General features: G+C 72.1%; 206 protein-coding genes and 3 pseudogenes (2 of these 209 only partly in view). 94 read left to right on the top strand and 115 right to left on the bottom strand.

Annotation, left to right across the window (positions count from 1 at the left end; all coding sequences use genetic code 11):
- The 5 genes from ACQPZA_RS21725 to ACQPZA_RS21745 form a co-directional block, all read right to left on the bottom strand.
- Positions 1–519, bottom strand: the 5' portion of a protein-coding gene (locus ACQPZA_RS21725) for an ABC transporter permease (protein ID WP_169394134.1). The gene continues 345 nt to the left of window position 1, outside the view; 519 of the gene's 864 nt are visible here — the first part of the coding sequence; it begins with the start codon at positions 517–519; the stop codon falls past the left edge of the window.
- Positions 516–1,562, bottom strand: a complete 1,047-nt coding sequence (locus tag ACQPZA_RS21730; protein ID WP_433273207.1) for an ABC transporter substrate-binding protein — start codon at positions 1,560–1,562, stop codon at positions 516–518. Before ACQPZA_RS21730 ends, ACQPZA_RS21725 begins: the two co-directional genes overlap by 4 nt.
- Before the next feature lie 41 nt (positions 1,563–1,603).
- A complete protein-coding gene (locus ACQPZA_RS21735) occupies positions 1,604–2,113 on the bottom strand; it encodes a MarR family winged helix-turn-helix transcriptional regulator (protein ID WP_433273209.1) in 510 nt (169 codons plus the stop codon).
- Between the two features lie 211 nt (positions 2,114–2,324).
- Positions 2,325–3,197 carry a helix-turn-helix transcriptional regulator gene (locus ACQPZA_RS21740; RefSeq protein ID WP_433273211.1) on the bottom strand — a complete coding sequence of 291 codons (873 nt, stop codon included), beginning with the start codon at positions 3,195–3,197 and terminating at the stop codon, positions 2,325–2,327.
- 279 nt (positions 3,198–3,476) lie between these two features.
- A complete protein-coding gene (locus ACQPZA_RS21745) occupies positions 3,477–3,632 on the bottom strand; it encodes a hypothetical protein (RefSeq protein ID WP_433273213.1) in 156 nt (51 codons plus the stop codon).
- A 140-nt stretch (positions 3,633–3,772) separates the two neighbouring features.
- Between ACQPZA_RS21745 and ACQPZA_RS21750 the strand changes: the two genes are divergently transcribed.
- Positions 3,773–4,216: an STAS domain-containing protein gene (locus ACQPZA_RS21750; protein WP_169394129.1), complete on the top strand. Its 444-nt coding sequence runs from the start codon at positions 3,773–3,775 to the stop codon at positions 4,214–4,216.
- Between the two features lie 140 nt (positions 4,217–4,356).
- Here the strand turns inward: ACQPZA_RS21750 and ACQPZA_RS21755 are convergent, their stop codons facing one another.
- The 9 genes from ACQPZA_RS21755 to ACQPZA_RS21795 form a co-directional block, all read right to left on the bottom strand.
- Entirely contained in the window at positions 4,357–6,687 is a 2,331-nt protein-coding gene (locus tag ACQPZA_RS21755) for a molybdopterin-dependent oxidoreductase (protein WP_433273215.1), read from the bottom strand.
- 18 nt (positions 6,688–6,705) lie between these two features.
- Positions 6,706–7,758, bottom strand: coding sequence for an LLM class flavin-dependent oxidoreductase (locus ACQPZA_RS21760; RefSeq protein ID WP_433273217.1), 1,053 nt, complete (start codon positions 7,756–7,758; stop codon positions 6,706–6,708).
- A complete protein-coding gene (locus tag ACQPZA_RS21765) occupies positions 7,758–8,264 on the bottom strand; it encodes an SRPBCC family protein (RefSeq protein ID WP_433273219.1) in 507 nt (168 codons plus the stop codon). Before ACQPZA_RS21765 ends, ACQPZA_RS21760 begins: the two co-directional genes overlap by 1 nt.
- Before the next feature lie 79 nt (positions 8,265–8,343).
- On the bottom strand, positions 8,344–8,877 hold the full coding sequence (locus ACQPZA_RS21770) for a winged helix-turn-helix transcriptional regulator (protein WP_433273221.1): 534 nt from the start codon (positions 8,875–8,877) through the stop codon (positions 8,344–8,346).
- Between the two features lie 52 nt (positions 8,878–8,929).
- Positions 8,930–9,409: a hypothetical protein gene (locus tag ACQPZA_RS21775; protein ID WP_433273223.1), complete on the bottom strand. Its 480-nt coding sequence runs from the start codon at positions 9,407–9,409 to the stop codon at positions 8,930–8,932.
- Positions 9,410–9,493: 84 nt separating this feature from the next.
- The gene (locus ACQPZA_RS21780) at positions 9,494–12,274 is read right to left on the bottom strand and encodes an ATP-binding protein (protein ID WP_433273225.1); all 2,781 of its coding nucleotides are present in this window, start codon (positions 12,272–12,274) and stop codon (positions 9,494–9,496) included.
- Between the two features lie 481 nt (positions 12,275–12,755).
- Positions 12,756–14,198 carry an Nramp family divalent metal transporter gene (locus tag ACQPZA_RS21785; RefSeq protein ID WP_433273227.1) on the bottom strand — a complete coding sequence of 481 codons (1,443 nt, stop codon included), beginning with the start codon at positions 14,196–14,198 and terminating at the stop codon, positions 12,756–12,758.
- A 44-nt stretch (positions 14,199–14,242) separates the two neighbouring features.
- Positions 14,243–15,220: a sugar kinase gene (locus ACQPZA_RS21790; RefSeq protein ID WP_433273229.1), complete on the bottom strand. Its 978-nt coding sequence runs from the start codon at positions 15,218–15,220 to the stop codon at positions 14,243–14,245.
- Complete coding sequence (locus ACQPZA_RS21795; RefSeq protein WP_433273231.1) at positions 15,217–15,888, bottom strand: bifunctional 4-hydroxy-2-oxoglutarate aldolase/2-dehydro-3-deoxy-phosphogluconate aldolase; 672 nt, start codon at positions 15,886–15,888, stop codon at positions 15,217–15,219. The genes ACQPZA_RS21790 and ACQPZA_RS21795 overlap by 4 nt, the downstream gene beginning before the upstream one ends.
- A gap of 296 nt (positions 15,889–16,184) precedes the next feature.
- Between ACQPZA_RS21795 and ACQPZA_RS21800 the strand changes: the two genes are divergently transcribed.
- From ACQPZA_RS21800 to ACQPZA_RS21815, 4 genes are all read left to right on the top strand, one after another.
- Entirely contained in the window at positions 16,185–16,859 is a 675-nt protein-coding gene (locus ACQPZA_RS21800) for a hemerythrin domain-containing protein (protein ID WP_433273233.1), read from the top strand.
- A 183-nt stretch (positions 16,860–17,042) separates the two neighbouring features.
- A complete protein-coding gene (locus ACQPZA_RS21805; protein ID WP_433273235.1) occupies positions 17,043–17,804 on the top strand; it encodes a hypothetical protein in 762 nt (253 codons plus the stop codon).
- Between the two features lie 59 nt (positions 17,805–17,863).
- Positions 17,864–19,018: a hypothetical protein gene (locus ACQPZA_RS21810; RefSeq protein WP_433273237.1), complete on the top strand. Its 1,155-nt coding sequence runs from the start codon at positions 17,864–17,866 to the stop codon at positions 19,016–19,018.
- Complete coding sequence (locus ACQPZA_RS21815) at positions 19,015–19,758, top strand: SDR family oxidoreductase (protein WP_433273239.1); 744 nt, start codon at positions 19,015–19,017, stop codon at positions 19,756–19,758. Before ACQPZA_RS21810 ends, ACQPZA_RS21815 begins: the two co-directional genes overlap by 4 nt.
- A 47-nt stretch (positions 19,759–19,805) precedes the next feature.
- Here the strand turns inward: ACQPZA_RS21815 and ACQPZA_RS21820 are convergent, their stop codons facing one another.
- Positions 19,806–19,982 (bottom strand): hypothetical protein, encoded by a 177-nt coding sequence (locus tag ACQPZA_RS21820; RefSeq protein ID WP_433273241.1) that lies wholly within the window; start codon positions 19,980–19,982, stop codon positions 19,806–19,808.
- Positions 19,983–20,219: 237 nt separating this feature from the next.
- On the opposite strand from ACQPZA_RS21820, the gene ACQPZA_RS21825 reads away from it, so the two are divergent.
- Positions 20,220–21,014, top strand: a complete 795-nt coding sequence (locus ACQPZA_RS21825; protein ID WP_433273243.1) for an SDR family NAD(P)-dependent oxidoreductase — start codon at positions 20,220–20,222, stop codon at positions 21,012–21,014.
- A 33-nt stretch (positions 21,015–21,047) separates the two neighbouring features.
- On the opposite strand, the gene ACQPZA_RS21830 is transcribed toward ACQPZA_RS21825, so the two are convergent.
- Positions 21,048–21,632: a superoxide dismutase family protein gene (locus ACQPZA_RS21830; RefSeq protein ID WP_433273245.1), complete on the bottom strand. Its 585-nt coding sequence runs from the start codon at positions 21,630–21,632 to the stop codon at positions 21,048–21,050.
- 102 nt (positions 21,633–21,734) lie between these two features.
- On the opposite strand from ACQPZA_RS21830, the gene ACQPZA_RS21835 reads away from it, so the two are divergent.
- Positions 21,735–23,030 carry an FAD-dependent monooxygenase gene (locus tag ACQPZA_RS21835; protein WP_433273247.1) on the top strand — a complete coding sequence of 432 codons (1,296 nt, stop codon included), beginning with the start codon at positions 21,735–21,737 and terminating at the stop codon, positions 23,028–23,030.
- Here ACQPZA_RS21835 and ACQPZA_RS21840 read toward each other — a convergent pair.
- On the bottom strand, positions 22,945–24,615 hold the full coding sequence (locus tag ACQPZA_RS21840) for a choline dehydrogenase (protein WP_433282920.1): 1,671 nt from the start codon (positions 24,613–24,615) through the stop codon (positions 22,945–22,947). The genes ACQPZA_RS21835 and ACQPZA_RS21840 overlap by 86 nt on opposite strands.
- Positions 24,616–24,691: 76 nt before the next feature.
- A complete protein-coding gene (rfbC, locus tag ACQPZA_RS21845) occupies positions 24,692–25,249 on the bottom strand; it encodes a dTDP-4-dehydrorhamnose 3,5-epimerase (RefSeq protein WP_169394112.1) in 558 nt (185 codons plus the stop codon).
- 379 nt (positions 25,250–25,628) lie between these two features.
- Here rfbC and ACQPZA_RS21850 point away from each other — a divergent pair, with 379 nt between their 5' ends.
- The 4 genes from ACQPZA_RS21850 to ACQPZA_RS21865 all read left to right on the top strand — a co-directional run bounded on the left by ACQPZA_RS21850 (position 25,629) and on the right by ACQPZA_RS21865 (position 30,655).
- Positions 25,629–27,566, top strand: coding sequence for a 3-oxoacyl-[acyl-carrier-protein] synthase III C-terminal domain-containing protein (locus ACQPZA_RS21850; protein ID WP_433273249.1), 1,938 nt, complete (start codon positions 25,629–25,631; stop codon positions 27,564–27,566).
- A gap of 242 nt (positions 27,567–27,808) precedes the next feature.
- A complete protein-coding gene (locus ACQPZA_RS21855) occupies positions 27,809–28,549 on the top strand; it encodes a beta-ketoacyl-ACP reductase (RefSeq protein WP_169394110.1) in 741 nt (246 codons plus the stop codon).
- A 169-nt stretch (positions 28,550–28,718) separates the two neighbouring features.
- Positions 28,719–29,363, top strand: coding sequence for a hypothetical protein (locus ACQPZA_RS21860; protein ID WP_433273251.1), 645 nt, complete (start codon positions 28,719–28,721; stop codon positions 29,361–29,363).
- A gap of 29 nt (positions 29,364–29,392) precedes the next feature.
- The gene (locus ACQPZA_RS21865; protein WP_433273253.1) at positions 29,393–30,655 is read left to right on the top strand and encodes an alpha/beta hydrolase family protein; all 1,263 of its coding nucleotides are present in this window, start codon (positions 29,393–29,395) and stop codon (positions 30,653–30,655) included.
- A gap of 20 nt (positions 30,656–30,675) precedes the next feature.
- Here the strand turns inward: ACQPZA_RS21865 and ACQPZA_RS21870 are convergent, their stop codons facing one another.
- Complete coding sequence (locus tag ACQPZA_RS21870) at positions 30,676–31,500, bottom strand: alpha/beta hydrolase family protein (RefSeq protein WP_433273255.1); 825 nt, start codon at positions 31,498–31,500, stop codon at positions 30,676–30,678.
- A gap of 336 nt (positions 31,501–31,836) precedes the next feature.
- On the opposite strand from ACQPZA_RS21870, the gene ACQPZA_RS21875 reads away from it, so the two are divergent.
- Complete coding sequence (locus ACQPZA_RS21875; protein WP_433273257.1) at positions 31,837–32,343, top strand: cupin domain-containing protein; 507 nt, start codon at positions 31,837–31,839, stop codon at positions 32,341–32,343.
- Between the two features lie 24 nt (positions 32,344–32,367).
- Here the strand turns inward: ACQPZA_RS21875 and ACQPZA_RS21880 are convergent, their stop codons facing one another.
- On the bottom strand, positions 32,368–34,038 hold the full coding sequence (locus ACQPZA_RS21880) for a DUF222 domain-containing protein (RefSeq protein ID WP_433273259.1): 1,671 nt from the start codon (positions 34,036–34,038) through the stop codon (positions 32,368–32,370).
- A gap of 154 nt (positions 34,039–34,192) precedes the next feature.
- Here ACQPZA_RS21880 and ACQPZA_RS21885 point away from each other — a divergent pair, with 154 nt between their 5' ends.
- A complete protein-coding gene (locus tag ACQPZA_RS21885) occupies positions 34,193–34,459 on the top strand; it encodes a hypothetical protein (RefSeq protein WP_433282922.1) in 267 nt (88 codons plus the stop codon).
- Here the strand turns inward: ACQPZA_RS21885 and ACQPZA_RS21890 are convergent.
- Complete coding sequence (locus ACQPZA_RS21890; RefSeq protein ID WP_433273261.1) at positions 34,443–34,922, bottom strand: DUF1203 domain-containing protein; 480 nt, start codon at positions 34,920–34,922, stop codon at positions 34,443–34,445. The two genes, ACQPZA_RS21885 and ACQPZA_RS21890, sit on opposite strands and share 17 nt — an antisense overlap.
- Positions 34,923–34,982: 60 nt before the next feature.
- The gene (locus ACQPZA_RS21895) at positions 34,983–35,954 is read right to left on the bottom strand and encodes a GlxA family transcriptional regulator (protein WP_433273263.1); all 972 of its coding nucleotides are present in this window, start codon (positions 35,952–35,954) and stop codon (positions 34,983–34,985) included.
- 87 nt (positions 35,955–36,041) lie between these two features.
- Between ACQPZA_RS21895 and ACQPZA_RS21900 the strand changes: the two genes are divergently transcribed.
- Positions 36,042–36,680 (top strand): HD domain-containing protein, encoded by a 639-nt coding sequence (locus ACQPZA_RS21900; RefSeq protein WP_433273265.1) that lies wholly within the window; start codon positions 36,042–36,044, stop codon positions 36,678–36,680.
- Positions 36,681–36,690: 10 nt separating this feature from the next.
- On the opposite strand, the gene ACQPZA_RS21905 is transcribed toward ACQPZA_RS21900, so the two are convergent.
- The gene (locus ACQPZA_RS21905) at positions 36,691–37,455 is read right to left on the bottom strand and encodes a putative hydro-lyase (protein WP_433282924.1); all 765 of its coding nucleotides are present in this window, start codon (positions 37,453–37,455) and stop codon (positions 36,691–36,693) included.
- A 56-nt stretch (positions 37,456–37,511) separates the two neighbouring features.
- Entirely contained in the window at positions 37,512–38,753 is a 1,242-nt protein-coding gene (locus ACQPZA_RS21910; RefSeq protein ID WP_433273267.1) for an NRAMP family divalent metal transporter, read from the bottom strand.
- A gap of 63 nt (positions 38,754–38,816) precedes the next feature.
- Here ACQPZA_RS21910 and ACQPZA_RS21915 point away from each other — a divergent pair, with 63 nt between their 5' ends.
- Genes ACQPZA_RS21915 through ACQPZA_RS21935 form a run of 5 tightly spaced genes read left to right on the top strand, consistent with a single transcriptional unit; the run spans position 38,817 to position 43,742 of the window.
- The gene (locus ACQPZA_RS21915; protein WP_211173707.1) at positions 38,817–39,653 is read left to right on the top strand and encodes a creatininase family protein; all 837 of its coding nucleotides are present in this window, start codon (positions 38,817–38,819) and stop codon (positions 39,651–39,653) included.
- Positions 39,654–39,657: 4 nt separating this feature from the next.
- Entirely contained in the window at positions 39,658–40,440 is a 783-nt protein-coding gene (locus tag ACQPZA_RS21920) for a GntR family transcriptional regulator (protein WP_433273270.1), read from the top strand.
- An 8-nt stretch (positions 40,441–40,448) separates the two neighbouring features.
- Entirely contained in the window at positions 40,449–41,432 is a 984-nt protein-coding gene (locus ACQPZA_RS21925) for an ABC transporter substrate-binding protein (protein WP_169394097.1), read from the top strand.
- A 1-nt stretch (position 41,433) separates the two neighbouring features.
- Entirely contained in the window at positions 41,434–42,687 is a 1,254-nt protein-coding gene (locus ACQPZA_RS21930; protein ID WP_433273272.1) for an MFS transporter, read from the top strand.
- Positions 42,688–42,743: 56 nt separating this feature from the next.
- Positions 42,744–43,742 (top strand): LLM class flavin-dependent oxidoreductase, encoded by a 999-nt coding sequence (locus tag ACQPZA_RS21935; RefSeq protein WP_433273274.1) that lies wholly within the window; start codon positions 42,744–42,746, stop codon positions 43,740–43,742.
- A 5-nt stretch (positions 43,743–43,747) separates the two neighbouring features.
- On the opposite strand, the gene ACQPZA_RS21940 is transcribed toward ACQPZA_RS21935, so the two are convergent.
- Complete coding sequence (locus ACQPZA_RS21940) at positions 43,748–44,932, bottom strand: LLM class flavin-dependent oxidoreductase (protein ID WP_433273276.1); 1,185 nt, start codon at positions 44,930–44,932, stop codon at positions 43,748–43,750.
- 676 nt (positions 44,933–45,608) lie between these two features.
- Between ACQPZA_RS21940 and ACQPZA_RS21945 the strand changes: the two genes are divergently transcribed.
- The 8 genes from ACQPZA_RS21945 (at position 45,609) to katG (ending at position 53,444) form a co-directional block, all read left to right on the top strand.
- Positions 45,609–46,073 (top strand): MSMEG_3727 family PQQ-associated protein, encoded by a 465-nt coding sequence (locus ACQPZA_RS21945; RefSeq protein ID WP_433273278.1) that lies wholly within the window; start codon positions 45,609–45,611, stop codon positions 46,071–46,073.
- Positions 46,074–46,086: 13 nt separating this feature from the next.
- Positions 46,087–47,790, top strand: a complete 1,704-nt coding sequence (locus ACQPZA_RS21950) for a PQQ-dependent dehydrogenase, methanol/ethanol family (RefSeq protein WP_433273280.1) — start codon at positions 46,087–46,089, stop codon at positions 47,788–47,790.
- 46 nt (positions 47,791–47,836) lie between these two features.
- A complete protein-coding gene (gene pqqA, locus ACQPZA_RS21955) occupies positions 47,837–47,932 on the top strand; it encodes a pyrroloquinoline quinone precursor peptide PqqA (protein WP_312858909.1) in 96 nt (31 codons plus the stop codon).
- Between the two features lie 118 nt (positions 47,933–48,050).
- Positions 48,051–48,947, top strand: coding sequence for a pyrroloquinoline quinone biosynthesis protein PqqB (gene pqqB, locus ACQPZA_RS21960; RefSeq protein ID WP_433273282.1), 897 nt, complete (start codon positions 48,051–48,053; stop codon positions 48,945–48,947).
- A complete protein-coding gene (pqqC, locus tag ACQPZA_RS21965) occupies positions 48,944–49,648 on the top strand; it encodes a pyrroloquinoline-quinone synthase PqqC (RefSeq protein ID WP_169394089.1) in 705 nt (234 codons plus the stop codon). Before pqqB ends, pqqC begins: the two co-directional genes overlap by 4 nt.
- A gap of 5 nt (positions 49,649–49,653) precedes the next feature.
- A complete protein-coding gene (gene pqqD, locus ACQPZA_RS21970; protein WP_433273285.1) occupies positions 49,654–49,986 on the top strand; it encodes a pyrroloquinoline quinone biosynthesis peptide chaperone PqqD in 333 nt (110 codons plus the stop codon).
- Entirely contained in the window at positions 49,979–51,106 is a 1,128-nt protein-coding gene (gene pqqE / locus ACQPZA_RS21975) for a pyrroloquinoline quinone biosynthesis protein PqqE (protein ID WP_433273287.1), read from the top strand. The genes pqqD and pqqE overlap by 8 nt, the downstream gene beginning before the upstream one ends.
- Before the next feature lie 115 nt (positions 51,107–51,221).
- Positions 51,222–53,444: a catalase/peroxidase HPI gene (gene katG, locus ACQPZA_RS21980; RefSeq protein ID WP_433273289.1), complete on the top strand. Its 2,223-nt coding sequence runs from the start codon at positions 51,222–51,224 to the stop codon at positions 53,442–53,444.
- A 13-nt stretch (positions 53,445–53,457) separates the two neighbouring features.
- Here the strand turns inward: katG and ACQPZA_RS21985 are convergent, their stop codons facing one another.
- Positions 53,458–53,931 carry a GNAT family N-acetyltransferase gene (locus tag ACQPZA_RS21985; protein ID WP_433273291.1) on the bottom strand — a complete coding sequence of 158 codons (474 nt, stop codon included), beginning with the start codon at positions 53,929–53,931 and terminating at the stop codon, positions 53,458–53,460.
- 399 nt (positions 53,932–54,330) lie between these two features.
- On the opposite strand from ACQPZA_RS21985, the gene ACQPZA_RS21990 reads away from it, so the two are divergent.
- The 5 genes from ACQPZA_RS21990 (at position 54,331) to ACQPZA_RS22010 (ending at position 58,576) form a co-directional block, all read left to right on the top strand.
- The gene (locus ACQPZA_RS21990) at positions 54,331–55,734 is read left to right on the top strand and encodes a DHA2 family efflux MFS transporter permease subunit (protein WP_433282926.1); all 1,404 of its coding nucleotides are present in this window, start codon (positions 54,331–54,333) and stop codon (positions 55,732–55,734) included.
- Positions 55,735–55,982: 248 nt separating this feature from the next.
- Positions 55,983–56,864: a manganese catalase family protein gene (locus ACQPZA_RS21995; RefSeq protein WP_169394085.1), complete on the top strand. Its 882-nt coding sequence runs from the start codon at positions 55,983–55,985 to the stop codon at positions 56,862–56,864.
- A gap of 5 nt (positions 56,865–56,869) precedes the next feature.
- Positions 56,870–57,325: a DUF2243 domain-containing protein gene (locus ACQPZA_RS22000; protein WP_433273293.1), complete on the top strand. Its 456-nt coding sequence runs from the start codon at positions 56,870–56,872 to the stop codon at positions 57,323–57,325.
- Positions 57,322–58,155, top strand: a complete 834-nt coding sequence (locus ACQPZA_RS22005) for a cytochrome c oxidase assembly protein (RefSeq protein WP_433273295.1) — start codon at positions 57,322–57,324, stop codon at positions 58,153–58,155. Before ACQPZA_RS22000 ends, ACQPZA_RS22005 begins: the two co-directional genes overlap by 4 nt.
- Before the next feature lie 64 nt (positions 58,156–58,219).
- The gene (locus tag ACQPZA_RS22010) at positions 58,220–58,576 is read left to right on the top strand and encodes a hypothetical protein (RefSeq protein WP_433273297.1); all 357 of its coding nucleotides are present in this window, start codon (positions 58,220–58,222) and stop codon (positions 58,574–58,576) included.
- Between the two features lie 8 nt (positions 58,577–58,584).
- Here ACQPZA_RS22010 and ACQPZA_RS22015 read toward each other — a convergent pair whose 3' ends face one another.
- The 6 genes from ACQPZA_RS22015 to ACQPZA_RS22040 all read right to left on the bottom strand — a co-directional run bounded on the left by ACQPZA_RS22015 (position 58,585) and on the right by ACQPZA_RS22040 (position 64,765).
- The gene (locus ACQPZA_RS22015; protein ID WP_433273299.1) at positions 58,585–59,952 is read right to left on the bottom strand and encodes an MFS transporter; all 1,368 of its coding nucleotides are present in this window, start codon (positions 59,950–59,952) and stop codon (positions 58,585–58,587) included.
- Entirely contained in the window at positions 59,949–61,319 is a 1,371-nt protein-coding gene (locus tag ACQPZA_RS22020) for a serine hydrolase domain-containing protein (RefSeq protein ID WP_433273301.1), read from the bottom strand. Before ACQPZA_RS22020 ends, ACQPZA_RS22015 begins: the two co-directional genes overlap by 4 nt.
- Before the next feature lie 34 nt (positions 61,320–61,353).
- Positions 61,354–62,055 (bottom strand): MmgE/PrpD family protein, encoded by a 702-nt coding sequence (locus tag ACQPZA_RS22025; protein WP_433273303.1) that lies wholly within the window; start codon positions 62,053–62,055, stop codon positions 61,354–61,356.
- Positions 62,052–63,431 carry an MmgE/PrpD family protein gene (locus ACQPZA_RS22030; protein ID WP_433273305.1) on the bottom strand — a complete coding sequence of 460 codons (1,380 nt, stop codon included), beginning with the start codon at positions 63,429–63,431 and terminating at the stop codon, positions 62,052–62,054. Before ACQPZA_RS22030 ends, ACQPZA_RS22025 begins: the two co-directional genes overlap by 4 nt.
- Before the next feature lie 111 nt (positions 63,432–63,542).
- Positions 63,543–64,469, bottom strand: coding sequence for a LysR family transcriptional regulator (locus tag ACQPZA_RS22035; protein ID WP_433273307.1), 927 nt, complete (start codon positions 64,467–64,469; stop codon positions 63,543–63,545).
- Positions 64,470–64,594: 125 nt separating this feature from the next.
- Positions 64,595–64,765, bottom strand: coding sequence for a hypothetical protein (locus ACQPZA_RS22040; protein WP_433273309.1), 171 nt, complete (start codon positions 64,763–64,765; stop codon positions 64,595–64,597).
- A gap of 483 nt (positions 64,766–65,248) precedes the next feature.
- On the opposite strand from ACQPZA_RS22040, the gene ACQPZA_RS22045 reads away from it, so the two are divergent.
- The 5 genes from ACQPZA_RS22045 to ACQPZA_RS22065 all read left to right on the top strand — a co-directional run bounded on the left by ACQPZA_RS22045 (position 65,249) and on the right by ACQPZA_RS22065 (position 69,698).
- Positions 65,249–65,653 carry an AMP-binding protein gene (locus tag ACQPZA_RS22045; protein WP_433282928.1) on the top strand — a complete coding sequence of 135 codons (405 nt, stop codon included), beginning with the start codon at positions 65,249–65,251 and terminating at the stop codon, positions 65,651–65,653.
- Between the two features lie 248 nt (positions 65,654–65,901).
- Positions 65,902–66,741: an oxidoreductase gene (locus ACQPZA_RS22050; protein ID WP_169394076.1), complete on the top strand. Its 840-nt coding sequence runs from the start codon at positions 65,902–65,904 to the stop codon at positions 66,739–66,741.
- A gap of 111 nt (positions 66,742–66,852) precedes the next feature.
- The gene (gene trpC, locus ACQPZA_RS22055; RefSeq protein WP_169394161.1) at positions 66,853–67,635 is read left to right on the top strand and encodes an indole-3-glycerol phosphate synthase TrpC; all 783 of its coding nucleotides are present in this window, start codon (positions 66,853–66,855) and stop codon (positions 67,633–67,635) included.
- The gene (locus ACQPZA_RS22060) at positions 67,622–69,139 is read left to right on the top strand and encodes a xylulokinase (protein WP_433273312.1); all 1,518 of its coding nucleotides are present in this window, start codon (positions 67,622–67,624) and stop codon (positions 69,137–69,139) included. The genes trpC and ACQPZA_RS22060 overlap by 14 nt, the downstream gene beginning before the upstream one ends.
- Positions 69,140–69,185: 46 nt before the next feature.
- A complete protein-coding gene (locus tag ACQPZA_RS22065) occupies positions 69,186–69,698 on the top strand; it encodes a MarR family winged helix-turn-helix transcriptional regulator (RefSeq protein WP_169394075.1) in 513 nt (170 codons plus the stop codon).
- A 267-nt stretch (positions 69,699–69,965) separates the two neighbouring features.
- On the opposite strand, the gene ACQPZA_RS22070 is transcribed toward ACQPZA_RS22065, so the two are convergent.
- Positions 69,966–71,825 (bottom strand): chloride channel protein, encoded by a 1,860-nt coding sequence (locus ACQPZA_RS22070; protein WP_433273314.1) that lies wholly within the window; start codon positions 71,823–71,825, stop codon positions 69,966–69,968.
- Between the two features lie 114 nt (positions 71,826–71,939).
- Here ACQPZA_RS22070 and ACQPZA_RS22075 point away from each other — a divergent pair, with 114 nt between their 5' ends.
- Positions 71,940–72,146 (top strand): hypothetical protein, encoded by a 207-nt coding sequence (locus ACQPZA_RS22075; protein ID WP_433273316.1) that lies wholly within the window; start codon positions 71,940–71,942, stop codon positions 72,144–72,146.
- Positions 72,147–72,199: 53 nt separating this feature from the next.
- On the opposite strand, the gene ACQPZA_RS22080 is transcribed toward ACQPZA_RS22075, so the two are convergent.
- Positions 72,200–72,760 carry a hypothetical protein gene (locus ACQPZA_RS22080; protein WP_312858906.1) on the bottom strand — a complete coding sequence of 187 codons (561 nt, stop codon included), beginning with the start codon at positions 72,758–72,760 and terminating at the stop codon, positions 72,200–72,202.
- A 176-nt stretch (positions 72,761–72,936) separates the two neighbouring features.
- Between ACQPZA_RS22080 and ACQPZA_RS22085 the strand changes: the two genes are divergently transcribed.
- Positions 72,937–76,257 (top strand): SpoIIE family protein phosphatase, encoded by a 3,321-nt coding sequence (locus ACQPZA_RS22085; protein WP_433273318.1) that lies wholly within the window; start codon positions 72,937–72,939, stop codon positions 76,255–76,257.
- A gap of 7 nt (positions 76,258–76,264) precedes the next feature.
- Here the strand turns inward: ACQPZA_RS22085 and ACQPZA_RS22090 are convergent, their stop codons facing one another.
- The 10 genes from ACQPZA_RS22090 to ACQPZA_RS22135 form a co-directional block, all read right to left on the bottom strand.
- The gene (locus tag ACQPZA_RS22090) at positions 76,265–77,836 is read right to left on the bottom strand and encodes a GMC family oxidoreductase (protein ID WP_433273320.1); all 1,572 of its coding nucleotides are present in this window, start codon (positions 77,834–77,836) and stop codon (positions 76,265–76,267) included.
- Between the two features lie 241 nt (positions 77,837–78,077).
- Entirely contained in the window at positions 78,078–79,712 is a 1,635-nt protein-coding gene (locus ACQPZA_RS22095) for an ABC transporter substrate-binding protein (RefSeq protein WP_433273322.1), read from the bottom strand.
- Between the two features lie 80 nt (positions 79,713–79,792).
- A complete protein-coding gene (locus tag ACQPZA_RS22100) occupies positions 79,793–80,068 on the bottom strand; it encodes a muconolactone Delta-isomerase family protein (RefSeq protein WP_433273324.1) in 276 nt (91 codons plus the stop codon).
- Between the two features lie 298 nt (positions 80,069–80,366).
- Positions 80,367–80,756, bottom strand: a complete 390-nt coding sequence (locus ACQPZA_RS22105) for a hypothetical protein (protein ID WP_433273326.1) — start codon at positions 80,754–80,756, stop codon at positions 80,367–80,369.
- A complete protein-coding gene (locus ACQPZA_RS22110) occupies positions 80,753–81,613 on the bottom strand; it encodes an acyl-CoA dehydrogenase family protein (RefSeq protein ID WP_433273328.1) in 861 nt (286 codons plus the stop codon). Before ACQPZA_RS22110 ends, ACQPZA_RS22105 begins: the two co-directional genes overlap by 4 nt.
- A gap of 16 nt (positions 81,614–81,629) precedes the next feature.
- Positions 81,630–82,652: an ABC transporter ATP-binding protein gene (locus ACQPZA_RS22115; RefSeq protein ID WP_433273330.1), complete on the bottom strand. Its 1,023-nt coding sequence runs from the start codon at positions 82,650–82,652 to the stop codon at positions 81,630–81,632.
- A complete protein-coding gene (locus tag ACQPZA_RS22120; protein ID WP_433273332.1) occupies positions 82,649–83,632 on the bottom strand; it encodes an ABC transporter ATP-binding protein in 984 nt (327 codons plus the stop codon). Before ACQPZA_RS22120 ends, ACQPZA_RS22115 begins: the two co-directional genes overlap by 4 nt.
- A gap of 107 nt (positions 83,633–83,739) precedes the next feature.
- Positions 83,740–84,612, bottom strand: coding sequence for an ABC transporter permease (locus ACQPZA_RS22125; protein ID WP_433273334.1), 873 nt, complete (start codon positions 84,610–84,612; stop codon positions 83,740–83,742).
- Positions 84,599–85,612: an ABC transporter permease gene (locus ACQPZA_RS22130; protein ID WP_433273336.1), complete on the bottom strand. Its 1,014-nt coding sequence runs from the start codon at positions 85,610–85,612 to the stop codon at positions 84,599–84,601. The genes ACQPZA_RS22125 and ACQPZA_RS22130 overlap by 14 nt, the downstream gene beginning before the upstream one ends.
- Complete coding sequence (locus ACQPZA_RS22135) at positions 85,609–87,219, bottom strand: ABC transporter substrate-binding protein (protein WP_433273338.1); 1,611 nt, start codon at positions 87,217–87,219, stop codon at positions 85,609–85,611. The genes ACQPZA_RS22130 and ACQPZA_RS22135 overlap by 4 nt, the downstream gene beginning before the upstream one ends.
- A gap of 405 nt (positions 87,220–87,624) precedes the next feature.
- Between ACQPZA_RS22135 and ACQPZA_RS22140 the strand changes: the two genes are divergently transcribed.
- The 3 genes from ACQPZA_RS22140 (at position 87,625) to ACQPZA_RS22150 (ending at position 90,436) form a co-directional block, all read left to right on the top strand.
- On the top strand, positions 87,625–88,908 hold the full coding sequence (locus ACQPZA_RS22140) for a GAF domain-containing sensor histidine kinase (RefSeq protein WP_433282930.1): 1,284 nt from the start codon (positions 87,625–87,627) through the stop codon (positions 88,906–88,908).
- Complete coding sequence (locus ACQPZA_RS22145) at positions 88,908–89,579, top strand: response regulator (RefSeq protein WP_169394067.1); 672 nt, start codon at positions 88,908–88,910, stop codon at positions 89,577–89,579. Before ACQPZA_RS22140 ends, ACQPZA_RS22145 begins: the two co-directional genes overlap by 1 nt.
- Positions 89,580–89,644: 65 nt before the next feature.
- Positions 89,645–90,436: an IclR family transcriptional regulator gene (locus tag ACQPZA_RS22150; protein ID WP_433273340.1), complete on the top strand. Its 792-nt coding sequence runs from the start codon at positions 89,645–89,647 to the stop codon at positions 90,434–90,436.
- Between the two features lie 81 nt (positions 90,437–90,517).
- Here ACQPZA_RS22150 and ACQPZA_RS22155 read toward each other — a convergent pair whose 3' ends face one another.
- From ACQPZA_RS22155 to ACQPZA_RS22195, 9 genes are read right to left on the bottom strand one after another with little or no spacing between them, the layout of a single operon-like run.
- Complete coding sequence (locus tag ACQPZA_RS22155; protein ID WP_433273342.1) at positions 90,518–91,525, bottom strand: amidohydrolase family protein; 1,008 nt, start codon at positions 91,523–91,525, stop codon at positions 90,518–90,520.
- A gap of 8 nt (positions 91,526–91,533) precedes the next feature.
- Positions 91,534–92,640: a zinc-dependent alcohol dehydrogenase gene (locus tag ACQPZA_RS22160; protein WP_433273344.1), complete on the bottom strand. Its 1,107-nt coding sequence runs from the start codon at positions 92,638–92,640 to the stop codon at positions 91,534–91,536.
- Complete coding sequence (locus tag ACQPZA_RS22165) at positions 92,640–93,509, bottom strand: SDR family NAD(P)-dependent oxidoreductase (protein ID WP_433273346.1); 870 nt, start codon at positions 93,507–93,509, stop codon at positions 92,640–92,642. The genes ACQPZA_RS22160 and ACQPZA_RS22165 overlap by 1 nt, the downstream gene beginning before the upstream one ends.
- Positions 93,506–94,576, bottom strand: a complete 1,071-nt coding sequence (locus tag ACQPZA_RS22170; protein WP_433273348.1) for a hypothetical protein — start codon at positions 94,574–94,576, stop codon at positions 93,506–93,508. The genes ACQPZA_RS22165 and ACQPZA_RS22170 overlap by 4 nt, the downstream gene beginning before the upstream one ends.
- Complete coding sequence (locus ACQPZA_RS22175) at positions 94,573–95,124, bottom strand: UGSC family (seleno)protein (RefSeq protein WP_433273350.1); 552 nt, start codon at positions 95,122–95,124, stop codon at positions 94,573–94,575. The genes ACQPZA_RS22170 and ACQPZA_RS22175 overlap by 4 nt, the downstream gene beginning before the upstream one ends.
- Before the next feature lie 27 nt (positions 95,125–95,151).
- Positions 95,152–96,441, bottom strand: a complete 1,290-nt coding sequence (locus tag ACQPZA_RS22180; RefSeq protein WP_169394062.1) for a phenylacetate--CoA ligase family protein — start codon at positions 96,439–96,441, stop codon at positions 95,152–95,154.
- A 47-nt stretch (positions 96,442–96,488) separates the two neighbouring features.
- Complete coding sequence (locus ACQPZA_RS22185) at positions 96,489–97,625, bottom strand: NDMA-dependent alcohol dehydrogenase (protein WP_169394061.1); 1,137 nt, start codon at positions 97,623–97,625, stop codon at positions 96,489–96,491.
- On the bottom strand, positions 97,622–98,593 hold the full coding sequence (locus tag ACQPZA_RS22190; RefSeq protein ID WP_433282932.1) for an LLM class F420-dependent oxidoreductase: 972 nt from the start codon (positions 98,591–98,593) through the stop codon (positions 97,622–97,624). The genes ACQPZA_RS22185 and ACQPZA_RS22190 overlap by 4 nt, the downstream gene beginning before the upstream one ends.
- Before the next feature lie 23 nt (positions 98,594–98,616).
- Entirely contained in the window at positions 98,617–99,726 is a 1,110-nt protein-coding gene (locus tag ACQPZA_RS22195) for an NDMA-dependent alcohol dehydrogenase (RefSeq protein WP_433273352.1), read from the bottom strand.
- Positions 99,727–100,022: 296 nt separating this feature from the next.
- On the opposite strand from ACQPZA_RS22195, the gene ACQPZA_RS22200 reads away from it, so the two are divergent.
- The gene (locus ACQPZA_RS22200) at positions 100,023–101,300 is read left to right on the top strand and encodes an MFS transporter (RefSeq protein WP_433273354.1); all 1,278 of its coding nucleotides are present in this window, start codon (positions 100,023–100,025) and stop codon (positions 101,298–101,300) included.
- A 110-nt stretch (positions 101,301–101,410) separates the two neighbouring features.
- Here ACQPZA_RS22200 and ACQPZA_RS22205 read toward each other — a convergent pair whose 3' ends face one another.
- On the bottom strand, positions 101,411–102,040 hold the full coding sequence (locus tag ACQPZA_RS22205; protein WP_433273356.1) for a TetR/AcrR family transcriptional regulator: 630 nt from the start codon (positions 102,038–102,040) through the stop codon (positions 101,411–101,413).
- A 101-nt stretch (positions 102,041–102,141) separates the two neighbouring features.
- Between ACQPZA_RS22205 and ACQPZA_RS22210 the strand changes: the two genes are divergently transcribed.
- A complete protein-coding gene (locus ACQPZA_RS22210) occupies positions 102,142–102,702 on the top strand; it encodes a DUF308 domain-containing protein (RefSeq protein WP_433273358.1) in 561 nt (186 codons plus the stop codon).
- Positions 102,703–102,944: 242 nt separating this feature from the next.
- Here ACQPZA_RS22210 and ACQPZA_RS22215 read toward each other — a convergent pair whose 3' ends face one another.
- The 7 genes from ACQPZA_RS22215 to ACQPZA_RS22245 form a co-directional block, all read right to left on the bottom strand.
- The gene (locus tag ACQPZA_RS22215) at positions 102,945–104,411 is read right to left on the bottom strand and encodes an aldehyde dehydrogenase family protein (RefSeq protein ID WP_433273360.1); all 1,467 of its coding nucleotides are present in this window, start codon (positions 104,409–104,411) and stop codon (positions 102,945–102,947) included.
- Positions 104,408–105,433, bottom strand: a complete 1,026-nt coding sequence (locus ACQPZA_RS22220; RefSeq protein ID WP_433273361.1) for a LysR substrate-binding domain-containing protein — start codon at positions 105,431–105,433, stop codon at positions 104,408–104,410. The genes ACQPZA_RS22215 and ACQPZA_RS22220 overlap by 4 nt, the downstream gene beginning before the upstream one ends.
- 68 nt (positions 105,434–105,501) lie before the next feature.
- A complete protein-coding gene (locus ACQPZA_RS22225) occupies positions 105,502–106,392 on the bottom strand; it encodes an alpha/beta fold hydrolase (RefSeq protein ID WP_433282934.1) in 891 nt (296 codons plus the stop codon).
- Positions 106,392–107,465: an amidohydrolase family protein gene (locus tag ACQPZA_RS22230; RefSeq protein WP_433273363.1), complete on the bottom strand. Its 1,074-nt coding sequence runs from the start codon at positions 107,463–107,465 to the stop codon at positions 106,392–106,394. The genes ACQPZA_RS22225 and ACQPZA_RS22230 overlap by 1 nt, the downstream gene beginning before the upstream one ends.
- Complete coding sequence (locus ACQPZA_RS22235; RefSeq protein ID WP_433273365.1) at positions 107,462–108,577, bottom strand: amidohydrolase family protein; 1,116 nt, start codon at positions 108,575–108,577, stop codon at positions 107,462–107,464. Before ACQPZA_RS22235 ends, ACQPZA_RS22230 begins: the two co-directional genes overlap by 4 nt.
- Positions 108,574–109,047, bottom strand: a complete 474-nt coding sequence (locus ACQPZA_RS22240; RefSeq protein WP_433273367.1) for a Rieske (2Fe-2S) protein — start codon at positions 109,045–109,047, stop codon at positions 108,574–108,576. The genes ACQPZA_RS22235 and ACQPZA_RS22240 overlap by 4 nt, the downstream gene beginning before the upstream one ends.
- Before the next feature lie 61 nt (positions 109,048–109,108).
- Positions 109,109–110,110 (bottom strand): LysR family transcriptional regulator, encoded by a 1,002-nt coding sequence (locus ACQPZA_RS22245; RefSeq protein ID WP_433273369.1) that lies wholly within the window; start codon positions 110,108–110,110, stop codon positions 109,109–109,111.
- A 282-nt stretch (positions 110,111–110,392) separates the two neighbouring features.
- Between ACQPZA_RS22245 and ACQPZA_RS22250 the strand changes: the two genes are divergently transcribed.
- From ACQPZA_RS22250 to ACQPZA_RS22260, 3 genes are read left to right on the top strand one after another with little or no spacing between them, the layout of a single operon-like run.
- A complete protein-coding gene (locus ACQPZA_RS22250) occupies positions 110,393–111,760 on the top strand; it encodes a Rieske 2Fe-2S domain-containing protein (RefSeq protein WP_433273371.1) in 1,368 nt (455 codons plus the stop codon).
- A gap of 6 nt (positions 111,761–111,766) precedes the next feature.
- Positions 111,767–112,291 (top strand): VOC family protein, encoded by a 525-nt coding sequence (locus ACQPZA_RS22255; protein ID WP_433273373.1) that lies wholly within the window; start codon positions 111,767–111,769, stop codon positions 112,289–112,291.
- A 33-nt stretch (positions 112,292–112,324) separates the two neighbouring features.
- Positions 112,325–113,935 (top strand): ABC transporter substrate-binding protein, encoded by a 1,611-nt coding sequence (locus ACQPZA_RS22260; protein WP_433273375.1) that lies wholly within the window; start codon positions 112,325–112,327, stop codon positions 113,933–113,935.
- Positions 113,936–113,953: 18 nt separating this feature from the next.
- On the opposite strand, the gene ACQPZA_RS22265 is transcribed toward ACQPZA_RS22260, so the two are convergent.
- Positions 113,954–115,465 (bottom strand): MFS transporter, encoded by a 1,512-nt coding sequence (locus ACQPZA_RS22265; protein WP_433273377.1) that lies wholly within the window; start codon positions 115,463–115,465, stop codon positions 113,954–113,956.
- A 70-nt stretch (positions 115,466–115,535) separates the two neighbouring features.
- Here ACQPZA_RS22265 and ACQPZA_RS22270 point away from each other — a divergent pair, with 70 nt between their 5' ends.
- Positions 115,536–116,195, top strand: coding sequence for a TetR/AcrR family transcriptional regulator (locus ACQPZA_RS22270; RefSeq protein ID WP_433273379.1), 660 nt, complete (start codon positions 115,536–115,538; stop codon positions 116,193–116,195).
- Here the strand turns inward: ACQPZA_RS22270 and ACQPZA_RS22275 are convergent.
- Positions 116,124–117,047 (bottom strand): SMP-30/gluconolactonase/LRE family protein, encoded by a 924-nt coding sequence (locus tag ACQPZA_RS22275; RefSeq protein WP_433273381.1) that lies wholly within the window; start codon positions 117,045–117,047, stop codon positions 116,124–116,126. The two genes, ACQPZA_RS22270 and ACQPZA_RS22275, sit on opposite strands and share 72 nt — an antisense overlap.
- A gap of 17 nt (positions 117,048–117,064) precedes the next feature.
- On the bottom strand, positions 117,065–118,687 hold the full coding sequence (locus ACQPZA_RS22280) for an ABC transporter substrate-binding protein (protein ID WP_433273383.1): 1,623 nt from the start codon (positions 118,685–118,687) through the stop codon (positions 117,065–117,067).
- A 270-nt stretch (positions 118,688–118,957) separates the two neighbouring features.
- Here ACQPZA_RS22280 and ACQPZA_RS22285 point away from each other — a divergent pair, with 270 nt between their 5' ends.
- Positions 118,958–119,785, top strand: a complete 828-nt coding sequence (locus tag ACQPZA_RS22285) for an LLM class F420-dependent oxidoreductase (protein WP_433273385.1) — start codon at positions 118,958–118,960, stop codon at positions 119,783–119,785.
- Positions 119,786–119,809: 24 nt separating this feature from the next.
- Here ACQPZA_RS22285 and ACQPZA_RS22290 read toward each other — a convergent pair whose 3' ends face one another.
- From ACQPZA_RS22290 to ACQPZA_RS22330, 9 genes are all read right to left on the bottom strand, one after another.
- Positions 119,810–120,208, bottom strand: a complete 399-nt coding sequence (locus ACQPZA_RS22290; RefSeq protein ID WP_433273387.1) for a cupin domain-containing protein — start codon at positions 120,206–120,208, stop codon at positions 119,810–119,812.
- A 76-nt stretch (positions 120,209–120,284) separates the two neighbouring features.
- Positions 120,285–121,304, bottom strand: a complete 1,020-nt coding sequence (locus ACQPZA_RS22295) for a formamidase (RefSeq protein ID WP_433273389.1) — start codon at positions 121,302–121,304, stop codon at positions 120,285–120,287.
- Positions 121,301–122,794, bottom strand: coding sequence for an amidase (locus ACQPZA_RS22300; RefSeq protein WP_433273391.1), 1,494 nt, complete (start codon positions 122,792–122,794; stop codon positions 121,301–121,303). Before ACQPZA_RS22300 ends, ACQPZA_RS22295 begins: the two co-directional genes overlap by 4 nt.
- A 26-nt stretch (positions 122,795–122,820) precedes the next feature.
- Positions 122,821–124,158, bottom strand: a complete 1,338-nt coding sequence (locus ACQPZA_RS22305; RefSeq protein WP_433273393.1) for a cytosine permease — start codon at positions 124,156–124,158, stop codon at positions 122,821–122,823.
- Positions 124,155–124,961: a 5-oxoprolinase subunit PxpA gene (locus ACQPZA_RS22310; RefSeq protein ID WP_169398650.1), complete on the bottom strand. Its 807-nt coding sequence runs from the start codon at positions 124,959–124,961 to the stop codon at positions 124,155–124,157. The genes ACQPZA_RS22305 and ACQPZA_RS22310 overlap by 4 nt, the downstream gene beginning before the upstream one ends.
- Positions 124,958–126,475: an amidase gene (locus ACQPZA_RS22315; protein WP_433273395.1), complete on the bottom strand. Its 1,518-nt coding sequence runs from the start codon at positions 126,473–126,475 to the stop codon at positions 124,958–124,960. Before ACQPZA_RS22315 ends, ACQPZA_RS22310 begins: the two co-directional genes overlap by 4 nt.
- Before the next feature lie 127 nt (positions 126,476–126,602).
- Positions 126,603–127,313, bottom strand: a complete 711-nt coding sequence (locus tag ACQPZA_RS22320; protein WP_433273397.1) for a GntR family transcriptional regulator — start codon at positions 127,311–127,313, stop codon at positions 126,603–126,605.
- 180 nt (positions 127,314–127,493) lie between these two features.
- Complete coding sequence (locus ACQPZA_RS22325) at positions 127,494–128,315, bottom strand: NmrA family NAD(P)-binding protein (protein WP_433273399.1); 822 nt, start codon at positions 128,313–128,315, stop codon at positions 127,494–127,496.
- Positions 128,308–128,745 carry a nuclear transport factor 2 family protein gene (locus ACQPZA_RS22330; protein WP_433273401.1) on the bottom strand — a complete coding sequence of 146 codons (438 nt, stop codon included), beginning with the start codon at positions 128,743–128,745 and terminating at the stop codon, positions 128,308–128,310. Before ACQPZA_RS22330 ends, ACQPZA_RS22325 begins: the two co-directional genes overlap by 8 nt.
- An 88-nt stretch (positions 128,746–128,833) precedes the next feature.
- On the opposite strand from ACQPZA_RS22330, the gene ACQPZA_RS22335 reads away from it, so the two are divergent.
- On the top strand, positions 128,834–129,439 hold the full coding sequence (locus ACQPZA_RS22335) for a TetR/AcrR family transcriptional regulator (protein WP_433273403.1): 606 nt from the start codon (positions 128,834–128,836) through the stop codon (positions 129,437–129,439).
- Between the two features lie 22 nt (positions 129,440–129,461).
- Here ACQPZA_RS22335 and ACQPZA_RS22340 read toward each other — a convergent pair whose 3' ends face one another.
- Entirely contained in the window at positions 129,462–129,962 is a 501-nt protein-coding gene (locus ACQPZA_RS22340) for a sigma-70 family RNA polymerase sigma factor (protein WP_433273405.1), read from the bottom strand.
- Positions 129,963–130,265: 303 nt separating this feature from the next.
- On the opposite strand from ACQPZA_RS22340, the gene ACQPZA_RS22345 reads away from it, so the two are divergent.
- Positions 130,266–130,907, top strand: a complete 642-nt coding sequence (locus tag ACQPZA_RS22345; protein WP_433273407.1) for a TetR/AcrR family transcriptional regulator — start codon at positions 130,266–130,268, stop codon at positions 130,905–130,907.
- 12 nt (positions 130,908–130,919) lie between these two features.
- Here ACQPZA_RS22345 and ACQPZA_RS22350 read toward each other — a convergent pair whose 3' ends face one another.
- From ACQPZA_RS22350 to ACQPZA_RS22370, 5 genes are all read right to left on the bottom strand, one after another.
- Positions 130,920–131,978 carry a glycoside hydrolase family 172 protein gene (locus ACQPZA_RS22350; protein ID WP_433273409.1) on the bottom strand — a complete coding sequence of 353 codons (1,059 nt, stop codon included), beginning with the start codon at positions 131,976–131,978 and terminating at the stop codon, positions 130,920–130,922.
- Between the two features lie 7 nt (positions 131,979–131,985).
- Positions 131,986–132,642: a dihydrofolate reductase family protein gene (locus tag ACQPZA_RS22355; protein WP_169400672.1), complete on the bottom strand. Its 657-nt coding sequence runs from the start codon at positions 132,640–132,642 to the stop codon at positions 131,986–131,988.
- A 56-nt stretch (positions 132,643–132,698) separates the two neighbouring features.
- A complete protein-coding gene (locus ACQPZA_RS22360; RefSeq protein ID WP_433273412.1) occupies positions 132,699–137,123 on the bottom strand; it encodes an NAD-glutamate dehydrogenase in 4,425 nt (1,474 codons plus the stop codon).
- A 176-nt stretch (positions 137,124–137,299) separates the two neighbouring features.
- A complete protein-coding gene (gene trxA / locus ACQPZA_RS22365) occupies positions 137,300–137,764 on the bottom strand; it encodes a thioredoxin (protein WP_433273414.1) in 465 nt (154 codons plus the stop codon).
- A 365-nt stretch (positions 137,765–138,129) separates the two neighbouring features.
- Positions 138,130–138,918 carry a class I SAM-dependent methyltransferase gene (locus tag ACQPZA_RS22370; protein WP_433273416.1) on the bottom strand — a complete coding sequence of 263 codons (789 nt, stop codon included), beginning with the start codon at positions 138,916–138,918 and terminating at the stop codon, positions 138,130–138,132.
- Between the two features lie 517 nt (positions 138,919–139,435).
- On the opposite strand from ACQPZA_RS22370, the gene ACQPZA_RS22375 reads away from it, so the two are divergent.
- The 4 genes from ACQPZA_RS22375 to ACQPZA_RS22390 all read left to right on the top strand — a co-directional run bounded on the left by ACQPZA_RS22375 (position 139,436) and on the right by ACQPZA_RS22390 (position 144,279).
- Positions 139,436–140,452 carry a DUF1611 domain-containing protein gene (locus ACQPZA_RS22375; protein ID WP_433273418.1) on the top strand — a complete coding sequence of 339 codons (1,017 nt, stop codon included), beginning with the start codon at positions 139,436–139,438 and terminating at the stop codon, positions 140,450–140,452.
- Positions 140,449–141,543, top strand: a complete 1,095-nt coding sequence (locus tag ACQPZA_RS22380) for a hypothetical protein (protein WP_433273420.1) — start codon at positions 140,449–140,451, stop codon at positions 141,541–141,543. Before ACQPZA_RS22375 ends, ACQPZA_RS22380 begins: the two co-directional genes overlap by 4 nt.
- Positions 141,540–143,345 (top strand): ABC transporter ATP-binding protein, encoded by a 1,806-nt coding sequence (locus ACQPZA_RS22385; RefSeq protein WP_433273422.1) that lies wholly within the window; start codon positions 141,540–141,542, stop codon positions 143,343–143,345. Before ACQPZA_RS22380 ends, ACQPZA_RS22385 begins: the two co-directional genes overlap by 4 nt.
- Positions 143,346–143,409: 64 nt before the next feature.
- The gene (locus tag ACQPZA_RS22390; protein ID WP_433273424.1) at positions 143,410–144,279 is read left to right on the top strand and encodes a class I SAM-dependent methyltransferase; all 870 of its coding nucleotides are present in this window, start codon (positions 143,410–143,412) and stop codon (positions 144,277–144,279) included.
- A 39-nt stretch (positions 144,280–144,318) separates the two neighbouring features.
- Here ACQPZA_RS22390 and ACQPZA_RS22395 read toward each other — a convergent pair whose 3' ends face one another.
- Positions 144,319–145,119, bottom strand: coding sequence for an SDR family NAD(P)-dependent oxidoreductase (locus tag ACQPZA_RS22395; protein ID WP_433273426.1), 801 nt, complete (start codon positions 145,117–145,119; stop codon positions 144,319–144,321).
- Between the two features lie 197 nt (positions 145,120–145,316).
- On the opposite strand from ACQPZA_RS22395, the gene ACQPZA_RS22400 reads away from it, so the two are divergent.
- The 8 genes and pseudogenes from ACQPZA_RS22400 to ACQPZA_RS22435 all read left to right on the top strand — a co-directional run bounded on the left by ACQPZA_RS22400 (position 145,317) and on the right by ACQPZA_RS22435 (position 151,880).
- Positions 145,317–146,201, top strand: a complete 885-nt coding sequence (locus ACQPZA_RS22400) for a LysR family transcriptional regulator (RefSeq protein WP_433282936.1) — start codon at positions 145,317–145,319, stop codon at positions 146,199–146,201.
- A 261-nt stretch (positions 146,202–146,462) separates the two neighbouring features.
- Complete coding sequence (locus ACQPZA_RS22405) at positions 146,463–147,530, top strand: TerC family protein (RefSeq protein ID WP_169395635.1); 1,068 nt, start codon at positions 146,463–146,465, stop codon at positions 147,528–147,530.
- Positions 147,531–147,674: 144 nt separating this feature from the next.
- Entirely contained in the window at positions 147,675–148,082 is a 408-nt protein-coding gene (locus ACQPZA_RS22410; RefSeq protein ID WP_433273428.1) for a hypothetical protein, read from the top strand.
- A gap of 143 nt (positions 148,083–148,225) precedes the next feature.
- Positions 148,226–148,903 (top strand): DsbA family protein, encoded by a 678-nt coding sequence (locus ACQPZA_RS22415; RefSeq protein WP_433273430.1) that lies wholly within the window; start codon positions 148,226–148,228, stop codon positions 148,901–148,903.
- A gap of 2 nt (positions 148,904–148,905) precedes the next feature.
- Positions 148,906–149,580 carry a vitamin K epoxide reductase family protein gene (locus ACQPZA_RS22420; RefSeq protein WP_433273432.1) on the top strand — a complete coding sequence of 225 codons (675 nt, stop codon included), beginning with the start codon at positions 148,906–148,908 and terminating at the stop codon, positions 149,578–149,580.
- A gap of 58 nt (positions 149,581–149,638) precedes the next feature.
- Entirely contained in the window at positions 149,639–149,983 is a 345-nt protein-coding gene (locus ACQPZA_RS22425) for an ArsR/SmtB family transcription factor (RefSeq protein WP_433282938.1), read from the top strand.
- Positions 149,980–150,591 (top strand): annotated as a pseudogene (locus ACQPZA_RS22430) (cation transporter); the annotation flags it as partial. The gene ACQPZA_RS22425 and the pseudogene ACQPZA_RS22430, both read left to right, overlap by 4 nt.
- A 284-nt stretch (positions 150,592–150,875) precedes the next feature.
- Positions 150,876–151,880, top strand: a complete 1,005-nt coding sequence (locus ACQPZA_RS22435; RefSeq protein WP_433273434.1) for a DUF1996 domain-containing protein — start codon at positions 150,876–150,878, stop codon at positions 151,878–151,880.
- Between the two features lie 10 nt (positions 151,881–151,890).
- Here the strand turns inward: ACQPZA_RS22435 and ACQPZA_RS22440 are convergent, their stop codons facing one another.
- Positions 151,891–153,240: an MFS transporter gene (locus ACQPZA_RS22440; protein ID WP_433273436.1), complete on the bottom strand. Its 1,350-nt coding sequence runs from the start codon at positions 153,238–153,240 to the stop codon at positions 151,891–151,893.
- Positions 153,241–153,450: 210 nt separating this feature from the next.
- On the opposite strand from ACQPZA_RS22440, the gene ACQPZA_RS22445 reads away from it, so the two are divergent.
- Positions 153,451–153,738, top strand: coding sequence for a hypothetical protein (locus ACQPZA_RS22445; protein WP_169395642.1), 288 nt, complete (start codon positions 153,451–153,453; stop codon positions 153,736–153,738).
- A 34-nt stretch (positions 153,739–153,772) separates the two neighbouring features.
- On the opposite strand, the gene cydD is transcribed toward ACQPZA_RS22445, so the two are convergent.
- Genes cydD through ACQPZA_RS22465 form a run of 4 tightly spaced genes read right to left on the bottom strand, consistent with a single transcriptional unit; the run spans position 153,773 to position 161,609 of the window.
- Positions 153,773–157,210 carry a thiol reductant ABC exporter subunit CydD gene (cydD, locus tag ACQPZA_RS22450; RefSeq protein WP_433273438.1) on the bottom strand — a complete coding sequence of 1,146 codons (3,438 nt, stop codon included), beginning with the start codon at positions 157,208–157,210 and terminating at the stop codon, positions 153,773–153,775.
- A 22-nt stretch (positions 157,211–157,232) separates the two neighbouring features.
- Positions 157,233–158,591 (bottom strand): NAD(P)/FAD-dependent oxidoreductase, encoded by a 1,359-nt coding sequence (locus ACQPZA_RS22455; protein WP_433273440.1) that lies wholly within the window; start codon positions 158,589–158,591, stop codon positions 157,233–157,235.
- Between the two features lie 27 nt (positions 158,592–158,618).
- Entirely contained in the window at positions 158,619–159,995 is a 1,377-nt protein-coding gene (gene zwf, locus ACQPZA_RS22460; RefSeq protein WP_433273442.1) for a glucose-6-phosphate dehydrogenase, read from the bottom strand.
- Positions 159,996–160,028: 33 nt separating this feature from the next.
- Positions 160,029–161,609 carry a GMC oxidoreductase gene (locus ACQPZA_RS22465; RefSeq protein ID WP_433273444.1) on the bottom strand — a complete coding sequence of 527 codons (1,581 nt, stop codon included), beginning with the start codon at positions 161,607–161,609 and terminating at the stop codon, positions 160,029–160,031.
- Positions 161,610–161,856: 247 nt separating this feature from the next.
- Here ACQPZA_RS22465 and ACQPZA_RS22470 point away from each other — a divergent pair, with 247 nt between their 5' ends.
- From ACQPZA_RS22470 to cydB, 3 genes are read left to right on the top strand one after another with little or no spacing between them, the layout of a single operon-like run.
- Positions 161,857–163,698 (top strand): glycoside hydrolase family 15 protein, encoded by a 1,842-nt coding sequence (locus tag ACQPZA_RS22470; RefSeq protein ID WP_433273446.1) that lies wholly within the window; start codon positions 161,857–161,859, stop codon positions 163,696–163,698.
- 1 nt (position 163,699) lies between these two features.
- Complete coding sequence (locus ACQPZA_RS22475; protein WP_433273448.1) at positions 163,700–165,085, top strand: cytochrome ubiquinol oxidase subunit I; 1,386 nt, start codon at positions 163,700–163,702, stop codon at positions 165,083–165,085.
- 12 nt (positions 165,086–165,097) lie between these two features.
- Entirely contained in the window at positions 165,098–166,318 is a 1,221-nt protein-coding gene (cydB, locus tag ACQPZA_RS22480) for a cytochrome d ubiquinol oxidase subunit II (protein ID WP_433273450.1), read from the top strand.
- Positions 166,319–166,492: 174 nt separating this feature from the next.
- Here the strand turns inward: cydB and ACQPZA_RS22485 are convergent, their stop codons facing one another.
- Complete coding sequence (locus ACQPZA_RS22485) at positions 166,493–168,295, bottom strand: ABC transporter ATP-binding protein (protein WP_433273452.1); 1,803 nt, start codon at positions 168,293–168,295, stop codon at positions 166,493–166,495.
- A gap of 80 nt (positions 168,296–168,375) precedes the next feature.
- On the opposite strand from ACQPZA_RS22485, the gene ACQPZA_RS22490 reads away from it, so the two are divergent.
- Entirely contained in the window at positions 168,376–168,801 is a 426-nt protein-coding gene (locus ACQPZA_RS22490; RefSeq protein ID WP_433273454.1) for a MarR family winged helix-turn-helix transcriptional regulator, read from the top strand.
- A gap of 3 nt (positions 168,802–168,804) precedes the next feature.
- Here ACQPZA_RS22490 and ACQPZA_RS22495 read toward each other — a convergent pair whose 3' ends face one another.
- Positions 168,805–169,740: a LysR family transcriptional regulator gene (locus tag ACQPZA_RS22495; RefSeq protein WP_433273456.1), complete on the bottom strand. Its 936-nt coding sequence runs from the start codon at positions 169,738–169,740 to the stop codon at positions 168,805–168,807.
- 117 nt (positions 169,741–169,857) lie between these two features.
- On the opposite strand from ACQPZA_RS22495, the gene ACQPZA_RS22500 reads away from it, so the two are divergent.
- Entirely contained in the window at positions 169,858–171,093 is a 1,236-nt protein-coding gene (locus tag ACQPZA_RS22500; protein WP_433273458.1) for an MFS transporter, read from the top strand.
- Between the two features lie 7 nt (positions 171,094–171,100).
- Here the strand turns inward: ACQPZA_RS22500 and ACQPZA_RS22505 are convergent, their stop codons facing one another.
- The 3 genes from ACQPZA_RS22505 to ACQPZA_RS22515 form a co-directional block, all read right to left on the bottom strand.
- Positions 171,101–172,099: a zinc-dependent alcohol dehydrogenase family protein gene (locus ACQPZA_RS22505; protein WP_433273460.1), complete on the bottom strand. Its 999-nt coding sequence runs from the start codon at positions 172,097–172,099 to the stop codon at positions 171,101–171,103.
- A 290-nt stretch (positions 172,100–172,389) separates the two neighbouring features.
- Positions 172,390–173,817, bottom strand: a complete 1,428-nt coding sequence (locus ACQPZA_RS22510; RefSeq protein WP_433273462.1) for an MFS transporter — start codon at positions 173,815–173,817, stop codon at positions 172,390–172,392.
- Positions 173,814–174,734: an MBL fold metallo-hydrolase gene (locus ACQPZA_RS22515; RefSeq protein WP_169395654.1), complete on the bottom strand. Its 921-nt coding sequence runs from the start codon at positions 174,732–174,734 to the stop codon at positions 173,814–173,816. Before ACQPZA_RS22515 ends, ACQPZA_RS22510 begins: the two co-directional genes overlap by 4 nt.
- 101 nt (positions 174,735–174,835) lie before the next feature.
- On the opposite strand from ACQPZA_RS22515, the gene ACQPZA_RS22520 reads away from it, so the two are divergent.
- Entirely contained in the window at positions 174,836–175,753 is a 918-nt protein-coding gene (locus ACQPZA_RS22520) for an AraC family transcriptional regulator (RefSeq protein WP_169395655.1), read from the top strand.
- A 91-nt stretch (positions 175,754–175,844) separates the two neighbouring features.
- Here the strand turns inward: ACQPZA_RS22520 and ACQPZA_RS22525 are convergent, their stop codons facing one another.
- On the bottom strand, positions 175,845–176,744 hold the full coding sequence (locus tag ACQPZA_RS22525) for a universal stress protein (RefSeq protein WP_433273465.1): 900 nt from the start codon (positions 176,742–176,744) through the stop codon (positions 175,845–175,847).
- Positions 176,745–176,923: 179 nt separating this feature from the next.
- Here ACQPZA_RS22525 and ACQPZA_RS22530 point away from each other — a divergent pair, with 179 nt between their 5' ends.
- Complete coding sequence (locus ACQPZA_RS22530) at positions 176,924–178,702, top strand: GAF domain-containing protein (RefSeq protein ID WP_433273467.1); 1,779 nt, start codon at positions 176,924–176,926, stop codon at positions 178,700–178,702.
- A gap of 12 nt (positions 178,703–178,714) precedes the next feature.
- Here the strand turns inward: ACQPZA_RS22530 and ACQPZA_RS22535 are convergent, their stop codons facing one another.
- Positions 178,715–179,317, bottom strand: coding sequence for a cytochrome b (locus ACQPZA_RS22535; protein WP_433273469.1), 603 nt, complete (start codon positions 179,315–179,317; stop codon positions 178,715–178,717).
- Positions 179,307–180,401: a catalase family peroxidase gene (locus tag ACQPZA_RS22540; RefSeq protein WP_433273471.1), complete on the bottom strand. Its 1,095-nt coding sequence runs from the start codon at positions 180,399–180,401 to the stop codon at positions 179,307–179,309. Before ACQPZA_RS22540 ends, ACQPZA_RS22535 begins: the two co-directional genes overlap by 11 nt.
- 378 nt (positions 180,402–180,779) lie before the next feature.
- Here ACQPZA_RS22540 and ACQPZA_RS22545 point away from each other — a divergent pair.
- A pseudogene (locus ACQPZA_RS22545) lies at positions 180,780–181,391 on the top strand (alpha/beta fold hydrolase); the annotation flags it as partial.
- Here ACQPZA_RS22545 and ACQPZA_RS22550 read toward each other — a convergent pair.
- The 5 genes from ACQPZA_RS22550 to ACQPZA_RS22570 form a co-directional block, all read right to left on the bottom strand.
- Positions 181,302–182,378 carry a sigma-70 family RNA polymerase sigma factor gene (locus ACQPZA_RS22550; RefSeq protein WP_433273473.1) on the bottom strand — a complete coding sequence of 359 codons (1,077 nt, stop codon included), beginning with the start codon at positions 182,376–182,378 and terminating at the stop codon, positions 181,302–181,304. The pseudogene ACQPZA_RS22545 and the gene ACQPZA_RS22550 sit on opposite strands and share 90 nt — an antisense overlap.
- Before the next feature lie 66 nt (positions 182,379–182,444).
- Positions 182,445–183,389, bottom strand: a complete 945-nt coding sequence (locus ACQPZA_RS22555) for an alpha/beta hydrolase (protein WP_433273475.1) — start codon at positions 183,387–183,389, stop codon at positions 182,445–182,447.
- A gap of 226 nt (positions 183,390–183,615) precedes the next feature.
- Positions 183,616–184,350 carry a DUF6319 family protein gene (locus ACQPZA_RS22560; RefSeq protein ID WP_433273477.1) on the bottom strand — a complete coding sequence of 245 codons (735 nt, stop codon included), beginning with the start codon at positions 184,348–184,350 and terminating at the stop codon, positions 183,616–183,618.
- Between the two features lie 105 nt (positions 184,351–184,455).
- Positions 184,456–184,962 carry an ATP-binding protein gene (locus ACQPZA_RS22565; protein WP_433273479.1) on the bottom strand — a complete coding sequence of 169 codons (507 nt, stop codon included), beginning with the start codon at positions 184,960–184,962 and terminating at the stop codon, positions 184,456–184,458.
- A gap of 62 nt (positions 184,963–185,024) precedes the next feature.
- On the bottom strand, positions 185,025–185,471 hold the full coding sequence (locus ACQPZA_RS22570) for an STAS domain-containing protein (protein WP_169395664.1): 447 nt from the start codon (positions 185,469–185,471) through the stop codon (positions 185,025–185,027).
- An 80-nt stretch (positions 185,472–185,551) separates the two neighbouring features.
- On the opposite strand from ACQPZA_RS22570, the gene ACQPZA_RS22575 reads away from it, so the two are divergent.
- A complete protein-coding gene (locus ACQPZA_RS22575) occupies positions 185,552–186,265 on the top strand; it encodes a haloacid dehalogenase (protein ID WP_433273481.1) in 714 nt (237 codons plus the stop codon).
- Positions 186,266–186,280: 15 nt separating this feature from the next.
- Here ACQPZA_RS22575 and ACQPZA_RS22580 read toward each other — a convergent pair whose 3' ends face one another.
- The gene (locus tag ACQPZA_RS22580; RefSeq protein WP_433282940.1) at positions 186,281–187,174 is read right to left on the bottom strand and encodes a cupin domain-containing protein; all 894 of its coding nucleotides are present in this window, start codon (positions 187,172–187,174) and stop codon (positions 186,281–186,283) included.
- 72 nt (positions 187,175–187,246) lie between these two features.
- Between ACQPZA_RS22580 and ACQPZA_RS22585 the strand changes: the two are divergent.
- From ACQPZA_RS22585 to ACQPZA_RS22605, 5 genes and pseudogenes are all read left to right on the top strand, one after another.
- Positions 187,247–187,414 (top strand): annotated as a pseudogene (locus ACQPZA_RS22585) (hypothetical protein); the annotation flags it as partial.
- A 114-nt stretch (positions 187,415–187,528) separates the two neighbouring features.
- Positions 187,529–187,954 carry a hypothetical protein gene (locus ACQPZA_RS22590; RefSeq protein ID WP_433282941.1) on the top strand — a complete coding sequence of 142 codons (426 nt, stop codon included), beginning with the start codon at positions 187,529–187,531 and terminating at the stop codon, positions 187,952–187,954.
- A gap of 18 nt (positions 187,955–187,972) precedes the next feature.
- Positions 187,973–189,793 carry a flavin-containing monooxygenase gene (locus tag ACQPZA_RS22595; RefSeq protein ID WP_433273483.1) on the top strand — a complete coding sequence of 607 codons (1,821 nt, stop codon included), beginning with the start codon at positions 187,973–187,975 and terminating at the stop codon, positions 189,791–189,793.
- Between the two features lie 65 nt (positions 189,794–189,858).
- On the top strand, positions 189,859–190,347 hold the full coding sequence (locus ACQPZA_RS22600) for a universal stress protein (protein ID WP_433273485.1): 489 nt from the start codon (positions 189,859–189,861) through the stop codon (positions 190,345–190,347).
- A 101-nt stretch (positions 190,348–190,448) separates the two neighbouring features.
- Positions 190,449–191,354: a hypothetical protein gene (locus ACQPZA_RS22605; protein ID WP_433273487.1), complete on the top strand. Its 906-nt coding sequence runs from the start codon at positions 190,449–190,451 to the stop codon at positions 191,352–191,354.
- On the opposite strand, the gene ACQPZA_RS22610 is transcribed toward ACQPZA_RS22605, so the two are convergent.
- The gene (locus ACQPZA_RS22610) at positions 191,344–192,564 is read right to left on the bottom strand and encodes an SLC13 family permease (protein ID WP_433273489.1); all 1,221 of its coding nucleotides are present in this window, start codon (positions 192,562–192,564) and stop codon (positions 191,344–191,346) included. The genes ACQPZA_RS22605 and ACQPZA_RS22610 overlap by 11 nt on opposite strands.
- A 121-nt stretch (positions 192,565–192,685) precedes the next feature.
- Between ACQPZA_RS22610 and ACQPZA_RS22615 the strand changes: the two genes are divergently transcribed.
- Complete coding sequence (locus ACQPZA_RS22615) at positions 192,686–198,382, top strand: TIR domain-containing protein (RefSeq protein WP_433273491.1); 5,697 nt, start codon at positions 192,686–192,688, stop codon at positions 198,380–198,382.
- On the opposite strand, the gene ACQPZA_RS22620 is transcribed toward ACQPZA_RS22615, so the two are convergent.
- Positions 198,367–199,005 (bottom strand): response regulator transcription factor, encoded by a 639-nt coding sequence (locus ACQPZA_RS22620; protein ID WP_169398917.1) that lies wholly within the window; start codon positions 199,003–199,005, stop codon positions 198,367–198,369. The two genes, ACQPZA_RS22615 and ACQPZA_RS22620, sit on opposite strands and share 16 nt — an antisense overlap.
- Positions 198,993–200,255, bottom strand: a complete 1,263-nt coding sequence (locus ACQPZA_RS22625) for a sensor histidine kinase (RefSeq protein WP_433273494.1) — start codon at positions 200,253–200,255, stop codon at positions 198,993–198,995. Before ACQPZA_RS22625 ends, ACQPZA_RS22620 begins: the two co-directional genes overlap by 13 nt.
- Positions 200,256–200,388: 133 nt before the next feature.
- Between ACQPZA_RS22625 and ACQPZA_RS22630 the strand changes: the two genes are divergently transcribed.
- Together ACQPZA_RS22630 and ACQPZA_RS22635 are read left to right on the top strand one after the other, a co-directional pair.
- Positions 200,389–201,147: an ABC transporter ATP-binding protein gene (locus ACQPZA_RS22630; protein ID WP_433273496.1), complete on the top strand. Its 759-nt coding sequence runs from the start codon at positions 200,389–200,391 to the stop codon at positions 201,145–201,147.
- Positions 201,144–203,579: an FtsX-like permease family protein gene (locus ACQPZA_RS22635; protein WP_433273498.1), complete on the top strand. Its 2,436-nt coding sequence runs from the start codon at positions 201,144–201,146 to the stop codon at positions 203,577–203,579. Before ACQPZA_RS22630 ends, ACQPZA_RS22635 begins: the two co-directional genes overlap by 4 nt.
- A gap of 114 nt (positions 203,580–203,693) precedes the next feature.
- On the opposite strand, the gene ACQPZA_RS22640 is transcribed toward ACQPZA_RS22635, so the two are convergent.
- Together ACQPZA_RS22640 and ACQPZA_RS22645 are read right to left on the bottom strand one after the other, a co-directional pair.
- Complete coding sequence (locus ACQPZA_RS22640; RefSeq protein ID WP_433273500.1) at positions 203,694–204,821, bottom strand: mandelate racemase/muconate lactonizing enzyme family protein; 1,128 nt, start codon at positions 204,819–204,821, stop codon at positions 203,694–203,696.
- A complete protein-coding gene (locus ACQPZA_RS22645) occupies positions 204,818–205,600 on the bottom strand; it encodes a creatininase family protein (RefSeq protein ID WP_433273502.1) in 783 nt (260 codons plus the stop codon). The genes ACQPZA_RS22640 and ACQPZA_RS22645 overlap by 4 nt, the downstream gene beginning before the upstream one ends.
- A 44-nt stretch (positions 205,601–205,644) precedes the next feature.
- Here ACQPZA_RS22645 and ACQPZA_RS22650 point away from each other — a divergent pair, with 44 nt between their 5' ends.
- A complete protein-coding gene (locus ACQPZA_RS22650; protein ID WP_433273504.1) occupies positions 205,645–206,610 on the top strand; it encodes an ROK family protein in 966 nt (321 codons plus the stop codon).
- 34 nt (positions 206,611–206,644) lie between these two features.
- Here ACQPZA_RS22650 and ACQPZA_RS22655 read toward each other — a convergent pair whose 3' ends face one another.
- From ACQPZA_RS22655 to ACQPZA_RS22675, 5 genes are read right to left on the bottom strand one after another with little or no spacing between them, the layout of a single operon-like run.
- Complete coding sequence (locus ACQPZA_RS22655) at positions 206,645–207,478, bottom strand: ATP-binding cassette domain-containing protein (protein ID WP_433273506.1); 834 nt, start codon at positions 207,476–207,478, stop codon at positions 206,645–206,647.
- Positions 207,478–208,269, bottom strand: a complete 792-nt coding sequence (locus ACQPZA_RS22660; RefSeq protein ID WP_433273508.1) for an ATP-binding cassette domain-containing protein — start codon at positions 208,267–208,269, stop codon at positions 207,478–207,480. The genes ACQPZA_RS22655 and ACQPZA_RS22660 overlap by 1 nt, the downstream gene beginning before the upstream one ends.
- Entirely contained in the window at positions 208,266–209,156 is an 891-nt protein-coding gene (locus ACQPZA_RS22665) for an ABC transporter permease (RefSeq protein ID WP_433273510.1), read from the bottom strand. Before ACQPZA_RS22665 ends, ACQPZA_RS22660 begins: the two co-directional genes overlap by 4 nt.
- The gene (locus ACQPZA_RS22670) at positions 209,153–210,151 is read right to left on the bottom strand and encodes an ABC transporter permease (RefSeq protein WP_433273512.1); all 999 of its coding nucleotides are present in this window, start codon (positions 210,149–210,151) and stop codon (positions 209,153–209,155) included. The genes ACQPZA_RS22665 and ACQPZA_RS22670 overlap by 4 nt, the downstream gene beginning before the upstream one ends.
- Positions 210,148–211,701 carry an ABC transporter substrate-binding protein gene (locus tag ACQPZA_RS22675; RefSeq protein WP_433273514.1) on the bottom strand — a complete coding sequence of 518 codons (1,554 nt, stop codon included), beginning with the start codon at positions 211,699–211,701 and terminating at the stop codon, positions 210,148–210,150. Before ACQPZA_RS22675 ends, ACQPZA_RS22670 begins: the two co-directional genes overlap by 4 nt.
- A gap of 69 nt (positions 211,702–211,770) precedes the next feature.
- Between ACQPZA_RS22675 and ACQPZA_RS22680 the strand changes: the two genes are divergently transcribed.
- From ACQPZA_RS22680 to ACQPZA_RS22690, 3 genes are read left to right on the top strand one after another with little or no spacing between them, the layout of a single operon-like run.
- Positions 211,771–212,577: an IclR family transcriptional regulator gene (locus tag ACQPZA_RS22680; protein ID WP_433273516.1), complete on the top strand. Its 807-nt coding sequence runs from the start codon at positions 211,771–211,773 to the stop codon at positions 212,575–212,577.
- On the top strand, positions 212,567–213,610 hold the full coding sequence (locus tag ACQPZA_RS22685; RefSeq protein ID WP_433273518.1) for a serine hydrolase domain-containing protein: 1,044 nt from the start codon (positions 212,567–212,569) through the stop codon (positions 213,608–213,610). The genes ACQPZA_RS22680 and ACQPZA_RS22685 overlap by 11 nt, the downstream gene beginning before the upstream one ends.
- 22 nt (positions 213,611–213,632) lie before the next feature.
- The gene (locus tag ACQPZA_RS22690; protein ID WP_433273520.1) at positions 213,633–214,028 is read left to right on the top strand and encodes a RidA family protein; all 396 of its coding nucleotides are present in this window, start codon (positions 213,633–213,635) and stop codon (positions 214,026–214,028) included.
- Positions 214,029–214,047: 19 nt separating this feature from the next.
- Here ACQPZA_RS22690 and fmdA read toward each other — a convergent pair whose 3' ends face one another.
- The gene (gene fmdA / locus ACQPZA_RS22695) at positions 214,048–215,301 is read right to left on the bottom strand and encodes a formamidase (protein ID WP_169398913.1); all 1,254 of its coding nucleotides are present in this window, start codon (positions 215,299–215,301) and stop codon (positions 214,048–214,050) included.
- Positions 215,302–215,613: 312 nt separating this feature from the next.
- Between fmdA and ACQPZA_RS22700 the strand changes: the two genes are divergently transcribed.
- The 3 genes from ACQPZA_RS22700 (at position 215,614) to ACQPZA_RS22710 (ending at position 218,434) form a co-directional block, all read left to right on the top strand.
- The gene (locus ACQPZA_RS22700; RefSeq protein WP_433273523.1) at positions 215,614–217,344 is read left to right on the top strand and encodes a RecQ family ATP-dependent DNA helicase; all 1,731 of its coding nucleotides are present in this window, start codon (positions 215,614–215,616) and stop codon (positions 217,342–217,344) included.
- 105 nt (positions 217,345–217,449) lie between these two features.
- Entirely contained in the window at positions 217,450–217,656 is a 207-nt protein-coding gene (locus tag ACQPZA_RS22705; RefSeq protein WP_433273525.1) for a hypothetical protein, read from the top strand.
- A 133-nt stretch (positions 217,657–217,789) separates the two neighbouring features.
- Positions 217,790–218,434, top strand: a complete 645-nt coding sequence (locus ACQPZA_RS22710) for a response regulator transcription factor (protein ID WP_246267388.1) — start codon at positions 217,790–217,792, stop codon at positions 218,432–218,434.
- A 9-nt stretch (positions 218,435–218,443) separates the two neighbouring features.
- On the opposite strand, the gene ACQPZA_RS22715 is transcribed toward ACQPZA_RS22710, so the two are convergent.
- Together ACQPZA_RS22715 and ACQPZA_RS22720 are read right to left on the bottom strand one after the other, a co-directional pair.
- Positions 218,444–220,423: a sensor histidine kinase gene (locus ACQPZA_RS22715; protein WP_433273527.1), complete on the bottom strand. Its 1,980-nt coding sequence runs from the start codon at positions 220,421–220,423 to the stop codon at positions 218,444–218,446.
- Between the two features lie 146 nt (positions 220,424–220,569).
- Positions 220,570–220,938 carry a response regulator gene (locus ACQPZA_RS22720; RefSeq protein ID WP_433273529.1) on the bottom strand — a complete coding sequence of 123 codons (369 nt, stop codon included), beginning with the start codon at positions 220,936–220,938 and terminating at the stop codon, positions 220,570–220,572.
- A 198-nt stretch (positions 220,939–221,136) separates the two neighbouring features.
- Here ACQPZA_RS22720 and ACQPZA_RS22725 point away from each other — a divergent pair, with 198 nt between their 5' ends.
- From ACQPZA_RS22725 to ACQPZA_RS22745, 5 genes are all read left to right on the top strand, one after another.
- The gene (locus tag ACQPZA_RS22725; protein ID WP_433273531.1) at positions 221,137–221,874 is read left to right on the top strand and encodes a hypothetical protein; all 738 of its coding nucleotides are present in this window, start codon (positions 221,137–221,139) and stop codon (positions 221,872–221,874) included.
- A gap of 232 nt (positions 221,875–222,106) precedes the next feature.
- Positions 222,107–222,343, top strand: coding sequence for a hypothetical protein (locus tag ACQPZA_RS22730; RefSeq protein WP_433273533.1), 237 nt, complete (start codon positions 222,107–222,109; stop codon positions 222,341–222,343).
- A gap of 4 nt (positions 222,344–222,347) precedes the next feature.
- Positions 222,348–222,545, top strand: coding sequence for a DUF7455 domain-containing protein (locus ACQPZA_RS22735; protein WP_433273535.1), 198 nt, complete (start codon positions 222,348–222,350; stop codon positions 222,543–222,545).
- 522 nt (positions 222,546–223,067) lie between these two features.
- Positions 223,068–223,961 (top strand): IniB N-terminal domain-containing protein, encoded by an 894-nt coding sequence (locus ACQPZA_RS22740; protein ID WP_433273537.1) that lies wholly within the window; start codon positions 223,068–223,070, stop codon positions 223,959–223,961.
- Between the two features lie 142 nt (positions 223,962–224,103).
- Positions 224,104–224,970, top strand: a complete 867-nt coding sequence (locus tag ACQPZA_RS22745) for a hypothetical protein (protein ID WP_433273539.1) — start codon at positions 224,104–224,106, stop codon at positions 224,968–224,970.
- A 9-nt stretch (positions 224,971–224,979) separates the two neighbouring features.
- Here ACQPZA_RS22745 and ACQPZA_RS22750 read toward each other — a convergent pair whose 3' ends face one another.
- The 3 genes from ACQPZA_RS22750 to ACQPZA_RS22760 form a co-directional block, all read right to left on the bottom strand.
- The gene (locus tag ACQPZA_RS22750; RefSeq protein ID WP_433273541.1) at positions 224,980–225,381 is read right to left on the bottom strand and encodes a GlcG/HbpS family heme-binding protein; all 402 of its coding nucleotides are present in this window, start codon (positions 225,379–225,381) and stop codon (positions 224,980–224,982) included.
- Positions 225,382–225,587: 206 nt separating this feature from the next.
- Positions 225,588–227,474 carry a TIM barrel protein gene (locus ACQPZA_RS22755; protein WP_433273543.1) on the bottom strand — a complete coding sequence of 629 codons (1,887 nt, stop codon included), beginning with the start codon at positions 227,472–227,474 and terminating at the stop codon, positions 225,588–225,590.
- Positions 227,458–228,315 carry a shikimate dehydrogenase gene (locus ACQPZA_RS22760; protein ID WP_433273545.1) on the bottom strand — a complete coding sequence of 286 codons (858 nt, stop codon included), beginning with the start codon at positions 228,313–228,315 and terminating at the stop codon, positions 227,458–227,460. The genes ACQPZA_RS22755 and ACQPZA_RS22760 overlap by 17 nt, the downstream gene beginning before the upstream one ends.
- 120 nt (positions 228,316–228,435) lie before the next feature.
- On the opposite strand from ACQPZA_RS22760, the gene ACQPZA_RS22765 reads away from it, so the two are divergent.
- Positions 228,436–228,560, top strand: partial view of a TetR/AcrR family transcriptional regulator gene (locus ACQPZA_RS22765; protein ID WP_169393604.1) — the 5' end (the start) only. Its footprint extends 520 nt past the window's final position; 125 of the gene's 645 nt are visible here — the first part of the coding sequence; its start codon is at positions 228,436–228,438; the stop codon falls past the right edge of the window.

Genomic DNA, 228,560 nt, shown 5'->3' on the forward strand with positions numbered 1-228,560 from the left:
CTGCCACATGTTGATCGCCACCGCCGGGACCGCCGTGACCCCGATCGCGACGATCGCCGCGGCGTCGTTCAGCCCGAACCAGAGGATCGCGAGGATGCCGTACACGACCGACGGCACGGTGAACGCGACGAGCACCCAGGAGTCGAGGAACTCCTCGCCGAACTTCGACAGGCCCATCACCAGGCCGATGACCAGCCCGAGCACGACGGCGATGAGCATGCCGGCGACCACCCGGTAGACGGTGGTCCAGAGATGGAAGTAGGTCTCGGAGTCGCCCAGGTTCGACACCAGCGTGCCGAACACCCTGATCGGCCCGGGCAGCACGCTCTCGTCGAAGAACAGGGACGCGATGAACCAGACCGCCACGAGCGAGACCAGGGAGAGTGCCCGCAGCCAGACTCCGCGCCACGAGCGGCGTGGCGTCGGGACGAGGTCGGTCTCGCTCGCCACCGGCACGACCGGGACCGTGCCCGGCCCGCCCGCGAGCGGGACGTCACGGTTGCTCTCCACGGTGCTCATGAGGTCGCCGTCCGCAGGTCGGTCCGGAACAGCCCGGCGGGCACAGCCGGCACGAAGTCATCCGCACCGAGCACCGGGATGAGCTGCTCGATGAGCTTCGCCTCGGCGTCGGCCTGCTCCTGGTTCCAGTCGGCGATGTAGCGCGACGCCACGCGCTCGTGCAGCATCTCCGGGGCCCGCGGGTCGGTGAGCTCGATCTTCTTCGCGTAGTCGCTCCAGACGTCCGGATCGGTCTGGATGAACGCGACCGTGTCGTCGAGGGCCGCGCTGAACGCGTTCAGCACGCCGCAGTGCGACTCGGCGTAGTCGTCGGTGGTGGCCGCGAGGACGTGGCCGGGGAGCGCACCGAACGCGGCCTGGTAGTCCTGCGAGATGTCGCTCAGCGTGCGGTACTTGCCCGAGAGCAGTGCCTGCACCGTTGCGGTGGTGCCGATCAGGGCGGCGTCGATGTTGCCGGCGTCGAGCAGGCCGAGCATCGCGGCGTCGGGGGCCTCGATGATGTCGACGTCCTTGCCGAGGTCGTCGATCCCGTATTTCTCCTTCGCCACGATCGACGTGATCGCGAACGTGGCGCTGGACCGGCCTCCGAACGCCCCGAGCTTGCGTCCGCGCAGGTCGGAGAAGTTCTGCACGTCGGAGTCGTTGCGCGTGACCACGACGTTCGACGGGCTGGTCAGAACGTCGAAGATCATCGCGCCGCGCCCCTGCTGGCGGGCCACCGCCATCGCGGTGAGACCGCCGAACCCGACGTCGACCGTGTGCTGACCGATCGCGGCGTGCAGGGCGGACGGGTTCTGGAACGAGTTCACGGTCAGGTCGAGGTTGTGCTTCTCGGCGAAGCCCTGCTCCTGCATCACGAAGGTGACGAGGTCCTGCGCGCCCGGGTTGACCCCCAGCGTCAGCGGTTGCTTCGTGCCCAGCGGAGCGCAGCTCGCCGCCTCCGCCGACTCGGCGTCACCACCGCCGCCGCCACAGGCGGCCAGGGCGAGACTCGCGACACCGAGCAGTACCACCTGCCAGCGCCACCGCCACGAACACGTCATTGTGATCTCCTCTCGCGCCTGTCATTGCGGTGCCTGGTAGGTCAGAGCTCCGGCCCTCGGACGGCCGGGGCCGCCTGCGCACCGGTCCCGATCGGTTCCTGGAAGATGTCCGTGGCGGCGTCGAAGACCGCCGCCAGCGACTCGTGCAGGAGCTCGTGGCGGTCGTCGGGAACGGCATGGAGCAGCCGGTCCCCCACCGCGGCCAGCGCCGTGTCCGCCGCCTCCTTGGCGGCGAGCCCGTCCGGCGTGAGGCTCAGCAGCAGCGACCGCCTGTTCTGCGGGTTCTCCTGCCGCTTCATCAAGCCGCGCCGGACGAGCACCTCGACGCTCTCCGACACCGTCGGGACGGTGAGGTTCCCGAAGGCGGCCAGCGCCGCCATCGAGGTGTGCCCCTCCGAGACCCTCCGGAGCATGCGGTGCTGCCGGAAGGTCAGCGGCGTGTCGAGCTGGCCGAGCACCCGGCCGTAGAGCCGGGTGAGACGAGCCGACACCGAGACGAGAAGCACGCCGAGGTCCTCGTCGTTGCGTTCACCGTTCGGTCCTCGGCTCATCCGATCTCCTGTCTAAGGGTCCCTAACAGTTAGGTACCCATAGTGAGTTGGATCGTCCGCGTGGTCAAGAGCCGGCCTGCACCTCGGAGCGGTCCAACCGGTGCCGGGCGAGCGGGGCATGGCGAAACCGATGGACCCCACCCAGCGCCCTGCTGCCGGCAGTTCTCGAGAGCTCGCGTCCTGACGCGCGGTGGTCGTCGCTGCCGGGGCGCTACTCCTCGCGGTCCGGGCTTCCCGCGGCGGACTCGGAGACGATCTCCAGCAGCTTGCGCAGCCTGGCGGGAGCCTCCGTGGTCACCACCGGCGTGTAGACCACCAGGTTCAGATCGGGATGGTCGGACGGCGTCAGGCGGTGCTGTTCGAGATGCAGGTCGCCGACGAGGGGGTGGCGGAACAGCCGCTCCCGCGAGATGAACCCTTCGATGTCGTGGCTCTCCCAGCCCACCCGGAACGGTTCGCTCACCTCGCGCAGTCGCGTCACCAGCGCGGAGAAGGACGCCTCGCCCAGCCGCAGACCGGCCCCGGCCCGGAACTGCGCGAGCAGCCGCCTGCTGGAGAACTCCCAGTCCGGCATCAGCTCACGCAGGTACGGGTCGGTGAACACCAGCCACAACAGGTTCCGGTCGGCGGCCGGCAGGGCGCCCAGATCCCGGTAGAGCGCCGTGTAGGCCGGGGTCCAACCGGTGAGCGCCCAGTCCGGGGCGAGGACGTACGCCGGATAGTCCGCGAGCGCCTGGAGCAGCTGCTGCACGCCTGCGGGGGCCGTCCCGGGGCTCGCCCGGGCCGGGCGCGGGGCGGAGTACCCGGCCAGCGACAGGATGTAGCTGTGCTCGGTGGCAGACAGGCGCAGGGCCCGCGCCAGCGCGTCCAGCACCTGCCGGGACGGCCGGATCTCGCGGCCCTGTTCGAGCCACGTGTACCAGGTGGCGCTCACACCGGACAGGTAGGAGATCTCCTCGCGGCGCAGGCCATGCGCGATCCGCCCCTTCACCACGGGCAGGCCCACGTCGGCGCGCACGAGCTGCCGACGCCGGGCCCTCAGGAACTCACCCAGTTCCCGGCGCCGGTGGGTCTCACCGTCCACGCCGCTGCTCCGAGCCGCCGCTCTCCGGAGCACGCTGCCGGACGGCGTCGGCCGGCGTGGCCGGGCCGCTCCGCGTCACCACTCCCCACCGAGCCCGCCGGGCTGCAGCGGCGCGACGCCGCGATCACGAGGTGCGGATAGCCGCCGGATCTCCGACCGGGTCACCCCACCGGACCGGTCGGAGAGTCCGCGAGCGTTGCGGTCCCCTGACCACTCGACGTCCGACGGTCGGGGGACGAGGGGCGCGCCACACCGCTGTCGCTCGTTCACACTTTCAAGCTAACCGCCGTCGGCAGGATGATCAGTGAGAGTCGTGGCGGCGAGCTCGGCAGGCTCGCGGTCATCGGCGCTCGATGCGGCGGGCACCGCCACCGCCCCGACCAGCACACCGTGGTCCGCAGCACCGGAGTGGATCTTCTGGCGCACCGTCGCCACCGACACCCCGCCGCCCCGTCTCCGTGACGGCGCCTGCCCGCGCTGTGGCCACCGCCTCGTCCGGCTGTGCCACTGGTCGGCACGCGAGCCCCGGACCCTGCCGAACGCGCCGGGGTACGGCGAGCCGCTACGGTGCTTGCGTGACCGACAGTGACCACACTGCTTCCGAACCGTCGGCGCCCGGATCGCCGGCGCCGGGCGACCTGCTGACGCTGCACGCCTCCCGCAGGGGATCGGCGGCCGTGGTGACGGTGGTGGGCGAGCTGGACCTGCAGACCGCGCGCGAGCTGATGGCCGTGGTCGACGACACCCTGCAGTGGCCGGACCTGACCGCGCTGGTGATCGACCTGACCGGGGTGGGCTTCCTCGGCTCCTCCGGGCTCGGCACGCTCGCCGAGATCGCCAGCCGCACGACCACGACCCCCGGGCCCGGGTACTCCACGCAGGCCCCGACCCCCCGGCCGGCCCTGCGCCTCGTGGCACCTCCCGACAACCTCGCCGTGATCCGTCCGTGGGAGACGATGAACCTGCAGCAGATCCTGCCGCTGCTCCCGGACGTCGACACCGCACTCGCCGACCTCTGACCGGAAGGCCCAGCAGCAGCTCGCCCACGTGCCCCGCTGCACCTGCGTAGATCTTGCTCGGCTCCCCGGCGATGCGGCGCGCCGCGCTGGCCGGCCTACTGCTGTAGGCCGGCCGGCGGGCCGAGCCGGGGAACGGACGCTCAGGCCCGAGCCGCCGCGACGACCTCGCGGACCCGCTCGCTGTCACGCTCGGCCGCCTCGCTCTCGGCGGTGGTGGCCGGTTCCAGCCGCACCGGGACGTCCTTGTGGTGCGGGGTGCCGGCGATGGGGTCCCGGTCGGTGGCGTCGGTGATCAGGTTGATCCTCGGGCCGTTCACCACCCGGCCGCCGTGGATGTCGGGCACGGACATGCCGAACCCGTGCGGCAGCGCCACCTGCATCGGACGCATGCTCTCGTCCACCTCGGCACGCACCACGATCCGCCCGGTGCGGGTGACCACCGCCACCCAGTCGCCCGCGTCCGCGCCGATCGAGGCCAGATCGGCCGAGCGCACCCGCAGGGCGCCGTCCATGTCGGTCTTGCGCCACGCGGGCGGGCGCAGGATCTGGTTGGCGTTGTGCGACCGGCGCTGGCCACTGATCAGGGAGAACGGGTACTGCGGGTCCGGGCGTTCGGTGGCCGGGTCGAGGCGGTCGAGCCACTCCAGCATCTCCGGCACGGCCAGCTGCACCCGGTCGTTCCTCACCAGCTCCCAGACCTCGTCGTACTCGTGCGTGCTGAAGGGAGTGCCGCTGGGCGAGGAGAGGATGCGGTCGAACAGCTGCTCACCCAGTTCGGGCGCGGTCGAGTCCGAGCCGAGCGCCCGCTGCACCGCGGTGGTCAACAGCTTCGCCGTCCGGTGGCAGCCCGCCCAGAGCGGGGCCAGCGCCGCGGCACCGTCGGGCAGGGTCTCGCCGAGCGTGCGGTAGAGCAGCACCGGGGCGATCTCCGCCAGCCCCGGATGGGTCGCCATCACCTCACCGGCGCGCCGCAGCAGCTTCGCCCGGTCGCTGCGGGCGGTCTCGACGAGCTCGGCCAGCGTCGCGGCGTCCGGCAGCACCCCCAGCTCGTCGAACAGCCGCGCGTACATCTCGGCCTCGACCAGCGTGCCCGGCAGCGGCTCGAACAGCGGCCGGCGGATCTGGAAGTAGTTGGTGGGCCATTCGAAGTCGAAGAGGGTGAACTCCCACTTCTCGTGCTGCGCCGCCGCCGGCAGGACGTAGTCGGCCAGTGCGGCGGTCTCGGTGTAGGCCACGTCGACCACCACCGACAGCTCGCAGGCCTCGACAGCCTCCTCGACGAGCCGCGTGTCGGCGTAGGTGTTGGCCGGGTTCGACGACTCCACCCACAGCGCCCGCACCCGGTTCGGATGGTCGGTGAGCACCTCCTCCGCCATCGAGTTCGTCGGCAGCAGGCCGCCGATGTACTCGAAGCCGGTGATCTCCGAGTACTGCCCGGGCGAGTTGCCCCACAGCGGCAACAGCCACGTGTGCAGGTTGTTCGTGCCCTCCCGGCCGAAGTTCCCGGTGACGAGGTACAGCAGCTTCTCGAGATAGCTGTTGAGCGTGGAGTGGCGCCCCTGCTGGATGCCGAGCTCCACCCGGACGGTCATCGCCCGCGCAGCGAGGATCATGTCGACGGCTCGCTCGACGTCGGCCCGCTCCACCTCGGCGTGGGCGATCCACTCGTCCACCGGGACCCGGCCGAGCACGGCCGCCACGTCGGGGAAGCCCTCGGTGCGGGTGGCGAGGAACTCCGCGTCCTGGCCGCCCCGCTCGATGATCATCGCGAGGATCGCCGACAGCAGGTAGGCGTCGGTGCCCGGCCGCACCGCCAGGTGCAGCTCCGCCGCCTCCGCGGTCTCGGTGCGGCGCGGGTCGATCACGATCATCTTCCGGTCCGGGTCGTTCTTGATCGTGTTGATCGTGCTGCGGGCGTTGGTGAACCCGTGAGCGAGCCAGGGGTTGCAGCCGATCACGAGCAGCAGGTCGCACTCCTCGACGCCCTCGGCCGTGTGGCAGGTCTGGTCGCCGAACATCCGGCCGTTGACCCAGAAGTCCCCGGTCTTCTCCTGCGACAGCGCGTTGAAGTACCGGGTGCCGCCCATCCAGCTCAGCAGCGACTTGCCGTAGCCGCCGCCGGAGTGGTTGCCCTGGCCGCCCCCGCCGACGTACGCGAACGACCCGGGCCGGCCCGCCGCGCGGTCGGCGTCGCGCACCGCGGTGAGCCGCTCGGCGATCTCCCGCAGCGCGGTGTCCCAGTCGATCGGCTCGTGGGTGCCGTCGGGCCGGCGTCGCAGCGGCGTGGTCAACCGGTCGTTGTGGTTGCCGAGGAAGGTCAGTCGCTGCGCCTTCTGGCACAGGTACCCCTCCGACCGGGGGTTCGCCTTGTCGCCGCGCACGCGGGTGATCGACCTGCCCTCGATCTGCACCTCCAGCCCGCAGTTGACGTAGCAGAGGCTGCATGCGGTCTTGTGCCACTCGGCGGCCATGTCTTCTCCTGAGGTCGGTCAGGCCCGGTCGAGGGCCTGGACCAGGTCGAGGGCCCGGCCGAGCGTGGTGAGCCGGGCATCGAGGGTGTCGCCTGCGGGGTAGAGCCGGACGGTGTCGACGCCTGCGTCGCGCCAGACGCGCAGCCGGGTGGCGACCATGGGCCCGGTGCCGATCAACGTGGTGCCCAGCACCATCTCGTCGGTGACGAGCGCCGCGGCGCCGTCCCGGTCGCCTGCCTGCCAGCGCTCCCGCACCGCGGCGGCGACCTCGGCCCAGCCCTGCCGGCTGTAGGCGTTGTTGTAGAAGTTGGTGCTCGCCGAGCCCATGCCGCCGAGGCTGAACGCGAGCTTCTTCTTCCGCGGGACGACCATCCGCCGCAGCTCGTCCTCGTCCTCGGCGAAGGCGACCTCGGCACCCTGGCACACGTCGAGGTCCGCGCGGGACCGCCCGGACGCGGCCAGGCCGGCGTCGAGGTGGGTGAAGTAGGCGGCCGAGCCCTCGGGGACGAAGCTGGTGCCGAGCCAGCCGTCGGCGACCTCTCCGGTCAGCTGCAGCAGTTTCGGCGACATCGCTGCCACGTAGATCGGGATGTCGGGGTCGGGGCCGATCGAGAGCCGCATCGGCCGGCCCTCGCCACCGGGCAGCGGGATCTGGAACCGCGTGCCCGAGTAGGAGATCTTCTCGCCTGCGAACGCCAGCCGGATGATCTCGACGGTCTCACGCATCCGGGCGTGGGCAGCGGCGAAGGGCACTCCGTGCAGGCCCTCGATCACCTGGGGACCGGACGGACCGAGGCCGAGCAGGAACCGCCCCTCCGACATCTCGGCCAGCGTCAGCGCCGCCTGCGCGATCGCGACCGGCGTGCGGGTGCCGAGCTGGACGACGCCCGAGCCGAGCAGCATCCGGTCCGTCCGCGCGGCGAGGTAGCCCAGCGCGGACGGCGCGTCGGATCCCCACGCCTCGGCGACCCAACAGATGTCCAGACCGAGCGACTCGGCCTCGAGCGCGAAGTCGAGCGTCTGCCGCCAGCCGTGCTCCTGGCTTGCCTCGATGGTGGTGGCGGTACGCATCAGCCCTCGACCCGCTGCTTGATCGCGGCGAGCGTCCCGATGATCGAGTTCTCGAACTCGCGCATGCGGACGAAGACGATCTTCTGCTCCTTGTCGGGCATCTCGTCGATCGCGACGCTCAACCCGGAGCGGCCCGGTCCCATCTGCATCCACTGGCGCAGCCGGGTACCGCCGTCGGCGGGCTCGAGGGTGAACCGCCAGACCGCCGTCGGGAACTCCGGATCCTCCACCGCCCACGCGAAGACCCGCGGTTCCTCGCACTCGATGACGTGGGAGGTGGTGGCCCACTCCCCGAATGCGGGGTGCTTGCTGCGGCCGACGAACCGGTTGCCCACGGCCGGGGCGGTGGCGCCGTCACACCACTCGACCGAGCGGAGCTCGGTGCTCATCTCCGGCATCTGCCCGACGTCGGCGACCAGCGACCACACCCGTTCCGGTGGCGCGTCGATCCAGGTCTCGGCCTCAGCCGTCGGCTTGTCGGCGTACCGGGCCCCGGTCCACTCCATGACGCGCGCACTCCCTCATCCTGGCCCCCTGCTACCAGTAGAGTTGCGTAGATGGACTGACCTGTCAAACGTCGCGGGCTCAGCCCGTTCCGGTCGCGTCCGGCTCCTCGGTGGGGTGGACACCGAACCGGCGCTGCACCTCCGGATGTAGGGCGAGCCGGGGCGGGTAGCCGGGACCCATCCGCATGGACGTGTCCTCGGCCGTCAACGGCTCCCGGCAGTGGGCACAGACGACCTCACCGTGGGTGTCGGCGCCACAGCGCTCGTGGTGGAACGCGATCGGTGGCCCGTCGTCCCCGGCCAGCCAGCGGTCGCCCCAGCGGCTCATCGCCGCGAGCACCCCGAAGAAGTCACGTCCCTTCTCGGTGAGCACGTAGTCGTGACGGACGGGGTCGATCTGGTAGGGCCGCTTCTCCAGCAGCCCCTCGTCGACGAGCCTGCGCAGCCGGTCCGCCAGCGTGTTGCGGGCGATGCCCAGCCCCTTCTGGAACTCGTCGAACCGCTGGATGCCGTAGAAGGCCTCGCGCAGCACGAGAGGGGTCCACCAGTCGCCCAGCAGGTCCATGGTGCGCGCGACCGAGCACGGCCACTGCGCGAACGATGTGCGCCTCATAGGCGAATCCTACGGTCCTGGGGAGAAACCCAGCAGGTCAACCAGCGCCGGCTTACGGCCGCCACACCCAGTTGGCCCGCTCGTAACGCACGCTGAAACCTGCCCTGCGCATGTTGTGCAACGACTGGTTGTGCTCACCGGGGCCCTCGGCTCCCTCCCGAGGTCGCGCCCGAGCTTCACCCACGAGCTTCCCCGCACCAGGCCGTTGTCCCGGCCGATGTCGTCCCGGTCGGCGGGGCAGCACGGAGGACGCCGGCTGCAGGACGGCCACGGGCGCGTCGTGCTCCCGGAAGAACGCGCACACCTGCGCGACCAGATCCCCGGTGACCGGCTCGTCGAACCCGAACCCGAGCACTTTGTTCCAGTACCGGGTGACGTCCCGACGCATTGCCATCGCGCTCCCGCCACCGCATCGCGCCGTCGCGATTCCCATGTCGTCGAGAGTGCGCCGCGGGGCCCCGGACTCGAGGCGATACATGCATTCCGCTTCGATCTTCTCGAGCAGCGCGGAATCGGCTGTCTGCGAGGGCACCTGATCATCATAGGCAGGCCGCGCAGAGCAGCCCACATCCGATCCGGATATCGGACACCGGGAACAGAGTTCCGAATCCCGCTGTCATTCCGTTTCCGGCGACCCGGCGGGCAGGGCGGCGAGCGCGTCCCGGAGCGCGGCACGGGAGCTGATACCGAGCTTCGGGAAAGCGCGGTACAGGTGGGCTCCCACCGTGCGATGGGAGAGAAACAACTGCTGCCCGATCTCCTTGTTGGACAGACCGGCGGCCGCCAGCACGGCGATCTCCCGTTCCTGCGGCGTGAGGACGCCGGGACCGGCGGAGTGCGTGGTGCCCGAGCCGGTGGCCCGGAGCTCGTTGCTCGCCCGCTCCGCCCATGGCCTGGCACCCAGCCGCTCGAACGTCTCCATCGCCGCGGTGAGCTGCGCGCGGGCCCGGACCGGAGCCCGCGCCCGGCGCAGGTGCTCCCCGAACGCGAGGCGCACCCTGGCCACGTCGAACGGCCACCGCTCGACACCGGGCACGGCGAGGGCCTGCTCGAACAACGCGGCGGCACCGTCCTCGGCTGCGGCGAGTGCCTCCGACCCGGCGACCAGCAGCGCCAGCCGGGGCGACAGCTCCGCGATCCCCGCGTCCCGCATCGCCGCCACGTGCGCGGCCGCCTCGGCCCGCCGATCGGTGCGGACCGCCGCCTCGACCAGGTCCATCATCACCCGCAGAGCGACCGGCACGTGCGAGGCGAACTCGCCCGCCGGGCTGATCGCGACCGCGTGCCGGTAGGCCTCCTCGTAGTCACCGCGTGCGAGGGCCGCCAGGCCTTGGGCGTGGCGGGCGTAATGCTCCACGCCCTTCGCCCCCCGCGGGGTGGCCCACCGCAAGAGCTCGTCGACCCGCGCCCGGCAGGCCTCCTGGTCGCCGCGCGCCGCGGCCACGAGCGCCAGGTAGTAGTGGTACTGCCAGGCGTAGTGCCAGTACCCGTGCTGCTCGCCGGTCTCCAGTCCCTCGGCGGACAGCTGGCCGATCTCGTCCCACCGGCCCGTGAAGAAGTCGTCGAGGCACAGGTGCACCAGCGCAGCGACCGCCAGCGGGACCGACCCGCCCTCCGACGACCGGGACACCACCCGCCACAGCGCGTCCCGGCAGCCCCCCAGCCTGTCCAGGTAGACCGCGCCGTAGCTGATCCGCAGGATCCGGACCGGGTCGACCTCGTTGCGCAGGCCGCTGATCGCGGCGGTGAGCTTCGGGAGGACCGGAGCCGCCGTGCGCACCGGGTCGACGTATGCCGCGTTGGTCAGCGCCAGGTCCGGCGGCACTCGCGGGCCCAGCTCGGCGACGGCGGCGTGGAAGGGCTCCCACATCGCCGCGTCACCGCCGAACCAGCACAGCAGCCCCAGGGTCCAGATCGCTTCGATGAGCGCGCCGCTGTCGGGGTCGGTGCGGGTCTCGATCGCCCTGGTCAGCAGCCGGTGCGCCGTCTCGATGTCGTTGTCACCGTTGCTCAGGAGGTAGGCGGCGGTGGCGGCGGCGTAGAGGGAGCCGCCCCCGTGCGCCGGGTCGGCCCGCCGGGCGTCCCCGAGCAGCTGCGACGCGCCCTCCATGTCACCCGTCTCCAGAGCGATGAAGGCGGCCTCGGCCAGCCGCCTGCTCCGGTCCGATCGCAGCGGGCTGAGGTGGGCCGCCCGGGTCAGCGCGGCGACGGCGCCCGCCGGGTCGCCCCGCCCGAGTATGCGGTCGGCGGCGTCGTCGAGGAGGCCGGCCACCCTCTCGTCGGGCTCGATCGTCGCCTCCCCGAGGTGCCATGCGCGGTGCTCGGGTCGCTGCGCCATCTGGGCCAGTGTCAGGTGGGCCTGCCTGCGCTGGTCGGCGGTGGACAGTTCCACCACCGCCGAGCGGGTCAGGGGGTGGCGGAAGGTCAGCCGGCCCGTGCTCTCCTCCACCTGCAGCAGCTGGGCGTGTTCCGCGGGCGCGAGCGGGTCGGAGTCACCGGGCTCCGTGGTGGCCGCCTTCAGGACCCTCAGGTCGGCGGAGCCGTCCAGCGCACCGAGCAGCAGCAGCTGCCTCGACGCGGCGGGGAGCTCCGAGATCCGGGAGATGAACAGGGCCTGCAGCCGCCGGCTCAGCGGCAGCACCAGCGGCAACGCGCTCAGCGCTGGTCGTTGGGGGCCGGTCAGCGCGACGGGGAGCTCCAGCAGCGCGAGGGGGTTGCCGCGGGCCTCGGTCAGCACCCGACGGCGCAGCTTCGTCCCCAGCGCGGGGAACCGGACAGCCACCAGCGCGAGCGCCGCGTCGTCGTCCAGCGGCTGCAGCTCGTGCTCCGGGAGGCCCACCCCCTCGAAGAAGCTCTCCATCCCCGTCCGCGACGAGGCCAGGAAGCCCACCCGGCTGCCGGCGAGCCGGCGTGCGACGAACGCCAGTACCGCCGCGCTGGCCCGGTCCATCCAGTGCACGTCGTCGACGGCCACCAGTACCGACCGGTCGGCCGCGACCGTGCGCAGCAGGCCGAGCGTCGCGCTGGACACCACCAGCCGGTCCGAGGGCAGCCCCTCCCCCATCCCCAGCGCCACCGACAACGCCACCCGGTGCGCCTCCGGGAGCCGGGGGAACTCACCCAGCAACGGGAGCAGCACCTGGTTCAGGCCCGAGAAGCTGACATCCGCCTCGAACTCCGCGCCACCCGCACGCAGGACCAGCGTGCCCATCTCCGACGCCGCCTCGACCGCGGCGTCCATCAGCACCGACTTGCCCACGCCCGCTTCCCCGACCAGGAGCAGGGCGTCCCCCCGCAGCGCCGCCACGTCCAGGAACGACCGGACCCGCTCGACATCGTCGTCGCGCCCGACGAGGGCGGCGGCGATGCCCCGTCGACCAGAGTCGGGATCGCTCAACACGTACAGCCTCCAGAAGATGGCACTACTCACGCCAGTAGCCAGCAGCTCTGGACGATCGACCGCATCCGGTCGCCGCACCGGCAGGCGGTGCGGGACCACGCTCGACACCGAGGGCCGGCGTGCCGGTCACAACTCTGTGACCCCGGCACTTCACCGTCCGGGACCCGGTGCTCCACGGCACCGGGTCAGCACGAACTCCTCGGCAGGAAAAAAACCCTAACCTGCGTCAATCGGTCTCAGCAAGGATGCGGACGGGGGTGTTCCGGTGGCCCGGCCGTACGCTTTCTTGATCGACCTGATCTTTGCACGGCCACGACGTCGCGGACCGCCGCGAGTAATCGGACGAGCACGTAATGGCCGGACAGGAACACCATTATCGGGCGCCCGGTCCACCCCCGCGACCGAGGCCCGGGCCCACGGTGTGGGAATGCCCACAGGACCGCGACGCCCGGGCCCCGAACGGCGGAATCCGGCGGTATCAACCGCCGATCAGGTTGCCGATCTGCTGGTACACGGTGAGCACGGCCAGTACGCCGAAGAGCAGGAACGACCAGACCAGGGCAGCGATCCGGGGACCGCTGATGCGGATCTCCTTCGGCAGCATCTTGCGGTTGACCACGATCAGCAGCGCGGAGTAGATGAACATCATCGTGCCGCCCGTGCAGGCCGAGATGACGGCCAGCGTGATGGGCTGGGAGAAGCCCAGGGAGATGACGATGATCCCGACGACCACCAGGCCCCACACGAGACCGGCGTAGATCTTGCTCTCCGAGGCGTCGGGGAAGTACATGGTCTTCAGCACGTCGGCGGCCAGCCTGCTGGTGTAGTCGACGATGCCCAGTGCCGCGGAGAACAGCGCGACCGCACCGACGATCCAGAAGAAGTAGCCGAACCAGGTGCCGACGCGCTCCATCAGCACCCGCCCCTCCACCTGGAGGAACGAGATGTTGTTCTGCACCGCGTCGTTGCCGAAGACCGTGGCGTAGGCGAGCAGCGACATGAACACGATCGACACGAACGAGATCAGGACGAACGTGTACAGCTGCTCGCGGTTGGCGAAGCGCCACCACCCCCGCCAGTGCGTCATGTTCTGCTCGGTCGGCAGGAACACGTAGCCCACGCGTCCTCTGGCCTCCACCTCCTTGGTCAGAGGCGACACGATCTTCGGGACGTAGTGGCCCATGCCGAAGCCCTTGTCCCGGATCCAGTTGCTCTGCACCAGGTTCTGGCCGCCGCCCGCCCCGGCGAACGCCAGCGCGCCCATCAGCACCGCGAAGCCGAGTTCGGCGGCGGGGAACCCGGGCCGGGTGACGATCTGCGGCGCATCCGCCCAGGCCGGCCCGATCGCCACGAGCGCGCCGACGAGGATCAGCACCAGCACCGCGGCGACCTTGATCATCTGAGCGCGTTCGAGAGCGTTGTAGACGACCGGCGCCAGGGTGAGGATGAGCCCGACGACCACGAGGATCACCACGGCGATGACGGCGGCGCTCCCGCCGAACGCGTAGGAGATCAACGTGGCGGAGCTGGTGGCCCACGCCGGCCAGACGTTCGCGAAGTAGGCGAGGATCGCGAACACCAGGCCCCAGTGCTTCCACAGCCTGCTGAAGCCGGTGATCGCCGTCTCGCCGGTGGCGAGCGTGTACCGCTCGATCTCCATGTTCAGGAAGTACTGGGTGATGAGCCCCAGCAGGGCGGCCCAGACGAAGACCAGGCCGACCTGGGAGGCGATGTAGGGGAAGAGGATGAACTCCCCGCTCGCCAGCCCCACTCCGGCGGCGACGATGCCGGGCCCGACGTAGCGCCACTGCTTGGCGGGCGGGGCGGGCAGGTCCCGGACCTCGGGACGGGGCAGGTACCTGGTCGGGAACAGCTGCGACGGGTCGGTGCTGACCGCGTCGTTGCGATCCGTCGTGGCCATCGATGAGCCTCCTTGCGGCGGGACGATTCCGGCGAACGTGATCCTCAGCGGTGAACCGTCTCCCCCGACGTGAGCAGAGTCAACTCGTGGGGCCGCGGACACGCCTCCCAGTCACCGGGCACCGTCACCGCGAACGCCCCGGTGACCGCGGCGGTGGACAGCCGCTCGTGGATGTCGCGCCCGGTCAGCCGGGAGGCGAGGTAGCCCGCGACGAACGCGTCACCCGCCCCGACGGCGTCGACGGCGGTCACCGGCACGGCGGGCACGTCGATGACCGCGCCCTCGATCCGCGCCGTGGCGCCGTGGCGGCCCCGCTTCACCACCACCTCGGACGGGCCGAGCTCAGCGAGAGCGGTGGCGAGCTCCGCGGGCGTCGCCGCGTCCGGGTCGTCGATCCCGAGCGCGATCCGCGCCTCGTCGTCACCGGCGAACAGCATGTCCGCGCCCGCGGCGAGCTCCCGGAACACCACGCCCGCGGTGGCGGCGTCCCAGAGCCGGGAGCGGAAGTTCAGGTCGACCGAGACCGGGACACCCGCGGCCCGGGCGCGGCGCACCGCCTCGCGGACGGTCGCGGCGGGCCCGGGTCCGAGCGCGGGCGTGATCCCGGTCAGGTGCAGGACGCCGGCGCCCTCGATCACACCCTCCGGGAGGTCGTCAGGACACAGGTGCGACCCGGCGCTGCCGTGGCGGTAGTAGGACACGTGCGACGAGCCGCCCGTACGGCGCTCGCGCAGCATCAGAGCGGTGGGCGCATCGTCGCGGCGCACCAGCGCCCGCACGCGTTCGGCCAGCAGGTGGCGCTCCACCAGGTCGCCGACCGGGTCGCGGCCGAGCCGCCCGATCCAGGTGGCCGGCACCCCGAGCCGGGCCACCCCGATGGCGACGTTGGACTCCGCGCCTCCCATGCTCAGCCGCATCCCGCGGGCGAGCGAGAGCGGCCCGACATCCTCGGCGACGAGCAGCCCGAGCGTCTCGCCCACCGTGACCAGCCCGGTCCACTGCGCATCCCCGGCGCCGGTCACCGCCCCGCTCCCGCCACGGCGGCGCACACCGCGCGGACCCGCTCGGCCAGCGACCCGAGATCACCGGTCGCCGTCATGGCGTCCCCGATCAGCGGCCCGCCCATGCCGAGGGCCGCGGCGCCCGCGTCCAGCCAGGCCGCCGCCTCCCCGGCCCCGATCCCTCCCGTGGGCACGATCGGGATGTCGGGCAGCGGCGCACGCAGCGCCGCCAGATAGCCGGGACCGAACGAGCCGGCGGGGAACAGCTTCACCGCACTCGCGCCGAGCGACCACGCACCGTGGATCTCGGTGGGCGTCAGCGCTCCGGGGTAGCTCGCGATGCCGTGGCGCGCGGCCGCCCCGATCACCGCGGGCACGACCGACGGCGACACCACGAAGCACGCGCCGGCGTCGACGGCGCGGTCGACCTCCGCGGCGGTGAGCACCGTGCCGACCCCGAGATCGACGACGTCGGCAACCCGCGCCGCGAGCCGCTCGACGACGTCGAGGGCGCCAGGAGTGGTCATCGTCAGCTCGATGCAGCGGATGCCGCCGTCCACCAGGACGTCGACGACCGCCTCGGCCCGTGCGGAGTCCCCTGCACGGAGGATGGCCACCACCCGGGTGGCCAGCAGTGCCGTGCTCATCGGGACACGGACCGGCTCGGACGGGACCGGGTCGGCGGTCATGGGCAGCAGTCCTCTCGTTCCTTCCCGAGCGCGCCACTGCGGCGGTCAGGCTGCGGCCCGGCCGACGATGATGATGATCGCCGCGCACCGGGGAGTGCATCATGCGCGAGAGGATTCGCCCTCACAAGCCGTGCGCCACCACCGGAGCGCAGCGGCCCGGTCGCTCACCGTGAGCGAGCCGTCGACGCAGGTCATGCGGGTCCGATCCCGAAGTCATTTGACGGATGTTCAGGTGCGGACACCCACCCACACTCGGACCTCCACCCCTCAGTGCGTCCCTGCGGAGGAGACCCGCGATGACGACCGCGCAGTCCGAGAGCCAGCGGCTCTACGACGAGATGATCGCCGTGCACACGGTCGTGCGCCGAGGAGCAGCCATGCTGAAGGCCGCCCTGGACCTGCCCCCGGCCACCGCCGTCGAGGTCGACACCTGCGTGGGGCTCGGGCGGTGGCTGGTCGGCTACATCCACCAGCATCAACGCAACGAGGCCGACATCCTGTGGCAGCCGCTGGCCGCGGCCTCCCCTGCCGACGAGTGCGAGCTCCACGACCTGACGCTTCAGCACATCCAGATCGACCGGGAGCTGGACCGGCTCGCCCGGCGCCTCGAGCGCCTCACGGAGCGCTGCACGACGCCGGGCCGGCCCGACCGGGAAGCCGTCGTCGCCGCATCGGCCGCTCTGGACGCCGCGAGCCGGACCCTCGTCGACCATCTCGACGAGGAGGAGGCGCTGCTGAAGGCGCTGTTCCCGTTGCTGGAGGAACCGGTCATCCGCACCCTGCGCGCCGCCGCGGTGAGCAACGCCCCCGGCACGCGTCCCGACCTGGTCCTCGGGCTCATGGGCGACCCGACCCCGACCGTCGGCTACGCGGCGATGTTCAGCAGCATCCCGTTCCGCACCCGCGCGCTGCGGCCGCTCCTGATCGCCCGTTACCACAGCAGCAAGCGCCGCCTCGGCCTGGCTGCGTGAGACCCCCGGTTCGCGAGGAACGAGCGGGACCGGCGTCCGCCGACCACATTGTGCCCATTCATGTAGTCACATGACTGATGTCCGGATCGGGGGCATGCCGGAAGACTCGGCCCCGACTGCCGCCCGCCACATCGCCGTGAGGCGGCCCCGAGAAGCACCGACGAGAGACAGGCGAGCAAGGCAGTGACCACGGCAAGTGACGAGATCATCTACCGCGCGAGGACCGGCGGCGAAGCCTGCGGGGTCTCCCGCGCGGCCGTCGTGACGGGTGGGTCCCTGTGGGCCCTCGCGGCTCTCCAGTACGCGGTGACGCACGTCGTCGCGGCGAACGCGTGGACCGTCCCGCGGTACGACTGGCTGCACAACGGCACGAGCAACCTCGCGAACACGCAGTGCGGGTTGTTCGCGGCGCCGAACGCCTCCCCCACCTACGTGTGCTCCCCGCTGCACGACGTGGTGAACGCGTCGTTCGTGCTCACGGGCGTACTGGTGATCCTCGGGGCACTCCTGCTCCGGAGGTTCTGGCCGACGGGATGGCTCACCGACGCGGCCATGGTCCTCTGGATCCTCCTGGGCTTCGGCAAGATCCTCATCGGCTTCGCCCCGGAGAACACGAACATCGGCCTGCACCTGATGGGCTCGCTGAACGTCCCGCTCGGCAGCGTCGCCATCCTCTTGATGATCAGCCGGACCGACCGGTGGCTCGGCGTGGCCGGGTTGGTGCTGGGACTCCTGGGGCTGGCGGGCACCGTCCTCTCGACGGTCGGCGAGTACGCCGGTCCCGGCTTCTACCTCGGCCTCGGCCCGGGCGGCATGGACCGGGTCGCCGCGTACCCGGCCATCCTGTGGCTGTTCATGGCGGGCACCGCCACGATCGTCCGGACCGTCCGCCCCGGCAGGGAGACCTCCGGCGGCGCTGCGGGCCGGCTCCCGCCGGGACGCTGAGCGCAGCGGCTCCCGCCGGTGGACGTCCGGGTCCGACCGACTCGTTCCGAGGAGCAGCGATGGATCTCGTCAGGACGCGCCGGCGGCACCTCCCGGACCGCCCGACGATCAGCGCGCCCGCGCGGGCGCGGAAGCCGTCCGCCCACCGCGGGCGCGGGCTCTTCGCACAGCAGCCGGGCCTCGGGCTGGCCGGCCTGGTGCTCGTCGTCCCGGTGGCCGTCCTCGTCGCGGTGGGCGCGGGCGGGCCCGAACCCTCGGCGCTGGTGCTCGGGCCACTGGTCACGTTCGCGCTCCCGGCGGCGACGATGATCGCCTTCTGGTGGGAGGACTGGCCGGGCTCGAGCCTGCGCCCCGGCTGGTCGGGGCTGCTCGACACCGGCCTCGTCATCATCGCCGCGATCCTGCTGGCCATGCTCGGCCAGCTCGTCGTGGGACACGTGGACCTGCGCGGACTCTTCGATCCCACGCCGGGACCGGGGCACCTCCCGACGTACCCGGCCACGCTGCCGCTGGCCGGTGCAGCCTTCGCCGCGATGCTCCAGCTGACGCTCGTCTGCGAGGGCTGGCCACTGCGACGGCTGGGACGGTTCACCGCCGGGGTTGCCGCTCTGGCGGTGTCGTGGGCCGTCGCGCTGGCCCTGTACGTCGTGGTCGTCCGCGTCGAGGCTCCGCCGGGCTCGGGCGTGACCGCCCACAGCGGCCCGCTCTCCGGCGCCGAGGTCGGGGCCGTGCTCGTCGTGATCGGGGCCTGGCAGGTGCTGCTCTTCGTCGCCTGGCGGGGCTGGCCGTTCGCGGAGTGGCATCATCGCTGGCAGCGGATCGTGGCGGGCAACGTCGCCGTGCTCGGCGGGGGCGTGCTGACCTTCGGGGTCGGCTACGGGCTCGCCGGCCTGCCCATGTCCACGATCACCGCGGTGGCCGGCTCGTTCATCGCCGCCGGACTCGTGATCGGCATGCTGTTCGAGGGCTGGATCCGGTCGAGAACCGGCTTGTTCCTGGCGATCCTGCTCCTCGCCGTGGCCCTCTACGCGCTGTTCACGATTCTGGCCGACAACCTGGCCTGGACCATGGCGACCCCCGAGCAATGGGTCGGACACGTCGTCCTCACCAGCATCGGCATCTCCGTGGTGCTGCACGTCGGGATCGCGCGGCGCTGGCCGTTCGGCACCACCGACGACGAGTCACAGACCCTCGAGAGGAAGGAAGCACCATGACCGCACCGAGGACGGCTGACAGGGTGGCGATCGTGACGGGTGGGTCACGTGGCATCGGCAGGCAGACTGCGGCGCGCCTGGCCGACGACGGGTTCGCCGTGGTCGTGAACTACGCCTCGAACAAGGTCGAGGCCGACGCGGCCGTCGAGGACCTCGAGCGGGCAGGCGCCCGAGCCATCGCATTCCAGGCCGACGTGGCCGACGAGGTGGCCGTGGCGAGCATGTTCGACCAGGCGGAGTCGACCTTCGGAGGGGTCGACGTCGTGGTGCACGCCGCTGGCATCATGCCGCTGGCCCCACTGGTGGACCTGGACCTGGACGTGCTGGACCAGGTGCTGCGAACCAACGTCCGTGGGACGTTCGTGGTGGACCAGCAGGCGGCCCGGCGGCTGCGGCCCGGCGGCGCGATCATCAACTTCTCGAGCTCGCTCACCCGGTTCTCCCGGCCCGGGTACACGGCGTACGGCGCGAGCAAGGGCGCGGTCGAGGCCATCACCCTCATCCTGGCCAGGGAGCTGCGAGGACGCGACATCACGGTGAACACCGTGGCGCCGGGTCCGACGGCGACGGCGCTGTTCCTCGACGGCAAGAGCGACGAGCTGATCAGCAGGATCGCGGGCGAGTCGCCGCTGGGACGGCTGGGTCAGCCCGCCGACCTCGCCGAGATCGTCGCGTTCCTGGCCGGTCCCGGCCGATGGATCAACGGCCAGGTGCTCTACGCCAACGGTGGCGCGATCTGACCGTCGGCCCGCAGTGCCGCCGGGCCCGACCGTCCGGACGAGCGCTGCTAGCGCTCGTGCGCCTGGTCGTAGCCGAGGTCGCCGTCGGGGTCGAGCTCTCCACCAGGGGCGCGGAGGCCGCGGATCGGCAGAGCCGTGCGGGCGGCGGGGATGTGGACCGCGGTCCGCACCTCGTGGAGCAGGTCGTAGCCGTAATCACCGGAGTACTCGTGATCGCCCGACATCGTCGTCTCCCTTGCCGCCGCACCCACCGCTTATCACTCTCCGTGATGGAGGTGCTCCTCACGGTGCGAAGAGATCATCACCCGAACAGACCGCCGCGGCAAGAGTGATGAACCCGGCGGACACCGATGATCCACAGTGTGGTATGGCACAGATGCGACATACCGCTGCCTGCGGTGACCGCCCCCCACCGGACGCCGCCCCGGGACCCCGGCGCGGCGAGTGGTAGAGATGAGCGCGTGGACCTGGAACTCACCGGAAAGCGCGCCGTGGTGACGGGCGGCAGTCGCGGCATCGGACTGGCGGTGGCCGATCAGCTCGCCGCGGAAGGGGCAGCTGTCACGCTGGTGGCCCGGGACAAGGACGTGCTCGAACAGGCTGCGGCGCGGGTGGGGCGGCACGGCACCACCGTGCTGGCGCGCCCCACCGACACGCGCGACGACGCAGCGGTCCGGGCCATGGTGGCGGAGGTCGTGGGCACGCTGGGCGGGGTCGACATCCTGGTGAACGCCGCGGCGGAGCCGGCCGGCGGCCCCGTGCCGCCGCTGGCCGAGCTGTCCGACGACGCGCTCCGGTCGGAGATGGAGACGAAGGTGCTCGGCTACCTGCGCTGCGCCCGCGCGGTGGCGCCGCACATGGTCGCCCAGGGCTTCGGCCGCATCATCAACGTCAGCGGGCTCAACGCCCGCCAGACCGGCTCGATCGTGGGGTCCATCCGGAACGTGGCCGTGGCCGCGATGACGAAGAACCTCGCCGACGAGCTCGGGCCGAGCGGGATCACGGTCACCGCGGTCCATCCGGGGATGACCGTGACCGAGCGTCTTCCGCAGCTCTTGACGGGTCTGGCCGCGCGCGACGGCGTCACCGAGCAGGACGTCGCCGCACGCTTCACCGCCGCCACGAGCATCGGGCGGCTGATCACCGCCGAGGAGGTGGCCGACGTCGTGACGTTCCTCGCCTCGCCCCGCAGCGTCGCGATCAGCGGCGACGCGATCGCCGTCGGAGGCGGCAGCCGCGGCAGCATCCACTACTGACGGGCGCCGCGGGGCCTCCTGGCCACGGGGTCTCTAGAAGGGCACCGTGATGCAGGCGGCGCGGTCCCCCGCCATCCCCGCCTTGCCGGGCTCCGTGGAGGTCGGCAGCGAGTGGATGACCACGGACGCGGGGCGGCGCTCGGCCGGGAACTCCCAGTCGACGGTCGAGGTGGACTCGCCGGCGCCCTGGGCGTCGGTGGTCAGGTCGAGCCAGATCTCGTTCTGGGGGTTGGCGTAGGCCGGGTCGACGCTGGGCGTGACCGGATCGGGCCTGAGCTGGAAGTGCGGTCCGGCGTCCGCTCCCGTGGCACCGCACGCCATCGTGTGCGCGTGCACGCCGTACAGCCGGTTCGGCTGGAGCCCGGTGACGTCCAGGCTGACCGAGGTCTTGCCGTCGTCCTCTGTCGTGTTCACGGCAGCGGTCGCCCCGACCGGGACGAGCGCCTGGTCATAGGTCACCGCGAGCCCGGGAGGAGCGGAGAACGTCCCGCTCGCCTGTCCGACACCCGCGGGCTCATTGGGGGCCGGAGCCGCTGACGGGGCGGGGTTTGTGCCGCTCACGCACCCGGCGATCGGCACGCACAGCAGGCAGGCGATGACGAGTGTTCTCGGGCGCATGCCGTGCAGGATGGCCGATTCGCGCCTGTTGTGGCAGGCCCGGACCGGGGGATGCGTTCGACCCATACGTGGAGTCCGTCCTTTCCACTTACGGTTTCCGTCATGGCTGCGACACCGAGAGTGGCGATCATCGGCGGCGGGATCGGCGGGTTGACCCTCGCTCTCGCGCTGCGGGAACGAGGACTGACCGCGGACGTGTACGAGCAGGCACCCCGGCTCGCCGAGATCGGCGCGGCCGTGGCGCTGTCGGCGAACGCGACGCGCGAGCTCGAGCGGATCGGGCTGGGTGCCGGCCTCGCCGCGGCGTCGACCACGCCAACGGAGCTGATCCACCGGCGCTGGCGGGACGGCAGGAAGGTCGCCGCGCACCCCGTGGGCACCGGGTCCTGGTACCGGGACCGCTTCCACGCTCCCTTCCACGGCATCCATCGGGCCCATCTGCAGGCGGTACTGGCCGCCGCTCTCGGTCCGGGGACGGTGCACCTGGGCTGCCGTCTCGTCGAGCTCGGCGAGCGCTCCGACGGGATGGTGCTCCGGTTCGCCGACGGGCGCGCCGAGCACGCGGACCTCGTGGTCGGTGCCGACGGGATCCGCTCGACCGTCCGGCGGTGGGTCGCAGGCGGCGCCCACGAGATCTACTCCGGCACCAGCGGCTTTCGCGGGATCGTGCCGGTCGACCGGCTCCCGGACCTCCCGGACCCGGGCGCCATCCAGTTCTGGATGGGTCCCGGCGCCCACCTGCTCCACTACGCGATCGGCTCGTCGGGCGAGCTCGTGAACTTCCTCGCGGTCGTCGAGGGACCGCCGACGTGGACCGGATCGGACGGCTGGACGGCCGAGGTGGCCGGGGACGTCCCGCTGCGGGCGTTCGAGGGCTGGCACCCGGCCGTCACGTCGATGATCGCAGCGGTCACGCACACCGTCCGGTGGGGGTTGTTCGCCGTGGCACCGCTGCGGCGGTGGCACCGGGGCCGGGCCGTCCTGCTCGGCGACGCCGCGCACGCGATGCTCCCCCACCAGGGCCAGGGCGCGAACACGACCGTGGAGGACGCCGTCGCGCTCGCCGCGCTCATCGCGCGGGAGAGCACGGCCACCGGCCTACCCGGGGCCCTCGCGGCCTACCAGACCCTGCGGCGCGCCCGGACCCGTCGCATCCAGCGCAGCTCCTGGACGACCAACGCCCTGCTGCACCTGCCGGACGGCCCCGCGGCCGACGAACGCGACCGCGCGCTGGCCCGCCTCCCTCAGGACCTCGCCTGGATCCACGGGTACGACGTCCACGCCGCTCTCCGCGGCAGGCCCGCGCACACTGCTACAGCGGGACCCGTCGTCCCGGCTCCTCGCTCGCCGGGGGCCGTGGTGGCCGCTCCGGCGGTAGAGGGGTGTTGCCGAGGATGAGGTCCGCCGCCTTCTCCGCGACCATCATGGTGGCCGCGTGGGTGGCGCTGTTCGGGCAGTAGGGCATCACCGAGGCGTCCACCACCCGCAGGCCGTCGAGGCCGTGCACCCGCATCGTCGACGGGTCGAGGACGGCGTCGTCTCCGACGCCCAGCCGGCAGGTGCTCGTCGGGTGCATGTCCGTCTCACCCGTCCTCCGGACCCAGTCGACGACGTCCTCGTCGGCCGTCACGGCCGGCCCGGGCCAGGTCTCGCCCGCGTCGAGGCGGCGGAACGCGTCCTGCCCCAGGACCTCCCGGGTGATCCGCAACGCGTCGACCCAGAAGCGCCGGTCGGGCTCGGTGGACAGGTAGTTGAACTGCAGGACGGGCGGCCGGTGCGGGTCGGCCGAGGCGATCCGGACGGCGCCCGTGGCCTCGGCCCGCATGCCGGCCATGATCAGCTGGTAGCCGTGCTCCGGGGCGCCGTCGTGGAAGTTCATGGCGACGGGCGCGAAGCCGAGCATGAGGTCCGGGTAGTGCGCCTCCGGGTGGCTGCGGACGAACCCGCCCGCCTCGAAGAGGTTGGTGGCCGCCGGTCCCCGGCCGGCCAGCCACTGCAGCCCGATCCCCGGCCAGTTGCGCTTGTGCCGCATCGCGCCCATCGAGATCGGCTCCGTGCAGGCGTGCTGGACCTTGGCCACCAGGTGGTCCTGCAGGTTGGCCCCGACACCCGGCAGGTCGTGCACCACGCGGACCCCGGCCGCCGCGAGCGCGCGGGCGTCGCCGATCCCCGACAGCTGCAGGAGATGCGGGGAGTTGAAGGCCCCGCCGGCCAGCACGACCTCGCCTGCCGTGACGTCGACGACCCGGCCCGAGCGGTGCTCGTACCGCACACCGACCGCCCTCGTGCCCGCCGTCCGCACCTGCGTGACCAGTGCGTTCGAGCGCACCTGCAGATTGGGCCGATCGGTCACCGGGTGGAGGAACGCGCGCGCCGCCGACAGCCTCCGGCCCCGCCGGATCGTGCGCTCCCAGGCACCGAAACCCTCGGGGTCGACGCCGTTGAGGTCCGCGGCGAGCCGATGACCGGCCTGCTCGGCAGCGGCGAACAGCGCGTCGAAGAGGGGGTTGGTGACGGGGCCCCGCTCGAGCCGCAGCGGCCCGCCGTAGCCACGGACCGAGCCGGCCGAACCGATCGCGCTGCTCTCGAGCCGCTTGAAGTACGGCAGGCAGTGGGCGTAGTCCCAGCCGTCCATGCCGGGGTCGGCGCCCCACCGGTCGTAGTCCAGCGGGTGGCCACGCTGGAAGACCATCGCGTTGATGCTGCTGGAACCACCGATCAACTTGCCGCGCGGATGCTGCAGCCGCCTGCCGTGCATGTGCGGCTCGGGCTCGGACTCGTAGCACCAGTCGTGGAACCGGCTGCCCACCGGGAACCCCAGCGCCCCCGGCATGTGCACGACGAGGTCCCACAGGTGATCGGGTCGCCCGGCCTCCAGCAGCAGAACCCGGTTGGCCGGGTCGGCGCTGAGCCGGTTGGCCAGCACGGAACCGGCCGAGCCGGACCCGATGACCACGACGTCGACCTGGTCGGAAGTAGTCAACAAGCGCCATTCCTCTCAGGGCGAGAACTCGATGTCCCTGATGTCTGTTTGGTTCCGTAAATACGTTCCGTCCAGATCATGCGACGCGGCTCGCCAGCAGCCGGCACAGTTCCGACCAGCTACCCGCGTTCCTGTCCCGCTCACTGACGCACCCGACCGCGGCAGGCCAGTGGATGCCGAGGTCCGCGTCCTCGAAGTGGACGGCCAGGTCCTCCGCGGGTTCGTGCTCGCGGTCGATCCGGTAGCAGACGTCGGCCACCTCGGTCAGCGCCTGGAAGCCGTGCAGGAACCCGGGCGGGATGTAGAGGTGCACCAGGTCCTGGTCGTCGAGCCGCGTGGCCATCCAGCGTCCGAAGGTGGCCGACTCCGGCCTGGCGTCCACGACGATGTCGTGGACCGCGCCGAACGAGCAGCGCACCAGTTTCGCCTCGCCGTCCCCGCCCCTCCCGTGCAGACCGCGCACGACTCCCCGGTACGAACGGGACTGGGAGTCCTGCACGAACGCTTCCGGCCGCAGCCCCGCAGCATGGGCGACAGCGACGTCGAACGTACGGGTGAAGAAACCACGAGAATCCCGGTGCGGGGTCGGTTCGAGGACCAAAACGCCCTCCAGACCCGTATTCCGCACCATCATGAGGAATCACCGCGAAGGGGATGTTCTCCAGTTGTTGTGAAGCTACCGTCAATAACCAGGAGGCGGGGCGAACCACCAAAGATAAATAATGATGACCGAGACATGAACTCATACTAAGGATCGGACGCTGAAGCGACACCGAGACGACACGATCGAGGCACGACTCTCTCGGCGTCAGCACAGTCACTGCAGGTGTAGACCGTATACGCCGATCATCCGGCGGCCACCCGGAGCGCCCGGCCGCCGGGGGCGGCGCGATCCGCCGACGGAGTTCCCCCACTCGTCGGTTGCGCGTCCGTGGCTCCGGCGAGTTGGGTAAGCCTCATCGCAGGAGGGGGTGGTTGCGATGAAGCCGTTCGTCGTGAACCGACATGGGCGGATGGTTTTCCCGGCAAACGTGCTCGGGGCACTCGACTTCTCAGTGATCGACACCATCGACCAGTTCCGGGCGGTGATCGGACGCGACTTCGAGGCCAAGGCCCCGACCGGCACCGACATCCTGACCCACGTCGCGTCCGGCGAGTACCGGAACCGCTTTGCCCTGCTACGAGAGCTGGGCCAGAACCTGTACTGGGTCAACCGCTACACGCTGCCCATGTTCGAGAAGCAGCCGACCCGCTGGCGTGACGTACCGCGCCACCGCACTGATCTCTTCCTGCCCCTGCTCACCCCCTGGGAGGACGCCGACCGGAAGATCTCGGCCGTCGAGAGCGCCTACGACGCGCTGCCGGCACGGTGGGACGCCGAGGCCGAGGACCGTGTCTTCGCGCTGCTCTTCGACGTCTTCCGGCACAAGCGCCACCACGCCACCGAACTGCCGCCGATCCCGCCGACCGTGGCCGAGGCGCTCGCCCGGCCGGAGGCACTGACCCTCGTCCTGCCCCGCCACGACCCGGACTACCGGGTGTTCACCCCCGACGAGATCCTCGACGCGAACGAGGAGGTGCCCGAGCTCGAGGCGCTCCTGCGGTGGTCGATGGTGCTGCACAACCAGTACCCGTGGGAACGCTCGGACGGGGAGCTGCGCCCGGTGAGCACGATCGGTGACGACGACTTCGTGATCCTCTACCACCCGCGGGACCGCGAGGTGCTGGCGTTCATCGACAGGGTGCGGGCGGCCGAGTCCGACGCCGCACCGGCCGTGACCCGGCAGGCGACCGTCCCGGGGTTCGACGCCCGCCCTCCGGTGCGGCCGTACCCGCCCGTCCGCGTGCGGGAGACGTTCACCGTGATGCCGAAGCTGGAGGCGCTCTCCGTCATCCGTGGCGAGCACATCTGCAGCAACGACGACGTCATCCGCAACTCCAGCTTCTCCTGGTCGCCGATGAGTGCCGCGGAGATCAGCGCGAAGACCGGCATCGACCAGCGCCGCTACTCCGCCCGCCCGATCGGGCAGCTCGCGCTCGACGCGTCGCTGGCGGCGCTCACCCACGCCGGGCGGGCACCGGAGGAGATCGGCGCGGTGCTCGTGGCCACCTGCACCAGCGACCGCCTGATCCCGTCCACGGCCTGCTGGCTCTCGGGCGAGCTCGGGATGTTGCAGACCCATGCGTCGGTCGACCTGGTCGCGGCGTGCGCCGGGTTGCCCTACGGGCTCTCGGAGGCGGTGCGGCTGCTGCAGGAGGTACGCCGTCCGGTCCTGCTCGTGTGCGTCGAGAAGTTCTCCGACAAGATCGGCAGCGTCCGGACCTCCCGCATGATCTTCGGCGACGGCGCCGCGGCCATCGTCGTCGCACCTGCTGAACCAGGCGATACCGGCGACGTTCAGGTGCTCCAGACCTACGCCAGCGGCCCGGGCACCGAGGTGAACTCCATCGTCTGGCCCAACCCGGAGTTCGACAACGACATCACGGTCTACGGGCCGGAGGTGAAGTCACTGGTGCGGCGCTACCTCGCCCAGATGATCTCCGAGCTCGAGGAACAGAGCGACCCGGACGCCTCCGACAGGTCGCTGCTCGACAGCATCGAGCTGATCGTGCCCCACCAGGCCAACAAGACGATGATCGTCGACCTCGCCGGCAAGGCCGGGCTCAAGGAGGAACAGCTCTACTTCAACATCGCCACCATGGGCAACGTCTCGGCGGCGAGCATCCCCATCGCGCTGCACGACGCCGTCACCGACGGGGTGATCACCGGTCCGACCCGCGTGTTCGCGCCCGGCTTCGGCGCCGGCGCCGTCGGCGGCTACGCGGTGCTCACGATGGATCCGGCGATCATCGCGCCGGAGGCCGGCCCCGACGGGAACGGGACGGCGTCCGCGATGCGCACGTCGGTCTCCACCACGAGCGAGGACGTCCGCGTCGCCTTCGGCGAATGAGAACGGTACGGCGTCCGGAACGGCACGGCGTCTGAGAAACAGCACGGCACGTCACGGCAGCACGGCACGTCACGGCAGCTCAGCACGTCACGGCAGCTCACGTCACAGCAGCTCAGCACGGCGCGGCAGGTGAGCACGGCACGGCGTCGGGGCCACGGCACGGCCCCGGCGAGGACGACTGGAGGACGGCCCGGAGCCGGCAGGCCACGGGGCGGGTGCACGTCGACGAGGAGGTACGCGACATGACCGACCAGAAGGTGGCCATCGTTACCGGGGGCGCGCGCGGAATCGGCGCGGCGATCACCACATCACTCGCCCGCTCGGGTGTGCACGTCGCAGCCGGGTACAGCAGCAACAACCAGGCGGCCGAGGAGTTGGCCGAGAAGCTCAAGGCCGACGGCTGCTCCGTGTCGGTGCACCAGGGCAACGTCGGCGAGCCCGAGGACTGCCAGCGGGTGGTCGACGAGGTGCTGGCCGAGCGCGGCCGCGTCGACCACCTGGTCAACAACGCCGGTATCACCGTCGACAAGACGATGCGGAAGATGTCGGTGGACGACTGGCACGCCGTGCTCCGGATCAACCTGTCAGGCGCTTTCTACATGTCCAAAGCCGTGCTCGACCACATGCTCGAACGCGGGTCGGGACGCATCGTCAACATCAGCTCGGTGATCGGGCAGACGGGCAACATCGGCCAGGTCAACTACGCGGCGTCGAAATCCGGCCTCTTCGGGATGACTCAGAGCCTCGCCCGTGAGGTGGCCCGCAAGGGAATCACCGTGAACTGCGTGGCGCCCGGTTACATCGAGACGGAGATGGTGGCCGCGGTACCCGAGAAAGCGCTCGAGAAGATCATCACGGGAATCCCGGTGGGTCGGCTCGGGCAGGCGCACGAGATCGCGCGCGCGGTGCAGTTCCTCATCGAGGACGAGGCCGGCTACATCACCGGTTCCGTGGTCTCGGTCAACGGCGGAATGGACATGTAGTCCGCTGCAGGCCCCGGTTCGCCGCGGCGGGCCGGGGCACCGTCCGGTCCAGCTCTGCCGAGGAATGGACCGATTGCACATCCCGCTTCGCTGGAATGGCGGCAGATCGCCCCCGGAAAGAAGCGGTTCGGCGGCTGCCCCGGCGCCTGCGCGGCGGAAGAGTTGCCGCATGTCGATGCTCAAGGTGTTCGCCGGATTCGTACCCTGGATCGTCTTCAGCCTCGTCGCGACCCGGACGGGGACGGGAGCGGTCGCCACGGCCGGGTTCCTGGCGTTCCTCGTCGCGGCGGCTTTCATCCTCCGGTCCGTCCTCCGCGGCGAGTCACCGAAGGTGCTCGAGGTGACGGGGGCCGTCGCCTTCGCCGGGATCGCCGTCGCGTCCCTGGTCGACCCGCGAGCGGACGCGTTCCTGGCCGCCTACGGCCGCTCGATCGCCACGTGGACGCTGGCCGTCGTGATCTTCGCGATGCTGCCGATCATGCCGTTCACCGAGCAGTACGCCAGGGAGAGCGTGCCGAAGGAGTTCTGGCACACCGAGCGGTTCCGGTCGGTCAACCGGCGCATCAGCGCGGCCTGGGGCGTCGCGATCGCCTCGACGGGGGTGGGCCACCTGGTGGCCTCGCTGCTGCGCAGCGCGGAACCGGGCACCACGGTGCCGTCCCGGCCGCTCGACCTCGTGTTCAACTGGGTTCTCCCGATAGCGCTGATCTGGTGGGCGGTGCGCTACACCAACCGGCTCAGCAAGCGCCCGGACGACACCACCCGGCCGGGCCCGGGCCACCCGGCGGAGCGGCCGTCCGGCCGGACGGCATGACCGGCGCGGCCCCGGCGGAAGGACCGACCATGACGACCTCGCCGTCCGTCCGTCCCGCAGCCTCCCGCGCCCTGACGACCGGGTTCTTCGGCGACCCCGACTTCGACTTCGAGACCCGGCTGGCGCTCGGCGCCACGACCTACGGCGTCGGCGACCCGGGCAGCGTGCTCGCCACCGTCGCCGCCATCGCCGACGGCGACCGGCCCGGCTGGTTCACGGCGTGGTCGCAGCGAGGCGACCGGTTCTCCGCGCTCGGTGCGGCCGCCGACGGCGACGGCGACGCACCCGGGGCGATGTGGGCGTACCTCGCGGCCTCCGCGGCCTACTCCCAGGCACTCGGGGCGGTGGACGGCCTGCCGCGGGACCGGACCGGCGCGGTCATGCTCCCGACGTTCCGCAGCTCCCGCCGGGCGTGGGACGCGATGATCGACGCATCGGGCGGCAGGTTCGTCCGGGTCGCGATCCCCTACGACGGCGACACCCTGCCGGGCTACCTGCTGCGCCCTGACGCCGGCGGAGCAGCGCGCCCCACCTTCGTCATGACCAACGGCAGCGACGGCCCACTGAGCAGTCTGTGGTCGAGCGGGGCGGCGGAGGCCCTCGCGCGCGGCTGGAACGCCTTCGTCTACGACGGGCCGGGCCAGCAGTCCCTGCTGTTCGAGCGCGGCGTGCCGTTCCGGCCGGACTGGGAGGCCGTGCTCACCCCCGTGGTCGACACGCTGGTCGCCCGGGCCGACGTCGACCCTTCCGCTCTGACCGCGTACGGGATCAGCCAGGCCGGCTACTGGCTCCCCCGGGCACTGGCGTTCGAGCACCGGTTCGTCGCCGCCGTCGCCGATCCGGGGGTCGTCGACGTCTCGACCTCGTGGCTGGACCACATGCCGCCCGAGATGATCGCCCTGCTCGACGGCGGTCGGAAGGACACGTTCAACGGGTACATGGCCGAGTTCGCCGGCAGCGACCCCGACATGGACCGGACGTTCGCGTTCCGCGCCCGCCCGTACGGCATCGACGACCCCTTCGACCTGTTCACGACCCTGCGCACCTACCAGCTCCGCGACGTCGCCGCGCAGATCCGCACTCCCCTGTTGATCACCGACCCCGAGGACGAGCAGTTCTGGCCCGGCCAGTCCGAGCAGCTCGCGGCCCTGCTCACAGCCCCCCACGAGATCGCGTCGTTCGGCGTGGCCGACGGGGCGAACTTCCACTGCCAGCCCCTCGCACCCCGCCAGACCGCACACCGGATGTTCGGCTGGCTCTCCGGGCAACTGGCCGGCCGTGGAGCAGGCTGAGGATCGGCACCGCCGTCACGTCAGCTCGCGAGCTGCCGGCGGAACCACCGCGTCACGACCTCGTCGACCGCCCTCGCCGTGGGCAGCTGGGGAGCCGGTTCCAGGCCAGGTTCATCGGCCAACGGATGCGCCAGGTCCGCCACGGTGACCAGCTCGACCTCGTCCGGGTGCGCATAGCGCTCGCGCAGTGCATCGACGAGGGCAGCCGCGTCCGTGCGCAGGTCCGGGTGGTCCCTCTCCCCGCTGACCAGCAGCAGTGGCGGTTGTGCCGTGAGGTCCCCGGCACGGGCGACGAAGTCGAGTTCGTCGGCAGCCTTGTGGGACTCCGCGGTCCACCGGTACGCCTGCCCGGCGAGGTCATCGAGGAGCCTGACGGCCGACCGTATCCGCACAGCCGGGTTGACCAGCGCGACCGCCTTGATCGGAATCTCGCCCGCGGTCAGCACCTGCAGCGCCACGGCTCCGCCGAGCGAGGCGCCGAGAACGCTGACCGGCTCGTCGTCGACCGGAAGCTGATCGCGCACCGCCGTGAGCGCGGCCGGGAACTCGGCGGCGGCCTGATGGGTGAACGGGGCCAGAAAAGCCATCAGCGCGTCCTCGCGGGCGAGTTCGATGACGGCGTCGACGCGGCCGTCGACCATCCGCGCCCCACACATCGGCATGCCCAGGTGCACCCGCCAAGCAGGCACCCCGGTCATCGGCAGGGCGGCCGCGAATGCCGCGTCCGTACGCGGCGCGTCCAGCATGTGCCACGTCACGATCAACGGCGCTGGGCCGTCGACGGCTCCGGCCGGTGGCAGCGCCGTGAACGGCACGCCTGCCGCAGTACCCGTGATCGTCTCCATGCCTCCCCCTCGGTCCGAGGCTCGCCACCGTAGACAGCTGAACGGGTCCTGCGACCTCATTTCGCCATCGGCGGAATCGCCCCCAGGCCGGCTACCGGTAGCGAACGCGGATGGGTCGGCCACTGAATTGGCCCAGCAATCTGCCGAGGAAATGACCCAGATCCCAGCACTATCGGGCCCGTAGCGTCGCAGATGTGACAACGAGCAGCGGCCCGGAAGACACGAAGTTCCTCCCGGACCACGCATCGAGCGCGGCCTGGATGAAGCTCGCTGCCGAGGCGTACGAGGTCACGATTTCCGGCAACACGACAACGATCCGACGAAGGAGTGCAAGACATGAACAACGTAGTCAAGATGGGATTGGTTTCCGTGCTGGCGTTCGGCAGCGTGATGGCGTGCGGCACGGGCACGGGCACGGGCCAAGCGCCTCCCAGTCCCCCAGCGGCCGGCAGCGCCCCAGCGGCCGACAGCACCCATGACCAGGGCGGCGTCCATCGCATCGGCGCGGGGTCGGTGACCCGTGTGATGACCCAGGACCTCCCCGATGTGCCCGGAAAGGAGGGCATGATCGAAATCGTCGATTTCGCTCCGGGTGAAGCCTCCCAGGTGCATCGACACAACTGCGATCTTTTCGTCTACGTGCTCGAAGGAAGCGTCGTGACACAACTGAAGGGCGGCAACCCCCGGACGATCAACACCGGCGGCGCCTACTACGAGCCTCCTACAGATATTCACCTCGTGAGCCGCAATGCCAGTGCGACGCAACCCGCAAAACTGGCCGTCTTCTACGTTAAGGCGAAGGGTACTCCGCCGACCGAGATTCTTCCCGAGGGAACGAAGTAGCTCATACCGGGATCAGGACATGCGCTAGAAGGGTGGCGGTTCGTCCGCGCCGGTGCTCGTGGTCTCCTTCGGGGCGCGGGGTTCGGTGAGTGGTGGTGGGTCGACCCGGTAGGTGTGGCCACTCGGTGTGGTCCAGAGGATCGACCCGTCGGGGTACTGGCTCACGCCCCAGCCCGGCATGCCCTTCAACCGGTGATGCGGCCGGCACTTCGGGCCCAGATTGGCCGCCGACGTCGGACCCTCCCCGGCGACGGGGTCGAAGGGCACGTTGTGGTCGAGGTCGCACCGGTCCGCGGGCACCCGGCAGCCCGGCCCTTGGCAGTACTGGTGCCGCGCGATGACATGTTCGGTCAGGTGCGGGGGTGGGCGATACCGGGTGGTGCCGTAGTCGAGCAACGCGCCGCTGACCGGGTCGATGACCAGGCGGTGCCACACGCTGTCGGGATCGGCGGCCAACTCCCGGGCGTACTCAGCCGGGATGGGGCCGTACCCGGCGAGCTCACCGGGTTCCTCGCTCACGCCGCGGAGGGTGTCGAGGGGGACGGTGACCCGGATCTGTATCGACACCTTGTTGGTGACGGTGGGGACCCCACCCTCGGGCGCCAGCCCAGGCAGCCGCTCGGACCCCGGTACGACCGGCCCGATCCCTGTGGCCGGGCTGCTGGTGCTGGTTCCGATGGATTCCGGCTCGGTCGCGTGCCTGCCGGCGGAGCCGGTGGCCGGGGGGACGGTGTCCGTGCCGATCACGAGGGCGTTGGTGTTGGTGCTCGCGGTGTCAGTGTCGATGTCGGTGCCCGGCGTCGACCGAGGGGCTGCGGACCGGGCAGCGGCGGGGCTGCCGGCCCCTGGGCCGGTCGGAGTGCAGTCCGCCGCGGTGGCCGCCGGAGTGGTGGCGGCCTGCTGTCCCGCGGTGCTGCAGAACCCGGTCTCGCGTAGCACCAGGTCGACCAGCGCATCCGCCCGCCGCGCTGCCATCGGGCGTTCATCCGCGCTGCCGCAGCCGCGGGCGTGCTGATCGAGCACCGCGAACACCCCGACCGCCTCCGCCGCCGGCAACGTCGCAGACAGCGTGGCCATCCCATCGCGCTCGGGATACAACACCACAGCACGCTCGCGCCGCTTGCGCTCGCGACGCCGGGCGGCGGCTTCACTGTCGGAGCGCAGCACCGCGCGACGGACAGCGGCGCGGATTTGGCCGGTGGTCTGCTCCGGTGCCCGCGGCAAGACCTTCCGCTCCACCGCGGCCGAGGCCTCCGGGTCCAGATCAGCGCAGCCGTCGGCGATGATCCTGGCCTTGGGCAGGGTGATCGCGCCGGTTTCCAGGGCGGCGAAGGTGGCTGGGAACTCCGCCACCAACTGCCGGGCTTCCCCGACCCGCCACGCGGTACCACCGGGCGAGAGGCGCAGCATCATCCCGACCTCGGCCTGCGCGGACTCCACCGCCTGCACCGCCGTGAGTCCCGCAGCGGGACCGGTCTCGGCCGCAGCGACGAACTGGGCGATCTCCGCGTACTGGCGGGCCTGCGCCCAGGCGATGACCTTCTCCCAGGCCCCGATCCGCTCCAGCGCCTCGAACCCGTCCACGGCCGGTCCGGCCTGATCGAGGACCAGCACCGCCATGCCGTCGGGAGCGACATCGGTCCACGCCAGTGGCGCGGACCGCGGCACCAGCCGGTGAGTGTCGATCTCGAACATACGTTCGATTCTATCCGCGTCCCCCGACAGAATCGACGACAGCGCCGCGAGATCCGCCTGATCGTCCTCGTCAGGGCGTACAGGCGAATCTCGCAACGATCATGGTCTGTCGAGCGCCCGGGCCCTCGAACTGGTCGCCCCGCGAGCCAGTCAGATCAACGGCTGCAGCGCCTGCGTGGTGGGCCATGTGGAGCTCGCCGAGGCAGGCGAGATGGCGGGACGCGCCGTCGGCACCGACGCCGCCGAACGTACCGCGCCGGCGCTCAGCGAGCGCGCCATCCGGCTAGCCGACCACCCGGGCGAGAGCGTGCCCGACGAGCAGCGAGCTCACCGGCATCGTCTCGTGAAGGAACCGGTGGATACCCCACCTGGGCGTCACCGCGAGGGACCCCCCGCCTCAGGGGTCACTCCGCCCGGGTGATGGCGAACATCCAGCAGCCCCAGTTCCTGTTGCGGCTGTGGATCTGCGCCACCCCGGGGTCGGCGAGCAGGGCGGCGATCAGCGCCTCGGGGTTCCGGCCGTCGTGGTCCGTCGTGGCGGCGTGGATCCAGCCGCGGTGGTCGTACGCGCGCAGGACCTGGGGGCGGCCGTACCAGTCCGGCGGGTAGCGCTCGAGGCTGCCGGGTCCGGCGCAGGGCTCGGCGTGGGCGAGGACCGCCCCGATCTCGCGGTAGGGGCTGGACGGGATCGGCGGCTCGTAGCCGAGGAGGATCATTTCCTCGCCGGGCCGGGCGTCGCGCAGGCAGCATCGCAGAGGTTCGTCGCCGTCCGCGGTGACATGCTCGACGGGAGTGCCGAAGGCATCGGCCCCGCTGGTCCGCGCGCTGTGCAGGACCTCGTCGGGAAGGGTGTGGATCCGGAACGCGGTCGTCGTCGTGGTCACTCGCTGATGTTGTCCGGCCGGACCGGTGCCCCGCTGGCGGCTATCGGCCGTCGCGATCGCTCACGGCCGGCTCGGCTGCCGCTGTGTGCTGGCGAACCGCTGCCGGTACTCGGTCGGGGTGATGCCGAGGTGCCTGCCGAAGGCCCGGCGCAGGGACTCGTCGCTGCCCAGACCGCTCCGCCGGGCCGCAGCGGTGATGCTGTGACCTTCGAGCAGGAGCCGCTGAGCCGCTTCCAACCGGGTGCGCTCCACCCAGCGCGCCGGGGTGGTGCCCACCTCGTCCTGGAACAGGCGCGCCAGGTGGCGGGTGCTCGTCGGGATGGCGGCGGCCATCGCCGTGAGCGAGTGGTCGCCGTCCGGGGCGGCGACCACGGTGGCGAGCAGTGCCCGGATCGGCGCACTCCGGGGCACGGGCGTGGTGGTGGCCACGGAGAACTGGGACTGGCCCCCCGGTCGCTGCAGGAAGACCACGAGCTCCTGCGCGACCTGCCGCGCCACCTCCGCGCCCTCGTCGTGCTCCACCAGTGCCAGCGCGAGGTCGATGCCGGCGCTCACCCCGGCCGAGGTCACCACCTGCCCGTCCGCCACGAAGATCGCGTCGGGTTCGACGAGCACCTTCGGGTACCGCCGCTCCAGCCGCTCGGCGTGGCGCCAGTGCGTGGTGGCGCGGCGCCCGTCCAGCTCCCCGAGCGCGGCCAGCACGAACGCCCCCGTACAGACCGACGCCACCCGGCCCGCCACCGAGACGACCAGCCGGGCCGCGGCGAGCAGTTCCTCCTCGATGACCTGCACCGGCAGGCGGTCGCCGCCGGCGATGATCGCCGTGTCCAGCACGCCCACCTCGTGGGCGGCCGTCGTGGGTCCGAGCCGCAGCCCGGCCGAGGTCTGCACGTCGCCCCCGCGCGGGGAGAGCAGGACGACCTCGTAGGCCGAGCCGAACTGGCATGCCTTTCCCAGCACCTCGGCAGGACCGCTGACGTCGAGCATGGTCACCCCGTCGAACACGAGGATCCCGACCCGATGTGGTGCCACGCCCGTCCCCCGCCCGTGTCCGGATCTGTGGTTGTCCCGTCCCTGACGACATGGTGCCTGATGCCACCGCCGCGCATGCTGGACCGCATGACAGAGACGATTTCCGACATCGAGATCCCGGACACCCGACTGGTCGCCGAGGCCACCGAGCTGGTGCGCGAGGCGGCACCTCCGCTGATCTACCACCATTCCCGGCGGGTCTACCTGTTCGCCAGCCTCCGTGGCCGGGAGCAGAAACTGCAGTTCGACCCCGAGCTGCTCTACGTGGGCGCCATGTTCCACGACCTCGGGCTGACCACGACGTACCGGCGCACCGACCAGCGCTTCGAGATCGACGGGGCCGACGAGGCGCGCCGGTTCCTGCTCGAGCACGGGCTCGACGCCTCGCACGCCGAGCTCGTCTGGACCGCCATCGCGCTGCACACCACCCCGGAGACCCCGCTGCACATGGCGCCGGAGATCGCGCTGGTCACCCGCGGGGTCGAGCTGGACGTGCTCGGGATCGGCTACGACGCGATCACCGACGAGCAGCGCGCCGCGGTCGTCGCGGCGCACCCGCGCCCGAACTTCAAGAACGAGATCCTCGCAGCGTTCACCGACGGCATGAAGGACCGGCCGGCCACCACGTTCGGCACCGTGAACGCCGACGTGCTCGCCCACTTCGTGCCCGGCTTCCGCCGTGGTGACTTCGTCGAGGTGATCCTGGGCTCCGACTGGCCGGAATGAGACTCCGCGGTCAGACGGCGTAGGTGTGGTCGGGCACGTCGGTGATGAACATGTGCCCCGGCGCATGGGTGATGGCGAACGGCGGCCGGGACGTCATGATCGCCGCCTGCGGCGTGACCCCGCAGGCCCAGAAGACCGGCACCTCGCCCTCCCGGATCTCCACGGGGTCGCCGAAGTCGGGCTTCGACAGGTCGGCGATGCCCAGTGCCTCCGGCGCGCCGATGTGCACCGGCGCGCCGTGCACGGCCGGGAACCGGCCGCTGATCCGCACGGCCTCGGCCACGCGGTCGGCGGCGATGGGCCGCATCGACACGACCAGCGGCCCGCGCAGCCGCCCGGCGGGGCGGCAGGGGCGGTTGGTGCTGTACATCGACACGTTGCTCCCGGCGCTGATGTGGCGCACCTCGATGCCGGCGGCCAGCATCGGCGTCTCGAAGGTGAAGCTGCACCCGATGAGGAACGCCACCAGGTCGTCGGACCAGTAGCGGGTGATCTCGTCGGGCTCGTCGACCAGCTCCCCGTCGCGCCAGACGCGGTAGGCGGGCAGGTCGGTGCGCAGGTCGGCACCCTCGGCGAGCGCCGTGTACGGGCTGCCGGGCTCCGTCACGTCGATGATCGGGCACGGCTTGGGGTTGCGCTGCCCGAAAAGCAGCGTCTCGTAGGCGTACTCCCGCGGGACGATGATCATGTTGGCCTGGGCGTAGCCGGGAGCCCAGCCCGCGGTGGGCACCCGCGCTCCGGCGCGGAACCGGCTGCGCGCCTGCGCGGGGCTGATCGTGGCGGGGGCGGCGTCAGCGGCGCCGGTGGGGGCCTGGATCGTCATGGTGCTCCTCAGTGGAAGATCGATCCGATCGACGTCAGCGACACCACCGCGGCGTAGGCGGTGAACAGCCAGGCCGCGACACCTGCGCCGAGCAGGACCTTCGGATACGTGTGGTGGGCGATGAGGTCTCGGCGGCGCAGCGCGACCCACAGGATGATGGCCAGGCCGATCGGCAGGACCAGGCCGTTGATCGCACCCGCGAACACCAGCATGGACTGCGGCGTCTGCCCGGCGGCGACGAACACGACGGTGGCCAGCGCGACGAGGACGATCACCGTGCGGTTCATGTGCCGCCGGATCGGAGCCGCGTAGGACCGCAGGAACGTCGCGGTGGTGTAGGAGTTGCCGATGGTGCTGGTCATCCCCGCTGCCCAGAACACCAGACCGAACAGGTGCAGACCCACCGGGCCGAACGCGGCCAGGAAGCTCGAGCCCGCCGCGTCGTTGGCGTTGGCGAGGTGCACCCCGGTGGCCACCACCCCGAAGAACCCGAGGAACAGCACGATCCGCAGCACGCACGCCACGAGGATGCCGGTGAGTGCCCCGCGGTTGATCCGCGAGACGTTGTCGGCCCCTGTGATGCCGGAGTCGATCAGCCGGTGGGCCCCGGAGTAGGTGATGAAGCCGCCGACCGTGCCGCCGATCAGGGTGAGGATCGGCAGGAACGGCAGCCCGTGCGGGGCCACGACGCCGACCACGGCCTGCCCCACCGGCGGAGCCGTGACCACCACCAGGGCGATGATCAGGCAGATCTTGACGAGGCCGAGCACCACCATCACCCGGTCGACGGCGGTGAAGACCGCCTTGCCGAGGAAGATCGCGATGGCGAGGCAGCCGCTGATCGCGGCCCCGATCCGGCTGTCGATGCCCAGCAGGTCGTGCAGCCCGAGGCCCGCGCCCGCGATGTTGCCGATGTTGAACACGATCGCGCCCAGCACCACGAACACGGTGAGCACCTGGCCCGCGCCGGGGAAGACCTTGCTGGCCAGGTCCTGGGCCCGTTGGCCGGAGATCCCGAGGATCCGCCACACGTTCATCTGCACCGCGATGTCGATGAGCATCGACACCACCACCGCACAGGCGAACGAGGCACCGTAGAGAACGGTGAACGAGGCGGTCTGGGTGATGAAGCCGGGACCGGCCGCGCTCATCGCCATCAGGACGGCGGCCCCCAGGAGCGGAGGCACCCGGAGCCGCACCGCCCGGCGTTCCCCGTCGGTGGACTCATCCGTGCTGGTCGCGCCGTCCATCACACTCCTCGCTCTCGGCCTCGAGCGAGTCTAGGTTAGACGTCAGACGTCTACCCTTCGAAAGTGAGAGTCGCCATGACCGCCGACCGACCCTCGGTCTGGATCCAGGACCTGACCTGGGAAGAAGTTGACTCCTACCTCCAGCACGAGCGCATCGTCATCGTGCCCGTCGGGAGCACCGAGCAGCACGGCCCCGCCGGCGTGCTCGGCGTCGACTCCTACGTGGCGATGACGCTTGCCGAGGATGTGGCCGAGCGCACGGGCGTGCTGGTGGCACCCCCGATCTGGTACGGCGACTCGTCGCACCACGGCGCGTTCCCCGGGACCATCACCATCCGCCCCGACACGCTGACCCTGCTGATCCGCGACGTGGCCCGCAGCCTGGCGCGCCACGGGTTCGACCGGATCATCCTGCTCAACGGGCACAAGGGCTCGAACCTTCCGGCCCTGAACAGCGCGGTGCGCGTGCTGCACGACGAGGAGCTGCCGCAGGTCCTCTTCGCCGTCGCCGACCCGCTGCACCTGGCCCGCTCCAGCGCTCCGACGATCAAGGAGACCAACGAGCACCACGCCGGTGAGCTGGAGCTCTCGCACGTGCACTACCGCTATCCCGGCAAGATCCGCACCGACCGGCTGACGGATGCCTCCGTGGACTTCGAGGAGGTCTTCGGCGGGTTCGTCGGCAACGACCTGTTCGGCCCCGCCCCGGACGGCGTCGAGATCATCTGGTCGGGCGACGAGCAGCGCGTCTTCACCCCGTCCGGCAGCTTCAGCTCCTCGCTCGGCCTGTCCGACGAGAAGGGCAAGCGTTACCACGACCACATCGTCGGCAGGCTCGCCGAGCTGGTGGAGTGGCTGCGCGGCTACCACGGACCGATCGGCGAGCGGTCGGACGGGTGACCTGATGGCCATCAGGAAGACCACGGACAGCGCTCTGGCCGACGTGCTGCAGCTCGAGACCGTCACCACCGACTGCTACCGCCAGGTGCGGGACCAGCTGCGCGAGGTGGTGATCCGCCTCGGCGCGAAGGGGACGCTGCGGCTGCCGTCCGAGGCCGAGCTCTCCACCGCGCTCGGCGTGAGCAGGGCGACCCTGCGGTCGGCGCTGCAGGCGCTGCAGCAGGAGGGCCGCATCCGCCGCCTGCACGGGCGGGGCACCTTCATCAACCGCTACGCGCTCGGCGTCGGGGCCAACCTCGCCGAGGCGGGCGCCTTCGTCGACCTGCTCGGCCGGGCAGGCCACGAACCGTCGGTGCGGATCGTGGACCAGCGCGTCGTCGAGCTGGGCGCGGACGACGCCACCGCTCTGGAGCTCACCGCCGGAACGCCGGCTCTGCAGATCGAACGGGTCTTCGACGCGGGCGGCGAGCCGGCCGTGCACAGCGTGGATCTCGTCCCGGCCGCGCTGCTCGGCGAGAACCCGGAACAGCGCGACGCCGGGCGGTCCACCTTCGAGTTCGTGGAGACCCACCTCGGGCCACCGGTCTGCTACTCCGTGGCCGAGGTGCGGCCGGTGCTGCCCTCCCCCGCGCTGGCGCAGACCCTGCACATCCCCGCCACCCAGCCGCTGCTGCGGCTGCGGCACACCCACATCCGCGACGACGAGCAGCCCGTCGCCGTGACCGTGGCGCACATCAACGACGAGTACCTCCGGTTCTCGGTGATCCGCACCTACCTGGACGAATGAGGAAGACCATGACGCGCGTTCCCCTGACGCTCGCCTGTGGCGACTACGACCGGACCTGGCCGCTGGCCGACGGCCGGGTCCGGCCCGAGGGCATCGACCTGAACCTCATCACGCTGGAGCCCGAGGAGTGTTTCTGGCGGATGCTCGGCAACGCCGAGTTCGACGCCGCCGAGATGTCGCTGTCCAGCTACGCCATCGCCCACGCGCGCGGTGACGACCGTTTCGTCGGTGTGCCGGTGTTCCTGTCCCGCAGCTTCCGGCACTCCACGCTGTACGTCCGCAAGGACTCCGACATCACCGACGCCCGCGACCTGGCCGGGAAGCGGATCGGCGTGCCCGAGTACCAGATGACGGCCGCGGTGTGGGCCAGGGCGCTGCTGCACCACGACTTCGACGTGGACACCACCGGCATCGTCTGGTGCACCGGCGGGCTGGAGGAGCCGGGACGCGTCGAGCGCCAGGCGCTGGAGCTGCCCGACTGGGTGCGCATCGAGCACGTCGGGAACACGCTGTCGCAGGCCCTGCTCGACGGCTCGATCGACGCGCTGATGGCCCCCCGCGTGCCCTCGGTGTTCCGCAGCGGGGACCAGGTGCGGCGGCTGTGGCCCGACTACGCGGCCCGCGAGGTGGAGTACTACACCCGAACCGGGATCTTCCCGATCATGCACATGCTCGTGGTCAGGGCGGACGTGGACCGGGCGCACCCCTGGGTGGCCCGCAGCCTGTACAAGGCGTTCACCGAGGCCAAACGCTTCGCCCTCTCCGGCGCGGCGGACAAGCCCGCGCTGCGCTACACCATGCCGTTCCTGCTCGACGCCCTGGAGCGTCAGCAGGAGGTGTTCGGCGCCGACCCGTGGCCCTACGGGCTCGACGCGAACCGGACGGCACTCGACACCTTCGCCGGGTACCTCGCGGAGCAGGGCCTCGTCGCCGCGCCACCGGACATGACCGAGCTGTTCGCCCCCGCCACCCGCGCCGACTCACGGATCTGACATGACCGCACCGTTGCTCGCGGAGCCCGCGACCAGGCTCGACCGCCGCGCCTGGGGCATCCTCGCGCTCACCCTGGTGTTCTGGGTGGCCGACGGCTACGACACGTTCGTCCTGCTGGTCACCGCCCGGCCCACACTCACCGAGCTGCTGCCGGTCGACCAGCAGCACAACCTCCCCGCCTACCAGGGCTACCTGGTGGCGATCACGCTCGCGGGGTGGGCCACCGGCGGGATCCTCGGCGGGATGGTCGGCGACCGCCTCGGCCGCCGCCGCACCATGATCGTCGCGGTGGTGGTCTACAGCGTGTTCACCGCGCTGTCCGCGCTGGCCGGCAACTGGTGGATCTTCGGCATCGCCCGGTTCCTCACCGGCGTCGGCATCGGGGCCGAATGGGGCGTGGGCACCTCGCTGCTGCAGGAGGTGTGGCCGCAGCGGTGGCGCGCCAAGGGTGCGGGCCTCCTGCAAAGCGGGTTCTCGCTCGGCGGGTTGCTGGTGTCGGCGCTGTGGGTGCTGCTCGGCTCGACGCTGCAGCTGTCGTGGCGCTGGATGTACCTCTTCGGCATCCTGCCGCTGCTGCTCGTGCTGCTGGTCCGCAAGCACATCCCGGAGTCGGCGCTCTGGTCGGCCACCCGGCGTTCGGCCACCTCGATCGCCGACCTGCTCCGGCCCGGCGTGCGGCGCAACTTCCTGGGCGCGCTCGTGGTGTCGATCGCGATCACCGGCGGCTGGTGGGCCGTGAGCTCGTACCTCCCTAGCTTCGTGGGAGGCCTCGTGCACGACCCGGGCCGGGTGGCGTTCTTCACCGGCTGGGCGGCGGCGCTCTACAACGCGGGCGAGATCGCCGGCTGCATCGCCTTCGGCTTCCTCGCGGAGTCCTGGGGCCGCAAGGCCACGATCCAGGCCTACTTCGTGGGCTGCCTGGTGATCGTGCCGATCGTGTTCCTCGCCGTGCACGGCGCCGTGGCCGCGACGTGGCTGCAGCTGGTGGCGGGCTTCCTCACCGGCGGCGTCTACAGCTGGTACACCGTGCACACCCCCGAGCTGTTCTCCACCGCGCACCGCGCGACGGCGATCAGCATGGTGTTCAGCGGCTCGCGCTACATCGCGATGGTGGGTGCGGTGCTGACCGGCACCCTCGCCACGGCGCTCGGCGGCTTCGGCCGTGCCGCGGCGATCTTCGCGCCGATCTACCTGATCGGCATGATCGCGGTGTTCTTCCTCCCCGAGACCAAGGGTGATCCACTGCCCGGCTGACCGCAGCCCGTCCCGCCCACCCACCAGTTCGAGCCAGCAGTACGAGTAGGAGAACGATGGCAATCGAGGTCGACATCCGCGTTCCGGTCGGCCGTCCGCTGCCGGAGCTGATGGACTTCATCCGGTCCTGCGAGGACGCCGGCTTCCACGGCGTCGGTGTGCACGACCACCACCACTCGGGCCGCGACGTCTACGTGGCGCTCACGCTGGCTGCCGCCGCCACCCACCGGCTGACGCTGTACCCGGCCACCACCAACCCGGTCACCCGGCACCCGCTCGTACTGGCCGCGACCGCCAACTCGCTCGCGGAGATCGCGCCGGGCCGGATCCTGCTGACCCTCGCGCCCGGGTTCCTGTCCGTCGAGAAGGCGGGCAAGCCGCAGGCCCGGCGCCAGCAGCTCGGCGAGGTGGTGACCGCTCTGCGGCAGCTGCTGGCCGGGCGCCCCGCCGTGGTGGACGGCCAGGAGCTGCGCATGAACAACGTGGCGGCGCCCGCGCCGAAGATCTTCATCCTGGCCGCCGGCCCGAAGATGCTGGAGCTCGCCGGGGAGGTGGCCGACGGGGTGGTGATGATGGTCGGCCTGCACCCCGACGGGATCGAGGCGGCCCGGCAGCACGTGCGCGCGGGCGCGGCCCGGGCCGGACGTCCGGTCGAGTCGGTGGAGGAGATCTTCATCGTGCCCACGGCGATCGAGGACTTCGAGACCGCCCGGGAGTGGCCGCGCCGGTACTTCCGGCCCGGGCAGCCGTTCCTGAACTACCCGAGCGTGGCGAACCTGCGCTGGTTGCGCGCGGCGGGGATCGACATCCCCGAGGACCACGAGCCCGGCTCGCTCTCCCCGCAGCTCGCCGAGCGGGTGTCCGAGGCGTTCGGGCTGTTCGGGCCGCCGGAGTACTGCGCGGACCGGCTGCTGCGCGCACACGAGGAGTCCGGCGTGCGCAGGGTGTTCTTCTTCCCGTCGCACACCGCCGAGAGCGGCTACGACCTGCCGCAGACCGACGTCGAGGCGTTCGCCAAGATCATCGGGCCGCGGCTGGCGGAGGCCACCGGCTGACCGGGTCAGGGTGCCTCTCGGGGCACCCGCAGCCCGGCCTTCTCCAGCAGAGGGAGCACCTCCTGGCCGAAGAACTCCAGCTCGGGCAGGTAGTCGTAGAAGGTGATCTGGACCCCGTCGATCCCCGACTCGTGCAGCCGGGCCAGCTTGTCGGCGACATCCGCTGGCGAGCCCACCACGTGCAGGTGGCCCCCGACCGCGCGGCCCCGCGCGCTGTGCTCCAGCCAGGACCGGCTGTCGCCCTCGGCATGGCGCCCGGTGAAGTTCCGGATCGACTCGAGATCCGCGTGGTCGGAGATGGCCCGGTACCGGGCCTCGGCGGCGTCCCGGGTGGGTGCGGTGACGATGGTCGGGTTGATCACGACCCGGACCTCACGGCCCTCGGCCCGTGCCGCGTCCTTCACGCTCCGGACATGGGCGGGCATCGCGGCGATCGCCGTGTCGAAGTCCTCACCGGCCGGGCTCGAGACGAAGACGATGTCGGAGTGCTTTGCCGCGTAGGAGAACCCGGCGGGCGAGCCACTCGCCGACACCAGGATCGGCCGGCCGAACGCGGGCCGCGGAGACACGTAGGCCTCCTCCAGTGACCAGTGCTCACCGTGGAAGGTCAGGTTGTCGGCACCGGCCCACAGGTCCTCGCAGATGGCGGCGAACTCGTCGGCCATGGCGTAACGCTTGTCGTGCTCGGGACGGGTCATGCCGAACATGGCCGGTTCGTTGCCCGCGTACCCGGTGACGATGTTGGCCCCGAAGCGGCCGCCGGAGATGTGGTCGGCGGTGGCGAGGAACTTGGCCAGATGCAGCGGGTGCCACGGGCCGTAGAGGACGTGCACGGTGCCCAGGAGCAGGATCGACCGGGTGGCCGAGGCCAGCGCGACCGCGGAGACGAAGGGGTCGAGGAAGTTCTCCCGGTACCCGGTCTCTCCCCCGAAACCGCCCTTGGGCAGCCACTGCGAGAGGCCGAACGCGATGTCGAACCCCCACTCCTCCGCCCGGCGCGTGAGCTCCAGGTTGTAGGCGAAGGTCCAGTCGGTGCCGCGCGGCAGCGTCGACTGCGACCATCCGCCGGTCTGCAGCGGGAGGAACAGGCCCAGCATCAGCGGCTGCCGCCACGCCCGGCTGAGTGGACTTCCGGGGAAGTCCTGGGGCTGGGGCGGCACGACGAGACGGCCGCGATCGCGTACGGACAATGGAACTCCTGCGGGGCGAGAAAAAGGATCCGTTCGAGTGGGCCGGAAAGAGCCGCACTATCGAGAGTAGTCCTTCGCGGGAGGCGACGCCGGGCCGTCCGGAGACCGTTGGCGACCAGTGTCGAGAGTCACGCACAGCTGGGTCGCCGTACTATTCTGCCCACTATTGGAGGAGGCTCGGTCGAGCGGCTCGCCCGACGGCTGGGCGCGCCGGGGGAATTCCTGCGATCTTTCCCGACCCGGGCACCGGAAGTCGCTCCGACGAACCTGCGGACACGGGACCCGGCGCCGGGTGGGCGTGCCCGGTCGCCGGCTCGGACCGCCACCCACCCGCCCGGAGCGAACCCGGCCGAGCAGCACGTGCGCGGCATCCTCCGCCTCGTCGAGCGGCTCGGCGTACGGCCGACAGCGACCGTCCTCCACCTGCCACACCCTCGCCCGGCGCAGTGGGCGAAATGGATCAGATCACGGCCCTGGAAATTGATCGAATCGCTCCGCAGGTAATTGATCAAACCGCCAGATCGCTATTTGATCATTGCGCCGCGCGTACCCCGCCCACAGGGCGCGGAAACGCCGCGCGGTTAATCAAATTGAAGGACCTTCGGGGGCTTGACCGCTATATACCGCTGTGATAGCGTTCACAATTTGAATTAGGGCGCTCCGGAAGGTGAGAGGTATGACAACCACTGCTGGGGATCGATCCGATCTGCTCGACAAGCTCGGATTGAAAGAACAGAACAGGGCGACCATCGGTCGATTGTTGGCCACCGGAAACGTCGGCCAGGCAACCGAGCGAGCCAATGGCAGCATGCAGGCCACAATTCGGATCAACCCTGACGAACTGTGCTGGGATCCGTCGGTTCTGGTCCTGCCACACGGAGGTGATCTCGAACTCGAGCTCATCAACGACGACCTGAACACGCACTGCGCGCTGTTGCCGAACAATGGCGACAGGAAATTCATCTGGTTGGTGAACCATTCACGCGGACGGGCGACCCTCAACCTTGACGGCCCGGGCTACTACTGGTTCAGCTCACCCACGGGCAACGACGAGGGACGGGGACTGACCGGCGCGATCGTCGTGCTGGGGGAAGTTCCGCCGGAAGCCCGCCTCGACCGCCCCGAACAGCCGCGACCGTAAAAAGGAGCAGGACATGACCGTCGAATACGTCGACGCGGGTGAGGCAGTCAACCAGGCAACGCTGAACTACAAGACCCCAGGGGCGGACGTCGCGCCGCCGGTGGTCGCCGACGTCACCTACGAGCGCATCCGCAACGCCGGCTCGGAGCCGCACAACTGGCTCACCTACTACGGCAGCTACAACGGGCAGCGGTTCAGCCCGCTGGACCAGATCAACACGGAGAACGTCAAGCATCTCCGTCCCGCGTGGATCTTCCAGGCGGGCACGACCGGCATGATCGCGGGTGCGTCGACCTACTCGTTCGAGGCCGCCCCGATCGTCGTCGACGGAGTCATGTTCGTCGCCGGCTGGGACGGCTGGGTATGGGCCCTCGACGCCAAGACGGGCGTGGAGATCTGGCGGTACAAGCACGCGATCCCCTACGACGTCTCACTGTGCTGCGGGAACGTGAACCGTGGCGTCGCGGTGGCACAGGGCAAGGTCTTCTTCGTCACGGCGAACGCGCACGTGATCGCGCTCGACGCCACCAACGGCAAGCGGGTCTGGGACAAGACCTACGGGGACGTGCGAGCCGGGGAGAGCGCCACGTGCGCGCCGCTGGTCGTGAAGGACATGGTCATCGTCGGGAGTTCGGGCGGGGAGTTCGGCGTACGCGGTCACCTCGACGCCTTCGACGTCGAGAGCGGGGAGCACCGCTGGCGCTGCTACATGGTTCCCAAGCCCGGGGAGCCCGGCTCGGAGACCTGGCCCGCCGACGGTGAGGCCTGGGCGCGTGGTGGTGCGAACTGCTGGCTCACCGGCACCTTCGACCCGGAGACCAACCTGCTGTACTGGGGCACCGGCAACCCGGCGCCCGACTTCGACGGCGAGGTCCGCGAGGGCGACAACCTCTACACCGACAGCATCGTCGCCGTCGACGCGGACAGTGGCCAGATCCAGTGGCACTACCAGTGCACCCCGCACGACCTGTGGGACTACGACAGCATCGCGGAGTGCATCCTGTTCGAGTCGAAGGGGCGCAAGCTGCTCGGCCACTTCGACAAGAACGGCTACTTCTTCGTCGTCGATCGCACGAACGGCGAACTGGTCCAGATCACCCCCTTCGTGGACCGCATCACCTGGGGAGCGATCACGCGGGACGGCCAGGTGACGGCGAAGGTGTACCCCGAGAAGGAGGGGGACCCGGTCCACTTCTACCCGGGCCCGGCCGGCGCCAAGGAATGGACGCACGCGGCCTACAGCCCGAAGACCGAGCTCTTCTACGTCCCGGTCCAGGACACCGGCGCAACGGCCACCCGCCGCCGCCGGGAGTTCAAGGAAAGCATCCCGTACTGGGGCGCGGGCGTTCAGGTGGACATCGATGACATGGCGGGGTCCATCAGCGCGTTCGATGCCGACGGCGAGGAGAAGTGGCGCTACCGCAACGATCTTCCGATGTGCGCGTCCGTGCTGGCCACGGGCGGCGACCTGGTGTTCGCCGGGAAGCCCTCCGGTGAGTTCGTCGCGCTCGACGCCAGCACCGGGGAGCAGTTGTGGCAGTTCCAGTGCGGCAGCGGCCACCACAGCAGTCCGACCACCTTCAGCGTCGACGGCAAGCAGTACGTCGCCGTGCCGGTCGGTTGGGGCGGCTGGGCCGAGGGATTCCTCCCCGGAATGCTCGGTGCGGGTCACGGAAGCGCCTTGATCGCCTTCGCGCTGCCGGAGGAATCGTCATAGCGTTATGACGGGAACCTGCCGGAATCAGCCGAGAGGAGGTGAATCCGTGGAGTCTCAGCTCGCTGTGTGGGAGACGCCGGAGTTCGAGGAGATCGGCGTCGCACCCGAGGTGACCATGTACATCGCTCAGATGGAGGACTAGGAGGGTGCTGAACGACTCCGGTCGTTCAGCGCACTCCTGGGCGGGACGTGGGGCGGCGCCGGACCTCGGTGCGGCGCCCCTCCACCGGCTCGGACCGACCACAGATGGAGTGCCGAGGGTGTTGCTGCGGGTGCTGGGCTCGGCGGCGGGGGGTGGCTCTCCGCAGTGGAACTGCGGCTGCCCGGTGTGTGCCGCCGTCCGCTCCGGGGCCGCCCCACCGCGCACGCAGTCGTCGGTCGCGGTGAGCACCGACGGCAACCGGTGGTTCGTCGTCAACGCCTCGCCGGACATCCGCGCCCAGATCGAGGCCTTCCCCGGCCTGCACCCGCACGGCCGGCGGGAGACGCCGCTGGAGGGGGTGCTGCTCACCGACGCCGAGCTGGACCACACGCTGGGCCTGCTGCTGCTGCGCGAGGCCGGCGCCGTGCGGCTGTACGCCACCCCCGCTGTGCACAAGACACTGTCGGACGGCTCGGGGATCCTGCGCACGCTCGAGCGCTACTGCCCGGTCGAGTGGCGGACGGTGGTCCCCGGCGCCGGCTTCGTTCTGGCCGACGGGCTGTCCTGCCGGGCGTTCGACGTGCCCACCACCAAGCGGGTCCGCTTCGGGTCCGGGGTGGACCACGGCCGCGTCGTGGGCTACCGGCTCACCGACGACCGCAGCGGGGGCACGCTGGTGTACCTGCCGGGGGTGCAGTCCCTGACGCCCGCGCTCCGAGCGGAGATCGCGGGCTGCGACTGCCTGCTGATCGACGGCACCTGCTGGCGCGACGACGAGCTGGTGCGGCTCGGCCTGGCCGGCAAGACGTCCCGGGAGATGGGCCACCTGCCCATCGACGGCCCGGACGGCAGCCTGGCGCAGCTCCCGTCGCTCGGCGTGCGGCGGACGATCTTCGTGCACATGAACAACACCAACCCGATCCTGCTGGAGGACGCGCCCGAGCGGCGCATTGTGGAGGACAGCGGTATGCAGGTGGCCATGGACGGCCTCGAGATCGAGGTACAGGGCCCGTGACGACAACGACCGGAACCACGAGAGCCGGCGCCGACGACTTCGTCGAGACGCTGCGGGCGCACTCGCGGCGCTACCACGACCAGCACCCGTTCCACGTCCGGATGAACGCCGGCCTGCTGAGCCCCCGGCAGCTCCAGGGCTGGGTGGCCAACCGCTTCTACTACCAGGAGAACATCCCCCGCAAGGACGCGGCGATCCTCTCCAACTGCCCCGACGTCGACGTCCGCCGCCGCTGGATCCGCCGGATCGTCGACCACGACGGCACCGCGGCAGGCGAAGGTGGCATCGAGGCGTGGCTACGCCTCGGCGAGGCCGCCGGGCTGACCCGCGAGGAGATCCGCGACCACCGCCACCTGGTCCCCGGGGTGCGGTTCGCGGTCGACGCCTACGTGAACTTCACCCGGACCCGCCCGTGGGTGGAGGCGGTGGCGTCGTCGCTCACCGAGCTGTTCGCCCCCGACCTGATGGCGGAGCGGCTGGCCGCGTTCGAGCGGTGGTACCCGTGGATCGACCCCGAGGGTCTCGCCTACTTCCGCGCCCGCCTCGAGCAGGCCCCACGCGACTGCGAGCACGCCATGGAGGTGGTCACCGAGCACTGTCTGTCCGCCGAGTCCCAGGCGCGTGCCGTCGACGCGCTGTCGTTCAAGTGCGACGTCCTGTGGAGCCTGATGGACGCCATCGACCAGGCCTACCCGGAGTGATCGCCATGGAGCCGACCCGAGCCGGAACCACGGCCCGACCCCGCGTCGGGGTGTCCGGCTCGGACCGGCCGCGGTTGGCGCGCCACGTCCGGCTCGGCTTCTGCCCGACCCGGCAGAAGCCCATCCTGCTGCTCCCCGAGACGGTGGTGGTGCTCAACGCCACCGGCGCCGGCATCCTCGAGCTGTGCGACGGGCGGCGCACCGTGGCCGAGATCGTGGCCGAGCTGGGCGCGCGGTACCGGACCGTCCCCGACGAGGAGGTGCGGCGGTACCTGACCCAGCTCGTCGCCCGGCGCTGCGTGGAGCTTCCCCGGAGTGGGGAGAACACCGATGGATAGCCCCTTCGGGTTGCTGGCCGAGCTCACCTACCGCTGCCCGCTGGCCTGCGCGTACTGCTCCAACCCGCTGAACATGGCCGACTACTCCGACGAGCTGACCACGGACGAGTGGCGACGGGTGCTGGTGGAGGCCCGTGACCTGGGGGTCCTGCAGTGCCACCTGTCCGGCGGCGAACCGCTGCTGCGGCGCGACCTGGTGGAGATCGTGGCGACCGCCCATGATCTGGGCCTCTACTCCAACCTCGTGACCAGCGCACTCGGTCTCTCGAGGCAGAAGGCCGAGCAGCTGCTGGCCGCCGGCCTGGACCACGTGCAGGTCAGCATCCAGGCCGACGAGCCGGCGGTGTCCGACCGGATCGCCGGCACCCCCTCCTTCCGGCGCAAGATCGAGGCCATGGGCGTGGTCAAGGAGCTGGGCTGGCCGCTCACCATGAACGTGGTGCTGCACCGGCAGAACATCGACCGCGTCGCCGACGTGCTGCGGCTGGCCGAGGAGATGGGCGCCGACCGGGTGGAGCTGGCCAACACCCAGTACTACGGCTGGGCCTGGCGCAACCGCGACGCGCTGCTGCCGAGCCGGGAGCAGCTCGAAGCGGCCGAGCTCGTCGTGCGGGCCGCCCGCGACCGGTTGCGCGACCGCATGGACGTCATCTACGTCATCCCCGACTACTACAGCCGCTACCCGAAGCCCTGCATGGGCGGCTGGGCCTCCCGGCAGCTGACCGTGACGCCGAACGGCGACGTGCTGCCCTGTCCTGCTGCCCAGTCCCTGCCGTTGCCGCGGGCCAACGTGCGCGAGGACCCGCTGGAGCGGATCTGGGCCGAGTCGCCGGTGATGACCGCCTTCCGGGGAACGGACTGGATGCCGGATCCCTGCCGCAGCTGCGACCGGCGGGAGCTGGACTTCGGCGGGTGCCGCTGCCAGGCCTTCCAGCTCACCGGCGACGCCGCCCGTACCGACCCGGTCTGCCACCTCTCGCCCGACCACGACCTGGTCGCCCGGGCCGTCGAGGCCGCCAACGCGGACTCGCGGGCCGGGGACCTTCCGCTGGTCCCGCGCCCGCACGGGGTTCGTGGAGGAGACCGTGAACGACATGACGCGGCGCCGCAGGGTATTTAGGGTGGTGAATGCCGGTCGTGACCCACCGGGGAACGACTGACGAGACAGGACGACCGACGCAGCGGCCGCGCGCATGCCGTCGGTGTCAGGGATGGACCAAGGGCGGTTCTCCACCATGGCAGACGTGTACAAGACATACGACAAGAGCGTGGGCCTCGGCATCCACGCCTCGGCCGCTGCTGACGGTCGGCCGCCCGGGAGCGGGAGCAACCGTGGCTGGTGGCCCGACCAGCTCGATCTGAGGATCCTCCGGAAGCACCCGGCCGCGGCCAACCCCATGGGCGAGGACTTCGACTACGCCGCAGAGTTCCGGACCCTCGACCTCGATGCCCTCGCCGGCGACATCGACGAGGTGCTGACGACCTCGCAGGAGTGGTGGCCCGCCGACTTCGGCCACTACGGGCCGCTCGTGGTCCGGATGGTGTGGCACTGCGCCGGGACGTACCGCAGCCACGACGGGCGGGGCGGCGCGGGTGCCGGCATGCAGCGCTTCGCTCCGCTGAACAGCTGGCCGGACAACCGCAACCTCGACAAGGCGCGGCGGTTGCTCTGGCCGGTGAAGCAGAAGTACGGCCGCAAGATCTCGTGGGCCGACCTGATGGTCTTCGCGGGCAACCGCGCCCTGGAGTCGATGGGCTTCACGACCTTCGGCTTCGCCGGCGGCCGGGCGGACGTCTGGGAGCCCGACGAGGACGTCTACTGGGGCCCCGAGCGCGCCTGGCTCGGCGACGAGCGCCACACCGGCGTCCGGGACCTGGCGAAGCCGCTGGCCGCCGCCCAGATGGGCCTCATCTACGTCAACCCGGAAGGCCCGAACACGGTCCCCGACCCCTACACGTCGGCCCGGGACATCCGCCAGACGTTCCGGCGCATGGGGATGAACGACGAGGAGACCGTCGCGCTGATCGCGGGCGGCCACACGTTCGGCAAGACCCACGGCGCGGCCGACCCGGAGCGCTACCTCGGCCCCGAACCCGAGGGCGCCGGCATCGAGGAGCAGGGCCTGGGGTGGAAGTGCACGTACGGCACCGGGACGGGCGCCGCCACCATCACCAGCGGGCTCGACGGCACGTGGACACCCACCCCGACGACGTGGGACAACAGCTTCCTCGAGACCCTCTTCGGCTTCGAGTGGGACGTGGAGCTGAGCCCCGCCGGTCTGTGGCAGTGGATTCCGAGGGACGGCGGCGGGGCCGGCACCGTGCCCGACGCACACGACCCGTCGACGACACACGCCCCGACGGTCCTGACCACGGACCTCGCGCTGCGGTTCGACCCGGTCTACGAGCCGATCGCGCGGCGCTTCCTGGAGAACCCGGACCAGCTGGCGGACGCGTTCGCCCGGGTGTGGTTCAAGCTGACGCACCTCGACATGGGCCCGATCCAGCGCTACCTCGGCCCGCTGGTCCCCCGGGAGCGGCTGATCTGGCAGGACCCGATCCCCGCCGTGGACCACGAGCTGGTCGGGGACGAGGACATCGCCGTGCTCAAGAGCCGGATCCTCGGCTCCGGGCTGACGGTCGCCCAGCTCGTCTCCACCGCGTGGGCGTCGGCCTCGACGTTCCGCGGCAGCGACAAGCGCGGTGGGGCGAACGGGGCACGCATCCGCCTCGAGCCGCAGCGGGGCTGGCAGGTCAACGACCCCGACGAGCTGGCGCAGGTGCTGCGCACCCTGGAAGGGATCCAGGAGGAGTTCAACGGCGCCCGGACCGGGGGCCCGAAGATCTCGCTCGCCGACCTGATCGTGCTCGGCGGGTGCGCCGCCGTCGAGCAGGCGGCCGAGGCCGCAGGCCACAACGTCCGGGTCCCGTTCACCCCGGGACGCATGGACTGCTCGCAGGAGCAGACCGACGTGGAGTCCTTCTCCGCGCTCGAGCCGGACGCGGACGGGTTCCGCAACCACCGCGGAAAGGGCAACCGGCTACCCGCGGAGTACCTGCTGGTCGACCGCGCGAACCTGCTGACCCTGAGCGCGCCCGAGATGACCGTCCTCGTGGGTGGCCTGCGGGTGCTGGGCGCGAACTCCGCGCGGTCCCCGCTGGGCGTCTTCACCGCGGCTCCCGGGACGCTGACCAACGACTTCTTCGTGAACCTGCTCGACATGGGCACGGAATGGACGCCGACGTCCAAGGCCGCGGAGACCTTCGAGGGCCGCGACCGCGCCACCGGCGAGATCAGGTGGACCGGCAGTCGCGTCGACCTCGTCTTCGGCTCGAACTCCGAGCTGCGGGCCGTCGCGGAGGTCTACGCGTGCGACGACGCGCGGGAGAAGTTCGTCACGGACTTCGTGGCCGCATGGGACAAGGTCATGAACCTCGACCGGTACGACCTCACCTGATCCACCCCCGTGCTCACCGAGCGGACAGCGTGAGCCGCAGGACGATCTCGCCGTCGTCGACCTCGCCCGTGGGCTCGAAACCGAACCGCTGGTAGAAGGGCCACGGTTCGCCCTCGCCCGGCTCGTAGCTGGTGTACAGCTCGGTGGCGCCGTCGGCTCGAACCAGGTCGACGATCTGCGTCAGCACCTCCCGGCCGATCCCGCGCCCCTGGTGGCGCTCGTCGATGAGCAGCCGCCACAGGTAGTACTTCCCGACTCCGGAACGATCGTCCGGAACGTTCCACGAGAGCATCACGAAGCCGACCGGCTCGCCATCGCAATACACGGCCCGGTACCAGGGATTCTCCTCGGGCTCGTCGGCCGCGTCGTCGAGCGAGGTGGCCACCGAGGCGACGAACTGCTCCTGGTCACCTCGGACCCGCAGCGCGCAGACGGTGTCGCGGTTGTCGTCGGTGATCTCGCGAAGGTGCACGTCTGAGGACGTCATGCCGCGACCTCCCGTCCGGCAGCGGAAATACGCTTCCTGGACACGGTCTCACGCCGCGACCCGCGCGTGGTGGCGCCGGTGTCCGCCACTGGGCAGGTGTTCCTGCAGCTTCGGGCACGTAATCGAGATGACCGAGTGTGCCGCGAACTCTACGTTGTGCTGCTGCAGGGCCTGGCGCGCCGACTCCCCGAACCAGATACACACCGCGACGGTCCGATCGCTGACAGTTCTATTCTCAGCGGTACCGCCACCAGGGGATGCGGGCGGCCGGGGGGAACCGACGTGAACGGAGAAAGTGTGACTGCCGAAGAACATGGCTCGACGGGGGGCGGAGCGGCCGGGTCCACGGACGCGACGGCGCTGTCGACAGCGGAGTCCGCCGATCCACCGCCGGGCGCCATGGTCGTGATCGCACTGCTGGTGGGATCGGCGTTCGCCATGATCCTCAACGAGACGATCATGAGCGTGGCGCTGCCGGCGCTCATGGCCGACCTCGAGATCGGCGCGAGCACCGCGCAATGGCTCACCAGCGGCTTCCTTCTCACGATGGCCGTGGTCATCCCGACCACCGGATACCTGCTGCAGCGATTCCCGCCGCGGTCGATCTACCTCGCGGCGATGTCGCTGTTCACCACGGGCATCCTGATCGCAGCGCTCGCCCCAGGTTTCCCGGTGCTCCTGATCGGCCGGGTCGTGCAGGCCACGGGCACCGCCGTCATGGTGCCGTTGCTGATCACCACGGTGATGAGACTGGTGCCGGCCGATCGGCGAGGCCGCACGATGGGCACCATCACGATCGTCATCGCGGTCGCCCCGGCGATCGGTCCCACCGTGTCCGGGTTGATCCTGGGCGCGCTCGGGTGGCGCTGGATGTTCTGGATCGTGCTCCCCATCGCGGCGATCGCCCTTGCCATCGGCGCCGCCCTCTTGCGGATTCCGGCCGACACCCGCCGGGTGCCCCTCGACGTGGCTTCGGCCCTGATCTCGGCCGTGGCGTTCAGCGGCCTGCTCTACGGGTTCAGCAGCATCGGCGACGCCATGCGCGGCGAAGCGAGGCTCACGCCGGCGATCCCGATCGTGATCGGGGCGATCGCGCTGGTCGTCTTCGTGGCGCGCCAGCTCCGGCTGCAAGCTGACAACCGGGCCCTGCTCGACCTGCGCCCCTTCTCCCACCGCCCGTTCGTCGTGGCGATCATCCTCGTCATGATCAGCATGATGGCGCTGTTCGGCGCGCTCATCCTGCTGCCGCTCTACCTGCAGGGCGTGCTCGGGGCCACCACTCTCGCCACCGGTCTGGCGCTGCTTCCGGGCGGCCTGGTCATGGGGCTGCTGGGACCGGTGGTCGGGCGGCTCTTCGACCGGTTCGGCGCACGCCCGCTCGTCGTACCGGGCGCGATGGTGCTGTGCGTCGCCCTGTGGCTGTTCACCACGCTCGGCGCGGAATCGCAGCTGTGGATGATCATCGCCATCCACGTGGTGCTCACGGTCGGACTCTCGCTGATGTTCACCCCGCTCATGACCGACGCGTTGGGATCGCTGCCCGGCGAGCTCTACTCCCACGGCAGCGCGATCGTCACCACCCTGCAGCAGGTGGCCGGCGCAGCCGGCACGGCCTTGTTCATCACCGTGATGACGCTCGGGTCCGCGGATCCGACCGGAGCGATCGACGCCGTCGGCACCCACACGGCGTTCCTTGTCGCAGCGGTCATCTCGATCGTCGTGGTCGGCCTGTCGTTCCTGGTGGCGCGGCCCTCGTCGGCCAAGGAACCGACCCCCACACCGGCCACCTCGGCCGCATCCTGATCACGGGCGAGGGCCCACAGCGGGGCTGAGCGGCCGCCGGGCAGGCACCAGTATTCGAGCAGGGCGTGCCCGGCGGTCGCAGACGAGGTCATGAACCTCGACCGGTACGACCTCGCCTGGTCCGGCAGCCGTCGCACCACCCGACCGAGGGATCCCAGATCTGTTCCCGGATGCCTGTTTTGCCGCGCCATGGCCGGGCACCCACGGCCCGTACAAGCGTGGTCCGAGCCATCCCCAGAGGGAGCCAGATGTTCTTCCATCGCCAGGAACTGCAGTTCAAAGCCACCCCTGACCAGCCCGACGCCGTGTTCGCCCGCAAGCTGCAGGAGCTTCTCGGCGGCCAGTACGGGGAGATCACCGTCGCGTTGCAGTACATGTTCCAGGGCTGGAACATGCACATCCCCGGAAAGTACCGCGACCTCGTGTTCGGTATTGCGGCCGAGGAGATCGGGCACGTGGAGATGCTCGCGACGATGATCGCGCAGCTGCTCGAGAAGGCCCCGGTCGGAGTCACCGGCAAGGCACTGCAGGACGACCCGACCGTGGCGGCCATCGTGGGCGGCATGGACGTCCAGCACGCGATCGTGGCGGGCGCGGGCGCGCGGCCGGTCGACAGCAACGGCAACCCGTGGCAGGGCTCCTACATCACGGCCAGCGGCAACCTCCTGGCCGACTTCACCGCCAACGCCAACGCCGAGATGCAGGGCCGCACCCAGGCCGCCCGGATGTACCACATGACCGACGACCACGGCGTGCGCGACCTGCTGTCCTTCCTCATCGCGCGCGACACGATGCACCAGAACCAGTGGGCGGCGGCCGCGCGGGAACTGCAGGAGGAGGGCTACGAGCTCATGCCCACACCGAGCAACTTCCCGCAGAGCAAGGAGTACCAGCAGGTCTCCTACCAGTACCTCAACTTCAGCGACGGCAAGACCGCCGCCGAGGGCAGCTGGGCCAGCGGACCGAGCCCCGACGGCAAGGGCGAGTTCACCTACCACGACGGGCCGACCACCACGGCCCCGATGCCGCCGCCCACCCACGCCGACTCGCGGTTCTACGGCACGACCGAACTGCCCAACAGCATCGAGAAGACCGCGGGCATGGTGCAGGACAAGCTCAACAAGGAGTGATCAGGGTGGCCCGGCCGGGCCGAAACCTCGCCGCCGGGCTCCTGCTCGGCCTCGGGCTGGTCGCGTTCGTCGACGAGGTGGTGTTCCACCAGATCCTGCACTGGCACCACTTCTACGACCGGGCGACCCCCGAGGTCGGGCTCGTGTCGGACGGCCTGTTCCACGCGTTCAGTTGGTTCGCCACCGTCGCCGGTCTCGTGCTCGTCAGCTCGTTGCGCCGTGACCGGGCGTTCTGGTCACGGCGCTTCTGGGCCGGGCTGCTGACAGGCGCCGGGTTCTTCCAGCTCTACGACGGTCTCGTCCAGCACAAGGTCCTCGGACTGCACCAGATCCGCTACGCGGTCGACCTCGTCCCCTACGACCTGACCTGGAACGTCGTCGCCGCGATCCTGCTCGTCGTCGGCCTCGTCCTGATCGTCACGACACAGCGGACGGCGCGCGGCGCGGCGGCCGGCGCATGACGGGCCACCACGGCCACACGGCCGTCGGGCTCGGCGGCGCGTCGGTCCTCGTCGTCGCGCTCACCGCCGGGGCGGCGCTCTACGTCGGGGCCGGGTGGCGGGCCGGGCGGCGCGGCCGGCAGTGGCCGGTCGGCCGGACCGCGCTGTTCCTGATCGGGGTGGCCGTCGCGACGGCCCCACTGGCCGGCCCGCTCGCGGACCGGGCGGCCACCGACTTCCGTTTCCACATGGTCGGGCACGTGCTGTCGGGTATGGCGGCCCCGCTGCTGATCGTGTCGGCCGCGCCGGTGACGCTGGCGTTGCGGGCCCTCCCGGCAGAGTGGGCGCGCACGCTCACGCGGCTGCTCCGGTCCCGCCCGTTCGTGGTGCTGACCCACCCCGTCGTCGCGGCGACGCTCTCGGTCGGGGGCCTGTACGTGCTCTACCGGACCGGTCTGTACGAGGCGAGCATGCGGCAGCCGCTCCTGCACCTCGTCGTGCACGCACACGTGCTGCTCGCCGGCCTCCTGGTCACCTTCTCGCTCGTCGGCCCGGACCCTGCTCCCCACCGGGCCGGGCTCGCCGTCCGGGCCGCGGTGCTCGTGCTCGCCGTCGCGGCGCACAACGTGCTCGCCAAGCTCGTGTACGCCGACCCTCCCGCGGGTGTCGCTGCTGATCAGGCGATGACCGCGGCCCAGGTCATGTACTACGCGGGGGCTCCGATCGAGATCGGTCTCTTCGTCCTGCTGGGCCGGGAATGGCTGGCCAGGGACGGCCGGGAGCGCACCCGGGGGCACAGGCATCCGGCGCAGGCGGCTGCTCTGGATGAACCAGTCGGCGACAGACAGTAACGCGGCGGGCACAGCAACGGAAAGACCAGATGCACCCGTCGTTCCTGCCTGGAGGCCCAGCTTCATGACCCCGCGCATCACCGCCGACAACCCCACGGGCGTCACCTGTTTCGACCACGCGTCGATCGCCCAGCTCCCCGAGTACATCGAGGCGAGCAGGGCACTCGACGCGCTGGAGCGGGCGATCCGCCGTGAGGACGGCGCACTGGGGCAGGAGCGGTGGCTCGACCTGGTGGGTGCGATGGCTGCTGCTCTGCCCTACGCCGACGCCTGTGTGGAGTGCTGCGGACAGCTTCCGACGCCCGCGCCGCACGCTGCCGTGGTGGCCGAGGGGCGGCTCCACGGCGACTACCGGTGCCCGCGCTGCGGGTCGACCTGGACCCGCGGGCACGTGCTCGACCTGCCGGGCCTGTCCGAGTAGCGCCGGGCTCAGGTCGCCGCGGCCGGGTGGGCGGGCCCGGCAGACAGCCGGGCGTCGGTGTCGCCGTAGGCCTCGATGCGGCGCTTCGTGGGCGCCAGCAGCAGGACCGAGACCGTGATCATCGCGCCGCAGGCCCCGATGAAGACGAAGACCGGCACGTAACCGAACGAGAGATAGATCTGCCCCACGACCAGGGGCCCCAGCGCGTTCAGCACCCGGCCGACGCCGTAGCAGAACCCGGTGCCCGTGGCGCGGACGTCGATCGGGAACAGCCGGGGCGTGTAGGAGTACATCAGCGCCACCAGCGTCTGGTTCAGCGCCGCGACGAGGATGCCGAACACGATGATCGCCGCGGGCTGGAAGGTCAGGCCGTAGGCGAGGCCGCAGGCCGCGAACACGAGGCCGAACAGGGCCACCGGGCCGCGCAGGCCGAAGCGGTCGGCGATCGGCCAGGCCAGCAGCGCGCCGGGCACCGCGCCGAGTGTGGTGAGCGCCGAGTACCCGACGCTGGCGGTGACGGTGAACCCGTGGTCGTGCAGGAGGGTCGGCGCGAAGGAGGCGAACCCGTAGTAGCTGGTGGTGAGGAACGTCCACACCAGCATCAGCATGATCGTCCGCCTGGCGAGCGCTCCCCGGAACAGGGCGCGCACGCTCGCCCGGCCGGTGGGTCCGGCCGGCTCCGGTTCGACGACCGGGGCCAGGGTGTGCCGCCGCCCCACCTCGGTCTCGATCGCCTCGACCACCCGCTCCGCCTCGGCGGCGCGCCCGTGCGCGAGCAACCACGGAGGCGACTCCGGCAGCCGCGTGATCAGCAGGAACGGCAGCAGCCCGAGCCCGCCGAAGACGAACACCAGCCGCCAGGCGTCCGGGCCGAGGCCGATGACCCCGCGGGCGAAGAACGACATCGCCGGGATGCCCAGCAGGCCGACGGCGAGCGTGATCGACTGGAGCCTGCCGCGCTGCGCGGCCGGTGTCAGCTCGGCCAGGTAGGTGATCGCGATGACCGTCATCGCCCCCAGCCCGATGCCGGTGGCGATCCGCGTCAGGAACAGCGTGGCAGCGTCGAACGCGGCCGCGTTCAGCAGCGAGAAGACCGAGAACCACGCCACGGAGACCTGCAGCGACCGGCGGCGGCCGAACCGTTCGGCCAGCCGTCCCCCGACCGCGGCGCCGAGGAACATCCCGAAGAACCCGGCGGAGGTGATGACCGAGACCTCGCGGACGCTGATGCCGAGGGAGCTACGCAGAGCGGGCGCGGCGTAGGCGAAGGTGTTGATGTCGGCGAGCTCGAAGGCGAAGCAGAGGGCCAGCACGCCGGCCACCCGGCGCTGGTAGCCCGACCACGGAAGCCGGTCGAGCCTCGCTGTCACGGTCATCGGGACACCTCGCAGAGGGGCAGCGCGGTGAGCACCGCGGTGATCAGGGAGCCGTGGTCCGGGGTGGGTTCGAGACCGGTCCGGGCGATCACGAGGTCGTGCTCCGGCAGGACGAACACCGCCTGTCCGAGGCTGCCGAGCGCGTAGGACATCTCGCGGGGCGCGGCGGGGACGTGCCCGTCGCGGTTGAGCCACACCGAGGCGCCGTAGGGGTGACGCAGGGCCGACGGCCCTTCGGTGCGTCCTGCGCAGGAGGCGTCCGACTCGGTGAGCATCGTGTCGATCCACGCCTCGGGCAGCACCCGTCTCCCGCCGAGCTCTCCACGGCCGAGCAGCAGCGCGCCGATCCGCGCCAGGTCGCCTGGCGTCGTGTACCAGGCCCCGCACAGCAGCGGGACCCCCTCGGCGTCGGTCTCCAGCACGGAGTGCCGCAGCCCGAGCGCGGGCAGCACGGTGGCGCTGAGGACGGCGTGCACGTCGGCACCGACGGTCTCGCGCAGGGCGAGCGACACCGCGAGGTGGTCGATGCTCTTGTAGGAGAACGTCTTCCCCGCCGGCCACGCGCTGCCCACGCCGGACACCATCGCGGCCACGGAGACCGGCCGGAAGTACGGCGCGAAGTAGTCGTCGGCGTCGGTGAGCATCTCGTCCGACCCGTCCTCCCGGCGCCCCGTCGACAGACCGCTCTGCAGCCCCAGCAGGTCGAGCAGGCGGATGTCCGCCCGGGAGTCGTGCTCGCCTCGCCACGCCGAGACCGGAGCACGCGCGGCACGCGGGTCGAGCACCTCCCGCCCGGCCAGCCACCCGACGATCAGGGCGGTCAGGGTCTTGGCCGTCGACCAGCCCCGGGTGGGGACGTCCGGGCCGAAGCCGGGGGCGAAGTCCTGCGCGACGAGGATGCCCCGGTGCACCACGGCGACACCACGGGCGCCGGTGGTCGCGAGATGGGCCCGCACCCCGTCGTGGAGCGGGGCGTGGCGCGGGTCCGGGCGGAAGCCGTCGCCGTGCGGCCACTCCCGCGGGCTCAGGTCACCGGCCCACAGCGGGCGGCCGGGAAGGTCGTGCCTGCGGCCCTCGACGAGCGCCGCTCCCTTGTCCCCGGAGGCGACCGCACGCCTGCTGCTGCCGTCCGGGAGCGTGCCGACCACCGCCCCCCGCCGGTGGTCGACGTCGAACGAGATCTCGGCCGGGTCGAGGACACCCCCGGCGAACGTGGTGCACAGCACGGTCAGGTCGTGGTCGAGGACGTCAGGAGCGGCGCGTCCTGACACGAACATCGCCGAGCACAGCTCCTTGGTGCAGAGGCCGAGGACGTTTCGCCGTCGCTGTGCGACCCCGTCGACGCTCACCCGCCGTCCCTCCGTCATCGTGTGGAACCTCGTCGTCCCCGGCAGGCGGGGCTCAGCCCGGGCTGCTCCACGCCGCACCCAGCCGGGCGTCCGCCGCCGTTCCGTTGCGTTCCGCCGCAGCGGGCGGGACGGACATCAGCGCGAAGAGGCCGCGGCGGCCCTCGAGCGGCTGGGCGGCGGAGGTGAACCCGTTGCGGCTCAGCAACGCGGCCTCCACCGCGTTGCTCGCGGCCTTCCCGATCTGCAGCGGACCGGTGTCGGCTGCGGCGGCGAGGCCCGCTGCCTGCGTCGCACAGAGACCGATCAGGTGGTGGACGTGTCCCACGTCCAGCCCGAGTGCCCGGCCCGCCGCGGCCGCGGCGCCGATGGCCCCTGCCGTGCACTGCACGGACCAGCCGGCCTCGGTGTGCGCGACGCCGAGATCCGCGCGGACCCGGTCGGCCACCTCGTAGCCGATGGCGACGGCCTCGATGGCCCCGCCGTCGTCGACGGCCAGCGCGTTGGCCGCGGCACACACCGCGACCCACGCCGGTCGCCCGTCGACGGCCGCCGCGGCGGTGCCGTCGATCCACGCGCTCCAGAGCAGGCTGCCCGGACGCACCGCGACCTGCTTCAGTGTTGCGACCAGCGGGGTGTCGGCGCCGCGGCGGGCAGCGCGGCGGAACCGGCCGAGCTCCACGAGGGCCCGGTCGAGCGCCGTGGGCGGCGGGGTGGTGTCCCGGACGAAGTCCACGACCTCGGAGGTGGTGATCAACGGTTCGCCTCTCGTTCAGTGGTGCTGGTCGGCCGGATCGCGGCCACCAGCTCGTCGAACCCCGTGGCGTCGGCCAGCGCCTCGACGGCAGCGCTGATCCGGCGTGCTGCTCCCGGCCCGAGAACCGGTCCGGCGAGCCGGTCGACCTTGTCGAAGAGCTCCTCGTCGGTCAGTGGCCGGTCGAGGCTTCCCCGGGCATGGGGGATGTGGACGGTGACCGCATCGCGACCGGCACGCTCGATCCGGATCGTCGCTTCGTCGCGCGCGCAGTCGGCGGTGGGGAGCAGGGTGATGAGGCCGCGTAGCCGCTCCACGTCGGGAGCCACGGCACGGTCGTCGCCGAACTGCACCAGTCCGACCTGGCCGTCGAGCAGGCCGACGGCGGCGGCGTGGTAGGCGCTGAAGCGGGCCTGCAACCCGTCGCGTGGCTGCCGGTGCCCCATCAGCTCCGGCACCAGCGGGTGGCAGGTGATCTCCACCGACTCGATCGCGGCGGGGTCGTCCATCTGGCCGGACGCCGCCACGGCCGCGTCGATCGTCGGGTGCGCCACGATCCCGCACGGGTAGGGCTTGAAGGCGTTGCGCTCCAGCTCCCAGTCCCGTTCGAAGCTGCCGCCGAGCTCGCGGCGGTCGACGACGTCGGCGAACACCGGGAGCACTCCCCCGTCGCCGAGGGGGTCGTCGATCCCGCGCACGCCGGCGGCGGCCAGCCGGGCGGCCAGCACGCCGTTGACGGCCGCCTTGCCCGGGTGGAAGGGCTTGGTCATGGAGCCGAACCCCTCCCGGTGCCCGAGAACCATCGTCGACACGATCGCGAGCGCGTGCTCCATCTGCTCGGCGGTCAGCCCCAGCAGCAGCGACGCGGCCACGGCAGCGCCGAAGACGCCACAGGTGCCGGTGATGTGCCAGCCCCGGTCGTAGTGGCTGGGGGACACGGCGTTCCCGATGCGCAGCTGCGACTCGCAGCCCAGCGCGAACGCGGTGAGGTAGCGCTCCCCGTCCACCTCGAGCTCCGGTGCCAGCGACAGCAGCGTCGCGAGGACCGCGGCGCCGGGGTGGATCACCGTGGCGAGGTGGGTGTCGTCGAAGTCGTCGAGATGGGCCGCGGTGCCCGCGAGCAGCGCACCCCAGTACCAGTCCACGGTCTCGGCCCGGCCGGCGACCGCCGCCGCCCCCGCGCCGTCCTGCTCCCGGGCCGTGGCCAGCAGCACGTCGATCGCCGGGGTCCGGGCCGCGCCGACGGCGGTGCCGAGAACGTTCAGCAAGCTGCGTCGGGCCGCCCGGGCGACCTGAGGCGGCAACGGCGTCGCACCCGCGGTCAGGAGTTGTGCACAGAACTCCGATGTCGGCGTACCGACGGTCACTGCGGGAGACATGCGGCCGACGCTAGGAACGGTGGGACCGGGGAACAACGCCATCCCCGGCCGGAACCGTTGCACTCAGCGCAATGGACGGTCAGGGACAGCCCGGGTACTGCCTCCTCACAGTCAGCGCAGTGGCCCGGGAGGCCGGCGACCGTGCTCCCGCGCGATGCGGGCGAGCGCGCCGACGCTCGTGTGCAGCGCCGTCGCCCGCTGGTAGGCGAGGAAGACGGTGCGTTCGACCGAGGCGGGATCGTTGATCCGGAGCCGGGCGACCTGGGGGTGGTGGTGGTCGTTCATCCCCGCGGGCACCACCGAGACGCCGATCCCGGCCCCCACCATCGACTCGACGACGAACAGGTCGCTGCCCTGGATCGTGATCCGGGGCACGAACCCCGCCCGGGCACACGCGTTGATCATGTGGGTGCGGCTGCTGGCCCCGATCTCCATCGCGATGAACTGCCGGTCGCGCACCTCGTGCAACGACACCTCGGTCCGCTCGGCGAGCGGATCGCCGACCGGGACCGCCAGGAGAAGCGCCTCGGTGAAGAGCGGCTCCACCACGATGTCGGTCTCCGTCGGTGAGATCGAGGTGAACCCGACGTCGGCCTCGCCCCGCAGCAACGCCGACACCACGTCCGTCGCCGAGCTCTGCCGGCAGAGGAACCGCAGGCCGGCCTGTTGCTGCAGGAGCTCGGCCAGCACCCGGGGGACGAAGCCGAGCCCGAGGGAGTAGGTGTGCGCGATCCGCAGGAGCCGCTGCGGTTGCCCGGACTCGGCCCGCGTGGTGTCCACGGCCTCCAGACGGGCCCGCAGCACCGCGTGCGCCTCCCGGACGAGCACGTGGCCCGCGTTCAGCATCCGGACCTGACGGCCCGCCTGCTCGATCAGCGCGACGCCGAGCTTCTGCTCGAGGCCGCGGACGCCACGTTGGACGGTGGCGACGCTGACGCCCAGGTCCGCGGCCGTACGTCCGAAGTGCTCCCGTTCGGCGAAGCTCAGGAACATCTCCAGATCCGCGAAGGTGATCTCGCTGATGCGCGACTCGTCCACCGTCGAAGTATCGGACTCCGCCGCGAGATTCTCGATGTCCGCGCCGCGGTCGGGTTCGAGGGCGGTGCCCCGCCTCGAACGCTTCGTCCCCTCTCGCCATCGACCACGAGAGGGGACGGGCGCGCCTAGTGCGTCGTCACGGTGATGTTCCCGGAGGTGTCGTTCTTCACGGCCAGGAAGACACCCGCGAAGTTGCGGTCGAAGTCGTTGTTCCCCACGTTGCACTGGTCGGTCTCGGCCAGCGAGCCGCCGGCATGCAGCTCGATGTTCCCCGCGACCGTGCAGTTGACAACCACGTGGGTCTTCTTGCCGAGAATGAACGTGGGAATCTGCGTCTGTGTTTCCCCGGGAGCAAGACTGAACGGGCCGGCCAGCGCCGCGGAAGCGGCATCCGGGTGAGCGGCGGCAGCGGGCGCAGCGGGCGCGGCCGACGCTGTGCCGGGGACGGCCCCGCCGAGCGTCAGCGCCAGCGCAACTGCGGAACCGGCGACTCCGGCACCCAGAACCCGTCGAACCGAGAAACGATGCATATCATTCCCTCTCATTTACTCCGGTGGATCCACCGCGTTCCGGTTGGGGCGATGTACTGACAACACGAGCCTTTCTCGAGGCCGGTTCACAGGCCGAACATGACGAAGATCATATAGCTGTTCCGCTATTTTCATGCCTTCTGCCGCCGGAACCGACCGGAGCTGATAGATAACAGCGGGCACGCACCCCGTCCGCAGCAGTGCGCATTATCGAGACAAGGCCTGTTTGAACCTTTTCTCGCCAACCCCCTGGTAGCGTCGTCGGACAGCAGACCGGCCACCGTCCACGGCGAACGCACCCGGACATGGGCCGAGTCGGCCGATCGAGTGGCCCGACTGGCCGCCGTCCTGTGCGGGCTCGGCGTTCAGCCCGACGACCGCGTCGCCATCCTCTCCGCCAATTCGGACACCCACCACGAGCTCATGCTCGCCGCCTGCTGGGCGGGCGCCGTCGTCGTTCCCGTCAACACCCGATGGGCCGTTTCCGGCGGCACCCATGTGTTCCCGTCCCGCTTCGACGCCGCGGCGATGGCCCGGGCGGTCGAGCGGCACCGCGTCACCGATGTGGTGCTCGTGCCCACGATGCTCCAGATGCCCGTCGACTCCCCCGAGGCCGCACGAGCGGACATGTCGAGCCTGCGCCGCGTGCTGTAGGTCCCGCGCGGCGTCTCCGGTCAGATCGTCGCCCGCGGGGGGCAGCCAGATGCTGGGCTACTGGGAGCGCCTCGCCGGCTACAAGGTTCCCCGCAGCGCCGAGTTCGTCGACTCCTTGCCACCGTCCGGGCCGGGAACGCCCCGTCTCCTGACCGGCGCACCGCGCCCACGCCCCTTGCCGGGTCCCGACCGTCTCGCTAAACTGAACTGATCGTTCAGTTCATTATCGATGGCCCTGAGGAGGACCGATGAGTGTGTGGTTCGTGACCGGAGCCTCCAAGGGCTTCGGCGCCCACATCGTCCGCGAGGCGCTGGCCCGCGGGCACCAGGCCGTCGCGACCGCCCGCAACCCGCAGACGGTGCACGACGCCTTCCCCGACGCCGGTGACGCGCTGCTGGTCGCACCCCTGGACGTCACCGACCAGGAGCAGGCCCGGTCGGCGGCAGAGGCCGCGGTGGAGCGGTTCGGTCGCATCGACGTGCTGGTCAACAACGCCGGCCGGGGGCTGCTCGGCGCCGTCGAGGAGGCCGGCGACGAGGAGGTCCGGGCCGTCTTCGACACCAACGTGTTCGGGCTGCTCGCCGTCACGCGTGCGGTACTGCCGATCATGCGGCGGCAGCGCTCCGGGCGGGTGTTCAACCTCAGCTCCGTCGGCGGCATCGCCGTCGGCCAGGGCTGGGGCATCTACGGGGGCACCAAGTACGCGGTCGAGGGCATCTCCGAGGCGATGCGCCGGGAGCTGGCTCCGCTCGGGGTGCAGGTCACGATCGTCGAGCCGGGGACGTTCCGCACCGACTTCCTCGACGGCAGCAGCCTGCACATCGCCCGGACCGTGATCGACGACTACGCCGACACCGCGGGGCAGGTCCGCGAGTCGACGGACTCCCGCAACCACCAGCAGGTGGGCGACCCGGCCAAGGCCGCCACGGTGATCGTGGACGTCGCAGAGGCGCCCGAGCAACCCGTCCGGCTCCAGCTCGGCGCCGACTGCGTGGAGCGGGTGGAGGCGCGGCTCGACGCGATCCGTACCGAGCTCGACACCTGGCGCGAGGTCGCACTCTCCACCGCCTTCGAGCCAAGCCGGTAAACCGCGCGTTCCGGCAATTCCACGCTGTGACGAAACCCGCTCACTGCCCGCTCACGGGATCACTACTCTGGATTGACACGTCGTGGAGAATCCGCGCGGGAGAGGTGAATGGTGAGCGTTCTTGACGGGATTGTCGACGGTGTCCTGGAAGATCTCGGACAGCGCCAGCAGCAGGTGTCGCTGGCCGACCTGAAAGCACGCGTCTCGGATGTGGCACCTGCCCTGGATCCCGTGCCCTCGTTCCGTTCGCCGGCCGTTTCCATCATCGCCGAGGTGAAGCGCAGCAGCCCGAGCAAGGGCGCGCTCGCCGACATTCCGGACCCGGCGTCCCTCGCCGCCGAGTACGCCGCCGGTGGCGCGTCGGCGATCAGCGTGCTCACCGAACGACGGCGGTTCGGCGGCTCGCTCGACGACCTGGCAGGCGTACGGGCGGCGGTCGACATCCCGGTGCTGCGGAAGGACTTCATCGTCACCCCCTACCAACTGTGGGAGGCGCGGGCCTGGGGCGCCGACCTCGCCCTGCTCATGGTGGTCTCGCTCCCGGGCGGCCTGCTCGAGGACCTGCTGGGGGTGGCTCTCGAGCTGGGGCTCACCCCACTGGTCGAGGTGCACACCGAGGAGGAGCTCGCACGGGCCGCGCAGGTCGGCGCCGAGGTCATCGGGATCAACGCCCGCGACCTCACCACGCTGGCGGTGGACCGTGGGGTGTTCGCCAAGCTGGCGCCACTGGTGCCCGATGGAGCGGTGCGCGTGGCCGAGTCGGGCGTCGCCGAGGCGGCCCACGTCGCGGAGTACCGCAGCTGGGGAGCCGACGTCGTGCTGGTCGGCGAGGCGCTGGTGCGCTCGGGCGACCCGCGCTCCGCCGTCGGCGAGTTCATCAGTGCGGCCGGCTGACCTGCTCTCACCGGGCACCGGTGCCGGGGACGTGATCCTCGGTATCGACATCGGCACCACCTCGGTCAAGGTCGCCGCGTTCACCCCCACCGGCACGGTGCTCGGGCAGCACCGGGTCGGCAGCACGATCTCCCGGCCCCGGCCGGGATGGGCCGAGCAGGACCCCGTGGACTGGTGGAACCACTGCATCCGCGGGATCGCCGCCGTGGTGGCCGGGCTGCCGGCGGAGCATGCGGTCCGCTCGATCGGGATCGTGAGCCAGGTCAACACCCACGTCGTCGTCGACGAGAACCTGCAACCACTCGCGCCCGCCATCATCTGGCAGGACCAGCGCTGCAGCGCGATCGCCGCCGGGCTCGACGCGCGGTTCACCCCCGAGGAGAAGGTCCGGCTCTGGGGCGCGCCCATCACGCTCGACGCGTCGTTCACCGCGGCCCGGGCCCTCTGGTTCGCCCGGGAGGCTCCCCGGGAGTGGGCCCGGACCCGGTGGATCGTCAGCCCGAAGGACTTCGTCGCGGCGAGGCTCACCGGACAGGTCCGCACCGACGGCCGGGCCGCGGTGCGGCTCGCCGACCGCACCGGAACCCGCTACCTGCCCGAGGCGGTCGGCCTCGTCGACGGACTGGAGCAGCGCCTCCCACCCATCGCCGATCCCACCGCCCCGCTGGGTGAGGTGACCGATCCCGGACCGGGGGTCGGGCCCGCGGTCGTCGTCGTCGGGACGAGCGACACCTTCGGCGACGTCTACGGCACCGGGACCACCCGGCCCGGCCGGGCCATGATCACGGTGGGCACGTCGCTGGTCGCCGCAGGTGCGTCGACGCGGGCCGTCCCCACCCGGGGGATCGCCACATTCCCACCCCGGGGCGGGATCTTCGTCCACGCCGGGCCGACCCAGGCGGCAGGCGATGCGTTGCGCTGGTGGAGCGAGGCCTGCGGCCTCCCCGTCGACGCGGTGGCGGCACAGGCCGCGGCGGCGTCGGCCGGGTCGTCCGGGGTGGTCTTCACCCCGCACCTGATGGGCGAGCGGGCCCCGCTGTGGGATGCCGAGGTGCGGGGCAGCTTCCTCGGGCTGAGCTCGGCCACGACCCGCGAGGAGATGTCGCGCGCCGTCCTCGAAGGCGTCGCGATGTCGGCACGCCAGGTGCTGACCGGGGTGGAGGAGGCGTGCGACATGCCCCTGGAGCAGGTCGTGCTCGCCGGGGGCGGAGCGCGCAGCGACCTGTGGGTCCAGATCCACGCCGACGTGCTCGGCCGCCCCGTCCGGCGGCTGCGCGTGCACGACACCGCGGTTCTGGGCGCCGCCCTGCTCGGCGCGGTGGGCGCCGGGATCCACCCCGACATCGAGACCGCGGCCGACGCCGTGGCCGGGACCGACCGGGTCGTCGAGCCGGTCCCGGCGAGCTCGCAGCGGCTGGGCCCGCTGTACGAGGTCTACACGGCCTCCCACCGGGCGCTCGCCGAGATCCACGCGGCGCTCGGCGCCTGGCGCGCGGCGGGGTGACCACGAGGATCCGGCGGCCCCGGGCTGCCGGGGCACACTGACGTGCATGGCGCGAGGGACGACGAAGGGACCGGGTGTGCAGGCCGACGAGGTCGAGGCCGCGATGGCCGCGACCCGCGTCCTGGTCGCGTTGAGCGCGCGGTCGATCGCCGGCCTCGACGGCCGGATCACGCTCCCGCAGTTCCGGGTGCTGGTGATGGTGGCCAGCACCGGGCCGGTGAACCTCGGTGCGGTGGCGCGGGCGCTCGGCGTGCACCCCTCGAACGCCACGCGCGCCTGTGACCGCCTGGTCACCGCCGGGCTGCTCGACCGCCGCGACGACCCGGACGACCGGCGCAACCTCGCGCTCGAGCTCACCGACGCCGGCCGCGAGCTCGTCGACCGGGTGATGGACGACCGGCGGGCCGCGATCGCCGAGATCCTCGGGCGGATGCCGGGAGAGCAGCGGCGGGCGCTCGCCCCCGTGCTGGCGTCGTTCGCCGCCGCGGGCGGCGAGGTGCCCGCGGCCGACGTGTGGGCGCTGGGCTGGACGACCTCGGCCGACGCGCCGGAGGAGTGACCGCGCCGCTCGCAGCCGCGAGGCCCCGCGAGTCGCCCGTTCCACGCCCGCGAGTCGCCCGTTCCGCGCGCGCGAGTCGCCCGTTCTAGGCGCGCGAGTCGCCCGTTCCGCGCGCGCGAGTCGCCCGTTCCACGCGCGACTCGCCCGTTTCCTGCTGGGTGGCCAGGGTGACAGCGTCGCGGTCACATGTCGTTGCTCCAGGGCGGGCTCATGCCGCGACATGTGTCCATGACGCGGCGGGGGCGCCAGGGTGGCGTCAGGGTCGGGTCAGACCACGACGTCCCGGGCCCGGCGTCCCCGCAGGCGCAACGGGCGCTCCCGGTGGTGCTCCTCGGCGAAGTCGCGCAGCCTGCCGTCGAGGAGTTGCTCGACGGTGACCAGGCCGAGTAGCCGGTCCGGGTCGTCACGGGCGACGACGGGTGCGGCGCTCACGGCCGCGGCGGCGAACCGGGAGGCGACCGTGCGGAGGGTGTCGTCGGCGCGCACGATCACCGGGTCACCGATGGTCACCTCGCCCACCGTGCACGCGCCCGGCTCCGGTGCGACCAGCGCCTGCCGGGGCGCGACGCCCACGAGCCTGCCCTCGTCGTCGAGCACGGGGAACAGCCGCTGCAGCGGGAACCGCCGGGCCGCCGGCTGGTCGAGCGGCGTGCGGCGCGGGACCACGGCGTCCAGCACCGCAGCGGTGACCGGCAGCGGGTCGGACCGGTGCAGCGTGACCGGCCGCAGGTGCATCACCTCGTCGGTGAACAGGACCTCCAGCGGATCGACGTCGTACTCGCGGGACACGTGGTAGCCGCGGCGGGCGATCCGCTCGGTCAGCACCGAGCGGCGCAGGACCAGCGCCGACACGAGGTACGCGGACGCGGACGCGATCAGCAGCGGCAGCAGCGCGGGCCAGACCCGGGTGAGCTCGAGGGCGAACACCACACCGGTCAAGGGGCTGCGCATCACGCCACCCACGACAGCGGCCAGCCCGATCACCGCCCACAGCCCGGGTGCCGAGGTGGGGAAGACGTGGCCCTCCAGCGCGCCGATCGCCGCCCCGATCATGAAGATCGGGGCCAGCACGCCGCCCGACGTGCCCGAGCCCAGTGACAGCCCCCAGATCAGGGCCTTCACCGTGAGCACGCCGATGATGAGCGTCAGCGTCGCCCGGCCCGTGAGCAGCTCGTCGATCACGTCGTAGCCGACACCGAGCGCCCGGGGCTGGATCAGGCCGCCGATCCCGATCACGAGGCCACCGATCGCCGGCCACCACATCCAGTGGATCGGCAGCCGCCCGAACGCGTCCTCGGACAGGTAGACCAGCGCCGTCAGCACCACCGCCAGCAGGCCGCCGATCACCCCGGCCGCGACGGACAGCAGGTCGACGACGGGCGTCGCCACCATGCCGGAGGCGGCGACCGGGAAGATCGGACCGGCCCCCAGCAGCGGGGCCCTGACGATCGTCGCCACCGCGACGGCGGTCACGACGGGCACGAAGCTGCGGGGCCGCCACTCGAACAGCAGCAGCTCCACGGCCAGGAGCACCGACGCCAGCGGCGCGTTGAACGTCGCGGCCATTCCTGCGGCCGCACCCGAGACCATCAGGGCCTTGCGCTCGTCGGCGGACAGGTGCAGGTGCTGGGCGACGATCGAGCCGATGGCCCCGCCGGTCATGATGATCGGGCCCTCGGCGCCGAACGGGCCGCCGCTGCCGATGCTCACAGCGGCGGACACGGGCTTCAGCACCGCGACGCGCGGCGCCACCCGGCTGCGGCGCAGCACGATGGCCTCGATCGCCTCAGGCATGCCGTGCCCGCGGATCTTCTCCGACCCGAACCGGGCCATCAGGCCGATCACCAGGCCGCCGGCCACCGGAGCGGCGAGGATCAGCCACGCCGGATGCGGCACGGCTCCCGGCGCCACCAGGTCCGTCTCGACGCGTCCGTAGAAGACGAGGTTCGTGATCAGCCCGATCAGCCGCAGGAGCAGCCACGCCGCGACCGCGCCGAGCGCGCCGACGGGCACCGCCCAGGCGACCGTCACCAGCACCCGCCGGGTCAGGGTGAAGTCACCGAGATGCGCCGGTCTCCCCCGCGTGCCCGCAGTGCCGTGCTGCCCCGCTCCGACGCCGTGCTCCATGGACCCATGGAGCCATCACCCCGGCGGTTGCGCAATCATTGCGTTAGCACAATCACTGCACAGTCCCGCTTTTCTCGGGATTCGCGCACTGGGCGGCCGGGTACGGCTCTTGTCATGCAGGCGCCCAGTAACGGGCACCTCGGCCGCACAAAGGAGTTCCTCATGGGCCTCGTCATCGGACTTCTCATCCTCTGGGTGATCGTCGTCATTGTCGGATTCATCGTGAAGTCGCTGTTCTGGCTCGCCATCGTGGGAATCGTCCTTTTCGTGGCCACTGCCGGGTTCGGTGCTCTGCGTCGGCGCAGCGGGTCGGTGCACTGAGCTGACCCCCGCCATCCGTCCGCCGGCCGCTCGGTCAGGGCCCACAGCGGATGTCAGTGCAGGAACAGCTTCAGGCTCACGGTGGCGAGGCCGAGCACCCCGCTCAGGGCTGCCCACCCCAGTGCCCCGCCGCCGGTGGCACCCGCCCGCCGGGCCGCGAGGTACCCGAGTGCGACGAGCAGCAGGGTCGACATGCCGAGCGACGCGACCACCGCCACCGTCAGCCGCGCGGTGATCAGATAGGTCACGACGAGGACCACGAGGGGCAGGTAGGCCGCCTCGACCATCGGCCAGCCCTCACGCACCACGCGGGCGATCGCGGCCCGGGTCTCCTTCCACCCCGTCCGCCGGCCCCGGACGCCGGCGGCGAGCAGGTGGGCGTACCGCTCGGCCACCCAGTACACGAGCAGGGTGACCAGGACCGTCACGAGGATCTCGCCCAGCGACCCGTGCAGGCTCGCCGCCACCATCACGGCGGCGCCGACCACCGTGCCGTGGATGGCGTTCGCGAGCTCCTGCTCGTCCTCCCACCGGTCACGGTGCAGCTCGGCGGCCCGCACGATCCACGCGGCGGAGGGCGCGTGCGCCCGCAGGTCGTCGTGATCGTCCGACACCGCGCCACCTCCCTCGCTCCGGCACTCCCTGGTGGCGATTCCGGTAACCGTGGCGATTCCGGTACGGCCCTCGCATCCCCCGCACGGCATGAGCCGCGGCGGTGACGTGGCGGTGACGGGGGTGGGGGGCCTCGCTTCACAGAGCGCGATGGCGCCCGGCCGGTACGATCCCGCCGGTGGACCAGGTGGGGCGGCCGCTCGCGTCGCGCGACCGCTTCCTCGCCGAGCTGGAGCGGGCTCTGCAGCCGCTGCAGGACCCCGACGAGGTCATGGCGACGGTCGCGCGGCTCCTCGGCGAGCACATGCAGGTCGACCGCAGCGCCTACGCGGAGGCCGAGGCCGACGAGGACCACTTCACGATGACCGGCAGCTACGCCCGCGGGCTGCCCGAGCTGACCGGCCGGATGGCGATGTCGGACTTCAGCGCCGACACGCTCCGTTGCATGCGCGAGGGTGTCCCGTACGTCCTGGCCGACGCGGAGACCGATCCGCGCGTGCTGCCCGAGCAGCGCGGCATCTATCACCGCACGGGCATCGTGGCGGTGATCTGCGTCCCGCTGCACAAGGCAGGCCGGTTCGTCGCCGCGATGGCGGTGCACCAGCGGACCCCCCGGGTGTGGACGGCAGCCGAGATCGACCTGGTCACCACGGTCGCCGGGCGGTGCTGGGAGTCGTTGCAGCGCGCACACGCCATCGCGGCGGTGCGGGAGAGCGAGGAACAGTTCCGGCTCCTCGTCGAGCGGGCCACCGACGCGATCTGGCTCGCCGACGGCGACCGCCGCTACCTCGACGTCAACCCGGCGGCCTGCGCGCTGCTGGGCTACTCCCGCGAGGAGCACCTGATGCTGGGGGCCGAGGACATCGTGCGGCCCGAGGACGTCCCCCGGCTGAACCGGCTGCTCACGGCCCTGGCCGACGGTGCGTCCGTCACCGAGGTGTGGGAGCTGCGCCGTCGTGACGGCAGCACCGTGCCGGTCGAGCTGAGCATGCGCTCCGCCGGGCACGGCCGTGTGCAGGCCATCGGCCGCGACATCACGCAGCGACGGCGCGCCGAGGCCGAACGGGAGCGGCTGTTGCGGCGCGAGCAGGAAGCCAACCGGCAGCTGCAGCTGCTCCAGCAGGCCACCGCCGCCCTGTCCGCCGCCGCGACCCCCGCGCAGGTCGGCGTGGCCACCGTCGACCAGCTCCGACGGTTGCTGGGCGCCCGCTCGGTGGCGGTGTGGAGGCGGAGCGAAGCGGGCGACCTGCAGGCCCTCGCCGTGGAGGGCTGGCCCACCGAGATCGTCCGGACCTGGAGCGAGCTGCCTCCCGACGCCGCGGATCCGGTCACCGGAGCCGCCGCCGGCCGCTCGGTCTGGCTGGACACGGACGACTCCTGGGCAGGCCACGACCCGCACCTGCGTGAGGAACTGGCGCGCCACGGCATCGACGGGCTGGTGTGCCTACCGCTGCTCGCCGCCGGACGGTCCCTGGGTGTGGTGGCCATGGCGCTGCCCGCGCAGCACCCGCTCGGTGCCACGGAGCGGGCCAGCGCCGAGTCCCTCGTCGAGCAGTGCGCCCAGGCCCTGCACCGCGCCGGCCTGCTGCAGGCCGAGCGGGTGGCCCGCAGAGCCGCCGAGGAGCTCAGCGACATCGTCGCCGCCCTGTCGGGGGCCACCACCCCCGCCGAGGTCGCCGATGTGGTGCTCGACCACGCCGCCGGGCTCGGAGCGGAGTCCGCGGTCCTGATGCTGCGGGAAGGGCCGCGCCTGGAGCCGATCGCCGCGCGGGGGCCTGCCGCGGTCGCGTTGCGGCCGGTCACCCTGGACGCCGCCGATCCACTGGCCGCGGCCGTCCGCAGCGCCCGGGCGGTGTGGAGCGGCTCCCCGGTCGCGGTGCCGCTGCTGCTGTCGAACCGGGTGGTCGGTGTGGTCGGCATGTGGCTCGCCGCGGAGGAGGGCGCCACCCCGGAACTGGGCGCGGACCAGCGTGGCCCCGTGCTCACCGTGGCCGGGCAGTGCGCGCAGGCGCTCGACCGCGCCCGCCTGCACCAGGCCGAGCACGAGGTGGCCGACGTCCTGCAGCGCAGCCTGCTCCCCCGCGAGCTGCCCGCGCTGGCCCGGCTCGCCGCCGCGGCGCACTACACACCCGCGGCCGAACACGCACTGTCCGGCGGGGACTGGTACGACCTGCTCCCCCTCGGTGGCACGCGCGTCGCGCTGGTCGTCGGGGACGTCGTGGGGCACGGCCCGGGTGCGGCCGCCGTCATGGGACAGCTGCGCAGCGCACTGGCCACCCACCTGCTCGACGGGTGCTCCCCCGCCGCCGCCCTCGAACGGCTCGACCGGTTCGCCGCCAGGCTCCGCGGGGCGACCGGCAGCACGTGCGCCTGCCTCACGTTCGACTGGTCCACCGGCGAGCTGCGCTGGGCCATGGCCGGGCACCCGCCGGTACTGCTCGTCGACGGCGACGACGCGAGGTTCCTCGACGGCGGCGCCGGTGCGGTGCTGGGTCTGCGCGGACGCCCGCCCTACCAGGAAGCCGCCACCACCGTCGCGCCCGGATCGTCGGTGATCCTCTACACCGACGGGCTCGTCGAGCGCCGCCACGAGGTGGTGGACAAGGGGCTCGACCGCCTCCTGCACGTCGCCGCGCAGCTCGGTCACCTCGGCCCGGGCGGCCTGGCCGCGGGGCTGGTCGAGACCGTGCTCGACGAGGCGGGGCCCGCCGACGACGTGGCACTGCTCGTCGTGCGCGCCGTCCCCGCCCCGCTGCGCGGACGGCTGCCCGCGGCCGCCACCAGCATGAGCCCGCTCCGGAGAGAGGTGAGCGACTGGGCGGCCGCCGCCGGACTGCCCGAGGAGAGCACCGAGGACCTCGAACTGGCCGTCGGTGAGGCCGCCGCCAACGCCGCCGAGCACGCCTACCCGGACGGCGGCGGTGAGTTCGACTACTCACTCGCCCGCACCGACGACGGTGCCGTCGACGTGCGGGTGCGCGACCACGGCCGCTGGCGCCCCGTCCCGACCGACAACGGGCACCGTGGGCACGGGCTGCGGGTCATCGGCGAGCTCGTCGAGGGGTTCGTGATCGACCGCGGTCCCGACGGCACCGAGGCGCGGTTCCGGCTCCCTGCTGCCGCGCCTGCGCCCGACGGCACCACGGCGCAGCGCCGCTCCGGGACCCGCGCCCCCGTCGAAGCGAGCGTCGAGCATCGACAGGCGGCCGCCGGGAAGCGGGTGCTCGCCCTCCACGGCGACCTGGACCTGGCGGGCCGCGACATCGTCGGCCCCGCCCTGCTCACCTCCGCCGGGATCGGCGGTCCGCTCGTCGTCGATCTCACCGGCGTCGGCTACCTCAGCAGCGCGGGCGTCGCGCTGCTCGCGGAGGCGAGCGCGATCGCCGGTGAAGCGCTCTCGATCGTCGTGGCTCCCGGGTCGGCGCCCGCCCGGGTGCTGGAGCTCACCGGGCTCGCCACCGCGCTGCCCGTGGTCACGGCGGCGCCGACCGAGCCGTGAGCCGGCGTCAGCCGTGGCGCAGGATCAGGCGTCCGCAGCGGTCGCCGATCATCATCGACGGCGCGTTCGTGTTGCCCGACGTGATGGCCGGCATGACCGCCGCGCTCGCCAGGCGAAGGCCCGTCACACCGCGCACGCGCAGCTGCGGATCGACCACCGCGAGGGCGTCCATGCCCATCCGGCAGGTGCCGACCGCGTGGTAGTTGGACTGGGCGTACGTCCGCATCGCCGCGAGCACCTGCTGCTTCGTCCTGAGGTCCGCTGGGGGCACTGCACCGTCGTCAACCACCCAGTCGCGCAGTTCCTTCGCGTTGATCAGCTCACGCGCCAGTTCGTAGCCCTCCAGCGCCGTCTCCAGATCCTCGGACGTCTGCAGGAAGCGGGGCTGGATGATCGGCGGCGTCCGCGGATCAGCCGATCGCAGCCGGACGTAGCCGCGGCTCGTGGGATGCAGGTTCATCACCCCGATCGGCAGCGACTCGGGCGGATACGGGACCCGCGCCGAACGCGTGTAGTAGACCTGGAACTGGAACCGGGGCGCGCCCGGCACCCTGCCCTCGCCGGTGAACACGTTGACGTCCATCGCCGTGACGTGGCTGGGTGGCTCTGGGGTGCGGAGCCTCTTCGAGACCACGGAGATCAGGTGATCGTGCAGGTTCTGTCCGACGCCCGGCAGATCCTCGACGACCGCGATGCCCAGCGGCTCCAGATCGGTGGCCGCGCCGATGCCGGAGAGCTGCAGCAGGTGCGCAGTGTTTATCGCCCCCGCGCTGACGATCACCTCACGGTTCGCCGTCACCGCGATCTCGTGGCCACCCGCGTCGATGAGCACCCGGTCGATCGTCTTCCCGCGGTCGAACGCGAGGCGCGTGACGAGTGCGTCCGTCATCACCGTCAGCCGCGGATCGGTCAGGTACGGCGCCAGGAACGTGGTGAACGCGTCCTGCCGGATCCCGTTCACCACGTTGAGCTGCGTGTAGGCGACCCCGAACTGGCTATCGCCGTTGTAGTCCGCATTGAACGGATAACCGGCGCCGACGGCCGCTTCCACGGCAGCGTGGGACAGCGCGTTCCGCCTCGCCAGCTCACTCGACGGGCGGATCGGCCCGGTCAGTGCCGCAAGCGACGGGAGCACACTGCCGTACTCCCAGCCCGGGCAGCCGCCTGCGGCCCAGCCCTCGTAGTCGGCGGGGTTGCCGCGGACCCAGACCATCCCGTTGACCGAGCTGCTGCCGCCCTCCAGCCTGCCGCACGCGAACGACTGCCGTTTGCCCAGCAGCGCCGGCTGCGGCTCCGACTCGAACGGCCAGTCGGCCGTGGAACCCGGCGCCGTCAGACTCGCCGACCTCGTGAAGTCCCGCACGTCGGGCCGGTTGTTGGAGCCGCCCGCCTCGATCAGCAGGACGCTGGCCCGCGAGTCGGCGAGAAGCCGCGCGGCCAGGGTGCAGCCCGCCGAGCCCGCCCCGACGATGACGTAGTCGTACGCGAGCGGGCGGCTCGAACCACCATGAATGTGAGAACCGATGCCGAACGCCCCGGCCGAGACACCGAACAGCTTGAGCAGATTGCGCCGGGTCATCGGTCCTGCATTCAGCCGGGGAATGAAATCGCGTGTATCGCGGAGGCTTGTCCGAACCGTCCTGGGCATCATGTCCTTCGCACGAGAGCACTGCCCCGAGCCTGAGCCCGGAGCAGCAGGATAACGCACGACACCCGGTCGAGGACTGTCTCGATTTTCGCTGTTCTTGTGCTCCGATTCGCGCTATTCGGGAACCTGTCCGACTTCTGCGGATATTGCGCCCTCCGGGCGGCTGTCCCTCTCAGCGGTCCAGCCAGGTGGTGCCGAAGAACATGTCACGGGTCAGGTACCGCACGACACCCTTCACCTCGGGCTTCGCGATCGTCGAGAGATAGCCGCGGCTGGTGTAGGCCATCGAGATGTCCTGGTTGGTCACCAGCTGCACCTGCTGGTAGAGGCGCGTGCGCTCGGCGTCGTCGGTGGTGGCGGCGGCCCTGTCGAGCAGTGCGTCCACCTCCGGGTTGGTGTAGCCGCCGTAGTTCTGGTTGCCGCCGGTCCGCAGGACGTTCTGCGCCGCCGGGTACGGCGAGTCCACCGGCCCGCCGACGGTGCCGGCCAGCTGGAAGTCCCGGCTCTGCACGACGCTCGAGGAGTACTGGGCCAGGTCGAAGAACTGCGGCTGCACGGTGATGCCGATGGCAGCCATCTGCGCCTGGAGGAACTCGGCGAACGCCATCCGGTTCGGGGCGTTGGTCGTCTTGTAGACCACCGTCGTGCTCCCGCCCTCGGCCACGTACTCGGCCACGAGCTGCTTCGCACGCTCGGGGTCGTAGGACGGGTATGCGGCGGCCGCTTCCGGCGTCTGGTATTCGCTGTTGTCGCCGAAGTACCCGTGCGCCGGTTCCATCCGCCCGCGGTACTGGGTGGCCGCGAGCGCCCGGGTGTCGATGCCGCGCACCAGGGCCTCACGCATGCGGTGGTCGTTGAACGGCGGCTTCTCGTGGTTGAAGTAGAGCCACTCGGCGCCGTGTCCGGATCCGTAGTAGACGGTCAGGTTCGGGTTCTCCGACCCGCGCAGCAGCTCGGTGTGGTAGCCGCCGAAGATCAGGTCGACGTCCCCGTTCTCCAGTGACGCGTACCGGCTCTCGGTGTCGGGCAGCGGCCGGAACTGCAGCCCGTCCAGGTAGGGCATGCCCTCCTGCCAGTAGTTCGGGTTGCGCGTCAGCTCCATCCGGGAGTCGCGCGTCCAGCTGCCGAGGACGAACGGGCCCGCGCCGACGGGGTTGTTCGCGATCTGGTCGCCGTACTTCTGCAGCGCGGCAGGCGAGATGATCTGGCCGAGGCTGCCGGTGGTGAAGCTGCCCGCGAAGGCCGCCGGGAACAGCCCGAACGGTGACTTCAGCCGGAACTCCACGGTGAGCGGATCGACGGCGGTCATCGACTCGATCGATTCCGTGAACCGGTGTCCCGGGGAGGACGCCTTGTCGATGTGCCGCTGCACGTTGACGATCACGGCCTGCGCGTCCAGCGGCGTGCCGTCGGAGAAGGTCACGCCCTCCCGCAGGCCCATCCGCCAGGTCTGCCCGCCGTCCGAGCTCTCCATCGACTTCGCCATGTACGGCTCGGCCGAGCCGTCCGGCTTGAGCTTCATCAGCGAGTCGTAGACGGCGAGCGCGGCCTGGTTGGTGTTCTGCACCGTCGGGTCGAACCCGACGACCTCGCGGTCGGTGCCCATGATCAGCACACCGCCACGCTTCGGGGTCCCCTCCGTGGCGGGGTCACCCCCGTACGGGTTGACGGTGCGGATCCCGCCTGCGGCAGCCGTTGTGTCAACTCCCGGCGCGGCGCCGCACGCAGCGAGTACCAGTGCGGACAGCGCCGCCGCGAGCGCCGCCAGCAGACGGGTGCGGGGTCGGCGGGTCTCCGTGGTGGTCACACGATCTCCTCGTCGAGCTCGTCGGCCGGATCAGATGTCGTTGCCCGAGACCGTCGCCGCGGCAGGCCCGGGCGGCGTGATCACCGTTCCTGTGGGTGGGTCGCCAGCGGCTGCACGGTGATCTCGAGCCATGGCCACATCGGGAGCGTCGTGAGCGCGTCGTGCAGCACGGTGGCGTCGGCGGCGGTGAAGAGGCCGACCCAGTCGGTCCGTCCGGGCACCCGCCACAGCCGCTGCAGCATGCCCTCGGTGCGCCACCGGCCCGCGACGGCACGCTCGAGCGTGCGCATCTCGGCGCGGCGCTCGGCGGGGAAGTCCCGCGGCAGCTTGTTGCGGGCGTGAACGAGGAACTCCATCACGCTCCTCGGCCGATCTGCACGTGCCTCACAGGAACTCCTCGGGGAACGTCGGCCGCAGGGTCGCGGAACTCACGCTAGGGCGGACGCAGCCGCGCCGAACCGTGCCGATGACCTCATCCGTCCGGCCGGCGGTCCCGGACGGCCTACGTCGGATGTCCCGGTCCAGGCGCGACGAGGACGATCATCGCTGCTCGGTGATCAGCTGGTCCAGCCACCGCACGAGCACCGCGAGCCTCACTGGGCTCGGCCGACGCTTCGCGCTGGCGCTGTGACATTGATTCGCTCGCAAGCTCGCTCACCGCCCGCTCCCCCTCAGGTGGCATCGAGACCGAGGTGCAGCTGGGCGAGTCGGCGGAACATCAGGTCGCGGAAGCCGGTGTTGCGGGTGGCTCGCGTTCATCGCCATGTCCCGGTAGAGCCCCTCGAAGCGCTGGCCGGCGTTCATCGCGCTCGATCCGACGTTGCGGAACAGCTGCTGGTCGAGCGCCTCCCACACCTGCACGATCGCCTCGCGCGCGATGACCCCGAGCCGCTGCTCCTCCTCCTCGCCGTAGGGCTTGCCGCCCGCCGCGGTGCGCACGCACAGCTCCATGTGCTCCGCAGCGCAGCTCAGCACCGCCGCCTCGGCCGTCGCGAGCTTCCCCAGCGCGCCGCCGTACCAGCGCTGGTGGTCGGGGACGGTCACGCCGGGGCACCATCGGGGGCATGCTGGTCTTGCGGGTGCGCATCTGGTGCTCGAACTCGTCCAGCGTGTTGTAGCCCGTGTGCGGCCACCGACATCGTGAACGGCCCGAGCGCCCGCCCGGTGTACATCGGGTTGCCGTGCAGGGCGAGGCCCGGGGTCCCGCCGGAGACGTCGACGCTGATCATGTTCGTGTTCTCGAGCACGAACTCCGCCGGGATCCGCGCGTCGTCCAGCCGGATGCTGTGCGACCCACTGCCGCGCAGCCCCATGCTGGAGCCCCAGTCGTCGAGCATGGTCCACTCGCTGCGCGGCACGACGTAGAGCAGCATCCGCTCGGCCGCCTCCGCAGGCGGCAGTCCCGCGATGAGTGCCTGGGCCATGAAGTCCGTGGAATACGGGATCCCCGAGCAGTAGCGGACGGTTCCGTCCAGCCGCCACCCCGACTCCAGCCGCACGGCTGTGGCATCGGGCGCCGCCACCGACGCACACCGGAAGTCACCGTCACCGAAGACTGCCTCCTGCGCCGCCTCCGGGAAGTACGAGGCGATCTGCACGGCGTGGCTGGAGGCCAGCGCCCAGCACCAGGCCGTGGAGACGCATCCGCGGGCCATCTCGATCTGCAGCCGGGTGAAGGTGATGTAGTCGCATTCCAGGCCGCCGTAGCGCCGTGGCTGCATCACGCGGTAGAGCGACGCCACCCGGAAGGCCTCGTGCATCTCCTGCGAGTAGTACGTGCGCTCCTCGACCTCGGCCTGTGCGGCGACCAGGGCTGGACGCAGCTCGACGACGCGCTGGATCAGCGACGCCGCCGTCGGGTCGACGCCGGACGGCGGGGTGGGAGCGGTGGTACCGGACATCAGTGCTCCTCTGCGATCAGGAGACCCGCGTGGCGGCGTCGAGCGGGAAGTGGCAGGCGACCTGGTGGTCGGGGACGTGCTCGCGCAACACCGGCTCCTCCTCCGCGCACCGCTGCACGGCGAGCGGGCAGCGGGTGCGGAACCGGCACCCGCTGGGCGGGGCGAGCGGCGACGGCGGCTCACCCGCGAGCGGACGGGGGCGGCGCGCGCGTCCCGTCCGGGGGTCGAGCCCGGGGATCGAGTCGAGCAGCGCCGCCGTGTAGGGGTGCAACGGCCGCCGGTACAGCGCCTCCGCGGGCCCCAGCTCGGCGAGCTGCCCGAGGTGCATCACCGCCACGCGGTCGCTCACCTGCTTGACCAGCGCGAGGTCGTGGGAGATGAACAGGTAGGACAGGCCCAGCTCGGTGCGCAGCCGTTCGAACAGGTTGAGCACCTGCGCCTGGATCAGCACGTCGAGCGAGGACACCGCCTCGTCGCAGATCACCAGTGCCGGGTGCAGCGCGATGGCGCGGGCGATCGCCACCCGCTGGCACTGGCCGCCCGACAGCTCGTGCGGCCTGCGCCTGCCGTACACCGACGGGTCGAGCCCCACCAGGTCGAGCAGGTCGCGCACGCGCGCCTCCCGCTGCGCGGACCCGCGCACGCCGTAGCCCACGAGGGGTTCCTCGACCAGCTCCGCGACCCGCCACCGCGGGTTCAGCGAGCCGTAGGGGTCCTGGAACACCATCTGCATGTGCCTGCGGGCCGCCACCAGCTCCCGGCGGCCCAGCCGCATCAGGTCGGTCCCGCGGAAGAGCACCTCGCCCGCCTGCGGCCGGGGCGCCTGGATCACCGAGCGGGCGAGGGTCGACTTGCCCGACCCGGTCTCCCCCACCACGCCGAGCGTCTCCCCCGCCCGCACGTCGAACGAGACGTCCGAGACGGCGTGCACGACCCCGCCCTTGATGCCTCCCGCGCCGCGGACCGGGAACTCCTGCACGATGCCGCGGGCCTGCAGCAGGGTCTCGCCCGGCACTGGGCGCTCGTCGAGTGCCGTCATGACCGGTCTCCGCTCACTGCGTCGGGCGCGGGCGCATCGGGAACGGGGTGCCAGCACGCCCACCGGTGGCCCGGCTCGTGCTCGGTGAGCGGGGGGTCCACCGCGCACTGCTCGTCGGCGGAGGCGCAACGCGGGGCGAAGGGGCAGCCCGCGGGCAGCGCGGACAGGTCGGGCGGCTGGCCGGGCACCACCGGCAGCAGCGTGTGGGGCTCGCGCTCCAGCAGCGGGATGGCCCCCAGCAGCGCGCGGGTGTAAGGCATCCGGACGTGCGCGAACAACGTCTCCGCCGCCGCGTGCTCCACCCCCCGCCCGGCGTACATGACGAGGACGTCCTGGGCGTAGCTGGCGGCCAGCCCGAGATCGTGGCTGATCAGGATCACGGCCATGCCGAGGCGGTGCTGCAGCTCGACGAGCAGCTCCATGATCTGCGCCTGTGTGGTCACGTCCAGCGCGGTGGTGGCCTCGTCGGCGATCAGCAGGCGTGGTTCCCCCGCGAGCGCGATCGCGATCATCACACGCTGCCGCATGCCGCCGGAGAGCTGGTGCGGGTACTCCCCGAACCGCTGCTCCGGCACCGGCAGCCGCACCAGTGACAGCAGCTCGACGGCGCGGCGCCGCGCGGCGCGCCGGTCCAGGTCGGCGTGCGCCCGCACCGCCTCGACCACCTGCGTGCCGATCCGCATCGTCGGGTTGAGCGAGCGGGTCGGGTCCTGGAACACCATCGCGATGTCGGCGCCCCGGCGGCGGCGCATCTGCGCCTCCGCCATCCCCACCAGCTCCGTGCCGGCGAAGCGGGCCGACCCCGTGACCGCGGCGGTGGACGGCAGCAGGCCCATCAACGCCCGCGAGCTGACGCTCTTCCCGGACCCGGACTCGCCGATGATCGCGAGCATCCGCCCCGCCTCGAGCCGGTAGGACAGCCCGTTCACGGCGTGCACGTGGCGCCCGCGGCGGGAGAACCGCACCCGCAGGTCACGCACCTCGAGGAGCGTCTCGCCGTCCGGGCTTGTTGCAGCAAAGCCACTCTGCTGCAACCCCGTTGCGTCAACGTGGCTTTGCTGCAATCCCGGGGCTCCCGCGTGCGCTCTCATCGGCCGCTCCATCGCGCGCGGAGGCTCTCGCCGAGCAGGTTGAAGGCGAGCACCGTGACGAACAGGACCGCCGAGGGCCAGACGACCAGCATCGGCGTGGCGGAGATGCTCTGCTGGCCCTGGGCGATCATGTTCCCCCAGCTCGGGGCGGGTGGTGGGATGCCCAGGCCGAGGAAGCTCAGCGCCCCCTCGATCACGATCACGATGCCCATCCCGAGCATCCCGAACGTGATGAGCTGCGGCGCGATGTTCGGCGCCACGTGGCGCAGCAGGATCCGCCATCCCGGCGTGCCGCAGAGCCCCGCGGCCGCCATGAACGGCAGCTCCCGCAGCCGCAGCGTGGCGGCGCGGGAGATCCGCGCGAACGCCGGGATGCTGAAGAACGCCAGCGCCAGGATCGTGTTGGTCTGGCTCGGGCCGAGACTCTGCGCCACCGCGAGGGTGAGCACCAGCGACGGGAACGCGATCAGCACGTCCAGCACCCGCATGATCACGGTGTCCACCACGCCGCCGAGGAAGCCCGACAGCGCCCCGAGCGTGCCCCCGACCAGCAGGCCGATCAGGTTCACCGTCACCGCCACGATCAGCGAGGACCGGCCGCCGTACAGGATCCGCGCGAGGATGTCGTTGCCGTTCGGGTCGGTGCCGAGCAGGTGCCCCGGGGAGAACGCCGGGAGGTAGGACTCCAGCACGCTGCCCCCGATCGGCGGCGGCACGGGCAGGACGAGCGGGCCCACGAAGCAGGCCAGCGCGATCAGTGCGACCGCCCCGGCGGGCACCGCCACGGCGAGGGAGCCCACCCAGCCCCGTGACCTCGCCGGTGCGGTGGCGGGCTCCACGAGCGCCGGCCCGGCGTCAACGACTGCCATAGCGGATCCTCGGGTCGAGTACGGCGTAGAGCAGGTCGGCGAGCAGGTTGGCCAGCACCGCGACCACCGCGAACACCACCACGCAGGCCTGCACCACCACGAAGTCGCGCGTGTTGATCGCCTGCAGCATCAGCTGCCCGATCCCCGGGAGGGCGAAGATCTGTTCGACGATCACGGTGCCCCCGATGAGGCTTCCGAGGTTCAGGCCGACCACGGTGATCAGCCCGAACGCGGAGTTGCGGAACGCGTGACGCACCAGCACCTGCCACGGCCCGATGCCCTTGGCCCGCGCCGTGGTGACGTAGTCCTCCCCCTGCAGCTGGTCGACTAGGTCGCCGCGCAGGAACCGCGTGTAGAAGCAGTAGAGCGGGAACGCGATCGCCGCCGCAGGCAGCGCCATCGACCGCAGGTTCTCCCCCAGCCCCTGCGACAACGGGACGAACCCGATCGCCGGCAGCACCGCCATCTGCACCGCGAACACCAGCACCAGCAGCAGGGCGAGCACGTAGTTGGCCACCGACAGCCCGGTGATGCTCACGACCATGCTGATCCGGTCGAACAGCCGGTTGGGCCGGTGCGCGGCCAGCAGCGCGGTGGGGACGGCGAGCCCCAGCGAGATGACGAACGCCAGCACCACCAGCTCGCCGCTGACGGCCAGCCGCTCTCCCAGCAGGTCGGTCACCGGCTGGCGGCTCACCAGGGACTGCCCGAGGTCACCCGTGACCGCCCCGCCGAGCCAGTCCAGGTACCGCAGCACCGCGGGCCGGTCGAGGCCCAGCTCCAGCTCCAGGGCCCGCACCTGCGCCGGGGTGGCTTCGGGCCCCAGCAGCTGCTGGGCCGCGCTGCCGGGGATGAGGTTGAGCACCCAGAAGGTCAGGATGCTGACCCCGAGCACGATCGGCACCGCCAGCAGGAGCCGCTTGCCCACCAGCCGCATCCCGGGCGAGGTGAGGAACGCCGGCCCTGCCCGGTGCCGCCCGGCGCCCACCGACGCCGTCACTGCTGCTGCACCCGCCAGACCTCGTCCCAGATGACGCCGGCGTTCACGACGATCGGCGGGATCTTCGTGGTGAGGCCCGGTCCGTACACCCCCGGTGTCGCGATGTTCGCGGCGGCGAACGCCAGCCCGAACGGGGCGTAGGCGTTGTCGCTGATGTACTTCCCGGCCTCGTCGTAGAGCTGCTGGCGTCCCGCCGGGTCGACGGTGGCGGCGGCCCCGTCGAGCAGTTGGTCGAGCTGCGGGTCGGCCACGCCGCTGAACGGCGAGGTCGAGCCGAACCGGAAGCCGACACCGACGCCCGACGCGGGGTCCCACGCCCCCGCCGTCTGCAGCATCGACTGCCACTGGCCCGAGTTGAACTGCTGGACCAGCGTCGACAGCTCGTAGTTCTTGGTGGTGACGGTGATGCCCGCGGCCTGCCACTGGGTCTGCAGCGCCGTCATCACCTGCTGGGCCACGTAGCCGTTCAGCGTCCCGAGCTCCACGGTCAGGCCACCGAGCTGGCTCACGAGCTGCTTGGCCTGCTCGGGGTCGTAGGTCGGGTAGCCGGGCACGGCCTGCTCGTGGAAGAGACCGCCGGGGCCCGTGAACGACTGGCTCACGGGGTAGAGCCCGCGGAACAGCCCCTTGGATATCGAGTCGAAGTCCGTGGCCCGGTAGATCGCCTCGCGCGCCCGCTTGTCGTCGAACGGGGCGGTCTTCGTGTTGAGCTGGATCACGTACGGCGAGGTCGGGGGCTGCACCGTCACGGTCAGCCGGCCGCTGGACTGCGCCTGCTCCAGCAGCGGTGTGGTGCTCAGCCCCTCGTAGGCCTGCGCCTGCCCGGCCAGCAGCGCCTGGTACGCGGGCTGGTCGCCGCCGATGGACTGGAAGGTGAGCTTGTCCAGGTAGGGGCGGTCGGGCTTGAAGTAGGTGGGGTTGCGCTGCAGCACCAGCAGCGAGCTGAGCTGGTTCGACACCACCGTGAACGGGCCGGCGCCCACCGGGTTGATCCGGAACTGCTCCTCGCCCATCTTCTGCAGTGCGGTGGGGGAGGCGATCCAGTTGGTGTTCGCCACCGGGAACGAGTTGATCACGGCGGCGTAGGGGCGGGTGAACGTCAGCACGACGGTCCGCGCGTCCTGCGCGGTGATGCCGCCGTCGGCGAGCGGCCAGGTCGGCTTGCACGAGCACGGCGAGGCCAATGCCCGCTGCAGGTTGAAGACCACGGCCTGGGCGTCGAACGGCGTGCCGTCGCTGAAGCGGATGCCGTCGCGGAGCGTGATCTTGACGGTGCGCCCCCCGTCGAGCAGCTCGTAGCCCTCCGCCTGGTTCGGCACGACCCGCGGATCGGAGCCGTCGTCGTTGGCCGTGAGGAGGAACAGGCCGCCGTAGATCGCGCTCATCTGCGAGATGTTGGCGCCGCCCGTCGTGTTGGTCGCCGGGTCGAGGCCGGAGGGCCAGCCGCCGGCGAAGGACGAGCTCTCGAGCACGGTCAGCTCCCCGCCGCGCTGGGGCGGGCCGGCCGGCTGTGCGGTGCCCCCTGCCGTGCCGCCCCCGCCCCCGCAGGCGGCGAGCACCAGCAGTGCGGCCAGGAGGAGGGACAGGCGCTGCGCATTGGGTCTCACGTGGACCTCCCGCTTCGTTGCGTCCTTCGGGGCCGCGCCTGCCCGGTCGTCGTCGGGGCAGGGCGGCCGCCACCGCCGGTCGGGGTGCGCCGAGGTGGGTGCGTCGAGGTGCCGGATCGGAGTGATGCGGCTCACTGCATCCGACACAGCGTCCGGTGAGGACCGGATCTCGTGCAGACGGCTTTCACTCGGCGAAAGACAAAGTTCGAGCAGGTGACGACGATGTCGTCCTCCCGGCGGCACACCGCAACGCGGGACGTGATCCGCCTACGACATCCGTCGCGGGTCGCCCTGCCGTTCCCGGCCGACCTGGGCGAACCGGGCCGGGAGTCTTGTGACGTCCGACCCGGCTGGTGAGACTGGATCAGAGTGGCGGGCGAGCGCTTCGACGAAGGGGTCGGCGTGATGCAGCAGGCAGTCGCGGACGGAGCGGACCGTGGGCTCGAACCCGCGGGCTGTCCGATGTGCGGCGAGCCACTGCACCCCGGGCGGTCGGAGGACGACCGGCGGGGGCAACGCCGGCTGGCGGCCATCGCCCGTGCCGCGTCCAGCGTGGCGGACGCCGGCTCGCTGAGCGTCACCCTCGACGTCGTCGCCCGCGAGGTCGTCCAGGCCGAGCACATCGCCGCCGTGCAGATCCTGCGGGTCGAGGGCGGCACCATGCGCGTGGTGGGCAAGGCCGGGTTCACCGACGCCGAGGACTTCACCGACCGGCTGGAGGAGTGCCGCCGCCTCGGCGCCCGCCTGATGTTCGTGGAGGCCTTCCGCAGCAGGCGGCGCATCGTGGTGGCCCACCGCAAGGCCGCGGTGCTCAGCGACCCGAGCTGGGCACCGCTGCACGCGATCATGGGCGCTCCGCGGTGGGACTGCTTCGTGGCCGTCCCGCTCGTCGTCCGCGGCCGGGCCGTCGGGGTGCTGAACGCCTTCTACGAGCCCGGGGAGAACCCCGGCGGTGCCGCGCTGGAGTTCCTCGACGCGATGGCGGACCAGGCCGCGATGGCCGTTGACTCCGCCGACCTGCTCGCCCGGTCGCGGCACGACGCCCAGCTCGCCGAGCGTGCCCGGCTCGCCCGCGAGCTGCACGACTCGGTGGTGCAGCAGGTGTTCTCGATGCGGATGCAGGCCAAGGCCCTGCGCTCCCAGGTGGCCTCGGGCCGCACGAGCAGCCCCGAGCGGGTGCAGGCGGTCGCCGACGAGCTGCTCGGCCTCGCCCAGAACGCGCTGGCCGACCTGCGCAGCCTCGTCCACCAGCTGCACCCCGTCGAGCTGGTGGAGCGCGGCCTCGCCGACGCCGTGCGGGCGCACGCCGACTCGGTGCGGTCGATGTCGGGACTGTGCATCGACGTCGAGGTGGCCGACCGGCTCGACCTGCTGCCCGCCGAGCTGCAGGAGGACCTGTACCGGATCGTCCAGGAGGCGCTGCACAACGTGGTGAAGCACGCGCACGCGACACAGGTGGCCATCCGGATCGGCGGCGCCGGTGACGCGGTCCGCGACCAGCTGCTCGTGGAGATCACCGACAACGGCACCGGCCTCGACGGCCGTCCCCCGCGAGAGGGGGCGCTCGGCCTCGTCTCGATGCAGGCCAGGGCCCGCGGGTGGGGAGGGCGCATGGAGATCCGGGACACCACGCCCGGTTGCCGGGTCGAGGTCATGATCCCCGTCGCGCTGCCGGGAGGTGCCCGGTGATGACGTCCGTGGCGGGCGTGATCGGGGTGCTCGTCGTCGACGACCACGCGGTCGTGCGTCGCGGGCTCGCCGCCTACCTGGAGAGCGCCGACGGCATCGAGGCCGTCGCGGAGGCGGTCAACGGCCGGGACGCGCTGGTCCAGCTCCGGCGCCTCGCCGCGGAGAACCGGCTCCCGCAGGTGGTGCTCATGGACGTGCTGATGCCCGAGATGGACGGGATCAGCGCGATCGGTGCGATCCTCGACTCCTATCCGGACGTCCGGGTCGTGATGCTGACGAGCTTCGGTGAGGTCGAGCGGGTCTACGCCGCGCTGCAGGCGGGCGCGGCGGGGTACCTGCTCAAGGACGCCGACCCCGACGAGGTGGCCGCCGCGATCCGCGCGGCCGCCCGCGGCGAGGTGCACCTCGACCCCGCCGTCGCCGGCCGGCTCACCCGGCAGCTGGTCTCCCCGTCGTCCGGGCTGGCCTCCCTCACCGCGCGCGAGCGCACGGTGCTCACCCTGGTGGCCCGCGGGATGTCCAACCGCCAGATCGCCGCGGAGCTGTTCATCAGCGACCGCACCGCCCGCACCCACGTGAGCCACGTGCTCACCAAGCTGCAGCTCTCCTCGCGCACGCAGGCGGCGCTGGTGGCCATCCGGGAAGGGCTCATCCCGCCACCGAGCGGGTAGCGCGGCCCCGCGGCTCCGTCTGTCCACAGTGGCGACCTGCAGTGGCGACCTGGGGAAGGTGCGACATGACCGTGACGGAGGGACCTCGACCCACCCGCTCCCCCGGGGCCGGGGACGGCGGCGGCCGGGTGACCGCCGCGGGACGCGTGCTCGCCGTGCTCGACGCGTTCGGGCCCGCCCACCGGACGCTCACGCTCAGCGCGATCTCCCGCCGCGCCGGACTCACCCTGCCGACCACCCACCGGCTCGTCCGCGAGCTGGTGGCCTGGGGAGCGCTGGAGCGCGACGACTCCGGCCGCTACTCCGTGGGGCTGCGACTGCTGGAGCTCTCCGCGCTCGCCCCCCGCGGACTCGGGCTGCGCGACGCCGCCTTCCCGTACCTCGAGGACCTGCACCAGACCACCCACGGCAACGTGCACCTCGGCGTGCGCGACGGGCTGGAGGTCGTCTACGTCGAGGCGATCCGGGCGCGGGTGCGCAAGCCGGTGGACAGCCACGTCGGGGACCGCTGGCCGATGCACGCCACCGGCACCGGCCTCGTGCTGCTCGCCCACGCCCACCGCGAGCTGCAGGAACAGGTGCTGCGCTCGCCGCTCGCCCGGTTCAGCCCCCTGACCGTGGTCGATCCCGCGGAGCTGCGCAGGCGCCTCGCCCAGGTCCGCCGGACCGGGGTGGCCGTGGCCCGCGGCCAGATCACCGTGCCCGACATCGTGGTCGCGGTCCCGGTCCTGGGCCGCCGCGGTGAGGTCGCCGCCGCCATCTCCGTGGTCGTCGAGGCCGACGACGCGCGCCCGCGCGAGCTGGCCGCGGTGCTGGCGGAGGCGTCCCGCTCGATCTCGGCGTCGCTGGCCGGCTGAACCGCCCCCGGGGATTGCAGCAAAGCCACTTTGACGCAACGAGGTTGCATGAAAGTGGCTTTGCTGCAACCCGGGAGGGGCCTAAGCCCTCGGGGTGGGGAGGCCGAGCCAGCGCAGGGCGTTCTCCCCGGTGATCGCGGCCAGGACGTCGGCCGGCAGGTCCATCCCGCGCAGCGTGGCGCCCGCGGGTTCCTCGCGCGGCATAGCCGGGAAGTCGGAGCCGACCAGCAGCCGGTCGGGCCCGAGCAGGTCGATCAGGTAGCGGATCGCGCGCCGGTCGAAGACCAGCGAGTCGTAGTAGAAGCGGCGCGCGTACTCGATCGGGGACGGGCCGTCGTCGTGCGCGATGGCGCGTTCGGGGACGGCCGGCTCCTCGTTCCACGTCCCACCCCAGAAGTACTGGGCGCGCGGCAGCATCAGCGGGAACCCCCCGGCCGCGTGGCTGAAGGAGATGCGCAGGTCGGGGCACTTGCCCGCGGTGCCGCCCGCGATCATCGACGCGGCGGCCAGCGCACCCTCGACGCCGACGACGTAGGTCCCCATCGCCGACGCCGGGAGCCGGTCGGTCAGGGCGGGCATGGCGTGCACGAACACCGCGAGGTCCAGGCGCTGCGCCTCGGCGAAGAACGGCACGAACCGCTCGTCGCCGATCGAGGCGCCGAGCACGTTCGAGGCGATCTCCACGCCCCGCAGGCCCTGGTCCCGGATCGCCGCCAGCTCGGCCGTGGCGGTGTCCGGGTCCTGCAGGGGCACCATGCCGAGCCCGACCAGCCGGTCCGGGGCCGCGCCGCTCAGCGTGGCGGTGAACTCGTTGACGTGCCGGGCGAGCGAGAGCCCGTCGGTGGCGGGCAGGTCGTAGCGCAGCAGCGGCGGCATCGGCGAGACCACCTCCATGTCGACGCCGGACGCGTCCTGCGCCGCGACGCGGCGTTCCGCGTCGAAGAACACGTCACGGGCGCGGTAGCGCATCGCCCCGAACAGCAGTGTGCGCGCCGTGTCGCCGTCGATCGGCTCCATCCGCGGGAAGCACTCCGGGGCGTCGGCCGGGTAGTCGCGGGGCAGCAGGTGGGCGTGGGCGTCGACCAGCATGTTCGCGCCTAACCGTTGGGGTGGACCGAGACGTGCACCGCCGCCTCGCCCGGCACCTCACCGGCGAGGGTCTCCATGGCCAGCGCGGTGTCGTCGAGCCCGAACGTGTGGGTGTGCATCTTCTCCAGCGGGAAGCGGCGGGACTCGATGATCGCGATCGCCTCCGCGTAGCCACGGGCGTCGACGCCGTAGGCCCCGACCACCTTGATCGCCTTGTTGATGATCAGGTCGGTGCGCAGCGGAACCTCGCGCCCGCCCTTGAGCCCGGCGAGCACGACCTGCCCGCCGTGCTTGACCGCCTGCAGCGCGTGCGTCACCGGCTCGGTGGCCATCGGGGTCAGCTCCAGCACGACGTCGGCCAGCGCCCCGTCGGTGATCTCGCGGACCCGCTCGACGACGTCCTGCGCCGCGTCCCCGTCCACGACGATCGTGTGGTCGGCCCCGAACTCGTGGGCGAGGGCGAGCTTGTGGGCGTCGGCCTCCAGGCCGGTGACGATGACGGTGCCCGCGCCCGCCGCGCGCGCGGCGATCACCGAGGCGATCCCCCGCTGTCCCGCACCGAGCACGAGCACGGTGTCGCCGATCCCGACCCCGCCGAGGTGCAGCGCCCAGCGGACGCCCGCGCCGAGGGGATTGAACATCACCGCGAGCTCGGCCGGCAGCGTCTTGTCGACCTTGTGCAGCACGGCGCCCGGCGTGAGGTACAGGTGCTCGGCGAGCCCGCCCCACAGGCTCGGCGCCACGTCCACACCGGTGACCCCGTGGCCGTAGCGGCGGTTGCGGCAGGCCTGGTAGCGCCCGGTGAGGCAGTCGTGGCAGGAGCGGCACGGCACGATCACCTCGAGCGCGACCCGGTCACCCGGCTGCACGGCCCAGCGCTGCGCGGCCCGCTCGCCGATCTCCTCGATGACCCCGAGCGGCTCGTGCCCCGGCACGGTCGGGCCGCCACCGCCCATCCGCAGGTGGCCACGGTAGGACTCGACGTCGCTGCCGCAGATGCCGTTGGCCTCCACGCGCAGCAGCCCGTCGTCCGGGCCGATCACCGGCCGCGGGAACTCGCGGATCTCGATGGTGCGGGGGGCGACCTGCACGGCCGCGCGGACGGTGTCAGCCATCAACTGCTCCTTCCCACGGACGCCCCGGCGGGCGCCGCGGCCGGTACGGCGGTGATCGGTGGGCCGGGCGGGAACCGGTGCGGCGGCCCGCCCTCGACGGTCAGCGTGTGCCCGGAGATCCACCGGGCGCGGTCGCTGAGCAGGAAGACAGCGGCGTGGGCGATGTCCCATGCCGTGCCCTCGGTCTTCAGCGCCGTGCCCTGCCGGCGCGGCTCGCGCATCTCCTCGGGCATGTTGGCGGCGGCGAAGGCGCCCCAGATGGCGCCGACCTGCACGCAGTTGACCCGGATGCCCTGCGGCCCCAGCGTGCTGGCCGCGCCGTCGGTGAGGTTCTCCAGCCCGGCCTTGGCGACGCTGTAGACCATGCCGGGCCCGCGCATCCGCACGCCGACCGAGGAGATGTTGACGATCGCGCTGCCCGGCGGCAGCACGGGCACGGCGTGCCGGGTGACCTGCCACGCCGACTTCAGGTTGACCGCGACCAGCTCGTCGAACCGCTGCGGGGTCACCTCGAACAGGCCGGCCCTGTCCCCGGCCGCGACGTTGTTGACCAGCGCGTCGAGCACCCCGAAGCGCTCCACGACCTCGGCGACGGCCTTAGCGCAGGCGGTGTCGTCGGTGACGTCCGCCACCAGCGCGTGTGCCGTGCCGCCGGCGGCGCGGATCCGCTCGACGGTGCGGACCGCCGCGGCCTCGTCCCGGTCGAGCACCGCGACCCGGGCCCCCTGCGCGGCGAGCACCCGGCTGGTCGCGTAGCCGACGCCGGGCAGCGTGCCGTTCTGCCCGGCCCCGGTGACGAGTGCCGTCCGGCCCGCCATCAGGAGCGGTCCGGCGTCGGCGAAGGGGTCGGCGAGCGGATCCTCCGTCACGGGCGCACCTCCTCCAGCGCCGCCGCAGCGCGCGCCGGTACCGGGACCGCGGCTCCGGACCAGCCCGAGAACAGCCGCACGACCATCGAGATCCCGGCGTTGCGCGCCCCGGCCACGGCGATCAGCAGGTTCTCCCGGTCCGCCGAGCGCAGCAGCCGGTCGAACTCCTCCGGACGCTCCCCGCTCGCGTGCCGCACCCCGTTGTCGCCGAGGCCGTCCTTGCCCACGCGGGCGAGGTCGCTCACGGTGCGCCCGCAGTGCTCGGCGAGCCACGTGCGCACCTGCGCGCGGCCGAAACCGGCGCCGGCGAGCAGCTGCGCGTGTTCCGGGCAGAAGACGATGCCGGCCGAGGCGTGCCGGAAGATCCAGGCGCCCGTGCGGGAGATCGTGTCGGCGAAGTCGGTGAGCAGCTGCTCCGCGCTGCCGGTGTGCCGGTTGTCCACGAACTCGCAGGTGCGCAGGAGGGTCGCCGACACCGCGGACGTTCCTGCGGGGATCCCGCCCTCGGCCGACAGCGGCTCCCAGGGGCTCTCCTCCTCGTTCTCGGCGATGCAGATCGACCATCGGCCGGGCAGCCCCTGGGTGGCCTGCTCCAGCACGTGCGGGTGGATCCCGTAGACGTTGCGGACGATCAGCCCGATAGCCCGCGCGACCGTCGCGTTCGCCCGGAACCCGGGACCGAACGCCCCGCCCGCGCGGTTGAAGCCGAGCTCGTCGCGCACCGGGCCGTTCACCACGATCAGCGGAGCGGGCCCGCTCGTGGACTGCCAGCCCCCGCCGCCGGTGGAGCGCTCGCGCACCAGTGCCTCCCAGGTGGCGAGCACCACCGGGAAGTACTCCGGGCGGCAGCCGGCCATGGCCGCGTTGATCGCCGCCAGCTCCACGGTGACCGTGCGGTCGAGCTGCGGGAGCACGCCGATCACCTCGTCGGCCGTCCGGTCGACGGTGGCGAGGAAGCGGTCCACCAGCGGGCGGGACGCCGGGACCAGCGGCAGGCCGTCGGACCAGCCCCGGTCGTAGCAGTGCTCGATGGCGGCCTGCGCGGCGTCGGGATCCGGTTCCGTCACGGGCGCGCCTCCGTCAGCAGTGCGACCACCCCGGCCACCACGTGCTCGGCCCGCTCCTGCACCTGCTGCGGCGTCAGCACCGCCACCGGGTGCTCGGTGGTGACGTAGCGGTAGCCGGGCGCCCCGCGCAACGCCGCCATCGCGTCGGCGGTGGCGACGAACGCGTCGCTGCAGATCACGGCGGCCGGCACGCCGGCGGCCTCGAAGAGCACGCCGTCGGCGACGGCCGACGCGCTGCACGAGCCGCAGTCACCGACGCCGGTGACCACGACGTCGCAGGCGTCCGCGTACTCGGCCACCAGCTCGGCGGGCGCGGGCAGCGCGAAGGCCTGCTTGGTGCGCATCAGCACGACGCCGGCGGCACCGTGCTCGGCCACGAGCAGCGTCGCGACCTCCTGCAGCAGCAGCGCGGCGTTCTGCTTGGTGTTCTCCAGCAGGCCCACCCGGGCTCCGGTGAGGTCGGGACGCCGGGCCGCCCGCGGGGCCGCCGCCGGGGTGGCCTCGGGTGCGGGTGCCCGGCCGGTGGGGTCGAGGATCGCGTTCGGCACTCGTGAGCTCCTTCTGTCAGGTCGCCGTCAGGTCGCCGGGCGGGTCAGGCGGGACTTCATCTGGGAGCGCTCGATCGACCCGGGCGGGACCAGCGTCACCGCGGCGCGGACCGAGAGCCGGGACCGGACCAGCGCCTCGATGTCCCGGCCCAGCTGCTCGTGGTCGCTCGCGTCCTCGCCCCACTCGGCCTCCACCAGAAGCGGTGGTTCGACCCGGGGGCCCGGCCGCGGGAGCACGATCTGCACGGCGCCGGTGGTGCGGGGATGCAGCGTCTGGACGAGGTCGCGCACGGCGGAGGGGAAGACGTTCACCCCGAGCACGATCAGCATGTCGTCGGTGCGCCCGACGCAGCGGATCAGCGGCGCCCCGCTGCCGGAGAGCCCGGTGACGACCACGCGGTCGCGGGTGCGGAAGCGCACCAGCGGGCAGCACTCCCGGTCGACCGACGTGTAGACGAGCTCGCCGGTGGCACCCGGCTCGGCGTCGACGGGTTCCCCGCTGTCCGGGTCGACCAGCTCGACCAGCACGTGCCGGCCGCCGGTGAACCGCATCCCGCCGCTGCCCGGCGCCTCGCCGAACAGCACCGGCGCCATGTCGGCGTTGCCGAGGCCCTCCGTGACCGGCGCGCCCCACTCCTGCTCGACGTGCGCCCGGAACGCGGGCTCTCCCCCGCCCGGCTCGCCGCCGACGAAGACCTTGCGCAGGCCGAACTCCCTCGGGTCGCGGCCGTGGGCCCGCAGGTGCTCGGCGAGGTAGCGCGCGTAGGACGGCGTGGAGTGCAGCGCGGTGACCCCGAGGGTCTCCAGTGCGAGCACCGCCTTCTCCGAGGCGCCGGTGCCGATCGGCACCAGGGTGGCGCCGATCCGCTCCAGCGCGTCGCGGATCGGCAGCCCACCGACGAAGAGGGTGAGCCCCGCGGCGTGCAGCACCACGTCCTCGCGGGTGGCGCCCATCGTGCGGAAGGCGCGGGCCACCATGTCCGTCCACGCGGCCGCGTCCCGCCGGGTGACCCCGACCCAGCTGGGGCGCCCGGTGGTGCCGGTGGACGCGTGCACGCGGATGACCTCGGTCATGTCCACCCCGGCGTGGTGACCCAGCGGCGGGGCGGCGGCCTGCGAGTCGCGCAGCATCTGCTTGGTGGTGAACGGGAACTTGCCCAGGTCGTGCAGGGACGTGAAGGCCGCGGCCGACACCCCGTGCGTACCGAACAGGTCGGCGTAGAACGGCGACCGGGCGGGCAGCCCTTCGAGCTGGGCACGCAGCAGTTCGGTGACGGTCTCGCGGTCCTCGGGCGCGGTGAAGCTCGGTGTGACCACGGTGCTCCTCTCGGGTCTCGGGGCTCGTGGACCTCGGCGCTCGACCGTCAGCGCTCGTGGATCAGGACGCCGCGGATGTTCTTGCCGTCGGCCAGGTCGCGGTAGGCCGCGTTCAGCTCGTCGAGCGGGTACCGGCGGGTGATCAGCTCGTCGAGCTTGAGATCACCGCTGCGGTAGAGCCCCAGCAGCTTCGGCACGTCGTAGAGGGGGTTGCAGTCTCCGAACAGCGCCCCGCGCACCTGACGCTGGTACAGGATCATGAAGCCGGCGTGCACCTTGACGGCGCGTTCCCCGAGCTTGCCGACCGCGGTGATCGTCACCTTCCCGGCCTTGCCGACCACCTGCACCGCGGCGTCGACCACCTCGCTGGTCAGCACACCGGGCGTGCAGATCGCGTGGTCGGCGAGCTGCCCCCAGGTCGTCTCGACCACGAAGTCGTGCGCCTCGCGGGCGTCGGCGAAGGTGTGGGTGGCGCCGAAGACCTTCGCCATGTCCCGCTTGAACTCCACTGGGTCCACGACCACCACGTTCTTCGCACCCGCGTAGCGCGCACCCTGCACGGCGTTGCTGCCGACGCCGCCCGCGCCGTAGATCACCACGGTGTCCCCGGCGCGCACGCCGGCGGCGTACACGGCGGAGCCCCAGCCGGTGGGCACCCCGCAGCCGACCAGCGCGCCGATCTCGAACGGGATGTCGTCGGGCAGCGGGATGCAGGCCCACTCCGACACCACCGCGTACTGCGAGAACGAGCCGACCGTGCAGAACCCGCCCAGGTCCTCCTCGCCGTGGTGGAACCGGAAGGTGCCGTCCAGGAACATCCCGGTACTGGCGTTCAGGCCCTTCACGCACATGTTCTGGTGCCCGGTGGAGCACGGCCGGCACCCGCCGCAGGCCGGGATGTAGGAGCAGATGATCCGGTCGCCCGGCTGCACCCGGCGCACGTCCGGACCCACCGACTCGACCACGCCGGCGCCCTCGTGCCCGCCGACGATCGGGAACCGGACCGGGGCGTCGCCGTGGGTGATGTGGTCGTCGGAGTGGCAGAGCCCGGCGGCGTGGAAGCGGACCCGCACCTCGTGGGACCTCGGGGCGTCGAGGGTCAGCTCGGTGAGCTCCCAGCCGGTGTGGGGCTGCCGCGCGATCGCGGCGCGGGTGGTGATGCTGCCCTGGTTGCTCGGTGTCATCGGGCGCCTGTCCTCTCCGGTGTGCTCGTGACGTGCGGGAGGACCTCGGCGCCGATCAGGGCGATGTGGTCCAGGTCGTGGATGTCGTAGATGTGCAGGTAGACCGTGTCCGCCCCGGCCTCGGCCAGTGCCCCGACCAGATCCGTCACCTCCGTGGGCGACCCGATCGCGGCCGTCGAGCGCATCAGCTCCGAGCCCATCACCTCCGCGCGGCGCTGCGCCTCGGCAGGCGTCGACCCGCACGCGACGGGCAGCACGGCCGAGCGCCGTGCCTCGTCCGGGTCGCGGCCGACCGCCTCGCACGCCCGCGCGAACCCCGCGAACCGCTCCGCGAGCTGCACCCCGGTGCGGTCCCCGAACGTCAGCGCGCCGTTGAACTCGTCGGCGTAGCGGGCCGCGATGGCCGGGGTGCGCCGCGGCCCGGCGCCGCCGATGATGATCGGCGGGTGCGGGTCCTGCAGCGGTCGTGGCGGGGTGCGGTTGGCCTCGAGGCGGTAGTGCGCGCCGTCGAACGAGAAGCCGGCGTCGTCGCCCGTCGGGGTGCGCCACAGGCCCGTGATCACCGCCAGCTGCTCCTCCAGCCGGTCGAACCGCTCGCCCGTCGGCGGGAACGGGATGCCGAACGCCGCGTGCTCCCTGGCGAACCACCCGGTGCCCAGCCCGAGCTCCACCCGCCCGCCGCTCATCTCGTCGACCGAGGCGACGATCGTGGCGAGCAGGCCGGGCACGCGGAACGTCGCCGCGCCCACCAGCGCCCCGAGCCGCACGCGCGACGTCTCCCGCGCCAGGCCGGCGAGGGTCGTCCAGCAGTCGGTGGGACGGAACGTGGGATCGGCCGGGTCGACCCCGAGCAGGTGGTCGGAGCGGAAGAACGCGTCGAAACCCGCCTGCTCGGTGGCCAGGGCCAGCGCCAGGATCTCCTCGTAGCGCGCGCCGTGGCGCGGCTCCATCAGCACGCGCAGCCGCACGCCATCGTGGTCGGCCACGGCGCTCAGTGCTCGATGAGGAGCACGCCGCGGACGTTCTTGCCGTCCAGCATGTCCTGGTAGCCCTGGTTGACCTCCTCGAGCCGGTACCGGCGGGTGATCAGCTCGTCGAGCTTGAGGTCGCCGGAGCGGTAGAGCCCGAGCAGCCGCGGGACGTCGAAGAGCGGGTTGCAGCCGCCGAAGATCGCGCCCTGCACGCGCCGCTGGTAGCCGATGAGCGGCCCGGGGTGGTGGTCGATCGAGCCGTTGCCGACCGCGGTGATCGTCACCTGGCCGCACTTGCCGACGACCTGGATGGCGTGGTCGATCACCTCGTCGTGCAGCACGCCGACGGTGATGATCGCGTGGTCGGCGAGCTCGCCCCAGGTGGTCTCCACGACGAACTCGTGCGCCGCTGCGGCGTCGGCGAAGGTGTGCGTGGCGCCGAAGACCTTCGCCATGTCCCGCTTGAACGCCACCGGGTCGACGACCACCACGTTCTTCGCCCCGGCGTAGCGGGCGCCCTGCACGGCGTTGCTGCCCACGCCACCCGCGCCGTAGATGACCACGGTCTCGCCCGCCCGGACGCCCGCCGCGTGCACCGCGGACCCCCAGCCGGTCGGCACGCCGCAGCCCACCAGCGCCGCGATGTCGAAGGGGATGTCGTCGGGGATCGGGATGCAGGAGAACTCCGAGACGACCAGGTGCTGGGAGAACGTGCCCAGCACGCACATCCCGCCGAGGTCCTCGCCGTCGAGGTGGAACCGGAAGGTCCCGTCGGGGAACTCGCCGGTGGAGGCGTTCTTCCCGGCGTCACAGAGGTTCTGGCGGCCCGTGGAGCAGTAGCGGCACGTGCCGCAGGCCGGGATGAAGGCGCACACGACGTGGTCGCCGACCGCGACGCGCGTGACCCCCTCCCCCACCGCCTCGACGACGCCCGCCCCCTCGTGGCCGCCGACCACGGGGAAGCGCATCCGCGCGTCGCCCTTCTGGACGTGGTCGTCGGAGTGGCACAGCCCGGCGACCTCGATGCGGATCCGCACCTCGCCCGCCCGCGGGTCGTCCAGCTCCAGGTCGACGATCTCCCACGGCCTGCCCGCCTCACGGCAGATCGCGGCGCACGTCGTCATGCTCATATCGGCTCCAGGGGTCTGCGCGGGACCGCACGAAGCGGCGGGCCGGACCGGCAGGGACGTCGTGATCGCAGGGAGACGGTGGTCCGCTGCGGGCACCCACGATGCGCCGCCGCGAGTGACGGGGGCCATATCCCTTTCGCGTCCCGGAAGGGAACCGTCGCGGCAGGCGCCTGCCCGTTCGGCGGCCCGTGCGACATCCGTCCCGTTCGTGCGGAGGCAACCGTCGGACGACGTCTGCTGCCGATGAGCTATTTACTCCTGTGCGACGTCCTCGACCTCAGCGCGGAAGGTGCAACGTGGCCAACCCGACCCCCAGCAGGAGATCACTGCTGCTCGCCAGCTGCGTGGGAACCTCGATCGAGTGGTACGACTACTACATCTTCGGGACCGCGGCGGCCCTCGTGTTCGGGCCGTTGTTCTACCCGTCGTTCTCGCCGCTGGCGGGCACGCTCGCGGCGTTCGGCACGTTCGCCGTCGGGTTCATCGCCCGGCCGCTCGGCGGCGCCGTGATCGGCCACTTCGGTGACCGCATCGGCCGCAAGGCCATGCTGGTCCTCACCCTGATGCTCACCGGGTTCTCCACGTTCCTCATCGGCGTCCTGCCGACCTACGCGGCGATCGGGGTGGCCGCCCCGCTCCTGCTGATCCTCCTGCGGCTGGTGCAGGGCTTCGGCGTGGGCGGGGAGTGGGGCGGCGCGGTGCTGGTCGCCACCGAGCACGCCACACCGCGGCAGCGCGCGCTCTTCGGCAGCTTCGCCCAGTTCGGCGTCCCCATCGGCCTGCTCACGTCCAACCTGGCGTTCCTCGCCATCGCCGGCCTCGACGACGAGGACTTCGCGGCGTGGGGCTGGCGCATCCCGTTCCTGCTGAGCATCGCGCTCCTGGTCGTCGGGATGGTGGTGCGCCGCAAGCTGTCGGAGAGCCCGGAGTTCCGGCGGGTGCAGGAGAACAAGCAGGTCACCAAGATGCCGGTCGTCACGCTGTTCCGCGAACAGCCGGGCACGGTGGCACTGGCCAGCCTGGCCGCCATCGCACCGCCCGCCGTCGGCTACACGGTGATGGTGTACATGCTGAACTACGGCACGAGCGTGGTCGGCTTCGACCGCAGCACCCTGCTCACGCTGATCCTGCTCTCCACCGTGCTCTGGATCGCAGGCATCTACGTCTCGGCGCGCTGCGCCGACCGGTGGGGCAGCAAGCGCGTGTACGCGATCGGCGCCGGCTCGGCCGTCGTGTGGGCGTTCCCGCTCTTCTGGCTGGTCAACACGGGCAGCGCGGTCGCGGCGCTCATCGCGTTCATGGTGGCGGGCGTGGTGCAGGCGATCATGGCCGGAGCCCAGGGCGGCCTGTTCACCGAGCTCTTCGACGCCCGCGTGCGCTACAGCGGGGCCTCGATCGCCTACCAGCTCGGCGGCATGGTCGGTGGCGCCGTCACCCCGCTCGTGGCCGTCAGCCTCTTCGCGGCCACCGGGTCCTCGACACCGATCGCGCTCTACCTCGCGCTGCTGTGCGGGGCGAGCCTGGTGGCGGCACTGGTCATCCGGACGCCGGTCCGGGACGTGGCCACCGTGTAAATACCCTGCGGGCGTGCGCGACATGGACACATGACGTTGTCCGGAGCGGCTCATCAGCCGCGTCATGTGTCCATGTCGCGGGGTGGGCCGGTCGCGCCGGTCGCGGCTGCCTAGTGGAGGAGGGTGAGCAGGCCCTCGACACCGCGGTGGAACGCGGCGCCGACGGCGTCGGCGCCGTCGAGGTGGGCGCCGGACATGGCGCCGTCGCGCATCATCACGAAGTGCAGGGCGGCGTGCTCGGGTTTGCCGCGCCGCGGTGAGTCCCCGAAGACCTGCGCGAAGAGCCCGGTGAGGGTGGCCACGTACCAGGCTCGGTGGTCGAGGACCACCTGGCGCACCGGGTCGTCGGGGTCGGGGTACTCGGCGGCGGCCTTGAGGAAGGCGCACCCGCGGAAGTCGGGTCTCGCCAGGTCGTCGGCGACGGCGGTGCCGATCGCGCGCAGCGCGTCGGCCGGCGAGGGCGCGGCGTCGATGGCGGCCTGCGTGCCGGCGCGGATGTGGGCGTCGACGCCGCGCAGGTAGGCGAGTACGAGCTCGTCCTTCGAGGGGAAGTGCCGGTAGAACGTCGCCCGCGTGACCGGGGCCTCGGCGAGGATCCGCTCGACCCCGACCGCGCGGATCCCCTCCCGGTAGAACAGCGCGCTGGCGGTGGAGAGCAGCCGTTCCCGGGCCTCGGACCGCTCGTGCCCCCGCGAGGCGCCGCTCGGGCTGCCGGGCGCGGGGCGGGTCGCTGTCGCCATGAGTCGACACTAACAGAAAGAACCTTCTGTCTTGCAACCACCGGGAGCGTCTGCCAGGCTCGGCCCCGCAAGAGAGAACGGTCTTTCTACCTGGAGGCATCATGACCACGGCCACTGCCCCTGCCGCAGCCACCATCGCGCCGGCGCTACGCCGGCTCTACCTCGTCCGCTTCGGGTTCGCCTTGATCTGGGCTGTCGCGCTCTTCGTGACCGGGTCGAGCATCGGGCCGGTGAGCGCAACTCTGCTCGTGATCTACCCCCTGTTCGACGTGGGCGCCGCCGTCGTCGACGCCCGCTCCTCCCGAGCGAGCCGGTCCGCGCCAGGGCTCTACGTCAACATCGCGATCAGCCTGATCGCCGCCGTCGGGCTGGTCGTCGCGCTCACCTCCAGCATTGCGGCGGTCCTGCAGGTGTGGGGGGTCTGGGCCGTCGTTGCCGGGCTCGTCCAGCTCGTCGTGGCTCTGCGGCGACGCCACCTCGGAGGCCAGTGGGCGATGGTCGCCAGCGGCACCATCTCCACGCTCGCCGGTGTCTCGTTCTTCGTGCAGGCCCTGGTTCCTGGGGCCTCGCTGAGCAACCTGGCCGGCTACGCCCTGCTCGGCGGCATCTTCTTCCTCGTCTCCGCGCTGCGCCTCGGACGGAACGCCGGTGGGAGCAACTGACCTGACCTTGACGCCGCTGCCGCGACATGAACACATGTCGCGGCGTCAGGCCGCCCGGGAACAGCGACACGGGACCACATCGCTGTCACCCGGGCCGCCCGCAGCAGAAAACGGGCGACTCGCGCACGCGAAACGGGCGACTCGCCGGGGCACGCGTCTGCGGGCGCGGCCCCCCGCGGCGGCCTGACGAACCATCGGAGCGTCCGGCCACACCACGAGCGTCCATACCGCAACGTGCACCGTCACCCGCTGGGGAACGCCACGGAGTGGGTGTCCATGAACTCGCGCAGCCCTTCGACGCCCATCTCCCGCCCCATGCCGCTGCCCTTGAGCCCGCCGAACGGCGCCCGCTCATCCAGCCACGGCGCCCCGTGCGCGTCGACGAACGTGTAGCCGCTGCGCAGGCGGGCGGCCACCCGGGCGGCGCGGTCCCGGTCGGGCGTCCACACCGAGGAGCAGAGCCCGGCCCACGTGTCGTTGGCGGCGGCGACCGCCTCGTCGTCGGTGTCGAACGGGAGGATCGGCAGGGTCGGGCCGAACTGCTCCTCGGTCACCACCCGGGCGTCCCGCGCCGGGTCGAGCACCAGGCTCGGGCGCAGGAAATGCCCGCCGGTGAAACGGTCGTCCGGGCCGCTGCCGAACTCGCGCACCTCGGCCCCCGCCGCGCGGGCCTGCGCCACCAGGTCGGCCACGAAGTCGCGCTGGCGCGCCGTGTGCAGCGGTCCCATCGTGGTGGCCGCGTCGAGGCCGTGGCCGAGCACCTGCCCGGCGAGCCGGGCCGACATGCCCTCCACCACCTCGGCGTAGCGCGACCGGTGCACGTACAGCCGCTTGATCGCCATGCAGATCTGCCCGGTCGAGTCGAAGGTGCCTGCCACCAGCCGGTCGAGCGCGGCGTCGTCCAGTACGGCGTCGTCGAGCACCAGCGCCGGGTCGTTGCCGCCCAGCTCCAGTGCGACGCGGGTGAGCGTCTCCGCCGCCATCGCCATGATCCGCCTGCCACCGGCGGGGCTGCCCGTGAAGCAGACCTTGGCGACGCGCTCGTCGCTCACCAGTGCCGTCCCGATCTCCGCGTCCTCGCCCGTGACGACGTTGAGCACGCCGGGAGGAAGCGCCGCGGCCACCCGCTGCACCACCCGCGTCGTGGCGAGCGGGGCGGACGGCGGCGGCTTGACGACGACCGTGTTGCCGGCCAGCAGGGCCTGCGGCAGCGAGGCGGCGAGGATGGCCAGCGGCCAGTTGAACGGCACGATGATCGTGACCACGCCGAGCGGGACGTAGCCGACCTGCGTGTCGTAGGGCGGCCCGGCGAGCGTGGACGTCGCGCCCACCTGGTCGACGCCGCCGCAGGCCAGCTCCACGCGGTGGTCGAACACGATCAGGTCGATCGTGGACTCCTGCAGGATCTTCCCGTTCTCCCTGGTCAGGATCTCCGCGTCAGCGCCGCGGTGCTCGGCCAGCCCGGTGATCGCGGCGCGGAGCAGGTCGGCCCGCTCCCCCGCGCTGCGGGCCGCCCACGCGGGGAAGGCCCGGTCCGCGGCGGCCACGGCGTCGAGCGCCTGGCTGCGGGTGGCGGCCGCGGCGTACCCCACCGTCGCCGACGGGTCCGCCGGGTCGGCCACGCGCAGCGTGCGCTCGGCGGGCACCGGCGCGCCGTCGACGTACAGGTCGGTGTGCACATGGGCGGTCGGTTCGATCACCTGGGTCACGAGCTCCTCCGTTTCGACGCCGCGGGGCGCGACTCATGGATGGGATGGGCAGGTCGGGCCGCGCGGAGCCCGGCGCCGGGATCGCGCGCGGCGCGCGCGGCGATCCCGCGGAACCAGCGGTGCGCGTCGTCCTCGTCGTGCCGCTCGTGCCACCACAACGACTCGACGATCGGCGGCGGGTCGCCCGGGCACTCAAGCACGCGCAGGTCGGGGCGGTCGGCGAACAGCGCGGCGAGGCGCCGTTGCATGACGGCCACCCGGTCGGTACCGGCCACGAAGTACGGGGTGGCCTGGTAGCTGTCCACCCGGACCGCCACGCGCGGGCGCTCGTCCAGCCGGGCGATCAGCGGGGCGAGCGGGAAGGTCGCCGGGTACCCGCCGTCGGGATGGTGCGGGACGACCCACGGGAGCCGCTGCAGATCGGCCAGCGCGAGGTGCGAACCGGCGCCGTCGAGCACCGGGTTGTCGGCGCCGACCACGCACACCCAGCGGTCCCGGAAGAGCTCCAGGCTGCGGATGCCGGCACCGCGCAGCGCGGCGCTGGGAGCGGACACGATCCCGTCGAGCACGCGCAGCGCGTCGAGGACGTCACGCGGAAGAGCCTGTTTCACGACCTGGACGTGCAGCCGCGCCCGCGGCGCCGCCGCGTGCAGCTCGCGGGAGAACCGTTCGCCGAACGCCGCGAGCACGTAGTCCGGCACGAGCAGCGTGAACTCCCGGTCGGACTCCTCGGGGCAGAAGTCCGGGCTCGTGGCGAACAGCCGCTCCACGCTCGCGCACACCGGCTCGACCTGGTCGGCGAGCTGCACCGCGAGCGGCGAGAGCAGGTATCCGCCGCGGGAGCGGACGAGCAGCTCGTCGCCGAAGTGCCGGCGCAGGCGCGAGAGCGCCGCGCTCGCCGCCGACTGCGTGACCCCCACCCGCTGCGCCGCCCGCGTCACGTTCCGCTCGCGGAGCAGCTCACGCAGGAACACCAGGAGGTTCAGGTCGAGGTTGGCCAGGGACACCGGTCCGCGCTTCACCGTCCGGCCTCCCTGCCCATGCCCTCATTAACGGCGGGCGGGGGCGCCGGGTCAACGCGACGGATGACCTATCGGCGCGGCGACCGGAGGAGGTCGCGCAGCGCGGCGAGGGTCTCGGCCGGGCGCTCCTCCGCGAGGTAGTGGCCGCAGTCCAACGATCTTCCCGTCGCCGCGGGCGCCCACTGCCGCCACCCGTCGAGCACGTCGGGCACCCGGCCGAGCGGACCGCGGCTCCCCCACAGCACGAGTGTCGGGCACGCGATCTGCCTGCGGCCCCGGTCGGCCTCGTCGTCGGCGACGTCCACGGTGGCGCCCGCGCGGTAGTCCTGGCACATGGCGTGGACGACCTCGGGCCGGCGGTAGGCAGCCCGGTAGGCCGCCAGCGCCTCCGGTGCGAAGACGCCGTCGGTGCCGCGGAGGAAGAACGCGTCCGGGTCCGCTGCGATGAGGCGTTCGGGCAGGTCACCGGGCTGGGCGAGGAAGAACCAGTGCCACGCCGAGCGCGCGAACGCCGCGTCCACGCCGGCGAACACGTCGGCGGTCGGCAGGATGTCGAGCACGGCGAGCGCCGTCACGACCTCCGGGTGGTCCAGCGCGAGACGGTAGGCGCAGCGCGCGCCGCGGTCGTGCCCGGCCACGGCGAACTCCCCGAACCCCAGCGCGGCCATCACGGCCACCTGGTCGGCGGCCATGGCGCGCTTACCGAACGCGGCGACGTCGTCGGCGGTGCCGGGCGGCGGGACGCTGTCGCCGTACCCGCGCAGGTCGGCGGCCACCACCGTGTGCTCGCGGGCGAGCTCCGGCGCCACCAGGTGCCACATGGCCGAGGTCTGCGGGTACCCGTGCAGCAGCAGCAGCGGCGGACCGCTCCCGGCCGTGCGCACGCGGATGCGGGCCCCGGCGGGGGTGGTCACGTCGATGGTCGCCCAGCCGTCGAAGATCACCGGGCCCTCCAGGATCACCGGTCGAGCCGGTACCAGTCGATCGCGTTGCGGCTCTGCACGCGCTCGCGCTCGGGTCCGGTGAGCGCGGCCAGCAGCCGGTCCCCGCCGGTGCCGTGGTCGTGCGGGTGGTCGCTGGCGTGCAGGAGCATCGCGGCGGCGTCGAGCAGGTCGAGCACCTGCCGGACCTGCGCCGGGTCGCGCGGCAGGTGCGCGGGCGAGGTGGTCAGCCGGATGTGGCGGCGCACCACCTCCGACGGGCGGCCGTCGAGCCACGGCACCTCCCGCCAGACGCCCTTCCAGTCCTTGTCGAAGCGCCACAGCAGCGTGGGCAGCCAGGAGAACCCGCACTCGGCCAGCACCACCCGCAGCTGCGGGACCCGGGTGAAGACGCCCTCGGTCACCAGACTCGTCACCTGCGCCTGCACGATCAGCTGGGAGTTGCCCAGGTAGTCCTCGAGATAGGTGTGGGTGATCCCGGTCGGGGTGGCCGCGTTGCCGATCCGACCCCACGCGTGCAGGCCCACCACGAGGTCGTGGGCGGCGGCGGCCTGCAGCATCGGGTGGTGGCGCTTGTTGCCCCACGGGACGTCCGCGCGGACGGGCAGCAGCACCTGCACGAAACCGGGATGGCCGCCGATCCGCTCGATCTCCGCGACGGCCGCCTCGGTGTCGAGGGTGGGCACCACCATGCTCGCCCGCAGCCGGTCGTCCCGGTCGAGCCACTCGGTGACCAGCCAGTCGTTCACCGCGCGGGTGAGCGCGGCCTCGTAGTACGGGTTGCGGTTGCAGTGGAACGACGTGGTGCAGTTCAGCACGGCGGTGCTCAGCCCGGCGGGGTCGAGCAGCCCGGTGCGCAGCTCGTCGACCGTCGTGGCCGGGACGGCCCCGGCCGCTCGCGCCGCGGGCGTGGCACTGGTCGGCGCCTGCGGCGGGTACGCCCCGCCCTGGGTGGGTGAGAGGGACACCCCGCCGTCCTGGATGTAGGTGCGCCAGTACGGCTCGAGGTAGGGCGTGAGCGCGGCGATCGTGGCGGGCGCGCAGTGCACGTCGGTGTCGACGACGCCCGTCGTGGGGGGTGCGGCGGTCATCGCGACTCCTCCGGCTCCACCTCGGGCAGCCCGTAGAGCCGGCAGGCGTTCGATCCCATGATCGAGGACCGCAGCGCCGCCGGGAACAGCCGTGGAGCCTGGCGCGGCGAGTCGAAGTCCCAGTGCGGGTAGTCGGAGGCGAACATGATCCGGTCGTCCATCCCGATGTGCGCCAGGGCGATCTCCAGGTGCGCGGGGTCGTCCGGCTCCTCGATGGGCTGGGTGGTGAACCAGATGTGCTCGCGGACGTACTCCGACGGCGGCCTGCGCAGGTGCGGCACGTCGGTGCGCAGCTGCTCCCAGGCGTCGTCGAGCGCCCACATCAGCGGGCCCGCCCACGCGATGCCCCCTTCGACGCACGCCACCTGCAGCGACGGGAACCGCTCGAAGACCCCTTCACTCAGCATGCTCATGATCAGCGCGGCCATCGTGTTGCCGTTCCACACGTGTTCCTCGAGGTAGAACGACGGCCAGCCGGCTCCGCGGTGCTGCTCCAGGCCTCCGGTGTGCGCCGCGACCGGCAGCCCGGCCTCCGCCGCCGCTTCGTAGATCGGCCAGTACCGCCTGCGTCCGAACCCGAGCTCGCCGCCCGTCGACAGCAGCACCTGGACGAACCGCGGGTCGCCTGCGCGCAGCCGGATCTCCTCGGCGGCGAGGTCGGGCGCCTCGTGCGGGACGGCGATCGAGCTGCGCAGGCGCGGCTCGGCGCCGAGCCACTCGTCGGCCAGCCAGTCGTTGAGCGCGTGGCACAGGGCCGCCGCGTACTCGGGCTCCTCGACGCCCCAGCTGTGTCCCTGCAGCGGGATCAGGATCCCGTGGTCGATCCCGTACTCGTCGAGCAGCTGGTCGCGCACCATCTGCAGGTCGCTGCCCGGGAACCCGCCGGGAGGCCACGAGTCGAGCCGGAAGCCGGAGTTGCGCACCCGCGGGTAGATCTCCGGCGGCCCCGGCACGCGTCCCGCGAACATGTCCCACCGCTCCCGGTGCCGGTGCGCGAGCCGTTCGCGGATCTGCGGGGCCGGCGCGTGGGGATGGATGTCCGCGTCGACGATCGTGTGCCGGGCCCGGCTCGCCGTGGGGGCGGCCTGGGCGGGCAGTGCCGTGCTGGTCATCGCGCACCTCCGGATACGCCCGCCGCCGGCGCGCGGGGGCTCGTGTCGACCACGACGTAGGCGTCCTCGACGTGCACCGGGAACGTCTCGGCGACGAAGGGGCCGGGCAGGCGGCCGTGCACCGGCTCGGCCGTGGCGTCGCCCGCCTCGACCGACACGTCGTAGGTGCGGGCGGGTGGTTCGCCCGGGCCGAGGAAGGACTGCCCGGTGGCCAGGTCGTACTCCCAGCCGTGCCACGGGCAGGCGACGAGCGCGTCGTGCTCCGCCATCGCGTAGTCGCCGGGACCCGCCGACCGGACCCACGGCTTCGTGCGGCCGAGACACAGCGGTCCGCCCTGGTGGGGGCAGTGGTTGTTGACGGCGTAGAAGCGGTCGCCCACCCGGAACACGCCGATCGACCGCCGGCCGGCCTGCACGATCCGGCGCTCCCCCGGCGGGAACTCGTCGAGGCGCGACACCACGATCTTCACGGGATCCGACGTTAGGGACCCGGACCGGGCCGGAGGAAACAGAAAATCGGCATGGACACCATCAACCGTGTCGATGCCGGCTCTCCGCGCCGGAGCCGTCGGCGGGCGGAACCGGGACGGGCGTCCCGCCCTGCGCCGCACCGAGGACGAGGCGGCGGAACCACCGGTGCCCGGCCTCCTCGTCGTGCCGTTCGTGCCACCACAGCCGGGCCTCGAGCGGGTCCAGCGGCGTCGGGCAGGCCAGTATCCGCAGCGGCAGGTGCCGGGCGCACTCCCGGGCGAGCCGCTCCTGCATGAGGGCCACGTGGTCGGTCGAGGCCAGGAGGTAGGGCACCGCGTGGAAGCTGTCCACCCGGACCGCCACCTGCGGCCGCACCCCGAGCCGCGAGAGCTGCCGGCTCACCGGCACGACGGACGGGAACTCGGCGTCGTCGTGGTACGGCACGACCCAGGTCGCCGTCGCCAGCTCGCCGAGGTCGGCGGACTCCTCGCCGAACCGCCGGTTCCCGGCCGCCACGACGCACACCCAGCGGTCGGTGAGCAGAGGTGCGGACCGGATCTCGGGGATGCGGAACCGGCTGGTGGCCTGGGAGACCACGCAGTCGACCACGCGGATCGTCTGCGTGATGTTCGCGGCGAGAGACTCCCGGGCGAGCACGACGTTCAGCCGGGCGTGCGGCGCAGCCGCGTTCATCGCCGCGGCGAGGGGCTGCCCCAGCACCGCGACGGCGTAGTCGGACATGACGATCGTGAACTCGCGGCGCGAGGTGGCGGCGTCGAAGCGCGACCCGGTGGCCAGCAGCCGCTCCACGCCCTCGCACACGGCCTCGACCTGCTCGCCCAACTGGAAGGCGAGCGCCGACAGCTCGTACCTCCCGCTGCGCCGGATCAGCAGGTCGTCGTCGAAGTACCGGCGCAGCCGCGCGAGCGCGGCGCTCACCGCCGGCTGGGACACCCCGACCCGCTCGGCGGCCCGCGTGACGTTGCGCTCCCGCAGTAGCTCGCGCAGGACGATGAGAAGGTTGAGGTCCAGACCGGCCAGACGCGACGTCGCGGACTTCACGTGACCATCGAAGGACACCCGGGCGCCGATCACCAGCCCCCCGGCGAGCCGGGGCGCCCGGCGGGCCCGCCATCAGCACCGCTGATGCCGCGACAGAAACAATCATTGTTTCCCCGCTGTCGGGCCGCGTGGCTAATCTCGCTGGGACGCCATCCACGGAAACGGGCCGATCCGAAAATCCCGGTCATCCGCGTCGGGCGGGCGGTCGGCGGAAACAGCATCCGCGCACCCGGCCCTGCGTTCCCGCAGTGCACCGGAAGGCGCGGAAAGGGAGGTCGGACGATGCTGTCCCAGCAGGACAACGAGATCCTCACCCGGGTTGGCCCGGGCACCCCGGTGGGCGAGGTGCTGCGCCGGTACTGGACGCCCGCGCTGCTGTCGAGCGAGCTGCCCGCCCCGGACTGCGACCCGGTCCGGGTGCGGCTGCTCGGCGAGGACCTCGTCGCCTTCCGCGACACGAACGGCCGGGTCGGCCTGATCCAGGAGAACTGCCCGCACCGCGGCGCGTCGCTCTACTTCGGACGCAACGAGGAGTGCGGGCTGCGCTGCCCGTACCACGGCTGGAAGTTCGACGCGGACGGCGCGTGCGTCGACATGCCCAGTGAGCCGCCGAAGAGCGTGTTCAAGGACAAGGTGAAGGCCAGGGCCTACCCGGTGCACGAGTCCGGCGGGATCGCCTGGACCTACATGGGCCCGCCGGAGACGATCACGCCCTTCCGCGACTTCGGCACCGAGAGCCTGCCCGCGCAGAACCAGCTCGCCACGAAGCTGCAGTCGTACTGCAACTGGATCCAGACGATGGAGGGCAACGTCGACACCGCCCACATCTCGTGGCTGCACTCGTGGGACGGCGCCGCCGACATCGAGGACGACGGCACCGACAAGCCCGGATACCCGTCGAACAAGATGACCTGGAAGTTTTGGCACCACGACCGCGCCCCGCAGCTCGAGATCGAGGACACCTGGTACGGCTTCCGTTACGCCGGCCTGCGCGAGACCCCCAACGGTCACACCAACGTCCGGATCACCGAGTACGTCTTCCCCTACAGCACGATCATCGCGGCGGTCCCCTACAGCACCCGCCACCTCATGGTCGTGCCGATCGACGACCACAACTGCTGGCGCTACAACTTCGAGGCCACGGTCCCGTCCAACCCGCAGGGCCACGGCGGTGCGCCGCTGTTCAGCTACGGCCCGTTCGAGACGCCGTTCACGCGCCGGGTCGGCGGCATCACGCCGCGGAACTACCTCGCCGAGGCCGACTACAACATCGACCGCGAGGTGCAGCGCACCACCACGTTCAGCGGGGTGAAGGACTTCGTGAGCCAGGACCTCATGGTCACCGAGTCGATGGGCCCGATCTACGACCGCTCCCAGGAGCGTCTCGGCACGATCGACAAGGCGATCATCCGGATGCGCAACCAGCTCATCCGCTCGGCGAAGGCCCTCGCCGAGAACGGTGAGGCGCCGCTGCTCGCGCTGGCCGGGCCGGACACCGACTTCCGCACGATCCGCGCCGCCGACAAGATCCTCGAGGACGGTGAGGACTGGCGCTACCTGGGCACCGACGCCGACCCCGCGGTCCAGGAGGGCGAGGCGGCGCTGCGGGACGCGCAGACTCGGACGCCCCAGCCCGCCGCGGGCGACTGAGCCGGGATGGGGATCAACCGGCTCAACCACGCCGTGGTGTTCGTACGCGACGTCGACCGCAGCGTCGCGTTCTACCGGGACGTGCTGGGCTTCAGCGTCCAGATGGAGCGGCCGGGCCAGGCCGCCTTCATGCAGGCACCCGACTCGACCAACGACCACGACATCGGCCTGTTCGCCATCGGCGAGGCGGCCGACAACCCGGCCGGACGCGGGGCCGTGGGGCTCTACCACCTCGGGTGGGAGATCGGCACGCTCGCCGAGCTCGACGACCTCGCCCACCGGCTGATGGCCGTCGACGCGTACGTCGGCGCCACCGACCACGGCACCACCAAGAGCATCTACGCCCGTGATCCCGACGGGCTGGAGTTCGAGGTCGCCTGGCTGGTGCCCGCCGAGCTGCTCGACGACGCGGCGTTCGAGGGGCGCCGCCGCCGCGGCGTGCCACTCGATCTGGAGAAGGAGAAGGCGAGGTACGGCGCCGGCACACGAGGGGGTGTCGGCGTCTCCTCGCCGGCTGCCGCACTGCCCTGAACCGGCACGACCCCGGCTCGACGAGGAGGCGGAATGGTGCGGTTGTGGGCCCGGCGCGGGCGTCTCGTCGCCGCCGTGGTGGCGGTACTGGGCGTGGTGGCGCTCTCCGCCGGTTGCGGGGCGGCCGGCGGGAGCGCCCGCGCCGACATCCGCGCGGTCAACGCGTGGGGCGGTGACCTCGCGAGCGAGGGCCTCCCGAAGCCCGGCGGCACGCTCCGGCTGGGCATGGACCGGGAGATCGTCAGCTTCGACCCCGCGGTCCAGAACTCGAACATGGCCGAGTTCGCGGTCTACGACTCCCTGATGAAGCTGACGCCGGACGGCACGGCGCAGCCCTACCTCGCGCAGTCGATGGACAGCCCGGACGGCGGGCTCACCTGGCGGATGGGGCTGCGGCCCGGCGTGCGGTTCAGCGACGGCACCCCGCTCGACGCCGACGCCGTGCTGGTCAACGTGCAGCGCCACATCGACAAGGCGGCCTCCCCCGCGCACCCATACGCGGAGCAGATCGCCTCGATGCGGGCGGTCGACCCGCTGACCGTCGAGTTCACCCTGAAGAGCCCGCTGGGCTCGTTCCCGGTGGTGTTCGCCCAGTCGATCACCTACGGCAGCCTCGGGGTGATCATCTCCCCGGCCGCGCTGCAGCGGTACGGCGACGACATCGGCCGCCACCCCGTCGGGGCCGGCCCGTTCCGGTTCGTCGAATGGATCCCGGACTCGCGTCTCGTCCTGGAACGCAACCCGGACTACTGGCAGACCGGCAAGCCCTACCTGGACCGGCTCGAGTTCCGCCCGCTGCCGGACACCGAGTCGCGCTACGCGTCGATCCAGAACGGCGACGTCGACCTGATCTTCGCCGCCTACAACCAGGAGCTCGTGCGCGCCGCCGGAGACCCGGGCCTCACCGTCTACTACGGACCGGGGAACGCCGGCGAGTACCTCTACTTCAACTTCGCCCGCGCGCCGTTCGACGACCGGCGCATGCGGGAGGCGGTGGTCCGCGCGCTCGACATGAAGGCGCTGAGCGCCAGCCTCTACAACAACCAGATCGTCAGCGCCACGAGCCTCTTCGACACCGACAGCCCCAACCACACAGAGGCTGCGTCGCAGGAGTGGCCCGCCTACGACCCGGAACGCGCCAGGCAGCTCATCGCGGAGTATCGCGCGAGCGGCGGCAACCCCGACTTCACGCTCAAGACGACCACCGCGCGCACCCAGTTCGGGGAGTTCCTGCAGGCGCAGATGGCCGCGGTCGGCATCACGGTGACGCTGCAGTTCTACGATCTGGCCCAGTACTCGTCGCAGGTCGTGCAGAGCGGGGACTTCGACCTCACCACCACGGTGAGCGCGTTCGACGCGCCCTTCCCCGGCGCGTCCCGGCTCGTGCACACCGGCGGCAACACCAACTACGGGAAGTACTCGAACCCCCAGGTCGACGCGCTGCTGGACACCGCGGCGAGCACCAGCGACGAGGCCGAGCGGACCCGGGCATACCAGCAGGTCGAGCTGCAGGTGAACCGCGATCTGGTGGCCTGCTGGCTCAGCCGCAGCTACCTGGCGACCATCGCGAAGCCGCAGGTGAAGGGCATCGACCGCTACACGTCGAGGGACATGTTCTACGCCTCGGTCTGGCTCGACCGGTAACCGCGTCTCGGCTGCCCGTCAGACCGGCGCCGGCGCGTCGGCCGGACGCACGCTCCAGAGCCGGGCCGTGACCACGACGGCCGCGACGGCCAGCAGCGTCGCGGCCAGCATCGCCGCGGTGGTGAAACCGGAGACGAACGCCTCCCCCGCGATCGTCAGCACAGGGGTGGGGTCCGGCAACTGCCTCGCCGCGGCCACCGCGCCCCCGAGGGTTCCGGTCGCCGCCTCCGCCACGTCCGGCGGGAGCGCAGCGGGGAGGGCGCCGCTGATCTCGTCGCGGTAGACGGCGGTGGCGACCGTGCCGAGGACGGCGATGCCGACCGCTCCGCCGAACTCCGCGCCCGTCTCGCCGACGGCGGCGGCCGCCCCGGCCCGCTCCGGCGGCGCGGTCGTCACGATCAGGTCGATGGCCAGTGGTGCGACCATCCCGGTGCCGAAGGTGAGCACCGTGTACGCGGACATCACCGCGAGCACCGACGACCCGGTGCCGACCATGCCGACCAGCGCGAACCCGGCGGCCGCCACCGCGGTTCCCGCGCCGACGACCACCGCGGGGCGCACCGTGCGCACGAGGACGGTGGCCAGCCCGATGCCGATCGCGGTGCCCGCGACGGTCGGCAGCATCCACAGTGCGGCGACGAACGGGCGAAGCCCCAGCACGAGTTGCAGGAACTGCACGGCGAGGTAGCCCATCCCGGCACTGGCGAGCACGATCACCGTCTGGGCACCGAGAGCGGCGCCGAACCCGCGGCTGCGCAGGAGCCGGATGTCGATCATCGGATCGGCCAGCCGGAGCTGTCTGCGGACGAACAGCACGGCGAACCCGCAGCCGACCAGCACGGCCAGCGCCGGGGCCGTCCCGAGCGCGTGCGCCGCCGCCTCCTTCACCCCGTAGACCACCGGGAGCACGGCCGCCAGCGAGAGCAGCGCGGACAGCACGTCGAACCGGCCGGGACGCGGGTCCCGCGACTCCGGCACCAGCACCGGCCCCACCACGAGGAGCAGCAGCATCACGGGCACGTTGATCAGGAACACCGAGCCCCACCAGAACTGCTCGAGCAGCAGCCCGCCCACGATGGGGCCGATCGCGACCCCACCGGTGAACGCCCCGGTCCAGATGCCGATCGCGACACGACGGTCCCGGTCCTCGGGGAACATCGACCGGATCAGCGCCAGGGTGGACGGGGCGAGCACCGCGCCACCGACACCGAGCAGCGCACGTGCCGCGATCAGCATCTCGGGCGTGGACGCGTACGCGGCGAGGACGGACGCCCCACCGAACGCCCCCGCGCCGAGCAGCAGCAGCCGACGGCGCCCGATCCGGTCGCCGAGCGAGCCCATCGTGATCAGGAACCCGGCGATGAGGAACCCGTAGACATCCATGATCCACAGCAGCTGGGTGCCGCTGGGGGCGAGGTCGGCGCTGAGCCAGGGCGCGGCCATGAACAGCACGGACAGGTCCATGGAGGCGAGCAGGGCGGGCAGCACCAGTACGGCGAGCCCGAGCCAGGCCCGGCGGGCGTCGTTCATGCGGGCGATCATACGTACGTATAAGACGCTTGTATAGAACGCACGTCCGTCCAGGACCTACGATCGCGCCATGGGACACCGCGAGGACCTGCTCGCCGGCGCGAAGCGCTGCCTCGCCGAGAAGGGCTTCGCCGCCACCACGGCGCGCGACATCGTGGCCGCCTCCGGCACCAACCTGGCGTCGATCGGCTACCACTTCGGGTCGAAGGACGCCCTGCTCAACGCGGCGATCATCGACTCGTTCGACGACTGGGACGACGAGATCGCGCACGCCCTCCGGTGCGCCACGCCCAGCACGCCCGTCGACCGCCTGGAGGCGTTCCTCGACGGAGTCGTGGCCGCGCTGACCAGGGACCGGTCCACGGCGGTCGCGAGCGTGCAGGCCTACACGCGCGCCGAGCACACACCGGAGCTCCGGGACCAGATCGCCGATGCCTACGATCGCGGCCGCCGCTCGGTCGCCGCACTGATCCTCGACGTCGCGGAGGACGAGGTCGACGAACGGACGGCGCTGCAGCTCGGCTCGCTCGCCCTCGCCCTGGTCAACGGGCTGGTGCTGCAGACACTGCTCGACCCGGAGCGCGCGCCGTCCGGCCGCGACCTCGCCGCCGCCCTCCGCGCCCTCCGACCTGATGAGCCGGCGCAGGCGAGGACCGGGTCAGGCGGTGTAGCTCAGGGCGAGGCCGGGCCGGGGCCACGGGGTCGAGTAGAGGATCCCCCGGCCCGATGACGTGATGTAGGCCGTGCGCAGGTCCGGGCCACCGAAGCAGATGTTGGTGACGAAGAGGTCGGCCTCGGGCACCGGCACGGTCTCGACCAGCGCCCCCTCGGGGGAGACGACACTGACGCAGTTCGCGTAGAGGGTCGCGACGCAGACGTTGCCCTCGGCGTCCACGGCCAGCGAGTCCAGCCCCAGCATCCCCGGGAACGCGTGCAGCAGCGTGCCACCGTGCCGCGCCGCGGAGCCAGGATCGGGCCGCACGCGGCCCGGCCCGTCCAGCTCCCAGCACCAGAGCCGGCCGGTGAACGTCTCGGCGACGTAGACCCGCGAGCCGTCCGGGGCCAGCCCGACCCCGTTGGGGGCGTTGAGCGGGTGGACGACCTCGACGATGCGCGAGCCGTCGGCCGTGGCGTAGTAGAGCCCGCCGAGGTCGGTGTCCCGCTCGCGGGTCTTGCCCATGTCGGTGAACCAGAAGCCGCCGTGGCCGTCGAAGACGAGGTCGTTGGGTCCGCGCAGCCCCCGGCCGTCGACGTGGGTGTAGAGGTCACTCACCTCCCCGTCGAGGGTGACGCGCTGGATGCGGCCGCCGATGTAGTCGGCCGGCTGCGGACCAGGCGCCGTCAACCCGTTGCGGACCGACCAGGAGAACCCCCCGTTGTTGCACACGTACACCGCCCCGTCCGGGCCGATCGCGGCGCCGTTCGGGCCACCACCGGTGGTGGCGACCACCGACGTCGACCCGTCGGCGGCGACCCGGGTGAGCGTGCCGCGCTTGATCTCGACGAGCAGCACCGACCCGTCGTCGAGCGCGACCGGCCCCTCCGGGAACTGGAGTCCCCCGGCCACCACCGCGTGCGTCATTTCCCGTCTCCTGCCTGTCACTGCGTCCGGTCGATCCACGTGCCGGCCACGAAGAGGTCCCGGGTGATGTAGCGGTCGATCCCCTTCACCTCCGGCTTCGTGATGGTCGAGAGGTAGCTGCGGCTCAGCCACTGCACGGCGACGTCCTGGTTGAGCAGCAGCTCGATCTGCTGGTAGTCCTGCGTGCGCCGCGCCGGGTCGCCGGTGGCGCTCGCATCGCGTGCCAGCTGGTCGACCTGCGGGTTCTGGTACTTGCCGAAGTTGGACGAGCCGCCCGTCGTGTACACGCGGCTGATGCCGGGGAAGGGGTGGTCGAACGCCGCGATCTGGCTCGCCATGTCGAAGTCGCCGCCCTGCAGGACGCGGCCCGCGTACTCCGCGAGGTCGAAGTAGCGCACCTCGACCTTCACCCCCACCGCGGCCATCGACGCCTGCACGAACTCCCCGAGCGGCACGGAGCTGCGGTCGGTGGTGTAGACGAAGTCGGGGTCGCCACCCGCGGCCCGGTAGGTGTCCACCAGCTGTCTCGCGCGGGCGACGTCGTACGTCGGCCAGGCGTCGGTGGCCTGCTGCGTGTGGTACGGGCTGTTCTCGTCGAACAGGCTCTGCGCCCTGATCAGCCGGTTGCTGAAGAAGGCGGCGCCGAGCGCGTTCGGATCCATCGCCGCCACGGCGGCCTCGCGCATCCGCCTGTCGTCGAAGGGCGCCCTGGTGAAGTTGAAGTAGTTGAGGACGCCGCCGTTGCCCGGTCCGAAGTAGACACGCAGGTTCGGGTTGGCCGACGCCCGCACGAGCTCGGTGTTGAAGCCGCCGTTGATCGCGTCCACATCCCCGTTGGCCATGGTGGCGTAGCGGCTCTCGGTGTCGGGCAGTGGCCGGATCTCCACACCGTCGAGGTAGGGCATCCCCTGCCGCCAGTAGCCCGGGTTGCGTACCAGCTCCATCTTGTTGTCCCGGACCCAGTTCGCCAGCACGAACGGACCGGCTCCGACGGGGTGGCTCCCGACGTCGTCGCCGTACTGCGCCAGCGCGGCGGGCGAGACGATCATGCCGAGCGTGCCCAGCGACATGGGCTGGGCGAAGACCACCGGGAAGTCACCCATCGGGCCGTCGAGGACGAACTCCACCGTGAGGGGGTCGAGCGCCCGCATGGCGCTGATCCGCAGCGCGAACGCGTGGGCCGGCGAGGCGGCCTTGTCGATGTGGCGCCGGGTGTTGACGATCACCGCGTTCCCGTCGAGCGGCGTGCCGTCGGAGAACCGCACTCCGTCGCGCAGACCCAGCCGCCACGTCACGCCGCCGTCGGGGCTCGTCATCGACGCGGCGAGGTAGGGCGCCGCCGTGCCGTCCGGCGTCAGCTTGAGCAGCGAGTCGTAGACCATCGTCGCGGCGAGGTTGGTGTTCTGCCGCGTCGGGTCGAAGCTGATGATCTCCCGGTCGTTGCCGATGACGAGGGTGCCGCCGCGTTCCGGGGCGCCCTCCGCGGTCCGGTCTCCCCCGTAGGGGTCGAGGGTTCGCAACGTCAGCGCGGCGCCGGGACCGGTGGCCACCATCTGGCCGCAGGCCGCCACCAGCACCGCGCACAGCAGCACGGCGGCGCCCACGACGCTCGTGCGGGCAGGGCGAAGGGGCAACCGCATCGTGCACTCCTCATCGAGTCGGCGACCGGCCGACGGGCGGCCCCCACCCGGATGCCCGAGGAGTTCGAGGTGTAGCCCGCATCACAATGCTGAGCCCGGCAGGCGCCCGGACCCAGCATCTGCGTGCACGATGCCGTGCCGATCCGTGCGGGCGCCCGGCCCGCGACCACCGCATGATCACGTCCACGACCCCGCCCCGGGCCGATGGGGTAGATGTGGGGTACGCGTCGGCGAGCGCGCACCCGCCGACGCCCGACCGGAAGGATCACCATGAAGTTCGGTATCGGATGCTTCGTCACGGATGAGGGCATCGCACCGGGCGCTCTGGGCCGAGCGGTTGAGGAGCGCGGCTTCGCCTCGCTGCTCGTGGCCGAGCACAGCCACATCCCGGTCTCGCGGCGCACTCCCTATCCGGCCGGTGGCGACCTGCCGAGGGTCTACTACCGCGCCCTGGACCCCTTCGTCGCGTTGACCGCGGCAGCAGCGGCCACCTCCCAGCTGGTCGTGGGCACGGGAATCGCCCTGCTGGCCCAGCGCGACCCGATCAGCACGGCGAAGGAGGTTGCCTCCCTCGACCTGGTCTCCGGCGGCCGGTTCGCCTTCGGTGTGGGCGTGGGCTGGAACCGCGAGGAGATGGAGAACCACGGCACCGACCCCACCACCCGCGGCCGCCGCATGGACGAGTACCTCGAGGCCATGCGCCGCATCTGGACCGAGGACCAGGCCGAGTTCCACGGCGAGTTCGTGAACTTCGACCCGATCTTCTCCTGGCCCAAGCCCGTCCAGCAGCCCCATCCCCCGATCTACATCGGCGGCGGTGAGGCCAACTTCGGTCGGATCGCCCGGTTCGGCGCCCGGTGGCTGCCCAACGCGACGTCGGCGGACGCTCTCGCGCCACAGCTGGCCAAGCTCCGGGACGTCGCCGGGGCCGACGTCGTGGTCGCGGCCACGCACATCGGCCGTCACGAGCCGGAGAAGCTCGCGGGCTACGCGGAACTCGGCGTCGAACGCCTGACGCTGAACATCCCGACCGCACCTGAGGCGGAGACCCTGGAGCACCTGGACCGGATCGCCGAGCTCGCGGCCAAGGTCGGGTAGCGGAAGCGGCTCTCCGGCCGGTGCCTACGGCCGGAGCTCGTGTCCCGTGGTGCTGTCGATGTGTCCGGGGACGTCGCCCTCGGGCACGTTGCCGGTGGTCGAGGTGCCGCCCGGCTCGAACATGAGAATGGATCCGCCGGGCGAGGACGGCTTGTGCTCGACCCCTGCGGGCACGACGAAGGTGTCGCCCGCGTGCAGCACCACGGTCCGCTCCTCCCCGCCGGTGCGCACGGTCACGTCGAAACGGCCGTCGAGCACCAGGAAGAACTCGTCGGTGTGGTCGTGGACATGCCATACGTGGTCGCCCAGGGTGTGGGCGATCCGGACGTCGTAGTCGTTCACCCGGGCCACGATCCGGGGGCTGTAGACATCGTCGAACGACGCCAACGCCGCGTTCACGTTGACGGGTGGAGGTGTCGTCATGCGCTCCATCGTGGCCCGGTACCGGACCACGTCTCTTGTACGTCCTTGTCGGAGCCGTCCCGGCCCGCCGGGCGCCTCAGCCGCCCGCCGGCCGGGCGGCGGCGCGGACGTCGGCCGGGGTGCCGAGGCCGGCCCCGGTGCCGTCGGTGTGGCGCACCTGCTCCTCCCACGGCAGCCGGTAGCGACCGGCCACCAGGTCCTGCATGAAGGTGTAGGGACAGTCGGTGGCGCCACCTTCGACGGCGCTGTAGCCGCGGTGGCCCAGCTGGTAGATGTTGTTCTCCACACCCCAGCCGCGCCGGGCCTCGTCCGCCCGCGCCGGCACCACCTCGGCGGTGACGATGCGCCCGGGAGTCCCGTCGCCCTGCTCCAGCACGGTGCCGTCCACGTCGCAGACCATGGCCTCGCCCTGCGAGTGGATCCCCGCCCCGTCGGGGCCCGCGAGGCAGACCGACGCGGTGTAGGCGAGGTTGCAGAACGCGTTGGCCTGGTTGGTGATCCGCCAGGCCTGCTGGATCGGGTAGGTGTAGCCGGCGGTGCGCAGGATGACGTTCGCCCCGCGGTAGGCGGCCTCGCGCGCGGCCTCGGGCAGCATCCCGTCGTGGCAGATGATGAGCGCCAGCCGGGAGCCGGCCGGCCCGTCGCACACGGGGATGCCGAGGTCACCGGGGTGCCACGGTTCGGCAGGCACCCACGGGTGCAGCTTGCGGTAGTGCAGCCGCAGCTCACCGGTGTCGTCCACGATGACCCCGGTGTTGAACGGCGCACCGCCCGGGTTGCGTTCCATGATCGAGAAGCACGCCCAGATCCGCGCCTCCGCGCACGCCGCACGCAGCTTCGCGATCTCCGGGCCGTCGACGTCGCAGAGCAGCCGGTCGTCGAGCCACGACGCGGGATCCAGGCCGTGCAGGCTGTACTCGGGGAACACCAGCAGGTCGGGCACGGGAAGGGCACGTCGCGCACCCGTCACCGTGGCGGCGATCCGGTCTACCGCGGCCGCCAGGTCCGGCGGCTCCGTCACGATCGGCACGGGAGCCTGCACGAGGCCCAGCACCATCCCGCCCGGTGACGGGTTCAGCCCACCCAGTCCACTCACGACATCACTCCGATCCCGGCGGGCTCGCCCGCCTGCTCCTGCACCCCCGCCTGTTCCTGAACCACTGCGGGCCAGCGATCGGCCCACGGACGGGCCCGTTCGAACGCCGCCGAGGCGCGCAGCACCGCCGCGTCGTCGAGGTGGCGCCCGACGATGTGCAGGCCGACGGGCAGTCCGTCGGCCGTCATCCCGGCAGGGCAGCTCGCGGCGGGCTGGCCGGTCATGTTGATCGGCTGGGTGAAGCTCAGCCACGCCGACGACCCGACGATGCGGCCGTCGACCTCCTCCGGGCCCTGCATCCCGAGCGCGAACGGCGGCACCGTGAGGGTGGGCGTGACCAGCAGGTCGTAACCGGCCATGAGCCGCCACATCCGGTTGGCCACCGCCTTGCGCGCCATGACGGCGTCGGTGAGCTGCTCCCCCGTCCACCGGCGAGAGCACAGGTCGACGAGGTGGGGCGACATCTCACTGCCGTACCGCTCGACGAGCTCCCGCATCCCGGTCAGGTCGGTGTCGGCCACCACCAGGCGCCAGAACGTGTCCTGCGGGTCCGGCCAGCCGGGGTCGACCTCCTCGACGACGCACCCGAGCTCGCGGAACGCCTGCACGGCCTGCGTCACGACCTGGCGGACCGCCGCGTCGACGGCGACGTAGCCCAGATCCGTGCTGAACGCGATGCGCATCCCGCGGACGTCCCCGGCCGTGGCGGTGCTCCAGTCGACGTCACCGGCCGGGATCGAGTGCCGGTCGCGCGGGTCGGGACCGGCGAGCACCGACATCATCAGCGCGGCGTCGTCGACGGTCCGGGTCATCGGGCCGATGCACTCGAGCGACTCCCAGCCCGACATCCCGGGGTACCGCTCGTCGCGGCAGCCGGGGTAGAGCGGGACCCGTCCCATCGAGCCCTTGAACCCGTAGACGCCGCAGTGCGCGGCGGGGATGCGCACCGATCCGCCGCCGTCACTGCCCAGCGCCACCGGGGACATCCCCGTGGCCACCGCGATCCCGGACCCGGCGCTGGACCCACCCGGGGTGAGGGCCGGGTTCCAGGGGTTGCGGGCGGTCGGCGAGACCGGGTTGTGCCCCACGGCGCTGTAGCCGAACTCGGGCACCGTCGTCTTGCCCAGCACCACGGCGCCCGCCGCGACGATCCGCTCGACCACCACGTCGTCCTCGTCGGGCACGAAGTCGCGGTACGCGGGCGACCCCGAGCGGGTCGGGATGCCGGCCGTCGCGATCAGGTCCTTGACGGCGACGGGCACCCCCGCCAGCGGGCCCACGTCCTCCCCCCGGGCCACGGCGTCGGCGATCTCGCGCGCCCGCTTCCGCGCGCGGTCGGCGGTGAGCTCGACGAAGGCGTGCAGCTGCGGGTCGAGCTGCTCGACGCGCTGCAGCGCCGCGTCGACGACCTCGACCGGTGACACCTCCCCGGCGCGGACCAGCCGGGACAGGTCGGTGGCCGGGAGCGAGCACAGCTGGGTGACGTCCACGGGTGTCCTCCTCTGCTTTGCGCCGGTCAGGCGGCCGGCACCGATGCGGGCTCAGGGGCGGTGCTCGGGCTGAGCGCGTCGATCACCGCGTACACGACGCCACCCAGCACGAGGCCGGCGACGGCCTCGCTGAGCTGCGGGGCGAACACGTGCACGGCGTACGAGCCGATCGACGCGACCGCCCAGGCCACGAACGGGGCGGGGCGCCAGGCCCGCACGGCCCGCACGCCGCCGCGGCGGCGCAGCACCTGGTCGACGATGAGGATCGCGCCGATCGGCGGGACGAAGATGCCGAGCAGGTTCAGCCAGTCGGAGAAGTAGCTCCAGACGCCGGCGAGCGCCGCGACGAGACCCACGAGCCCGAGGACGACCGTGAGCACGCGCATCTTGCCGCCGGTCAGCTGGCTCCACCCGACGGCGCCGTTGTAGAGGCAGTGGCAGCAGACCGAGCCGAGGTTGGCGAAGACGAAGACCACCGCGATGACCGAGAGCACCGGGCCGTGGCTGGTGAGGATCGGCAGGAAGTCGCCACCGTTGGTGGCCGGGTCCACGGCCTTGCCTGCGGCGACGACGAGGCCGCCGACGAGCAGCGAGATGAAGTTGGCCACCGGGAAGGCGGTGAAGGCGGCCATCACGGCCTCGCGCCCGCTGCGCGACCAGCGCGTGAAGTCGGCGGTCATGGTGCCGGAGTCGGCGAAGCCCGCGATGGTGATCGTGACCGCGGCGCCGAGGCTGAAGACCGTGGCACCCGGGCCACCACCCTGGTAGCTGGTGATGCCGGAAAGCCCGCCGTTGCGGGCGGCGAGCACGAGCGCGACCACGGCGAGCACGACGAACATCGGGGCGGCGATGAGGCCGATGACCGTCAGCGCCCGGATGCCGATGAAGGTGATCGCGATGTAGAGCACGCCGGCGATCAGGATCATCCACGTCTCGTTCAGGCCGAGCGAGGTGTGCAGGGTCGACCCGGTAAGCCCCGTCTGGAACGCGAACCAGCCGATCACCACGGTGGACAGGAAGCCGGCCGCGATCGTCGCGCCGTGGCGGCCGAACGTCTCGGCGGCGGTGAGCGCGAAGTTCTTGCCGGTCCGGCCGGCGATGTAGCTCAGCGAGCCGACGTAGACGAGCAGGATGATGTTGCCGATGATGATGGCGGAGATCCCGCGCCAGAAGCCGAGGCCGTAGACGGTGGTGCCGCCGAACACGGCGTTGGTGATGATCATCGGGAAGCCGAACCAGACGGCCGACACGGAGCCGAGCGACCTCCTGCGCGACAGGGGTACGGGCTCGTGCTCGAACTCCGACTCGAGCTCGAGTGCATGGTGCTCGTGGACCTGCTGGTCCTTCTCACTGGTGGTGCTCACGGGGTGGTCCTTCCGATCGGGTGGGCCGGCTCGGCCATGGGCCGGCGGGACGAGCGCAGGTCGCAGCCGAGGCGACGCAGGCGGGCGCGGACGGCGCGCAGGAGCGCGGGGGCGTCCGGGGTGTCGCTGTGGACGCAGACGGTTCCGACGGACGCGAACGCGGGTGCGGCGAGCATGGCCTCGACCCGGTCGCCTGCGGCGGCCGGCGGACCGAGGTCCTCCGGCGTCCAGCCGAACATCATCACCGTCGCGTCCCGGTAGGGACGGTCGGCGAAGAACTCCTCGACGACCTCCAACCCGTGCGCCGCCGCGGAGGCGGCGAGAGCGGAGGAGGGCAGGGTGAACACCGGCAGGCCGGCGTCGAAGGCGCGGACGGCGCGGCAGACCGCGTCCGCCAGTTCGGAGTCGTCCATCGCCATCATGTAGAGCGCGCCGTGGAGCTTGAGGTGCGCGAGCGGGACCCCGGCGGCCCGGGTGAACGCGGAGAGCGTGCCCATCTGGGCCAGGCAGAGGTCGTACACCTGCTGCGCCGTCACGGCGATCATGCGGCGCCCGAAGCCCTCCCGGTCGGGCAGGCCGACGTGGGCGCCGACGGCGACACCGTGCCGGGCGGCGAGCTCGACGCTCGTCCGCATCGTGGCGGGGTCGCCCGCGTGGGCGCCGCACGCCACGTTCGCCGACGTCACCAGCGGCATCACCGCCTCGTCGGCGCCGTAGCGGTAGACGCCGAAGCTCTCGCCGAGGTCGCAGTTCAGGTCGAGCGTCCGGGGCGTCACCGGCGCCGGACCGACCGCCACGCTCATCGCGCCGCTCCGGCGACCACCCCGGGCCGGGGTGTGCCCACCGCGGGAAGAACCGGTGCCCGCCGCGGCTGCGCGTGCTCCTCCCAGGCCTTGGCGAACCTCAGCAGCTGTGTCTCCGCGAACGGGCGCCCGAGCACGTCCATCCCCACCGGCAGGCCGGCGGCGGTCAGCCCGACGGGCACGGTCATCGCGGGCAGGCTGCTCTGCGACGCGATCACCGTGTTGGTCGGGAACGTCAGCGCCGTCCAGCGCAGATCGGCCAGTTCCTGGCGGCTCGGAGGCGGTACCTGCACCGTCGGGTAGACGAGGACGTCGACGCCTGCCCCGGCCATCAGGTGGAGCAGCACCCGGCGGAACTCCTCCTGGCGCAGCCGCATCCGGTGGTAGTCCGGGCCGTCGGCCGCCACCCGCGGACCGTTCGCGATGTCCCCGATCAGGTCGGTCAGCGGGTGGAACATCCCGCTCGCGTAGATCTCGTCGAAGCTGTGCACCGGAGCCGTGGGACGGGCGGCGAGGAAGGCGGTGATGTCCTCCTTCGACTGCAGCGAGTACAGCGACGTGCCGCGGATCCAGTTCTGCAGGCCGGGCACCTCCAGCCCGTCGACGACCTCCGCACCCGCGGCCCGCAGCTCACCGACGGCGGCCCGCACGAGGTCGTTGACCGGGCGCGACTCGGGATGGACCCCGAACGCGTCGGCCAGTACGCCGACGCGGACACCGGAGAGGGTGGCTCCGGCCAGCGCGGCGGCGTAGCCCCCCGGCTCGGTGGCGCGGGGCGCCACCGCGGTGAAGGGGTCGGCGGGGTCGTAGCCGACCATCGCGTCGAGGAGCACGGCGACGTCGCCGACCGTGCGGCACAGGGGCCCCGGCGTGTCCTGGAAGTGCACGAGCGGCGAGAACCCGGTGCGGCTCACCAGGCCGGTGGTGGGGCGCAGCCCGAAGAGGTTGGCGAAGGACCCGGGGACGCGGACCGAACCGCCCGTGTCCTCCGCGACGCCCAGCAGGCCGAGGTTCGCGGCCAGGCCCGCGGCGGTACCGGAGCTGGAACCCCCGATCTCGTGGGCGAGGGCGTAGGGGTTCTTCGTGTGGTCGGTGCGCGAGGAGAACGAGAACCAGCCGGCGGCGAAGTCGCACATCGCCGTCTTCGCGAGCACGACCGCCCCCGCCGCGCGCAGCCGCGACACCACGGTGGCGTCCTGCTCCGGGACGTAGTCGGCGAACAGCGCCGAGCCGAACGCCGTGCGGATCCCGGCCGTCTCGGCCTGGTCCTTCACAAGCACGGGCACCCCGTGCAGCGGGCCGCGGAACTTCCCCGTGGCCGCGAACTCGGCGTCGAGGGCCTCGGCGTCGGCGAGCGCGTTCCGGTTGACCGTGACGACGGCGCCGATGCGCGGGCCTGCGGCGTCGAGGTCGGCGATGCGCTGCAGGTACCAGCGCACGAGGTCGGCGCTGGTCGTGGTGCCGGCTCGCAGCTGGTCGTGGAAGCCGGCGGTGGTGATCTCCTCGTAGGTCACCTCAGGTCTCCTCTCGTTCGGCAGGCGCGCCGCAGCGCCCCGGAGGCGGAACCTCCGAGGGGCACCCGCGACGCGCGGGTCGGTGGGGTTGTGGGGTTGTGGTGGTGGCCGGGGGGAGCTGCCCTCGTCAGGTGGCGCCGGACGTGGCGGTGTCGCCGGACCCGACCGGTGCGGGACGCTCGGCACCGAGCGCTTCGGCCAGCGCCTCGGCGACGGTCCGGCTGGTGTGTTCGAGATGCCAGGCCGTCTCGTCGAGCAGGCCGGGCAGGTTGCGGCGCTCGATGAGCTCGAGCATCCGCAGGTGCTGGCGGTGGGCCTCGGCGAAGTCGTCGACCGTGGAGGCGTAGACGGCCATCGAGGACTCGACGCGGTCCCAGATGTTGTGGATGAGCTCCAGCAGGTGGGGGCTGCCGGCACACTCGTAGAACCGCTCGTGGAACCGGCGGTTGAGCCGCCGCCAGACCGCCGGGTCGAGCCCCGGGTCGGTCATCTCCGCAAGTACGGCGCGCAGGTCGGCCACGTCGCCGTCGGTGAGACGCGGCAACGCCCACTCGGCAGCCAGGTGTTCGAGCCGCAGCCGGATCTGGAACACCTGGACGACCTCGTCCGGAGCGAGCTGCACCACCGTGACGCTGCGGCGCTCGAACTCGACGAGACCCTGCGCCTGCAGCTTCCGCATCGCCTCCCGCACCGGCATCGTGCTGACGCCCAACGTGGCGGCCAGCGACCGCAGCGACACCTTCACCCCGGGCGCGAGATCTCCCGTACGGATGGCGACGCGCAGGCGGTCGTACACCTCTTCGTTGATCGTCGAGACACTGATCGTGTCGCGGTCCACGGCCACCTCCCCATGTGATCTGTGATCACAGACGCTACGGAGGTCTTGTGTCCGGGCTGTGCCACGCCGTTTCGACTGGGAAACCGGACAGCGCGGACCGCGCATTTCGCCGCAAGGCGTGGCGTACCTCGCCGACCAGGCAGAACCCGACACGGAAAGGGGCCGATCGCGTCGATCCGGTCAGGAGATCTCGGCGGCGACGAAATCGTGGAAGCTGCGGGGTGATCGGCCCGTGATCCGCTCGACGGTGCCGGTCACCCGGTCCTCCGCTCCGCCCCGGATGCCGTCGTCGAGGGCGGCGAGCACCGCAGCGAAGTCGGCCGGCACGCCGTATGCGCCGATGTGGCGCGCGAACTCCTCGGGCGCGACGGTCCGGTGGCGCACCGGAGCGCCCGTGTGGCGCGTGATGATCGCGGCGGCGTCGGCGTAGCTCAGCGCCTCGGGCCCGGTCAGGACGTGCTCGGTGTTGTGCGGTGCCTCGTCGGTGAGCGCGAACCCGGCGACGGCGGCGATGTCCGCCGCGTCGACGAAGGCCACCTTGCCGTCCCCCGTCGCGGTGACGATCTCGCCGCTGCGCACCCCGTGCGCCACCGCGTGGTCACCGGCGAAGTTCTGCATGAACCACGACGGCCGCAGCACCGCCCACTCCGGCATGGTGGCCCGGACGAGAGCGTGCACCGCGCCGAGCCCCGGCATGCCCTCCGGCACCGCCGACGAGCTGAGCTGGACGACCCGCCGGACGCCCTGGCGCCGGGCTTCCTCGAGGAACGGCTCCACGAGCGGGACGGGATCGGCCACCCCGACGGGAGCGACGAGATAGACGGCCGAGACTCCGCGCAGGGCCGGCGCGTGGGTCTCCCGGCTCGCCCAGTCGAACCGCACGTGCCCGGCGGCGCGGGGCCTGCGGGTCGCCGACCGCACGGGGACGCGCCGCTGCCGGAGGAACGCCGAGACCCGGGAGCCGGTGGTGCCGGTGGCCCCGACGACGAGGACCTCACCCATTCTCGGCACCGGTGAACGCGGCCACCAGCGCGTCGACGCCGCCCATCGCCTCGGCCACGGCGAGCGGGTTCCAGTAGTCGCGGTAGACCTGGATCTCGCCGTCGCGCACGACGATCACCGCGATGTAGCGCATGTCGTACGGGCGACCGGTGGCGACCACGGTCCCGGCGACCTCGAACTCCACGATCACGGTGTCCGGTTGCGTGCTCTGGTGCATCACCTGCTCGGTGACGGCCCGCACGTCGACGATGTCGGGGTAGGCGCGCAGGTACTCGTGGACCGCGGCGCGGCCCTCCACCTTCTGCGGGTAGCCGGGCGGGGCGAAGGGGAGCTCGAGCACGCCGGTCTCCGCCCACAGCCCGGCGAAGGCCGTCATGTCGTGGGCGATCAGGAGCTGCAGGGCGTGGTCGACGAGCTCACGGGGGGTCATGGCGTTCTCCTGGTCTGGACGATACGGAACCGTCCCGACCAAACGCACGCGGGACGGGCCCGTACCGTCCACTCGGTATGCTCTCCCCATGACGCGTCGCCGGCCGACAGGCGCAGCCGTGCTCCAGCCGGCGATCACCCGGGCCATCACCGAGGCCGTGCTCGACGAGTGGGCCGCCCACGGCTACGCACGGCTCTCGATGGAGGCCGTCGCCAAGCGGGCGGGCGTCGGCAAGAGTGCGCTCTACCGCCGCTGGCCGTCCAAGCAGGAGATGGCGATCGCGGTGATCTCCGAGTTCAGCGTGGTGCGGGCCGTGGTCCCCGACACCGGCGCACTGCGGACCGACCTGCGCGAGACCCTCGACGCGCTGATGGAGTGGCTGACCCACCCCCGGTTCTCCCGGATCCTGCCCGACCTCGTGGCCGAGACGGCCCGTAACCCGGAACTGGCAGGCGTCGTCGCGGCGATGATCGGCACCCCGAGGCGGGAGCGCGCCACGGTGATGTTCCGGCGGGCGATCGAGCGCGGGGAACTGCGCGAGGACACCGACCTCGAACTCGTCCAGGACCTGCTCGCGGCGCCCGTCTACTGGCGGCTGACCGTCCGTGCCGCAGAGGCGGAACCGGGGTATCTCGACGCGCTCGCCGACCTGCTCCTCCGCGCGATCGGCGCGCAGGACGGGGAGAAGAAATGACCGGTTCCGGACGGACGACCGCTCAGCAGGCCGGGGCCAGGCAGTCCGCGGCGCGGTCGGGCTCGCGGAGCAGCGCGTGCAGGGAGCGCAGGGCGTAGTAGGTACGCGATTTCACCGTACCCGGCGAGATGCCGAGATTCTCCGCCGTCTCCCGGACCGTGTTCCCGTGGATGTAGACGTCCTCGAGAACCGCCCGATGCTCGGGCGACAGCGTGTTCAGCGCCTGGAACACCAGCATCGAGTCGACGACCCGGTCGGCGTGGTCTCTCTGGACGGGATGGGTCATCACCGTCTCGACCACCTCGATCGGGCGCACGTTGCGGGCGCGGGCCCGGTCGATCACCAGGTTCCGGATCACCGTGAACAACCAGGCACGCACGTCGCTCTGGCCCCCCACCGCCTTGTCGCGATGGCGCCAGGCCCGCACCAGCGTCTCCTGCACGATGTCCTCGGCGGCCGAAGGATCGCCGGTGAGCCGGGCCGAGAAGGCGAGCATCGCCCTGCCGTGCTCATCGGTCAGCATTCGGATCCATCTCTCGCCCGGCACCTCCGCGCGCCGCCGAGTCCCCCACCCATCCACCGGTCACAACCTTCCTCACAGTCATTCGGAATCGCGCACGAACCACTCCGCCCCCCCACGACGCCGATGTCTTGGTCCGGAGTGCGACGCGGGGCTCCCCCGCCGCGGTCGTTCTCGATCCGCGTATTCGGAGCCGCCCATGTCGATCGGTCGATCGACACGTACGCTAGGCGCGTTCACAGGGAGTCGTCAACCAGGTCGGACAGCGCCGACCTCGTGAAGCGCATCAACCGGAAGGAGTCGGACATGGCGCGAAAGCGCAGCCTCGACGAGGGCCCCGTCCTGCGCGGCAAGATCATGTGCCGGGCCAGCGTTCTGTTCTACCAGCGCGGCTACGCCGCCACCTCGATCCGCGACATCGCCGACGCCGTCGGCATCTCCTCCTCGACGATGTACCACCACTTCACCAACAAGCAGGACGTGCTGCACGCGATCATCAAGAACTTCATGAGCGACTTCGTGTCCGCCACCTGCGCCGTGCTGCGCGACCGGTCCCGCACGCCGACCGAGCGGATCCGCGAGACGGTCCGGCTGCACCTCACGATCAGCCAGGACCGCAGGCCCGAGCTGCTCATCGGCAACCCCATCCGCTACGCACTCACCCCGGGCCAGCAGGGCGACGGCATCCGGTTGCAGATCGAGTACCACGACGCCGTGCAGGACGTGATCGAGCAGGGCTGCACCACCGGTGAGTTCGCGGTCGACGACGTGCAGCTCACCACGATGGCGCTGCTCGACATGCTCAACGGTGTGCGCGAGTGGTTCCGGCCGAGCGGTCCGCTCAGCCTGGACCAGGTCGTCGACCGCTACACGGCGATCGTCCTGAAGGTGCTCGCCGCCTCCTCGTCGGTGAACGCGCCCGTCGCCGTCGGCCGGGCCCACGCGTGACGCAGGCGTGGCTCAGAGCGTCTCGAGCTCGTCGAGGGTCGGCGGCCCGGGTGGCGTGCTGCTCGGCGCGTCGAGATAGAACAGCGCCGTCGACGCGATGTCGTCGTGCCGGGGCAGGTAGCGGTGGCCGCTTCGCCAGCCGAGGGCCTGGATGTCGACCCGGATCCCCGCGGCGAACCGGATCGGGTCCGGCACGTGCCAGCGGTACATCCCGAAGCGCTGCTGGCTCTCGTACAGCCCGTCCGGACGGATGATCTGGTGCAGGCCCAGGTACGGCGTCGTGTAGCTCGTGTACCCCTGCCCCGGGACGTCGAAGTTCCACGCCCCGCCGAAGTAGTCCTCGGTGCCCGTGCCGCAGATCGTGGGGAAGTCACGGTCCTCGTCGAGGTAGTACTTGATCTCCCCCTCGCCCCACCACCCCCGCGAGTTCACACCCCACGCGAGGTACGTGCCCACGTACTGCCCGGCACCGCGAACGCCCTCCAGCAGCGGATGGACCGCACCGGCCTGCAGCGGGTGGGACCGTCGCCACTGCGCGTGCAGGTACCCGCTGCCGGCCTCCTCGGCGCCGAGGTCGTAGGTGATCTGGTAGTAGACGACGGCCGGTGTCTCGCCCAGGTTCTCCACGGTGATCCGCGCCGCCGACCGGAAGGGCATGGGCCAGTAGCTGTTGAGGCCCCCGTGCGGGTTCACCGCGATCATCGTGGAGCTGAGCTGCGCGAACCGTCCCCAGCCCTGTCCGAAGAAGTCGCCGACCGGCACCTCGACGGCGGGCGTGTCCGCATCGTCCCAGTAGGCGCGCAGCAGCAGCGACCGCCAGTGGTCGGGATGGGTCGTCATCCACACGTGGGTGATGCGTCCGCATCCCTCGATCGCGGCCAGGTCGATCGTCTCGTGGGCGCCCACCACCACACTCGGCGAGATCTTCCAGCCCTGGCCGAGCTCGCGTCCCGGCTCCGCCCCGGTGCCGGCCGTGGCCCGGCCACCCCGCCCGGGCGCACCCGTCGGGTTCTCCGGGCTGATGGACCGGGTGGTGACCGCCCGGAGACGGGCGATGTCGTGGTCGGACACGGGCGGCTCAGCCCACCAGGCTCGCGCGGCGCCGGACCTCGGCCTCGGTCGGCTCGTCGAGCTGGAACGAGCCGACCGGCACGTCACCGGCACGCTCGTACGTCGCGATCACCACGCCGGTGGTGGACGTATCGCTCCCGACGAGCCGCAGCCCACCGGGCACGGTCCCGGCCCCGAACAGTCGTTTTCCGCTCCCGAGGAGCACCGGGAAGGTCCACACCGTGAACTCGTCGACCAGGTCGCGTTCCAGGAGCGTCTGGAGCAGCACGCTGCTGCCCTGCACCTGCAGGTCCGGCCCGTCCTGGCGTTTGAGTGCGGCCACCGCATCCCCGGCCTCACCCTCGAGCAGGCGGGCGCCGTTCCAGGACACCGTGTCGAGTGTCCGGGACGCGACGTACTTCGTCATGCTGTTGAGCCGGTCCGCGACCGGGTCGTCGCCGACGAAGGGCCAGTGCGCCGCGAAGATCTCGTACGTCCGGCGCCCGAGCAGCAGGTCGTACGGCTTCTCGAAGGCCTCCCCCATCGACCGGGCCATCACGTCGTCCCAGAACGTGACGTTCCAGCCGCCCTTCGTGAACTGCCCTGTCGGGTCCTCCTGCGGGCCTCCGGGGGCCTGCATGACCCCGTCGAGCGAAACGAATGTGGTGACGGCCAGCTTGCGCATCGGGCTCTGCCTTCCTCGTGGTGATCTGACGGACAGACCGTGCAGGCCACCGGAACTCATCGGCGGGCGGAGAGCGTGTAGTACAACCGCGCCACGTCGTCCAGCGGTAGCGGCGCGCCGTCTCCCGCCGACTGCGTGACCTCGACGACGTCGAGCAACCCGACACCGTGCGGCAACGCCGCCGTGCGCAGCGCCAGCGGGCCGGGCACGCCCCGTGCGGTGAGCGCCGCGGCGCGCGAGCCGGCCGTCGCGGCCTCGTGCTCGCTCAGCAGTGCCGGGAGCCGGGGCGCCACCGCGCGGACCGGCGGTCCGAAGCGCCGGGTCTCGGCGTCCACCGGAAGTGGCCGGTCCCGGCGGGTGAGCAGCCAGTGCGCCGCTCGCCTGATCAGCCGGTGCGACTCGCGCACGACCTCGTCGGCCACGGTTGTCGCAACGGTGCCCGGCAGACCGTCGAGCTGCGCCCACAGCTCGGGAAGGTCGAACACGGCGACGGTCACCAGGTAGGCGGCCACGACGTCGGCCGTGGTCGCCGACGCCTCCTCCCGCAGGGAGGACACCCAGGTCATCCCCCCGCGGTCGACGACCTCGTTCGCGAGCGAGGTGGCCACGATCTCCCGCCGCAGCGGGTGGGTGCGGACCGCCTCGGGATGGTGGCGGGTCAGGGCGGGCGGGAAGTAGGCAACGAGCCGGTCCGCCGCGGCCGGCAGGTCGGGGAGATCGCTCTGCAGGATGTCCGTCTTGAGATCGAGCTTCACGTGGGCGAGCAGGGTGGCCAGCTGCGGCGAGCTGAGCCCGCGGTGCTCGTCCACCAGCTCGGCGAACTCCGCTGGTTCCGGGAGGCCGTCGAGCGCGGGACGCAGACCGCGGCGCGCGAGGTCGGCGACGATCCGTGCGTGCTCCGCCGCCGTGTCCGCAGCCTGGGTGAGGGCGATCCCGAGCACCGCGTTCTGCGCCCGGTTGTGGGCCAGTACGAGCTCCGCGACCTCGTCGGTCATGGCGGCCAGCAGCGTGTTGCGCTGCGCCCGCTCCAGCTGTCCGGCCGCCACCAGCCGGTCGAGCAGAATCTTGATGTTGACCTCGTGGTCCGAGCAGTCCACCCCGGCCGAGTTGTCGATCGCGTCGGTGTTGATCCTCCCGCCGGTACGGGCGAACTCGATCCGGCCGTGCTGGGTCAGCCCGAGGTTCCCGCCCTCCCCCACCACCTTCACCCGCAGCTCCCCGCCGTTCACGCGCACCGCGTCGTTCGCCTTGTCGCCGACGTCGGCGTGCGACTCCCCCACGGCCTTCACGTACGTGCCGATGCCGCCGTTCCACAACAGGTCCGCCGGCGCCCGCAGCACCGCCCGGATCAGCTCGGGCGGGCTGAGCCGCTCGACGGCATCGGCGATCCCCAGCGCGGCCCGCATCTCCGGGCCGACCGGCACCGCTTTGGCCGTCCGCGGCCACACCCCGCCGCCCGCGCTGATGGCTGCCCGGTCGTAGTCGTCCCACGACGATCGGGGCAATCCGAACAACCGCTCCCGCTCCCGGTGGCTGCGTGCCGGGTCCGGATCCGGATCGACGAACACGTGCCGGTGGTCGAAGGCGGCGAGCAGCCGGATGTGGCGTGACAGCAGCATCCCGTTGCCGAACACGTCACCGGACATGTCCCCCACGCCCACCACGCTGAACGGCTCCCGCTGGGTGTCCACCGCCAGCTCGCGGAAGTGCCGTCTCACGCTCTCCCAGGCGCCCCGGGCCGTGATGCCCATCGCCTTGTGGTCGTAGCCGACCGAACCGCCCGAGGCGAACGCGTCGCCGAGCCAGAAGCCGTAGGAGGCAGCCACCTCGTTCGCCAGGTCCGAGAAGCGTGCCGTGCCCTTGTCCGCAGCCACCACCAGATAGCTGTCGTCACCGTCGTGACGCACCACGCCCTGCGGGGGCACCGCCGCCTCCCGACCGTCGACCATCGCCCGGTCGTCGGTCACGTCCAGCAACCCGCAGACGAAGGTCCGGTAGCAGGCCGCCACCTCGTCGGGGCCGGCGTCCGAGCGGCGCACCACGAAGCCGCCCTTCGCCCCCACCGGGACGATCACCGCGTTCTTCACGGCCTGCGCCTTCACCAGGCCGAGGATCTCGGTCCGGTAGTCCTGCGGCCGGTCCGACCACCGCAGGCCGCCCCGCGCGACCGGTCCGAACCGCAGATGCACGCCCTCCACGCGCGGTGAGTACACGAAGATCTCGAACATCGGCCGGGGTACCGGCATGTCCGGCACGGCACCCGGGTCCAGCTTGAACGACAGGAACGGGCGCTCCCGGTAGTAGTTGGTGCGCAGCGTCGCGGTGATCACGCTGAGGTAGGCCCGCAGGATCCGGTCCGCGTCCAGCCCGGGCACCTCGTCGATCAGGGCGGATGCCTGCGCGAGTGCCGTGCGGTACGCCCGGTCGCGCCGGGCCGGGCCGGGTGCCGGGTCGAACCGGGCCCGGAAGAGGCACACGAGCGCCGCCGTCACCGCCGGGAGGGCGATCAGGGTGTCGACGACGTACTGCAGCCCGAACGGGCCGCCGAGCTGGGCGGTGTAGCGGGCGTAGGCGCGCAGCAGCGCCGCCTCCTGCCACGGCAGTCCGGCGCGCAGCACCAGAGCGTTGAACCCGTCGACCTCGGCGTCGCCCCGCCACGCGGCGAGAAAGGCGGCGCAGAACAACCGTTGCGTCTCCTCGGGGTCCCGCCCGGCCACCGCCTCCCGGGTCGCGCCGTCGAGCCGCAGCCCGAAGTCGTAGATCCAGCACCGGCTGCCGTCGGGTCGGGTGAACTCGTGGGGCCGCTCGTCGAGCACCTCCACACCGAGGCTCTGCAGCACCGGGAGCACGGCGGACAACGTGACACCCGCGCCGAGCAGGAAGAGTCGGAACCGCATCTCGCCCGCGTCCGGGCCCGCGTCGATCGTCAGCTGCAGCTGCGGATCCGCACCCAGGTCGCGCACGACCCTGAGGTCGCCGAGCGCCCGAACCGGGTCCACGTCGTCCTTGTAGCCCTCCGGGACCCCGGCCACGTAGTCCGCGATCTCGGCGTCGTCCGCCCCGGCGACGTCGAGCACCCACTCGTCCCACGTCATGATCGCGGCGGCGAGCTGACCCTGCAGCCGGGCCTGGTCGGGCGGCGCGGCCGCCAGGTCGCAGTGCACGGTGAAATGGACGAGCGCCAGGTTCGATCGGCCGACCCGGGCCGTGTGCTCCACCCGCCACCCGTGCAGCTCGTGCATCAGCACCTTCTGCATGGCCAGCTGGGTCCGCGTGGAGTAGCGGTCCCGCGGCAGGTAGACCAGGCAGGAGAAGTACCGGCGGTAGGGTTCGCGGGCCAGGAACAGCCGCAGCCTGCGGGGCTGGGTGAGCGCAGGCACTCCGACGGCGATGTCCCGCAGGAGCTGCTCACCGGCCCAGAACAGCTCCTCGCGCGGGTACTCCGAGATCACCTCGAGCATCCGCTGCCCCGCGTAGGACTCCGGTGGCGCCCCCGCCGCACGGATCGCGGCCCGGACGCTACGCTCGATTCCCGGGATGTCCAGCACGCTCTCGTGCAGCGCGGCCGCCGTCAGCGCCCCGAGGAACCGGTGCTCCACCACCCGGCCGGCGCCGTCGACGAGCCGCAGGGCCAGCAACGACGGATGCTCCGGGCGGTACACCCGGCTCGGCGCGCTCGCCCGCGTGAGCACCAGCACCTGCCGGGCGGCGGGCCCGCCCGTGTCGAGCGCCTCGGGGAAGACGCGGGCGGCGACATCGCTCCTGCGCAGCACCCCGAGCCCGGACGCGGGCACGGGCTGCGGCCCGGCCCGGCCGTCCGCGGTTGCGTCGCTCTCGTGACGGAGGTAGCCGAGGACCGCGAACCGGCCGTCGGCCAGCCACCGCAACAGCCGGGCCGCGTCCTGCACCTCGGCGCGGGGCGACGCCGGGGAGAGGTCGGGCAGACCGGCGGCCACCGACCGCGCCGTCTCGACGAGCCGGGACCGGTCCAGTGCCACGGCACGCACGTCACGCAGCACCAACCGCAGCTCCGCCGCCAGCTCGTCGGCCTCGTCGGCGGGGAACGGCTCCAGCTCGATGCGTATCCACGTCTCGGCCGTGGTGCCCGGCGGCAGCCGGTCCGCCAGCGCGGCGGTCAGCACCTCGGTGAGCTCACCTCGTGCCGTGCGCCGCACCACCACGGTCGGATGGATCACCCGGCGGACCTTGGCCTCCACCCTGTCGAGGCCCGCGAGCAGGGACTCCACGACGAAGGGCATCTCGTCGGTGATGACGTCGACGATCGCTCCCGCGTCCGGGGATCCGGCGGTGCCGACCACGACCAGCGGGTCGTCCGGGGTCCGCCGGGCCGCCAGGTGGCGATGTCCACGCACGACGGCGAGGAGCGCGGGATCGATGTCCACGCCGATCGCGGCCGGACCTTCGGGCGCGAGGTGTCGCGCGTAGAGCCGGTGGAGATCGGCGTCGCGGGTCTGCCCCATGGCCTTCCCCCGAACCGGGTCCGACGGCAGAGCCTGGCACCTTAGTACCGGAACGGCGGCTGCAGTACCGGAACGGCGGCTGCAGTACCGGAACGACGGCTGCGGATCGCTCGACGGCGCGGGGAGATGACCGCCGACCGCGGCCGGCCCGGCGCTCCCACCAGGCCGGAAGGAGCTCAGTCGCGGTCGTCCGGGGTGCCTGGCGCCCCGATCGCGTTGTCGAGCCACGTGCGCAGCGCCGGGAGCGGTGCCGCACCGGCCTGGCGTGCGATCACCTGGCCGTCACGCACCACCATCAGGGTGGGCACCGCCTGCACCTCGAACCGCTGCGACAACCGCGGAGCGGCATCGACGTCGACCTTGACCAGCTTGACGTGGCCGGCTCGTTCCGTGGCGAGCTGTTCCAGTGCGGGGCTGACCATGCGGCACGGCCCGCACCAGGTGGCCCACAGGTCGACCAGCACCGGCAGCGTCGCGCGTTCGACGACCTCCGCGAAGTCGTCGTCGCCCGCCGAGGTGATCCAGGGCAGCGAACGGTGGCAGTTGCCGCAGCGGACGGACCCCCGGGCGGCCGAGGGCACCCGGTTGGCCTTCCCGCAGTGCGGGCATCTGATCGTCCCGCCCGGTGCGGCGGCGCTCACCGCGCCGCTCCCGCCCACTCGGCCTGCCGCTCCATCAGCACGTACCGACCATCCCATGCCCGGAACCGCCCTGAACAGCGGTGGCCCCCATCCGTCGGGGGAGAACGGCTGCGCCAGGCACCGGCGGAGCCCACCCGGCGGGCGGGTGCTCGGTCGCGAGTACATCCGGAAGCCGGGTCGTGAGATGAGCCATGCGAGCTCCTTCGGGGATGCCGCGAGGAACCGTCTGCGCACCGTCCACGCGGCCCTGTGACAAATCGGTCCGCGTCGGCCGGCCGCTATTGCCCGACCGCATCGACGGACGTATGTCGGAGCGGAGTGGACAGGCCGTCGACAGCTCGTCGACGGAATGCGACCGGGCCGCGCTACACGGGCGCGGCGACCACGAGGCGATAGCCGAGATCAAGCTCGGGGAGGTGGAGCAGGTCGGCGTGGCGCGTGTGCCACGCTCCACTGTCGAGATCCTCCCGCAGCCGTTGCAGGGCTGGTTCGACAACGTCCGCGGAGAGCAGAGCCAGCCCTGACATCGCCTGCCGAACAGCCGCATCGAGGTAGGCATACGGACGCCGCCAGTAGGCGCCGAGGACTCCGTCGGTGCAGTCGGCAGGAATCGGCACCGGGACGACTTCGACCCGCCGACGACGACGGCGAAACTCGGCCACGACGGTTTCAACGCAGGCCAGTCCCGCCTCATTCCGCGCGATCTCGGGCAGGTAGTCGGTGATCAGCCAGAAGGACGAAGCCAGCCACCCGGGGTCCCACGTCAGCACGACCTGGCGGCGCGAGACCCGGACCATCTCGGCGATGCCGGCGCCCGGGTCGGGCCAGTGGTGGACGGTGAGCACGGCCATCGCAGCGTCGGCGGACCGGTCGGACAGCGGCAGGGACTCGGCCGAGGCCCGGACGGCGGGGGCGGCGCCCACCTGGCGCTGCGCCAGCATCGTCCAGGACGGCTCGACGGCGAGCACGGTGGCGCCGGGGGGCTCGTACGAGCCGGCCCCGGCACCGATGTTGACGACCGTGCGGGCATCGCCGAGCGCCTGGGCGACCGCGCGCGCGATCCGCGGATCAGGACGCCGGTGCGCGGCGTACCCGCGGCCGAGATGCTCGTACGGGTCGGCCACGTTTATTCCGACGTGTGACCGGACGTTCACCCATTCATTCATGGTTACTGTTTGCCCACCCCTCGCTCGGCCGTCCGAACTGCGCGCCGCAGCACTGCGCCCGGCGTGATGAAGTGTCGCCACATTGCCTCGACAATATACGGACTTTGCCTGCGCCTGACCGAGGGTCAGGTAGATTCGAGTGGGCCGTCTTCGGACGGGAACTCAGCGTTCTATGACCAGGGGCGGCGCGGTCTTCGAGCCGGTTCCACGGAATGAGCCGTGGCAGCATGCCAGCCCTGAGATCACGAACCGCCCACAGGAGAAGCAGTGTTGATTTCCACCGATCCCAACCCTGCCGAGGTGGATTACGCCGGCCGCCCACCCGGCCCGGCCGACGGACGGCACACAACGCCGCCGCGGTCGCTGGTGACCACTCGTCGACCATGTATCCGCATTCGCTCGTGAGGTCACCGGGGTCCTCCCGAGCCAGGTTCACAGCCACCACGGACAGGAAGGAAAGCAAGGTGCCCGAGATCTCGCGGAGCACCTCTGCGAGGGGGAAGTAATGCAACAGTTCTCGGACGCCAAATGGAGCTTCGTCACCCGCGGCGTCGTCGATCGGGAAGCGACCAGGTTGGGGAGCCTGAGTCGTGAGGCCCGGCTGGGCGACCTCGTGGCTGCCCGCGTGGTCAGCCTGAACGCGCACGACAGCCTGGAGAACGCCCACGGCCGACGGGTCCGTCTCTACCCGGGGGATGTCGTGGTGGGAGCGTACGGCAACCGGTACGCCACCGACTACTACGAGGGCTACCTGCCGACCGGTACCGCGGCGCACCTGCTCACCGCCGGTGGAGTCATCGGGCAGGTCGCCTCCGCACACGCCCACCGGAACGAGCCCACGGACCTCGAGGTGCTCGGCTTCCTGACCGGGCCGACCGGCGCGCCGCTGTCGCTGGACGACTTCGCGGTCCCGCTGCCGGCGCCCGCGGCACCGGAGCTGGGCACGTTCGTCGTCGTGGGTTCCTCGATGAACGCGGGCAAGACCACCACGGCGTCCGCGTTGGTGCAGGGCTGGGCGCGAGCCGGACTGCGGGTGGGAGCAGGCAAGGTCACCGGTTCCGGCAGCGGCAAGGACCGCTGGATGTACGAGGACGCCGGAGCTGCGGCGATGGTGGACTTCCTCGACTTCGGGATGCCGTCCACCTTCGGCTACCCCCAGGAGCGGCTGACCGCCACGATGGTCGGCATCCGTGACGAGCTGGTGCGCCGGGGCGCGTCCGTCGTCGTGCTGGAGATCGCGGACGGGCTGCTGCAGTCCGAGACGCGCGCACTGACGGCCTGCCTGCCCGGTTTCGCCGACGCAGCCGTCCTGGCCGTGGCCGACGCGCTCAGCGCCGTCGCCGGTGTCGAGATCATGCATGCGCTCGGCGTCCCGGTCCGCACGATCAGCGGCCTGGTGACCGCCAGCCCGCTGGCGTCGCGGGAAGCCGTGGAGGCGACCGGAATTCCCGTGCTGTCCCCTTCCGAGCTCGTCACCGGCGGGGCGCTTGATCTGCTGAGCGCCGTGGCGGTGCCGGCGTGATGCGCGCCGCCGTCCACCTTCCGGACGGAGGCAGGGGGCCGGGCCGCCACACGGTGGTCGACCTGGACGTGCTGGAGCTCCGGGCGGCGGAGCTGGTCCTGCCCGAGGCCACGATCCGCGACGAGCGCGGCGGCGACCTGTTCGGCGACGGGTCACTCGTGTTCGACCACGCCCAGGGTGGTGGCCCGCTGGTCAGCCCGGAGCTGGACCGGCAGGCGAGGGCGTTCGGCGTGGTCAACGCGGCCTACCACACGCAGCGGGCGCTTCGGTTCGTCGCTGCCGTGCTCGGCCGCCCGCTCCCGCACCTGGTGGTGCGGATCGGCATGCACGACCAGCCGCGGCGGTGGGGTGGCGGCCACTACCGGCTGCCCGGGCAGGGTGCGCAGTCCGACCCCGAGGCGGTGAGCCCCACGGGGGAGGTCCATCTCGGTGGTGGCGCCGGTTTCGTCAGCACGCACCACACGCAGCGGTACTTCCACGCGCCGGCGCACAACCCGGCCATCGTGAGCCACGAGGTCGGCCACCACCTCTGTCGACACACCGCGGACTTCCGGCTCAACCGGCTCCGCCCACCCCAGCAGCAGACGAACAAGAAGACGGCGCTGGACGAGGGCACCGCCGACGTCCTCACCGCCGTCCTGCTCGGCACCCCCGACATCTACGGCTGGCACCGCCAGGCCGTTCCGGAGGGCGAGCAGCGGCGCCGCAAGCTCGACCGGCGCTGGACGATGGCGCATTTCCAGGGCGGGCGCGACCGCGACCCGCACACCGACGGCACCGTGTGGGCGTCGGCGTGCTGGACCGCCCGGCAGCGGGTGACGGAGGCGGGCTTCGATCCGGGCCGCTTCGACTCCCTGCTGCTGCGAGGCCTCGAACTGGCCGGGCGCGACGGCGGGAAGGGCCTCGCCGAGGAGGCGTTGCGGGAGCGGCGCCACTTCTCCCGGCTGGTGGCCGCCATGGTGCAGGTCGACCAGCACCTCGGCCCCGTGGTGCTGGGGGCCATGGCGGAGCACGGGATCCACCTCGGCATCAGCAACTCCGACCTGAGCCGAGCCGCCCGAGCCGGACAGGACCGGCTGGTGGACGCATGATCCAGGAAGCAGCCGACGGCGGCCTGCTCCGACAGCTCTGGCAGTTCCGCTCGTACGGCCGTCCGCACCTGCGCACGCTCTCCTTCGGGGTCGGGCTGCGCATGTGCGAGCTGGTCGCCGACCTGGCCCAGCCCTGGCCGCTGGCGCTGGTCGTCAACGGCCTGTTCCCCGGCGCCGGGTCGCACGGACCACCGGCGCTGCTCGCCTCGTGGGTGGGCGGGTCGACGCGGAGCCTGCTGCTCGCTGCGGCCGTGGCGGTGCTGGTCATCACGCTGGCCTCGGGGGCCTTCGACTACCTCGGCGACCGCGTGATGAACGGCGCGGGCGAGAAGATGACCGCCGCCATCCGCAGGGACGCCTTCGCGAACCTGCAACGGCTGCCGATGACCTTCCACGACCGGCACGCCGTCGGGGAGCTGACCAGCCGCGTCTCCACCGACACCGACCGGATCGAGACCAGCCTCACCGCTGTGTTCTCCACGCTGTTCCCCGGGCTGCTCTCCATCGTCGGGTTCGCGGTCGTGCTGCTGTCGGTCGACTGGCGCCTGGGACTGATCGCCGTGGGGTGCGCCCCGCTGGTGTTCCTCAGCTCGGCGCGGTACTCCCGCCTCATCCGGCTGTCCGCCCGCCGGCAACGGGCCGCCGAGGGCCGGCTCGCCGGCTTCGTCGCCGAGTCGCTGCAGGGCATCCGCACCATCCACGCCTTCGGCAGCCACGACCTGCACGACGCCCGCTTCGCCGAGGACAACGACAACACCCTGAGCGCGGGGCTGCGCGCCGTCGAGCTGAGGGCCCGTTTCACGCCGCTCCTGGAGGGCATCACCGCCGTCGGCACGGGTGTGCTGCTGTGGGTCGGCGGCATCGGCGTACTCGACGGCTGGTGGAGCGTCGGCCTGCTCGTCGTCGTCACGAGCTACCTGCGCGACATGATCAAACCCGTGCGCGGGCTGTCCAAGCTCTCGATCACCTTCACCCAGGGCGCGGCCTCGGCGGAACGCGTCGCCGACATCCTGGCCCGCACGCCACCGCCGAACGGCCGGGCGCGGCGGCTGCCCACCCGGGCGGCCGGGCGGATCGACCTCCAGGACGTCGTCCTCGACTACGGCCGCGGCCCGGTCCTGCACCATCTGGACCTCACCATCCGCCCCGGTGAGCGGGTGGCCCTCCTCGGCCCGAACGGGGCGGGCAAGTCCACCGTGCTCGCCCTCATCGCCGGGCTCTACCAGCCGACCCACGGCTATCTGTACCTCGACGGCCACCGCATGACCCACCTGCCGGAGTCGTGGCGCCACCGGCAGGTGGCCGTGGTGCTCCAGGACACGTTCCTGTTCTCCGGCACCCTCGCGGAGAACATCCGCTACGCCCGCCCCGACGCCACGCCGGAGGAGGTCGCCAGGGCAGCGCAGACCGCACTGGTCTCGGACTTCGCCGACGATCTCCCCGACGGGCTCGACACCCGGCTCGGGGACGGCGGCGTCGGGCTCTCGGGTGGCCAGCGCCAACGCGTGGGCATCGCTCGGGCCCTGCTCCTCGACGCCCCCGTCGTGCTGCTCGACGAACCCACCGCGGGCTTCGACTCCCAGGCCGAGCGGGTCGTGGTCCAGGCGCTGACCCGCCTCGTCACCGGGCGCACGGTGGTCATGACCACCCACCGGCCCGCCCTCATCCGGCTGGCCACCCGGACCGTCGACCTGCACGACGGCGTCCTGCAGGATCTCGGCGGGGGCACCGCCCCCGAGGTTCGCGGCGAGGCCGAGGCGGTCCGGGCGTCCGGCCCGGCCGGGCGGAGCTCCGCGACGTGAGCACGCCGGGGCCGCCGGCCGATATCGGTGGGCTCCGGCGACGGCGATGCCCGAGACTGCGGGCGTGGGACATGAATCCGTGGGCGCCATCGCCGTGCATACCGACCCGTCCAACGTCGAGCAGCTCCGCGCCTGGGACGGCGACAGGGGATCGCACTGGGCCACCCACGCCGAGCGCTACGACGAGGGCGTCGCGGGCTACCAGGAGCGGTTCCTCGCCGCGGCGGCGATCGGCACGTCCGAGACCGTGCTCGACATCGGGTGCGGCACCGGCCGGACGACACGCGACGCTGCGCGGCGCGCCACCGCCGGGTCGGCGCTCGGAGTGGACCTCTCGTCCCGGATGATCGCGCTCGCGCGCGGGCTGGCCGAGCGGGAGCGGGTGGGGAACGCGACGTTCCGGCAGGCCGACGTGCAGGTCCAGCCGTTTCCCGAACGGTACTTCGACGTCGCGGTCAGCCGCCACGGGTCGATGTTCTTCGGCGACGCCCCGGCCGCATTCGCCAACATCGCGCGGTCCCTGCGCCCCGGCGGGCGCCTCGTGCTCCTGACCTGGCAACCGGCGCGGGACAACGAGTGGATCAGCAGGTTCGGCGCGATCCTGGCCGCCGGCCGTGAGCTGCCCGCCGCAGAGCCGGACGCACCGGGCCCGTTCTCGCTGAGCGATCCCGAGCGGGTGCGCCGGGTGCTGACCGCGGGCGGCTTCACGGACGTGCATCTGCAGAGCCTCACCGGGCCGATGTACTTCGGCCCCGACCCCGAGGACGCCTGCCGGTTCGTCGCCGGACAGCAGGCCGGGATGCTCCGCGATCTCGACGCCGGCACCCGGGCCCGCGCCCTCGACGCCCTGCTGGCCGACATGGCCGAGCACCGGACCGAGCGAGGTGTGCTGTACGGGTCGGCGACGTGGCTGATCCAGGCCCGGCGCGGCTGAGCGGTCGCGGTCCGGGCGGCGGTGCCGTCCCCGGGAGCCTCAGGCCGGGCGCTCCGCCACGGTGGGACCGGACCCCAGCTTCACGCCGGTGAGCTCGGCGCACGCGGCGAGCAGCCCCTCCTGCACCGTCTCGTCCCGGGCGGCGGGGTGGGTCGCCTTCCGGCGCAGGTGGTAGAAGTACCGGCCGCTCACCCTGGCTTCCGGATCGGCGCTCGCGGCGAGCCACGCCTGGGTGACCGGAGCCTGCACCAGGTCGTCCGGGGCGCCGGGGCCGCCCATCCTGGTCGGCACCCAGCCCGGTTCGACGGCGTTGGACAGCACGCCGGGCCAGCGACGGGCCATCGCGAAGGCGAGCACCGCGTCGAACAGCTTCGAGTCGGCGTAGGCCTGCGAGCCGTCCCACCGGCGCCGGGTCCACTGCAGGTCGTCCAGGGCGGGGTCGCCTCCTGTCGCCATCCCCGAGCTCAGGTACACCAGTCGCCGGGGCGGCGTCACGAGTGCGGTGAGCAGGTAGGGGGCCAGGACGTTGACGGCGAAGACGTGGGCCAGCCCGTCCACCGTCTCGATGCGCCGAGGTTCGCGGTAGCCCACCGCGGCGTTGTGGATCACGGCGTCGAACGGACCCGACGCGTTCGCGTCGGCCGCGAGCGCGGTGGTCTGCTCGATGCTCGACAGGTCGGCGACGAGCACGCCGCCTGCTCCCGGCGCCGCGGCAGCGGTGTCCGCGGCGCGGGCGGCGTTGCGGGCGTGCAGGACGACATCGTGGCCTGCCGCCATGAGCAGGCGCGCCGCCTGGAGGCCCAGCCCGTCGGACGAGCCGGTGATCAGGATGCGGGACACAGCGTTCTCCTCGAAACTTGGACGTGCGGTGCGCCGCGTGGCCGCCCGGGTCGCGGTCCCCCCGGGAGCACGCGGCCGGCGAGCGCGATCGACGTGGTCGTCGAACCCCAGGTTGTGACGGGACACGCCATCACGTCCAAGACCTCTTTCCGCGTCGGCAATACCCTGGGGGTATCCCGGGGAGAGGGGTGAACACCATGGACGTGGACCTGCGCAAGCTCCGGTACTTCGTCGCGGTCGCCGAGCACCTGCATTTCGGGCGCGCCGCCGCTCATCTCCACATCGCCCAGCCCGTGCTGTCCCGCCAGATCCGGGCGTTGGAGGTGGAGCTGAAGTCTCAGCTGTTCGACCGCACCAAGCGCTCCACCGAGCTCACGAGGGCGGGCGAGCAGCTACTCGCCGACGCCCGGCCACTGCTCGCGAGCGCCACGGCGCTGCAGCACAGGGTGCGGCAAGCCGGGCGAGGGTCCGAGACCTTCACGGTGGGCTTCATGCCCGGGCTCATCGTCACGCCGGCCGTCCGGGTCCTCGCGGCGCGGCACCCCGGCCTCACCGTCGACGTGTTCCGTACGAGCTGGACCGACCAGACCGAGGTCGTCCTCGACGGGCGGGTCGATGTGAGCTATGTGCGCCTGCCGGTCGACCAGCAGGGGCTGGGGATCCGGCCGTTGCTCGTCGAGCCGCGCGTCGCCGTGCTCCCGCTCGACCATCCGCTGGCCGCCAAGGACGGGATCAGCATCTCCGACCTCGCCGCCGAGCACCTGCTGCAGCCTCCCGACGCGGTGCCCGAATGGCGTGACATCGCCGTGGAGCTGCGCAGCGGCCGGCCGGTGGAGGCGCCGTCGGTCACGTACACGGTGGAGGAGAAGCTCGAGCACGTCGCGGCCGGGCGCGGGCTGTCGGTCCTCCCGCTGTCGACCGCCACCTTCTACACCCGCCCCGACATCACCTCGGTGCCGATCGACGACATCGGGCCGAACCAGGTCTGCCTGGCCTGGGACAAGACCCGCGAGAGCCCGCTCATCCACGAGTACGTCGAGATCGCCACGGCGCTGCTGGAGGGGAAGGACTGCGGCGACTGACGAGCTGCTCCGCGAGGTGCGAGACGGACACTTCGGACGATCTTCGCGTGTCCCCCGTCACTCCCAATCGGTCCTGAGCCCGTAACATGGTTCGATAGCACCGCACCGCAGGGGAGTATCCCGTCAGCGGTGGCGTCGTCAGCACGGAACCGATCGCCTGTCGGTCCCCGGCGCCATCGATCAGCCTGTATACGCCCCTCGGGCTGGTGGGAGAGACCTCGGGCCGCTTCGTGTTGCCCGAGACATCCGGAGGTTCCACCTGTGAACGTGCCCACCTGGCTGTGGTTCGCCACCATCGGCGGCCTGTTGGCGATCATCATCGCCGACCTCTTCCTGGTCGACCACAAACCGCACACCGTCACGATCCGGGAGGCCACCCGCTGGGTGCTCTTCTACGTGGCGCTCGCGGTGGTATTCGGCGTCGGGATCTGGTTCTTCGCGGGAGGCGGCTACGCCGGCGAGTTCTTCGCCGGGTACATCACCGAGTACTCGCTGTCGGTGGACAACCTCTTCGTGTTCGTCGTGATCATGGCCGCGTTCAGCGTGCCGTCGGAGCACCAGCACCGCGTGCTGCTCGTGGGCATCGTGATCGCGCTGGTGATGCGCGGCATCTTCATCGCCATCGGGGCCGCCGCGATCGCGGCGTTCAGCTGGGTGTTCTACCTGTTCGCGGTCATCCTCGTGGTCACGGCCGTCAACCTCGCTCGGCAGGGCACCGAGCACGAGGGCGGCGAGCCCGCACCGGTGCGGCTGCTGCGCAAGTACCTGCCGGTCAGCGACGACTTCCACGGCACCAAGCTGTTCACCCGGATCAACGGCAAGCGCCTGGTCACGCCGATGCTCATGGTGATGCTGGCGATCGGCTTCACCGACCTGCTGTTCGCGCTCGACTCGATCCCCGCCATCTTCGGCCTCACGCAGGAGCCCTACCTCGTCTTCACCGCCAACGCGTTCGCGCTGATGGGTCTGCGGCAGCTGTTCTTCCTGCTCGGCGGGCTCCTCAGCCGGCTGGTCTACCTGTCCTACGGGCTGTCGGTGATCCTCGCCTTCATCGGTGTGAAGCTGGTGCTCGAGGCACTCCACGAGAACAACCTGCCGTTCATCAACGGCGGCGAGCCGGTTCCCGTCCCCACGGTCGGCATCGAGCTCTCGCTCAGCGTGATCATCGGCGTGCTGGTCATCACCACCATCGCGAGCCTGATCAAGGCCCGGCGCGACCCCTCGGTCATCCACGCGCCGGGCGCCCCGGCCACGGACTCGCCGGACCAGCCGGTTCCCGACGCCAAGGAGCAGGCAGCCGAGCTGGACCGCAACAACGCCGGCAACTAGCCGCTCCACCGCTTTCCGGAACTGCAGCAAAGCCACGTTCATGCCACCTCGTTGCATGAACGTGGCTTTGCTGCAACCGGGCCCGGGCCCCTGCACCGGTCCCCCGATCGGGAGCGCAGGCGCCTTGCTACCGTCGCCGCCACTGTGAGCACCGCCGACGTGAGACCCAGCCGCCGAGGGCCCGCGCTCTCGGCCCGGTGGACCGTCCGCCTCGTGCTCGCACTCCTGCTGCTCGTCCAGGGCGGTATCGGCGCGGCGCTGTCCTCGTCCGACCCCGGCCCCGCCCCGGCGGCGCCGACCGCCGCGTGCCAGCACGGCGCGCCGGCCCACGACGTGCTCTGCGGGCCCGCACACGGTGTCGTCGGGGCGGCGCAGCGCCTGGCACCCCGCGACCGCGGCGTGCTCGCCGTGGGTGCCGCGGTGGCCGTGCTGCTCGTCGGCCTCCTCGTCGTCCCGTCGTCCCGGCGCGGTCCGGACGGTCCCCCGTGGGCGCGCCGACGCGCGCCGGTCGGCCGTCACCTGTTGCAGTCGCTGGGCATCGTCCGCGTCTGATCGGCCGTCGGAGTAGCGCTGCGTCGCCGCTGCGACCACGCCGCCACTCCCCCGGAGCCGTCGACCGGCTCCTCCCGACGCGTGCCGGACGAATGCCGGCCCACGTCCTCGACTCCCTTCGAACCCCGAGGAAGACCCAGCTCATGAACAGAAATGTGGTACTGACGGTCGGGCTCGTCGTCGCCGCGACGATCGGTTTCGTGGTGGCGCTGACGCTGTCCGGACCGGCCGCTCCCGCCGACGACGCGGCCCCGGTGGCCGCGCCCGGGGCCGTGGCCCCGGCCGAGTTACTGGTCCGTCCCGACAGCCACCTGCTGTCCACCGCCCCCGACGGCAAGGTCACCTTCGTGGAGTTCCTCGACTTCGAGTGCGAGGCCTGCCGCGCCGTGTTCCCCGCCGTCGAGCAGCTGCGGGAGGAGTACGCGGGCCGGGTCAGCTTCGTGCTGCGCTACTTCCCGATCCCCAGCCACGCCAACGCCGAGAACGCCGCCGTCGCGGTGGAGGCCGCTGCCCGGCAGGGCCGGCTGGAAGCGATGTACCAGCGGATGTACCAGACCCAGCCCGAGTGGGGCGAGCAGCGGGAGTCGCAGGCCGGCGTCTTCCGGGGCTTCGCCGAGGACCTCGGCCTGGACATGGCCGCGTACGACCGGACCGTCGCCGAGCCCGCCACCCTGGAGCGGGTCCGCTCCGACCAGAAGGACGGCATCGCCCTCGGGGTGGAGGGCACCCCGACGTTCTTCGTCAACGGCACCCGCCTCGAACCCCGCACGACCGACGACCTGCGCGCAGCCATCGACCGCGCCCTGACCGAGGCGGCGTGACGATGGCGGCACCGACTGCGGTTCCCGCCGGCGGGGGTCCTCCCGGGCCGAGCGCGCTGTCCACGGCCGCCGAGCCGCACGTCCGGCTCCTCGGCCGGGCGACCGGGTGGGTCCTCGCCGTCGGCGGGGCGGTGGGCGCGGTCGCGGCGCTCGCCCTGATCCTCGACCGGATCGCGCTGCTGAAGGACCCGGCGTACGTGCCGAGCTGCTCGATCAGCCCGCTGCTGTCCTGTGGGCCCGTGATGGCGTCACCGCAGGCCGAGCTGCTCGGGTTCCCCAACCCGCTCATCGGGCTGGTCGCGTTCCCCGTCGTCGCCACCACCGGCGTCGTCGTCCTCACCGGCGCGGCGCTCCCGCGCTGGTACTGGCTGGCGCTGCAGGGCGGCGCCACGGCCGGGGTGGTGTTCGTGCACTGGCTGATCGCGGCGAGCCTCTACCGCATCGGGGCACTGTGTCCCTACTGCATGGCGGTGTGGGTCGTCACGATCGCCACCTTCTGGTACCTCACGCTGCACAACCTCACGACGGGGCGGCTGCCGGTACCGGACCGGTGCCGGGGGGTCGCCGCCGGCCTGGCCCGCTACCACTCGACGGTTCTCGCCGCCTGGTTCCTCGTCATCGCCGCGATGATCGCGAACGCCTTCTGGCCCTACTGGGTCGGCCTCGTCGCGGCCTGACTTCGTGACCGCCCGACTTCCGATCATCGCCACGCGGCGCTAGCATCGCCGCGTGGCGATGGATTGTTGCGGGAACGACCTGACGCCGGCCGTGGCGCTGTTCCGGTCGCTGGGCGATCCGGCGCGACTGGCCATCGTGCGGCGGCTCGCCGAGGGAGAGGCCCGGGTCGTCGACCTGACGCGCGTCCTCGGCCTGGCCCAGTCGACCGTCTCGAAGCACATCGCGTGCCTGCGGGACTGCCGGCTGGTGGACTTCCGCACCGAGGGTCGGCAGTCGTTCTACTCCCTGACGCGCCCGGAGCTGATCGACCTGCTGCGCAGCGCGGAGCGGCTGCTGACCGAGACCGGCGACGCGGTGGCGCTCTGCCCGGTCTACGGCGACCCGGCCGAGGTGGCGCCGTGAGCCGCCCGGCCGTCGCCCCGGACCGCCGGGCCGTCCTGCGCCGCCGGATCCGGCTGCTCGTCGCCGCGACGATCACCTACAACGTCGTCGAGGCGGTCGTCGCGGTCACCGCGGGGACCATCGCCTCGTCGGTCGCGCTCGTCGGCTTCGGCCTGGACTCGGTCATCGAGGTCGGCTCCGCGGCCGCGGTGGCGTGGCAGTTCGCGGCGCCGGACCCCGAGCGCCGGGAGCAGGTCACGCTGCGGGTCATCGCCTGCTCGTTCTTCGCGCTCGCCGCCTACGTGACCGTGGAGGCGCTGCGCACGCTCATCGGTGGTGACCGGCCGGGGCACTCCACCGTCGGCATCGTGCTGGTCGCGGTCAGCGTGGTGATCATGCCGGTGCTGTCGTGGGCCCAGCGGCGCGCCGGGCGTGAGTTCGGCTCGGCCAGCGCGGTGGCCGACTCGAAGCAGACACTGCTGTGCACCTACCTGTCGGCCGGCGTCCTCGTCGGGCTCGTGCTCAACGCGGTGCTCGGCTGGTGGTGGGCCGATCCGGCCGTCGCGCTCGGCCTGGCCGTCGTCGCCGTCCGGGAGGGTCGCGAGGCGTTGCGTGGTGAGACGTGCTGCCCGCCCGTCCTGCTGAGTGACGAGAGCAACGCCGTCGAGGGGAGCGACGCCCGCGGCGCGATGCACGGGAGCGGTTGCGGCCGCGCGCCGGGCTGCACCTGCTGCTAGAGCGGTTGTCGCCGTCCACCGGCCCGCCGGGGAGCCGGCGGGCCGCGACCGGTTGGCCATTGCGGATCCCTGTGATGATCACGACCGCGCCGACGGCCCCCGCAGCAGAGGCCTAACCTCGGAGCCAGTGATCATGCGGTCCGCACCATCGGGGCCCGCAGACAGGGGAAGGGGGCGTGGTGATCGGTTCGGGGGGCAGGCCGGTCCGTTCCGAGTGGACCGGGTACGTGGTCGTCGCGGTCGTCGTGGTCCTCTGGGCGGCCCTGGTCTCCTGCGACGTCGGTGGCGGTGGCGGGGGCGGCGGCCACGGCGACCACGAGGGGCCCGTCGCCGCGGACTTCGTGCAGATCGCCGACGTGGCACCCGCGCCACCCCCACCCGCGGCCGCGAGCACGGGGTCGGCCGGCACGTTCAGCGAGGACTGCGGCCGCAACCAGCAGGGCATCCGCAACGCCGACAACCTGATCACCAGCCCTGGCGAGTCCGGGGGCGCTCACCATGCCCACGACTACGTCGGCAACGTCTCCACGAACGCGTTCTCCACCGACGACAGCCTCGCGGCCGCGGCCACGACGTGCGCCGACGGCGACCGCTCGACGTTCTTCTGGCCGGTTCTGCTGGTGTCCGACGGCTCGGCGGCAACCGCCACCAACGGCGACAACCTGCGCGTGCGGATCCCGGACTCGGTACTCGTGGAGTTCCGCGGCAGCCCGGTGAGCAACGTCGTGCCGATGCCGCGCTTCCTGCGGGTGCTCGAGGGCAACCCGCACGGGCTGACCGCAGGCGGGGCCGACACGGAGCACGTGCAGTGGAGCTGTTCCGGGGACCGGGCGCGCGTCACCCGGCAGTACCCGCTGTGCCCGGCGGGCCAGCAGGTGGTGCGCATCTTCGACTTCCCCAGCTGCTGGAACGGCAAGACCCTCGACAGCCGCGACCACCACTCCCACCTGCTGTACCCCGGGCCGTCCGGGCTCTGTCAGGGCGGGACGTTCCCGGTGCCGCAACTGCACATCGAGGTGGCCTACACCATCCCGCCGGGCGCCCAGTACGCCGTCGACTCGTTCCCCGAGGAGCTGCGCAGCCCCATCAGCGACCACGCCGGATACGTGAACGTCATGACGGACGCCCTCATGGCGAAGGTGGTGGACTGCCTCAACTCCGGGCAGCGCTGCACCTCGTGACCGTGGGCCCTCAGGCGTCCGCTTCGAGCCGCAGGTCGCGGCCGCGGGTCTCCGGCATCCGGATCGCGGTGACGAGGGTGACCAGCATGATCGCCGTCATGTAGACCACGACCCCGATCCACCCCGCGAACAGCTGCACGAGCACCCCCGACAGCAGCGGCGCGATGCCGCCGCCGAGCACCGCCGAGAACTCGCGCCCGAGCGCGACGCCCGCGTAGCGGTAGCGCGAGCCCGAGAGCTCGGCGAAGGCGGCAGCCTGCGAGCCCACGGTGCCGTACGCGGCGAAGACGAAGCCGATCACGATCACGAGCACGACGAGTGCGGGGTTGCCGGTGTCCAGCAGCAGGAACGCCGGCGCCGGGAACACCACGAGGAACGCGGCCACCGCGATGATGACCGGCCGGCGGCCGAACCGGTCGGTGAGCACGCCGGTGACGAACGCCGACACGCAGCCGAAGAGCGCTCCCACCAGCAGCGCCTGCGGCACCAGCCGCGAGTCCACCCCGACGGTCTGGATCAGGTAGCTGCCGATGAAGACCTGGAACACGTACGACTGCGTGTTGCCGCCGATGTTCAGTGCGAAGGTGCGGAAGAACGGGCGGCGCCCGACGGTGAACACGCTTCTGATCGGGGAGTCGAGGACGTCGCGCTCCTGCTCCTGCTCCCGTTTCGCCTGCTCGAAGACGGGGGCGTCGCGCAGCTTCCGGCGCAGGACGTACGCGGCGAGGGTCACGAACACGCTCGAGAAGAACACGATCCGCCATCCCCAGGCGAGTAGCTGCTCGTCGGGCATCAGCTGCACGAGGATCCAGACCACAGCACCGAGCGCGGTGCCCGCCGAGGCGCCAACGAACACGAGCGAGGCGTACCGGCCGCGACGCTCGCGGGGGGCGGTCTCGGCGAGCAGCACCACACCGCCCGCCTGCTCGGCCCCCGCTCCGAACCCCTGGAGCAGCCGCAGCAGGACCAGCAGCGCGGGCGCGAGCACCCCGACCTGCTCGTAGCTCGGCAGAGCACCGATGAGGAACGTCGAGATGCCCATCAGGAACAGCGTGGCGACGAGCACGAACTTGCGGCCGAGCCGGTCGCCGTAGCGCGAGAAGAACAGTCCGCCCAGTGGCCGGGCGAGGAAGCCGACCGCGTAGGTGGCGAACCCCGCGATGACGCCGACCGCCGGATCCGCGTCGGGGAAGAAGATGCGGTTGAAGACGAGGGCGGTGGCGGTGCCGTAGATGACGAAGTCGTACTGCTCCAGCGCGGTCCCGATGAGCCCGCCCCACGCCGCGGTGCGCAGGTTGCGCCGGTCGACCCGGTTGCCGGAGCCGTCGTCGATCGTGTCCGCTGCCGCGTCCTGCGTCATCGCCGGCTCCCTGTCGTCAGCGGCCGGCACCGCTCCGGCCGGCGTGATCGTAAGTGGGATGCGGTGCCGGCGCCGGGCGGCGCCGGCACCCGGTCAGCCGTGCCGGTCATCCCCACCGGGTGATGTGGACCTACCGGAGATGTTGCGACGCTCCCGCCGGCGGGGCGGGTCTGCCGCACGTCGTGACCGTGCCGAGCCAGGGAGCAAGAGATGACCGACCGTCGGACCGACCCTTCGCTCGAGGACCTCGACCGCAGGCTGGTGATCGGCGCCGGGGTGGCGTTCGCCGTCGCGGCCCTGGCCGGACTGGCCGGTGCCGTGATGGGTGGCGTCGCGGTGCTGACCGCGAGCAGCCGCTGGTACCGCCGCGCCGACCTGACCCCCCAGGAGCTCGCGAACCTGAAGTGGCAGCAGGCGAAGGCGGCAGTGGGGGCGGGGGCAGGCGCCTGGAGCGACGCGGAGCGCTCGTCCTACTCCCCGCGATCGAAGCGCGGCTGACATCCGAGCACGGCGCGGCGAGGCCCCGGGCCGGTCACGTCCGCTCGCTGACCGCGGGAGGTGCGTCCCTGCGGGGCGCCGGGGCCGAGAGGCTCACCCGCGGGAGCCCCGGTAGCTCCTCGGGGCGGTGGGTGACCACGAGCGCCGTACGTCCGGTGGTCGACCGCAGCAGGTCGGCGCACACGTGCGCCGCGGTCGCGGCGTCGAGGTGGGCCGTCGGCTCGTCCAGCAGCAGCACCGGCCGGTCGGCGAGCAGCGCCCGCGCGAGACCGATGCGTTGCCGCTCGCCGCCGGAGACGGCACCACCGTGCCTGCCGACCGCGGTCTCCATCCCCTCGGGCAGGCAGGCCAGCCAGTCGCCGAGCCCCGCACGGCGAAGCGCGTGGACGATCTCGTCATCGCCTGCCTCCGGGCGGGCGAGCAGGAGGTTCTGCCGCAGGGTGCTGTCGAACAGGTGCGTGGCGGGGCCGCACCACGCGATCCGGGCGCGCAGGTCGTCCCCGAGTACCTCCCGGGTGTCGATCCCGTCGAGGTGCACGGCGCCGGCCCACGGTTCGAGGGTGCGCAGCAGCGCGGCCAGCACCGTGGTCTTGCCGCTGCCCGTCGGGCCGGTGAGGACGAGCCGTTCGCCCGCGGGGAGGCGCAGGTCCAGGCCGGCCACCGCGTCCCGGTCGGAGCCCGGCCACCGGACGGAGAGCGCGCGGGTGTCCAGCCGCTGCCCCGGCGGCACCGGACGTGGGCGGGCCGGTTCGGACACGGCCGCGGGTGCCCGCTCCAGCTCGGCGAGCCGACGTGCCGCCGGCAGCGCGGTCGCGAGCCGTTGCGCGGCGTCCGGCAGCGCCGCGACCAGCTCGGCGGTGGCCAGCGGGGTCAGCGCCAGCACCGCCAGCGCCGTGCCGGGGAGCACGCCCGCCCGCACCGCCGCCACGCCGAGCGCCGTGCACAGCACGGTGGCACCCCCGATGGCCAGCACCGTGAGCGCGACGCCGAGGCCGGTGGCCGTGGCCGCCCGCCGGTGCAGCGCGAGCAGCCGCCCGTCGAGGGTGGCCAGCGTGCGGCGGCGGTCGCCGGCGGCGCCGAACGCGAGCAGGTCGGGGCTCCCGTCCAGCAGCTCGACCACCGCGCCGACGACCGCGCCCCGGGCCGCCGCGGTGCGCCGGGCCGCCCGCCGGGCGAGCGACACGGTGAGAGCCGGGGCGACGACGCCGGCAAGGACCAGGCCCGCCGCGAGCACGACCCCCGCCTCCGGGAGCAGCACGGCGAGCAGGGTGACGGTGCCGGCTCCCACCACCGCGGCGGACGCCGCCGGCACCAGGGCCCGCACCAGCACGTCCTGCTGGGCGTCGACGTCGCCGACCATCCGGGCCAGCAGCTCGCCCGACCGCAGCCGCCCGCTCACGGCCGGTCCCAGCCGGACGAGCGCATCCCACAGCCGGACCCGCAGCACCGCGAGCACCCGCAGTGCGACGTCGTGCGACGCCAACCGCTCGGCGTAGCGGAGCAGGCCCTTGGCCAGCCCGAACGTCCGCACCGCGACGATCGCCACGATGAGCGTCAGCACCGGCGGCTGCAGTGCCGCGGCCGAGATCAGGTACGCCGAGGTGGCCGCGAGCGCGACCGCGGACCCCAGCGCCCCGCTGCCCGCGAGCACCGCGACGGCGAGCCGGCCCCGGTGCGGGCGGACCACGGCGAGCAGCCCCCGCAGACCGGCAGCCCGTGAGTCGGGCACCCCCGCGGCCGCGGGCTCCGGATCCGGCGGGCGGGCCGGCGCCGGTCCGGGCGCGGGTGCCGGCTCCGTGCCTGCTGGGACGGTGCCTGCCGGGATCGGGGCAGCCGGGATCGGGGCAGCCGGTGCTCCGGGCAGCGCGACCACCCGGTCGCACAGGCCGAGCACCGCGCGCCGGTGGCTCACCACCACCGTGGTGCGGCCGGCGAGCGCCGCGGGCAGCGCGGCCAGCAGCGCGGCCTCGGACTCGGCGTCGATGCCCTCCGTCGGCTCGTCGAGCAGGAGCAGTGGGCGGTCGGCCAGCAGCGCCCTGGCGAGCGCGACGCGCCGCTGCTGGCCGGTGGAGAGCCCCTGCCCGCGCTCGTGCACCGCGGTGTCCAGTGGCAGGCCCAGCGCGACGGACGCGGCGACGGCGGCCACCCGGGCGTCGCTGGCGTCGGGGGCGCCCAGCCGCAGGTTCTCCCCCACCGTGCCGTCGACCAGCACCGGGCGCTGCGGCACCCAGGCGACGCGGCGCAGCCAGTCGTCCCGGTCCACGTCGGCGAGGTCGGTCCCGGCCACCGTCACGGCACCCCGGTCCGGCCGCCGCCAGCCCAGCAGCAGGTCGAGCAGCGTGGACTTGCCCGCACCGCTGGGGCCGGTGAGGCCGAGCACCTCGCCGGGAGCGATCGTGATCGACACCGCGTCGAACACCGGTCCGGAGCGCCCGTCCACCCCCACCGCGTCGAGCCGGACCGCCCCGGCCGCGGGGTCGGGTGCGGGCTCCGCCCGCCCCGGTGCCGGCTCCGCGCAGGGCGTGTCCAGCACCGCGAGGATGCTCTCCGCCGCGACCGCACCCTCGGCGCTGTCGTGGAACCGGGCGGCCACGGCGCGCAACGGCTGGTACACCTCGGGCGCCAGGATGATCACCAGCAGGCCGGTCGCCAGGTCGAGCTGCCCACCGACGAGGCGAAGCCCCACCGACACCGCGACCAGCGCCACCGACAGCGTGGCCAGCAGTTCCAGCACGAGCGACGACAGGAACGCCACCCGCAGGCCCCGCATCGTCTCCACGCGGTACCGCTCGGACATCGCCCCGATCTGCTGCCCCTGCCGGCGCGCGCGCCCGTACGCGGTCAGCACGTCGAGCCCGGCGACGACGTCGACGAAGTGGTGGCCCAGCACCGCCAGCGCTCGCCACTGCCGGCCCGTCCTTGCCCGCGTGTGCAGCCCGATGAGCACCATGAACACCGGGATCAGCGGGACGGTGACGCCCACGACCAGCGCCGAGACCCAGTCGGCCGTGAGGATCCGGACGGCGACGACGAGCGGCACCACGGCGCCGACGAGCAGCTGGGGGAGGTAGCGGCCGACGTAGCCGTCGAGGCCGTCGACACCACGGCTCGCCAGGGTCGCCAGCCCTCCCGTGGCGGGGAGTCCGGGGTGGCGCGGGCCCAGCCGCAGCACGTGGTCGAGCACGGCGGCGCGCACCTGCGTGACCGCCGCTGCCGCTGCCCGCTGGGCGGCGACCTCCGCCCCCCAGCTCAGCGCGGCCCGGCCCAGCACGACGGCGGACAGGGCCATGAGCGGTGCCGCGAGCTCGGCGAGCCCGGCGCCACCGAGGAACCCGCTGGCGACCGTCGTCGCGAGCAGCTCGGCCTGCGCGATCACCAGGAGCGCGGTGGCCACCCCGATCGCCGCCCCTACCCCGACGAACCGGCGGACGGCCGGGGCGTGCCGCAGCAGCCGCCTGGTCGGTGCGGTCATGGAGGCACGGGGGGCACGGTCGTTACGGCCCGACGGCCGGCCGGTCCTTGCCCGGCGGCGCCTCGTAGACGGTGCGCAGCTCGTCGATCTGCTGCGTCGTGTACGTGCACTGGTGGCGGTTGTCCCGGATGAAGACGTTGGCCCAGGTGATCACCGCGCTGAAGCGGTTGCGGTAGCCGGTGAGGAAGGCGAGGTGGATGAACAGCCACGCCAGCCAGCCGGGAAGCCCCGCGAAGTGCACCGGGCCCGCCGAGACGATCGCGTTGCCGCGGGACAGGTAGGCGGCCGAGCCGAGGTCGTGGTAGCGGAACGGGCCGACCTCCTGGGCCCCCGGGTTCTCGATCCGGTGCCGGATCCGGCGCCCGGCGTGGGTTCCCGCCTGCATCGCGACCTCGGCCACGCCGGGCAGCCCGCCGAGGGACATCATGTCCCCGATCACGGAGATGTCGGGGTGGCCGGGGATCGTGAGGTCGGGGTTCACCTGGATGCGCCCGGCCCGGTCGCGCTGGGCGCCGGTGGCTGCCGCGATGGCCGCGGCCAGTGGCGGTGCCTCCACCCCGGCGGCCCAGAGAACGGTGCCCGCGTCGTGCCGGGTGGTCGCCCCGGCCTTGTCCTCGACGTCCAGGCCGAGGCCGTCCACGGAGGTGACGTGGGTGCCGAGGTGCAGCTCCACGCCCATCTCCTGCAGCGCCGCCGCGGCCTTGGCCGACAACGCCTTGCCGAAGGACGCGAGCGGGGCGCTGCCACCGTCGAACAGCAGGACGCGGGCGTCCTCCGGGCGGATGCGCCGGAACTCCGACCGCAGGGTGCGGGTGGCGAGCTCGCGGATCTGTCCGGCCAGCTCCACCCCGGTGGGCCCGGCGCCGACCACGGCGAAGGTGAGCCAGCGCCGCTGCTCCTCGGGGTCCGACGCGGTCTCGGCGAGCTCGAACGCACCGAACACCCGCCGCCGGATCTCCAGCGCGTCGGCGATGGTCTTCATCCCGGGCGCCCACTGCGCGAACTCGTCGTGCCCGAAGTACGACTGCTGCACGCCGGCCGCGACGATCAGGTCGTCGTAGGGCAGCGTCATGGGCTCGCCACCGGGGCGCAGCGCGAACACGCGGCGGGCCGCCGGGTCCACGTCGACGACCTCGGCCAGCACGCACTCGACGTCGCGTCCCTTGAAGACCTCCCGCAGGGGCGCGGCGATCTGGCCCTCGGAGAGGATCCCGGTGGCGACCTGGTAGAGCAGCGGCTGGAACAGGTGGTGCTGTGCGGAGTCGACGATCGTCACGGCGATGTCCTCGCGGCGCAGCGCACGAGCGGCGTAGAGCCCGCCGAAGCCGCCCCCGACGATCACGACGCGGTGGACGGTGCCCCGATCCAGATCATCTGCCACGGTGTCCTCGCTTTCCTGCCCGGTGGGTCACCCCGCCGGGTCGTGCCAGTCGTCGCCGTTCGGCAGCAGGCCGTCGGCCTCCTTCGGCCCCCACGTGCCGCGCTGGTAAGTGTGCACGGGGACGATGTCGCCCAGCACGGGGTCGACGACGCGCCAGGCTGCTTCCACGGTGTCCTGGCGGGCGAACAGTACGCGGTTGCCGCTCAGGGCAGCTCCGATGAGTCGGTCGTAGGGACGCATGTCCGACGCGCTGTCCTCGGCGAACACGAGATCCTGCAGCTGAGGCTCGCGCCCGGCGCCGGGTTTCTTCCCCGCGAGGGCGAGCCCGATCTCCGTGTTGGGCCAGATCCGGAACCTCAGCGTGTTCTTCAGTCGAGTCCGCCCGACTCCGAACACGTCGAAGGGCACGGGCCGGAACCGGATGCTGACCTCCGTCGCGGTCACGGGCATCGTCTTGCCTGCGCGGATGAGGATCGGCACCCCCGCCCAGCGCCACGAGTCGAGCGTGAGCCGGACCGCGACGTAGGTCTCCACCGTCGACGCCGGGTCGACGCCCTCCACGTCGTGGTAGCCCTCGTACTGGCCACGGACGGCGTCCGCGGGCGTCAGCGGGCGCAGTGCCGAGATCACCCGCGACTTGGAGTCGAGCCACGAGTCGGGGCCCGACCCGTCGGGCGGGTCGGCGATGACGCTGGCGAGCACCTGCAGCATGTGGTTCTGCACGACGTCGCGGATGGCGCCCGTGCGGTCGTAGAACCGCCCGCGGTCGGCCACGTCGAACGCCTCGGCCATCGTGATCTGGATGCTCTCGACGTGGTCACGGTTGAGCAGCGGCTCGATCATCGAGTTGGCGAACCGCGCCACCAGCACGTCGTTGAGGGGGTCGAGTCCCAGCCAGTGGTCGACGCGGTAGATCGCGTCCTCGGGGAAGTGGTCGTGCATCGTCTTGTCCAGGGCGATGGCGCTCGCCAGGTCGGAGCCGAACGGCTTCTCCACCATCACCCGGGCGCCGTCGGCCCGCCCGGCCCCCGCGATGCCCTCGGCGATGCGCCCGAACAGGACCGGCGGTACCTCGAGGTAGAACAGGGCCTGCCCGCAGCCGCCCATCTCCCGCGACATCGCGTCGTAGGTGGCGCTGTCGTCCAGGTCCCCGTCGACGTAGCGGAGCAGGCCGAGCATCGTCCTGGCCGACGGCGACTCCGGATCCATGCCGTTGTCGCGCAGGGACTGCGCCGCGTACTCGCGGAACCGCTCGAGGTTCCATCCGCTGCGGGCCACCCCGATGACGGGGACGGTGAGCACCCCCCTGTCCACCAGCCCCACCAGCGCGGGGAACGTCTCCAGCTTGGCGAGGTCACCGGTCGCCCCGAAGATGACCAGCGCGCCCACGTGGTCGGTAGCCATCGTTGCTCCTGTCCGTCGGGTGGATGCTGCGGGTCAGCCGAGACGTTCGAGCACGTGGTCACCGACGCGCAGGGCGTTCGCCATCGCCGTCAGGGACGGGTTCACCGCACCGATGCTCGGGAAGAAGCTCGTGTCGACCACGTAGAGGTTGTCGACCTCGTGCGCCCGGCAGTGGACGTCGAGGGCGGACGAGGCCGGGTCGGTGCCGAACCGGACGGTGCCCGCCTGGTGGGCCGTGGCCCCGATCGGCATGCCCTTGTGCAGGTAGATGCTGTGGTCGAGCAGGTGGTTCTCGTGCATCCCCAGGTCGCCGAGCCGTCCCTGCAGCTCGTGGCGCAGCCGTTTCAGCCCTTCCGTGTTGTGCTTCTCGTCGATTGCGAGCCTGATGCGCCCGTCGCCGTCGAGGGTGACCCGGTTCTCGGGCAGGGGGAGGTCCTCGCCGCAGAGCCAGAAGTCGACGGCGTGGCGGGCGAGCTCGTCGAAGGGCATCTCGGGGGCGACCCGGCCCGCCCAGCGCGGGGCGTTGGCCCGGACCTGCTCGGCGTCGGACTTGCCGAGCATCTGGATGCCGCCCATCGGGTGGTCGAAGTCCTCCGAGCCGAGGTACCAGTCGTGCAGGGCGAGGGTCTTCTGGAACCGGGTCGGGTTCGGCTCCTTCGACACCGCCATCAGCGCCACGTTGTTGTGCCGCATGTAGTGCCGCCCGACCACGCCCGAGCCGTTGGCCAGCCCGTCGGGATGCCGGTCGGTGGCCGAGCGCAGCAGCAGGGCTGCGGAGTTCACGGCACCGCACGCGACCACCACGACGTCGGCGCTGAAGCGGACGCTCTCCCCGTCGTCCAGCTCGGTGACCACGGCCGTGACCGAGCGGCCGCTCGGGTCCGTCTCCAGCCGGGTCACGTAGGCACCGGTGAGGAGCTCGACACCCGCGTGGAGCAACGCGGGATCGACGCAGATGACCTCGGCGTCGGACTTCCCCCTGACCAGGCACGGGAACCCGTCCACGCGGTCGCAGCGGATGCACGTGCTGCCGTGGGCGGCACCGCCCTGGGGATCCTGCGTCAGCCGCACCCCGATCGGGAGGTGGAACGGGTGCAGTCCCTGCTTCTCGAGGTCGTCGGACAGCTGCTGGATCCGGGGCTCGTGCGCGACGGGAGGGAAGAGGTAGTCGGCGCTCGCCGGCCCGCCCGTCGGGTCCTCGCCGTGGCGCCCGTGCACCTCGTAGAGGTGTTCGGCCTCGGTGTAGTAGGGCTCGAGGTCGGCGTAGTCGATCGGCCAGGCCGGTGAGATCCCGGAGTAGTGGCGCAGCTCGCCGAAGTCCTGCGGGCGCAGCCGGAACAGCGCCGCGCCGTAGAACTTCGTGTTGCCGCCGACGTAGTAGTTCACCTCGGGTGGGAACTCGTGGCCGTTGCGGTCGAGCCACATCTCGGGAGCCCGGTACCGGGCTCTCACGAAGACCTCGGTGGAGTCCCAGTTCGCCCGCTCCCGCGGCAGGTAGCCACCGCGTTCGAGCATCAGGACCCGCTTGCCCGAGGGGGCGAGCCGGTGGGCGAACGTGCCGCCGCCCGCACCCGTCCCGATGACGATGACGTCGTAGTGGCGGTCCTCGGACACCGAGCCTCCTCGGGTGGCGCTGTCGTGTCGCGGTCACCGTGCGGCGGCTCACCGGGGCAGCGCATCACCTTCCCTGTGTGACCCGGACACCACCGACGGTGCGCGCGGCCCCCGGTTCACCGGCGTGCGGACGACGGAATCCGGGCCGGCACGACCGGGCGACGGGGGCACTCCTCCGTATCGGGTGATGCACGAGCGCCTCGCCATGACGACGGTGGGCTGCCAGGCCCACCCGCAGGAGGCAGCCATGACCGAGGCAGCGATCGCCGACCACGGCCTGATCGGCGATCTCCAGACCGCCGCGCTGGTCAGCACGGACGGCTCCGTCGACTGGTTCTGCTGTCCCCGGTTCGACTCGCCGAGCGTGTTCGGCGCCCTCCTCGACGACGAGAAGGGCGGGCATTTCCGGATCCGGCCACAGGCCGACTACGACTCGCGGCAGCTGTACTTCCCCGACACCGCCATTCTCATCACCCGGTTCACCACCGCTGCCGGGATGGGCGAGGTGGTCGACTTCATGCCGCCGGCGGGCACGGTGCCCACGGCGAACCACCAGTTGGTCCGGATGATCCGCTGCGTCCGGGGCGAGATGACGTTCGACATCGACATCGCGCCACGCTTCGACTACGGCCGCCGGGCCCACCGCACGGACGTGACGCCGAACGGGGTCGTCTTCACCACCGACGCCATGACGCTCACGCTGCACGTCGTGCGGGAGCCAGGCGACGAGCGGCTGGCGCACGTCCGCGTCGACGAGAACGACATGCACGTCGAGCTCTCGCTGAAGGCCGGTGAGGTCCGGGGGGTGGTGCTGGAGTCGGGCGCCGTCGGCCCGCCCCGGGAGATCCGGGTGGCCCAGTTCCAGCAGATGCACGACGACACCGTCCGGTACTGGCGCACCTGGCTCTCCCGCTGCACCTACACCGGGCGCTGGCGCGAGACCCTGCAGCGCTCGGCGATCACCCTCAAGCTCATGACCTACGCCCCGACCGGGGGGCTGGTGGCCGCACCCACGACCGGGCTCCCCGAGCAGATCGGCGGCGAGCGCAACTGGGACTACCGCTACACCTGGGTGCGCGACGCGTCCTTCTCCGTCTACGCGCTGCTCCGGCTCGGGTTCAAGGAGGAGTCCGCGCAGTTCAGCCAGTGGCTACGCGACCGCGCCGACGAGCGGGTGGGCGGCGAGGGCGGGCCGCTCAACATCATGTACCGCGTCGACGGGTCCTCCGACCTCAAGGAGGAGTCCCTGGAGCACTGGTCGGGCTACCGGGGCTCGCGTCCGGTCCGGATCGGCAACGGTGCGTCCGACCAGCTCCAGCTCGACATCTACGGGGAGGCCCTCGACAGCATCTACTTCGCCGACCGGCGCGGGCTCGAGGTCGGGCATCGCGGCTGGATGGCGGTGCGCGAGCTGCTGAACTGGCTCACCGACCACTGGGACCAGCCGGAGGAGGGCATCTGGGAGACCCGCGGGGGGCGTCAGGACTTCACCTACGGGCGGCTGATGAGCTGGGTGGCGTTCGACCGGGGAATCCGGATGGCGTCCGTGCACGGACGCCCGGCCCCGCTCATCCGCTGGACCGAGGCGCGCGACGCGATCTACGAGCAGATCATGGAGAAGGGCTGGAGCCCGAAGTCCGGCTCGTTCGTCCAGCACTACGGCAGCGAGACGCTCGACTCGTCGTTGCTGCGGATGTCCAGCGTCGGGTTCGTCTCCCCGTACGACCCGATGTGGGCCTCCACGCTGCGGGCGATGGAGGACGAGCTGGTCACCGACAGCCTCGTCTACCGCTACGACCCCGAGGCGTCCCCCGACGGGCTGGAGGGCTCGGAAGGCACGTTCTCGCTCTGCTCGTTCATGTTCGTCGACGCGCTCGCGCGGGCCGGCAGACTGGACGACGCCCGGCTCGCGTTCGAGAAGATGCTCACCTACTCCAACCACGTGGGGCTCTTCTCCGAGGAGATCGCCCTGTCCGGCGAGCAGATCGGCAACTTCCCGCAGGCCTTCACCCACCTCGCCCTGATCGACGCCGCGATCACCCTCGACGAGGCGCTCGACCGGGGCCGGCCGGCGCTGACGGGCGACTGACGTGGACGCGGTCGACCTGGCCCGGTTGCAGTTCGCGAGCACGTCGATCTACCACTTCCTGTTCGTGCCGCTCACGATCGGGCTGGCGCTGCTCGTGGCGCTCCTGCAGACGCAGTGGTACCGGACCGACCGGCCGGAGCACCTGCGCCTGACCCGGTTCTTCGGCGTGCTGCTCGTGATCAACGTGGCCGTCGGCGTGGTCACCGGGCTGGTGCAGGAGTTCCAGTTCGGGATGAACTGGTCGGGCTACTCGCGGTTCGTGGGCGACGTGTTCGGCGCCCCGCTCGCCATGGAAGGCCTGGCGGCGTTCTTCCTCGAGTCGGTGTTCCTCGGACTGTGGATCTTCGGCTGGAACCGGCTGTCCCGGCGGGTGCATCTCGCCACGATCTGGCTGGTCGCGCTGGGCGGCGTCCTCTCGGCCGCGTTCATCATGGCGGCGAACTCGTGGATGCAGAACCCCGTCGGGTACGTGATCAACCCCGACACCGGGCGCGCGCAGCTCACCGACATCGGGGCCGTGCTGACCAACCCGGTGTTCCTGCGCAGCTACCTGCACGTGCTGCTGGCGTCGCTGGTCACCGCGGCGGTCGTCATGCTGGCCATCTCGGCCTGGCACCTGCGCCGCCGTCCCGACGACCAGGGTTTCCGCAGCTCGGCGCGGCTCGCCCTCGTGGTGCTGGCGCCGGCTACGGTGCTCAACCTGCTGGTCGGCAGCGAGCTCGGGGTCACCGAGGGCGAGTTCCAGCCGATGAAGATCGCCGCGGCCGAGGCGCAGTGGGAGACCTGCCAACCGTGCTCGTTCTCGATGTTCCAGATCGGCGGCGGCAACAACGACCAGACCCCGGACAAGATCATCGCGGTTCCCCACCTGCTGTCGCTGCTCGCCACGAACTCGTGGGACGGCCAGGTGGTGGGCATGAACGATCTTCAGGCCCAGTACGAGCAGCAGTACGGACCCGGGAACTACGTGCCCAACGTCTTCATCCAGTACTGGGCGATGCGGGTGATGGCCTACCTCGCCACCCTCATCGTCCTGGTGGCGCTCTGGGGCCTGTGGCGGTGGAACCGTCTGGGGTCGTCGCCGTGGTTCCTGCGGGCGGCGCTGTGGAGCCTGCCGCTGCCCTTCCTGGTCAACACCGCGGGCTGGGTCCTCACCGAGAACGGCCGCCAGCCCTGGATCGTGCAGGGGCTGCAGCTCACGCGGGACGGCGTCTCACCCTCGGTGGGCACGGCCACGATCGTCGTCAGCCTGGTGGTCTTCATCGCGCTCTACGGAGCGCTCGCCGTCGTCGACTGGCTGCTGATGGCGCGCTACGCCCGTCGAGAGCTGGAGCCCGAGACACCCCCGGCCGAGGTCGAGCAGCCGGCCCACGCGCCGAGCTACTGAGCGGGAGCCCTGATGACGACGCTCGCGATCGTCTGGTTCATCGTCCTGACCGTGGTCTGGACGGGGTTCCTGCTGCTGGAGGGCTTCGACTTCGGGGTCGGGATGCTGCACCGGCTGGTGGGCCGCGACGAGGAGGGCCGCTCGCTCGCCATCCGGACCATCGGCCCGGTGTGGGACGGCAACGAGGTCTGGCTGATCGTCGCCATCGCGGGGACCTTCGCCGCGTTCCCCGCCTGGTACGCGACGGCGCTCTCGGCCTTCTACCCGCTGATCCTCATCGTGCTGGTGGCGCTGATCCTGCGCGGGGTGTCCTTCGAGTTCCGGTCGCACGCGGCGACCGCGCGGAGCCGGAACCTCTGGTCGTGGGCACTGGCCGTCGGGAGCCTGGTCGCCCCGCTCGGCCTCGGGATCATGCTCGGCGGGTTCCTCGGCGGGATCCCGATCGACGCCCGGGAGGAGTTCGTCGGCGGGTTCGGCGACCTGTTCCGGCCCTACGCCGTGCTGACCGGTGTGACGATCGCGCTGGTCTGCCTGCTTCACGGCGCCGTGTTCCTCGCGATGCGGACCACCGATGACATGCGCCTGCGTGCGCTTCGCATCGCGAAGGTCCTCGGGCCCGTCGTGGCGCTCCTCGTCATCGCCTGGGTCGCCCTGACCCGCTTCGACCAGGGGGGCGCGCTGCTGTCGGTGATCGAGCTCGCCACCGCGATCGTCGTGATCGCCGCTGCGCTGCTGGTGCACGCGGAACGGGAGGTGGCGGCGTTCACCGCCACCCTCGCCACGGCGGCGGGCATCGTGGTGTCGCTCTTCTCCGAGCTCTACCCCCGCGTGATGGTCTCCAGCCTCGACGCGGCGAACGACCTCACGATCGCGACCACCGCGTCGTCGCCCTACGCGCTGGCGGTGATGACCGTCGTGCTCGGCGTGCTGCTGCCCGTCATCCTCGTGTACCAGGGCTGGACGTTCTACGTGTTCCGGAACCGGGTGAGCCGGGCCGACCTCACCGACGACGACGGCGGCGGCGGGGCCGGCCCGCCGCCGCGGCCCCCCACGGCCGATGTGGACGCACCGACCGTCCGGCCGGACAGCCGGGAGCTGCACCCGGTCCGGCCCGAGTTCCGGTTCGTCACGTGGCTGCTGGCCTGGGCGGCGGCGCTGGTGGTCGCCCTCGTGCGGGGCCGGGGAGGTCCGGGCACCCGTTCGCAACCGGCCGGCGGTGAACGCCCCCGCTGAGCCCCGGCCACATGCGGCCCCGGTCAGGGGACTCGCCCGCGCAAACCGGGCGACTCGCGCACGGGAAACGGGCGACTCGCGCGGCCGGAACGGGCGACTCGCGGAGCTTGCGCGGGCGGCCACGGCGCCGGGACTGCGCCGAGCCCAGGGTCACGCGGAAGTGATGTGGTCGGCTCAGGCGGCCAGGCTGGCGTAGCGGCCGTGGCGGGCGACCAGGCTGTCGTGGGTGCCCGACTCCACGATGCGGCCGTGGTCGATCACGACGATCTGGTCGGCGTCGCGCACCGTGGAGAGCCGGTGGGCGATGGTGATCGTCGTCCGACCGCGGCTGAGCTCGTCGAGGGCGCGCTGCACGGCCCGCTCGGTCTCGGTGTCGAGCGCGCTGGTCGCCTCGTCGAGTACCAGCACCCGCGGGTTGCGCAGCACGGTGCGCGCGATGGCGATGCGCTGCTTCTCCCCGCCGGAGAACCGGTGGCCGCGGGAGCCGACCACGGTGTCGTAGCCCTCGGGCAGGCCGGCGATCAGGTCGTGGATCTGCGCGGCCCGCGCCGCCGCCTCGATCTCGGCGTCCGTGGCGTCGGGCCGGGCGTAGCGCAGGTTCTCCCGGACGGTGGTGTGCAGCAGGTAGGTCTCCTGGCTGACCACGCCGACGATCCGCGCGAGGTCGGCCAGGCGCATGTCGCGCAGGTCGACGCCGTCGATGGTGATGCGGCCGGCGTCGGGGTCGTGCAGGCGCGCGACCAGGGAGGCCAGCGTGCTCTTGCCCGACCCGGTCTCCCCCACCAGCGCGAGCGTGGAGCCGGCGGGGACGTCCAGCGAGACCCCGGCGACGGCGGCGACGTCGCTGCCGGGATAGGTGAAGGTGACGTCCTCGGCGCGGACGTGCCCCTCGACCCGAGCAGGGTCGATGTCCACGGGCGAGGCCGGGTCGTCGACCTCCACCAGCAGGTCGAGGTACTCGAAGATGCGGGCGAACAGCGCCAGCGAGCTGACCAGCGACACGCCGACGTTCAGCAGGCCGAGGATCGGCCGGAAGAGCCCGGCCTGGAGCGTGGTGAAGGCGACCAGCGTGCCGATCGTCATCGCCCCGGCGGTGAAGGGCAGGCCGGCGCTGAGGTAGATGACGGCGGGGATCGCGGCGAAGACGACGGTGGTGGCGGCCATCCGCCAGCGCCCGGCGAGCTGGGAGCGCAGTTCGAGGTCGACCAGCCGCTCCGACGAGCTGGTGAACCGCTCCACCAGCGCGGGACCGGTGCCCATCGTCTTGGTGAGCTGCACCGCGCTGATCGACAGCCCCTCGTCGATGATGACGTTCAGGTCGGCGAGCTCGCGCTGCTGGGCGGCGGTGATGGCGCGCCGCAGCCGGGCCACGCGCCGGGTCAGCCAGATCGACGGCGGCAGCACCACCAGCGAGACCAGCGTCAGCTGCCAGCTCAGGGCGAGCATGGCGACCAGGGTCCCGATGACGGTGGTGAGGTTCGAGGCGAGCGAGGTGGCCGTCGAGGTGACGACGCTCTGCATGCCGCCGATGTCGTTGGTGATCCGCGACTGCACCTCACCCGTGCGGGTGCGGGTGAAGAAGGCGATCGACTGGCGTTGCAGGTGGCTGAAGACGTCGGTGCGCAGCCCGTGCATGACCTTCTGGCCGACGCTGGTGGAGATCCAGGTCTGCACGACGCCCAGCGCGGCGGTCACGGCGGCGACGGCGACCATGCCGAGGACCAGCCAGACCAGGAGGGTCAGGTTCTGGTGCGGGAGGGCGTCGTCGATGACGGCGCGCAGCAGGAACGGCGAGGCCAACGCGACGACGGACGACACGACGATGGTGACGGTGACCGTGGCGATGGACCAGCGGTGCGGGATGAACAGCCCCGCGATCCGGCGCAGGGACACCTCCTTGGCCTGCGCCTTCTCCGCACTGCTGACGGTGCGGCGGCCTGATCGTAGGAGTTTGTTGGTCGAGACTTCGGACGCCAAGTTCGGTACTCCCTCTGCTGGAACTTGCTGAGGTTACCTCAACATGAGGGAACAACGGTACCGCTTGCTACGGTATTCCGGTGAGCGAGGCGCCCGAGGAGACCGAGGAGACGCTCGCCGAGACGTTCCGCGGGGTCGCGCGCCAACTACGCCACCAGACCCAGCGCACGCTCGCCCCCTGGAACGTCACTCCGTCCCAGGCCCGCGCGCTGGGCGTCCTCACCCGGCACGGGTCGATGCGCCTCGGCGCCCTCTCCGAACACCTGCGCATCGCCGCGCGCTCCGCCACCGAGGTGGTGGACGCGCTGGCGGAGGACGGGCTGGTCGAGCGGCACGCCGACCCCTGCGACCGGCGCGCCACCCTCGTCGCCGTGACCGCGCGCGGCGCCGAGGTGGCCACCGGGATCCGCGCCGCGCGGGCCGCCGAGGCGGAGGAGTTCTTCGCCAAGCTCGACGACGCCGACCGGGAGTCCCTCGCCCGGATCCTGCGCGCCCTACGGACCTGAGGTTCAGTGTCCGCCACTCGACGGCGGCACGTCCGGCCATCCGACGGGGATGCGGCCGGAGAACTGCTCCGACAGAAGTGAGAGCAGGGCCCGCGCGGCTGCGCCGGTCGCACGCGCCGTCGGTGCCGCCACCGAGAGCGGCCAGTCCAGGTCGGCACCGACCACCCTGACCTGCCGCAGGTCGTCGCCGGGCCGCACCGCCACTCGGGGCAGCAGGGCGACGCCGATGCACTCCCTGACGAAGTCGGCGGCGGCGACGATGTCGGTGATCTCGATGGCGACGTGGCGGTGCAGACCCGCGGCCGCGAAGGCGCGGTCGGTGACGCCGCGGTTGCCGTAGCCGATCGGGAAGTCGACGAACGGCTCGTCGGCGAACATCTCGATGCGCACCTCGTCCTCCTCGGCGAGCCGATGGCCGGCCGGGACGACGAGGTCGAGCGGCGTCGAGGCGAGCTCACACCAGTCGACTCCGCCCGGAGCGCGGCCCGACATGGAGACGAACGCCAGGTCCAGGCGTCCGTCAGCCAGCGCCTCGACCAACCCCTGCGAACCGGACGGAGCTACCGAGATCTGCAGGACGACCTCGGGGTGGCGGCGGTGGTAGCGGCCGAGCAACCCCGGCAGGTCCAGCGTGCCGAGCGAGGACATGGTGCCGACCCGCAGGGTGCCGCGCAGTCCGCCGCGGACCTGGTCGAGGGCGTCACGAGCGTCGCGGGCCGCGTCCAGGGTCGCCCGGGCACCCGGCAGCAGTGCAGCTCCGGCGTCGGTCAGCGCGACCCGCTTGGAGGTGCGGTGCAACAGCTCGGCGCCGAGCTCACGTTCCAGAGCCTTGATCGCCGCCGACACCCCGGACTGGACGACGTGCAGCCTGGCCGCGGCCCGGGTGAAGTTCCGCTCCTCGGCCACGGTCACGAAGTACTGCAGGTGGCGCAGCTCCACGGGCAACGATCGTAGTTTCTGATGGTTACGAGCACCACGATTCATTGGACACGATCGGTCTCGGAACGGAACCTGGAGTCGTTCCACCCGCCGTCACGATGATCCGAAGAAGGAACGATGTCGGTCTCCATTCCCCAGCAGGCGCGGACAGCCGCGCCCGCGTCCCGACGGCACGATGTCGGCTTCTGGCTGGTCGCGTTCAGCTTCCTGACCGCCATGGCGTTCTCCACCGTTCCGACCCCGCTGTACGCGATCTACCAGCAGCAGGACGGCTTCTCGACGCTCACGGTCACCATCGTGTTCGGCGCATACGCCATCGGTGTGGTGACCAGCCTGCTGCTGGCCGGCCACGTCTCCGACTGGCTCGGCCGCAAGCGTGTCCTGATCGCGGCGCTGGCCGTGCTGACGGTGTCGGCGCTGATCTTCCTCATCTGGCACGCGCTCCCCGCCCTGCTGGTGGCACGGCTGCTGTGCGGGCTCGGCGTCGGCATGGTCACCGCCACCGCCACCGCGTTCCTCAACGAACTTCATGCGGCCGGGCGTCCTGACAGCGGTCAGGGGCGATTCGAGCTGGTGTCCACTGCGGCCAACATCGGCGGCCTCGGCGTCGGCCCTCTCGTCTCCGGCTACCTCGCACAGTTCGTCGCCGCGCCGCTGCGCACCCCGTTCGCGGTCTTCACCGTGCTGCTCCTGCTGAGCATCGTGGCGGTCTCGCTCAGCCCGGAGACGGTGCAGCGCCCGGCTGAGCGGCCCCGCTACCACCCGCAGCGGGTCACCGCCGACCACGGCGACCGCGCCGGTTTCGTCGCGGCCGCCGCCGGCGCCTTCCTCTCCTTCACGATCTTCGGACTCGCCACCTCGCTGGATCCCGGCTTCGTCGCGGGCACGCTGCACCAGCCGGGGCGCCTGCTCGCGGGCGCGGTGGCGTTCGTCGTCTTCGGCGCAGCCGCGCTGGCCCAGTCGACCACCACGTCGATGCCGCTCGGCACACGCAACGCCCTGGGTCTGGCCGGCGTGGCGATCGGCATGATCGCGCTGGTCACGGGCATGGAGATCACCTCGTTCGCCGCGTTCCTGATCGGCAGTGCCGTCGCCGGTGCCGGCGCAGGCGTCCTGTTCAAGTCCGCGGTCGGCACCGTCGCCGCGATGGCCGCCCCGGCGGTCCGTGGAGAAGCGCTGGCCACGCTGTTCTTCGTCTCCTACGTCGGGCTGATCCTGCCGACGCTCGCGCTGGGCATCGCCAGCAGGTTCGTGGACGCCCGGACCTCCATGGTCTGGTTCGGCGCCGTGATGCTGCTGCTCGCCGCCGGTGCCGCGGTCCTCGCCCGGCGGGTGCGCACCCGCTCCGCCTGATCCGGGGTCACGGGACGAGGACGGCCGCGCCGGTGACGCGGTCCGCGGCGAGGTCGGCGAGCACCCGGTCGGCCTCGGCGAGGGGGTGCGGCGTGACCGCGGGCCGCACCCGCAACGTGGCAGCGAGCCGGAGGAACTCCTCGCCGTCGGCCCGGGTGTTGGCCGTGACGCTGCGCAGCTGCTTCTCCCGGAACAGCTCGTCGGCGTAGACCATCCGCGGCACGTCGGTGAGATGGATGCCCGCCACCGCGAGGGTGCCGCCCTGGTCCAGAGCCCGCATCGCCACCGGGACGAGATCGCCGGCCGGGGCGAAGAGCACAGCGGAGTCCAGGGCCTCGGGCGGCTCCGCCTCCGCGGGCCCGGCCGAGGCGGCCCCGAGCTCGATGGCGAGCTCGCGCGCCTGCGCCGAGCGGGTCAGCACGTGGACCGTGGCGCCCTGCGCGATCGCGACCTGGGCGACGACGTGCGCAGACGCCCCGAAGCCGTAGATCCCGAGCCGGCCTCCCGGCGGCAGCTCCGCCCGTCGCAGAGCCCGGTAGCCGACGATCCCCGCGCACAGCAGCGGAGCCGCCTGCGCGTCGCCGAGCGCCGCGGGCAGCCGGTAGGCGAACGCCTCGGGCACCACGGCGTGCTCGGCGTAACCGCCGTCGGCGTCCCAGCCGGTGAACCGCGCCGCGAGGCACAGGTTCTCCCGCCCGGTGCGACACCACCGGCAACGCCCGCAGGTGCCGCGCAGCCAGGCGATCCCGATCCGCTCACCCACAGCGAAGCGGTCGGCTCCCGCGCCACGCGCCTCGACGAGACCGACCACCTCGTGGCCGGGCACAGTGCGCGGCCGGCGCGGGAGCAGGTCTCCCTCGGCCAGATGCAGGTCCGTTCGACACACCCCGCACGCCAGCACCCGGACCCGGACCTCCCCCGGGCCGGGCTCCGGCACCGGCAGCTCCACCGACCGCAGCGGGCCGCTCTCGACCGGCCCGGGAGTCTCCACGACCCATGCGCGCATGGCCCCACCGTGCCCGTACGGGGAGGGGCACGGCAGGGCCGTTGGTGGTGTTGCGACCGGCGCGCCACCCTCGTCGCCGTGACCGCGAGCGGCGCCGAGGTGGCCGCCGGGATCCGCGCCGCGCGGGACGCCGAGGCCGAGGAGTTCTTCGCCAAGCTCGACGACGCCGACCGGCATCGCTCGCCCGGATCCTGCGCGCCCTACGGACCTGAGGTTCGGCGTCCACCGCTCGCCGGTGGCGGTGCCCGGCGGGGACGACCAGGTCGAAGCCACGAAGCCGCGACCGGGGCTCACTGCCGGCCCGGCCGGGCTGTGGGCAGGAAGAACGCGATGAACAGCCCGACCACCATCGCCCCGGCCGCGATCAGGAACGACAGGCGGAAGCCGTCGATGCTCGGGACCGCGACCCCGTTCACGTCGTTCGCAGTGCCGGCGAGGACCGTGCCGACGGCGGCGCTGGCGATCGTGGCGCCGACCGAACGCATCAGGGCGTTGAGGCCGTTGGCCGCGCCCGTCTCCGATGCCCGGACCGCACCGACGATCAGGGCAGGCGGTGAGGAGTAGGCGAGGCCGATGCCAGGGCCCAGGATCAGCACGATGACCAGGCTCTGCCACGGCGCGCTCATCAGGCCGAGGCCGGCGACGTAGCCGATCGCGATGATCGCCATGCCGAGGATCAAGGTGACCTTGGATCCGTACGCCGCGGACAGCCGGGCGTGGACGGGGGTCGTGAGCAGCATCGTCACGCCGAGCGGTGCCACGAGCAGGCCCGCGACCACCATCGACCGGCCGAGTCCGTGGCCCGTGGCCTCCGGCAGCTGGAGCAGCTGGGGAAGGACCAGCGTGACGACCAGGAACGACGCGCCGACCATGATCGAGGCGAGGTTGGTGAGGAGCACCGCGGGGCGGGCCGAGGTGCGCAGGTCCACCAGCGGTGCGCCCAGGCGCAACTCCAGCACGCCCCACAGGACCAACACGACCGCCCCCGCGGCGAACGTCCCGAGGACGGGACCGGAGGTCCAACCCCAGTCGCCGCCCTTGGCGATCGGCAGCAGGACGAGGACGAGACCGGTGGACAGCCCGATCGCGCCGAGCATGTCGAAGCTGCCCTGCGCGCGGGCCGGCGACTCGGGGACGACGAGGACAATGAGGGCGACGCAGAGGACGCCGAGGCCTGCGGAGCCGTAGAACAGGACGTGCCAGTCGGCGTGCTGGGCGACCAGGGCGGCGGCGGGCAGACCGAGGCTGCCGCCGATTCCCATCGAGGAGCTCACCAGCGCCATCGCCGAGCCGGCCTGCTCACGGGGCAGTGTGTCCCGGATCAGGCCGATGCCGAGAGGCACCGCGCCCATCGCGACGCCCTGGAGGGCCCGGCCGGGGACCATCGTGGGCAGGTCGCTGGTGAGGGCGCTGACCAGCGCGCCGACGACCATCACCGCGAGGCCGAGGACCAGCATGCAGCGCTTGCCGTAGAGGTCGCCGAGGCGACCGAGGATCGGTGTGGCGACGGCGCCGGAGAGCAGGGTCGCGGTGACGACCCACGTCGCGTTGCTCGCCTCGGTGTCCAGCAGCTGCGGCAGCTCCTTGATCACCGGGACAGGCAGGGTCTGCATCACGGCGACGACGACGCCCGCGAAGGCGAGTGCCGGGCCGAGGGCCCGTGGTGCTCCGGCCGAGTGCCGGTCGGACGCGCGGCTGTGAACCAGCGCGTCACTCACGGACGGACGGGGCTGAACGCAGCCCACGGCCCGAGCACGAACCGGCCGTTCTCCTGCCGGATCTCCAGGGCGCCGGCCCCACCGAAGTGCGCGGGGACCACCAGCTCCCGTTCGTCGACCGCCCGCTGCAGGACCCGGCGGCGGCTCGCCACCGCCTGCTCCGGTGCCAGGCAGGCGTTGCTGTTGCAGCAGGGGTCGAGGATCTGCAGGGGGCTGTGCAGCAGGTCGCCGACGAAGACCGCCCGGTCGCTGCCGGACGCCAGCCGCAGGACGGAGGAACCGGGAGTGTGGCCCGGCGCCGACTCCAGAGTCAGGTTCTCGTCGATGCGGTGCTCGCCGTCCCACAGCTCGACCAGCCCGGCCTGGTGGACCGGCGCGACACTGTCCTCGTAGATCAGGCGCTCGACCTCCTGCGTGCCCCCTCCGTACGAGTTCTGCGGGCCGAAGTGGAAGTCGTCTGCTGCCGGGATGAGGTACTGGGCGTTCGGGAACGTCGGTGCCCAGGTGCCGTCGGCGCCGAAGGTGTTCCATCCGACGTGGTCGACGTGGAGATGGGTGTTGACGACGACGTCGATGTCCTCCGGGCGGACACCGGAACCCCTCAGCCGACCGAGGAGATCGTCCTGGCGGTGGTGGAAGTACGGCGCCATGCCCGGCCGCTCGCGCCCGTCGCCCGCCCCGGTGTCGACCAGGACGGTTCGCCCGGTGCTGCGCAGCACCCAGGACTGCAACGCGATGACCGTCCGGCCGGTGTCGGGATCCCAGTGGTCCGGTGCCAGCCGGCCCACGTTCTTCTCCCACGTCCGGGCAGGTGCTCCCGGGAACATGTCGGATGCCGGCAGGAACGGCTGGTGCCACTCGACGATCCGGATGACCTCGACGTCACCCAGCACCAGGATTTCTGGATCACTCTGCATGCGTTCGACGCTAGGTTCCTCGAGCGAGCATCTCGATGCGTGATCTGCTCAGGAAGATACGTGATCCGCTCACGGCCCATCCACACGGATATCGTGACCGCGTGGATGTGGTCAGCGACGCAATCTCGGCCGTGCACCTCGGGCACCCGTCGTCCCAGCGCGTGCGCACGGGCGGGAGCTGGTGTGCGCGGCTGGACCCGTACGCCGGCGCGGGCTTCTACGTCGTCCTGAAGGGCAGCTGCTGGCTGCGGACCGACGGCGGCACCCTGGTGCCCCTCGGGGTCGGTGACGCGCTGCTGCTCCCGCACGGCACCGGCCATGTGATTGCCGACTCCCCGATCGACGCGTCGGTGGCGGCGGAAAAGGCCGTGCCGTTCGAGCGGTGGTTCGCGGAGACCGGGCCGCGCGACGAGACGGAGCTGCTCTGCGGCAAGTACCGGCTCGACTGCAGCCGCCTGCACCCGCTCATGGCGGAGCTGCCCGAGGTCCTCCACCTACCCAACCGGGTGGGCGGTCACCTCGAACTCCGCGCGGCGATCGACCTGCTGTCCGGCGAGCTGGACCAGGTGCGTCCCGGCTCGTGCGTCGCGCTCCCGAACCTGCTCGACCTCCTGCTCGTCTACATGATCCGTTCCTGGATGGCCGAGGCCACCAGTGGATCCTGGCCCGGCGCACTGGCTGACCCGGTCACGGCCGCCGCGCTGCGGGCCGTCCACTCGGACCCGGCGGCCCCGTGGACGATCGATCGCCTGGCTGCTGCCGCGGGCGCCTCGCGCGCCACGCTGTCGCGCCGGTTCACCGCGTTGGTCGGCCGTCCGCCGATGGCCTACCTGACGTGGTGGCGCCTGATCCTCGCCGCCGGCCTCCTCCGGGACACCCCGAACACCCTGGCCAGCATCGCTGATCGGGTCGGCTACGGCAGTCCGTACGCGCTCTCGCACGCCTTCGAGAGGGAGTTCGGCACCACACCCGGGCGGTACCGGGTGGAGGCAGCGGGTCGGTCCGGCTTCCCCACGTGACACTGTCATCACGATGCACGTCGTTCGCCGCGTTCCTGATCGCCGGGGTCCTCGCCCGGCGGGTGCGCACCCCGCGCCGCCTGATCCGGGGTCACGCCTTCTTCTCAGCGGGAGGGCGGACGACCGCGACCGAGCAGTGCGCCCGGTGCAGCACGGCGTGGCTGACCGAGCCGAGCAGCAGCCCGGCCGCCGCACCCCGGCCGCGGGACCCCACCACCACCAGCTGCGCGCGCCGGGACTCCTCCACCAGAGCGCGCGCCGGACGGTCGGGCGTGACCAGCCGCTCCACCGCGACGTCGGGGTACTTCGCACCCCAGCCGGCCAGCCGCTCGGCCAGCACCTCCCGCTCCTCGGCCTCGATCAGGTCCCAGTCGAGAAGCGGCACGACCCGGTCCAGGACCTGGTCCCACCAGGCATGCACGGCCACCAGCGGCACGCCCCGCCGGCTCGCCGCGTCGAACGCGAAGGCCACCGCAGCCTCGCTGAGCTCCGAGCCGTCGACACCCACCACCACCGGACGCTCACGGTCCTCGACGGAGTCGTCCTCCTCGCGGCGCACCAGTACCACCGGGCACTCCGCCCGCGAGACCATCGCCACGGAGACCGAGCCCACCAGCAGGCCGCTCACTCCCCCGTACCCCCGGTCGCCGAGGACGACCAGCTGGGCCCGCCGGGACTCCGCCGCCAGCACCGGGATCGGGAACCCGACGACGAGCTGCTGCTCCACCTCGTCGGCCCCCGCCGTCTCCCCGGCCACGGCGACCGCTTCCGCCAGCTGGCGCCGCGCCGCCTTCAGCATGATCTCCCGATAGTCCGAGCCGAGCCCGACCTGCCCGAGGGGATGCTCCTGGTTCCAGTCGAAGGCCGTCACCACCCGCAACGGCACACCCCGACGCACGGCCTCGGCCGCCGCCCAGCGCACTGCATCGAGCGCGCTGTCCGAGCCGTCGGTCCCGACGACCACCGTCCGGCCGGAGTACTGAGCGTCCATGGTGTTCCTCCTCGGTCCCTGGTCTCGAGTGTGTCCCGAGCCCGGAGGGCCCGGCACCGGCCGACGGCCCTGGTCAACGGGACCTGCGACCCGGGTGATGCGAGTCTCGCCGCCCGCCGGCTGCATTGCCCGCTCTGGCGGCCGATGGTACGAAGGGCGCGTTCGAGCTGGGAGAATCCGTGTCTGCTGACCACGCCGCACCCGACGACGCCTCCGAGGGCTCCGGGCAGGGTGCGGGCGGTGCCGATCTCGGTGGGAGCCATCTGACCTTCCCCGACCTGCCCCGCCTGGAGCTCGACCAGCTACTGGGCCAGCTGGTCGACCGCGCCCAGGAGGTCATGGCCACCCAGGGCCGTCTCCGCGGGCTGCTGACCGCCAACCAGCTGATCATCACGGACCTCACGCTCCCCGTCGTGCTCCGACGGATCGTCGACGCCGCCCGCGACCTCGTCGGCGCCCGCTACGCCGCGCTCGGGGTCATCTCCCCCGACGGCGGGCTCTCCGAGTTCGTCCACACCGGAATGCCCCCCGACGCCGTGGAGCAGATCGGGCACCTCCCCGAGGGCAAGGGACTGCTCGGTGTGCTCATCGAGGACCCCCACCCCATCCGACTGGACCGCATCGCCGACGACCTCCGCTCCTCCGGCTTCCCCCCGGGCCACCCGCCGATGAACAGCTTCCTCGGTGTCCCCATCCGGATCCGCGACGAGATCTTCGGCAACCTCTACCTCGCCGAGAGCACCAAGGGCACCTTCAGCGCAGAGGACGAAGAGCTCACCAGCGCCATCGCCGCCACCGCCGCGGTGGCCATCGACAACGCACGCCTCTACGAGTCCGCCCGCACCCACGGTGAATGGCTCCAGGCCTCGGCCGCGATCACCAGTGAACTGCTGGCCTCACCCACCACCGAGCGGGCCACCCACCCACTGCAGCTGATCGCCGAGCACAGCCGCGAGATCGCCGGCGCCGACCTCGTCACCGTCGCCCTGCCCACCGGCGACACCGGGGACGAGCTGTGCGTCGAGGTCGCCGTCGGCACCGGGGCGGAGCGCCTGATCGGCAGACGCGTACCGCTGTCAGGTTCCCTGGAAGGCACCGTGCTGCGCACCGGTCGACCGCTGCGCCTGGCCCACCCCGACAACGAGACGCGACTGGGATCGGTGGCACCGGAGGACCTGGACGTCGGCCCCGTCCTGGTCCTGCCCCTCGTCGGGTCCCGCCGGGTCCAGGGCGTCCTCAGCGCCGCACGCCTGCGCGGACGCACCGCGTTCAGCGCCCCCGACCTCGACATGGCCGGCAGCTTCGCCAACCACGGCGCCATCGCCATCGAACTCGCCCAGGCCCGCGCCGAACAACAACGCGCCGCCATGCTCGACGAGCGCGACCGCATCGCCGCCGACCTGCACGACCACGTCATCCAGCGACTCTTCGCCGCCGGGCTGTCCCTCCAAAGCGTCGCCATGACCCTCGGACCCGGCCCCACCACCGACCGCGTACTCACCACCGTGGCCGACCTCGACGCCACCATCACCCAGATCCGCACCACCATCTTCCAACTCCACGACCTGCCCCGAGCCGACCCCGCCGGCCTGCGCGCCCGCCTGCTCCACGTCGCCACCGACGCCGCCAAAGCCCTGGGATTCGAACCGGCCGTCCGGTTCACCGGCGCGGTGGACACCCTCCCCACCGACATCGGAGAGGACCTCGTCGCCGTCCTGCGCGAAGCGCTCACCAACGTGGCCCGCCACGCCCACGCCCACACCGCCGAGGTCGACCTCACCGCCCGCCCCGACCGGCTCCTCCTCACCATCCGCGACGACGGCATCGGCATCACACCCACCACCCACACCAGCGGGCTGGCCAACCTCCACCGCCGCGCCCAACGACACGGCGGCACCTTCGACGCCGGCCCCCGCAAGCCCACCGGCACCGTCCTGACCTGGTCAATCCCGACGTAGGACCAGGCCGGCCTAGCGCGGTGGTGCCTCGCTGCCGTATCCCGGGGCGCGCCAGAACGCCATCCGGTCCAGCACCCGGTCCCTGATCACGATGGTGTGCACCAGCACGCCGGCCAGGTGCGCCGCGAACGTCAGGTAGAGCAGGTAGGCCGCGGCGATGTGGGCGCGCAGGAGATCGGCGAACAGGGTGATGTTCTGCGGCGCGATGTGCGGCAGGTACAGCGACCCGAAGAGGACGATCGGCTCGCCGGACGCGGACACCATGGCCCAGCCGATGAGCGGCTGGACGAGCAGGAGCGCGTAGAGCAGCCGTTCCGAGTACTTCGCGGCGAGCCGGTCCAGCCGCACCATCCCCGGTGGGAGGGGTGGCGGGGTGTGGGTCAGCCGCCAGCCGATCCGTACCAGTACGAAGAGGAGGATGGCGATGCCCAGCGGCTCGTGAATAGTGACGAGGAAACGGAAGTCGCCGACCGAGGTCACCATGAACACGCCGATGAACAGGATCGCGACCACCATGACCGCCATCGTCCAGTGCAACAACCGCGCGACCCGGGTGAACCGGACCGGAGCGGGCGTCGCCGACGGGGTCGTGGTCGGCGTCGGTTCACTGCTCATGATCCACCTTGGTGATCCGGGGCCCGCTCGGCTGCTGTCCGACCTGGACCTCGCTGGGCCGATGGGGCTCGCGCGTCCTGCGCTGGTAGGACTGCGCGTACACGGCGGACCGCGCGGCGAGCAGCGGGTCGTCCGACAGGGCGATGCCATCGGGCAGCACGGTCGGGTCGAAGTTGACGTCCCGCGCGTTGCCGGGGGCCTCGGTCTGCAGTGAGTCGATGGTGAGCGTGCCCACCTCGACCTGGCGCCGGTTGGCGGGCCAGGCCGTCGTGGCGTCGTTCGTCGGGTCGCCCGGCTCTCCGACCGTGATCAGGAACCGCCAGCGCACGGGGCCCTGCATCACCTTGGCGACGAGCGCGTCGAAGAGGTAGTCCTTGCCCGGCGCCACGCCCGCGCCCATCGGCTGGGACGGTTCTTCGGGCATCATCGTCCAGCGCACGGGCACGGTGTCGCCTGCCGAGTTGGTGAAGCGGAAGGCGTTCAGCCCGTGGAACGGGCTGTTGTACAGCCCGCTCGACGGCGGGGTCTTGCTGATCACCGCCATGGCGCGGGCGGTCTCGGGGTACTTCGCCAGGAACGCCGCGACCTTCGCCGGGTCGGGCTTGCCCGTGCCCGGCACCGGCTGGGTGGCCAGCAGCCGTTCGTAGAAGCCCTGCGGCACCCGGTCGGTGAACACCGGCACGTTCACCATCGCGGTGCGCCACTGCGCGCCGTCCGGCAGGTGGAACAGCACGGCGAGACCGCGGACGGTGGAGTTGGCGTCGGCGACGGTCGGCATCCCGCCGGAGATGGAGAACCGTGCGGTGACCGGTGTCGTACCGCGCTGGAAGAGGGCCGCCCGGGACAGTGCGGTGCCCGCGCCGTTGCTGGTGAAGACCCCGGCGGCGCTCACCCCCTTGGCGTGGTTGCGGCGGAACCCGTCGTGCTTGCCGAACACCTGCTCGAAACGATCCACGAACCGGGACGGCGTCAGGGTGTCGGGCGTGAACCAGCCACCGGCCCCGAGGAAGGCGCCGACGTTCACCGCGCTGACTCCGCCGACGGCGGCCAGGCCGAGCAGAACGCTGCGGCGGTTCAGCGGCATCCGACCGGCGGGCGATGCAGCGTCCGATTGGTCACCAGGTGGCGGTATGGGGTTGATTTCGTCGTCCACGGACTCTCTTCTCGCTGCTTTCAGATCGCTTACACACGCGGTCCGGTACGGAGCGTGTTCTCTGAATCCAGGATACGGACTGTCCAGTTTCCAGAACTGATCCAGCAGTCGCCGTCACGACATCGTCATTTATTTTCCGAGGCCCGGAGAGCCGCCGGCAGGCGGCCGGCTCCGGATCGACCCAGCGCGACCGATCAGTTCCCGGGCGTCGGCTGGTCTGCCCTTCGCACCCACAACCACAGCGAAAGGCGGACCATGGCCACCACGACCGGCACCGAAGGTGCCTACGTCACCGTCAACGGCCTGCGGATGTACTACGAGATCCACGGCAGCGGGCGGCCACTGATCCTGCTGCACGGCGGGATGCTCACCATCGACCTCTCGTTCGGGCGGGTGTTGCCCGCTCTGGCCGAGCAGCACCAGGCCATCGCCGTCGAGCTGCAGGGGCACGGGCACACCGGGGACATCGACCGGCCGCTGCAGCTGGACCTCCTGGCCGACGACGTGGTCGCGCTGATGGACCACCTCGGCCTCGAACGGGCCGACCTCTGCGGCTTCAGCCTCGGCGGCCTGGTCGCCACCGAGCTGGTGGTGCGGCATCCGGAGCGGGTCGACCGGCTGGTGCTGGCGGCCACCCACTTCCGCCCCGACGGCTACCACCCGGAGATCCTCGACCCGCGACAGGACTCCCCACGCCTGCCCACCGCGGCCGACTTCGCCGAGATGCAGCAGGCGTACGCCGCCGTCGCGCCCGACCCGGGCCACTTCGAGGCCTTCCTGGAGAAGGCCCAACCGCTGGTCAGCGACTTCCGGGGCTGGTCGGACGAGCAGCTACGGGCGATCACCGCGCCCACCCTGCTCGTCATCGGTGACACCGACTTCGTTCGCCGAGAACACGCCGACGCCATCCAGGCCCTGCTGCCGGACGCCCGCCTGGTGGTGCTGCCGGACTGCACGCACATGGCGGTGACGCGGCACGCGGATGTGCTGGGCGTGCTGCAGGAGTTCCTCGACCGGTAGGCCGGCGCGCCGGCACCGACATGTCCGACGGCGGGCGCCCCGCGCTCGGGGCGCCCGCCGGCTCACGGGGCGACAGAGATCCCCGCGAGCTCGACCGGAGGCGAGCAGCTCTTCGAGGACGAGGAGGTTGCCCGTCTGCGCGGCGGTGCGGAACGCCTCCAGGAGATGCCGGTGCTCGCAGCGGCCCACGGGGTCACACCGCCTGAAGGCGAGGTGTCTGCGGGCGCGGCTGACGAGCTGGCGGGCGTTGACCTCGCTGAGCTCCAGGATGGTCGCGATCCCCGGGTACCCGTAGTCGAAGGCTTCCCGGAGAACGTAGGCCGCCCGTTCCGTGGGTGTGAGCTTCGCCAGCAGCAACAGGACCCCCAGCTCCAGCGCCTCGCCCCGTTCGGCGCCGATCTGAGGATCCGCGCCGGTGTCCACCGGCTCGGGAACCCCGGGGCCGAGGTAGGTCTCCCGTCGGCGCCGCGCGGATCGGAGGACGTTGATCGCCATCCGGGTGGTCGCGGTGATGAGGAACCCCGGCGGATCCATCACGGCCGTGCGATCGGTGGTCTGCCACCGCAACCAGACCTCCTGCACGATGTCCTCGGCTTCCAGCGAACAGCCGAGCATGCGGTAGGCGACGCCGAAGAGCCGGGGGCGCAGCCCGACGAAGACGGAGGCGGCCTGGTCGAGTGTCGACGGCGTCTCGCGAGAACCCGAATTCATGATCGCGATTCGCCCTCCGCAGCCTCCTGTTCCTGCCGTCTTCGATACTAGATGCGCATACTGCTCGAATTGCCGGTAATTGGGCCGTACAGCCCGGCCCGGGCCACCATTCGGCGGAGCCCTGGAAATCAACTCGAAACAGTGGACCACGCCCGGGCAGATTCGGGTGATCACCATTTCTCGCCGTAGCGACGCGCGGACGGTGCCGCCGTGCGGCGGCACCGCCCAGCGGGCGCACGACGATCACCCAGTGGCGAGAGCCTTCCGCAGGACGGCTGTCGCCTGCTCGACGGCGGCGGTGGCCGCGTGGGTCCCACGGACGGGGTTGAGCAGCATGAAGTCGTGGATGATCGCGTTGTAGCGCACGCTCGTGGTCGGCACACCCGCTTGCGTCAGGCGGCGCGCGTAGGCCTCGCCCTCGTCGCGCAGCACGTCGTTCTCGTCGACGATCACGAACGCGGGCGGCAACCCGGCGAGCTCGTCCAGGTCCGCCCGCAGTGGTGACGCGGTGATCTCGCCGCGCCTGCCGTGGTCGGGCAGGTAGGCGTCCCAGAACCAGGCCATCGCCTTCGCGGTGAGGTACGGCCCGTCGGCGAACTGCCGGTAGCTCCCGGTGTCCTGGGCGGCGTCGGTCACCGGGTAGTACAGCGACTGGTGCCGGAAGGTCACGTCGCCGCGCTGCTTGGCGAGGATCGCGAGGACCGCGGTCATGTTGCCGCCGACCGAGTCACCCGCGACGACGAGCCGGGACGCGTCGAGCCCCTCGGTCCGGCCGTGCTCGGTGATCCACCGGGCGGTGGCATAGGCCTGCTCGATCGCCACCGGGTACTGAGCCTCCGGGGACCGGTCGTACTCCACGAACACGACCGCGGCGTCCGCGCCGACGGCGAGCTCACGGACGAGCCGGTCGTGGGTGCCGGCATTGCCGAGGATCCACCCGCCGCCGTGGACGTACAGGACAGTCGGCAGGTCGTCCGGCGCGCCGACCGGCTTGACGATGCGGACCCGCACGTCGCCGACCTCGGCCGGCACCGTGATCCAGGTGTCGTCGACGTCGAGCTTGTCGACCGGCGCCGCCTGGATGTCGTCGAGAACCTTCCGGGCGCCGTCCGCGCCGAGCTCGTACAGGAACGGCGGCTCGGACGTCGCGTCGGCGATCTCCTGAGCCGCAGGCTCGAGAATTGGCATGCTCATATCCGGTGGGTTTCCTTCCCCTGGTGTCGTGTCGACCTTCCGGGCAGTTCCGATCACTCGCCTGGTGGGCAGCGTGAATCGGACCCTGCGCAGTAGGACCGGGCAGGCACCGCTTCTGTGACAGGGAAGGAAGAAAGCGGAAAAAAGCGGAGGCGGAAGCGCCGGTCGCCGGGCCGCGCGGACGGGTGCGGTGCCGTCCGCGCGACGCGACTGCCGACGATCAGCTGCTGAGCTCCTGCAACGCCCGCTGGGCGGCTTCGAGCTCGGTGCGCAGCCGCTCCACGCGGTCGAGCTGGCGCTGCCGGGCCGCCTCGAGTGACGCCTCGATCGCCTCGGCCACCACCGGCGGCAGCGACCGGGCCGCCCTGGCGACGTCGGCAGGCTGCACCGAGGTGGGCCGCACGGTGCGCTTCTTGCCGACCATGACCTCGACGGTCCACTCCCCCTCGGCGGTGGCGCTCAGGGTGACGGTGACCTCGACCGGGCGGGCGGCGGTCCGGCCCCCCGCGGGACGGGGACGATCCGGGGCCCTCTCCGCGGCGGGCGCGGGCGTGCTCTGCCGATCGGGCACCACCGGTGGGCTCTGCCGCTGTGCCACGGCCGGGATGCTCTCCGGCTCGGGCTGCTGCTGCGGCCTGCTCGGCGGGGAGGGCGGCTCGCTCTCCGGTGCGGTCCGCTCCGGAGCTCGCGCCGCGGGCTGCGGAGCCGGCTTTCGGGCCGGCCGGATGCGCGTGAGCTCGCTCGGCGAGCAGAACATCGTGTCGCGCTTGCCTGCCGGGCGGACCTGGATGAAGTCGCCCTCGGCCATGTCGTCGATCGAGATCACCTTCGCCGAGCCACCGGCGGGGACACCGACCGCGGCCGAGGTGAACCACACCGTGAACGGTTTGCCGCCCGACAGCTCCGTGCGCGCGGCCGCCAGGTCCTGCTCCGAAAGCGATTTCGGTGCGGCCATCGTGAGTAGCTCCCCCTTGCCTCGAGTGGGCTGCATTGTGCACCGGGGGTCCGACAGAACTGGTGACCGGTCCGGCCGGAGATCAACAGCGGGCCGGCGGCGGGCTCAGCTCAGGGGTGCGGCCTGCGGTACCGACGGCGTGCGGATCACGAGTGTGGTGCCTGCGGCGGTCGGCCGGAGGACCACCTCGGCCATGCACGACCGGATCAGCGGCAGCCCCCGGCCGCGGTCGGACGGTCCCGGCACCGGTGGCCGCCAGGTGCCGCGGTCGCGGACGGCCAGCACGATCTGCCGTCCGCCGTCAGGGGCCGGGACGACCTCGGCGTCGATCTCGACGGGGGCGTGGTCGGGACGCGCGGTGCTGCGCGCCTCGATGCCGTAACCGTGCTCGACGCTGTTGCTCACCGCCTCGCTGACGGCGAACACCACGTCGTCGAGCTGGTCGCTGGGCCACCGGTGCTCGGTCAGCCACGTGGTGAGCCGGTCGCGCGCCAGCGACGGCGCCACCCACTCCGCGCCGAGGCGCACCCGGAGCACCGCGCCGACAGCGGCACGGCGGAACGCATGGGGGCGTGGGGCCCACTCGTCTCGGTCGCACGGAGGCACCATCATGGGCGCTGACCTGGGTGACGGCGCCGACCTGGGTGACGCGTGAGGCTGCCCACGACGCCCCGTCAGCGGTCGCGCAGGGCGTCGGCGACGTCGTGGTAGAGCTCCAGGAACCCGTCCAGCCCGCTGCGCTCGATCGGGCGGACCACGGGGCGGCTCGAGTCGACCACGATCCGCAGCGGCTTGTAACCACGCTGCTCGACAGCCTCCCGGGCACTCGTGGTCAGGGTGTGCAGCCCCGGTGACCCGAGGAACCCGACCTCGCTGAGGTCCACCACAAGCACCCGCCCGTCCAGCCGCTCGAACGCATCCGAGATCGCATCGTGCAGACGCGGCGCTGTCAGGCCGTCGACATCGCCCCGCACGGCCAGGATGACCGCATCAGGCCGGTCCCGCACGGCGACAGCCATCAGCTGCTCTCGCGGCGGGGCCTGCTGCGCCTGGTGCCGGTGCGGCAGCTCCGGCTGCTCCCGGCACCCCTCAGAAGGGGGCTGCCCGTCCTCCTGGACCATGCCGCGCACCCTACGGTCAGCCTCCGGGTGGCCGAGCACACCCCCGGCAGGCGGTGGGTGACGGCTACCGTGTCGGAGACGTGGGACAGGCCGATGAGCACCGACGACAGGACGCGGACCGCGTGGTGCGTCCGCTGGTGACGCTCGATCTCTTCAGCGCTCTGATCGACTCCCGGACCGGGGGCGGCACCGCCTTGTCCGAGCTGGCACGCGAGCGGAGCTGGAGCGTTACGGGGGAGGCCGTCTACTCCGCGTGGGACTCCACCAACAAGGAGCTGCAGCGGCAGTGCCGGACGTGGGTCCCGTTCCGGGAGCTGTCCGAGCAGGCCCTCGCCGCCACCTACCGCGACCTCGGCCTCCCGGGTGATCCCGCGGAGGACACCGAGCGGCTGCTGGCCTCGGTCGCCGACTGGCCACTGTGGCCCGACGTCGCGGAGGGACTGCCCGTACTGGCGAGCGGCTCCCGGGTCGGCGTGCTGTCCAACGTCGACGACGACATCTTCGCCCGCACCCGGGTGGCTCCCCTCGTGGCCGACGGCGCCGTACTCACCTCGGAGAGGCTGCGCAGCTACAAGCCCTCGCACGCCCTCTACCACGAGGCGGCCCGGCGGGCCGGCCGCGGATATGTGCACGTCGCGACCTCGGCCCGCGACGTCCGCGGCGCCCTCGACGCGGGCATCAGCACGATCAGGTTGCGCCGCCCGGGCCACCGGGTCGACCCCGACGGCCCGGTTCCCCCGTTCGAGGCCGCCGACCTGGCCGAGACCGCCGCGCTGCTCCCGCAGCTGCGCTGACGGGCGAGGCGGCCGTCAGGGATGGGCGGGTGCGGTGTCCGCCGCGCGGTACCGGCCCGGCGCGACGCTGTACCTGCGGCGGAACGCGGCCGCGAACGCGAACTCCGTCGAGTAGCCGACCTTCCTCGCGATCGCGGCGAGCGGCGCGTCGGACTGCCGCAGCAGCCGGGCGGCCGAGCTGAGCCGCCAGCCGATCAGATAGGTCATCGGCGGAGTGCCGACCGCGGCGGTGAAACGCCGGGTGAACGCCGTGCGGGACATCCCGGCGACGTCACTGAGCTGTTGCACGCTCCACTGCCGCTCCGGGCGCCCGTGGATCTCGCGCAGCGCATCGGCGATGCCCGGCTCGGTGGTCAGCGGCCAGTCGGACGGGCTGGTCTGCTCCTGGAGGTGGCGCAGGATGTGCACGATCATCAGGTCGATCAGGGCGGCCCGGCTGGCGTCGGTGCCCGGGCCCGGCGTGGTGTAGTCCGCACGCAGCATCTCCACCACCACGCGCAGCTCCGGATGGCGTTCGTAGTCCGGCGTGAACGCGAGGACGCTCGGCAGGTGTCGGAGAAAGCCCGGCACCTTTCCGTGCTCGAGCGGATAGGTGCCGCAGAGGAACTCGAAGTCGACCGGTACGGGCGGGGGCGGCACGTCCGCCATCACGACCTCGGGCAGCTCGGCGAGCGTGCACGGGGTGCGCGAGATCCCGTGCGCAGCGCCGGCGGCGGTGAAGACGACATCGCCCGGCCGCACGGCGACCGGCTCCGCGTCCTCCGTGACGAGCCAGCCCTCGCCCGCCAGCATGACGTGGAAGCCCAGCACGGGAGTCCGCGGGAAGCGGACCCCGTGTGCGGACCCCTCGGCGATCCGGCGCCCGTTGGCCCGCCCGACCCGGACGCTGCTGATCGCCGCGGTGATCATGTCCACCCGAATCATGCTATCCGGACACGTGCGCAGCCGGGCCGCACGTGCATGGCGGCCCACGGTGCCCCGATGCTTGGGTCGAACCGTGATCGACGTCTTGGCTGCGAACGCCGAAAAACCGAACATCAGGAACGGCCCACCGCGGAGAGTCTGCAGGCCGCGCGCGAGGCCGGCGCGTTCGCGCTCGGGACACCCGCGGCGTACGGCGGCTCCTGGGCGAGCGCCACGGCCGCGGCGCGCCTGCTCACCGAGATGGCCCGGGCCTGCCCGTCCACCTCATGGATCGCCGGCACTGCCTCACCGCCAAGGTGCTGGCCGCCACCGGCGTCGACTACGACGAGGCCACCCGGCGTGAGCTCTTCGCCGACCCGCACGCGTTGTTCTGCGGAGCCGGCGCGCCGTCCGGCAGCGGGTGCACGCCAATGGCTGGCGGCGGCGACCACGCTGGCGCAGCGGGCCGAGCGCACGATGCTGGCCGTCGCCGCGGAGGTCGACGCCGGCACCGACCTGACCGCGCGGGACGGCAGCAGGCTGCACCTGAACCTGACCGAGGTGGTGGGCGACCGCCGCGCGGCGCTCGACCGGATGCTCGACCTGCACGGCGCGAGCGGCTTACGGACGTCCTCCTCGTTGCAGCGCTTCTGGCGCGACGTGTCGGTGGCCGGTCGCCACCCGCTGCTCAATCCCTACCTGCGTGTGACGACGACCGGTCGGGGTGATCATGCCCGCCAGGAGTGCCAAGCTGGCACGAGCGAGGGACGCCGGGCCCCTCCCTGACGTACCCGGAGGGCGCGCGTGAGCGTCACCGATCCGCCGATGCGGCCGGACGGCACCGTCATCGACAAGGCGGCGCTGCGCCGGAAGTACCTCGAGGAACGCGACAAGCGGCTGCGGCCCGACGGCAACGACCAGTACCAGCGCCTCACCGGGCGGTTCGCCCACTACCTCGCGGATCCCCACACCCCGAGGACCGAACGTGAGCCGAGGACCGACGACTGCACGGTCGTGTTCATCGGCGGCGGCTTCGCCGGCCTTGTCACCGGGGCCCGGCTGAAGGAAGCCGGCGTCGAGGACGTCCGGATCATCGAGAAGGGCGGCGACTTCGGCGGCACCTGGTACTGGAACCGGTACCCCGGAGCGCAGTGCGACACGGCGTCGATGGTGTACATGCCGCTGCTCGAAGAAACCGGCCACATGCCGACCGAGAAGTACGCGCACGGGCCGGAGATCCTCGAGCACTGCCGGCGCATCGGTAAGCAGTTCGGGCTGTACGAGGACGCGCTGTTCCACACCGAGGTCACCGATCTGCGGTGGGACGGGCAGCGGTCGCGCTGGGTCGTGCGCACCGACCGGGGCGACCACTTCACCGCGCGGTTCGTCGCGATGGGCACCGGACCGCTGCACGTCCCGAAGCTGCCCGGGATCCCCGGCATCGACTCGTTCGCCGGGCACTCGTTCCACACCAGCCGCTGGGACTACGACTACACCGGAGGTGATCCCTCCGGTGCGCCGATGGACGAGCTGGCCGACAAGCGCGTCGCGATCATCGGGACCGGTGCGACGGCCGTCCAGTGCGTGCCCCACCTGGCTCGCGCCTGCCGGGAGCTGTTCGTGTTCCAGCGCACCCCGTCGTCGGTCGACACCCGCGGCAACCACCCGATCGACCCCGAGTGGTTCGAGCGGATCGCCACCCCGGGCTGGCAGCAGCGCTGGCTGGAGAACTTCACGGCCAACCAGAGCGGCGGCACGGCCGACGAGGACCTGGTGATGGACGGCTGGACCGAGATCGCCCGGCGCGTGCGGGCCAGGGCCAGGACGATCCCCAAGGCGGAACGCACCCCGATGACGCTGCTGGCCGCCTTCGAGGACTCCGACCACGAGAAGATGGAGGAGATCCGCGCCCGCGTCGACGCGGTCGTGACGGACCGGGCCACCGCCGAGAACCTCAAGGCCTGGTACCGCCAGCTGTGCAAGCGGCCGTGCTTCCACGACGAGTACCTGCAGGCCTTCAACCTGCCCGGCACGCACCTGGTCGACACCGACGGCAAGGGCGTGGAGCGGGTCACCGAGAACGGGGTCGTCGTCGCCGGCACCGAGTATCCGGTCGACTGCATCATCTACGCCTCCGGCTTCGAGGTGGGCACCGCGTACACCCGCCGGGCCGGCTACGACCTGACCGGGCGCGACGGCGTCAGGCTGTCCGAGTACTGGGCCGATGGCATGCGCACACTGCACGGCATCCACGTGCGCGGGTTCCCGAACGCGTTCATCGTCCAGCCGACCCAGGGCGCGAACCTGATCTCCAACATCCCGCACAACCTCACCGAGTCGGGCCGGACGATCGCGATGACGATCAAGCACGCCCTGGACAACGGCTTCGACGAGATCGAGGTCAGCCAGGAGGCGGAGGACGCGTGGGTCGCGCTCCTGCTGACGGAGCCGGGACTGATGGGGCGGTCGCCGGACTGCACGCCGGGCTACTACAACAACGAGGGCCAGGACTCGGGGCCGCGGGCGCTGTTCAATGTCGGCTACCCGCACGGTCCGAGCGCCTTCTTCCGGTACATCGACCGGTGGCGCACGACCGGTACGTTCGACGGCCTCGAGTTCCGATAGCGCATCGATCGGGTCATGGTCGGCGTCGGGGCGATTCGCCCCGACGCGGACGGGAACCCGACCGGATGCCTACCGGTCCGGTCGTGGTCGCCTTCGACGGCTCTCCCGCCGCGTTGCGCGCCCTGCAGGAGGCCGCGGAGCTGCTTGCCCCGCGGCCCGGTCTCGTCGTGGTGGTCTGGGAGGCGGGCGTCGCCTACGACTTCGCCTCGATCCCGAGCGCCTCGCTCGACCTCCCGCCCGCCCAGTTCGACCTGCGGCCGGCCGCGGAGCTGGACGAGGCGCTGGCCGCCGACGCCCGCGAGATGGCCCGGCGCGGGGCCGCGATCGCCACCTCGCTCGGGATGCCGGCCGACGGGCTGGCCGTCGCCGACGTCATGACCGTGGGCGACACGCTCGTGCGGCTGGCGGGTGAGGTCGACGCCGCCGCGGTCGTGGTCGGCCGGCACGGGCACAGCGCGCTGCGTGACGTGCTGCTGGGGAGCACGGCGAACCACGTGATGCGGAACGCCCCGTGCCCGGTGGTCGTCGGGCGGCAGGCCGGCAAGGACGGCTGACCGCCACATCCTCCCCGCAACCTGCTGACCGAGATCGCCCGATCTGCGTACGATCCGCCCTCGGAAGGATCATCCGGATCGACCGCATCGGGAGGGCGTGGATGCGCCGGTTCGGGCAGTGGCTGGTGGACAACGCCGACGGGATGCTGGCGCTGACGATCGCCATCACCGTCGGGGCGCTGGGGGTGCTCGACGTCCTCGGCGGCGAGGAGATCAACGCGGCGATCCTGCTGACCCTGGCACTGCTCGCGGCGACCCTGCTGCGCGACCGCAAGATCGCCACCAACAACCTCAACCAGTCCGCCGCGGTGCGGCTCGTGCACGGGGCCGAGGTGGATCGCATGAACAGCGAAGCCCACCGCGACGCGGGCCAGTGGATCTTCAAGGGCGGTACCGGCTCCAGCTTGCGCAGCGTCACCCTCCGCGCGTGTGTCGAGGCCGCCCGCGAGGCCAACCGCCCGGTCCGCATGCAGATCGAGATCATCGACCCGACCGACGAACAGCTGTGCCGCCGCTACGCCGAGTACCGGGCGTCGCTGCGTACCGGCTCGGACCGGGACCAGCCCGAACCCGCACCCGAGACCACCTCGCGCAACGCCTTCGCCACCATTCTGGCGATCTGCTGGTACCGCCAGCGCTTCGTGCTCCTGCAGCCGGAGATCGGGCTCTCGAAGGTGATGACCACGTTCCGCTGGGACATCTCCCCGACGTTCGCGCTCATGACCCAGGAGGACCGCAACGCGCCCGCGATGTTCTTCGACCGCGGGATGTCGCATTACCGGGCCTACCTGCGCGAGCTCACCATGAGCTTCGAGCAGTCCCGCAGGTTGAACCTCTCCCGGATCGAGGAGCATCGCCTGTCGGACGAGCCGACGCCGGAAGAGGTGCGGACGCTCTTCAGCCTGTTGCGGCTCGACCTCCCGGTCTCGATGACCGACAACAACGTCGCCGACATCATCAGCCGCGCGAAGCTGCCGCGCGCGCGCCAGGGTCGGTTCAGGCGGTGAGCAGCAGCGCGAGCACACCGACGCCGACGGCGACGACCGCCAGCCCGAAACCGTGCAGGGCGAACCGGCGCACGCTGATCGGCAGCCCGTAGACGCGGCAGGACTCCAGGCACAGCAGGGTCGCCAGCGACGCCCACGGCGTGATGATCGGACCGGCGTTCGTGCCGATCAGCAACGCGAGCAGCTGGTCGTGGTTGCCGGGGGGAACCGCGGTCTCCCCCGCCGCGTACGCCGGCAGGTTGTTGACGAGGTTCGACAGCCCGGCACCGGCGGCCGCAGCCCGGAACGCGCCCTCCGTTCCCGGATCCGTGCCGATCACCGCGGTCATGACGTCGGTGAGTCCGTGGATCGAGAGAGTCGGCACGACGAGGAACAGGCCCGTCACGAAGATCAGCAGGCGCCACGGGACCAGGCCGAGCCGCAGCGCACCGCGGTCGAGCACGGCGAAGGCGATCACCAGCACGAGAGCCGCGGCCGCCGCGGCGTAGCCGATGTGCTCGCCGACGAACGGGATCGCGCCGATGAACAGCAGGCAGGAGGCCGCGGCCACCCGGAACAACGCCCTCTGCCGTGAGTCCTCGAGCCGGACCGGAGGGGCCGGCACGTACCGGTCCGCTCCGCGTCGACCACGGCGCCAGTAGAGGACCCACAGGAAGACCATGGTCGCGGCCAGGATGGCGAGCTGCGGGGCCCACATCCGGGCGGCGAACTCCGGCGCCGTCAGTGCCACCCGGCCCGCGGCCAGCAGGTTGGTGAGGTTCGAGACCGGCAGCACGATGCTGGCGGTGTTGGCCAGCCAGATGGTGGTCATCGCGAGCGGCAGCGCGGCGATACCCGCCCGCTGGGCCAGTGCGAGGAACACCGGCGTCAGCAGCACCGCGGTGGTGTCGAGGTTCAGGAAGATCGTCGTCGCCGACGCGAACGCCACGCAGAGCAGGAACAGCGCGACGTAGCTCCCCCGGCCGACGATCGCCAGGCGCGTCGCGATCGTGTCGAAGACCTGCGCCTTCTTGGTGAGGGTGGCCAGCACGATCACCGCGGCGATGAACAGCAGCAGCGGTGCGATCCGGCGCAGGCTGTCCTCCGCCTCGGTGGCGGGCAGCAGCCCGGTGAAGACGGCGAGCAGGCCGGCGACCAGCAGGCCGATCCGGATCCAGTCCAACGCCGGGAGCCGCCGCAGCAGCGCCGCTCCCCTTCGCGCAGTCGTCACCTGCGTATCCTGCCGGACCCGCTCCGCCTGTCGTCGGACCGGAGTCGACCTTGCGCCTTCTCGGCGGGCAGCGCATCCGTGATACTCGACGTGCTCAGGTCGGGCCACGGGGAGTGACTGCATGGACACGGCAGACGCCGTCGACTTCTACATCAGCTACTCCCCCGCTGACGATCGCTGGGCCACCTGGATCGGCTGGACGCTGACCGAGGCCGGGTTCCGCGTCCGGCTCCAGGCCTGGGACTTCATGCCGGGCACGAACTTCACGGAGTTCACGGACTCGGGCGTGCGGAACGCCTCGGTGGTCATCGCCGTCCTGTCCCGCAGCTACTCGGGCTCGCGGCACGGGTCGGAGTGGCAGGCGGCGCTGCGCCACGACCCCAGGAAGCTCGTCATGATCCGGGTCGAGGACTGCCCGCTCGACGGCCTGCTCGCCCCGATCACGTTCCTGGACCTGGTCGGTCAACGCGACGACCGCGCGGCGGCGAACGTGATGGTCAGGGACCTGGAGCGGATGCTGGACGAGCGGTCGGCCGCCCCGGCCCCGCCGCCCTTCCCCGGCCCGACCGGCCCCCGCGACCCGGACCAGCGGCGGCGGGTGCCGGTAACCCCTCCGGCGTTCCCCCCGACCCTCGCACCGTCGAACTCCGTGCGGGAGAGCCTGTCCGTCCTGCACGTTCCCGGCCCCCGGTTCGGGCGCGGCAGCACCCGCGACGACGAGGCCCGCACCGCGCTGGAGCTGCAGTACCAGATCTTCGGCGACGTCAGCCGCCTCGTCGACGCCGGAGTGCCGACCCCGGATCTCGTGGTCGTCACGGGAGACGTCACGGAGGCCGCCCGGCCGAGCCAGGTCATGCAGGCGCTGGAGTTCCTCCAGGGCCTGCGCGCGCTCCTGCACCTCGATCCGGACAGGGTGATCGTGGTGCCGGGGCGCCGCGACGTGTCGCACGCGGCATGCCGGGCCTACTTCAGCGACTGCGAGGCGAACGAGCGCAGGCCGGTCGAGCCCTACTTCGCGAAGCTCCGGCAGTTCGCGACGCTGCTCGACGGGCTCCATCCCGGCCTCGACGGGCCGGGGTTCGACGACGCCCAGCCGTGGGGCCTCGTGCCCGTCCCCCCGCTGCGGGTCGTGGTCGCGGCACTGAACTCCACGATGGCGATCAGCCACCGGACCGACGACGACTACGGCCTGCTCGGGCAGCGCCAGTCCGCCTGGTTCGCCGAGCAGCTGAGGCCGTTCGAACAGGCCGGCTGGTTGCGGATCGGGGTCGTCCACCACGACCCGAGCCCGGCGGGCCGCTCCGGAAGCACCGACCCCCTGCTCCTGCGCGACGCGGACACCTTCGACCGACTCGTCGGGGGCAGGCTCAATCTCCTGATCCACGGCCCCGCACTGGGCGGCACCGGCACGGACACCCTCGGCTCGGGCCTCGTCACGGTCGGGACGGCCTCGGCGGACCATGCCGAGCTCGTCCAGCTGACCGCCAACGGCTTCCGCCGTTTCCCGGTGGACGACCCTGCGGCGGGCCGGTCGGCGCCGCTGGTGGAGCGGGAGTGGCGCGCGGCGGGCGCCGCGTTCGGCCCGTCCTACGCGGCGGACCTCGACGAGGTGCCGGAGCAGGAGCCGGTCCGGGCGACCGACCCGCAGGGCCTGCTGCTGGAACGCATCGGCGAGGTGTGCGTGGCCCGTGACGACCGGTGCCGGGTCCGCCTCGTCGACGTCGACCCGCCGCATCTGCTCGTGACCCGCCGGGAGGAGGGCTTCACGCCGCAGTGGCGGATCGGGGCCCACGTCGGAGAGATCACGAGAGACATCCTCACCGCGTTCTGCACGCACACGACCGAGCCCGGCGCCGAGCTCGTGTACGAGGGCCCGAACCCGCCGCAGACGCTGCGGGACGAGGCGGCGCGCCGCGGGGTGCGGCTGCGCAGCTTCACCGAGTTCCAGGGCCTGATCGACCTGTCCGACTTCCTCGCCCGGCAGACGGCCCGGCTGCGTGCCGACCGGCGCTACCCGCCGTCGCTCTACGTCCCGCAACGGTTCCGGGACCTCGACCAACCCGGCCGCGAGGTGCGCGCCGACCTGGCCACGGAGCTCGTGGACCTGCTGGCACCGACCGACCACGGCCGGTTCGTGCTGGTACTCGGGGAGTTCGGGCACGGCAAGACGTTCGTCATGCGCGAGGTCGCGCGCCGGCTCGCCGAGACCTCACCGGCCGTGATCCCGATCCTGATCGAGCTGCGCACCCTCGACACGGCCAACTCGGTGGCCGCGCTCGTAGCCGCCCACCTGACCAACGAGGGCGAGACGCGGATCGACATCAACGCCTTCCTCTACATGCTGCGCGAAGGCCGCATCGTGCTCCTGTTCGACGGGTTCGACGAGCTCGTCACGCGCGTCAGCTACGACCGTGCCGCGGAGCACCTGGGCACGCTCGTGCAGGCGGCGCAGGGCCGCGCCAAGATCGTCGTCGCGAGCCGGACCCAGCACTTCCGCTCCCACGGCCAGGTCGTCACCGCTCTCGGTGAGCAGGTCGAGGCCCTGTCACAGCGCCGGATCATCGGGGTCGAGGACTTCACCCCGGCCCAGATCCGCGTGTATCTGCTGAACCGCTACCACGGCGACGAGCGCCGGGCCGACGCCCGGCTGCGCCTGGTGACGGCCGTCCAGAGCCTGGCCGACCTGGGCCAGAACCCGCGGATGCTCAGCTTCATCGCCGACCTGCCCGACGAGCGGCTGCAGGCCGCGGCGCGCAGCGGCAACGCCATCGGCGCCTCCGGGCTCTACCGCGAGATCATCGACTCCTGGTTGAGCTTCGAGACCGACCGGGCCGCCGACCGCACGGCCGCACGGTCCGGTCTCACCGTGGCCGACCGCAGGCGGGCCGCCACCGCGCTGGCCCTGCGGCTGTGGGAGACCGGCGCCGCGCACCTGGGGCTCGCCGACCTCGCCGAAGTGGTCGACGCCCTCACCGACCTGGCGGACGGCGAGCTCTCCGGGCCCCAGGTGGTGCACGCCGTCGCCTCCGGGAGCCTGCTGGTGCGCACCGACGACGGGCTCTTCGGCTTCATCCACCGGTCGGTCATGGAATGGCTGGTGGCCGACGCGATCGCCGACGAGCTGCGCGCGGGCGAGCGAGCACCTGCGCTGTTGCACCGGAGCCAGCTGTCACAGCTGATCGTCGACTTCCTGTGCGAGCTCGCCGACCCGCGCCACTGCCGGGCCTGGGTGGACACCGTGCTGGCCGACGCCCGCTCCGGCGACGTCGCGAGAGCCAACGCGATGAAGATCAGCTCGCGGCTCCGGATCCCCGCCACCGCGGATCTGCGCGGCGCGTCGCTCGTCGGGGAGGACCTGTCCTACCGGAGCCTCGACGGGGTCGACCTGACCGGCGCGGACCTGACCGGCGCCCGGCTGGTGGCCGCCGATCTGCGCGGAGCCCGGCTGAACGGCGCACGGCTCGTGGGCGCGCGCCTTGACGAGGCCCGCATGGCCGGGGCCGACCTGCGCGGCGCCGACCTCACCAGGGCCCGGCTGACCGGCACCGACCTCACCGGTGCCCAGCTGACCGGCAGCGTCTGGCGACGCGCCGCGCTCATCAACACCACGGGTGTGCGGGACACCGAGGCGTTGCGTGGCGCCGCCGTCGCACCGGGGCACCCGGTCGCCGCCGAGCTGGCCCCCGCCGCCGTCGGTGTCCGCCACGGCTTCCACTCCGAGCTCGGCCGGCTGCCGCAGGTGCTCGCCTACAGCCCCGACGGCGGCATGCTCGCCATCGGCAGCGAGGACGGCGGGGTGCTGGTCTGCGACACGGTCACCGGGCTGCCCCTGCGCACCCTGCAGGGGCACCGCGACCGGGTCTTCGCCGTCTCCTACGGGGGCGACGTGCTCGTCACCGGGTCCGCCGACGCCACCGTGCGGGTGTGGGACGCGGCCACCGGGGCCTGCCGCCACGTCCTCGCCGGGCACGACCGCTGGCCCTGGCCGGTCGCGCTCGACCCGACCGCCGAGATGCTCGCCACCGGCGACGCCGCCGGGGTGCTGCGACTGTGGGACGTCTCAACCGGGCAGCTGCGCCACGAGCTCCCGGGCGGGCGCGGTTTCGTCGCCGACCTGGCCTGGCGCGGGCACCTCGTCGCCGCCGTCTACCGCGACGGCAGCGTCCGGCTGTGGGACACGACGAGCGGCGCGTCGCTCGGCGAGCTCACCGGTGCGGGCGAGCGGGTCTTCCGGGTCGCGTTCAGCCCGGCGGGCGACCTGCTCGCCACGGGGGGCCGCGACGGCGACGTCCGCACCTGGGACCCCGCGACCGGCCGGGCGGTCACCGTGCTGTCCGGGCACAGCCGAGGGGTCTACGCCGTGGCGTTCCACCCGACCGAGCGCCTGCTCGCCTGCGGTGACGCCAGTGGCGGCGTCCGGATCTGGGACGTCGACACCGGACGGCCGCGCCACGTGCTGGCCGGTCACACCGAGTCGGTTCACGGGGTCGCGTTCGACCCGGCGGGCGGGCTGCTGGCCACCGGCGACAGCGCAGGCACGATGCTCCTCTGGGACACCGCCACCGGGCAGGTCCGCCACACGCTCACCGGCCACACCGGGTCGATCTGGCCGTTCGCGTTCCGTCCCGACGGCACACAGCTCGCCGTCAGCGACGACGAGATGACGACGCGGCTGTGGGACCCGGCCACCGGGCACCGCAGGCACGTGATCTCCGGCCATGACCGCCAGGTGACGTCGGTGCACTACGACTCGGCCGGCACCACCCTGGCCACCAGCGGCAACGACGGCACCGTGCGGCTGTGGGCCCCGGCAACGGGACGCCTGCTGCGGCGGCTGAAGGACCCGGCCGACCAGTTCGTCAAGCTGGAGACGGCGGTGTTCAGCCCGACGGCGGCCCGGCTCGCCATCGTCAGCAACGACAGCAGGCTCAACCTGTTCAACCTCCCGGAGGGCCGGTTCGAGCGGCACATCAAGGTGGAACCGGGCCCGGTCTGGGCCACCGCCTTCAGCCCGTCGGGCGCCATCCTGGCCACCGCCAACGACGACGACACCGTGCGGTTGTGGGACCGCACGCTCGGCCGGCTCGTCCACACCCTCGGCGAGCACGGCGGCCGGGTGCGCTCGATCGCCTACAACGATGACGGCACCCTGCTCGCCACCGGGTGCGACGACGGGCTCGTCCGCCTGTGGGACGCGGCGTCCGGCACGCTGCTGCGGACGCTGGCCGGGCACGGGGACCGGGTGTACGCGGTCGACTTCGCGGGCAGCGACCTGCTGGCCAGCGGATCATGGGATGCCACCGCCCGGGTGTGGGACGTCGCCACCGGCACGGCCCGGCACGTGCTGGACCAGCACGGGGGCCGGTTGTGGACGGTGGCTTTCGGCCCTGGGGGCGCCCTGCTGGCCACCGCGGGCGACGATCTCGCCATCCGGGTCTGGCAGCCACAGACCGGGGCGTTGCTGCACACGCTGACCGGACACACCGGCAGCGTGCTGTCGGTGGCGTTCCACCCGGCGGGCGGCCAGCTGGCGAGCGGGAGCGCCGACGGGACGGTGCGGCTGTGGTCGTCCGCGTCCGGCCCGCTGCCGGCCCGGATGACGCTGCTCGGGCTCCCCGAGGGGTGGGCGGCCTTCACCCCCGACGGCCGCTACAAGGTCGAGGGCGAGGTCGCGAGCCAGTTCTGGCACGTCGTCGGGATGTGCCGGTTCGAGATCGGTGAGCTGGACCCCCACCTGGCCGGGGTCGCCCGGGTGCCGGTGGACGAGTCCCTGGGCGACGACGACCCGGGGCGGAGGGAGGATCAGGCGCGGAGGTAGGCGAGCACGGCGAGCACGCGGCGGTGGTCGTCGGGTGCCGGGGGCAGGTCGAGCTTGGTGAGGATCGCGTTGACGTGCTTGGCCACGGCCGCGTCGGTGACCGTGAGGCGGCGGGCGATCGCGGCGTTGGAGCGGCCCTCGGCGATCAGGGCGAGGACCTCGCGCTCCCGCGGGGTGAGCGCGTCGATCGGGGACCGGACGCGGCGGCGGGCGAGCAGCCTGCGGACGACCTCGGGATCGAGGACGGTGCCGCCGCCGCGTACCTCCTCGACAGCGGAGATGAAGTGGGCGACCTCGCTGACCCGGTCCTTGAGCAGGTAACCGACGCCCTCGCCGGTCTCCAGGAGCTCCGCGGCGGAGCCGTGCTCGACGTACTGCGACAGCACCAGCACCGGCAGCCCCGGCCGGTCGCGGCGTAGCTGCAGCGCCGCCACGAGCCCCTCGTTGCTGAACCCCGGCGGCATCCGGACGTCGGTGATCACCACGTCCGGTGGGTCGTGCCGCACGGCGGCGAGCAGCCCCGGCGCGTCACCGACTGCGGTGACCTCGTGCCCGAAGCGCCGCAGGATGTGGGCCAGCCCCTCGCGCAGGAGCACCGAGTCCTCGGCGATCACGGTCCGCACGGCAGCTCCACGGTGAGCAGGGTAGGGCCGCCGTCCGGGCTGCTGAGCGTGATGCGGCCGCCGAGGACCGACACCCGGTCGGCCAGCCCGACGAGCCCGGTGCCTCCCGCCGGGTCGGCGCCGCCGCGGCCGTCGTCGCCGATCTCCAGGACGACCGCGCCGCCGGACGTCCTGGCGCGCACCCACGCCTGAGCTGCACCGCTGTGCTTCGCGACGTTGGCCAGTGCCTCCCCGGCGATGAACCAGGCCGCGGCCTCCACCTCGGCGGGTGGGCGGGCCGGCAGCGTGACGTCGAGCTGCACCGGCACCGGCGAGCGGTCCGCGAGCGTGGCCAGCGCCGCAGGCAGGCCGGAGTCGACCAGCGCCTGCGGGTGGATGCCGTGCACCAGCTCGCGCAGCTCGGCGAGTGCGAGCCGGGACTGCTCGTACGCCCGGTCCACCAGCTCCCGCGCGGGACCGGTGGTCCCGTCGAGCTCCAGGCGGGCCAGGCCCAGCGTCATCGCCACCCCGGTCAGCCGCTGCTGGGCGCCGTCGTGCAGGTCGCGCTCGATCCGGCGCCGCTGCGCGTCCATCGCCTCCACCAGCCGCACCCGCGACCGGGTGAGCTCGGCGACCTCGGCATGCGGCGCCGGGCCCCCGCGCCCGACCAGCAGCACCCTGGTCAACGCCACGCGAGCGGCGACGTAGGCGGTGACCAGGTAGGCGAGCACGGGCAGCAGCAACAGGCCGGCCAGGCTCAGTCCCAGCTGCGCCAGCAGCGGGTACGGGCCGAACCAGACCAGCTCGTCGGGCTGCACCTGCGGGGTGAGCGCGATCAGCACCGGCGCGAGGACGATCGCCAGGCCGAGGCAGAACACCAGGCCCATCGCGGCGTCCAGCCAGGCCAGCACGAGAGCGAACACCACCGCGTAGCCGAGCTCCCGCCACGTCGCGACCTCCCGGAACCGGGTGGCGAACCACGCGACGAAGCCCGGCCTGCGCGGGCGGGCGTGCGGTGACGAGGCCGCGGTCCGGTCGACCAGCCGCAACCGCCGCCGCTCGACGTCGGCCAGCCCGACCCCCGTCAGTAGGGCGAGCAGCGCCGCGACCGGGACCACCACCAGCCCGAGGAACGCCACCGTCCAGACGACCGCCACCAGGCACCCGCTCAGCGCCCACCCGACGACCCGCCACGGCCAGCTCGTGCGGAGGAACCGCACCGGCCCGGCCGCGAGCGCCTCCCACGCGCTGCGTGGCGACGCGGTGGTCATGACCGACAAGGTACGGGGACACACGGCCCCGCACCCTCCCCCTTCCGACCACCCGCCGGGTAACGCCTGCACTACCTCCATGACTCTCCCGCACACCGGTGACCAGCGCCGATGCTGTCACCAGGCTGTGCCCATGAGATCACCCGCACCGACGAAACCCGCCGAACCGGCCGTCCGGGTCCGCGGGCTGCGCAAGGTCCACGGCTGCGGCGACGCCGCCGTGCGGGCCCTGAACGGCGTGGACGTGGACTTCGCCGCCACCGCCTTCACCGCCATCATGGGGCCCTCCGGGTCGGGCAAGAGCACGCTGCTGCACTGCGCCGCCGGACTCGACGACCCCGATGCCGGCGACGTGCGGCTGGGCGGCACCGACCTGGCGGGACTGGACGAGACCGCACGGACACTGCTGCGCCGCGACCGCGTCGGGTTCGTGTTCCAGTCCTTCAACCTCGTCGAGAGCCTCACCGTCGCGATGAACGTGGCGCTGCCACTGGTACTGGGCGGGCGCAGGCCACGGGCGAGCGAGGTGGACGCGGCGCTGGCGGCGGTGGGGCTGGCCGGCACCGGAGGGCGCAGGCCGGCCGAGCTGTCGGGTGGCCAGCAGCAACGCGTCGCGATCGCCAGGGCGCTGGTGGTGGCACCCGCCGTGGTGTTCGCCGACGAGCCGACCGGCGCGCTGGACTCCACCACGGGCCGCGAGGTGCTCGCGATGCTCCGCGATCTCGTCGACACCGCGGGCCGGACCGTCGTCATGGTCACCCACGACCCGGCGGCGGCCGCCTGGGGCGACCGCGTCGTGTTCCTCTACGACGGCGGGGTCGCCGGCGAGCTCACCGCCCCGACGGTCGAGACCGTCACCGCGCGCCTGTCCGCACTGGAGTCGGCGCCGTGATCGGAATCGCCGCACGCACCCTGGCCGCCCGGTGGGCCGGTTTCACCGGCACCGCGCTCGCCCTGGTCCTCGGGGTCGCTCTCGTGACCACGACGCTGCTCTGCCTGTTCGCCACGCTCGACCGGCGCGACGGGCCACCGGCGTGGTTCGCCGGGGCGGACGCCGTCGTGATCGGGACGGACGCACCCGGCTCGGTGACGACGGCCGCCGTTCCCACCACGGCGGTCACCCGGCTGGCCGGCGCCGAGGGCGTGCTCTCGGCGGTCCCGGACCGGCGCGCGCCCGTGGAGGCGGCGGGGCGGACCTGGACGGCGCGCCCGTGGAGCACCGCGCGGTTCCAGACCGGCGGGCTGGTCTCCGGAGGGGCCCCGGACTCGGGGGACGAGATCGTCCTGCCGGCCTCCGCGGGCGCCACGCCCGGCTCGGTGCTGCGCGTGCACACCGTCGACGGGCCGCGGGTGCTGACCGTCAGCGGGGTGCTGGAGGGGTCGCTGCCGGTCGCCTACGTTCGCGACGACGTCGTCACCGGATGGGCAGGCGCCCGCGTCGACGCGGTCGCGCTCCGGCTGGCTCCCGGCGCCCCCGCGCCGGCCGGTCTCGGCGCCGACGCCCGGGTGCTGACCGGGCCGGACCGGGTCGACGCCGAGCCGGACAAGGACGCCGTGCGCCGGATGCTGGGGGTGACGCTGCTGGGCAACGCCGCCGCGGTCGCCACGCTGGCTGCCACGTTCGTCGTCGCGGGCACGTTCTCCTACTCCGTCGCGCAGCGCCGCCGGGAGCTGGCACTCCTGCGCATGTCCGGTGCCACGCCGCGCCAGATCCGTCGCATGGTGCGGGCCGAGGCGATGCTCGTCGGTCTCGTCGCCGCCTGCCTCGGGACCGCGCTGGGCAGGCTCGGCGCACCGCCGGTGGCCGCCTGGCTCGTCGACGCCGGCTTCGCTCCCCCGGACCTGACCATCCGGACCGAGTGGGCACCGATCGCGGCGGCCGGCCTCGTCGGGCTCGGCACCGCCTGGCTCGGGGTGACGGCCGCGGCCCGGCGGGCGGGCGCCGTCCGTCCGCTCGAGGCACTGCGCGACGCCGCGGTCGACCGTCGGGTCATGGGCCGGGGGCGCTGGGTCGGGGCGGCGCTGCTGGGAGCCACGGCGATCGGGGTCGTCCCCCTCGCCCTCGGTGAGACCACGGGCGTCGCCTCGGCCTACGTGCTGCTGGTGACGATCACGACGCTGCTCGCGCTGGCCCTGCTCACACCGGTGCTCGTCCCGCTGCTGCTCGCGCCGGTCACGGTGCTCACCAGCAGCGGGGTCGGGCTGATCGGCAGCGCGAACGTGCGTGCCGGGCTGCGGCGCACGGCGTCGACCGCCGCTCCCGTGCTCATCACAGTGGGGCTCGCCGCCGCGACGCTGGCCAGCACCGCCACGCTCACCGCCACGGCCGCGGCGGCCGAACGCGACCGGGTGACGGCGGAGATCGTCGTCAGCGCGTCGGGCCCGGTCGGGCTCGACCGCGAGCTCCTCGCCGGGCTGGCCGGTGTGGCGGGGGTGGCCGCCGTCGAGCCGACCGCCGAGGCATCGGCATCCGTCGACGCGGGCTCATCGGGGGTCCGGCAGGTGGCGGTGACCTACGCCTCCGGCGGCATCGGCGCCGCCATGTGGCTCCCTCTCGCCGCCGGCTCGCTGGCCGGTCTCGACCGTCCTGACAGCGCCGCCGTCTCCGAGGAGACCGCGCGGGACCACGGCTGGCAGGTCGGCGCCACCGCCCACCTCGGGCCGGCCGACGGCACCGCGGTGCGGCCGACCGTGGTCGCCGTCGTCGCCGACCACGCCATGGGCGGCAGCGCCGCGCTGCTCTCGTGGCCGACCGCGGGCGGCACGGCCGGGCGCACGTCCCCCGACACCGCCTACGTCGCGCTCGCCCCCGGCGCCGACCCGGCGGCGGCACTGCGCGCCGTCGGCGCGCTCGCCGCCGCGCACGGCGCGACGGCGGGCGCGACCGCGGACGTCCTCGCCGACCGCACCGCGGGCGACGAGGAGATCGACCGGCTCGCCGTGCTGTCGGTCATCGGGTTGACGATCACCTACACGGCGATCTCGATCGCGACGACCTTCGTCATGTCGACGGCCGCACGGCGCCGTGAGCTCACCGCGCTCCGCCTCACCGGCGCCACGCCCCGGCAGCTGGCCACCATGATCGTCGTCGAGGTGGGTCTCGTCGTGCTGGCCGCGGTGGCACTCGCGGGGCTGACGACGGCCGTGGTGCTGGCACTGACGGCCGCCGTTCTCGCGGGCACCGGTCCGCTCGTGCTGTCCGTCCCCTGGGGTCCCGTTGCAGTGACCTGCGCCGGCTGCCTGCTGATCGCACTCGTCGCCGGGCTGTCCCCGGCGGCAGGCGCGCTGCGCCGGCCGCCGCTGCATGCGCCGGGAGTCCGGTGATACGCGCTGTCAGAAGCTGGCCTTCGGCACGCCCTGGCCGGGGTCGACCTGGTGCGGGCCGCCCTTGCCCGGGCTGACGTCGAAGTCGACGATCGCGGTCGGCGGGCGCGTGGTTCAGCCCGTGAGGTCACCCTCCCGGGCGTTCACCGCCGAGTAGTGGCCGACCTTGTCCTCGTCGACCGACACCCCGAGCCCCGGCCCGGTGGGCACGCGCAGGCTTCCGCCGCTCAGCTCCAGCGGTTCGGCCACGTCGTCGGCGTGCAGGTAGTACATGCTGTCGATGGCGCGGTTCAGCACCGGCGTGCTGGCCACCACGGCGAGGTGCGCGGCGGTCGCGATGCCGAGCTCCCCGCCCGAGTGCAGGTTCATGCCCAGGCCGAACGTCTCGCAGTGGGCGGCCAGCGCCTTGGTGGCGGCGATCCCGCCCCACTTGTAGACGTCGCCGTGCACGACGTCGACCGCGCCCAGGCGGACGGCGGGTGCGAAGTCCTCGAACCGCACCAGGCACATGTTGGTGCACAGCGGGATGCGCACCCTGGCCCGCACCTGGCTCATGCCCTCGATTCCCGGGCACGGGTCCTCGAGGTACTCCAGGTCGAGCTCTTCCAGCTGCATGCCGGCGCGCAGGGAGTCCGGTACCGACCATGCCGCGTTGGGATCCACCCGGAGCTGGACGTCGGGCAGCGCCTCCCGGATCGCGCGCAGGATCGCGACGTCGCCCTGGACGTCCTTGGTGCCCTTCAGCTTCACCGCCGTGAACCCGCCGTCGGCGACGACCTGCGCGGCGTGCTCGGCCAGCCGCCTCGGGCGGTCGGCATCGGTCGCACCGGTCGCGTCCGCTCGCGTGATGAGTGCGGTGATCGGTACCTCGTCGCGTACCGGGCCGCCGAGCAGGTCGGTCAGCGACTGCCCGGTCGCCTTGCCGATCACGTCCCAGCAGGCGACATCGAGCGCGGCGATCGCCGCATAACCGAGATAGCCGTGGAAGAACGGCACCATGTGCTGGCGGCGGTGGAACGCCTCCAGTGCGAACGGGCTGGTGCCGATCAGGTCGGGAACGAGCCTGCGCACCAGCTCGGCCACGGGACGGCCCCACATCGTCTCGCCCCACCCGACGATCCCGGAGTCGGTGTGCATCCGCACCAGGGTGCGGGTCTCCCCCGTCTTGGTCTCGAAGGAGCTGGTGAACGGGTTGCGGAGCGGCAGGTTCACAACCTGCACGTCCACCGCGGTGATCTTCATGCTTCCCCTGTCTGACGTGCGTGACTGTGGCGCGTCGCGAGGTCGAACGCGCGGATCGCGTCGGCCAGGCCGCGGGCGCGCCGGACGAGCAGCTCGTGGCCCACCCCGGCGTCGGCGGCTGCGGCGTCGTCGGTGGTGCCGTGCACCCGTTCCCATTCACCATGGCGTTCGACGAGCAGGCCGGTGGCGGGTGGCCGGTCGAACAGCGGCGGCTCGGCCTGCTCCTGCCACTCCGCAGGCGCACGGACGAGATCCGGGTGCGCGGCGAGCATCAGGGACGTCTCGAACCAGCCGGCGTGCCCGGGCGTCCGGCCGGGATCCTCCGGCTCTCCGTCGGGACGGACGACCGCCCAGTACGAGCACGCGGCCAACGCGACATCGGAACGGAGTGCCCCGCGTTTGACCGCCAGCCGCATGATCTCCTCGTTGCCGCCGTGGCCGTTGACCACCAGGACACGTCGGAAGCCGCTGCGGACCAGCGAGTCGAGAACGTCGGCGAGGACGGCGAGCAGTACCTCCTCGGAGAGCGACACCGCCGCGGCGAACAGGTGGTGCGGGCTGTGCCCGAAGGGCAGGACGGGGAGTCGTACGAGCTCCGGTCCCCCGGCGTCGAGCACCTGCTCCGCGGCGTCCAGCGCCGCCTCCACCAGCAGCGTGTCGGTGCCCATGGGCAGGTGCTCGGAGTGCTGCTCCTGGGACCCGATGGGCAGTACCGCCACAGCGCCGCGCTCACCGGCCGCCCTGACCTCGCGCCACGGCATCTGGCTGAGTCGTAACACAGAGTTTCACCTTCTTCCATCAGTCGGCTGTCTAGGGTTCGGCCATGACTCTCGGCAGTCCCGGCCGCGCTTCGTTGCGGCTGGTGCCCCAGCCGGCACCTCGGCCGACAGTGCGGCAGGCGCGGACGGTGGGTGCCGTCGAGCTGCTCCCCGGTGTCGTCCGCTGCGCACTGATGGACCTGTCGGGCGCGGTGCTGCGCCGCGGCGAGGCGTCCTTCTCCCCCGTGACGGCCGCCCCGACGCAGGTCCGTGACGCGTTGCTCGAGGCCGCCGAGGTCTGCTTCGCCGAGGACACTCCGCTGGGAATCGGGGTCGCCGCCGCCGGGCTGGTCGATCCGGACGCAGGCGTGATCATCGAGCTGAACGACGCTCCGGCACTGCGCGGATTCCGGGTCACCGAGCAGCTGCGCCGCACGTTCGATGTCCCGGTGCACGTCGAGCACCGCGCCCGCCTGCAGGTGCTCGGCGACCGATGGTTCGGTCCGGGGCGCGGGCGCACGGGCTTCGCCTCGGTGTCCACCGGCGAGGTGCTCGGTGTCGGCCTGCTGCACAACGGCGAGCTGCTGGCCCCGCCGGGTGGGCGCAGCGGCGCGCATATGACCGTCGCCGGCAGCGACCGCACCTGCACGTGCGGGGCTCGCGGCTGCTGGAAGACCGTCGCCTCCACGCGCTGGCTGCGCGAACGCGTTGCCGGCACCGGACTGCCTGCCACGCTGGCCGCGCTCGCGGCGGCGGACGACGCCGAGGCCGCGGCGGTCGTGGACGAGTACGCGGAGAACCTCGCCCTCGGGCTGCTGAACGTCCAGCAGATGTTCGCGCCAGGGCTGTTCGTGCTGCACGGCGAGGCGCGCGAGGGTGGTGACGCCTTCCGGGACGCCGTGCAACGGCGGCTACGCGCGGACTCCTCGTGGTCGCCCACCGCCGAGCTCCCCACCGTGGTGGTCAGCACCGCGCTGGTCGACGACGTCGCGCTGTTCGGCGGGGCCGGGCTGGTGTTGTCGAGGCAGTAGCGGCGGCCGCCGGGTCCCGGGTCCGGTCGCCGCTTCACGCCGGTTGCCGCCGGCGGGCCCGCCGTGGATCGGGGTTCGGGACGGCGTCCAGCAGCGCCCGGGTGTAGGAGTTGCGGGGCGTTCGCAGCACCTCGTCGGTGGTGCCCTCCTCCACCACCCTCCCCCGGTGCAGAACGGCGATCCGGTCGGCGATCTGCTGCACCACGGCGAGGTTGTGCGACACGAACACGTACGTCAGCCGGAGGCTTCGCTGCAGGTCGGCCAGGAGGTCGAGGATCTGAGCCTGCACCGAGACGTCCAGCGCACTCGTGGGTTCGTCGAGCACGACCAGCCGCGGCCGCAGGGCGAGCGCACGCGCGATCGAGATGCGTTGGCGTTGTCCTCCGGAGAACTCGTGGGGGAATCGGTCCTGCACGTCACCGGGCAGGCCGACCGCCTCCAGCAGCTCCGCCACGCGGTCCCGCAGCGCGGGGCGTCCGCGCCGGGCCCCCGCCCCGGGTTCGTGGGTGACGAGCGGCTCGGCGACGATGTCGAGGACCCGCATCCGCGGGTTCATGCTCGAGTACGGGTCCTGCAGCACCACCTGCATCTCGCGGCGCACCGCGCGCAACCCCCGGCGGGACAGCTCGCCCAGGTCGTGGCCGTCGAACCGGACCGTGCCCGCTGTCGGCGGGGTCAGGTGCAGCATGAGGCGGGTCAGCGTGGTCTTGCCCGAACCCGACTCCCCCACCAACGCCGTGGTCTCGCCCTCCCGCACGGTCAGGCTCACGTCGTCGACGGCCACCACCGCCGGCGAGCCACGCCGCCCGGCGAACTCCTTCCGCAGCCCCCGCAGCTCCAGCAACGCCACGTCCTGCCGTGCGTCCATCACAGCTCCAATCGCGGGGTCGCGCCCAGCAGGCGTCGCGTGTACTCCTCGGCGGGAGCGTCGAACACGTCGAGCACCGTGCCGGACTCGACGACCTGCCCCTTGTCCATCACGACGACGCGGTCGGCCACCTCGGCCACGACGCCCAAGTCGTGGGTGATCAGCACGACGGCCGTGCCGCGGCGCTCGCACAGCTCGACGAGCAGGTCGAGGATCTGGGCCTGGACGGTGACGTCGAGAGCCGTGGTCGGCTCGTCGGCGATCAGCAACCGGGGCTGCCCCACCAGCGCCATCGCGATCATCACGCGTTGCCGCAGGCCGCCGGACAGCTCGTGCGGGTACTGATCGGCGCGCCGCTCGGCGTCGGGGATGCCGGCCTCCCGCAGCGCGGCCAGCACGGCGTCGCGGGTGTCCCGGCGGGACTCGCCGCGGTGCTTGCGCACCACCTCCCCAACCTGCACACCCACCCGCTTCAGCGGGTTCAAGCTGGTCATCGGGTCCTGGAAGATCATCGCGACGTCGCTGCCCCGGATCCCGCGCAGCTCTCGCTCCCCCATGGCGAGCACGTCCACACCGTCGAACAGGATCCGGCCCCCGGTGTAGACGCACGGCGGCTCGGGGTTGAGCCGCAGCACGGACAGCGCCGTAGCGCTCTTGCCACTGCCGGACTCACCGACGACCGCAAGGATCTCGCCCTCGTCGACGTGCAGGCTGACGCCGCGGACGGCTTCGACCGTCTCCGCCGTCAGCCGGAAGTCGATCGAGAGTTCCTCGACACGCAGGAGGGTCATGAGCGGTACGCCTTCGGGTCGGTGAGGTCACGAAGGACGTCACCCGCGAGGTTGATGGCCAGCACGGTCAGCATCAGTGCGAGGCCGGGGAAGACCGCGAGCCACCAGGACGTCCCCAGGTACAGCTGACCGTCGCTGAGCATCCCGCCCCACGTCACCACCGAGCGCGGCACGCCGAGCCCGAGATAACTCAGCGACGCCTCGGCGACGATCGCCGCAGCCACGTGCAGGGTGGCGATCGTGGCCAGCGAGGCGAGCACGCCCGGCAGCAGGTGCCGCCGCATGATCGTCGGATCGGAGACCCCGATCGCCCTGGCTTCGGTGACGTAGTCGCGCGAGCGCAGCGAGAGCGCCTCGGAACGCACCACCCGTGCGTAGGACACCCAGCCGGTGAACCCGAGCACGATGATCACGTACCAGAGCCCTGAGCCGAGGAAACCCACGACGGCCAGTGCCAGCAGGATCGACGGGAACGCGAGCTGGATGTCGGCCAGGCGCATGAGGATCCGGTCGGGCCAGCCGCCCAGGTAACCGGCCACGAGACCGACCACGGCCCCGATCACCCCGGCGAGCAGTGCCGCGGCCACGCCGACGAGCAGGGAGATCCGGGCGCCGTAGACCAGCCTGCTGAACACGTCCCGGCCGAGCTGGTCGGTGCCGAGCAGGTGCGAGGCGTCGCCCCGCGCGGTCCAGGCTGGTGGCCGAAGCCGCACCAGGAGGTCCTGCGCGTTCGGGTCGTACGGGGCGATCAGCGGGGCGGACACCGCGGCCAGCACGACGAGCCCGAGCACGACGAGCGCGGCGACGGCGAGCTTGCTGCGCGCCAGCCGGCGGGCTGTCGCGACCCTGGAGCTGATCGTGGGCGCGGTCGTCGTCATGGTGGTCATCGGTGGCTCCCCCGGACTCTCGGATCGAGAACTGTGTAGGAGAGGTCGACCAGCAGGTTCACCACGACGAAAGTGGCGGCGAACAGCAGTACCGCCGCCTGCACCAGCGGAAAGTCCCGGTTGGTGATCGCCTCCACGGTGAGGCTGCCGATGCCCGGCCAGGAGAAGACCTGCTCGGTGAGGATGGCGCCGCCGAGCAGGCTGCCCACCTCCAGCCCGACCACGGTGACCACAGGCAGGGACGCGTTGCGCAGCGCGTGGGAGAACACGATCTCCGTCGTGCTGAGCCCCTTCGCCTTCGCGGTCCTGATGTGGTCGGAGGCCAGGACGTCGACCAGCGAGGAGCGCAGCAGGCGCGCGACCACCGCCACCGAGTAGATGGCGAGCGTGACCGCAGGCAGCACGAGGTGCGGGAAAGAACCGTATCCGGACGCGGGCAGCAGCTGCCAGGTCACGGCGAACAGCAGCATCAGCAGGATCCCGGCCCAGAACGCCGGGGTGGACTGGCCGACGAGGACGGCCGACATCACCCCGACGTCAGCCGGTCGGCCGCGGCGTACCGCGGCGAGGATGCCGGCCGGGACGGCGATCACGAGCGACACGACCAGCGCGGCGCCTGCGAGCTCCAGCGTCGCCGGCAGGCGCTCGAACAGCACGTCGGCGACGGGCCGGTCGTAGAACAACGACGTGCCCAGGTCCAGCCGCGGCAGGCCCCACAGGTAGTCGAGATACTGCACGATCAACGGCCGGTCGAGGCCGAGGCTCGCCCGCAGCGTCGCCTCCTGCTGCACGGTGGCGTCCGGCGGGAGCAGCAGCTTGACCGGGTCGCCCGACAGCCGGACCAGGAAGAACGCCACCGTGGCCGCCGCCAGCAGCACCCCGAGCGCACCGAGCACCCGGACGGCCGCCGTCTGCGCAACTCCCGCCCCTGGCCGCGGCGCCCGGACGACCTCCCCGCCGGCGATCTCTGCGCTTGCGGTGATCTGTTCGGTCATGCCGTCACCTGCGCGGTCCCCATGGCCAGTGATCCGGTGACCGCAGGGCGCCAGGACGGCCGGGCGTTGCGGGCCATGAGCGTGTCGAGCTGGTAGAGGTACACGAACGGCGCCTCCTCCTTCAGCAGCCGCTGGAGATCGTTGAAGGCGCGCTGCCGCTCCGCCGGGTCGACCGACAGCTCCTCGCCGTCTATGAGCCGGTCCGCCTCGTCGGAGGTCCATCGGCTCTGCCGGCGGTCCCGGCGCACGTTGGACTGGACGTTGCTCTGCCCGTCGAGCGTCCATCCGGTGCTGGCCGCGAGGTAGATCGGGCCGAGCGCGCGCCGGTTGTCCGAGGTCAGACGGGTGGAGTAGGTGCCGGAGTCGAGCGTCTCGACCCGGGAGCGGACGTTCACCCTGGCGAGCAGCCCGGAGATCGCCTCGGCCACCACGGCGTCCACCGACGACGCGGTGATCACGGTGTCGAAGCCGTCCGGGTGTCCGGCGTCGGCGAGGAGGCGCCGGGCCAGGTCGAGGTCGCGCGTGAACGGAGTGACGGTGGGATCGAACCCGAACGACTCGCGCGGGATCATCGTCGGCATCTCCCGCGCCTTCCCGTCGAGCACGGCGTCGATCAGCAACGGAACGTCCACGGCGTGGTTGAGTGCCTGCCGGACGCGCCGGTCCGCGAGCACCGCGTCCTCGGTGTCGAGCGAGAGGTAGTAGGCGCGGATGCCGGGGAACCGGTCGATGGTCACGCCCGGGAAGCCCTGCAGCTGAAGTGCCGCGTCCGGGGTGAGGCCGGTGACGAGGTCCACCTCGTCGCTCTGCAGTGCGGCCAGCGCCGACGCCGGGTTCGCCATCGCGTGGAAGACGAGCTCCCTCAGGTCGGGCGGCCCGTTCCAGTGCTCGCGATTGGCGCGCATGCGCAGCTCCTGGTCACGTTGCCAGCTGACGAAGGTGAACGGGCCGGTGCCGACGGGTGCCCTGGCGAACCCCGCGTCGCCGACATCGGCGATGTACTTCGGCGGCACGACGACACCGCCGAACAAGGACACCTTGGCCGGCAGGATCGGGTCGGGCTGGTTCGTGTGCAGATCGACGGCCAACGGGTCGACGACCACGGCACCGGTGACGTAGCGCAGCTCGACGATCGGCGACTTGGTTGCCGGGTCGAGGAGGCGCTCGATGCTGTATTTCACGGCAGCCGCGTCGCAGGGCTCGCCGTTGTGGAACCTGACGCCCGGCCGGAGCTGGAAGCGCCAGGTGAGCGGGTCGGGGTTGCTCCAGGACAGGGCGAGGCGCGGCGCAAGCCGATTTTCCTGGTCGCGCGTCGTGAGCGTGTCGAACATGTTGATCAGCGCATTCATGGAGACCATGTCGCCCTGCTTGTGCGGATCCAGGGTCTTCACCTCGGCCGGCTGCGTGAGCCGCAGGACCCCGGCGCTCGCGGCGGTGTCGGCCGAGCCTGCGCACGCGCTCAGCAGGCCCGGCACGGTGAGGGCAGGCACGGCCAGGCCGGCGAAGCGCAAGGCCTGACGGCGGGAAAGGCGGTGGGGCGGGCCGGTCACGGAAGCACTCCGTTCCATAAACTGCTCATGTCGTTCCGTGGGGCGGAACGTGATGGTAAGTTAGGCGTCATGGAAAGGGCTGTCAACGAACCGTCAGGACGGGGCGCGCTCGAGAAGGCGCTGGCCCTGTTGACCGCCCTCGCCGCCCCGGGCGGCCCACACCGGCTGGCCGACCTGGCGCACGCCGCGGAGCTGGCGAAGCCCACCGCGCACCGGATGCTGCGCACCCTCGTCGAGTCCGGTTTCGCCCGCACGGGCGGCGGCACGTACCAGGTCGGACCGCACCTGCTGGGCATGGCGGCCGCAGCACTCGCCAGCAGCAGGGAGGGCCGGTTCGTCCGTCCTGTCCTGGAGGACCTGCAGCGGCAGGCCGGCCACACCGTGCACTACGCCGCCCGCTCCGGGGACTCGGCCGTCTATCTCGACACCGTGGAGCCGAGGCAGGCCTACCGGATGGCCTCCCGCGTGGGCACCGAGGTCCCGCTGTACTGCAGCGCCGTCGGCCGGGCGATCCTCGCGGGCCTGCCCGCGTCCGAGGTCGCCGCGATTCTCGACGCGGGACCGCTGTCCGCCCGCACCCCGTACACCACGACGGACCCCGACGAGATCCGGGCGGCGCTGGCCCAGGTGGACGAGCGCGGCTACCTCGTGGAGGACGAGCAGAACGAGGTCGACGTGCGATCCGTCGCGGCACCCGTCATCGACGGCGTCGGCGCGGTGGTCGGCGCGATCTGTGTCTCGGGGTTGACGTTCGTGCTGAACCGGGAGAGCGCCCACATGATCGGGCCGCTGGTGCGCGACGCGGCCGCGGCGTTGTCCGCCGCGTTCGGCAGCGGCACGGTGCGAGCGGTGGAGGACGACGAGCATGTCCGGTGAGCGGACCGGACCGGCGGAACTGAGGGATGTACTGGTCGGGGGCCTGGAGCGCCAGGTGTTCTCCGGTGCCGCGTGGTCGGTCGGCGGCGCCGACGGGCCGCGCACCCGCGGTTTCCTGGGCACCAGCCGGTGGGGTGGCCCCGCGGTCGGCGAGCACTCGCTGTGGGACCTGGCCTCGGTGACCAAACCCGTCGTCGGCCTCGTGGTCATGGCGCTGGTGGAGAGCGGTGACCTGAGCCTGGAGCAGACCCTGGGCGGGCTGCTGCCCGGCTACGCCACAGGCGACAAGGCCGACCTCACGGTGGCGCAGCTGATGACCCATACCTCGGGCCTGCCCGGGGCCACGCCACTGTGGCGGACCCATTCCACCCGCTCCGCGCTGCTGGCCGCGATCAGGGACACCCCCCTCCCCGCAGCGCCCGGAACACGGGTCGAGTACTCGTCGCAGGGATTCATCCTGCTCGGGTTGGTGGCCGAGACCGTCGGGCGCCGGCCGCTCGACGTCCTCGTCCGGGACCTCGTCACCGCTGTGGTGGGGATGCCGGAGACGACCTATGCGGCCGACCCGGCCCGTGCGGTGTCCACCGAGCTCTGCGCGTGGCGCGGGCACCTGGTGACCGGGCAGGTGCACGACGAGAACGCGGTGGTGCTGGGCGCCCCGGGCGGTCACGCCGGGTTGTTCGCCCCACTCGCCGACCTGGAACGGCTGGGCAGCCGGCTCGTCGCCGGTGCCCACGGCGTGCTCGAACCGGAGACGTTCACCCTCATGACGAGGGGCCACACCGACGGCCTGAACCTGCGGCGCGGCCTGGCGTGGCAGGGCCGCGACGAGATCGGTTCGCCCGTGGGCACCGGTCCGGGGCCGACATCGTTCGGGCACACCGGGTTCACGGGCACCAGCCTGTGGGTCGACCCGCAACTCGGCCGCTACTACGTGTTGCTGACCAACCGCGTGCACCCGTCCCGGGCGGGCACGGGCATCGTCGGAGTTCGCCGGGAGTTCCACGACGCCGCCGCCGGCCTGTCCCGATGATCATCAACCGACCGGAGGCCGAATGATGCAGAACCGAGTGACCAGCGAGGCGTTGCCGGCCCCCGCCGGCCCCTACAGCCACGTCGTGGAGGCCAACGGCGTCGTCTGGACGGCGGGGTTCGGACCGCAGGATCCGCGCACCGGCACGGTGCCCGCGGGGATCAGCGAGCAGACCGATCAGGTCCTCGACAACGTCGAGCAGGCGTTGCGTGAGGTCGGCCTCGGCATGACGCACGTCGTCAAGGCCACGGTGCATCTCCAGAACCTCGACGAGGACTTCTCCGCGTTCAACGAGGTCTACGCGCGCCGGTTCGCCGCGCCCTACCCGGTGCGGACCACCGTGGGTAGCCGGCTGGCCGGCATCCTCGTGGAGGTCGACGTCGTCGCGGTCCGGCCCTCCCCCGTCCCCGGTTGTTGACCACGACGCCGCGCGGGCTTCAGAAGCTGGCCTTCGGCACGCCCTGGCCGGGGTCGACCTGGTGCGGGCCGCCCTTGCCCGGGCTGACGTCGAAGTCGAAGATCGCGGTCGGGATGTAGACCGTGGAGCACGAGTTCGGGATGTCGACGACACCGGAGAGCCTGCCCTCGATCGGCGCCGCACCCAGGATCATGTACGCCTGCTCCGGCGAGTAGCCGAACTTGGTCAGGTAGTCGATCGCGTGCAGGCAGGCCCGCTGATAGGACAGCTGCGCATCCAGGTAGTGCTGCTTGCCGTCGAGCGTCACCGAGGTACCGGAGAAGGCCAGCCACTCGCTGTACTGCGGCGCCACGTTGCCGGGCATGAAGATCGCGTTCTCGGAGACGCCGTAGGTCTCCATCCCACCCTTGATCAGGTCGACCCCGAGGTCGATGAACCCACCCATCTCGATCGCCCCGCAGAAGGTGATCTCACCGTCGCCCTGGGAGAAGTGCAGATCTCCCATCGACAGCTTCGCGCCGGGGACGAAGACCGGGTAGAAGACCCGGGTCCCCTTGGTGAAGTTCTTGATGTCCTGGTTGCCACCGTTCTCCCGCGGGGGCGCGGTGCGGGCGGCCTCGCGGGCCACCCGGTCGAAGTCGTCACCGGACAGCGTGCCGAGGACCGCCGAGTCGGGCAGCGGCGGCAGCGCGAGCGGTGGCACCCGGTCCGGGTCGGTGTCGATGAGCTCCTGCTCGCGGGCGTTCCAGGTGGCGAGCAGGTCGGCCGATGGCGCGGTGCCCATCAGGCCGGGGTGCACGATGCCGACGAAGGACACGCTGGGGACGTGCCGCGAGGTCGCCACGCCGCCACGGAAGTCCCAGATCACCTTGTAGGCGTCGGGGAACTGGTCGGTCAGGAACCCGCCCCCGTTCTCCTTGGCGAAGATCCCGGTGTAGCCCCACCCCTGCCCGGCCAGCGGCCCGGAGTCCTCCTGCGGGACCGGGCCGACGTCGAGGATGTCCACCATCAGCAGGTCGCCGGGCTCCGCTCCCTGCACCTCGAGCGGGCCGCTGAGCACGTGGACGCTCGGCAACGGCGCGTTCAGCACGTCCTCGGCGGAGTCGTCGTTGTGGATCGCGCCGTCGAACCACTCCCGGCACTCCACCCGGAACGCATCACCCGGCTTGACCTGGACCTGCGCGGGGATGTCCGGGTGCCACCGGTTGTGTCCGACGATCTGCTGGTCGGTGAACTTCTTGCTGTTGTCGAGCGGGAACACGACCTCGGGCATGGGACTCTCCTCACTCACGTCGCACTGCTGGTCGGTGGAGCGGTCCGCGCAGTTCCGCCGGTCCGTGACCGCTCCCGCACAGCCGGTCACGCGATCAGCGAACGGCCTTCCGAACGGGCCAGACTTCTCCGCGCGGCACCGGTGAGACTCACCCGATACAGGTGAATCCGAGATCACCGGCCCACCGCCGTGACGACGGCACCGGAGCGGAACGCGCAGCATGATGGAGGAGCAGCCGGCGGACGGGAAGGCGGGACCGAGGATGGGATCAGGCCGGCCGGACGGTCACGAGAGCTCCGGGAGAGGGCTGCCGTGACGGCGTCCGGAGGTCCGCGGCCAGGCGCGGGCCTCGCCGACGTCACCGCGCTGGCCCGGGACGTGTTCGGCTACCCCGAGCTGCGCGAGGTCCAGCGGCGTGCGCTGGAACCGGTGCTCGCCGGTCGCGACACCCTCGCCGTTCTCGCGACCGGGAGCGGCAAGAGCGCCGTCTACCAGCTGGCCGGGCTGTCCGCTGGCGGCCTGACGGTGGTCGTGTCACCGCTGGTCGCGCTGCAGCGCGACCAGCTGCGCGGGCTGCAGGGTCGCCGCATGCCCGACGGGCGTCCGATCCGGGCCGCACAGCTCAACGCCACCGTGCACGTCGCCGAGGCCCGCGCCGCCCGGGCCGCCGTGGCGGCCGGCGAGCTGGACTTCCTGCTGCTCGGGCCGGAACAGCTCGCCCGTCCTGAAACCCGCGAGCTGCTGGCGACGACCGGACGCCCGTGTGCGCTGCTCGTCGTCGACGAAGCGCACCTGGTGAGCGAGTGGGGCTTCGACTTCCGGCCCGACTACCTGCAGCTCGCCGACGCTCGGCGGCTCCTCGGGGACCCCCAGGTCCTCGCCCTCACCGCAACGGCTGCTCCGCCGGTGCAGGCCGAGATCACCCGACGCCTCGGCATGCGCGACCCCGCCGTCGTGGTCGCCGGGTTCGACCGCCCGAACATCGGCCTCGCCGTGCGTGCGGTCCACGGCACCACCACCCACGACAAGGTCCGGGGCGACGACGTGGTCGTGGACGAGGTGCTCGCCGGCCCGACCCCGGCCCTGGTCTACGCGGCCAGCCGGCGGCACTGCGAGGAGCTGGCCGAACGCTTCCGGCACCTGGTCTTCACCGCCGCGCCCTACCACGCGGGGCTCCCGGCGGCCGAGCGCTCCGCGACGCAGGACGCCTTCCTGTCGGGCTCGCTGGACGTCGTCGTCGCCACCAGCGCCTTCGGGCTGGGCATCGACAAGCCCGACGTGCGCAGCGTCGTGCACGCCAGCCCGCCGGGAAGCCTGGACGAGTACTACCAGGAGATCGGCCGGGCGGGCCGGGACGGGCGCCCGGCCCGGGCGGTCCTGGTGTTCAACCCCGCCGACCTGCGCCTGCCCCGGATGTTCGCGGCTGCCGCCCGGGTCCGGGACGGCGACGTGGACGCCGTTCTCTCCGCGCTGACCCGGGCCACCGGCCCGATCCCGCTCACCGACCTCGCCCAGCACGTCGGCCTGGGCACCCGGCGCGCCGAGCGGGTCGTGGAGCGGCTCGCCGACGCCGGAGCGGCGGTCCTGCACGACGGCGTCGTCGTGCCGCACGTCGCCGAGGGCGAGCAGGCCCATCGCACGACCGAGCGCACGCACGACGCCGAGGAGATCCGCCAGGCGGTCGCGGCGAGCCGGATCGACGCGATCAGCTACTACGCGGAGACGATGCACTGCCGCCGCACCGAGCTGCTGGCGTACTTCGGGGAGCAGTACACCCCGCCGTGCGGCACCTGCGACAACGACCGCCGTCCCGCACCGAGGACGCTGCACGGGCTGGCGCGCCCGAACGTCGTAGCCGCAGCGGGCCAGGGCCGGGCGCCGGTGGACCCCGGCAGCCGGGTGGAGCACACGACGTGGGGCGGCGGCACCGTCCTCGAGGCCGACCCCCACCAGCTCCTCGTCGTCTTCGACACGGTCGGCTACCGGCACCTCACCCCGGCCGCACTCACCACGGGCCTGCTCCGGGTGGTCGCCGGCGACTGAGACCACTGCGCTGCGTAACCACCCGGCGCGGTTGTCGACGACCGACAGGGGACGCGGCACAGTGGCCCACGTCACTGTCCTGCTCGACGACATCCGGGATGCATCATGCAGGAGATCGACAGTACCAAGGCACGTGAACGGCTCGAGATCCACAACTGCAGCGTCGACGAACAGCTGGCGAAAGCCCACCTGTGCGGACGCGTGCACCTACCCACCGGCCGCACCTGCGCCCTTCCAGAGGCCCATTCGGGTGGCTGCGCCTTCGAACCCGTGAAGCGGGCCGAGCGGACTGCGCAGAGCACATCGCGCTGAGCGGCCGGCACACCGGGGCCCGTGCCGCCGAGAACTCGCTGCCGGCCCCTGAGGCCGGGATAATCCCCTCCATGGGAGATATGTCGGTCCCGTCCGCCCGCGCAGAGCCCGCGCCCGTGCAGCCATGACCCCGCTGCGAGTGGTCATCGCCGAGGACGACGTCCTGCTCCGCGAAGGTCTCGCGAGCCTGCTCGAACGCACGGGCTTCCAGGTGGTCGGGCAGGCAGGCGATGCCGCCCGGCTCCTGGAGCTCGTGCGCGAGGCGGCACCCGACCTGGTGGTGGTCGACATCAGGATGCCGCCGACCCAGACCAACGAGGGTCTGGAGGCGGCCAGGGAGATCCGGCGGGAGTTCCCGGGCACGGGGATCTGCGTCCTCTCGGCGCACGTCGAGGTCGAGCACGCGGTGGAGCTGCTGGCCAGCGGCCAGGGCATCGGGTACCTGCTCAAGAGCCGGGTCACCGAGGTGGCGGAGTTCATCGACACGCTCGAACGGATCGCCCGAGGGGGATCCGTCGTCGACCCGGCGCTCGTGCAGGAACTGGTGGGCGCCCGCAAGCGGAACGACCCTCTCTCCGTGGTCAGCGCCCGCGAACGCGACGTCCTGACGCTGATGGCCGAGGGCCGCTCCAACGCGGGCATCGCCCGGCGGCTCTGGATCAGCGAGGGGACGGTCGAGAAGCACGTGCGCAGCATCCTGACGAAGCTGAGCCTGCCCGAGACCGACGACAACCACCGCCGGGTGCTCGCGGTGCTGACGTTCCTGGAGTCGCGCTGACGGCGGCCCTCACTCGGGCTGGATCGGGAGGCAGACCTGGATCAGCGTGCCCTCCTCGATGGGGCTGTTGACCTCGAACGACCCGCCCAGGGCCTCCACCCGGTCCCGGATGCCGACCAGCCCGGAGCCGCGCGCGGGATCAGCACCGCCGACACCATCGTCCTGCACCGAGAGCCGCATGGTCCCGTACCGCTCCTCCATGACCACCGTCGCGTACGAGGCGTCGGCGTACTTCGTCATGTTGGTCAGCGCCTCGGAGACGACGTAGTACGCCGCCACCTCGACCGGCTCGCGGAAGCGGGCCTGCGTCCTGACGTCGAGCTCCACCGGGATCGTCGAACGCCGGGCGAGCGCCCGCAGGGCGGGACTGAGCCCTCCCTCGGAGAGGATCGCCGGGTGGATCCCGCGGGACATCTCGCGCAGCTCGTCGATCACCTCGGACAGTTCCTCGGAGATCCGGACGATCCCGGAACGCACCTCGCCCAGGCTCGGATGCAGCGAGCTCTGCAGGATGCTCAGCTCGAGCCCCAGCGTGACGAGCCGCTGCTGGGCGCCGTCGTGCAGGTCCCGCTCGATCTGGCGCCGTGCCTCGTCCGACGCGGTGACGATCCGGGCTCGGGAGGCGGCGAGCTCGGCCGCGCTCTCCGCGTCCGCGATGGCGATGGACACGAGCTCGGTGAACGCCTCCATCCGCTGCTCGGTGCCGGTGGGAAAGCGGATGTCACGCGACGCGATACACAGCGCGCCCCATGTCCGCTCGCCGACCATGATCGGGATGGCGAGCGCAGCATGGATGTCGAGCTGCCGTAGCTCGTCGGCGAGCCGGCCCGACAACCGGCCGTAGCCCTCGAAGAGGGCCGGGCGCCCCGTGGCCACTGCGGTCGCGACGACGTGGGGCGGCTCGATCGTCCACCGGGACCCCGCACCCATCAGGTCCCGGCGCTCGCCGGCCCGGGCGGCCACCGTGAAGAGGCCGTCCGCGTCGAGACGGACGATGACCGTGGCGGTGGCTCCGATCACGCTGCCGACCTCGGAGGCGACCGCGGAGACCACCTCGGCGGCGGGTGTGTTGCGGGCGACGAGGGTGGCCAGCCGTCTCAGCGCAGCCTGGTTCTCGAGGAGCTGGCTGATCTCGGCGCGGCCCTGGGCGTTCTCGATCGTCGTGGCCACGAGCTCAGTGAAGTCCGCGAGCTGCGCCTCGGTGTTCACCGGGAACGGGACATCGTTCCTCGACGAGGCCGCGATCACCCCCCACAGGCGCCCGGCGACGACGATCGGGCAGCCGACCGACCACCGGATCTTCAGGTCCAGCGCCTCCTCGGCGATCGGTCCACTCGCACCCTCGAAGCCGTCCACGCGAACCGGACCGCCGGTCAACCGCACCTGGGCCGCGACGCTCAAGCCCTCGAGGGCGAACCGCGTGCCCACCGCCAGCCGGACCGGTACCCGGCTCCAGGCTGCGACACCCGTCACGGACCCGTCGTCCTCGTAACGCTCCAGGCGCGCGAGGTCGGCGCCACAGAGCAGACCCACCTCGCGGGTGACGGCCTCGAAGACCTCGAGCGCCGGGGTCGAGTGCGCGACGAGGGTCGCGACGCGCCGCAACGCGGCCTGCTCGTCGCTGAGCCTCGCGGACTCCCGCGCCTGCTGCTGCGACCGCGCTCCCAGCTGCCCGACGGCGACCGCCGTGAGGAGGAAGACCGCCAGCGGGAAGAGGGTCTGTTGCTCCGTCATCCGGACCTGGACCGGGTTCAGGAACAGGAAGATGAAGGCCGCGACGCTGGCCACCGCCACCACCGCCGCTAGCGCCGAACCCCACAGGAGGGCGATCGGGAGAACCGCCAGCAGGTAGAGGACCAGCAGGCTCAGCACCGGGACGTGCTCGGCGAGCAGCGCGATCAGGCCGCTCACCGCGGCCACCAGCACCGCCCCGGTGAGCAGCCCGCTCAGCCAGCTGAACATGGGCGGTCGGAACTGGGCATCTGCCATCTCACGGCTCCTGCGGCGAGACGCTAACGGGTGCGCGCATCCCTGACGACCCTCCGTCCGCTCCACCGCGCGAGGCTCACTCGGATGCTGGCCCACGATGCGCCGCTTCCCGCGTGGCATTCGTGCATCCGCCCCAGCCGGCTCAGCTACCCCCCGGCGTCCACCAGACCCCGAACGGCGGCCGCCGAGAGGAGGGACTTCGAGAGGAACCCGGCCGCCGGGCTGGACGCGATCAGGTCAGCGAGATCCTCCTCACCCCGCGTCGAGATCAGCACGACGCGGGCCCGCAGCTCAGGGAAGTCCTCGACGAGCCGCCGGGTGAGCTCGAACCCGCTCTCGGTCCCGAGGGCGACGTCCACCAGCACGACGTCCGGGCGCACCACGCTCGCCTCCAGCAGGGCCTCGGCGATCGTCGTCGCCGTCCCCACCACCTCCAGCCCCTGACGTTCGAGACTGATCCGGGCGATCTCGAGGAAGCGCTCGTTGTCATCGACTATCAGGCAACGTCGCAGCACTTGTGCAGCATCGCAGTGGATGCGGCGACGCACATTGCAGCTAGCCGGAACACCCGAGTTCGACGGCGACGAGCAGCAGGACGCCGCGAAAGAGCCCGTGTTCCGCGCTTGCCTCCAATAGGGGTTCCTGCCAACCGGTAGAGGAGATGCCCGCAGGCCATGACGACACGAGGGTGGGTGGAGCAGCACGCTTGGGTCGTGGACACAGCCGCAGTGATTGCCGACGCGATGACGGACTACCTCCTCGCCTCAGGCACGAACCAGGCCCCCGCCACCCGCGCTCCCGCGCACATGGCCGCGTGGCTGGAGGCCCGCGGCTACCGCATCGTCCGCTCCCCTGCTCCCCGACCTGTCGATCCCGGCGATCACCACGAGATCGCCCGGATCGTCTCGACGGTCGACTGGGAGTCCACCGGGGTCGCGAGCGCGAACCGGACCGAGGTCGTCCGCCGGCTCGTCGAGGCCGTCAAGTCCGCGGCCACGGTCTCGGCAGACCGTCGCCGCACGTGGATGGGCGTCCGCTACCCGTCGCGGTTCCGGCCGACGATCGTCCCCACCAGCAAGGCGTGCAGTGACCGTGCCGCCGACGCGCCGGAGCCGGATGCTGACGACGCGAACGCGCCCACGTGCTCGTCACTGTGCCCGTGCTCGATCGAGCTGCCGGGAAGCCGGCCCGAGCCGGCGCCGCTGCGCAGCGTGCGCGCGCTCCGGCCCGTGCCCGACACCGGCGAGGAGACGACCCGGCGCGCGAACGTGGATCTGCCCGAGCCGATCCGGCCGGCCGAGCGCGACACGCACAAGCTGACCTGGACCGGAGGCGTCCACCTGTTCGGCCGCCGCATCCTCGTGGTCCCGGGCCGCACGCTGGACCACCCGGAGGACGCCCGCGCGCACGCGGCCGCCGTACTCGCTGCCGCGGAGCGCATGCGCCCCTGATCCCGCTGACGCGAGCACACGCATGATCAACGTGCACTGGTTCATGACCACTCATGAACCAGTGCACGTTCGTGCGGACGGCTCCGGAAACGCGGTCGGGTGGGGGCCAGCCCCCAGCCGGAAGTGGCGGGTTCGCACCAGTGGAGCGGGGGGCAGCGGGCTGGCCGGTGGTAGGGCCGGCGGCGGACCCTTCAATGGTCACCGCAAGAACCGGACCGGAAGGAGAACGACGATGAACACCGCCGCCAACCCCCTCAGCCACCGTGATCGCGCCGTTCTCCGCGCCGTCGCCGCGGGCCGCTGCGAGATCTCCGGCACCGCCGACAGGGCACTGGTCGTGGACGGCCGGTTCCTCAGCGACCAGTTCGCGGGCCCCCGGCTCGCGGCAGCCGGGCTGATCGACACCGGCTCGCACACGGGACCGGCGCGGCTCACCGCCTCCGGCGAGGCACTGCTCGCGGCGGCGTGACGACATGGCCCTCCGCAACCGCATCGCGCACCCCCGCTACACCCGCCACATCCGGCACGACCGCTGCGACCGCTGCAGCGCCGCCGCCCAGATGCGCGCGCTGCTCCCGACCGGCAACGAGCTGTTCTTCTGCGGGCACCACGCCCGCCAGCACGAGCCCCGGCTGCGCGAGATCGGCGCAGACCTGAGCGCCGGTTCCTGAGCTTCCCCTCCGTCCCGAGCCCGGTCTCCTCCCGCGACCGGGCTCGTGGCATGTCCGGGGCCTGGAGCAGCGCCTGGATCCCCCCGCCCGGGACGACGAGGCGCCCCCCGTCGGGGTGAACGCGAGCGTGGACGCCGTCGCCGGCCCCGGACCGGCCTCCTGAGCGGGCACCACCCGGCGGCTCCGATCGATGATCGTCCCGTCGGGCGCGGCCCACACCGGCGGCGGTCGTTCCCCGCAGGTGAAAGACCATTTTCCGGGCCCCGAAGATCGGATTCTTCCACCACTCCTGAAATGCCGTGATCAGCACGCCCACGAATGGGTGACACGGCCGACGAGGCAGATCCCCTACGCATTCCCGGAATCCCCTACACCCTTTCGTGTCCGATCCCCGAATGCAGACTCCGGCGAACCCTGGCGGATCCCCGATGGCTCGGTGGTGGACCACTCATAGCGTCGCGTCAATGCCGGTCGGTCCGGACGACAACGCCATGACCACCATGAACATCGGAGATGATCTGAATGGCCGAGCCCATGACCCTGTTCGAGTTCCTGCGTGACCTGCTCGCCAACGAACAGTCGCGCGACCTGTACGCACAGGACCCCGGCGCGGCCCTGCGGAACTACGGCCTCGACAACCTGAGCCCGGCGGACGTCCGCGACGCCCTCGTCCTGATCGAGGACAACCAGACCGCCGACTTCGACCGGGGGTACAACACCGGCCACAACGACACGCAGTTCGCCTCGCTGCCCCCGGTTCCGCTCCACCACGACGGCGGCGAGCACGACGCCGCGGTCGACTACCTCAGCCGCTACATCACCAACACCTACGTCGCCGGCGGCGACGACTTCAAGGACGACTTCCGCAACGGCGACTTCCGCAACGACGACTACCGGGACGACTACCGGGACGACGACTTCCGCTTCCGCGGCAACTTCGACCGCGACGTCGACCTCGACTCGGCGACCGCCTCCGGTGACGGCGCGGTCGGGGCCGGTGACGACATCAGCGGCTCCTCCATCGTCAGCGGCGACGACAACCAGGTCGGCCGGGGCAACTTCAGCGGCAACGAGAACGTCATCGGGACCAACAACGACGTCATCGAGGGCGACGGCAACACGGTCGCCTTCGGCATCGGCGACGCCAACAAGTCCTCGTTCGACGACGTCAGCGTCAGCCGCGGCGGCGCACTCTCGGTCGGCAACACCGCCACCGGCGACTACGACGTGAACGACTCGTTCAACGAGCTCAACTCGACGATCAAGAACTCCGCCGAGTTCGACGGCTCGTTCAACGACGAGACCGACAACGCGTCGGACTCCTTCAACGAGTTCCGCGCCGACACCGACGTCGACTCGCACGACTCCGTGCACACCGACGACCGGAGCCACAACGCCCTCGACGTCGACGACTGAGCTCAGCCCGGTCCGCGTTCCCGGGCGGTCCGCTCCTGCGGTGCAGGAGCGGGCCGCTCCCCCCGTCCGCGCTGCACGCCCCCGCTCTCTCGCCCCACGCCGACGACCGGCGAACCGACCACCGACCGGGAGATGACCCGAGATGACCACCTCGACCTCGTTGCTCGACCTGCTGCTGCGCCTGTTCCGTGACCCGGAGGCGATGGCCTCCTACCGGGAGGACCCGCAGACCTACCTCTCCACCTGCGGCGACATCACGCCCGAGGATCTCCGCGACGCCCTCCTCCTGCTCGAGGACAGCCAGGACGCCGACTCCGACCGCGAGTACACCAGCGGAAACGGGAGCAACGGCGGCGGCAACCACAACGTCCATGTGCCCCCGCACGTCCCGGACAAGCACCACGGCGAGAGCGACCGGGACGCCACCGTCCGCTACCTCAACACCTACATCACCAACAACCACATCGACGAGCGCGACACCGTCGTCGACAACTCCGTCCACCAGCAGGTCGACACCCACGGCGGCGACTTCGACCAGGACATCGACGTCGACTCCACGGTCGCCTCCGGCGACGGCTCGGTGGCGGCCGGCGAGGACATCGAGAACTCCAGCATCGTCAGCGGCGACCGCAACCAGGTCGGCCAGGGCAACACGAGCGGCGACGGCAACATCGTCGGCGACGACAACACCGCCATCAAGGGAGATGACAACACCGCCGCGTTCGGCCTCGGCGACGCCAACAACTCCTCATTCGGCGACGTCGGGGTGGACCGCGGCGGGGCGCTCTCGGTCGGCGACACCGCCACCGGCGACTACAACCCGACCGGTTCGTTCAACGAGCTCGACTCGACGATCGACAACTCCAGCGAGTTCGACCGCTCGTTCAACGACTCCACCCACGTGGCCGACGACTCCTTCAACGACTTCGCCACCCAGACCGACATCGACTCTCACGACTCGGTGGAGAGGGACGTCCTGAGCCACAACAGCGTCGACGCCGACTCCTGACAGCAGCGGTCAGAGGGAGGCGGCAGCCGCCTCCGCGACGGCCTGGTCCTGCTCGCCGATCCCACCGCTGACGCCGACTCCGCCCACCACCTGCCCGTCACGGGTGAGCGGGATCCCGCCGGCGAAGATCATCACCTTTCCGTTGTTGGACGCGAGGATGCCGTAGAAGTCCTGGCCGGGCTGGGAGTTCTCACCGAGGTGCTTCGTCGTGATGTCGAAGGCGCGGGAGGTCCAGGCCTTGTTGATCGAGATGTCGACCGAACCGATCCAGGCGCCGTCCATCCGCACGTGGGCGATGAGGTTGCCGCCGGCGTCGACCACCGCGATGTTCATCGGCTGACCGATCTCCTCGGCCTTGGCCTCCGCGGCGGCGATGACCGAGCGTGCGTCGGCGAGCGTCAGTGTCTTCATGATGTTCCTCCCGATCGGGATGTGCCGTGCCGGTCGTCGGACGAGGTGCCCGTCAGCGGTCCGGACGGGTTCGGCCGACTACCACCCGAGTACAGGGCCCGGGGCGGGATGGGTACCGCCCACAGGCTTTCCCGCCGGCGACCTCACCGCATCGCGTGAAGCAGCCACCCTTCGGTGCACCGATTCCGATGTCACCGATTCCGGGGTCACCCCGCCGCGGCGGGTTCGGCGGCGGTGTCCGGCAGCGCCAGCCGGCGACGGCGGTGTGCCGCCATCCGCACCGGTGAGTCCGGCGCGCCGTGCCCCTCGTAGCGCGGCGAGCGCTGCACGACCTGCAGGAACACGCGACCGCCCAGGAGCTCGGTGGCGAAGTGGTGGAACTCGCCGTCCGGGGTCCGGTCGTACATCACGCCGAGCTCGCGCATCTCGCGGAGCCGGTCGGGCTCGAGGTCGTAGCGCGCGTCCAGGTCCTCGTAGTAGTTGCCGGGGATGTCGAGGACCGGGGCACCGGCCGCGCGCGCAGCTCGCGCCGCGGCCAGGGCGTCGGGGGTGGCGAACGCGATGTGCTGCGGATCGGCCACCCCCGGCGCCCATTCGCCTCGCCGCAGCAGGCTCGCAGTCAGGACGAGCCGGACGCCGCCTGCGGTCACGGTCCGGTCCCGGACCAGCCCGAACGGCGCCGCGATCTCGTTCGTGGTCTCGGGGTCCATCCCGAGCACTGCGCGGTAGAAGAGAGCCGCCTCGTCGAAGTGGTCGTAGGGCTGCGCGAGTGCGACGTGGTCGGTGGCGGTGATCATGCCGCTGGCCGGTGCCCGCAGGCGGTCGAAGTCGGCGAGCCAGCCGCCGGTGGCATCGGTGCGGCAGAAGAACACCGACGTCCCGTCCGGTGCGGCGACGGCGGCGAGGTCGGCCTCCGCCGGGCCGCGGTCGCGCGGCAGGATCGGGGCGCAGAGCGCAGCGGCGCGCGCGGCCGACCGGGGCGGATCGGTCGACTCGACGGCGAGCGCGGCCACTGCGACGTTCCCCGGCCCGGAGTGGGCCGCACCGGCGTTGAGCAGGAGCCGGGCCTCGCCCTGTTCCCACAGGTCCACGGGCTTGGTGCGGTGCCTCCCGGTACGGGCGAACCCGAGAGCGCGCAGGGCCCCGGCGATCCGCGGGCCGGACGTGTCGTCGACCGCGAGCTCGGTGAAGGCGTGGCCGGCGAGTGCGGGCGGCGCGGGCGGGACCGCCGCGGTGGTCAGGGCGGGAACCGCGCCGCGGCGGGCGACCTGCTCGCGCAGGGCGAGCAGCGAGCGGACGGCGTCCACGGCGGTCCGCCAGGGGTCGGACTGGCGGTAGACGTCGTTGAACACCTCGAGGGAGAGCGGGCCGGTGTAGCCGGCGTCGAGCACCGGTTCCAGGAAGGCGGGCAGGTCGAATGCGCCCTGGCCCGGGAAGAGCCGGTGGTGACGGCTCCACTGCAGGACGTCCATCCGCAGCCTGGGCGCGTCGGCGAGCTGCAGGAAGAACAGCTTCTCCCCCGGGATGTCGCGTACCCCACGCGGATCCGAGCCGCGGGAGAGGATGTGGAAGCTGTCCAGGCAGAGCCCGAGCGCGGGGTGGTCGGCCCGGCGCACCACGTCCCACGACTGCTCGTAGGTGTTGACGTGCGTGCCCCAGGCCAGCGCCTCGTAGGCGATCCGCAGTCCGCGCCCGGCGGCGCGCTCGGCGAGGGTGTGCAGCTGGGCGGCCAGCAGGTCCAGGTCGGCGACGGCGTCGGTGGCGACGGCGGAGCAGACCAGCACCGTGTCGGCGCCGAGCTGCTGCATGACGGAGAACTTGCGTTCCGCCCGCCGCAGGTTCGCGGTGAAGCGCTCGGCGTCGGTGGAGTCGAGATCGCGGAAGGGCTGGTAGAGGTCGATCGTGAGGCCGGAGTCGGCGCACCGGCGCCGGATCTCGGTGGGCGACAGCGGGGAGGCGACGAGGTCCGGTTCGAAGATCTCCACTCCGTCGAAGCCCGCGGCCGCCGCGGCTGCGAGCTTGTCCTCGAGCGTCCCCGAGAGGCAGACGGTGGCGATCCCGAGGCGGGAGGCGGGCTCATCGGCTGGGCGCACGGTCGTCCTCCTCGGCGCCGGCGAGCTCGGCGAAGTGCCGGATCATGCGGTCGGCGTCGGGCGCGACCCCGGTGAAGAGGGCGAACGCTTCGACGGCCTGGTAGACGGCCATCCGGCCGCCGTCGAGCGTGGCGCAGCCCCGGCTCCTCGCCGCTCGCAGCAGCGCGGTGTCGAGCGGCCGGTAGACGATCTCGGCGACCCAGAGCCGTGGGTCCAGCAGGGTCTCCGGCAACGGCAGGCCGGGATGGGCCGCCATGCCGGTCGGCGTGGCGTGCACCAGGCCGTCGGCGCACGCGAGCAGCCGGGGCAGGTCGGCCGGCGTCCCGTGCTCGGCGTCCACCTTCCGGGCGAGCCGGGCGGCCGCGGCGGCATCGGTGTCGACGACGGCGAGGTCCGTCGTGCCCAGACCACGCAGGGCGTGGGCCGCTGCCGCTCCCGCGCCGCCCGCCCCGAGCAGGACCACCCGCCCGAGGCCGACCCCCGGCAGCCCCGTGGTGAGCCCGCGGGCGAAGCCGGACCGGTCCGTGTTGAACCCGACCGCCCGCCCGTCGGTGAACACGACGGTGTTCACCGCGCCGATCGCGGCGGCGTCCGGGGAGATGTCGTCGAGGTGGGCCAGTACGTGCTGCTTGCAGGGGTGGGTGACGTTCACGCCGCGGAAGCCTTCGGCCCGTGCGCGGGCGAGGACGTCACCCACACGCTCGGGAGGGACGCCGAACACGTCGAGATCCATCCGCACGTAGCGGTAGCGCAGGCCGAGCTGCCGCGCCTCGCACTCGTGCAGGGCAGGGCTCAGGGAGGGCCCGATTCCCGCTCCGACCAGTCCCACCGTGTAGTCCACAGCGACCCTTCTCTGAACGTACTGGTTCGTTAGTTGTACCCGCCGGGCGCGTCCCGGGGAAGGGGCAACTGCGCCTAGAGTCAGGGCTCTGTCAACGGCCGGCCAGGAGGGTTCTCGGTGGTGGCATCGTCCGTCCCGTCGCAGGAGCGCACGCGAGACGCCGACCGGACCCGCGCGGAGATCCTCGACGTCGCCACCCGCGAGTTCGCCGACCACGGCTACACCGGCGCCCGCGTCGACGAGAT

The sequence above is a fragment of the Pseudonocardia xinjiangensis genome (genome assembly GCF_050948425.1).
Lineage (GTDB): Bacteria > Actinomycetota > Actinomycetes > Mycobacteriales > Pseudonocardiaceae > Pseudonocardia > Pseudonocardia xinjiangensis.

Bases quoted from the DNA above. Each gene is read 5' to 3' on its own strand.
- ACQPZA_RS21730 (WP_433273207.1), bottom strand. From the start codon at position 1,562: ATGACGTGTTCGTGGCGGTGGCGCTGGCAGGTGGTACTGCTCGGTGTC.
- ACQPZA_RS21735 (WP_433273209.1), bottom strand. From the start codon at position 2,113: ATGAGCCGAGGACCGAACGGTGAACGCAACGACGAGGACCTCGGCGTG.
- ACQPZA_RS21755 (WP_433273215.1), bottom strand. From the start codon at position 6,687: ATGGCCGCCGAGTGGCACAAGACCGCATGCAGCCTCTGCTACGTCAAC.
- ACQPZA_RS21760 (WP_433273217.1), bottom strand. From the start codon at position 7,758: ATGCGTACCGCCACCACCATCGAGGCAAGCCAGGAGCACGGCTGGCGG.
- ACQPZA_RS21765 (WP_433273219.1), bottom strand. From the start codon at position 8,264: ATGGAGTGGACCGGGGCCCGGTACGCCGACAAGCCGACGGCTGAGGCC.
- ACQPZA_RS21770 (WP_433273221.1), bottom strand. From the start codon at position 8,877: ATGAGGCGCACATCGTTCGCGCAGTGGCCGTGCTCGGTCGCGCGCACC.
- ACQPZA_RS21785 (WP_433273227.1), bottom strand. From the start codon at position 14,198: ATGGCCACGACGGATCGCAACGACGCGGTCAGCACCGACCCGTCGCAG.
- ACQPZA_RS21795 (WP_433273231.1), bottom strand. From the start codon at position 15,888: ATGACCGCCGACCCGGTCCCGTCCGAGCCGGTCCGTGTCCCGATGAGC.
- ACQPZA_RS21800 (WP_433273233.1), top strand. From the start codon at position 16,185: ATGACGACCGCGCAGTCCGAGAGCCAGCGGCTCTACGACGAGATGATC.
- ACQPZA_RS21810 (WP_433273237.1), top strand. From the start codon at position 17,864: ATGGATCTCGTCAGGACGCGCCGGCGGCACCTCCCGGACCGCCCGACG.
- ACQPZA_RS21815 (WP_433273239.1), top strand. From the start codon at position 19,015: ATGACCGCACCGAGGACGGCTGACAGGGTGGCGATCGTGACGGGTGGG.
- ACQPZA_RS21820 (WP_433273241.1), bottom strand. From the start codon at position 19,982: ATGTCGGGCGATCACGAGTACTCCGGTGATTACGGCTACGACCTGCTC.
- ACQPZA_RS21830 (WP_433273245.1), bottom strand. From the start codon at position 21,632: ATGCGCCCGAGAACACTCGTCATCGCCTGCCTGCTGTGCGTGCCGATC.
- ACQPZA_RS21835 (WP_433273247.1), top strand. From the start codon at position 21,735: ATGGCTGCGACACCGAGAGTGGCGATCATCGGCGGCGGGATCGGCGGG.
- rfbC (WP_169394112.1), bottom strand. From the start codon at position 25,249: ATGATGGTGCGGAATACGGGTCTGGAGGGCGTTTTGGTCCTCGAACCG.
- ACQPZA_RS21850 (WP_433273249.1), top strand. From the start codon at position 25,629: ATGGTTTTCCCGGCAAACGTGCTCGGGGCACTCGACTTCTCAGTGATC.
- ACQPZA_RS21855 (WP_169394110.1), top strand. From the start codon at position 27,809: ATGACCGACCAGAAGGTGGCCATCGTTACCGGGGGCGCGCGCGGAATC.
- ACQPZA_RS21860 (WP_433273251.1), top strand. From the start codon at position 28,719: ATGTCGATGCTCAAGGTGTTCGCCGGATTCGTACCCTGGATCGTCTTC.
- ACQPZA_RS21865 (WP_433273253.1), top strand. From the start codon at position 29,393: ATGACGACCTCGCCGTCCGTCCGTCCCGCAGCCTCCCGCGCCCTGACG.
- ACQPZA_RS21870 (WP_433273255.1), bottom strand. From the start codon at position 31,500: ATGGAGACGATCACGGGTACTGCGGCAGGCGTGCCGTTCACGGCGCTG.
- ACQPZA_RS21875 (WP_433273257.1), top strand. From the start codon at position 31,837: ATGAACAACGTAGTCAAGATGGGATTGGTTTCCGTGCTGGCGTTCGGC.
- ACQPZA_RS21880 (WP_433273259.1), bottom strand. From the start codon at position 34,038: ATGTTCGAGATCGACACTCACCGGCTGGTGCCGCGGTCCGCGCCACTG.
- ACQPZA_RS21900 (WP_433273265.1), top strand. From the start codon at position 36,042: ATGACAGAGACGATTTCCGACATCGAGATCCCGGACACCCGACTGGTC.
- ACQPZA_RS21910 (WP_433273267.1), bottom strand. From the start codon at position 38,753: ATGGACGGCGCGACCAGCACGGATGAGTCCACCGACGGGGAACGCCGG.
- ACQPZA_RS21920 (WP_433273270.1), top strand. From the start codon at position 39,658: ATGGCCATCAGGAAGACCACGGACAGCGCTCTGGCCGACGTGCTGCAG.
- ACQPZA_RS21925 (WP_169394097.1), top strand. From the start codon at position 40,449: ATGACGCGCGTTCCCCTGACGCTCGCCTGTGGCGACTACGACCGGACC.
- ACQPZA_RS21930 (WP_433273272.1), top strand. From the start codon at position 41,434: ATGACCGCACCGTTGCTCGCGGAGCCCGCGACCAGGCTCGACCGCCGC.
- ACQPZA_RS21935 (WP_433273274.1), top strand. From the start codon at position 42,744: ATGGCAATCGAGGTCGACATCCGCGTTCCGGTCGGCCGTCCGCTGCCG.
- ACQPZA_RS21945 (WP_433273278.1), top strand. From the start codon at position 45,609: ATGACAACCACTGCTGGGGATCGATCCGATCTGCTCGACAAGCTCGGA.
- ACQPZA_RS21950 (WP_433273280.1), top strand. From the start codon at position 46,087: ATGACCGTCGAATACGTCGACGCGGGTGAGGCAGTCAACCAGGCAACG.
- pqqD (WP_433273285.1), top strand. From the start codon at position 49,654: ATGGAGCCGACCCGAGCCGGAACCACGGCCCGACCCCGCGTCGGGGTG.
- pqqE (WP_433273287.1), top strand. From the start codon at position 49,979: ATGGATAGCCCCTTCGGGTTGCTGGCCGAGCTCACCTACCGCTGCCCG.
- katG (WP_433273289.1), top strand. From the start codon at position 51,222: ATGGCAGACGTGTACAAGACATACGACAAGAGCGTGGGCCTCGGCATC.
- ACQPZA_RS21985 (WP_433273291.1), bottom strand. From the start codon at position 53,931: ATGACGTCCTCAGACGTGCACCTTCGCGAGATCACCGACGACAACCGC.
- ACQPZA_RS21990 (WP_433282926.1), top strand. From the start codon at position 54,331: ATGGTCGTGATCGCACTGCTGGTGGGATCGGCGTTCGCCATGATCCTC.
- ACQPZA_RS21995 (WP_169394085.1), top strand. From the start codon at position 55,983: ATGTTCTTCCATCGCCAGGAACTGCAGTTCAAAGCCACCCCTGACCAG.
- ACQPZA_RS22005 (WP_433273295.1), top strand. From the start codon at position 57,322: ATGACGGGCCACCACGGCCACACGGCCGTCGGGCTCGGCGGCGCGTCG.
- ACQPZA_RS22010 (WP_433273297.1), top strand. From the start codon at position 58,220: ATGACCCCGCGCATCACCGCCGACAACCCCACGGGCGTCACCTGTTTC.
- ACQPZA_RS22015 (WP_433273299.1), bottom strand. From the start codon at position 59,952: ATGACCGTGACAGCGAGGCTCGACCGGCTTCCGTGGTCGGGCTACCAG.
- ACQPZA_RS22020 (WP_433273301.1), bottom strand. From the start codon at position 61,319: ATGACGGAGGGACGGCGGGTGAGCGTCGACGGGGTCGCACAGCGACGG.
- ACQPZA_RS22030 (WP_433273305.1), bottom strand. From the start codon at position 63,431: ATGTCTCCCGCAGTGACCGTCGGTACGCCGACATCGGAGTTCTGTGCA.
- ACQPZA_RS22050 (WP_169394076.1), top strand. From the start codon at position 65,902: ATGAGTGTGTGGTTCGTGACCGGAGCCTCCAAGGGCTTCGGCGCCCAC.
- ACQPZA_RS22065 (WP_169394075.1), top strand. From the start codon at position 69,186: ATGGCGCGAGGGACGACGAAGGGACCGGGTGTGCAGGCCGACGAGGTC.
- ACQPZA_RS22070 (WP_433273314.1), bottom strand. From the start codon at position 71,825: ATGGAGCACGGCGTCGGAGCGGGGCAGCACGGCACTGCGGGCACGCGG.
- ACQPZA_RS22075 (WP_433273316.1), top strand. From the start codon at position 71,940: ATGCAGGCGCCCAGTAACGGGCACCTCGGCCGCACAAAGGAGTTCCTC.
- ACQPZA_RS22090 (WP_433273320.1), bottom strand. From the start codon at position 77,836: ATGACCCGGCGCAATCTGCTCAAGCTGTTCGGTGTCTCGGCCGGGGCG.
- ACQPZA_RS22100 (WP_433273324.1), bottom strand. From the start codon at position 80,068: ATGGAGTTCCTCGTTCACGCCCGCAACAAGCTGCCGCGGGACTTCCCC.
- ACQPZA_RS22110 (WP_433273328.1), bottom strand. From the start codon at position 81,613: ATGTCCGGTACCACCGCTCCCACCCCGCCGTCCGGCGTCGACCCGACG.
- ACQPZA_RS22115 (WP_433273330.1), bottom strand. From the start codon at position 82,652: ATGACGGCACTCGACGAGCGCCCAGTGCCGGGCGAGACCCTGCTGCAG.
- ACQPZA_RS22125 (WP_433273334.1), bottom strand. From the start codon at position 84,612: ATGGCAGTCGTTGACGCCGGGCCGGCGCTCGTGGAGCCCGCCACCGCA.
- ACQPZA_RS22140 (WP_433282930.1), top strand. From the start codon at position 87,625: ATGCAGCAGGCAGTCGCGGACGGAGCGGACCGTGGGCTCGAACCCGCG.
- ACQPZA_RS22145 (WP_169394067.1), top strand. From the start codon at position 88,908: ATGACGTCCGTGGCGGGCGTGATCGGGGTGCTCGTCGTCGACGACCAC.
- ACQPZA_RS22150 (WP_433273340.1), top strand. From the start codon at position 89,645: ATGACCGTGACGGAGGGACCTCGACCCACCCGCTCCCCCGGGGCCGGG.
- ACQPZA_RS22155 (WP_433273342.1), bottom strand. From the start codon at position 91,525: ATGCTGGTCGACGCCCACGCCCACCTGCTGCCCCGCGACTACCCGGCC.
- ACQPZA_RS22160 (WP_433273344.1), bottom strand. From the start codon at position 92,640: ATGGCTGACACCGTCCGCGCGGCCGTGCAGGTCGCCCCCCGCACCATC.
- ACQPZA_RS22185 (WP_169394061.1), bottom strand. From the start codon at position 97,625: ATGACACCGAGCAACCAGGGCAGCATCACCACCCGCGCCGCGATCGCG.
- ACQPZA_RS22195 (WP_433273352.1), bottom strand. From the start codon at position 99,726: ATGAGCATGACGACGTGCGCCGCGATCTGCCGTGAGGCGGGCAGGCCG.
- ACQPZA_RS22205 (WP_433273356.1), bottom strand. From the start codon at position 102,040: ATGGCGACAGCGACCCGCCCCGCGCCCGGCAGCCCGAGCGGCGCCTCG.
- ACQPZA_RS22210 (WP_433273358.1), top strand. From the start codon at position 102,142: ATGACCACGGCCACTGCCCCTGCCGCAGCCACCATCGCGCCGGCGCTA.
- ACQPZA_RS22230 (WP_433273363.1), bottom strand. From the start codon at position 107,465: ATGACCGCCGCACCCCCCACGACGGGCGTCGTCGACACCGACGTGCAC.
- ACQPZA_RS22235 (WP_433273365.1), bottom strand. From the start codon at position 108,577: ATGACCAGCACGGCACTGCCCGCCCAGGCCGCCCCCACGGCGAGCCGG.
- ACQPZA_RS22250 (WP_433273371.1), top strand. From the start codon at position 110,393: ATGCTGTCCCAGCAGGACAACGAGATCCTCACCCGGGTTGGCCCGGGC.
- ACQPZA_RS22255 (WP_433273373.1), top strand. From the start codon at position 111,767: ATGGGGATCAACCGGCTCAACCACGCCGTGGTGTTCGTACGCGACGTC.
- ACQPZA_RS22260 (WP_433273375.1), top strand. From the start codon at position 112,325: ATGGTGCGGTTGTGGGCCCGGCGCGGGCGTCTCGTCGCCGCCGTGGTG.
- ACQPZA_RS22265 (WP_433273377.1), bottom strand. From the start codon at position 115,465: ATGAACGACGCCCGCCGGGCCTGGCTCGGGCTCGCCGTACTGGTGCTG.
- ACQPZA_RS22270 (WP_433273379.1), top strand. From the start codon at position 115,536: ATGGGACACCGCGAGGACCTGCTCGCCGGCGCGAAGCGCTGCCTCGCC.
- ACQPZA_RS22275 (WP_433273381.1), bottom strand. From the start codon at position 117,047: ATGACGCACGCGGTGGTGGCCGGGGGACTCCAGTTCCCGGAGGGGCCG.
- ACQPZA_RS22280 (WP_433273383.1), bottom strand. From the start codon at position 118,687: ATGCGGTTGCCCCTTCGCCCTGCCCGCACGAGCGTCGTGGGCGCCGCC.
- ACQPZA_RS22285 (WP_433273385.1), top strand. From the start codon at position 118,958: ATGAAGTTCGGTATCGGATGCTTCGTCACGGATGAGGGCATCGCACCG.
- ACQPZA_RS22290 (WP_433273387.1), bottom strand. From the start codon at position 120,208: ATGACGACACCTCCACCCGTCAACGTGAACGCGGCGTTGGCGTCGTTC.
- ACQPZA_RS22310 (WP_169398650.1), bottom strand. From the start codon at position 124,961: ATGAGCGTGGCGGTCGGTCCGGCGCCGGTGACGCCCCGGACGCTCGAC.
- ACQPZA_RS22325 (WP_433273399.1), bottom strand. From the start codon at position 128,315: ATGGGTGAGGTCCTCGTCGTCGGGGCCACCGGCACCACCGGCTCCCGG.
- ACQPZA_RS22330 (WP_433273401.1), bottom strand. From the start codon at position 128,745: ATGACCCCCCGTGAGCTCGTCGACCACGCCCTGCAGCTCCTGATCGCC.
- ACQPZA_RS22335 (WP_433273403.1), top strand. From the start codon at position 128,834: ATGACGCGTCGCCGGCCGACAGGCGCAGCCGTGCTCCAGCCGGCGATC.
- ACQPZA_RS22340 (WP_433273405.1), bottom strand. From the start codon at position 129,962: ATGCTGACCGATGAGCACGGCAGGGCGATGCTCGCCTTCTCGGCCCGG.
- ACQPZA_RS22345 (WP_433273407.1), top strand. From the start codon at position 130,266: ATGGCGCGAAAGCGCAGCCTCGACGAGGGCCCCGTCCTGCGCGGCAAG.
- ACQPZA_RS22355 (WP_169400672.1), bottom strand. From the start codon at position 132,642: ATGCGCAAGCTGGCCGTCACCACATTCGTTTCGCTCGACGGGGTCATG.
- ACQPZA_RS22360 (WP_433273412.1), bottom strand. From the start codon at position 137,123: ATGGGGCAGACCCGCGACGCCGATCTCCACCGGCTCTACGCGCGACAC.
- ACQPZA_RS22375 (WP_433273418.1), top strand. From the start codon at position 139,436: ATGCAACAGTTCTCGGACGCCAAATGGAGCTTCGTCACCCGCGGCGTC.
- ACQPZA_RS22385 (WP_433273422.1), top strand. From the start codon at position 141,540: ATGATCCAGGAAGCAGCCGACGGCGGCCTGCTCCGACAGCTCTGGCAG.
- ACQPZA_RS22400 (WP_433282936.1), top strand. From the start codon at position 145,317: ATGGACGTGGACCTGCGCAAGCTCCGGTACTTCGTCGCGGTCGCCGAG.
- ACQPZA_RS22415 (WP_433273430.1), top strand. From the start codon at position 148,226: ATGAACAGAAATGTGGTACTGACGGTCGGGCTCGTCGTCGCCGCGACG.
- ACQPZA_RS22420 (WP_433273432.1), top strand. From the start codon at position 148,906: ATGGCGGCACCGACTGCGGTTCCCGCCGGCGGGGGTCCTCCCGGGCCG.
- ACQPZA_RS22425 (WP_433282938.1), top strand. From the start codon at position 149,639: ATGGATTGTTGCGGGAACGACCTGACGCCGGCCGTGGCGCTGTTCCGG.
- ACQPZA_RS22440 (WP_433273436.1), bottom strand. From the start codon at position 153,240: ATGACGCAGGACGCGGCAGCGGACACGATCGACGACGGCTCCGGCAAC.
- ACQPZA_RS22445 (WP_169395642.1), top strand. From the start codon at position 153,451: ATGACCGACCGTCGGACCGACCCTTCGCTCGAGGACCTCGACCGCAGG.
- cydD (WP_433273438.1), bottom strand. From the start codon at position 157,210: ATGACCGCACCGACCAGGCGGCTGCTGCGGCACGCCCCGGCCGTCCGC.
- zwf (WP_433273442.1), bottom strand. From the start codon at position 159,995: ATGGCTACCGACCACGTGGGCGCGCTGGTCATCTTCGGGGCGACCGGT.
- ACQPZA_RS22470 (WP_433273446.1), top strand. From the start codon at position 161,857: ATGACCGAGGCAGCGATCGCCGACCACGGCCTGATCGGCGATCTCCAG.
- cydB (WP_433273450.1), top strand. From the start codon at position 165,098: ATGACGACGCTCGCGATCGTCTGGTTCATCGTCCTGACCGTGGTCTGG.
- ACQPZA_RS22500 (WP_433273458.1), top strand. From the start codon at position 169,858: ATGTCGGTCTCCATTCCCCAGCAGGCGCGGACAGCCGCGCCCGCGTCC.
- ACQPZA_RS22505 (WP_433273460.1), bottom strand. From the start codon at position 172,099: ATGCGCGCATGGGTCGTGGAGACTCCCGGGCCGGTCGAGAGCGGCCCG.
- ACQPZA_RS22515 (WP_169395654.1), bottom strand. From the start codon at position 174,734: ATGCAGAGTGATCCAGAAATCCTGGTGCTGGGTGACGTCGAGGTCATC.
- ACQPZA_RS22525 (WP_433273465.1), bottom strand. From the start codon at position 176,744: ATGGACGCTCAGTACTCCGGCCGGACGGTGGTCGTCGGGACCGACGGC.
- ACQPZA_RS22535 (WP_433273469.1), bottom strand. From the start codon at position 179,317: ATGAGCAGTGAACCGACGCCGACCACGACCCCGTCGGCGACGCCCGCT.
- ACQPZA_RS22540 (WP_433273471.1), bottom strand. From the start codon at position 180,401: ATGCCGCTGAACCGCCGCAGCGTTCTGCTCGGCCTGGCCGCCGTCGGC.
- ACQPZA_RS22550 (WP_433273473.1), bottom strand. From the start codon at position 182,378: ATGGTGATCACCCGAATCTGCCCGGGCGTGGTCCACTGTTTCGAGTTG.
- ACQPZA_RS22555 (WP_433273475.1), bottom strand. From the start codon at position 183,389: ATGCCAATTCTCGAGCCTGCGGCTCAGGAGATCGCCGACGCGACGTCC.
- ACQPZA_RS22560 (WP_433273477.1), bottom strand. From the start codon at position 184,350: ATGGCCGCACCGAAATCGCTTTCGGAGCAGGACCTGGCGGCCGCGCGC.
- ACQPZA_RS22565 (WP_433273479.1), bottom strand. From the start codon at position 184,962: ATGATGGTGCCTCCGTGCGACCGAGACGAGTGGGCCCCACGCCCCCAT.
- ACQPZA_RS22570 (WP_169395664.1), bottom strand. From the start codon at position 185,471: ATGGTCCAGGAGGACGGGCAGCCCCCTTCTGAGGGGTGCCGGGAGCAG.
- ACQPZA_RS22580 (WP_433282940.1), bottom strand. From the start codon at position 187,174: ATGATCACCGCGGCGATCAGCAGCGTCCGGGTCGGGCGGGCCAACGGG.
- ACQPZA_RS22600 (WP_433273485.1), top strand. From the start codon at position 189,859: ATGCCTACCGGTCCGGTCGTGGTCGCCTTCGACGGCTCTCCCGCCGCG.
- ACQPZA_RS22605 (WP_433273487.1), top strand. From the start codon at position 190,449: ATGCGCCGGTTCGGGCAGTGGCTGGTGGACAACGCCGACGGGATGCTG.
- ACQPZA_RS22615 (WP_433273491.1), top strand. From the start codon at position 192,686: ATGGACACGGCAGACGCCGTCGACTTCTACATCAGCTACTCCCCCGCT.
- ACQPZA_RS22625 (WP_433273494.1), bottom strand. From the start codon at position 200,255: ATGACCACCGCGTCGCCACGCAGCGCGTGGGAGGCGCTCGCGGCCGGG.
- ACQPZA_RS22630 (WP_433273496.1), top strand. From the start codon at position 200,389: ATGAGATCACCCGCACCGACGAAACCCGCCGAACCGGCCGTCCGGGTC.
- ACQPZA_RS22640 (WP_433273500.1), bottom strand. From the start codon at position 204,821: ATGAAGATCACCGCGGTGGACGTGCAGGTTGTGAACCTGCCGCTCCGC.
- ACQPZA_RS22650 (WP_433273504.1), top strand. From the start codon at position 205,645: ATGACTCTCGGCAGTCCCGGCCGCGCTTCGTTGCGGCTGGTGCCCCAG.
- ACQPZA_RS22655 (WP_433273506.1), bottom strand. From the start codon at position 207,478: ATGGACGCACGGCAGGACGTGGCGTTGCTGGAGCTGCGGGGGCTGCGG.
- ACQPZA_RS22660 (WP_433273508.1), bottom strand. From the start codon at position 208,269: ATGACCCTCCTGCGTGTCGAGGAACTCTCGATCGACTTCCGGCTGACG.
- ACQPZA_RS22665 (WP_433273510.1), bottom strand. From the start codon at position 209,156: ATGACCACCATGACGACGACCGCGCCCACGATCAGCTCCAGGGTCGCG.
- ACQPZA_RS22670 (WP_433273512.1), bottom strand. From the start codon at position 210,151: ATGACCGAACAGATCACCGCAAGCGCAGAGATCGCCGGCGGGGAGGTC.
- ACQPZA_RS22680 (WP_433273516.1), top strand. From the start codon at position 211,771: ATGGAAAGGGCTGTCAACGAACCGTCAGGACGGGGCGCGCTCGAGAAG.
- ACQPZA_RS22685 (WP_433273518.1), top strand. From the start codon at position 212,567: ATGTCCGGTGAGCGGACCGGACCGGCGGAACTGAGGGATGTACTGGTC.
- ACQPZA_RS22690 (WP_433273520.1), top strand. From the start codon at position 213,633: ATGATGCAGAACCGAGTGACCAGCGAGGCGTTGCCGGCCCCCGCCGGC.
- fmdA (WP_169398913.1), bottom strand. From the start codon at position 215,301: ATGCCCGAGGTCGTGTTCCCGCTCGACAACAGCAAGAAGTTCACCGAC.
- ACQPZA_RS22705 (WP_433273525.1), top strand. From the start codon at position 217,450: ATGCAGGAGATCGACAGTACCAAGGCACGTGAACGGCTCGAGATCCAC.
- ACQPZA_RS22715 (WP_433273527.1), bottom strand. From the start codon at position 220,423: ATGGCAGATGCCCAGTTCCGACCGCCCATGTTCAGCTGGCTGAGCGGG.
- ACQPZA_RS22730 (WP_433273533.1), top strand. From the start codon at position 222,107: ATGAACACCGCCGCCAACCCCCTCAGCCACCGTGATCGCGCCGTTCTC.
- ACQPZA_RS22735 (WP_433273535.1), top strand. From the start codon at position 222,348: ATGGCCCTCCGCAACCGCATCGCGCACCCCCGCTACACCCGCCACATC.
- ACQPZA_RS22740 (WP_433273537.1), top strand. From the start codon at position 223,068: ATGGCCGAGCCCATGACCCTGTTCGAGTTCCTGCGTGACCTGCTCGCC.
- ACQPZA_RS22745 (WP_433273539.1), top strand. From the start codon at position 224,104: ATGACCACCTCGACCTCGTTGCTCGACCTGCTGCTGCGCCTGTTCCGT.
- ACQPZA_RS22750 (WP_433273541.1), bottom strand. From the start codon at position 225,381: ATGAAGACACTGACGCTCGCCGACGCACGCTCGGTCATCGCCGCCGCG.